Raw genomic sequence first — 230,686 nt, 5'->3', positions numbered from 1 at the left:
GTCGATGGTGGCGCTGGTCGGAATGCGGGTGCCGGATGTGTAGTGGATCTTGACCCGCGGCCAGCCCAGCTGCTCGACGCGGCCGTCGCGCCAGATCCGGGTGCAGTCGTTGAGCGAGCGGAACCCGTTGGGCTCCTCCTGGATGATCAACACGATCGCGAAGTCGTCGAAAGCCATTGGTACGTATAGCCACCACATGCCCTCGAACGGTGGGTCGGCCGGCCGGCCGGCCGGCTCAGCCTCGCCGATCGGGCGGATGCCCCACGACCGGTCGCGGCTCCCCAGCCAGGTGTTGGGGTCGACGACGATTTCCTCGCCGTCGATCACGACGTGTCCGCTCCAGCTGCCCAGCTGCGCGAAGCGCTGCGCGTCCAGCGTGACCCGGTTGCCGGACCGCAGGATGTGCGGCTGTTCCTGGACGACGTCGAACAGGCCCTTCCAGGTGAGATCGGCTGCGATGCCTTCGGTTTCGTCGAGGACGATCCGCAGCTTGTGCAGCGGTTCGATCACCTCGACCCGGTAGCCGTTGACGTGTTGGTTGAGGCGGTCTTGGTCGATCGCGTCCGACACGTGCACCGCGGTCTGGGTGTCACCGCGGCGGATCAGCACGAACGCGTCTTTGACACCGAGGTTGGGGTAGTAGCCAATGCCGCTGATCAAGAAGATGTCGCCGGTGCGGTCATGGGCGTTGAAGTAGGACCGGTCGTAGAAGTTGCGGTCCGAGGAGCCGGGCCACGCGATCGGCTGGGGAATCTGGTGTACCGGGTACTCGTCGAGCGGTCCGAGCATTACTGGTCCTCTCCGATAAGACGTTTCATCAATCCGGCGTGGTAGAACAACGACTCGACGTCGTCCGGCTTTTCGGTTTCGCCGAAGTGCACTCGCCGCGCACCGGTGCGCATGAACACACACGCCCACATCACACCGGAGTACACGTAGAACCAGCGCAGCTCGCCCACTTCGACACCGGCCAGGCGTGCATACGTGGCGCGGACGTCCTCCTCGCGCATCACATCGGGCAGTCCCGGCAATCCGGCAAGCCCGGTGAGTTCCTGGAACACCATGTGCGCGTAGATCATCCACGCGACATCGAGCTCGCGCGGGCCCAGCGTCACCATCTCCCAGTCCAGCACCGCCACCGGTTGGAAGTCGCGGTACAACACATTGCCCACCCGGGCGTCACCCCACAGCAGGACGGGTTCGCGCGCGTCCACTTCCGCCGGCCAGTTGTCTTCCAGCCAGGTGAAAGTGCGCTCCAGCAGCGGCGATCGGCCGATGTCGGGCACGGCGAAGTCGTACCAGTCCCGTACCCAGTTGTAGTGCCGGCGCAGCGCGGTATCGCCCCTGCCCTCCGACAGGAATCCAAATGTACTCTGCGCGTTAGGGATTGAGTGCAGCTTCGCCAGTACGCCGACGGTGGCATCCTGGAGTTCGCGCTGCCGCTCGACGGGTGCGTCGGCGAACCAGTTGTTGCCGAAGGTGTAGGGCATCACGTCGGGCGGCACTTCACCGGCGACGTAGTCCATCACGAAGAACGGTGTGCCCAGAACCTCGCCGGTGGGCTCGAGCCAGCGCACCGGCGGGACCGGGACCTCGGTGAGTTCGCCGACCTTGCGGATCACGTCGAATTGGTGATCAAGCCGGTAGGTGGGAAAGACCTGCACGTCCTCGGCGCTCGGCGCCACCCGCGTCACCAGCTTCTGCTCGGTCGGCTGCCCGCCTTCGTGCCAGCGGGCGGTCAGGATGATGGTCTCCGACGACATGCCCGTCGAATCGACCCCGCTTTCGACCGTGACCTCGGGGTTCGCGCCGTCGGGCAGCACCGTGGACAGCCATTTCGACATCACTGCGGGTAGCGTCGTGACGTCGCGGCTGGAGCGCTGAAGTCGGTCGACGTTGTCGAGCACAGGTTCATTGGCCACGGGGTGCCTCCATTCTTTGAGACCTTTCGCGGCAATTACGATACGGTAGGTAGCGTTATGAAAGCAGACCCGTCCGACCTTGACAAGGCCCCAGGTGCCGGGCGCCCCAGGGACCCGCGTATTGACTCTGCCATCCTTGCGGCGACGGCGGAACTGCTTGTGGAAATCGGCTATTCGAACTTGACGCTGGCCGCCGTCGCCGAGCGGGCGGGCACCACCAAGTCGGCGTTGTATCGCCGGTGGTCGAGCAAGGCGGAGCTGGTGCACGAAGCGGCGTTTCCCACCGCGCCCAGCGCACTGGAAACGCCGGCCGGTGACTTCACCGCCGACCTGCGGATGATGATCGCGGCGGCGCGCGACGTGTTCACCAGCCCGGTGGTGCGCGCCGCGCTGCCCGGGTTGGTCGCGGACATGTCGGCCGATCCCGAACTCAACGCGCGGGTGATGTCACGCTTCGGCGACCTGTTCACCGCGGTGCAGGTGCGGCTGCGCGAGGCCGTCGATCGAGGTGAAGCGCATCCCGATGTCGATCCGGACCGGTTGATCGAGCTGATCGGGGGAGCGACGATGCTGCGGATGCTGTTGCGCCCGGACGAGAAGCTGGACGAGGCGTGGGTGGATCAGACCACCGCGATCGTCGTGCACGGGGTGACGCGATGACCCAGCGACTTGCCGGACGCACGGCGATCGTCACGGGTGCCAGCCGTGGTTTGGGCCGGGCGATCGCGCTGGCCCTTGCCGCCAAGGGGGCGGCCGTCGCGGTGGCCGGGCGCACCGAGCAGGTGTGGGATGACCGGCTGCCGGGGACCATCGGCGAGACCGTCGCCGCCATCGCGGCGGCGGGCGGGCGCGCGGTGCCGGTCCGCGCCGATCTGACCGACCGAGACGATATCGCCCGGTTGGTGGGCGAGGCGCGAGATGCGTTGGGCCCCATCACTGTTCTGATCAACAACGCGGCCTTTACCGCTCCGGGACGACCGCCGGTGCCCGGTGGACAGCCGCGGGTGCGGGCCGCGAAACCGGCCGGCGCCGCCAAACCCGGCTGGCCTGGTTTCGTCAGCACACCGTTGTCCGCATTTCGCCGCCACTTCGACATCGCGGTGTTTGCGGCCTACGAGTTGATGCAGCTGGTGTCCCCGGACATGATCGAGGCCGGGGGCGGCTCGATCGTCAACATCACCTCGGTGGCCTCGCGGCTGCCCGGCAACGGACCTTATCCGGACCGCAGCGGCGGCGTCCTGCCTGGTTACGGTGGTTCCAAGGCGGCGCTCGAGCATCTCACCCAGTGCGCGGCGTTTGACCTGGCCGACCACAACATCGCCGTCAACGCCCTGGCGCCGTCGAAGCCGATCATGACGCCCGGCCTGTCCTACTACGCCACCAACTTCGACGACACGGCAACCGAAGACGAATTCGCCAGGGCGGCAGCGCAATTGACGCTCGTGGACCCCGCCGCCGTCACCGGTCGCACCATCGGTCATCACGAGGTGCTCGACGGCAGCTTCCGGCCGTTCGATGTGCAGGGCTCGCGAGCCTAACACCACTGCGAAAAAGCGGGCCTGATTTGGCAGTGCGGTCAGGCTCGCGCGTTGGGGCGGTGCCCGGGCTGCCAGTTGTCCCTGGCCACAACGCTGCCCGACGTGCGAGTATGAATCAAGCCTGTGCCGCAACGGCATAGGAAAACCGGCGAGTGGTGTGCCAATGCCCGATAAGCCGACAGGGCGCGTCGTTGCGCTCATCGTGCTGTTGATCGTGGTTGCCGCTGCCCTGCGCGGATACCTTCCGGCCCGCGATCATGCGGCGCGCGCGGAAGGCGGCGGCCGAGCGGCGCTGGTATTCGTCGTTGTCCTGCTCAGTGCGGCACTTGCGCTGCTCGCGGTGGCCGTCATCGCGCGACTTCGGGATCCACGCGCGGTCGCACCGAAGGCGGGTGACCTGTCCGGAATGCTCGGTACCGGCGCAGGGCGACCAAGCTGGCGCGTGGTGCTGATCGGACTCGCGGTGATCGTCGCGTGGTTGCTGATCGCGATGCTGCTGTCCCGGTTATCGCTGCCGCACGGCGCGCCTCCCGCGCAGCACGCACCAGACACCGGCGCGGCGCCGAACACCCCCGCACCCCCGCCGCGGCACCGGCCCCCGCAGAACGGCAACATGCTGGGAATCCTGCTGGCCGCCACGGTTGTGATGACGCTGCTCCTCGTCGGCGCAACGTTCATCATGTCGCGACGACGATTGCGCCCCGCGACACTGCCCACCGCCGCCGATGACGACGCCGAATATGTGGCGCCGGCACGGCCTTCGGAATCGCTGGTGCGAGCCGCCGAACTGGGATTGGCCGAGATGGCCGACCGGGGGCGCGAACCGCGGGAGGCGATCATCGCCTGCTATGCCGCGATGGAACGTGAGCTCGCGAATGTTCCCGGAGCCGCCCCCCAGGACTTCGACACACCGACCGAGGTGTTGGCCCGCGCGGTCGAACTCCATGCGCTGCATATCGATAACGCCGTTCAGTTGGTGAATCTGTTCGAGGAAGCACGGTTCAGCCCGCATGTGATGAACGAGGAGCATCGCGACGTCGCGGTCGAGGTGCTGCGCCTGGTTCTCGCGGAACTTCGGAGCGCGGTATGAAAAGGCTGATAGCTCTGGGGGTTTGCCTCATCATCGGGGCGGAGCTGCTGGTGTTGATCGTGCCCGATCGCTCCTTGGTACTGGTCGGGTCGGGTGTCGCCCTGGCCCTGGTGTTGCTCAACATTCGTCGGCTGCTGGGCCGGGGCGCCGAACCCGCGGCCGATCTGGACGACGACGACCTCGGGGATTCGTTGCGCCGCTGGCTGGCCACCACCGAGACGACGATTCGCTGGTCCGAGTCCACCCGAACCGACTGGGACCGGCATCTGCGTCCGATGCTGGCCCGCAGGTACGAAATCGCGACCGGGCAACGACTGGCCAAGGACCCGGCGGCTTTTCAGTCGACCGGCCGGATGCTGTTCGGTGCCGAGCTATGGGAATGGGTCAACCCCAACAACATCGAGCGCTGCGCTGACCACCAGCCCGGTCCTGGCCGGGGGGCCTTCGAAGAAATCCTCCGCAGGTTGGAGCAGGTATGACAGGAGGTGCGGCGATGCCGACCGCTTTGCCGGCCAGTACAACCACCGCACACTGCGAGGCGGTGCTCGACGAAATCGAACGCGTGGTGGTGGGCAAGCGTTCCGCGCTGACCCTCATCCTCACTGCCGTGCTGGCGCGCGGCCACGTCCTCATCGAAGACCTGCCGGGCCTCGGCAAGACACTGATCGCGAGATCCTTTGCCGCCGCGTTGGGTCTGCGATTCACCCGGGTGCAATTCACGCCGGACCTGCTGCCCGCGGACTTGCTCGGGTCGACGATCTACGACATGCAGTCGGGCCACTTCGCGTTCCGGACCGGACCCATCTTCACCAATCTGCTGCTCGCCGACGAGATCAACCGCACACCGCCGAAGACTCAGGCGGCGCTGCTCGAGGCGATGGCTGAAGGCCAGGTCAGCATCGACGGCGAAACCCACAAGTTGCCAATGCCTTTCATCGTCCTGGCGACCGACAACCCGATCGAATACGAGGGGACCTACCCGCTGCCGGAGGCACAGCTGGATCGATTCGCGATGCGGTTGGAACTGCGTTACCTCTCCGAGCGCGACGAGACCTCGATGCTGCGCCGCCGCCTGGAACGCGGCTCGGCCGAACCGACGGTCAATCAGGTGGTCGACGCCCAGGACCTATTGGCGATGCGCGAATCGGTCGAGCAGGTGACGGTGCACGAGGACGTCCTTCGTTACGTGGTGTCACTGGCCACCGCCACGCGCCGCCATCCGCAGGTCGCCGTCGGCGCGAGCCCGCGTGCCGAACTCGACCTGGTCCAGCTCGCCCGGGCCCGGGCACTGTTGCTCGGCCGTGACTACGTGATCCCCGAGGACGTCAAGGCGCTCGCGATAGCCGCGGTCGCGCACCGGATCACGCTGCGCCCGGAGATGTGGGTCCGCAAGATTCAGGGTGCCGACGTCGTCGCAGAACTGTTGCGACGCTTGCCGGTGCCACGTACCAACGAGGGCACCACATGAGCTGGTCGTGAACGAAGCCGAGTTCCGCTGGCGCGCATCACCATTGACGCGGGCGATCGCGACCTGTGGTGGTGTTGCCCTCGTTGCCGCCGTGATCGGCGCGCATTGGCAGCTCGTTGCGTTCGCGGCGCCTCTGCTCGGCGTGCTGTGCTCGGTCAGCTGGCAACACCCCGTCCCGAAGATTTATGTGCGGGCGGAACCGGAGTCGCAGCGATGCTTCGAAGGGGAGCAGGCGCGGGTGAGGCTATCGGCAACCGAGGAAGCCGGGGCGCCCAATGCCTGGGCGGTCGAGCTCACGGTTCCCGCCGTCGAGGGCCTACAGCTCGAGGTTGTCGATTCGGTTTCTTCGCACGCGAAAACGGTTGCCGCCGTGGCGCAGCGCTGGGGTCGATACGCGATCTGCGCCCGGGTCGATGCGGTGGCGCGCGGTGGGTTGCTCACCGGGACGGCGATCGTCGATGCCGCCGATGTCATCGTGTTTCCGCTGACGCCGCCGCAGTCGACGCCCATCCCGCGCACCGAGTTGCTCGACCGCCTCGGCGCTCACTTGACCGGGCATATAGGTCCGGGCGTCGAGTACGCCGATATCCGTCCCTACGTTCCGGGTGATCAACTGCGGGCAGTGAATTGGCCGGTGAGCGCGCGGCGCGGTCAGCTGCACGTGACGGAACGGTTGACCGACCGCGCCGCCGACGTCGTGGTGCTGATCGATGGGTATCGGCAGCCGGCGGGCCCGGCAACCGATGCCACCGAACGAGTGGTACGCGGTGCGGCTCAGGTGGTGCAGACCGCGCTGCGCTACAGCGATCGCGCCGGAATCGTCGCGCTCGGCGGCAATCGCCCGCGGTGGCTCGGCGCCGACATCGGTCAGCGCCAGTTCTACCGGATCCTCGATACCGTCCTGGCTGCGGGCGATCGGTTCGAAAACACCACCGGCACACTGGCACCGCGTGCGGCGGTCCCGGCCGGTGCCATCGTCATCGCGTTCTCCACCCTGCTCGACACGGAATTCGCACTGGCGCTGATCGATCTACGCAAGCGCGGCCATGTCGTGATCGCCGTCGACACGCTGGATGCTTCACCGTTCGAAGACAAACAGGACCCGCTGATAGATCGGCTGTGGGCGTTGCAGCGCGCCGCCATGTATCGCGACATGGCGACCATCGGTGTCGACATCGTCGCCTGGAAGCAAGATCACACCCTGGAGCAGTCGATGGGCGTGATGCCGGATCGCCGCCACCGCGTGCGTGGACGGCTGCGAGGGTAGCCATGTCGTATATCGCGCGCTTGGGAGTCCATGCTCTGGCGATGGCCTTCGGCCTGCTGATGGTCGGCCTGGCCGTGGTTGGCGCCGACGGGCCGGCGCTGGGCGCCGGGATGGCGGCACTGGCCGCGGTGGCACTCGGGATCGTCTTTCGGCCCGCCGCGACGGTTGCCGTGCTGCTCTGCGTGACCGCGATCGCGATCTCCGATCCCTCCTATATGTTCGTGGGACTTTCGGGGTTGTGCGCGGCCGCCTACCTGGTAGCTCGATACGCGGCCGGAATGCCGGAGGCGTTCGCGATGGTGAGTTGGCCGACATTGGTTGGCGCCGTGGGATTTACCCTTGTGGGCGTGGTGGCGATGGCCTTCCCGTTGCACCTGCCATGGGTACCGCTGGCAGCACCGCTGGCGGTGCTGGCGATCTACGTACTGGCGACGCGCCCGTTCTTGAGCTGATCACTCGGATGGTCGTCGACGACGACGCGGTCGTGAGTGCGCGGGGTTGAGGGACTGCGGGTCGCCGACGCGCCGGTCATGGCGCCCCACCAACGCGCCCGCAATCATGGTCGGGGAGAAGGCACCCGATCTGTTGGCGGGCGCGCCCGCGGGTCAGACTGTTACTGCAGTAACTGTGCGGCGTGATCCGCGAGATCGAGCAGCGGTTGCGAGAAGATCCCCAGAATCACGGTGATCGCGGTGCACAGCGCGATCGCGAACCCGACCGTCGGTGACCGACGGCAACGGCTCGGCCTTGATTGGCGGCCCGTGGACGCTGTCGGCTTGCGACGAATCCGAAGGCGCTGAACCTCGAAACCATCACGCCCACAACGGGAGACGCCGTCCGGGCCAGGCCCGATGCGACAACGTCGCGTCCTCTTCGGCTCCACGGCTGGTAGCGGACGTTTATTTCAGTATATGTTGCGCCACCGTAGCGCATGCCGTTATATTTAGCCGGAACAAAGATTCCGACAAGGCGCAGTAACGGATCGACCGAGGTCATTCCGTACCGCTAGGTCGGCTATGAGCCGCTGCGGCACTTTCGTCATATGGGTATGTCGTCATGGCTGGAAGGGAAACGGGGCCATGGATTTTGGGTTGTTGCCGCCCGAGATCAACTCGGAGCTCATGTATTCCGGCCCCGGGTCGGGCCCGATGCTGTCGAGCGCGGCGGGCTGGGACGAATTGGCCGCCGAGCTGGAATCCGCTGCGGCCGGTTACTCCTCGGAGATTGCGGGGCTGACGGGGCAGGCATGGTCGGGCCCGGCGTCGCTAGTGATGACCACCGCGGCGACGCCGTATGTGGAATGGCTGCAAGCGAGCGCCGCTGCCGCCGCGCAGACTGCCACGCAGGCCTATGGGGCGGCGGCGGCTTACGAAACGGCGTTCGCGATGACGGTGCCGCCGCCGGTGATTGCGTCCAACCGGGCGCAGCTGATGACGCTGATTTCGACCAATTTCCTCGGGCAGAACACGCCGGCAATCGCGGCCACCGAAGCCGAATACATGGAGATGTGGATCCAAGACGCCGCCGCAATGTATGGCTATGCCACTGCTTCTGAGTCCGCGAGCACCCTGACCGCGTTTGACGACCCGCCGCAGACCACCAACCAGTCGGGGCAAACCGACCAGGCCCGCGCGGTCGCCCAAGCCACTGCCAACACCACCGGTACCCAAACCCAAACCCTCACAGAGCAACTCAGCTCAACCGCCAACTCCGGCACCACCACCATCGGCTCCGGCCAGACCGTCACCGTCGGCTCTGGCGGCACCTACACGATCGGCTCCGGCGACACCGTCATCGTCGAATCCGGCGGCCAGATCTTCGTCGCATCCGGCGGCACCCTCTCTGTGCAATCCGGTGGCACCCTGATCATCGAATCCGGTGGCAACCTGACCATCTCATCCGGTGGCACCCTCACCAACGCCGGTATCGTCACCAACGCTGGCACGATCTTCAACGCTGGCACGTTGACCATCAGCAGCGGCGGCACCCTCACCGACAGCGGTCTCCTGGACATCACGTCCGGCGGCACGCTGACCATCAGCAACGGCGGCACCCTCGACGAGTTCGGCACTCTTGCTGTCGACACCGGCGGCGCCCTCAACGACTTCGGCAGTCTCACCGTCCACAGCGGCGGCACCCTCAGCGTGAACTACAGCGTCCTCACCATCAACAACGGCGCCACCCTCACCGTCGACAACGGCGGCACCCTCACCGACGCCGGCACCGTCACCATCAACAACGGCGGCGCCCTTACCAACAGCGGCACCCTGACCATCAACGCCAACGGGGCCCTTCACGACTACGGCACCCTCACCGTCAACACGGACGGCACCCTCACCATCAACACTTATAACGGCGTCTTCAACGGCGCCCTCACCGTCAACACCGACGGCACCTTGAACGACTACGGCGTCCTCACTAACAGCGGCACGCTCACGATCAACTCGGGCGGCACCCTCAACGATTACGGCACGCTGACCATCAACTCGGGAGCCACTCTCAGCGACTCCGGCACGCTGACCGTCAACCCCGGCGGAATCCTCACCGACGGCGGCGCCCTCACGATTAACGGTGGCGGCACCCTGACCGACAGCGGCACCCTTACGATCGCCGACGGCGGCACCATAACCGACAGCGGTACTCTCACCATCAACAGCGGCGGGACCGTCACCGTCGACAGCGGCGCCACGCTCACGGCCGCCGACGGCGGCACCATAACCGACAGCGGTACTCTCACCATCAACAGCGGCGGCACCGTCACCGTCGACAGCGGCGCCACCCTCACCGACTCCGGCATGCTCGCCAGCGGCGGCACCCTCAACGACTCCGGCACTCTGAACGTCAACTCCGGCGGCTATCTGATCGACGCCGGCAACCTCACCGTCAACCCCGGCGGTACCCTTACCGACTCCGGCACCCTCACCGTCAACGCAGGCGGTACCCTCACCGACTCCGGCACCGTCACGGTCAGCGACGGCAGCACCTTCACCGTCGACGGCACCCTCATCATCGATGGCGGCACCCTCAACAACGGCGGCATCCTCACCGACTACGGCACCGTCACGCTCAGCGACGGCGGTACCCTCACCAACGCCGGCTCTCTCACGGTCACCGACGACGGCACCCTCACCATCGACAGCGGCACCCTCACGGACAGCGGTTCCCTCACCATCGACAGCGGTAACCTCACCATCGACAGCGGCGGCACCGTCACCGTCGATCCCACCGGCACCCTCACCATCAGCGGCACCATCGACGACATCAACGGCATCCTCACCGATGGCGGCACGCTCACCGACTCCGGCACTGTCAGTATCAACTCCGGCGGCGGTCTCACGGTCAGCTCCGGCGGTACGCTCACGGTCGCCGACGGCGGCACCCTCACCGACTCCGGCACCCTTGCCTCGTCCGGCACGGTCACCGTCGACTCCGGCTCCACCCTGGCCATCAACTCTGGTGGCACTCTTGCCGATTCCGGCACCCTGACCATCAATAGCGGCGGCACCCTCACGGATGGCGGCACCTTGGCGATCAATTCTGGTGGCACTCTTTCCGATTCCGGCACCTTGGCGATCAATTCTGGTGGCACTCTTTCCGATTCCGGGACCTTGGCGATCAATTCTGGTGGCACTCTTTCCGATTCCGGCACCCTGGCGATCAACTCCGGTGGCACCCTTACGGATTCCGGCACCCTGACCGTCAACTTCGGCGGCACTCTCACGGATTCCGGCACCCTGACCATCAATAGCGGCGGTACCCTCACGGACAACGGCACTCTGGCGATCACCAGCGGCGGCACTCTCACCGACTACGGCACAGTCGCGGTCAGTGACGGCAACACCCTAACCGACAGCGGCACCCTGACCATCAACTCCGGTGGCACTCTTACCGATTCCGGCACCGTGACCGTCAACTCCGGTGGCACCCTCACCAACGGTGGCAGCCTCACGGTCGGCGGCAACATCAACACAGGCGGCATCCTCACCGTCGACGCCGACGGCACCCTCACCAACAACGGCATCCTCACCCTTGACGCTGATGGCATCCTCACCGTCAACAGTGGTGGCACCGTCACCCTTGACGCCGACAGCGGCCTCACCGTCGGCCCAGGCGGCACCCTGACCATCAACGGTGGTGGCACCCTCACCGACAGCGGCACCCTGACCGTCAACTCTGGCGGTGTCCTCACCGACGACGGCATCCTGACCGTGCAACCGGGCGGCACTCTCACGGACAGCGGCACCCTGACCATCGATTCCGGCGGCTCTGTGACCGTGAACACCGGCGGTACCGTCACGGTGAGCACCGGCGCTGAGTTCACCAATGGCGGCACCGTGACCGGCGGCACTGTTACGGTCAACACCGGCGGAACCCTGGTCAACGACGGAACTCTCACCAACACCGGCGTCTTCAGCGATTACGGCACCGTCACCGTCCAATCCGGCGGCACCTTCACCAACTACGCAACCCTCACCGTCGGCGACGGCGGCGCCCTCAACCTCAACGACTACGGCACCGTGAGCACCGGCGGCACGGGTAGTACCGTCACCGTGAATCCGGGCGGTACCGTCACCGTGAGCAGCGGCGGTGAGTTCCTCGACCTCGGCGACTTCGTCAACGGCGGCACCGTCACCGTCAACACCGACGGTCTGGTCATCGTCAACGGCCCCGGTCAACTCACCGTGAACACCGGCGGCAGCATCACCGTCAACACCGGCGGTCACGTCACCATGAGCACTGGTAGCACCGTCACCGTCAACACCGGCGGTAGCGTCACGGTCAACACCGGCGGCACCGTGTCCGACAACGCCATCCTCACCAACAGTGGCACTCTCAACGATTACGGAACCATCAGCGTCGGCAACTCCGGCACTTTCACCGTCAACGACGGCGGCACCCTCACCGTCAACACCGGCGCCACCCTCACCGATAGCGGCACCTTCACCGTCAACTCCGGTGGCACCGTCACGGTGGACACCGGCGGTACCGTCGGTGTGAATCCCAGCGGAGCCTTCAGCGACTACGGCACGGTCACCGTCCAATCCGGTGGCACGTTAGGCGATTACGGTACCGTGACCGTCGACCCCGGTGGCACGCTCAGCGATTACGGAACCGTCAGCGTCCAATCCGGCGGCACCCTCAACAACGCGGGCACTGTGACGGTCAATACCGGCGGCAGTCTCACCGACAGCGGCACGCTCGCGAATGCCGGCACCCTCGACAACTCCGGCACGGTCACCGTTAACACTGGTGCCAGCCTCACCAACGGCGGCGCCCTCACCAACAACGACGCTCTGACCGTCAACCCCGGCTCCACCTTGATCAACAACGGCAACCTCACCAACAGCGGCGCCCTCGACAACGCCGGCACCCTCACCGTCAACAACGGTGGCACCCTGATCAACAGCGGCACGTTTACCGACAGCGGCAGCCTCGATGACTACGGCACCCTTACCATCACCGACGGCGGCAGCCTAAACGTCAGCCCCAACGGTTACCTCACCGTCAACTCCGGCGGCACCCTCACCGTCGACGACGGCACCCTCACCAACACCGGCGGTCTCCTCAGCGACCAGGGGACTCTCGCCGTTAACGGCAACGGCTACCTCAGCGTCACCGGCCACGGCTCCCTCAACGTCACCCACGGCGGCGTCCTCAACGACTACGGCACCGTTGCCGTCCAGCCCGCGGGCGTCCTCAACGACGCCGGAACCATCACCGTCCAACCCGGCGGCACCCTCACCGACAGCGGCACCCTCACTATCAGCTCCGGCGGCACCCTCACCGACAGCGGCACCCTCACCATTAATTCCGGCGGTATCCTCACCGATTCCGGCACCCTCACCGTGAACAGTGGTGGCACCCTTACCGATTCCGGCACCCTCAGCGCCAACAGCGGCGGCACCATCTCTGTTGAATATGGCGGCACTCTTACCGACTCTGGCACCCTCATCGTCAACGGCGGCGGCAGCCTCACCGACAGCGGTACCGTCACTGTGCAATCCGGCCACACGCTCAGCGATTTCGGCACCCTCACCGTCAATACCGGCGGCACCCTCAATGACGCCGGTACCTTCACCGTCAACGGCGGCGGCACGGTCTCCGTTGAATCCGGCGGCGTTCTCAACGACTACGGCACGCTCACTGTCCAAGCCGGCGCGACTGTCCACGACGCCGGCACGGTCACCGTCGATATGGGCGGCGTCCTCAACGACGCCGGCACGGTCACCGTCAACACCGGTGGCGTCCTCAACGACGCTGGCACCGTCACCGTCCAAGGTGGCGTCCTCAACGACGCCGGTACCGTCACTGTCGAGCCCGGTGGGGTCCTCAACGACGCCGGCACGGTCACCGTCAACACTGGTGGCGCCCTCAACGACTACGGCACCGTCACCGTCAATACCGGTGCGGCCCTTAATGATTACGGCACGGTCACGGTCGAGTCTGGTGGCACTGTGAGCGACTACGGCACTGTGGCTGTTGAATCCGGCGGTATCGTGAGCGATTACGGCACCGTCACTGTCGACCCGGGCGGTACCGTTACTGTCCAAACCAGCGGCACCCTCTCGGTCGAATCCGGCGGCAGCCTCGGTGACTACGGCACCGTCACTGTCAATACCGGTGGGACCCTTAGCGATTACGGCAGCGTCACTGTCAACACTGGTGGCACCCTCAACGATTACGGCACTGTCACCGTGCAATCTGGTGGCACCCTCAACGATTACGGCATTGTCACTGTCAATACCGGTGGCACGTTGAGCGACTACGGCACCGTCAACACCGGTGGCGTCCTTAACGATTACGGCAGCGTCACTGTCAATAACGGTGGCACCCTTAGCGATTACGGCAGCGTCACTGTCAACACCGGTGGCACCCTCAACGATTACGGCACCGTCACCGTGAACACCGGCGGCACCGTGACTGCCGAGTCCGGTGGGGCCATCACGCTCAGCGACGGCAGTACCCTCACGATCGAGTCCGGTGGGGCGACCACGCTCGACTCCGGCAGCATCATGACCGTCGGTGATGGTGGCACCCTCGCGATCGACGGTGGTGGCTACCTTACCGTCGACGCCGGTAGCACCGTCCCGGTCGAAGGCGGCGGCACCCTTACCGTCGGTGCCGGCGACATCGTCACCGTCGGTCCCGGCGGCTACGCCGGCCATAGCGGCCTTATCGGCCCGGTGACCGTGGCTCCCGGGACGCTACCGGCGCCTCCGGCTCCCGCAGTCGAACCGGAGCTGCTCAGCGTGCTGGCTGCCCCGGGTCTGTCGGGGACCTCCGGGATCCAACCCCAGCTCAATGTTGACGAGCTCTTGGACGCGCTCTCGTACACCGCGGAGTGACCGGGGCGGGGTAAGGACGCGGGCCGACTCTATTTCCGCCGGGTCAGAATAGTTTGTCCACCGATGTTCCACCCCCTGTCTTAACATGGGTGTACGAGCGGGGTGCCAGTGTGAACGGAGGTATGGTGGGCCGGCGTCGAACCAGCACGGAGGGCCAAGTGTCGACGACGGATCTGGCGGACAAGCTCAACAAGCTGTTCGAGGTCATGCATAGTCCGTCGGAGCCGGTGCTGTCGAATGCCGCTGCAGCCGAGGCCATTACGGAAAAGACTGGTGTTTCGATCAGTCCGGCGTACTTGTGGCAGCTTCGCAGCGGGCTGAAAACCAACCCGACCGTGGCGCATTTGCGTGCGATCGCGGAGTTTTTCGGTGTTTCCGCGTCCTATTTGATCGACGCTGAGGTTGATGAACACCTCGAAGCGCAGCTGGGCTTGTTGCAGGCACTGCGCGATGCGGGGGTGCGGGATTTGGCCATGCGTGCTTCCGGGCTGACGGGTGCTGCCCTCACCAATCTGGTCGCGATGGTCGACCATGTTCGCGAGCTGGAAAAGCTGCCTCCCCTCGAGCCGGCACCTGGGGGCGGAGATGACCACTCCTGACACCGAGTTGGAGGCGCTGGCCCGCCGGATGCCGATCCCCGTCCCGTGGGACCGCCACGAGTTCGTGGACAACGTGGCCCGGATGCGGGGGCGACCGATTCGGCTAATACCAACGCCCACACCGGCGCTGGCCGGCAACCCGTGCGGGTTGTGGTTAAAGCGCGACACCGACGACATCATCGTCCACGACGTCGGCACCTCCGAGTACCACATGGACCAGATCGTCTGCCATGAAATTGGGCACATGGTGCTCGGCCACGATCAAGCCCACGTCGGTGGGCCCCTGGGCTCTGATCCAAGCCACATGTGCGCCACACTGCTGCCAGACCTCGACCCGGCCGCGGTGCGCGCGGTGTTAGGCCGTACCGACTACGCCAGCGCACAGGAACGCGACGCCGAGACGTTCGCCTCGATCCTGATCATTGCCGCCGCCGACGCGGGTGCGCAGCGTTCGGTCATGCGTAGCGTGTTCTTCCGCTCCCGATGACCAGCACCGTGCCCCCTGTGGTCGCGTGGCCACTTATCCTGTTCATGGTCCTCGTGGTGGTCACGCGCTACGTGGGGTTCAACACGAATCTTTTTGACACCTATCTCAATAACACGCTGGCGATGCTGCTGACGGCGCAGCTACTGCGCGAACACGCTGTCCAACAACAGCTGTCGGACGCTGCGCTGATTACGGTCACCACCGCACAGCAACTGGCAGCAGTGGCCCTGATCTTTGGCAGCGCGGAATTCATCGGTTTCACCATGATGTGGTCAGGGCTATCGGGACTTGACATCGGCCGTCGCCACCGTTACTACCGTTGTGCAGCAACACTATTGGTCATCGGTTATCTCGTCGCAGCAACGCGAGCCCGGGTTGCGGCAAAGCCCGTCGAAGTTTCCGGCGGGTGGGACGGAGTGCTCGCCTACGTTTTCTACTCGACGATGTTCCTCGTGTTGGTCGTTCAGCTGATGCGACTGAGCGTCCGAGAGCTGGCCCGTCCAGGAGCGCCGTACCGCGAACGCGTCGTCGCGGCCCTTGGGGTCATATTGGCACTGGCAATCGGATGGGTCACCCTGGAATCGGTGCTACTGCTGGTGTTCGAACAACTCGGGTGGTCGCACACCGGAACGTACCGGGCCAGGGTCCACGGCGTGTATTTCTTCTGGGAAGCTGTCGGTTGCACCGCGCTCGCCGCAGTCCCGTGCCTGCTGGCGATTTTCGCCCGTGGCGGGCTGGATCTCGTCAGTCGACAATGGCGCAAACTGCAGCCGCTGCGCAACAGCCTGCGACAGGCCGTACCCGAAATCACTTTTGACCTCCAGCAAGATGATGCCCGTCGCGCCAAAACCACCCTGCAACTTCATCAGACCGTCGTTGAAATACGGGATCTCATTTTGCAGCTACGACCCTACTTCCGCGATATCCCCCCGGACCGAGTCGACGAATTCATCGCTGCACATTCCATCCCCTCCGCCGATCGCGACACCGCGATCCTGGCCCTGCAACTGGTACACGCAGCCGACACCAAAGCATCAGGACTCGCCCCGCAACGACTCGATGCAGCCCACATCGTCACATCCCGGGCAAAAACTCTCGAGCAGGAAACTCGCGAACTGGTGCAGCTGGCCAAGTGGTGGCCTCGCGCCGCGGCTGTAGCCCGATCGGCCGCACCTGCGCCGTCCCGACCCGTTCCCGGTGGTGCCGATGGCGTCAGCCCCACGGGGGTTGTCTCGGGTGGCGAGCAGCGTTCTTGAAGTGAGTTACTGCAACAACTGTGCGGCGTGATCCGCGAGATCGAGCAGCGGTTGCGGGAAGATCCCCAGAATCACGGTGATTGCGGCGCACAGCGCGATCGCGATCTTGCTCAGGATCCCCGGCGCGACGACCGCAGGCGTGTCGTCGGTCGGTTCGGTGAAGAACATCAGCACGATCACCCGCACATAGAAATAGGCGGCGACGCCGCTGGCGATCACACCGATGATGACCAACGGCACGGCGCCGCCCTGCGCGGCGGCCTGGAACACCGTCAGCTTGCTGATGAAGCCGCTGGTCAACGGGATACCGGCGAAGGCCAGCAGGAACATCGAAAGCATCACGCCCACAATGGGAGAACGCTGCCCGAGTCCCGCCCAGTGCGACAGCGTGGCGTCCTCGACACCGTCGGAGTTGCGAATCAGGCCGACGATCGCGAACGCGCCGACCGTGCTGAAGCTGTAGGCCACCAGGTAGAACAGAGTGCCCGCCAGACCGGCGTGGTTGTCGGCGATCACACCGGTGAGGATGAAACCGACGTGGGCGACCGACGAATAGGCCAGCATGCGTTTGACGTCGGCCTGGTTGACCGCGGTCACGGTGCCGACGGCCATGGTCAGGATCGCGATCGCCCACAGCACCGGACGCCATTGCTCGTGCAGCGGCGGCAGTGCGACGTAGACGACTCGCAGCAGCGCACCGAATGCCGCGACCTTGGTGGCCGCCGCCATGAACCCGGTGATCGGCGTGGGTGCACCCTGGTACACGTCGGGAATCCACGAGTGGAACGGCACCGCACCCACTTTGAACAGCAGGCCGACCGACAACAGCGCGACACCGACCAACGCCATCGAGCTATCACCGTGGGCCGCAAGCGCATCCCGGATGCCCGGCAGCAACAGCGTTCCGGTCGCGCCGTAGACCAGCGCCACCCCGTAGAGGAAGAACGCCGACGAGAAGGCGCCCAGCAGGAAATACTTCATCGCCGCTTCCTGCGACAGCAGCCGACGGTGACGCGCCAGCCCGCACATCAGATACAGCGGCAGCGACAGCACTTCCAGCGCGACGAACATCGTCAGCAGATCATTGGCCGCCGGGAACACCATCATGCCGCCGACCGACAGCATCAGCAGCGGGAAGAGTTCGGTCTGCGTGGCCCCGGCCCGTTCGGCCTCACGCTCGGCGTCGCTTCCGGGGACCGCCGATGCCTGCGGGGTAAAGGCATCCAATCCCGAAACGGTGGAAACCCCCGCGGCTACCTTCACCTTGTTGGCGGTGGCGGCGACGTTGGTGCGTTCGGCGATGAAGATGACGGCCAGCAGGGCCACCAGCACCACGGTGCCTTGCAGATACAGCGTCGGGCGGTCGATGGCCACCGCCCCCAACACCCCGCTGCGACCGGACGCCGGAAGCGAGCGACTGACCACGATGTCCGCAGCGAACGCCGCGATCAAACCACCGAGGGCCAGCGTCACCTGCGAGACATAGCGAATGTTCCTGGGCAGGAACGCTTCAGCCAGTACTCCGACCACCGCGATACCGAAGACGATGAGCATCGGGCACAGCAGGAAGTACTCGACGCTCGGAGTGGGAAGGGTCATTGGTGCGGTCCTTCGGCTGTACCGGGGGTTGCCCGCAAAACCGGACGGGTCACGGTCGGCGCGGGATCATGCTGGTTGATCGTGACCATGGTGTGGTCCACAGCGGGATTGATGATGTCGAGCACCGGCTTGGGATAGACGCCGAGGACGAACAGCAGCGCCATCAACGGTGCGACGACGACCAGTTCGCGCAGCCGCAGATCGGTGATTCGTTCGTTGCCTTCGGCCACCGGACCGGTCATCACCCGCTGGTAGAGCCACAGCATGTAGATCGCCGCCAGCACCAGTGCGGTCACCCCAAACGTGCCCGCCAGCCAGTACCGGTTGAAAGTGCCTAACAGGACCAGGAATTCGCTGATGAACGGTGCCAGGCCGGGCAGCGAGAGAGTGGCCATGGCCGAGACCAGAAAGGTGCCGGCCAGAATCGGCGCCACTTTCTGCACACCGCCGTAGTCCGCGATCAACCTACTGCCGCGCCGGGTGACCAGGAATCCGGCGATCAGGAACACCGCCGCCGTGGACAGGCCGTGGTTGAGCATGTACAACGTCGAACCGCTTTGTCCCTGCGTCGTCATCACGAAGATGCCGGCGATGATGAAGCCGAAGTGCGAGATCGAGGTGTAGGCGATCAGGCGCATCATGTCTTTCTGGCCGATCGCGACGACCGCGCCATAGATCACCCCGACGATGGCCAGCGTCACTATCAGCGGACGGAAATACGTTGACGCATCAGGGAATAGCTGCAGGCAGTAGCGCAGCATTCCGAAGGTGCCGACCTTGTCCATTACGGCGGTGATCAGGACCGCGGTCGCCGGAGTGGCCTCGACGCACGCGTCGGGCAGCCAGCGGTGGAACGGCCACAGCGGGGCCTTGACGGCGAACGCGAACATGAAGCCCAGGAACAGTGCCTTGAACACCGCGGGGTCCACGCCGGCGAAGCGGCCCGAGGAGATGCCGGTCACGATTTCACGGAAGTCGAATGTGCCCGAACCGTGCTGGGCGGTGACCACGTACAGACCGATCACCGCGGCGAGCATGATCAGACCGCCGAACAGGTTGTACAGCAAGAACTTCACCGCGGCCCGCGATCGCCCGGCTCCCTTGCCGAACCCGCCGATTAGGAAGTACATCGGGATCAGCATGGCCTCGAAGAACACGTAGAACAGCAGCACGTCCAGCGCGACCACCGAGATCAGCACCATCGACTCGATGGCCAGCGTCAAGGCGACGTAGGCGTGTACGCCCCGGGTGCCCTCGCCGCCGTCGTTCCAGCCCGCGACCAGCAGCAGCGGAATCAGGATCGCGGTCAGCAGCACGAGGATCACCGCGATGCCGTCCACGCCGAGGTTGTAGCCGGCGCCGAAGGACGGAATCCAGGGATGCTTTTCCAGGAATTGGTAAGGGGCGCCGCCGGTTTTGAAACCGATCGCGACCACGAGTGCGACCGCCAGCGTCAGGATGCTGACGACCACGCCGGTCCACTTGGCCAGCTGCCGCAGGCCGGGAGGCATCAGGATGATCAGGATGGAACCGGCCAGCGGGACCAGCCACAACACGCTCAGCCACGGAACGTTAGTCACCACAGTTGCACCGCCAGGATCGCGGCGACCAACAGGGTGGCGCCCGCCAGCATCGACAGCGCATAGGAGCGCGCGAAACCGGTTTGCAGGCCCCGCAACCGATTCGAGGTCCGGCCGACCAGCGCGGCCAGCGCGTTGACCGAGCCGTCCACCCCCGCGTCGTCGACTTCGACCAGCGCGTCGGTCAACTGCGCGCCAGGGCGCATGAATACCTCCTCGTTGAAGGCGTCGCCGTAGAGGTCTCTTCGCGCGGCGGTGGTAAGTACGGACACCTGAACGGGAGCCACTCTGGGGATCTCCGCCCTGCCGTACTTCCGGTAAGCCACCGCGATGCCGACCGCGACAACACCGAGTGCGAGCGTGGTGCTGATCCAGGCCGGAAGGGCGTGTGTGCTTTCCTCGTGCGCGCCGACGACCGGTTCCAGCCAGTGCGGCAGGGTGCCTCCGATGGCGAACAGGCCGCCGGCGAATACCGAGCCGAACGCGAGCAGGATCATCGGCCCAGTCATCAGGGCGGGCGCTTCGTGTGGGTGACTGCCTGGCGCCCAACGCTTTTCGCCGAAGAAGGTCATCAGCATCACCCGGGTCATGTAGAACGCGGTGATACCCGCGCCCAGCAGCGCCGCCGCGCCCAGCGTGTAGCCGCGCAGGTCGCCGGCGCCCAGCGCTGCCTCGATGATGGCGTCCTTGGAGTAGAAGCCCGCGAAGGGCGGTACGCCGATGATTGCCAGGTAGCCCAGACCGAAGGTGACGAAGGTGATGGGCAGGGCGGCGCGCAGCCCACCGTAGCGGCGCATGTCCTGTTCTTCGTGCATCGCGTGAATGATCGAGCCCGATCCGAGGAACAAGCCGGCCTTGAAGAAGCCGTGTGTGAGCAGGTGCATGATCGCGAACGCGTATCCGGCGGGACCGAGTCCCGCGGCCAGCACCATGTAACCGATCTGGCTCATCGTCGACGCGGCGAGCGCCCGCTTGATGTCGTCTTTGGCACAGCCGATGAACGCCCCGAACAGCAAGGTGACGGCGCCGACAATCACCACGCCCAGTTGTGCTCCGGGAGCGAGGTTGTAGAGCGGGTTGGACCGCACGATCAGGTACACACCGGCGGTCACCATGGTCGCGGCGTGGATCAGCGCGGACACTGGCGTCGGGCCCTCCATCGCGTCGCCCAACCAGGCTTGCAGCGGGACCTGCGCGGACTTCGCGCATGCGCCCAGCAGCAGCAGCAACCCCATCCCGGTCAACACGCCCTTGCTGGCGGCGGGCGCACCGGCGAAAACCCCGGCGTAGGACAGGGTGCCGAAGGTGCTGAACATCATGAACATCCCGACGGCCAGGCCGGCGTCACCGACCCGGTTCATCACGAACGCCTTCTTGGCGGCCGTGGCCGCCGACGGCTTGTGGTACCAGAAACCGATCAGCAGATAGGACGCCAGACCGACGCCTTCCCAGCCGACGTAGAGCACCAGGTAGTTATCGGCGACGACCAGCAGCAGCATCGAGGCCAGGAAGAGATTGAGATAGCCGAAAAACCTTCGGCGGTCCGGGTCTTCGGCCATGTAGGCGACCGAATAGATGTGGATCAGCGATCCCACCCCGGAGATCAGCAGCACGAAACAGATTGACAGCTGGTCGATCTGCAGTCCGAAGTCGACCTGGAATTGGTCGACCGGAATCCAGGTGAACACCGTCTGGTGGATGGCGCGGTGCTCACTGTCGCGGCTCAGCAATTCCGATAGCAGCGTGGCACCGACTCCGAATGCCCCCAGCGCGGCCAGCACGCCCAGCCAATGTCCCCACGCGTCGGTGCGCCGCCCGCCGAACAACAGGATGGCGGCGCCCGCCAGCGGCAGTACCACCAACAGCCACGTCATGTGTGTCATCTTGGCGTTCTTAGCCTTTGAGTAGGTTCGCGTCGTCGACGGACGCCGATTTGCGGGCACGGAAAATCGTCATGATGATGGCCAGGCCGATGACGACCTCGCACGCGGCCACCACCATCGTGAAGAACGCGATCATCTGACCGTCCAGGTGGCCGTGCATGCGCGCGAAGGTGACGAAGGCCAGGTTGACGGCGTTGAGCATCAACTCGACGCACATGAACATCACTATGGCGTTGCGGCGCAACAGCACACCCGCGGCTCCGATCGTGAACAGCAGCGCCGAAAGGTAAAGGTAGTTAGCGGGATTCATGACGTACCGCCTTTGATGGCTTGCTGCTGCCGGGGGGTGTGTTTGCCGTCTGCGCCTCGGGTTTGCAGCATGGTCGACACCGAGTCGTCCGCGTACGAGCCGTCGGGCAGCAAGGCGGCGACGTCGACCGCGTTGTGGCGTGCATACACGCCGGGGTTGGGCAGCGGGGTCGGCCGGCCGCCGGTGCGGAACCGCTCCTCGGAGAGTTCGCGCTGGGTCTTGCGGCGTTCGAAACGCTCGCGGTGCGCCAGCACCATCGCCCCGACCGCGGCGGTGATCAGCAACGCGCTGGTCAGCTCGAACGCCCACAGGTAGCGCGAAAAGATCAGGAACGCCAGGCCTTCGACGTTGCCGTTGGCATTGGCGGTGGTCAGTCCGACGAAGCCGCCGGTCGCGATCTTGCCGATCGCCGCGACCAGCAAGATGCCGAATCCGAGTCCGGTGATCACCGCGGCGACGCGCTGTCCGCGCAGCGTTTCCTTCAGTGACTCCGCGGAGTCCACGCCGATCAGCATCAGCACGAACAGGAACAGCATCATCACCGCGCCGGTGTAGACGACGACTTGCACCACACCCAAGAACACCGCGTCCTGGATCATGTAGAAGATCGCCAGGATGATCATCGTCATCGCCAGGAACATCGCCGAGTACACGGCGTTGACGGCGGTGACCACTCCGATCGCACCGATCACGGCCAGGGCGCCCAGCAGCCAGAAGGCCACCGCTTCGCCGGTGGAGGTCCGAACGATGGCATCGGTTGCCAGGTTGGTGGCAAGCACGGTGGTCGTCACCGCGCGTCTCCCGCGTTCTGGTTCTGCCGCAGGCCATCCGGGGTGACGTTGCCCTGGTAGTAGTCCTTATCGGTGGCACCCTCGGTGCGCGGGTGCGGCGGTGCCAGCATGTTTTGCAGCAGCGGCGCCAGCAGCCGGTCCTTCTCGTAGATCAGGTCGGCGCGGTTGTCGTCGGCCATCTCGTAGTCGTTGGTCATCGTCAGCGCCCGGGTCGGGCAGGCCTCGATGCACAGACCGCAGCCGATGCAACGCAGATAGTTGATCTGGTAGACCCGGCCGTACCGCTCACCCGGGGAAAACCTTGCCTCGTCGGTGTTGTCGGCACCCTCGACGTAGATCGCGTCGGCCGGGCAGGCCCAGGCGCACAGCTCGCAGCCGATGCACTTCTCCAGGCCGTCGGGGTAACGGTTGAGTTGATGACGGCCGTGATAGCGCGGGGCGACCGGGCCGGGCTTCTCCGGATACTCCTCGGTGACAGTCTTTTTGAACATCGCGGCGAATGTCACGCCGAATCCGGCGACGGCGTCGAGGAATTTAGCCATGTGCCTTCTCCTTGCTCGCACCGACTGACGACGTCAGAACTTTGGGGGGCATCGGTGGTGTCGGGAATGACGGTGGCGGTGGTAGCGCGTCGCCACGCTTGCGTAACTCCCGGGCCAGCGCGCGGTTGGCGGGTGTAGTGCTGAATGGCTTGCGCAGCAACATGATCAGCACGACCGCGAAGACGAGGCTGCTGACTACCAGCAGGGGAGTCCAGTGCACGTAGCCCTCGTCGCGCAGCGTGCGGATGATCGCCGCGATCAGCACCCACACCAGCGACGCGGGGATGAGCAACTTCCAGCCCAGCGCCATGAACTGGTCATAACGCAGCCGCGGCAGGCTGGCTCGCAGCCACATGTAGATGAACAGGAAGACCCACATCTTGAGGGTGAACCAGAGCACCGGCCACCAGCCGGTGTTGGCGCCGTCCCACATGTTGAGCGGCCAGGGCGCGTGCCAGCCGCCGAAGAACATCAGCGTGGCAAGCGACGAAACCGTCATCATGTTCACGTATTCGGCCAGCATGAACATCGCGAACTTCAGCGACGAGTACTCGGTGTGGAAGCCCGCGACGAGCTCACCCTCGGCCTCCGGCAGGTCGAAGGGGGCACGGTTGGTCTCACCGACCATCGAGATCAGATAGATGATGAACGACGGCAGCAGCAGGAAGATGTACCAAACGCCGTCCTGCGCCTTGATGATTCCCGACGTCGACATGGTGCCGGCGAACAAAAAGACGGCCGCGAACGACAGGCCCATCGACACCTCGTAGGAGATGACCTGCGCGGTGGACCGCACCCCGCCCAGCAGCGGGTAGGTGGAACCGGATGCCCAGCCGCCCAACACGATGCCGTAGACGCCGATCGCCGACAGCCCGAGGATGAACAGCACCGCGACCGGCGTGTCGGTCAGCTGCAGCGGCGTGCGGTGACCGAACACCGAGACCTCGGGCCCGAACGGGATGAACGAGAACGCGGTGAACGCCGGGATCGTCGAGATGACCGGCGCCGCCATGTAGACGAACCAGTCGACGCCGCGGGGCGTGATGCTTTCCTTGAGCGCCAGCTTGATTCCGTCGGCCAGGCTCTGCAGGGCGCCCCAGGGGCCCGCCCGGTTGGGGCCGGGCCGCAGCTGCATCCAGCCAAGTATCTTGCGCTCGAGCAGGATTGCCAGCAGCACATTCAGCATCAAGAAGACGAAAATGGCCAGCGCCTTGCCGAGCACCAGCCACCACGTGTCGTGTCCGAAGGCGCTCAACGTGTCCGTCATGAAGCCACTCCGATTCGCACGATGTTGCCGACGGTCACACCCAGGTCCCGCTGCACCGCCGAGCCCGGTGAGTTCAGCGGTAGCCACACCACCCGGTCGGGCATGTCAGTGATGTTCAGCGGCAGGCTGATTGATCCGCGCGATGTGCTGACCGTGACCGTGTCGCCCTCGGCCGCGCCGATCTCAGTCGCGGTCCCGGCCGACAGCCGGACCACGGGTTTGCGTGCCGTCCCCGCGAGATACGGTTCGCCGTCCTGGGCCCGGCCGTTGTCGAGCATCATGCGCCAGCCGGTGAGCACGGCTTCGCCTTGCCCGGGCTGCGGTGGCTGCGGAGCTTCAACCGTTGCGCCACTTGCGCGATCGCCCTCCCAGTTGCCCAGCGCCGCGACCTGCTCGCGGGCCGCTTGGACGCCGGTCATGCCAAGGTAAACACCCATTTCGTCGGCCAGCGTGTCCAGGATCTGGTGGTCGGACTGAGTGGCTCGTTGGGTGCTGCCGTGCAGCGCGGGTTCGAAGGGCCGGAATCGGCCTTCCCAGTTGACGAATGCGCCCGCCTTCTGTGTGGTGGGCGCGACGGGGAACACCACGTCGGCTCGTTCGGTGACCTCACTGTGCCGCAGTTCCAGGCTGACGACGAAGTCGGCGGCATCCAGCGCGGCCAATACGGCATCCGGATCGGCGAAGTCGGCGGGCTCGATACCGCCGACCAGCAGCGCGCCCAGGCTTCCGTCCGTCGCTGCGGCCAGAATGCCGTCAACGTCACGCCCTGGGGCAGAAGGCAATTCGTCGACGTTCCACGCCGCGGCCACCTCTGCGCGGGCGGCGTCGTCGGCGACCAGGCGACCGCCGGGCAGCAGCCCGGGCAGTGCCCCGGCTTCCAGCGCGCCACGTTCGCCGGCGCGCCGCGGCACCCAGGCCAGCCGGGCCCCGGTGGCATCCGCGAGGCGGGCCGCCGCGGACAATCCGCCCGGTACCGTGGCCAGCCGTTCGCCGACCATGATGACCGCTCCGGGCTTGGACAGCAGCTCGCCGACCTCGCCGCCGGCCAGGCCGTCCAGCGTGACTGGTTCGGCACCCGGCACGGTTTGCAGCAGCCGGCCCGACATCTTCGTCAGGGCACGGGTGGCGAACGGAGCGACCGCGTAGATCGGCACGCCGCGCTTGCGGGCGGCCTTGCGCAGCCGAAGGAATACGATTGGCGCCTCGTCCTCGGGCTCGAAGCCGACCAGCACAACCACCGGCGCCGATTCCAGATCGGAGAAGGTGACCGTGAGCTGGCGGCCCGCGATGCGTGCCGAGAGGAACTCCGCCTCTTCGGCCGACGATGGGCGAGCACGGAAGTCGATGTCGTTGGTGTCCAACACAATTCGTGCGAACTTCGAATAGGCGTAGGAGTCTTCCCAGGTACCGCGGCCGCCGACCAGCACACCGGTGCGCCCGCGCGCTGCTTCGAATCCCTGCGTTGCGGCCACGATCGCGTGCGCCCACGACGCGGGTTGCAGCGTGCCGTCGGCGTCCCGGACCAGGGGAGTGGTGAGCACGTCGGGCTGGGTGTCGTAGCGGAATGCCCACCGGCCCTTGTCGCAGTTCCACTCCTCGTTGACCTCGGGGTCGTCGCCGGCGAGCCGGCGCAGCACTTTGCCGCGCCGGTGGTCGGTGCGCTCGGCGCAGCCGCCCGCGCAGTGCTCGCACACGCTGGGGCTGGAGACCAGATCGAATGGGCGGGCCCGGAATCGGTACGCGGTGCCGGTCAGCGCGCCCACCGGGCAGATCTGCACGGTGTTGCCCGAGAAGTAGGAGTCGAACGGCTCGTTCGCGTAGATGCCGACCTGCTGCAGGGCACCACGCTCCTGCATGTCGATGAACGGATCGCCGGCGATCTGCTCGGAGAACCGCGTGCAGCGCGCACATAGGATGCACCGCTCGCGGTCAAGTAGCACCTGCGAGGAGATGTTGATCGGCTTGGCGAAGGTGCGCTTGACGTCTTCGAAACGAGAATCGCTGCGGCCGTTGGACATTGCCTGGTTCTGCAGTGGGCATTCGCCACCCTTGTCGCACATCGGGCAGTCCAGCGGGTGGTTGATCAGCAGCAGTTCCATCACACCGTGCTGGGCCTTGTCCGCGGCCTCGGAGGTGAGCTGGGTGCGCACCACCATGTCGTCGGTGCACACGATGGTGCACGACGCCATGGGCTTGCGCTGCCCCTCCACCTCGACCATGCACTGTCGGCACGCGCCGACCGGGTCGAGCAGCGGGTGGTCGCAGAACCTCGGAATCTGGATGCCCATCAACTCGGCCGCCCGGATCACCAGAGTCCCCTTGGGAACTGTGATCTCAGTGCCGTCGATGGTCAGCTTGACCATGTCGGGCGGCGTTGTTTCGCCACCGGTCTCGGTTTTGGCCGCGCTAGTCATCAGGGCTGTGTCTCTTTCCGGCCATTCGGCCCTGCCGTCAGCATGGAATCTCGTGGGTCGAACGGGCAGCCGCCCCCTTCGACGTGGGCGATGTACTCGTCGCGGAAATACTTGATCGACGACATCACCGGGCTGGCCGCACCATCGCCCAACGCGCAGAACGACTTTCCGAGGATCGCATCGGAGATGTCCAGCAATTTGTCGAGATCCTCGTGGGTGCCCTTGCCCGTCTCGAGCCGTGTGTAGATCTGGTCCAGCCAGAACGTGCCCTCGCGGCACGGCGTGCACTTGCCGCACGACTCGTGCTTGTAGAAGTACGTCCAGCGCTGCACCGCGCGCACCACGCAGGTGGTCTCGTCGAAGATCTCCAGCGCCTTGGTACCCAGCATCGAGCCGGCCGCGCCCACGCCCTCGTAATCCAGTGGCACGTCGAGGTGTTCGTCGGTCAGCAGCGGCGTCGAGGAGCCGCCCGGTGTCCAGAACTTCAGACGGTGCCCGGCGCGGACGCCGCCGGCGTAGTCGAGCAATTCGCGCAGTGTGATGCCCAGCGGCGCCTCGTACTGACCGGGGCGAGTGACGTGTCCGGACAGCGAGTACAGCGTGAAGCCGGGCGATTTCTCGCTGCCCATCGACCGGAACCATTCGACGCCGTTGAGAATGATCGGCGGCACGCTGGCGATGGTCTCGACATTGTTGATCACCGTGGGGCAGCCGTAAAGCCCGGCCACGGCAGGGAACGGCGGGCGTAGCCGGGGCTGCCCGCGCCGGCCCTCCAGACCCTCCAGCAGTGCGGTTTCCTCGCCGCAGATGTAGGCGCCCGCACCGGCGTGCACCACCAGCTCCAGGTCGTAGCCCGAGCCCGCGATGTCGCGGCCCAAATAGCCTGCAGCGTAAGCCTCGGCGACCGCGTTCTGCAGCCGGCGCAGCACCGGCACCACTTCGCCGCGCACGTAGATGAAGGCGTGGCTGGCCCGGATGGCGTAGGAGGCGATGATGGCGCCTTCCACCAGTAGGTGGGGCGTCGCCAGCATCAGCGGAATGTCTTTGCACGTACCGGGTTCGGACTCGTCGGCGTTGACGACCAGGTAGTGCGGCTTGGCGGCCGGGCCGGAGTCGCCCTGCGGGATGAACGACCACTTCGTGCCGGTCGAGAAGCCGGCGCCGCCGCGACCGCGCAGGCCCGAGTCCTTCACGGCCCCAATCACCGCGTCGGGCTCCATCTTCAGGGCCTTCTTCAGCGCCTGGTAGCCGTCGTGACGCTGATAGGTCTCGAGCGTGAACGACTTGGGGTCGTCCCAGTAGCGGCTGATGACCGGGGTCAGCGGGGTGGTCATGAGTTGCCTCCGGGAGCCGGCGGGGCTTCCATGCCCTTCTCCTTGGCGACCTGCAGCCCGGCCAAAGTGGCCGCGCCGGCACCGCCCTGGCCTTCGTCGGGGCGCTCGTCGGGCAGGCCGGCCAAAATCCGTGAGGTCTCGCGGAACTTGCACAGCGCGCCGCGGGTGGGCGCCTTGGGTTTGCCGGTCCGCAACGAGTCGACAAGCTCGCGCGCCGACTCCGGTGTCTGGTTGTCGTAGAACTCCCAGTTGACCATCACCACGGGCGCGAAGTCGCATGCCGCGTTGCATTCGATGTGCTGCAACGTGACCGAGCCATCGTCGGTGGTCTCGTCGTTGCCGATGCCGAGATGCTCTTTGAGGGAGTCGAACACGGCGTCGCCACCCATCACGGCACACAGCGTGTTGGTGCAGACGCCGACCAGGTAATCGCCGGTCGGGCCGCGTCGGTACATCGTGTAGAAGCTACCCACCGCCGACACCTCGGCGCCGGTCAATCCGACTTGCTCGCCGCAGAATTCGAGGCCGGCCGGTGTCAGGTAGGAATCCTCTGCCTGGACCAGGTGCAGCAACGGCAACAACGCGGAGCGCTTGTCGGGATAGCGGCTGATGATCTCCTTGGCTTCGACCTCCAGCCGCGCCCGGACCTCCGGCGGATACGACTGCGGCGCACCCTCGGTCACGAATTGGTTGGGTTCTTCGGGCGGCGGTCCCAGCCGGATGAACACCCGCTCGCCCGAGCCCGGGGAGCCTCCCACCGGTGCGCTCATCGGTCGACTCCACCCATGACCGGGTCGATGCTGGCGACCGCGGTGATCAGGTCGGCGACCATACCGCCCTCGCACATCGCGGCGACCGACTGCAGATTGGTGAAGGACGGATCCCGGTAATGCACTCGGTAAGGCCGGGTTCCGCCGTCACTGACCATGTGCACGCCGAGCTCTCCGCGGGGTGATTCCACCGCGCTGTAGACCTGGCCGGCCGGCACCCGGATGCCCTCGGTGACCAACTTGAAGTGGTGGATCAAGGCTTCCATCGAGCCGCCCATGATCTTGGCGATGTGCTCGGGCGAATTACCCATGCCGTCGGGTCCTACCTTCAGGTCGGCGGGCCAGGCGATCTTGCGATCCTCCACCATGTGCGGTCCCGGCTTCAGCTTGTCCAGGCATTGCTCGACAACCTTGATCGACTCCCACATTTCCTTGACGCGAATCATGTAGCGCCCGTAGGCGTCACACGTGTCGGCGGTGATCACGTCGAACTCGTAGTCCTGGTACCCGCAGTAGGGTTCACTCTTGCGCAGGTCGTGCGGCAAGCCGGTGGCACGCAGGATCGGTCCGGTGATGCCCAGCGCCATGCAGCCGGTCAGGTCGAGATAGCCGACGCCCTCGGTGCGCGCTTTCCAGATGGCGTTTTCGTTGAGCAGATCACCCATTTCGCGCAGCACCTGCTTGAGCCCCTTGAGGCCCTCGACGATGTCAGCTTCGGCGCCCGGCGGCAAGTCCTGCGCCACCCCGCCGGGGCGGATGTAGGCGCTGTTCATCCGCAGCCCACTGATCTTTTCGAACAGGGTCAAGACGATCTCGCGTCCCCGGAAGCCAACGAACATCGGCGTCATCGCGCCCAGCTCCATGCCGCCGGTGGCCAACGCGACCAGATGCGAGGAGATCCGGTTGAGCTCCATCATCATCACGCGGATGACGTTGACCCGCTCCGGGATCTCATCGGTGATGCCGAGCAGCTTCTCGACACCAAGACAGTAGGCGGTCTCGTTGAAAAACGGTGACAGGTAGTCCATCCGGGTCACGAACGTGACACCCTGCGTCCAGTACCGGTATTCGAGGTTCTTCTCGATTCCGGTGTGCAGGTAGCCGATTCCGCAGCGGACCTCGGTGACGGTCTCACCTTCGATCTCGAGAATCAACCGCAACACCCCATGGGTGGACGGGTGCTGAGGGCCCATGTTGACGACGATGCGTTCACCGGGATCCGCGGCACGGGCGGCCTCGACGACCTGCCCCCAGTCCTGTCCGCCGGCGACGACGACAGTTTCGGCGCCACCATCGTGCGTCGAGTCAGTGATTGTGCTCATTAGTTGTACGCTCTCCGCTCGTCGGGCGGGGGTATCTGTGCTCCCTTGTACTCGACGGGAATACCGCCGAGCGGGTAGTCCTTGCGCTGCGGATGGCCGTGCCAGTCGTCGGGCATCTCGATGCGGGTCAGCGACGGGTGCCCGTCGAAGATGATGCCGAAGAAGTCGTACGTCTCGCGCTCGTGCCAGTCGTTGGTCGGGTAGATGCCGTACAGCGACGGGATGTGCGGATCACCATCGGGCGCAGACACTTCCAGCCGGACCCGGCGATTGTGCGTGATCGACTGCAACGGGTACACGGCGTGCAATTCGCGGCCGGTCTCGTGCGGGTAGTGCACCCCGCTGACGCCCAGGCACATCTCGAAGCGCAATTCGGGTTCGTCGCGCAGGCGTTGGGCGACATGGGGCAGCGCCTCCCGGCGCACGTGCAACGTCAGTTCGTTGCGGTCGACGACGACTTTCTCGATCGCGTCTTCGAATTTGATGTCACCGGCCTTCAATGCATCGGCCAGCCGGTCGACCACATCGTCGAAATAACCGCCGTACGGCCGGGGACTACTGCCCGGGAGCGTGATCTGCCGCACCAGGCGTCCGTAACCGGAGGTGTCGCCCGAACCCGAAATGCCGAACATGCCGCGGCGCACGTTGATCACTTCTTCGTCGGACGAGGGCACCGCGCCGCCTACTTCGCTGGCGGCTACCTTAGGGTCCTGTTCCGGCGAGCTCATCGCAGCAGCCCACGCATCTCGATGGTGGGCCGGGCGCCCAGTGCCGCCTGCTCGGCTTCAGCGATGGCCTGCTCGCGGTTCACGCCGAGCGGCATTTCCTGAATCTTCTCGTGCAGCTTGAGAATTGCGTACAACAGCATCTCCGGGCGGGGCGGGCAGCCGGGGAGGTAGATGTCCACCGGAACCACGTGATCCACGCCCTGCACGATCGCGTAGTTGTTGAACATCCCGCCGGACGAGGCGCAGACGCCCATGGCCAGTACCCATTTCGGTTCCGCCATCTGGTCGTAGATCTGGCGCAGCACCGGGGCCATCTTCTGGCTCACCCGCCCGGCCACGATCATCAGGTCGGCCTGGCGCGGTGTTGCCGAAAACCGCTCCATCCCAAACCGTGCGATGTCGAACCGCGGTCCGGCCGTTGCCATCATCTCGATCGCGCAGCACGCCAGTCCGAACGTTGCCGGCCACAGCGAGTTCTTGCGGACGTAGCCGGCGATCTTCTCGACCGTCCCGAGCAGGATGCCGGCGGGTAGCTGTTCTTCCAGGCCCATGAGTTGTTACCTCAATCCCATGTCAGGCCGCCGCGGCGCCACACGTAGGCGTAGGCCACGAAGACGGTGAGCATGAACACCACCATCTCGACCAGAGCAAACATCCCCAGTGCGTCGTAGCTGACCGCCCACGGATACAGGAACACGATTTCGATGTCGAAGACGATGAACAGCATCGCGGTCAGGTAGTACTTCACCGGGAACCGCTGCCCAGGCGTCGCATGCGGACCACTCACCGACGTTTCGGTGGGCTCGATTCCACATTCGTAGGCCGCCATCTTCGACTTGTTGTAGCGCGACGGGCCGGCCAGGCTCGCGATCACCACCGAGCCCACAGCAAAGGCGGCGGCGATTGCGCCTAGCACCAGGATGGGTATGTAGACGTTCAACTCGCTCCAAGATCCGTCGTGGGGCCGCCTATATAGCGACCAGGCGGCGACCGGGCTGCTGTGACGGACTGGGTCTGTAGCCCGGCACAGTGATCTTCAACATAGCGTCGAGGCGGCTGAGGCACGTGCTCGGGGTGGTGCTAATGCGTGGTTTGTGGTGTGAGATCCAGCACGTTTTCGGGGCACGGCAAAAACGGCGCCGCAACGGCACCAGAAAAGGAGCAGGTCGTCAGCTTCAGATGGCGGGGGCGCGTAGCAACCCGAGCACGGTGCGACCCAGCACGATCGGGTCGATCGGGTGCGGCACCGCGGCCTCGGCCCGCGACCACGTCGCCAGCCACGCATCGTCCGGGCGCCCGGTGAGCACCAGGATCGGCGGGCAGGTTTCGAGCTCGTCCTTGAGCTGTTTGGCGATTCCCATGCCGCCGGTCGGTGTCGCTTCGCCGTCGAGGATGGCCAGGTCGATACCGCCCTCGTCCATAGTGCGGATCACCATCGGGCCGGTAGCCACCTCGACATAGTTCAACTCCGGCAGATCAGGATGCAGTCGCTTGCCCAGTGCCCGCTTCACCTTGTCGCGGGTGTTGGGGTTGTCGCTGTAGACGAGTATCCGCAGAGCGATCGTGGCGTCGGGCACGGTGCAGATGCTACTGGTGCTCGACCGCCTTTATCGGCCAGACCGCACGAAAACGGCCTGTGCCGCCGCCTTGGCCGTGGGCGCGATCATGCCGAACTTGTTCCACCCGATGTCGAATTGGGATCGATCGATCCTGGTTTCGCCCGAGATTTGGATCGAACCGTCGCCGGCTTCAGTGACGGTGACGGGCAGCGGTACCGGCGCGCTGATCCCCTTGATCGTGAAGCTGGCCCGCAGGTCCGCGGCCTTGCCCTGGGTCGGGTGAATTGCGGTGACGACGACGCTGATCTCGGGAAACCGTTTGACATCGAAGAAATCGGCCGAGCGCAGATGCTCGTCGCGACGGCCGATGCCGGTCTGCACCGACGCGGTATGGATGTCGAGGCGGCCGAACACCGAGCCCTTGCCGGTGAGCTGTCCGTCACCGGTGAACTCGGTGAACCGGCCCTTGACGTTCAGCAGCCCCCACATATTCCTGATCTTGAAGGTGACGGCCGACCGCTCGGGAACGATCTTCCACCCCCCGGCCAGGTCGGGATCATTCAGCAGTGTCTCCAGCGTCGTCATCGTCACCTCATCAGCGGCGCAATCTCGGCGGGGTCGAAATACTCGTCGATCCGGTCGATCAGACCATTTGTGCCCACCCTGATCACGATGCAAACGCGCATGGAGATCGATTGGCCGGCACGGCCGGTGGCGTGCAGGACGTGCTGCTGAACGAAGCCACTGATCGATCCGTCGTCGAAGAGCCGGCGATCGAGAATCTCGTAGCGGCGCCGCGTGGTCACACCGATGAACCAGTCGATGACTTTGAGCGCGCGGGTCTTGTCGTCGTCGCGGCTGGCGCCCACCCGCCACACCGCGATGTCGTCGTTCCACAGCCGATCGACCGCGGCCTTGTCGCCGTTGACGATCGATGCGAACAACCGGTCGGCGGTGTCGAGGACGACCTCGGCGGATACCGCGGGCATGGCAGCTCCTATTCGCTGTCGTATCCGGGGTGGGCAACCGCTAACCGATTACGCACCAGGGTTCTCAGGGCGGCGAGGACCTCGCCGGCACGCTCGTCGAGCTCGCCGGCCCGGATGGCCGCGGCAAGCTGTTCCTCGTCTCCGAAACCCAAGCCGGCCAGCGCGGCTTGCGATTCCGCGGCACTCTCGTCGAGCAGTTCGCGTTCGACGATGCGCAACGCGTTGGCGGCCACCCGGGAGTGGAAGTTGACCTGTCCGGTGGTCGCCTCACGGACGTCGGTTTCCAGGAACTCGGCCACCGCGGCCACGAGTTCGGCAGCCAGCGGGCGTCCGTATGCGCCGATCACGACCGAACCTCCTCGAGCAGGTTGAGGATGTCCCACTCAGTTTCGCTGACCCGGCGACCGATCGTCGCCAGCTCCACCGAGCGCGATTGACCGCTCAAATGCCGCTCCGCCTGGAAGCGGCAGATCACGCCCCAGCGCAACGTGGCCAGCACCAGCCACCAGTGCAGCGCGGCCCGGTCGACGGTCGTGCCGCTGGCCTGCTCGTAGTCGCGCACGAAGCTCTCGATGCTGCCGAGGCCACCGGCGCCGAGGCTGGCCGGAGCGCCGAACCGCCACGCGCGGATGCAGAACCAGGCCAGGTCTTCGTAGGCCTCGCCGCGGTGCACCAGCTCCCAGTCGAGCACGGCGGCCAGGTTGGATCCGTCGACGATCAGGTTGCCCATCCGGTAATCGCCGTGCACCAGCACCGTTGCCGATTGTTGCGGCCGGTGCGCGGCCAACCAGCGGAACGCCCATTCGAAGGTAGCGGTGGTGTCGTTCATCGCGTCGAGCCGCTCGCGGTATTCCACGAGCTGGTCCTCATAGGCCAGGCCCGGAATCTGCGGGTCGGCCCGGTGAATGGCGGCCAGCGCCTGCGCGCATTGCCGCAGCAGCTCGGTTCGGCGAGCGTGCCCGTCGGCGGTGTCGAGCTGACGCTGGATGCGCCGGACGATGGTCTCGCCCTTGATCTCGTCGCAGACGAGAAACGGATTGCCCAGTGCCGCAACCGAATCATCGGCGACCAGGATGTGGGGGACCGGCGCGCCGGCGGCCGCGGCCGCGGCCTGCGCGCGGGCTTCGAGCTCCATGCCGGCATGAACGTCGTCGGGTGGGCCGGTGCGCAGGATCAGCGCGCGGCGTTGGCTGCCGGTGACCGCGTCGAACGCCCAGGTGGTGCGGCTGGCACCGCCGGTCAACGCGCGCAGATTCTCGACCGTGGTGCCGGCGCCCAGTACCGGCACCAGCACCGCTTCCAGTTTGGCGCCCAGCTCCCCGCTCACTGCTTGCCAAACTTGAACAGCCGCTGCGCCACTCGGCGAATCTGGATTTCCTCGGCGCCCTCGGTGATCCGATAGCGTCGATGGTGCCGGTAGATGTGCTCGAACTGCTCGTGACGGCTGTAGCCCAGGCCGCCGTAGACCTGCATGGCGCGGTCGGCGGCCTCGCAGACCAGCCGGTTGGCGCGATAGTTGGCCATCGACACCTTGTCCGACACTTCCATGTGGTGGTCACGGTCTAGGTGCCAGGCGGCGTATTGCACCAGTAGCCGCACCATTTGTGCTTCGGTCTGCAGCTCGGCGAGCGGCCATTGCACGGCTTGATTGACCGACAGCGGCTTGCCGAACACCGTGCGCTTGGCCGCGTATTCAGCGGCTCGGTCGATGCAATACTGCGCCGCGCCCAGGCTGCTCGCGGCTTGGCGAATCCGGTTCTCGTGCAAGAACGTCTGGGCGACCTCCAGGCCGCGGTCGACCTCGCCGAGGACCGCATCGGCGGGGATGCGGACATCGGTCAGCTCGACTTCACCGTGGTCGGTGGGCATGTTGAAGGTCCACCAGTAGTAGGGGACTTTGAATCCTGGGGTGTCGGTCGGAACCAGGAACGCGGTGATGCCCCGCGCTTGTCCCGGCTCACCGGAGGTGCGGGCGAAGACCAGGTCGTGGGTGGCGCGGTGCACACCGGTGTTGAACCGCTTGGAGCCGTTGATCACCCAGCTGTCACCGTCGAGCTGGGCATGGGTTTCCAGCCAGGTCGCATCGGATCCGTGCTGTGGTTCGGTCAGTCCGAACGCCATGGACCGCTCGCCGGTGATCAGCGCCTCGGACCACACCCGGCGCTGCCCCTCGGTGCCGAAGCGTTCCATCATGATCACCTGAGGAAAGTTCCCGACGATCGACGACTCGTTCTGCAGGTCGTTGTGCAGTCCGAGGCCCTTGTGCGCCAAGTGTTCCCGGATCACTGCCATGTCGACGTTGGTGCCGTCGCGGCCGCCCAGCGAGGCTGGCAGTCCGTAGCGCAGCCAGCCCGCTTTGTCGGCGCGCCGGCGCATCTCGGCGAGCAACTCCTCCCACTCTTCGGTCGGGATTCCGTCGTTGTCCCAATCGGTGCGGGCATGCTCGCGGCGCTGATCGAAGTACTGGATGTTTTCGCGTTCCAGCGGCTTGATCTCCGCCTCGATGAACGCATCCATCTCGGCGAGTACGCCCGGAAGGTGTTCCGGCAGGGTGAAATCCACGTTGATCTCCTTATACGCCGTACAGAGTTTTCTTCCACACCGTCGACAGGGTCGCAATGGCGTCCTCGTCGCTGATCTGCATCCCGAGACCAGACTGCCCGGCGAAGACGGTGGTGAAGTTTTCGAACAGCAACGCGATGGCCGCCGCCGTGTGCTGCGGGTTGAGTTCGCTGCCGTAGCCCTGTTCCTGGGCGCGTCGCACCGATGCGGCCACGATGTCCATGCCGAACTTTCGAAATTCGTTCTGCACAGCCGCGAACCGCTGCTGCGTGGTGGCCAGTTGGGCCACGGCGATCATGATGCCGATGTGCTGCTTGAAGATGTTCCAGTATCCGGTGACCACCGCGGTGAAAAAGTTGTTGTCGTCTGTGGGGGCCCCTCCTGCTTGCGGGGGAGAGTCGGGCAGGTGCACGCTCAACCCGGACGGTGCCACGACATCGTGCAGGAAAGATTCCGCCAGCGCGGCCAGCAGGTCTTCCTTGTCGGCGAAGTACCGGTAGAAAACCGCCGGCGATTTTCCGGCGGCCGACGTGATGTCGGCCAGTGTGGTGCCGTGAAAGCCGCGCTCGGCGAACAGCTTTCGCGCGGCCTGTTCGATGGCCTCCCTGGTCTGGCGGCCTTTGGAGGTCAGCGCCCGCGACGCGTCGGGGGTGGTCACACCCATCAGTTCCGGATCCGGTCGCCCGCGCGCAGCAGCGCGCTCGGCAGGTCATGGCCCACAACCGATTTCGCGACATCGGCGGCGGCGATCGCGGCTTGCAGGTCGACGTCCACATCGATGTCACTGTCGGTGAGCAGGTAGACCAGGTCTTCGGTGGCGATGTTGCCGGTGGCGCCCGGAGCGAACGGGCAACCGCCCAGCCCGCCGGCCGAGGCGTCCAGCCGGGTGACGCCGGCGCTGACCGCCGCGTAGGCGCTGGCCAGCCCGGCGCCGCGGGTGTTGTGGAAGTGCGCACCCAGCGGCAGGTCGCCGATCACCGGACGCAGCTGGGCGATCAGCGAACTCACCCGGCCCGGGGTGGTGGTGCCGATCGTGTCGGCGATCGACAGGCGGTCGGCGCCGCGGTCGCGGGCGGCCGCGGCAATCTCGAGAACCCGCTGCGCCGGGGTAGGGCCCTCGAACGGCGAGTCCCATGCGGTGGCGATGACGACCTCGGCGGTGAGGCCGCCGCCATGTGCGATGGCGACGATTTCGTCGATCTGGTCGGTGGCCTCGACGCTGGTGCGCCCGACGTTGGCCATGCTGAACGAGTCGTCGGCGGCCACCACGTATTCGATCGACCGCAGCCCGGCGGCAACCGCGCGCTTGGCGCCATTTGGGCTGGCGACCAGGGCGGAGAATTCGATGTCGGGGTAGTTGTGCAGTTGCGCGGCAAGCTCGGCGGCATCAGCCATCGACGGCACCTTCGTCGGGGAGACGAATGCTGTCGCCTCCACTTCGCGCACACCCGTGGCGGCCACCGCCGCGAGCAGTTCCAGCTTGGCCGACAACGGGATTGGCTTTTCGATCTGCAGTCCGTCGCGCAGTGCCACCTCACGGATATCGACGTGAGTGTTCATAGCACCCCCTCGTCGCGCAGTGCCTCGAGCTCGTCGGCGCCCTTGTCGAGCAACCCCGCGTAGACGTCGTCGTTGTGTTGTCCGGGGCAGGCGGGCCCCGCATGGCGGACACTGCCCGGCGATTCCGACAGCACCGGAACAACCCCGGGTCCCAACACATTACGCGCGATGCGTTCGTCGTAGTGCTCGACCAGCATGCCGCGTGCCCGCAGCTGCGGGTCTTCGACCACTTCGGCGACGGTGTTGATGGGGCCCGCGATCACGCCTGCGGCACTGAGGGTTTCGACGATGGCCCCGGGCGGCCGTTCGGCGGCCCACGCGCCGATGATCTTGTCGAGCTCGTCCTGGTTGCGGCCGCGGGCGGTGTGTGTGGCGAACCGTTCGTCGCCGGCCAGTTCCGGGCGCCCCATCGCGGTGCACAGCCGGGCGAACACGGTGTCCTGGTTGGCGGCGATCACCACCCACGAATCGTCGGCGCTGCGATAGATGTTCGACGGCGCGATACCTTCCAGCCTCGTGCCCGACGGTCCGCGCACCACGCCGCCGACGTCGTAGTCGGGAATCGTGGATTCCTGTATGGCTAAGCATGATTCGGTCAGCGCGACGTCGACGACTTGTCCTCGCCCCGTCACGCTGCGGCGGTACAGTGCGGCCATCGCGCCCTGGGCGCCGAACATGCCGGCCAGACTGTCGCCGAGCGAGAGCGCGAGGCGAGGGGGCGGCCCGCCGGGAAATCCGTTGAGGTGGCGCAGTCCGCTGGCGGCCTCGGCCACCGAGGCGTAGCCCGCCTTGTGCGCGTCCGGCCCGGTCTGTCCATAGCCGGACACCCGGACCAGGATGATGCCCGCATTGCGTTCGCTGAGCACGTCGTACCCCAGGTTCCACTTCTCGAGAGTGCCCGGACGGAAGTTCTCCACCACGATGTCGGACTTCTCGACGAGCTCGAGGAACAGCTCGCGCCCATGCGGTTTGCGCAGGTCGAGCGTGATCGCCTTCTTGTTGCGCGCGGCCACGGTCCAGAACACGTGGTGCCCTTCGTATTCGGCTTGACCCCAGTTACGCAGCGGGTCCGGGGCGCCCGGCGGCTCCACCTTGATGACCTCGGCGCCCATGTCCCCGAGCAAGCGGCCGGCGAACGGACCCGCGATCAAGGTGCCCAGTTCGAGCACCCGGATGCCGTCCAGCGGTCCGCTTGTGGTCATTGTGCGCTCGCGAATTCGTGGCGGACCAGCCAGTCGGTGACGATATCGATGGCGTTGCGCAACTTGTCGCGCTGGTCTGGACCGGCGTAATAGTGTGTGGCGCCCGGGATTTCGTACATTTCCTTGTCGGGATGCCCGATTGCCTCGAACAACCGCCGGGTGTGGCTGGGTGTGCAGGCGTCGTCGGCGAGGTTGCCGATCACCAGCGCGGGGATGGCGATGTCGCGCCCGCAGTCCACCCCGTCGCCGCGGGCTTCGTCGTAGCTCCATTGCGACAGCCAGCCGCGCAGCGTCGAGAAGCGGGCCAGTCCGACCGGGCTCATGTTCACCACCTGAGGGTCACCCAGGTAGCAGGTGCCCGGCGTGCGCTCATTGGGATCCACGGTGGGATCCAGCCAGCGCGGATCGGCCATCGTGCCATGCACGACAAATCCGAACTCGTCGTCGGGGCGGCCCTGAGCGGTCAATTCAGCCAGCTTCTCTTTGGCCCATGCGGTGATGCGGCGGTTGCGGTCGATCTGCGCTTGACGGTACCGGTCCAGGAACTCCTGGGTGTAGGGCGGTTGGTTGGGATTGTCGGGGTTGTACAGATCGAGCTCGGGATCGCGCTTGGTGGGATCGGATTCGTCGAGGATGGACGCGTCCAGCCATTCGGTCAGCGTGCCGTGCCGGCTGATGTGCGCGGCCAGCAGCATGATGCCGTCGGCGGCCGGCAGCTCCAGCTTGGTCAGGTCCGGCCCGTCGCCGGTCGGGCTCGACGTGATCGTCGCGTGCTGGGCCTGCTGCTGGTAGAACACCGACAGCGAGCCGCCGCCGCTCCAGCCCGCCAGCACCACCTTGGTGTAGCCCAGCCGGTTCTTGGCGTCCTTGATGCATTCGCCGAGATCCTCGACGACCTTCTCCATCAGCAATGCCGAATCCGTGCCGCGGAACCGGCTGTTGCAGTAGATGACGTGGTGGCCGGCCCGGGCCAGCGCATTGATCATCGGCAGGTAGGCGCCGCCGCCGATCGGGTGCATGAACACCAGCACGGTGTCCGACGACTTGTCTTTCGGCTTGAGCAGGTAGCTCTCCAGGACGGTGATCTCGGCCAGTCCGCCATAGACATCTCGGACGCCGGAATTATTTTGGAAGGCAACAAGATACGGGATCCGGTCGTAGTCGTGCTTGACGGCTTGGCTCATCAGTGTTGTCCTAAATCGTTGGCCAGTACTTCGGGTGAGGGTGTCAGGCGCTTGCGGGTGTCGACGGCGATGACCTGCCAATCGACGCGCGAGTGCTCGTCGAACTTGCGGCGGGCTCGTTCGCGGGCCTTCTCCGGCGCGCCGTGGTGAACCCCTTGCGGCGCATGGGTAATCAGGCCCGGCGGCATCGGGATGCCGTACAGCGAGCCGCCATGGAAGAACGCGATTTCGTCGTAGTCGACGTTGCGGTGATACCAGGGAGTACGTTCGGTGCCGGCGACGCCCTCGGCGGGCTTGGGCAGGAAGTTCATCACGTAGACACCGGTGGCCTGCATGAACAGGTGCACCGTCGGCGGCAGGTGAACGCTGTCGGAGGTGATCACGTTGTAGTCGTCGATGTTGAAGGTGAACGCGAAGTTGTCGCCGCGCCATCCTTCGACGTCAAGTGGATTATGTTGGTAGACAAGCGTTGTCGGACCGCCGTCTTGAACATCGCGGTGGACGAGCCGGACCTCGTACTCGTCGCGGCCGTCGTCGTCGATCGGATCCGGCTCGGGAATGGTGGCCTGCGACGGGTCGAAGGGGAAGTGCCGGCCCAACGGACCGGGCGGTGGCACCCGGAATTCGTGGGTGGCCTCGATCATCTGCAGGGTGGTTTCGCGATCCGGCACCTGCCGCCAGGTGCAGGCCTTCGGAATGTAGACCCAGTCGCCCTCGCGGTAACGCAGCGGACCGAACTCGGTCTCCAGCAGTCCGGTGCCTTGGTGGACGAACGACAGCAGATCGCCGTCGACGTGGCGGGCGAAGTAGGGCATCGGCTCGCGGCGGCGGCTCAGCAGAACGCGACAGTCCTCGTTGCTGAACATCAGCATCGGCCCACCGTTGGCGTCGGTCGCATCGCTGGGCTTGAGCTCGCTGGACAGCACGTCGACCGGGCGCAGCGGTCCGGACGCCCGGTAGGCGGTGGGGTCGTGGCGACGGTAGATGTTGGCCGTGCGCCCGGTGAATCCGCCCCGGCCCAGCTCGTCGTCCTTGAGGCCGTCAAGGTCGGCGTGCAGGCGACGCGGCGTCTTGCCTTTGCGCAGGTGAACGAAGGATTCCATAGTGACTCCCGGGCACGTCGGCGACCAAAACTGAAAGTGACATTACTTTCTCTTTTAGCCTCACACAAGGGCCGCCGTTATTGCCGGCTCGGCCTCGCACAAAGCCAGGCGACCCGCTCCGGCGTGCGCGGCGGCTCTCCGTTTGCCCGCCTCATAGCGACAAATGCCAAGGCGTCCCGGTTCGAGCCGCTGCCAAGGCGTCCCGGTGCGAGCCGCCCTTGTCGCTCGGAGGCGGGCAAATCAACGACCACTCGCGCGCTGCTGGAACCCGCTGCTGGAACCCGCTGCCGCTAGTCGCGGACGCGCAGGACGACTTTTCCTTTGGCGGTGCGATTCTCCATCGAGGCGACGGCTGCGGCGGCCTGGTCCAGTGGGTAGACCTCCGGCTCCGGCGCCGCCAGCTTGCCCGAGGTGAGCAGGTGCTCCAGTCCGGCCCACTGTTCGTCCAGCGCGCCGGGATGCGTGGCCGTCCACGCGCCCCAGCCGACGCCGACGACGTCAATGTTGTTGAGCAGCAGCCGGTTTACCTTCACCGTGGGGATCTCGCCGCCGGTAAAGCCGACGACCAGCAGCCGTCCGCCCGCAACAAGCGAGCGCAGGGAATCGGTAAACCGGTCACCGCCGACCGGGTCGACGACCATGTCGACGCCGCGGCCGCCGGTCAATTCCTGCACCGCATCCTTGAAGCCATCGGCCAGCACCACGTCGGTCGCGCCGGCCGCGGTGGCGATCCGGCCCTTCTCCTCGGTGCTGACCACCGCGATCGTGCGCGAGGCCCCGAGCGCCGGCGCCAAGCGCAGCGTCGAGGTTCCGATCCCGCCCGCCGCGCCGTGCACCAGCACGGTTTCACCCTGCTGCAGGCGGCCACGCACCGTCAGCGCGAAGTACACCGTCAGGTCGTTGAACAGCAGTCCGGCGCCCGCCTCGAAGCTCACGTTGTCCGGCAGCTTGAACGCCCGGTCGGGGGAGAGCACCGCGACCTCGGCCATACCACCGGTCAGCATCGTCAGGCCGACGACCCGGTCACCGGGACCCACGTGAGCGCCCGCCGGTGCCGACCGAACGACGCCGGCGATCTCGGCTCCCAGCACGAACGGCGGGTCCGGCCGGTACTGGTAGAGGCCGCGGGTCAGCAGTGCATCCGGAAACGCGGCGCCGGCGGCATGCACCTCGACGACGATCCCGTCGCCGGTGGGCTCGTCGACCTCGCCCACCTCGATCGCGTCTGGGCCGTCGAGCCGCGTCACCCGTGCTGCACGCATGCTGCCTCCATTGTCGATAGGGCCGGACACCTCCGGCCAGCGCTCGAATAGCCTACTGCCAGCTCAGAATCCGCCGGCGACACGTACCACCGCGCGGCCCGAGTAGCTGCCCGCGCGCAGTTGATCCAAAATCTCGACCACGTCTTTGACGTCGAGGTCGTTGGCGACCGTGTTCAGGTGCCGCGGCTTGAGCGAGTCGCCCAGCAATGCCCACAACTTGCGTCGCCGCGCAATGGGCATCAGCACCGAGTCCATGCCGAGCAGGGAGACAGCGCGCAGGATGAATGGCATCACCGTGGTGTGCAGCGCAGGCCCGCCGGTGAGACCGCTGGCCGCCACCGCCCCGCCGTAGTCGACCGTGCTGAGCACATCGGCGAGCGTCGCGCCCCCGACACAATCCACCGCGCCCGCCCAGCGCGCCTTGGCCAGTGGTCGCGGCTTGGCATCGGGATCGGCAGGCAGCCGGCCGATAACCTCAGCAGCGCCAAGCTCTTTCAGCATTGCGGTGGCCGATTCCTTACCGCTGGAGGCGACCACCTGATAGCCCGCCGCCGCGAGTAGATCCACGCTGACCGACCCGACACCACCGGAGGCGCCGGTGACGACGATGGGCCCGGCGTCGGGCGCGATGCCCCAGTCGATCAGGGCCTGCACGCTCATCGCGGCGGTGAAGCCGGCGGTCCCGATGGCCGCGCCCTCACGCGGGCTCAGCGCTCCCAGTGCCACCACCTGGTCGGCGGGCAGACGCGCGTACTCGGCGTAACCGCCGTGGTGGCCGGTGCCGATCGCATACCCGTGCGCCAGCACCTTCTCCCCGACACTGAAGTCCGGCGACTGCGATTCGACGACTTCGCCGGTGAGGTCGATGCCCGGAACGATCGGATAGTCGCGCACCACGCCGCCCTTGGGCGTCAGCGCCAGCGCGTCCTTGTAGTTGACGCTGGAATACAGCACCCGGATCGTCACCTCCCCGGGCGGCAGGTCGGCCGGGCGCAGCGTTTCGACCGACGCCGTGATCCGATCACCATCTTGACGAGCTACCAGGGCCTGAAACGTATCCACACGACGACGGTAGCCCTGGGCGGTGGCGCGCTTTCCCTTGGTTGCTTTTCTGTCGCCCGTATAGGCTTTGGCGAGTCACGACACGAGTCGGACCGCCGCGGAGATCTCGAGGATGGCAGTGAAGCTATCAGGCGCGGGGACTGTTTACGAACCCCCCGGCAACGGGATCACCGAGATCGCGGATACCGATCCTCGAGCAAGTCGGATTGGGGCCGATCGTCAGTTAGCGCTCGTCGAACGTGCACTCACTGCCAAAAAACGGCGACAAATTCGCAGTGACTTCACGCTCGGTGGGAAGCGCCTCGGTGGGCTGCCTGATCGCTACTTGAGTTCGGCGGAGGACAGGCCGAGCAGCCGGCGTGCGACCACGAGTTGCTGGATCTGCTGGGTGCCTTCGAAGATGTCCATGATCTTCGAGTCACGTGCCCACTTCTCCAGCAGCGTCTGCTCCGAATAGCCTGCGGTGCCGGCCAATTCGACGGCTTTGAGGGTGATGTCGCTGCCGACGCGCCCGGCTTTGGCCTTGGCCATCGATGCTTCTTTGGAGTTGGGGATCTTGTTGTCGGCCTGCCACGCCGCGCGTAGCGTCAGCTGGTAGGCCGACTCCCAGTCCGCCTCCATCCGCAAGAATTCGGCCGCGGCGGCGCTTTGGGCGTGCGCGGGCCTGTCGTAGGAGATCTCGACCCCGGCCTCGGTCAGGATCTTGCGCAGCTCCTCCAGGGCGGCGCGGGCGATGCCGATGGCCATGCCGGCGACCACGGGTCGGGTGTTGTCGAAGGTCTCCATGACACCGGAGAATCCTTGGCCCGATTGGATTTCCGGGTTGCCGAGCAGGTTGTCCTTCGGGATTCGCGCGTTGTCGAAACGGATCGCGGCGGTGTCGGATCCCTTGATGCCGAGCTTCTTCTCCAGCCGTTCGACGGTGACACCGGGGTGGTCGCGGGGCACGATGAACGACTTGATCGCCGGGCGACCCTGCGACTTGTCCAGTGTCGCCCAGACCACGATATGGGTGGCTCGCGAACCCGCTGTGACGTAAATCTTTTCGCCGTTGATCACGTATTCGTCGCCGTCGAGCTTGGCGGTGGTGGAGACCGCCGCCGAGTCGGAGCCAAAGCCCGGTTCGGTGATGGCCATCGCCGCCCAGACCCGACCCAGCCGCTGCAGTTGCTCGTCGGTGGCCACCCCGCTGATCGCGGCGTTGCCCAGGCCCTGATAGGGCATCGACAGCATCATCGCCGCGTCACCCCAACTGGCCTCCATCGTCTGCAGCACCGCCGCCATGTTGGAGCCGTTGCGGTTTTCTTCCTTGCTCTCACTGCTGCGGAACGCCTCGGCGCCGGCGAGTCCTACGGCATTGGATTCGGCGGCTCCGGAGAACAGGTTGGACAAGGTGTCCAGCTCCACCGGATAGGCGTGCTCGTGGACGTCGTACTTGCGGGCGATCGGGCGCATCATCTCCGCGGCGCCCTGGTGTGCCTTGTCGATCACCGCTTGCATCTTGCGGGGCAGTTCCAGATTGATTGCCATGATTGATCTTTCGCTAGGTGACGACTCAGATAACGACGACGCCCTCGGCGACGCCGATGGCCCGCAGGTCGCGGTACCAGCGTTCGACGGGGTGCTCTTTGGTGTAGCCGTGGCCGCCGAGCAGTTGTACGCCGTCCAGGCCGATTTGCATGCCCTTGTCGGCGCCGATCCGCTTGGCCAGCGCGGCCTCGCGGATGAACGGAAGGCCCTGTTCGGCACGCGCGGCACCGCGCCAGGTGATCAGCCGCAGCCCGTCCAGCTCGATGGCGATGTTGGCGCACATGAACGCCACCGCCTGACGGCGAGCCACCGGCTCACCGAATGCCTCGCGCTCCTTCACGTACGGGACGACGTAGTCGAGAACCGCGTGCGAGGTGCCGACCGCCAGCGCCGCCCAGCCCAGCCGGGACAGCGCTATCGCCTCGGAGTAGTCCTCATCGGTGGCTTCGTCCTCGCCAAGGCGGGCATTCAGCGGCACCGTCACCCCGGACAGCTCGAGCTGACCCAGTGCGGCGGCCCGGATACCCATGCTTGGATCCGCCTTGACGGTAAGGCCTTTCGCGCCTGATTCGACGATGAACAGCGCGGGCTTGCCATTCAGTTGTGCACCGACGATGAACAGCTCGGCATCGGCCGCGGCCGGGACCAACGACTTCACCCCGTCGAGCCGATACCCGCTCGGTGTGCGCACGGCGGTGGTCTTCAACCGGGTGGGGTCGAACAGCGGTTGGGGTTCGGCGATGGCCACACAGGCCTGCGGGACATTCTCGCCGGCGAACTCGGGCAGATAGGTGGCTTGCTGGTTCGCGCTACCCCAGTGGGTTAGCGCGGCTGCCACGCCGCCTGGCGCCAGGATGGGCAGTGCCAAACCCATGTCGCCGTAGGCCAATGCCTCGGCCACCAGCACGTTGGTGACACTGGAGCGGTGTGCGGCGATGCCCTCGAAGTCCTCGGGGATGTTGATCGCGGTGATGCCGAGTTCGGCTGCCTTGGCGATCAAGTCGGGCGGGTAGCTAGCCGCGTCGTCGGCCTCGGATGCCGCGGGCCGCAGCACCTCTTCGGCGAATTCTTCGAGGGTCTCGACGATCATCTTCTGTTCGTCGTCGGGCCGCAGGTCGTAGTAGTCCTTGCCGCTGGACTTCAGCCGGGTGGGTCCACTGCGCAGGCCTTGGACTCGTTTGAACTGGCGGGAAGCGGCACCGGCGGTGGAAAAGATTGTCTTGGTGCCGTAGCGCAGGCCCCGGTTCATCGGGTCACGCAGGTGGTATTTGTCCAGAAATCCTTGGCCGACGAGCGGGGTGAGTAGCGCCAGGGTGATGTCGATCCCGGTGCGTCTGTGCGGTTGCAACCCGACGCCGGTGTTGCGGCCGCGCCGCTTTCCTCGCGGACGAGAAGTGTCTGAGCCGGAGATAGTGTCCGTCATTTCAGCAGCCTCTGTAGTTGGGGCGATGCAGTCAAGAGCGTATCTTACTCCGGAGTAAGATAAAGAGCGCTTGTTAACTACTTCACACCGAGATGGCGCAGCACGTACTCGTGCAACAGTCCGTTCGTCGCCACGGCATCGCCGCGATGAGGGCCCGCGATGCCATCCAGGCCGGTGAAGGTCCCGCCGGCCTCGCGCACCAGAATGTCGAGTGCGGCCAGGTCCCACACCGAGACTTCTGGTTCGGCCGCGATATCCACCGCACCCTCCGCGAGGAGGCAGTACGAGAAGAAATCGCCGTACGCCCGCACCCGCCATACGGCGTCGGTCAGTTCGATGAGATGGTCCCGCAGGCCGCGCTGCGCCCAGCCCGACAGGCTGGAAAACGACAGACTTGCCGAATCCAGCTGTGCCACTGAGGAAACCGACAAACGCCGTGGCGGTGCGCCGTCGACCGAGACGAAGGCGCCTTGGCCGCGCGATGCCCACCACCGTCGTTGCAGCGCCGGCGCGCTTACGACACCCACCACGGGCACACCGTCGTCGAGCAGTGCGATCAGGCTGGCCCACACCGGAACTCCGCGCACGAAATTCTTGGTGCCGTCGATCGGGTCGACGATCCATTGCCGGCCGGTGAAGCTGGTCGTGCCGCCGAACTCCTCGCCGACGACGCTGTCGTCGGGTCGCTCGCGCGCCAGCACCTCGCGAACCTCGGACTCGACTGCCCGGTCGGCGTCGGTCACCGGGGTCAGGTCCGGCTTGGTGTCGACGTGCAGGTCCAGCGCGCCAAACCGGTCGCGAGTGAGGATGTCCGCACGGTCGGCAAGCATCATCGCCAATGCGAGATCGTCCTGACTCATGCCAGCAGTCCTACCACGGGACCAACCGGCGTAAGGCATCCCCGGGTTGCGCAGAAATGACCTTCGGCCCTAATGGCCCGCCGTCTCGCGAAGAGATGATGTTACTACGGGTTGCAGATAAGCCCCCCCATGGCTGAAAGGTCGCTGATCATGAACCGCCTGACGACATTAGAAGCCGGTTTCCTCAAAGCCGAAGACGCCGATGCGCGGGTCAGCTTGGCCATCGGGGGCTTGGCTGTCATCGAAGGCCCGGCGCCAGACCAGGACACGCTGATGTCGGCGTTTGCCGAGCGCATACGCGCCTGCCCCCGCATGGGACAACGGTTGCGGTTGCGGCCGTTCGACCTCGGCGCTCCGCAATGGGTGGATGACTTCGGCTTCGACATCGGCCGGCATGTGCGGCGTGTTGCGCTGCCGCAGCCTGGAGGCAACCAGGAGTTGTTCCGGGTGGTCGCCGATTTGATGGCCAGGCGTCTGGACCGTGATCGACCATTGTGGGAGATCTGGGTCGTCGAAGGTCTCAGCGACGGCCGATGGGCGATGCTGACCAAGATCCACCACTGCATGGCCGATGGGATCGCGGCCACACATATGCTGGCCGGACTGTGCGATGACGGCGTCAGCGACAGGTTTGCCCGGCATATCGGTCCGGGGAAGGGCACGAAAACGCATGCGGCAGAAGTCAACCCGCTGGCCATTGTGGGCGGGCTGTGGAACGCGTCGACCTCGGTGGCTGCTGGCGCCGCGCGAGCGGTCCAGGGTGCCGCGGAAATCGCCATCGGTCTGCTGCGCTCGGATCGGTCACCGCTGAACGGACGGATCGGAGATCTACGTCGATACAGCGGTGCGCGAGTGCCGCTGGCCGACATCGAGCAAGTGTGCGCGGCGTTTGACGTGACCATCAACGACGTTGCGCTGGCGGCAATTACGGAAAGCTACCGCAATGTGCTGGTCAAGCGCGGTGAGCGATTGCAGCCCGGATCGTTGCGCACCTTGGTGCCGGTGTCGGTGCGGTCCGCCGATGCGTTCGACAAGACGGACAACCGGGTTTCGGTGATGCTTGCGGAGTTGCCGATCGACGAAGAGAACCCGGTGCAGCGATTGCGGCTCGTGCATTCGCGATTAGGCCGGACGAAGGCGGGTGGACAACGTCAGGCCGGAAATGCGTTCGTGGCCATGGCCAATCGCGTTCCGTTCGCGTTCGCCGGCTGGGCGCTCGGATTGTTGACGCGACTGCCGCAACGCGGCGTCGCCACGCTGGCCACCAACGTCCCGGGTCCGCGGCGCCCCCTGCGAGTGATGGGCAACAAAGTGCTGGGCGTGTTCCCGGTCCCACCTATCGCGATGCAACTGCGAACCGGCGTCGCGATGCTCAGCTACGCAGACGACCTGTTTATCGGAATCCTTGCCGACTATGACGAGGTGGCCGATGTCGACGAGCTGACCTGCGGGATCGAAGCCGCGGTGGCTCGCCTGGTGGCCATTAGCAAGCGGCGCAAGGCTCATTACGCCCGCGGACCGTTGTCCCTGGTGGTGTGAGCGCGTCAGGCAAACGATGCGTTCGGATCCGGTTCCGGCCCAAATGTGAAGTGGCGCCCCGTGATATCTGTCGGGGTCACTCGGACGTAATGCTTCTTGACGGTCGCCGTCCACGGCATCAGCTCGGCTCGGTCGGCGTGCTCGATGTCCGCCGCGGTCTTCAGCACTCGTGCGCGGCCCCGGACGATCACGCTCCAGCCTTCGGCGACGTCGTGGTCGTCGGCCTCGAACACCACCACGCTGTTCCCTACGGCGGAGAACAACTTGGTGCCCTCGGCGGTGCGGAACAGCACGGTTCGGTCTTGCACCGCATAGTTCACCGGGAAGATCTCGGGTTCGCCGGCGAAACTGGTCACCAGTCGGCCTAAGGCGACGCCGCTCAACCTGCGCCAACTCTCGTCTTCCGACAAAACGACCGCGGGCTCATCAGTCATCGCCTCACCTTTCCTTGGACGCGCGTCAGCACCCATGACGCTACGGCGAATCCGCGTGGGACAGTAGGGTCCTAGGTCAATTCGACCGTACATCGCGCCAGTCGTCCTACCATGGCGGCGTGTGGGAATTCGCGCTGTTACTTCTGCTCGTCGTGGTGCTGGCGGGTTTTCTCGCTCAGCGGTTCATCCCGCGCGGCCCGCGTGGGGAGATGCTGCGCGGCACGTTGTTGGTGACCGGGGTGAGCCCGCGGCCCGATGTCACCGGCGAGCAGTACGTCACCATCACCGGTGTGATCAACGGGCCTACCGTCAACGAGTATCCCGTCTACTGGCGGATGGTGGTCGACGTCGAGCGATGGCCGAGCATGGGCGAACTGCATGACGTGGTGTATTCCTCGAAGAATCCGGACAACTGGAAGTTCGCTCCGCCCGAATCGCCTGCGGGCTAAATCGCCCATACCCGCCCGTGCGCGGGCGCGCCAGTGGCCCGGTAGCAGCGCCGATTCGCGACGAAGGCGAAATTCGTTGTGTCACATGCCCTGTGGATGTTGAAGGGATGAGACGCTCGGCGTCGGCGGCCCAGTCGCTGTCGCGTCGGCGGTTCGATAGTGCGTGCACGATCGACGAACCGGCTTGCTTTGTGGGTGGCAGGTGGCATTCTGATGTCATGGCGGACAAGGACATCGAGCGCATCCGGGCAACAAGCGCTCTGCAAGTGATCAGGCAGCACCCCGTCCTGGTGCTGTTCGCGGTGTCGCCGGCGCTTGCGGTGCTGGGCATCATCTGGTGGCTCGCCGGCGCGGGCTGGGCAATCGCCGCGGCGATCGTCCTGCTGCTCGCCGGAGCGGGCATCATCGTCTTTCGGGGCTAAGTCGAGTTCGCCCCCAATCGCGAATGCGCCGACTCGGCGCCGCGATCAGCCGTGGCCGATGCGCAGCAGGTCGGTGAGATTCGGCAGTTTGACGCGGGGCCGCCCGTGCGGTTCGCCGGCCGCACGCTCATGGGCGTCGATGATGTCCCAGTGCGCCGAGGTGACCAGCTTCGGTTGGCGTGAGGCCAGCCAGTCGGCCAATTGATCGGCATGGTCGTCCGGGAATGTGGTCAGCTCGTCGGCAGCGGTCAAATCGTTGATCAGGGTGTCGACGGTGTCCTGGGAGTCCTTCTTATTGGTGCCGATGACGCCGGTCGGCCCCCGCTTGATCCACCCGACCACGTATTCGTTGCGGCTGCCTTCGACCCGGCCGTCGTTGTTGGGGATGGTCGCGGTCTTCTCGTCAAAGGGCAGCCCCGGGGTCGGCATGCCGCGATAGCCGACCGAGCGCACCACCAGCTGAGCCGGCAGCTCCTCGCGCTCCCCGGTGTCCTTGGCCGATACCCGACCGCTTTGGTCCGCGACCAACTCGTTGCGCCCGAGGACGATTGCCTCCACCCTTTCGTCGCCCTTGATCTCGATCGGAGAGGTCAGGAACCGGAACACCATGCGCCGGTGTCCCGGCCGGGGTTCGCGGCTGGCGTAGTCGCGCAGCACCTTGATGTTCTGTTTCGTGGTCTTGCCGGCGGCCTCCGCGTCCGCATCACTGATGCCCTCCAGCTGCGCGGGATCGACGATGACGTCGACGCCTTCGAGGTCGGCCAGCTCGCGCAACTCCAGCGTGGTGAACGCGGCCTCCAAGGGTCCGCGTCGTCCGACGATCACCACTTCTTCCACGCCGCATGGGCGCAGGGATTCCAGGGCGTGATCAGCGATGTCGGTCTCGGCCAGCGCGCTGGGGTCGGTGACCAGGATGCGGGCGACGTCGAGGGCCACATTGCCGTTGCCAATGACGATCGCGCGGGCGCCCGACAGATCCGGGGTCGCGCTCTCGAAGTGCGGATGGGCGTTGTACCAGCCCACGAATTCGACGGCGGCCATGCTGCCCACCAGGTCTTCGCCCGGAATCTGCAACGAGCGATCCGATTGCGCCCCGATCGCATAGATCACGGCGTGGTAGCGCTCGCCGAGTTCGGCGGGAGCCACGTGCTCACCCACCGCCACGTTGCCGAAGAACCGGAAGCGGGGATCGCCGGCGATCTTTTCGAACTGCTTGCTGATCGACTTGATCTTGGGGTGGTCGGGCGCCACGCCGGAGCGCACCAGCCCCCACGGTGTCGGCAGCATCTCGAGCATGTCGACCGCGACGTCGATCTCATCGGAGTTATCGGCAGCCTTCAGCAAAGATGCTGCGGCGAAGAACCCCGATGGTCCGGAGCCGACGATGGCGACATGAAATCGACGCATACCCAAGCCTTCTGTTCATGCCCGGCCGCGACGCTAGGGGCTGTGATTGGGCTGGGCGTCGCAGTCGCGGGCGCACATGATGGTGATTCGATGCTAGACGGTGGACCCCGGCCAGTGGTCAAAGTGCCGCGCGTCGCCACCTGAGCATTCGCCGCCGACCAGCGCGCCGGTAACGTGGTCGGCTGTGGAACCCGACCGTCAAGCCGATATCGCCGCCCTCGACTCCGCCCTGACCACGGTGGAAAGGGTGCTCGATGTGGACGGTCTGCGCAGCCGCATCGAGAAGCTCGAACACGAGGCGTCCGATCCCAAACTGTGGGACGACCAGGCCAACGCGCAGCGGGTGACCAGCGAGTTGTCGCACACCCAGGGCGAGCTGCGCCGCATCGAGCAGTTGCGTCAGCGGGTCGACGATCTGCCGGTGCTCTACGAGCTGGCCGCCGAGGAGGGCGGTGCCGACGAGCTGGCCGAAGCGGACGCCGAGCTCAAGGCCCTGCGTGCCGACATCGAAGCTGCCGAGGTGCGCACCCTGCTGTCGGGGGAGTACGACGAGCGCGAGGCGCTGGTGACGATTCGCTCCGGCGCGGGCGGGGTGGACGCCGCGGACTGGGCCGAGATGCTGATGCGGATGTATATCCGGTGGGCTGAGCAACACCACTACGGCGTCGAGGTGTTCGACACGTCCTACGCCGAAGAGGCCGGCATCAAAAGCGCCACCTTCGCCGTGCACGCGCCCTTTGCCTACGGCACGTTGTCGGTGGAGCAGGGCACGCATCGGCTGGTGCGGATCAGCCCGTTCGACAACCAAAGCCGGCGCCAGACGTCGTTCGCCGAAGTCGAGGTGCTGCCGGTGGTGGAGACCACCGATCACATCGATATTCCGGAAGGCGATCTGCGCGTCGACGTGTACCGGTCCAGCGGTCCGGGTGGCCAGTCGGTGAACACCACCGACTCGGCGGTTCGACTCACCCACATCCCGACCGGTATCGTCGTGACTTGCCAGAACGAAAAGTCGCAATTGCAGAACAAAGTTGCGGCGATGCGGGTTCTGCAAGCAAAGTTGTTGGAGCGCAAGCGTTTAGAAGAACGTGCTGAGCTGGACGCGCTCAAAGGTGATGGCGGCAGCTCCTGGGGTAACCAGATGCGGTCCTACGTATTGCATCCGTATCAGATGGTCAAGGATTTGCGGACCGAGTACGAAGTCGGCAATCCGGCGGCCGTTTTAGACGGGGACATCGACGGGTTCCTGGAAGCTGGGATCCGGTGGCGCAACCGAAAAGATGACGACTAATACAACTCTTCTCGCTATCGCGATGACGCAGCCGTGGCACAACTTTTGGCGCGGTCAAATTGGGGGCTGGATTCTCGACCAGGGCCTGCGCGTCGTCATGTTGCTGATCGCGTCCGTGCTCGCGGTCCGCTTCGTGACGTGGGTGGCCCAGCAGGTCACCCGGCAGCTCGACGTCGGCTTCGCCGAGAGCGACGCCTTGGTGCGCTCGGAGGCGACCAAGCACCGCCAGGCGGTGGCCTCGGTGATTCAGTGGGTGTCGATCGTCCTGATCGCGATCTGGGGTGTCGTCCAGATCAGCGACGTGCTGAACTTTTCCGTCGGCGGTCTGGTCGCGCCCGCCACCGTCGTCGGTGCGGCGCTGGGTTTCGGTGCTCAGCAGCTGGTCAAGGATCTGCTCTCCGGTTTTTTCATCATCGTCGAGAAGCAGTACGGCTTCGGTGACCTGGTCTCGCTGACGGTGGCCGGGATCAACTCCGAGGCGCGCGGCACGGTGGAGAACGTGACGCTGCGGGTGACTCGGCTGCGTTCCTCAGACGGCGAGTTGTTCACCATCCCCAACGGTCAGATCGTCAAGACCGTCAACCTGTCCAAGGACTGGGCGCGAGCGGTGATCGACATCCCCGTCTCGACCAGCGCCGACCTCAACCGCGTCAACGAGGTTTTGCACGACGTGTGCGAACACGCCATGGACAACTCGTTGCTGGGCGAGTTGCTGCTGGACGCACCGACCCTGATGGGTCTGGAAAGCATCGAGGTCGACACGGTCACGCTGCGCATGGTGGCCCGCACGCTGCCCGGCAAACAGTTCGAGGCCGGCCGACAGCTGCGGGTGCTGGTCATGCGGGCACTCGCCGGAGCCGGCATTGTCACCACGGCCGACGCGACCCTCAGCGTCGTCCAGGACGAAGCCAGCGTGGCGCAGTCCGCCGACGATCGGGGTGAGCTCGCGCACGAGTCGGTGACGAAGTGAAGCTGACCCTCAACGTCCTCGAAAAGCACCGCGACGAGGACCGCCGCTGGCCGCGCTATGTGTTCGGTGGCCGGATGCGCACCTCGACGGTGGCGTTGATCCTCGCCTTCCTCCTGGTCTGGTGGCTCTATGACGCCAACCGGCCGGAGCCGGTGCCCAAGACGCCGCCGACGCAGGTCGTGCCGCCGGGCTTCGTGCCCGACCCGAACTACACCTGGGTGCCGCGGACCAGGGTGCAACCACCGGCCAACACATACGTCCCGACGCCGACCAGCACGGTGCCGCCGACCTCGACCGCCACACCGCCGCCCCCGCCCCCAACGACGACGTCGCCGCCACCTTTCCAGCTGCCCTGCCTGCTCCCGCCGCCGTTCTGTCCGCCCAGCCCAAGCCCCACTTCGCCACCCCCGCAGCAACCGATGCTGGGGCCGGGGCCGTCGCCCACGTCGGCGCCACCGGCGCGCTGATCTTCGCGGTCCAGCGAAATTCACCGCTACACTGGCGTGCCGTGATGATCACCCTTGACCATGTCAGCAAGAAGTACAAAGCGTCGGCGCGTCCGGCGTTGGACGATGTCAACGTCAAAATCGACAAGGGTGAATTCGTCTTCCTGATCGGGCCCTCGGGCTCGGGCAAGTCGACGTTCATGCGGTTGCTGCTGGCCGCCGAGACGCCGACCACCGGGGACGTGCGGGTCTCGAAGTTCCACGTCAACAAGCTGCCGGGCCGGCATGTGCCCAAGCTGCGCCAGGTGATCGGCTGCGTTTTCCAGGACTTTCGCCTGCTACAACAAAAGACGGTGTACGAGAACGTCGCCTTCGCGCTGGAAGTCATCGGCAAGCGCGCCGATCAGATCAACCGGGTAGTGCCCGACGTGCTCGAGACAGTCGGTCTGTCCGGCAAGGCCAACCGGCTGCCGGCCGAGCTGTCGGGTGGTGAGCAGCAGCGCGTCGCGATCGCGCGTGCGTTCGTCAACCGGCCGCTGGTGCTGCTGGCCGACGAGCCCACCGGAAACCTGGACCCCGACACCAGCAACGACATCATGGACCTGCTGGAGCGGATCAACCGCACCGGGACGACGGTGCTGATGGCGACGCACGACCACCACATCGTCGACTCGATGCGCCAGCGCGTCGTGGAGTTGTCGCTGGGCCGGCTGGTTCGCGACGAGCAGCGCGGCGTCTACGGGATGGACCGCTAGTGCGCTTCGGCTTCCTACTCAACGAGGTCCTCACCGGTCTTCGTCGCAATGTGACGATGACGGTCGCGATGATCTTGACGACCGCGATCTCGGTCGGCCTGTTCGGTGGTGGTCTGCTGGTGGTGCGGCTGGCCGAGCACTCCCGCGCCATCTACCTCGACCGCGTCGAGACGCAGGTCTTCCTCACCGACGACGTCTCCGCGAACGATCCGGCGTGCGGTACCAATCCGTGTAAGGCGTTGCGGACGAAGATCGAGGGCCGCGATGACGTCAAATCGGTTCGCTTTCTCAACCGTCAGGACGCCTACGACGACGCCATCCGAAAGTTCCCGCAGTACAAGGACGTTGCGGGCAAGGATTCCTTCCCGGCATCTTTCATCGTCAAGTTGAACAATCCGGAGCAGCACAAGGACTTTGACCTTGCGATGCAGGGCCAGCCGGGTGTGCTCTCGGTGCTCAATCAGAAAGACCTGATCGACCGGCTGTTCGCGGTCCTGGACGGCTTGAGCAATGTCGCATTCGCCGTCGCATTGGTGCAGGCTGTCGGTGCGATTCTGTTGATTGCCAACATGGTTCAGGTCGCGGCGTATACGCGGCGCACCGAGATCGGCATCATGCGGCTGGTGGGCGCAAGTCGCTGGTACACCCAGCTGCCGTTCTTGGTGGAGGCGATGCTCGCGGCGACCCTCGGTGTGGCGATTGCCGTCGGCGGCTTGATCGTGGTGCGCGCACTGTTCCTGGACAACGCGTTAAACCAGTTCTACCAAGCCAATTTGATCGCTCGCGTTGACTACGCGGACATCCTTTACATCTCACCGATTCTGTTCCTGCTCGGCGTGTCGATGGCGGGGTTGACGGCTTACGCAACGCTGCGCCTGTACGTACGGCGTTAGCTGTGGCCGCAAAGTCCAGTGGGGGCAAGGCCAGTGGTGGCAAGCGAGACGGCAAAAAGATCGTCGCCACCAATCGCAAGGCCAGGCACGACTACGCGATCGAGGAATTGTTCGAGGCCGGAGTGGCTTTAGTCGGCACCGAGGTCAAAAGCCTACGGCTGGGCCAGGCTTCGCTCGCCGATGCGTTCGCAACCGTCGACGACGGCGAAGTGTGGTTGCGTAACTTGCACATTCCCGAGTACGAGCACGGTAGCTGGACAAACCATGACCCTCGTCGCAACCGGAAGTTGTTGTTACATAGGCGACAGATCGACACGCTGATCGGAAAAATCCGCGATGGTAACCTCGCCTTGGTGCCGTTGTCGTTGTATTTTTCCGAGGGCAAGGTCAAGGTCGAGCTCGCACTGGCACGAGGCAAACGAGCGTATGACAAACGTCAGGACCTAGCCCGCCGTGACGCCCAGCGTGAAGTTGTTCGCGAACTGGGGCGACGAGCAAAGGGTATGAACTGATCGGAGCCGCGTACGCGCAGCTGTCTGCCGTGTCCTACGGCGTCAGCGATTTCGTGGGCGGCGTGGCCGCGCGCCGAGTGGCAGCGCTGCGCGTGATGTTGGCGGCGTATCCGGTCGAGGCCGTGTTGCTCGGCCTGATCGCATTGTGCGCGGGCGGACCGATTCATTCCGGTGCGATCTTCTGGGGCAGCCTGTACGGCATCGGTCAGGCCTTCGGCATGTGGGCGTTCTACGCGGCGCTGGGGTCCGGGCCCATCTCGGTGGTCGCACCCCTAGCGGGCGTGCTCAATGCCGCGGTACCCGTGGCGGTCGGCATCGCGCTGGGAGAGAGACCCGGCCCGGCGGCATCGGCCGGCGTGGTGTTGGCCATCGTCGCGGTGCTGCTGGTCAGCCGTGAGGCCACGGTCGAGGGCAAGACGCAATTCCGCTTCACGCCCAAAATTGCCTGGCTGACCATATTGGCCGGGTGTGCGTTCGGGCTGGACTTGGTGTTCCTGCACCAATCACCGCACGATTCCAAGCTGTGGCCGCTGATGTTCGCGCGGTTGTCGGCCACGGTGGTGATCACCGCGCTGGCCGCATCACGACGCAGCTTGCGGCTACCGCGCGGGGAGTCGATGAAGTTGGCGCTGGCCATTGCGTTGCTCGACATCTGCGCCCTGGTGACGCAACTGATCGCGCTGCAGTCGTGGCTGCTGTCGCTGGCCAGCATCATGATTTCGCTGTATCCCGCCGCCACCGTCGTCCTGGCGATGATGGTGCTGCGCGAGCGAGTGACTCGCTGGCAGGGGCTCGGCATGGTGATGGCCATGGGATCGGTGGCCATGATCGCCGCCAACTAACTTCTGTTTTCCGACCTACTATGGTCCCGGCAACCGAGGCATGTCGGGGGGAAGACAGTGGAGCAAGACCCGGTCATTCGTGAGTTATCCGCCGCGGTCGAGCGCACCCCCGAGGCCGTCGAATTGCGCCTACACCTGGCGGGTTTGCTGGCCGACAACGGGCGCTATACCGAGGCGCTCACCCATTGCAGCGCGGCGCTGACGCAAGACGCCGGAAACGCGAATGCGCTGAGCCTGCTTCAGCGCTGTAGCGCGGCCCTCGCGGCGCCCGCGGAGGCGTCTTCGAGCACGGGCAAGGCGTCGGTCGAGCCGCCGTCGGCCGTTGGGCCGGAGTTCGACTGGTCCAGCGCCGAACGGGAAGTCGCCGGCATCATCGAGCCGGCCTTCGTCGAGCAGACTCCTGACCCGGTCGACGAGACCGACTTCGACGTTGTGCAGCGGCCGCGGATCGGGCTCGCTGACGTCGCAGGCATGGCCGAGGTTAAGCGGCAGATTGAGCTTTCGCTGCTGGGGCCCATCCGAAACCCCGAGCTGATGAAGGCGTATCGGGTGTCGGCGCGCGGTGGGCTGCTGCTCTACGGGCCGCCGGGTTGCGGAAAAACCTTCATCGCCAAGGCCATCGCGGGCGAGCTGGGTTCCAGCTTCTATCAGGTCGGAATCGCCGATGTTATGCATCATTGGTTCGGCGAAAGCGAACGCAGTATTCGGTCGATCTTCGACCACGCACGACGCAATGCGCCGTGCGTGTTGTTCTTCGACGAGGTCGACGCGCTGGGGCATCGTCGATCGGGATTGAGTGGCACGTCAGGTCTGCGCACGGTCGTCAATACCCTGCTGGAAGAAATGGACTCGGCCAGCACCGTCAATGACGGGGTTTATGTCTTGGGCGCCACCAACGCGCCCTGGGATGTGGATGCGGCTTTGCGACGGCCGGGCCGATTCGACCGGATGATCTTTGTCGCCCTGCCGGATTCCGAGGCCCGGGCCGGGATCGTGCGATACCACCTGCGAGACCGGCCCGTGGCGGGCATCGACCTCAAATCGATCACCAACCGTACCGACGGTTTCTCTGGGGCCGACCTCGCGTATTTGTGCGACACCGCAACGCAATTGGGGATGGCCGATTCCATCGCCAGCGGTCAGGTTCGACCGATCACCATGGCGGATATCAATGCCGCCATCGCGCAGATCAAACCGAGCACCGGGCCGTGGTTCGAGACCGCCCGCAACGTAGTAGAGTTCGCCAACAACGACGGCACCTACGACGAACTCGGAAAGTATCTGCGGCGCAGTAAAATTCGGTGATGCCGAGCCCTGAGGTCGACCCCGCTCAACAAGCCGGCCAGCTCGCAGACGCCTACGCCGAAGCCGGGAACTACCAGCGTGCCCGCGAGGTGCTGGGTCAGTTGTTGTCGCAAAACCCCAACGATCCCGTCCTGCTGGCCGGCTACGCGAGAGCCGAATACATGCTGGGGAACTATCCCAGCGCGGCGCGCAGCGCATATGCCGCCTTAGGCAACGACCCGCTGAACGCATTTGCCGTGCGTATATACGCGCTCTCGCTCGACGAGTTAGGTCGCAATTACGACGCCCGGTGGGTGGCGTACCGGGGAGTGCTCGCACATCCGAATGATCCGCTGCAGCATCGTGTTTACGCGAGGCTGCTGCACAACTCGCGCCAGCATGCGTCGGCTTTATGGGTCGTAGACGAGGCGCTTCGGCTAGACCCGGCCAGTACCGATGCGCTGATATTGCGCGGATCGATTCTGCATGACTTGGATCGAATCGACGAATCCGACACGGCCTACGGGCAAGCCTTGACCTTGAGCCCGGGCAACGCTCAAGCACTCAATAACTTGGCGGTAAATCGGCTGCGGCGCTACAGATTTGGACGAGCCCTGCGCGGATTTCTCGGCGCCGCGGGCAGCGACCCCGAACTGGGCGACCTGGCCCGGCGCAATATCGCCGTAGTGCTGAGGAAAGTGTTCAGATTGGTTAGCCCCGTGGCGGCGGTTGTCAGTTTTCTCGTCGCGCTGACCTCGGGTCTGCACGGCGAAGGACACTCGACAGCCTCGCTTCGGGTCGTACTCGGACTACTCACCGCGGTGCTGGTCGGGGTGCTCGGTTGGCTGATACGCACCATTCCTCATCGATTACTCAGGTCGGTGCTTAGGGGGCAGTACCTTTCCAATATGCGCCTCGGTCACGCTGTGCTGGCAGCAGCGGCCGGGGCATGGACCACCGTGTGGCCGGTGACAGCGGGCGTCGCGGTCGGCGGCATCCTGACCCTGACCGGATTACTGTTTTTTCGGATGGGTCTCTACAGCGGGCGGTGAGCGGCTTACGATCCGACCATGGCCGATCGTCCTCTCACCCTGCTCGACAAGTCCGAGGTCCTGTCGGGGCTGTTCGCTGTCTGGGACGACATCGACACGCTGCTGGACGGCCTGTCGGAGGAACAGTGGAAGGCGGCGACGCCGCTGCCCGGGTGGTGCGTGCAATCCGTCGTCTCCCACATCATCGGGACCGAGTCATTTTTGGAGGGTGTCCCGGCGCCAGAACCGGACACCGACGTCAAGGCCCTCGACCACGTGCGCAACGACATCGGGGCGATGAACGAGTGCTGGGTCCGCCATCTCGGCGGCGAGGCCGGCGCCAAGGTGCTCGAGCGCTTCCGCGCGGTGACCGACGGGCGTCGCAAGGTGCTGCAGGACATGTCCGACGACGAATGGAATGCGCAGAGCTTCACGCCCGCCGGGCCTGACAGTTACGGCCGGTTCATGCGGATCCGGGTCTTCGACTGCTGGATGCACGAGCAGGACATTCGCCTCGCCCTGCGGCAGCCACCCTCCGATCAGGAGCTCGCCGGTCCCGCGTTGCAGCTATCCCTCGACGAGGTGGCGGCCACGATGGGCTTTGTCGTCGGCAAACTCGCCAAGGCGCCCGACGGTTCCCGCATCCTGTTCGACCTGACCGGTCCGCTGGCGCGCAGCATCCGGGTCAATGTCGACGGGCGCGCCGCGGTGGTGGAGGACTTCGGCGGGCTGGAGCCGACCGCGACGATCCGACTGGACGTCCTGCAGTTCACCCGGCTCGCCGGCGGACGCCCGATGTGCCCGGCGCGCTCTCAGGACGTCGAACTCGGCGGTGACAAGGACGTCGCCGCGCGGATCGTCGAGCGGTTGAACTTCGTGATCTGACCGCGTCCTGGTGCGGAACATAAATCCGTTGCCGCTCGTTAAGGCTGCCGTAGAATGGGTTGTCCTGCCGAAAATCGGTAGGTGCGAAAAAGCTCGAGCGCGAAAACACAAGACAAGGGGCTGAACGGTTTCGACTTCGCGCATCGAATCAAGGGAAGCGTGCCGGTGCAGGCAAGAGACCACCGTAAGCGTCGTTGCAACCATATAAGCGCCGATTCACATCAGCGCGACTACGCTCTCGCTGCCTAAGCGAAGCTAGTCTGTCGGACCGGGAACGCCCTCGCCCCGGACCCCGGCATCAGCTAGAGGGATCCACCGATGAGTCCGGTCGCGGGACTCATCGGGACACCAACAGCGACTGGGATCGTCATCCTGGCTAGTTCGCGTGACCAGGAGATCCGAGTAGAGGCATAGCGGACTGCGCACGGAGAAGTCTTGAGGGAATGCCGTAGGACCCGGGTTCGATTCCCGGCAGCTCCACCGAGAAAGTGCTGGTCAGGGCCTTAGGGCTCTGGCCAGTTTTCATTTTCATCAATATCTCATCGACTAAGCTTGCCGGCGACGCTGAGTTCGCGCCCGTCTTGAACCACCCGTCGGCAAGCCCACTGGCGACCATCTGCCAGTGTGGTGAGCATGACTGCAAAGAAGCCTGAGATCGACTTTCCCGGCGGGGAGCCGCCCACCGACTTGGTCATCACCGACGTCGTAGAGGGCGACGGCGCCGAGGCCACCTCCGGCAACACGGTGGTCGTGCACTACGTCGGCGTGGCCCACTCCACCGGCGAGGAGTTCGACGCTTCCTACAACCGCGGTGACCCGTTGACGTTCCAACTCGGCGTCGGCCAGGTCATCCAGGGCTGGGACCAAGGCGTGCAGGGCATGAAGGTCGGCGGCCGCCGACAGCTGCTGATCCCCGCCCACCTCGCCTACGGCGACCGTGGCGCCGGTGGCGTCATCAAGCCCGGCGAGTCGCTGATCTTCGTGGTGGATCTGCTCGAGGTCAGGTAGCTCGACTCGATCAGCCCTCCGTTGCCGGCTGCGGTTTGGCGGGTCGCGGCGGGCGAGGCACGAACCAATGTCCCCAACCAGTGCGCACAGGTGGTTTGTACGAGTGTGAGGAGCGCCCGTGGGCGGCACACGATTGCTTCTGCTGATCGTGATCGCGGCTGTCGTGGGGTTGGCGGCATGTAGTACAACGACCACCGCGCCGGCGGAGCCCCCGTCGATCGCCAGCGAGCCGTTCGGTCAGGCGGGTGGGACCCCGGTGACCCGCTACACGCTTACCAACGGGCACGGCATGCGCGTGCGAATCCTGACGTACGGCGGCATCATTCAGACAATCGAGGTCCCCGATCGCGCCGGCCATGTCGGCAATGTGGTGCTGGGCTTTCCGACGCTCGACGGTTACGTCGGCAACACCGGATCCGCCAAACCCTATTTCGGCGCGATCGTAGGCCGCTATGGCAACCGGATCGCCAAGGGGGCATTCTCGTTGAACGGCAACGAGTATCACGTGCCGATCAACAACAACGGCAACAGCCTGCATGGTGGCACCGCGGGCTTCGATACAAAGGTGTGGCAGGCCAGTCCGCAGCGCACCAGCGACAGCGTGAGCCTGACGCTCCAATACATCAGCCCCGCAGGCGAAATGGGCTACCCCGCAACACTGACGACCGCGGTCACCTACACCTTGAACCAGAAGAACGAACTGCGCATCGACTACCACGCGACCACCGATGCGCCGACAGTGATCAACCTGACCAATCACAGCTACTTCAACCTGGCGGGTGAGGACACGCTCGACATCTACGGCCACCGTATCACCATCCATGCCGACAACTACACGCCAACGGACCCCACGCAGATCCCTACCGGCCAGATCGCCCAGGTGCAGGGCACACCGTTCGATTTCACCTCACCGACCGCGATCGGTGCGCACATCACCGCGAATGACCCGCAGCTGTTGTTGGCCCATGGCTATGACCACAACTGGGTGATCAACCGCGGCAACAACACTGGGCTGGTGGAGGCGGCCACGGTCGAGGATCCGCAGACGGGGCGCACCCTGACCGTCTCCACAACCGAGCCGGGTGTGCAGTTCTATACGTCGAACTTCATCGACGGGGCGTTCACGGGCACCAGCGGGCGCATCTACCGGCAGGGCGCGGGATTCACGATGGAGACCCAGCACTACCCGGATTCGCCGAATCACCCGAACTTCCCGACCACCACGCTCAACCCGGGCCAGACTTACGACTCGACAACGGTTTTCGGTTTCGGCACGGAATGAGGGCCGCCGCGGGCGCTTAGATATGCGCAGGCCGTTTCGCGTCGTTTCGTGTACGGAGATTGCGCACCGCTGCGGTTCACCGGAACTTTGACGTTCGATTCCCGGCAGTCCACCGAGAACGTGCTGGTCACAGCGATGGGTTGGATTGTGTCTGGGGTGAGCGGCTTTAATCGTCGTACGGCGGCGACGTCACGTCGTACACGCCCGACACCGCATCACGAGGAGCTCTCATGACCTATCGCCGTCTAGCTTGCGCGCTCGGCGCGGTGGTGGTGGCGGTGCTGGCGGCCCTCATTCCCGTCCAGGCCCATGGCCAACCGCCGACGAAGTGTCTGACCAACACTCAAACCGGAAAGCAGGTCTACGTGCCCTGCGATCTGCTCAATGCCGGCGCCAATTTCCCGCCAGGGCAGCGCTGTCCGCCACCGCTCGAGCAGTACCCGAAAGATGTGGCGGACTGGTGTGGCGTAGGCCCCGGCCTGGCGACTCCCACGCCCACCACGCCTACGACTCCGACAACCCCGACGAGCCCGACTGGGACTACCAGCCCCACGAGTCCGACGCGGTCGACGACGTCCGTGAGCCCTACGAGTTCCGTGAGCCCAACGACAAGCTCTGCGACTCCAACGACAACGATTCCTGCCACTCCAACGACTCCCACCAGCCCGGCGAACTCGACCGAGTAAGCGAACTGCCGCCCCGCGGTGCGCAGCTCGCAGCGTGCGGTACACGACGCGCCGGTGGGTGTTCACGCTATTGAGCGGAACATGCAGCCACACAACGATTTCCGTTCGTGATAACTGGGTCTGCAGCCGACGAAGAACCTCCTAGGGGTCAGCTCTTCACCGTGGGCACCTTCGTTGCGCGAAGTCACCGCGACGCCAGTGCGGCGCACGCTCTCGAACCAGGGTTCTTTCGCGCTCGATTTTCTCCAGACCGAGGCGGCCTCAGGAGGTCGATGGTGTGGCGGTTGTCACCGCCGAAGGTCCCGCCCTCGCCGGCCGTCCCTCGGCCGCGCGATGAAAACTCCTGCTGCAACGTGCCACCCCGGGAATCATCTCGGCCGCTATGGCGTTTGCGCTGCGGTGGCGTGGTCGATGATTTGTCTTAATATCAGCCCATCGGGCAATCGGGGGCGGGGGGCATTCAGTTGCTGACACTTCTCAAGCGAGGCTGGGTTGCGCTGGTCGTGGTCGTGGCGTTGATCATCGGCGGCGTGGCAGTCGACCGACTCCACGACGTCTTCCCAGGACCCGGTCTGGCCAAGCCCGATCCCCGGGATGCGACGCCGCCGTATGCGGCTAAGACCGCCGTCTACGAAATCTTTGGACCGCCCGGAACGACCGGCGTCGTCAACTGGATGGACGCGGAGTCGCTACCGCAAAAGGCGGACTTCACCACCTTGCCGTGGTCGACGACGATCGTCGCGGAGATGCCCGGTATCTTCGCCTACGTCGTCGCTCAAGGTGACAGCCCCACCATCGGCTGCCGGATCACCGTCGACGGCAAACTGGTCGATCAACAGCAGGTCAACACCCGCGACGCTCAGGTTTCCTGCTTGGACAAGTCCGCATGACGAGCGACGCGCGCGACGCTGACGACACCGCCGAAATCCCCGTCGCCCAGCCCTACGAGCTTGAGCGCCGACCGCGCCTAGCCCGCACCATCCGCGTCCTGGCGCTGCCGATCGTCGTGGTCTGGGTGCTGATCGCGATCGGGGTGAACGTCTTCGTCCCGCAGCTGGAGAAGGTTGCCGAGGAGATCTCCGTCCCGCTCTCGCCGTCAGACGCACCATCGGTAACCGGGATGAAACACATCGGCGAGAAGTTCAAGGAGTACGACTCCGACAACCTCGTCCTGGTCACCCTGGTCGGTGACAAACCGCTCGGCCCGGACGCCCACCGGTTCTACGACGACCTGGTCAAAAAGATCCAGGCCGACCACGAACACGTCGAGCATGCGCTGAACTTCTGGGGCCAGCGATTCACGTCCTCGGGTGTGGAGAGCTACGACCATAAGGCCGCCTATGTCCAGGTCAACCTCAAAGGCGATCAGGGTGGGGCGGTCGGCGACGAATCCGTTGCCGCGGTGCGCAAGATCGTCGCGGACTCCAAGCCGCCCGCCGGCGTCAAGGCCTACGTCGCGGGCCAGGGAGCGCTGACCGCCGACGTGATCGTTGTCGGTGACAAGAGCCTCGCCAAGATCACGCTCATCACGGTCGTCATCATCGCGCTCATGCTGATGTTCGTGTACCGGTCCATCAGCACCGTGTTGCTGACGATGTTCATCCTCTTCATTGGGCTGCTGTCCGGCCGCGGCGTGGTATCGCTGCTGGGCGAAACCGGCGTCATGGGGTTGTCGACCTTCGCCGTGAACCTGCTGACCTCACTCGCGATCGCAGCGGGCACCGACTACGCGATTTTCATGGTCGGCCGCTACCAGGAGGGCCGTGAACGCGGTCTGGACCGTGAGGCCGCCTATTACGACACCTTCGCCGGTGTCAGCAAGGTGGTCCTGGGCTCCGGTCTGACCATCGTCGGGGCGCTGGCCTGCTTGAAGTTCACCCGGCTGCCCTACTTCAGTTCGCTGGCGTTCCCGTGCGCGGTGGGACTGCTGGTCGTGGTGGCGGCTGGGGTCACGCTGACGCCCGCTCTCATTGCAGTGGCCAGTGGCTTCGGCCTTTTGGACCCCAAGCGCAAGTTCAACTACACCCGCTGGCGCCGCCTGGCGACGGCCATCGTGCGCTGGCCGGCGCCCATCCTCGCGACCTCCGTCATCCTGGCGATCGTCGGCGCCCTTGGTCTCGCGGGCTTCACCCCGCGTTACAACGACTTGTACTACTTGCCGAAGAGCGCGGCCTCGGTGCAGGCGTACGACGCGGCCGATCGGCACTTCACGCAGGCCCGCCTGAACCCGGACCTGCTGATGATCGAATCGGACCACGATCTGCGCAATCCCCGGGACATGCTGGTGTTGGACAAGGTTGCCAGTGCCATTTTCCGGGTGCCGGGCATCGAACGGGTGCAGAGCATCACCAGACCGCTCGGCCCACCAATCGAAGACGGGTCCATTCCATTCCAGCTCAGTGTGCAAACCGCGCCGATTCGTGACAACCTCAATTATTTGAGGGACCGCGTCGGCGACATCAAGAAGATCACCGGGTTCCTCGACACCCAGATCTCCCTGCTTGAGCGCCAGTACGCGATCACCCAGAAGCTTGCCAACGCCGCCGACGACAGCTCGAAAACCACCGCGGAGACGGCGGAGATCACGGACGAGATCCGGGACCACATCGCGGATTTCGACGACTTCTGGAGGCCGATTCGCAGCTACTTCTACTGGGAGAAGCACTGCTACGACATCCCGATCTGCTGGTCGTTACGGTCGCTGTTCGACGCGCTGGACGGATTCGATCAGCTGGCCGAAAAGTTCCACGCCCTCACGACCGACCTCACCAACACGGCCAGCGCCACCCGCGAATTGCTGGCGATCATTCCGGAGAACATCGCCGTCTCGAAGTCAATCCGGGATACCACGCTGACCATCTACAGCTCGTTCAACAGTCTGATCGACCAGTTCGACCGGCTGACCGACACCAATGCGGTGATGGGCAAATCGTTCAACGACGCTCGGGTGGAAAGCCTGTTTTACCTGCCGCCCGAGATCTTCCAGAACCCGGACTTCCAATTCGGGCTGAGCTTGATGGTGTCGCCCGACGGAAAGGCCGCGCGCTTCATCATCACTCACGCCGTGGACCCGGCGACCGCGGAAGGCATCAAGTCCGTCGAGCAAGAGCGCAACGCGGCCAAGGAGGCGCTGAAGCTCACCTCGCTAGAGAACGCCGACATCTACCTCGGCGGCACCGCCGCAACATTCCACGACATCGCCACTGGTGCCTGGTATGACCTGCTGATCGCCGCGGCGGCGTCGATCGTGCTGATCTTCATCATCATGGTGATCGTCACCCGCGCACTGGTAGCAGCGGGCGTCATCGTCGGCACGATCGTGCTGTCGCTAGGCGCAGCGTTCGGATTCTCGACATTGATATGGCAGCACTTGGGCCACTTCCAGTTGCACTGGGTGGCAACGGAATTCGCGTTGATCGTGCTCTTAGCGGTGGGGTCCGATTACAACCTGATGCTGGTGTCCCGAATCGAGGAGGAAATCGGGGCCGGCCTGAACACCGGGCTCATCCGCGGCGTCGGCGTGACGGGCCCGGTGGTGTCCGCAGCCGGTGTGGTTTTCGCGGTCACGATGGCTGCGATGCTCTCCAGCGATCTGCGGGCGATCGGTCAGTTCGGATCCACGATCGGTATCGGTCTGATGTTCGACACGTTCGTCGTTCGTACGCTCATCACGCCGTCGATCATGACGATGATGGGACGCTGGTTTTGGTGGCCGAAGCGGGTACGCGTGCGCCCGGCCAGCCAGATGCTTCGCTCCCTCGGGCCACGTCCGTTGGTTCGCGCACTGCTGCACCAACCGCGGCACTCGGCTCCGCGGGTGCACTCGGAATAGTCCACCCCGTCAATTTGGAATTGTGCCGCGCTGACAACAACTCTTTTCCATAGCTTGGTTAACGAATTTGCGAACGACGCCAACGAATTTGGTTGGATTGCACACCACGGAGTGGGGTTCCGCGCGTACTCTGACCGTTATGGTCAAGACCAAGGCCTGCGTGCACTGCGGGCACACGTTCCATCCAGCCGAGCGGCCGCGCGACGTTTCTGATCCGGAATGGCTTCCGGTGGCATCCGCCTATTGTTCGCATGAATGCAGTGACCGTTACCATTGCGAAATGGGGCATAGCTGCTCCACCCATGTGAAAGAAAAGGCTGAGCGCGAGGCCGCCAAAGCGGCACAGGGTCGGCGAGAAGCAATGAGTCGTTGACCGGCCGTCGAACCGTCTGGGCACCCTGAACTTGTTGTGCCACTGCGGCATTGGGGGCCAGCGCTCTAGATTTGGTTTCGGTATCGCCGAATCGTGTTGATCACCGTCGTAAACCTCTGCGGCGCCGCACCGCGGGCGATGCCCAGGCGTGCCAGGGCGCCACACGTTCTCCGCGCTGGAGACGCGTTCTAGTGACCTGTTGGCGACGTGATCCACGATCGCGACGCCAACAACCGCTGCGACATTGCGTGCAGAAGGACCGCGCGCACCCCGTTGACTTGCTCGGGCACGGGTGATGACGTCGTAACCCGGACGCGAACGGCGTAACGAGCGGTACTGACTGGCATCAAATGGAACGAACCGGCCGGCACACACCAAAACACCTCTTGGAGCTTGCGGTTCGATTCCTGGCGGTTCCACAAACGGTTCACGGAAAAATGCGGCCGTTCCCTGCCGCTTTTCGCGGGTCAAGCGCAGCCCTGAAGATTCGCAGATCTGAGGGCCAAAGACCCTGTTGATGATTGGCGTGGAATCGCAACATCAGTGAACACGCAAACGTCTTATGAGAAGACTTACTTCCGAGCACAGGTTCGAGATGTTGCAGCTGTCATATCGCTGATGAGAACGAGGGACACAGTGTCAGCAACGAAGGATGCAAATGAGAAGCTGCCGGATGATGCGGTCACCGCACCTTCCCGAAAGCGTTGGAAGCAGGTCCTAGTGTGGGCTGGCGGCGTATTGACCACGGCAGTGGTGATCCCGGCGGTTGCTTGGGCCGCTGGCTGGTTTACCACGACAATCAGTCCGCAGGAGTACTTGGCTGCCACCGTAACGGTTCTGTCGCCCAAAGCCAATTGTCAGCTTGGTGGGGAAGGATGGGTTTTCAACAAAGATCCCCAGCAGTTGCCCATGGTGCGTCCCGGGGATAACACGGACGCGTGGGCTGCAGCGAATGGAGGCATCCCGGCAAGCGGCAACCATGTCAAGGTGGATTTGCAGGGACTGAATAAACACACCGTTATCGTCGACAGCATCTCGGTTAACGTGCGCTCCCACACAGACCCGCCGCAGGGAACGTGGGCGAACACCTGGGCACAGTGCGGGCCTACCCCGCGGTATGGCTTCGAGGCAAACTTGGACACGACACCTGTTGCTGTCACTGCTGTCCCCGCCGAATCGGCAGTCGCCGCCGACCAGGAGGACCTCCGTGTGGGTAGCTTGCCCCACACAATCAGTGACGAGAAAACCGAAGTCTGGTATCTGACAGCGACTACGAGTACATGCACCTGCGAATGGACCGCAACCCTGAACTGGACCTCGGGGGGTAAGCAGGGCCACACCGACATCACCGACAACGGCCGTCCCTTCCGGGTAGCTGCCGTCAACCGCTCCACTCGCGTATTGCCCGGTGACAACCAATGGATGATCGTTAGACCGCAGAGTTAGATCTGCGGAACTGTAACAACCTAGGCGGCCTCGATATCGTCCGACGGGTTATCGCATAGCCGGCAGAATGACGCCCCCGACGACCAGAAGCTCCGTGCGCACGCGTCATTGAGTATGAGGTGGAAAGCCATTTCGCTCCGGCGCCGCCTCACTGTGGATGCGACGCGCTCGTGTTGGGTTGTCGGGCATCGTAAATCCTCTTTCGAGGGACGGCTTGTGTTCAGGCAGCGACGGGCGCTACCCGCGTCGCCCAGTCGCGCACGTGCTGAATTGCGAGCCCGAGATACGTCTGGCCCGGCCAGACCTCGTCAAAGGGGTAGCGGATGTGCGGACCGGTGCCGGCGGCCAAGAAAGTCAACCCTATTCGGGCCGCCGCGGCCGCGGCGGCGGTGCCGGTCAAGGTGTCGGGGTTGCCGAGACCGATCAGCCCGGCCAACCCGGCCAGCAGCAGCGGGATCATGTATTGCGCGATGCCGCCGACTCCGCCGGCGACCGCCTTGAGGGCGTCGGGCACTTCGATGCCGGAATCCTCAGCGATCTCGGGAATGGCTTTCACGATCGCCTGTGCGGCTGAGACAGGGTCGCGGAAGCTGAAGTTGGTCACCATGTCGTAGGCGTCCTGCATGATTTCGCCGGTCTTGCCCCGTGGCACCCGGGCGTACATGTCGCCGGGCGCACTGGTGTTGGTCAGCCAGCAGTGCCGTGCATCGCGTATGTCGCCGTAGTGCCATGAGGCGATGCCCTGGCCGCCGGGATCCCATCCGTCGAACGGGTAGAAACATCCGCCCGGAGGCCGTGTCGGATCGCCCATCGAGAAGCTGCACAAGTAGTTGTCGGGGTGGTTTTCGGCCATCCACTTGCGTAGTCGCGCGGTGACCTCGGCGCCGGAGGAATAGCCGCCGAGGATGACTTTCCGCTTGGGGTTGGCCTGCAGGGCGCTCCCAATCATCTTCTGGGCGGCGGTAAGCGCTTCGGCCACCGCGGCGTTCATCGACGGGTCTGCAGGGTTGCCGGCTGTGCCGACCGGAATCCCGCCCATCGTTGCCGCCCACGTCGGATTCTGCTCTTCGACCAGATCGGATACGGCCTGGCAGACCCTGCTGACCGGGTCCTCGCCGATGATGCCGCCGGTGCCGCGATGGACCACGGCTAAATGACGCGGGCCTTCCGCTCGGATAGCGGGTGGCGGTGTGCCGACGGGCGCCGTGTAGCCAGCCCGGGCCGCGGTGACCACATCGAACTCACCGGTCTGCGGCAGCCCCAGGCGGCGCTGCATCTCTTTGACCGCGACCACTTCGTCGTTGCCGTAGGAGCCGTCGGCCGGTGGCGCATAAGCGGGGTACCACCGCTGAAACCAGCTCTGCCAGTAGCTGATCTCTGGTCCATTCGATCCGAGTCGGTATGGCAGGGACATCGCAAACTCACTTTCTGTCCGACTCGCGGCGTCCTACTGCGCCACGGGCACTGAAGTCGTCAGCTTGGCTGCGCGCATCTATTACGTCTTCTTCGAATTGGCTTTTCCCGCAACTGATTTCCTTGCTGACAAGGTACGGTTTGCCCCATCGGCCGCAGCAGCGATCGTCTTGACGGGCGCCGCGGTCTTCGCGGGCGGAATTGTCTTGACGGGCGCCGCGGCTTTTGCGGTCGGCTTTGGTCTACGAGACAGGGCTTTTTTGGGGGGCGCGGCGGCCTGGGCGAGTAGCTCGTCTAGCGCGGGCTTGTATTTGGCCAGGAAGTCCACCAGGGTCAGGTTGGCGCCGCTGGCGTCGGAGCCAAGCTGCGGCCACCCGTGCCCGTATCCATCCGCCCCCACTGGTCCGGCCAGCTGCTCGTAGATGAGTCGCAGGTAGTCCGGGGGCACCACGGGAGGCTTTGCGGGGCCGGGCAATTCATTCCCGATCACTGGCCCGGGCAGATACCAGTAGTCAGTCCATTGAGGATGGTTCAGGGGGGCGGCTCCTTGCGCTGCCCCACCGATCGAACCCGACGCACCGAGCGGAACATTGTTGTGATTGCCGCCCGATTCCATCAACATGCCGTCGACCTGGATTTCCATGTGGGAGTTTTCGCCCCCACCGCCATGCATGATCGGGATGATCGCAACCGCGTCAGCAGGGACAGCGGCCAGGCCGCCGGGACCTCCGCCGGCGCAGACCGTGCCGTACGGGCCCCTCGTGCCAGGGGTCGCGGCAGCATTGTTGGCGTAGTCGTAGGGCCACATCTCGGTGGTGCCCCGACGAGTCCAGTCCATGTTGGTGGGCCCGTAGACCAATGCCTCTAGCTCCGCGAATACGAGACCTGAGCAGTCGGTTCCGGCGCCGGGATTGTTGGGATCGAGTACGTCGCCATAGGCGTAAGGATTGCCGATTCGGGCGGTGAAGATCTTTTTGGCGTAATCGATATTGGCCCGCAAAACTCCGGTCGTCGGCAGCGGGACGCCATCGGGCAGCCGCCAACCGTCTTTGATGACGGCATCCCATTCACCTTTGTAGACGTTGCCCGTTACGGGCCAGCCGTGGGATTGCTGACATAGGATCGCTGCGGCCTTGGTAGCAGCATCGAAGACACCACTGGGGTGAATGCCCAGCGCCGTCTGCCAGCGGATGAGCCCATCACGAGAAGCCTGCGGCTCAGACCCATCCAGATTGGACCAGGCGTCGTCTGGGCCCTGTTGCGGTCCCCAATAGACCTTCGGTGGGCGCGGCAGCGGCCAAGCGTCGGGATCAAGGGGTGTTACCAATCGATTGTAAAGGGCGACAGCGTCATTCCACCTTTTGTCATATGCATCGGGGACTGCAGAGCCTTGCACAGCCTGAGCGTATGAACCCGGGCTTTGGGCATCTGAGTTGTAATCGAACGCTCTCAATCCTCTGTTGGTTCCGACTCCGTCATAAAACTGTCCTGCCGAACACGCCGCGTCCATGCGGCATTCAACTTTGCCCCACCAAGGTTGTTGTTGGAACAGTCCGACAGATTGATGATCACAGCCGACAGCGTCATGTGGAAAATCCATGCTCGGTGGATCGGCTTCGTTCGCGTACATCGTCAAGTTGGATTCGACAAGTGCTGTGGCCAAGGCGATTTGGATCCCCTTGGGCGTAATTCCTCGCCGTTGACCTTCAGCGATGATGGCTCTTGCGTAATCGTCGGATTTCATTGGAGTACCTCCATCGCGATCATCGAAATGGTGTTGTTAGCCCAGTTGGCGACGTAGACGGTGCTGCCGTCGGGGCTGACCGCTAGTCCGCTCGAAGCTTGACCGATCGGGATGGTGACGATGACGGTGTTGGTGGCCGCGTCGATCACCGACATGTTGGCGGCATTGAAATCGCCACCGGTGACGTAGGCGAGGCTGCTGTCGGGACTGACCGCCACCACGCCCGCGCCGTTGAGGGGGATGGTGGCGATGACGGTGTTGGTGACGGCGTCGATGACCGACACGGTGTCTAGCTCGTTGTTAGTGACGTAGGCATGGGTGCCGTCGGGGCTGACTGCCACCCCGTACACGTTGGGGACGAGATCGATGGTCGCGGTGACGGTGTTGGTGGCAGTGTCAATCACTGACGCCGAGCCGGCTGCGTTGGCGACGTAGACACGGGTGCCGTCGCGACTCACGGCCACTTCGCGCGGACCGCCGCCGACCGGGATGTCATTAAGGCTGTTGGTGGTGGTGTCGATCACCGACACCGAGTCGGACTCGTTGTTGGTGACGTAGGCACGGGTTCCGTCAGGGCTGAACGCGACCCCCCAGGGGGTTCTGCCAACCGCGATCGTGGCGGTCACGGCCTGCATGCTGGTATCGATAACCGACACCGAATTAGCGCCCACACCAAGGTTTGCAACGTAGACAAGCCCCCCATCGGGGCTAACTGCGACTCCCTGGGGTTGGCTGCCGACCGGGATCCGCTCGCCGAGCAGGCCGTTGATGGCGGTGTCGATCACCGACACCGCACCGGCCGCGTAATCGGTGACGTAGGCGCGGGATCCGTTGGGGCTAAAAGCCACACGAGATGGACCGGAGTAGTCACCGATTGCGATGGTGGTTGCTACGGTCAAATGCGTTGGCGCTATTGGGATGTTTGCGACGGTAGCTGCGGTAGTGCCGCCGCGTCCATCGTTGGCGGTGACGGTGAAGCTGTCGGTGTCGGCTTCTGGAGTCAGCCCGGCGCGCAGGCGGCCGGCCTGGGTTGGGGTGTAGAAGTACGTTCCGGTGGAGTCTATGGTGACCGCCCCGCTAAGCGGCGCACCTGTGACCGTGTAGGTCAGGGGGTCATTATCGGGGTCGGTGAAGCCCAGCGTGCCGGATACCACACCGGTGGCCGGGTCTGGGGCACCGATCGTGGGGGTGCCCGCGACCGGGGGATGGTTGATTCCGGGCGCAACGAGGGTGATCACCGATACCGAATTGTCCCCGGCGCCAACGTTACTGACGTAGACGGTTCCGTCGGGGCCGGCCGCCACCCCCCAAGGCGAGTTGCCGACTTGCACGGTGGTGATGACGGCGTTGTAACTAGCACTGGTGGGGTCGGCGTCGATGACCGTCACCGCGTTGCTGCTCTCGGCGGCGACGTAGGCGAGCGTGCCGTCCGGGCTGAATGCCACCTGACTGGGGAAACTGCCGACGGCGACCGTGGCGATGACGGTGTTGGTGGCGGTGTCGATCACCGACATCCTGTTGTTGTTGGAGCTGGCGACATATACGCGGGTGCTGTCGGGGCTGATCGCCACCCCGTGCGAGTAGTAGTCGACGCCGACGGTGGCGATGACAGTGTTGTACGTGGAGCTGGCGGTGTCGGTGTCGATCACCGACACCGAGCTGCCGAAGGTGTTGACGACGTAGGCGCGAGTGCCGTTGGGGCTGACCGTAATTCCCCACGGGCTGGAGCCGACGGGCACGGTGGCGGTGACGGTGTTGGTGGCGGTGTCGATCACCGACACCGATCCGGGGCCATGCCAGTTGAAGTTGTTGACGTAGGCGCGGGTGCCGTCCGGGGTGATCATTACACCCTGGGGGCCTACACCGACCGCCACGGTGGCGGTGACGGTGTTAGTGGTGGTGTCTATCACCGATACCGAGTTGTCGCCGCTATTGGTGACATAGGCGTGGGCGCCATCAGGGCTGACTGCCACGAATGTCGGAGAGCCGCCGACGGCGATGGTGGTCATGACGGTGTTGGTGGCGGTGTCGATCACCGACACTGTGCCGGCGGCCTGGGCGACGTAGGCGCGATGGCCGTCGGGACTGAAGGCCACTCCGTAAGGGCTGCTGCCGACGAGGATTGTGCCGGTCATCGCTTGTGTCGGTAAGACTGGCACGGAGACTGCGACGGTTGTGGTGCCGCCATGGCCGTCGCTGACGGTGGCGGTGAAGCTGTCTGTGTCGGTTTCAGGTGTTTGGCCCGCGTGTAGGCGGGAGGCGGCGGTTGGCGTGTAGGCAAACGAGCCATCCGGGTAGACGATCGCGGTGCCGCCTTTGTCACTGGTGGCCGGGCTGGCATAACTCAGGGTGTCGCCGTCGGGGTCGGTAACATGCAAAGCACCGTTGACAACGCCGGTGTCGGCATGCACGAGTGTGATGGTGTAGGCCGGATCTTCAACTACCGGAGGCCTATTCGGCGGAGGCGCGATGCCTTGAGTGTCGATTACCGACACGGTGTTGCCGCCGTAGTTGGCGACGTAGAGGTGCTTGGCGCGCACCGCCATCCCGATCGGGTTATTGCCAACCGTGATCGCGCCCAGCACGGCGTAGTTCCTGGTGTTGATGACAGTGACAGTGCCGTCGAAGAAGTTTGTGACGTAGAGGCGTTGACCGCTGCCGATTACACCGATCGGATGGTTGCCGACAGGAATGGTGGCGGTCACCCTGTTGGTGGTGGTGTCGATTACCGACACCGTGTTGCTGTCGGCGTTGGCGACGTAGAGGTGATTCCCGCGGGGTGCCACCCCATGTGGGCTCTTGCCCACGGCGACTGTGGCTGTGACCCTGTTGGCGGTGGTGTCAATTACGGACACCGTATTGCTGCCGTAATTGGTGACATAGAGGCGGTCACCGCTGAAGGCGGCATTGAGAGGGCGGCTCCCCACGGTAATGGTGGTGAGGATCCTCTTCTTCTTGGTGTCGATCACCGTCACGGTGCCGTTCATGTGATTGGTGACGTACACACGTTCACCGTGAACCACCACTGCCGCCGGCTGGCCGCCGACGGCGATGGGTGTGCCCTCAACGGTGTTGGTCTTGGTGTTGATCACCGTCACGGTGCCGTCGTTGAAGTTGGCGACGTAACCACGGTTGCCGCTGTCGGCTATGCCCCCCGGGGCATTACCGACAGCGATGGGTTGGCCCTCAAGGGCGTCCGTCTTGGTGTTAATCACTCGCACGGCGTTGTCGAGACTGTTGGTGACGTGGAGGTGATCGCCTTTGATCGCCAACCCGGTCGGCCCGTGGCCGACGGCGATGGTATCAATGACAGAACCGACTTTTGCTTTTTCCTTGGCACGTGCAACCGCCGCATTGATCTTGTGGTCGATGGTGCCAACAGACCCTGAACCCATGATGTCCCCTTAGGTGGCTGTGCCGGGATGGCCTGGGTTTCTTTGTCGGTGCGTAACGCTAATCATCCGCACCTGCGAAGCAATAGTGACCAAAGTCCTTTTGACGGAGAGCAATTAGGACGAAACACGTGTAATCGGCGCTGGCGTCAATTGCACAGTGGAACACGATCAGGCTCTGTGTGAGAGCACGGCGGTTCACGACCCGGCCTGCCGGCCACGCTAGGCGGAGAACCTGATCGCGAGTATCGCCGGAGTTCCGCTACGTGGTCGCTCAGAGCGGCGGTTATCTTCGCCGCGGCTTGGCTGCTGCAACCACGGTGAGGGTCAAGGCGACCGCCCCGACTGCGACCAGGGGGTGCCACCATTGCGCCCCCAGCCAGTAGACATGCCTGCCGACTACGCCGCCTTCACCGAACAGCCACCTACGCACGACAGGCGTAGTCAGGGAAAGTGTTGCGCCGACAAGGGTTAGGGAGAGTAGTACGAAAAGTAGCCTGCTCGAGAGCTGCCAGGTGCCGAGGGCAATGAGATAGCCGCCTGTCCCAGCCATGATTAGGCCGGTGACTCCGAACAGCGTTCCGGATTGGAATGCGGCGGCGGCTCCCAGCACCAGGAGCACGGCGCCGGCGATGATGATTGACCTGGCGACGCCTTTGGTTACCGACACCACGCGATATCCGCCGAGCGTTAGTGTTCGCAGGGTCGTCAGCGCAGGCTTGAGGGCGCCAGGCAGCTGTCGCACGGAACCAACTGTCCCGGACAAGGTCGCGGCGGCCTTGGTGATGGTGTGTGCCATCAGCGGTGAGCCCTTATCGGTCGCAAAAGTCTCGCATGCGACCGGATCATCGTTCAGGAGAGCATATTTGGCGTCTCCCGGGCCGGCGGCCAAGACCTTCTTGGCCCACGTTCGGGAACGCGCCGGGCTCCAATCCGGTTTCTGTCCTGGTTGTGGATCGAGAACGGAGTCGGCCAGTCCGTCCAATTCCTCGTCAAGAACTCGTTGCTGCCATGCTTGGGCAAGCCACAGCGATGTCTTGGGAATGCTTGACGGCATCGCCTTAGATGGGTCGTCGAGGAAAGCAAGTTCATCCAGCAGCATCTCTTCAGTAAGGTACAGGTCGGACCCGGCGTCGAGAGCTGGAATACGATAGCCCGAACTCGGGAATTCCGGTGCCCCAAGGGTTTTGAGTCTACGCAAAAACCATTGCGCTCCGGTCTCGGAACCGTCGGTGTTCTCCTTGCTTTCGTGGGCATGCGCCTGGGAAGCCCGTAGCACGCGGCGTGGGTCGAGCAGAACATGCACGAGCCATCCCGCGCCGTCGAGTCGGCCCCACATCCAGTCGTTGGCTCGCCATGATCGCTTGTAGAAGGCGCCGAAATGATGGAACTGCATGCCGGTGAGTTTTTGCTGGGCTGTCTGCCAATCAGGTGCGAGCAGATTGCGCGTATCGGCGCTGACTTGCACGAGGTCCAGGGACTGCTCGACCTCGGCGTCGGCCCGGAGCATCGCACGCTGAGAAGCGGCCAGGTCGAACAATTTCGTTGCCACGGCTCGCGCGCTGCTCGCAGGCCCCAGATAATCGAGGTAGGTAGCGAGCTGGCTGGCCGCAATATGGTCCTGTGCGAGCAGGGAATTCGACTGGACGCCAACAGCGGACGTTGCGCTTGCGGCAAGTCGCGTCAACGCCGCAGAGCCGTCGACGAAAACCCCGCCGAGCCTTTCCCATGCTTCCTCTTTCACTGCTGATCGTTTGAGATACTCCGCAGCCAGAACACCGGCGGCGTTCTGAAGTGACTCTTGTCGGACCGCGGGGTCGGTGCACACCTTGCGAACGAGGTCCCCCAGGTTCAACTGTTTGGGTGGTCGGAAAGCTCTGAAGATCCCTTGGATGATTTCCGCGACGGCGGCGGTCTCGGCGTCGGACTTTGCGAGCTGGTATGCCGCCTGAGCGACGTTGATTGCCAATGCTTTCGCTAGGTCGCACGCCGGTTGGCCATACCGAGCAAGATCAGCTGCAGTCTCGGGGAGCGGCCGGTTGGGCGGCTGCGACCAACGACCCAGAATCGCCTCGGTGATCTGTTGTTGGCAGACCGTCGCGGGGTCACCTCCGACCGTGAGGTCGTTCAGCCAGTTCTCGGGAACGCTTTCGGTCGATGCGCTCGGCGCCGGAGGCCACGTGCCGAGTTGGCGCAGCAGAGCAGTGGTGAGTGCATGAGCCTGTCTGGTCGCCTCGCGGATTCGGTAATCAGTCAGCAATGACGTGGTCAGGAGCCGCGATCCTGCGGGCAGTCTGGCCGCCAGCTCGGCTAGACGCAGTCGGGTGTCGGTTCGCGCTTCCATCCGGTCTTGATGGGCTCGAATCGCTCTCAAGTCCGCTGCGATCGACTGCGTTGTGATCGCGGCAAAGTCCTTGAGGAGTCCGTCCACAAGTCCAAAAGGCTTGTTGACGTCATCCGAGGGTGGCTCTTGCACAAGATCGGGTGCCGGGCCGGAGGAAGGCACCACGAAGAGAAGAACCCGGCGGACCGACCGGGAGGCGGGACGATCGAAGATCCGCTGGAGCAGCACGTCGATGGGCCGGTTGTCGAGGAGGCCACCATCGGTAACCCAGTGCGGGCGAGTGAGATTCGTGAAGGGCGCCATCGGGGGCCGGGCGGGCACCGCCCCCTGCTTCGCGGTTCCGCCAGTGAACGGAATGAACGAGGGTTCGAACGCGACGGGGAACGACGCAGAGCTGCGAGCGGCCAATGCCAGTGCCGGGAAGGTGCCATTGTTTGCGAGGTCGGACTCGGTGAAGGTGAAGAGGCCGCGACGGTCGACGTCTTGCACGAGCGTGCCGAATGAGTCGGTGAACCGGCTGGTTTCGCCGGTCAGCAATGTCGTCGTGATGTAGAGCGTGGTGGAAGGGGTACGGGCACCCTCGGGGAAGACGGCGGGCGGGAATGGACCGGTCTCGAGCTTAGGAATCTCATTAGCCAGCGCGGCGAACATGCGTTCGTCGCCGTACAGCAGGGACGGGGTGTGTTTGTCTCTCGGGTCTCGAATGAGATCAGTCAAAGCCCCGAGATCTAGCCAGAGGTCGCGAAGCCCGCCGAGGTCCGTGCCCATCACACGCGACGAAGCAAGGACAGCGGCGTTGATGCCACCTGCGCTTGTCCCGGACAAGACGTCGACGTCGACGACCATGTCGAGCAGGTCGATGAGTTCGGCGTAAAGCTTCAGGCAATCGGCCGACTCCTTGGAGAGATTGCTTCGTCTCGGGAATGTTGTCCCGAGCCTGCGCCACTGCGACGCTTGAGCGAGCAAGTTGATCTCCCGCGTAACGCCTGCCATCCAGATCGCGAGACTGACGCCGCCGGTCATCGTCGTGGCAAGCCGAAGTTCCTGCGTCGACTCCGTCACTGGTGATGGCTCATGAATTGTCATGGCACTCCTAGATGTACCGATGCCGTATCCAGTTGCCCCAACTGGGACTGAAACGGAACGAACGAATGATCAGACCCGAAAATGCTTGGTACATGGTCGGTTTCCCCTTCCCGCCGTCAGCACTGGCGAGCCACGATCACGGAGGACTTGGCTCGGTTGACTACTGCAGTTCCGACCGATCCCAGCAACCTGCCACTGAACCAGCCGCAACCGTGGCTGCCGACCACAACCAATTGCGCGCGTTCGGATGCGGCAATCAGCCAACGTGCCGGGTCGCCAATCTCGATTCTGCGACGGATGCCCACCTCGGGGTAGCGTTCGTGCCAGCCCGCCAGCCGCTCAGCGAGAGTCTCCTCTTCCCGGGACAGCTCAGCGTCCCAGTTGGCGTCCTGGATCAACTCCCTGGAACGGGCAGAGCGGGGATCCATCCAGGCGTGTAGCGCCGTCAGGCCGACCCCTCGTCGGGAGGCCTGCTCGAACGCGATAGCAGTCGCCGCTTCCGAGACCGGCGAGCCGTCGATGCCTACCAGCACCGGCGGCGGTGCGACAGCGGCCGCGATGGCGTGGTCGTCACGGATTACAGCGACCGGGCAATGCGCGTGATGGACCAATGCCGAACTCACGGAGCCCAGGAAACCGCGGGCCACGGCGCCGCCATGTCCCCGACAGCCGACCACCACCATCTCGGCTTCTCTGGAAAGGTCGACGAGCGTCGGGACGGCGGCCGAATGACACAACATGCTGTCGATCTGGAGTGAACCACCGGCGCTCTCTTCGGCGACGTTGATCGCTGACTCGATGAGATTGTGCGCCCGCTGTTCTTGCGAATGCCGAGAGCCGGCCAGCCCGGCGACCTCTAACCAGTCCGGTACGGGCGAGTCGAAGGCATGGACCAGCCTCAGGGGCACATTCCGTAGTGCCGCATCCTGGGCCGCCCACCGAACAGCAGCGAGCGCCGCTGCGGAGCCGTCGACGCCTGCCAGGATCGCGCCACGTGGTGATTGCCGCATTCGGTTCTTCTCTCTCGGCCCCACCGACAGGATCACTTGCGGAGGACGTGGTCGGCAGGGCCGAAAAGACGCAAGCCACAGGACTAAAGGCACCCAAGCCGTGGACACTGAGATCGTGCGCCCTTCACCCCAGGTCCGCAGTTGACGAATCGTGCCGGCAAATCCGTCCGAAAGGCCATTGGGCTCGGAACTATCGCGCTGGCATTCGTTGCGGCGTGCTCTCGTGGGGAGCCAGCACATAACCCGTTGAGTAGCGCAGGGCAGGCACCAGCCGCGGCCTCCGCAGCTGATTTCTCACAAATCTCCGAGCTGATCAACGATTCGATCGCGGCAAACAGACTGCCCGGTGCGGTAGCGGTGATCGGGCACGACGGCAAGGTCTCCTTTCATCAGGCCTACGGCTCGCGCAAGCTTGCGGGCGAACCCGGGCTAGACGGGTTGCCCGCACCCGCGGAGCCGATGACGGAGGACACGATCTTCGACTTGGCGTCGCTGACGAAGAGCCTGGCAACGGCGACTGCCGTCATGCAGCTTTACGAACAAGGCCAGATTGCGTTCGACGATCCGGTGCAGCATTACCTGCCTGACTTCAATACCGCGAGCAATCCTCGGCGCGCTCAGGTGACCGTGCGCATGTTGCTCACGCACACCTCGGGCCTACCGGGCGATGTCAATCTGGGAGATCCATGGGGCCTGGACGGGGCCGATAAAGCAGAGGGCATTCACCGCGCGCTCACCACACCGCTGGAGTCTGGCCCCGGCGACGGCTTTGCTTATTCCGACATCAACTTCATTCTGCTGGGGGCGCTGATCGAGAAGGTCACAGGTGAAGACCTGGATGTCTACGTCCAACGCCATGTGTTCGCACCGCTGGGCATGACAGATACCCACTACCTTCCTCCGGCGAAAGCATGCGGTCCGCACCAGACCATCGGATCCGCCGTCGGTTGGGCTCCGTTACCTCAAGGTTGGGCGCAGGACGCCTGCCCTGGCGGTACCTGGGACGTCGATCTGCTGCCGCGCATCGCGCCAACAGCACGCGACGAAGAAGGGCGAGCCGATCCCGGCAGAAATCCCGATCTCGATCACCTGCTTCGGGGCACCGTGCAGGACACAACAGCGCGACGCATGGGTGGAGTAGCCGGGCATGCCGGTGTGTTCTCGACGGCACACGATGTGAGCGTCTTTGCGCAGGCCCTGCTCGATCGGCTCGCGGGCCGTCCGAGTGAATTTCCGTTACTGCAAACGACTTTGGAGACGATGACAAGTCCGCAGCAGCCGGGGCGCAGCCCGCAACAACTCGAAGCAGCCAATGCCGCCGCCCGAGCAGCTGGACCGAGTACGACGAATCCGCTTCTGGCTGCCCACTATCCGGCGATCGCGGATGAAAACCTGCGCGGCTTCGGCTGGGATATCGATACGGCCGACTCCACGGCGCGGGGCACGATCTTGCCCATCGGAAGCTTTGGTCATACCGGCTTTACCGGAACCTCGCTTTGGATGGACCCCGGCTCCGATACCTACATCGTTCTGCTGTCGAATTCGATCCATGTGCGAGGCAGTCCGCCCATGTCAAAGCTGCGGGGCGAGGTTGCGACGGCCGCGGCGCGCGCCCTGCATCTTTGAGGGCGCTCGAAGCGGTTCGCCGCCACGCTATTGGCGTCAGGTCGACTCAGTCCAATAGACCGCTGGTCAACATCGTCCGCAGCGCTTTTCGGTTGAGCTTGCCGCTGGGCAGCGTGGGTATTTGCTCGCTGGTCGCGATGGCCCAGCGTGTCGGTACTTTGTAGCTGGACAACTGTTTTCGTGCGCGCGCCGCCAAGGATGCGACATCGATCTTCGCGTTCGCCGCTACGACGACGGCGCACACCTCTTCGCCGCGCTCGGGGTCCTCGATGCCGACGACGACGCACTGTGCAACGTCATCGAACTCCTCGATGACCGCCTCGACCTCGAGCGGAGAGACGTTGGCGCCTGCCGACTTGATCAGCTCACTGGTCCGCCCGACGTAAAACAAGCGCGGGTCGTCCTCCCGGCGATAGACGCGGTCCCCGGTGTGATACCAACCGTCCGGGTCGAAGGTTTCCCACCGCTCGCGCTTGTTATAGCCGGCCATTGTGCCGATCCCACGGACCAAGAGTTCGCCGATGGACCCCACCGGAACGGGCGCACCCTGCTCGTCCACGATGCTCATCTCGGTACAGACGAAACCACCGGCGGTCTCAGACATGGTGCGGTGCACCGGAAATCCGTCCGGCACGTCGATCATCGCCAAGTCCAGCGGGCCATCCCGCAACATCGGCGCGCTGCTGAGATCGCGACTGGCGAAGGTCGGGTGCTCGCGCAAACGCTGTGTGAAGGCGGGCCATCCGACGATCCCCGTCGCGCGTTCGCGTTCCACAAGGTCCAACGCCGTGCCCGCGTCGAGTCGCGCCATCACCAGTAGCGTGACGGGTTCGTGCAAAGCCCCCGTCGCGGCGAGCAAGCCGCCGATCCAAAAGAACGGCATCGCGCAGAGGATCTTGGTCGGGGAGGCCGGCCCGGTAAGCGCTCGAATGGCGCTCGGCCACGACGAGGTCTGCCGGACCACGGTGCCGTGGGTATGCAGAACACCCTTGGGATCCGCGGTGGATCCCGAGGTGTGCACCATGATGGCCAAGTCGGCGGGCGACACTTCACCCTCCACTGCGGCCAGTACCTCATCTGCGACACCCGAGGCGGTATCCTCATCCCAGCGGGCCGCCCATTCCCGTTTGGACTCGCCGGTGATCACGATGCGACGCAGATACGGCGCCGCCGGTAGTGCCAGACGTCCGGCCTGCTGATCGGACAGCTGGGGGAGCGCGGCTTCCAACTGTGCGGCGACATTGATGTCGAGGACCTGGCTGGGGGCGACCAATAGCCCAATATCAGCCAGCCGCAACACCTTTGCGATCTCCGCCGGGGTGTACATGGTGCTCATCGGGACGGCGACTGCGCCGATTCGTGAGACAGCAAGCCACCAAATGATCCACTCCACGCCGTTGGGGAAGAACAGTCCCACCCGGCTGCCCTTGCCGACGCCTTCTTGTAGCAGCCGGCGCGCGATATGCGCCGAGCGCTGTTCTGCCTGCTCGTATGTGAGTCGCTCCGTCGGTGTGACCACGTACGTCTCCCGGCCGAACAGGCGAACACTCTCCGCGAGGAGCGAGGGGATGGTGAGTGGTTGTGGTTGGGTCACACCGGGTCCTATCCAGCAGCGGGGGCAACCCAATTAAAGGCGATGGATCCCTGAGTCCAAAGACGGCTTCCAGGGGTTAGCTTCGCGGTGGCGACCCCCGGCAGCCCCTGAGCTTCGTATGGTGTTCTTCGTGGACACCGACATTCCTGGCCGTTGCGACGGCGGCGGTGCGGTCGTCAACCGTCGTCGGCTGCTCCAACTGGCCGGTGGGGCGGGAGCGCTGGCGATCGCGAGCGGGTGCTCTCGATCGGTCGTTGCGCCCGTCGTCCCGCTCAGCGCGACTTCTGCTGTCATGTTGTGTCGCGATGCCTGGGGCGCCCGGCCCGCCCTGGCCGGCGGCAGGCCTCACACCATCACCCGAATGACGCTTCACCACGAGGCCGTCGTGCTGGGAGACAACCGCAACGCCCCCGGACGTCTCCGTCAGGACCAGCGCTACCACCAAGACAAGGGATGGGTCGACATCGCTTATCACGTCGGTATCGACCGCGACGGCAACATCTATGAACTGCGGACGCCGCAGATCGCCGGGGACACCGCAACGGATTACGACACGACGGGCCACTTTCTGGTTCTCTGCGAGGGGGACTTCGACAAAGAAGTCGTCTCCGAAGCCCAACTTCATGGAGCCGCATTGGCTTTCGCGTGGGCCACGCAGACCTTTCACATCGCCAGCAACACTCTTGCCGGCCACCGCGACCTAGCCCAGACCTCATGCCCGGGTGCAAACCTGTACGCGCATCTTTCGTCGGGGGACCTCAAGCACCGCATCGACGATCTAGTGGCAGCGGGACCTGTGAACCTCCAACGCATCTGTGGGCCGGAGGCGGCAGCAACTGTGGCCGCAATCGAGGCGGGTTAAGCGCCTTCAGCTCCTACGCCATCGGACGTCGAGGACGAAAGCACGCGAAAAAGGCCGTAGTCTTCCCCCGTGAATGCGATCGACCCGGACAAGCTCGACATTTGCCTGCAGGTGCTGGCCGATGTTGAGTCATTACCGCCCGAGCACGCCGATGCGGTCGCGGTGCGCCGGGCCACCGCGGGCATATTCAAGTCAGTCAGGAAGGCCCGCCGTGCCGCCAAGCGCGACGCAGTGGCAGCCGCTGACGATGCCGTGACCGCGGCTACCGCCACCGGCGCGCCCGGCCGCATCGATGACGAGACCCGGGGCCTGCCGCTGGTGTCGACCGCGGTGGGTGCCAGCGCCGGCACGTTGCTGCGGCCGCGCTCCTGCTACGTATGCAAGCACCGCTACACGGTGGTCGATGCCTTCTACCATCAGCTCTGCCCGGAGTGCGCCGCGCTCAACCGCGCCAAGCGCGACGCCCGCACCGACCTCACGGGTAGGAGGGCCCTGCTCACCGGCGGCCGCGCGAAGATCGGTATGTATATCGCGCTGCGACTGCTCCGTGACGGCGCCCACACAACCATCACCACCCGCTTTCCCAACGACGCCGTGCGCCGGTTCGCGGGGATGCCCGACAGTGCCGACTGGCTGCACCGGCTCCGCATCGTGGGCATCGACCTGCGCGATCCAGCCCAGGTCGTCGCGCTCGCCGACACCGTGGCCGCGCAGGGTCCGCTGGACATCCTGATCAACAACGCCGCTCAGACGGTGCGCCGCGCTCCCGGCGCCTATGCGGCGCTCATCGAGGCAGAACGTAGCCCGGCGCCCGAACTCGTCGACGTGATCACGTTCGACCGCGTCAGCGACGCCCATCCCGCCGCACTTGCCGGAAGCCTCGCCGAGCACCAAACTCCGCATGCCGTAACCGAATTGGCCCTTACCGCCCGAAGCGCGTCTCCGGACCGCATCGTCGCCGGCACCGCCATCGACGCCGGTGGTCTGCTGCCCGATACCGCGCCGATCAACAGTTGGACGCAACGCGTGCACGAGGTCGATGCGATGGAACTGCTCGAGGTTCAACTCTGCAACCAGACCGCGCCGTTCATCCTGGTGAGCCGCCTGCGCCCGACGATGGCCGCGGCACCCGCGCGCCGCAAGTACGTGGTGAATGTGTCTGCGATGGAGGGACAGTTCAGCCGTGCCTACAAGGGCCCGGGGCATCCACACACCAACATGGCGAAGGCCGCACTCAACATGCTCACCCGTACCAGCGCCAAAGAGATGCTGGAGCAGGACCGCATTCTGATGACGGCCGTCGATACCGGCTGGATCACCGACGAGCGCCCGCACCCGACAAAGCTGCGGCTGGCCGACGAGGGATTCCATGCCCCGCTCGACCTAGTCGACGGCGCCGCCCGCGTCTACGACCCGATCGTCCGCGGGGAGTTCGGCGAAGATCTCCACGGCTGCTTCCTCAAGGACTACTCGCCCAGCAATTGGTAGTCACACCGGCGGCGCCGGCTGCCAGTGACGTGTTGCGTGCCGCACCGCGCCACGGCTTCGTCATCGATCCGCAAAGGAGCCGGACGTTTTGAGCGTTCGGCTTGCGCGCCGCGACCCGATCTCGGCCGTCGATGGTCACAGGTCGGTAACGTTTGCTTGCCTGCGACCGAAAAGCACTACGTGGCAACAGGCAACACGACGGGGAAAATCAAAACTGTGGCCGCGGTCTCGATCGGCGTCTTGCTCATCACGGCTCCCGGGACGGTTGCTGAGTTTCCGGCGCGCGCCGACGGTGCGGGGGCCGCGTTGTACGGCGGCGTCAACCGAGTTCGCGACGCATGCGGGGCGATCGGTTCCGAACCGCGGTTGACAGAAGCGGCGCAGCGGCACGCGGACGACATGCTGCGCAATGGTGTGAATGGCCATATCGGTTCGGACGGTTCGTCACCGCAGGTGCGTATCACCGATGCGGGCTACCGCACCCCCTACAGCGGTGAGGTCGTCTTCTGGGGCACCGGATCCGCGGCGAATCCGAGCCAAGCGCTCGACTTGTGGATGCAAAGTCCTCCGCACCGCGCGATCATCCTGAACTGCGCATACACCACAGCCGGTTTCGCCACCGCCTCCGACGGAAACAAGATGACCATCGTCGGCGACTTTGCCGCTTGACGCCATCGTTGGCAATACCAAAACGTCTGGTGGGGAGTCAGATTCGATTGTCGGCGCCGGATCTGCCACCGGACCCTCAGTTGCGCAACACTTTTCCAGTGGGCGCGGGGACCCAGCTTTGCAACGCCTTGCGGCCAATCAGCTGGCAACCGTGTGTGTACGCCAACTGCTTTGCGGCAGTGGTGAACTCCTGATTGCTCACCACGATGCTTCGCGTGCAGCCGTGATGGCGCGCACCCGCCACCACTTGCTGGACGGCGGCGACTCCAATCGTCTTACCGTGCCGCTTGCATTGGATCGCCGCGTACTGGCCGTCCTTCTCCGCGATCAGGTCGACGCCGTAGTCGCCGACGGCAGGGGTGAAGCTGACCTGCCAACCCGCGCGCTGCATGCGTGCCGCGACGTAGGCTTCAAACTCCACGCCGTCCATCGCGTCGATTTCCCCGATGCCCGCATAGGTACGTAATCGCCGCCGCGATCGTCGGTAAGCCGGCTGAATCAAGCCGGCGAAAAGCAAACCACAACAAGCTCCCACCAGACCTAGCGCAACGCGGTGCGTGAAGAATCCAAGCAGAAGCCCGAAGTAGAGCGGGAGAAAAGCGAAGGCGGTCCTCATGCCGTGGAGATGCCTCGCAGGCCCCGCGTGCCGGTCGCGGAAGTGGCGATCGTTGACGCCCTATTCATGAGCCGATGATAGAGATGAGCGACGACAAACAATGTCGTCTGCAGACCGGGATGTCGCGCGGTTAGAGTACGTGCCCCGCAACGGGGGCGAAAACAAAGGGGAGGGCGTGAACGTTCGCTGCCGCACGGTGTTGGTTGTGGTGTCGCTGGCGTTGGTCGTCGCGGCCTGTGGGTCAAGCAAGCCAGGCGGTTCGTCCGGGTCATCTACGGGGTCCGTTGTTACTGCGCCAGCGGCCTCAAAGGTGACACTGTGGGAAACCGGTTCCAAAGATCTCTACCCGCTGATCGATGCCTGGGCCGCGGCGTATCACGTGAAATACCCGAACGTCACGATCACAACGGACGGCACCGTATCCGCTTTCGGAATTTCGCAAGCGGCCGCCGGAGCAGTCAATATCGGCGCCTCTGGCGCCTACCTGTCCGAAGCCGACGTCGCCGCGCACCCGGGATTGATGAACATCGCCGTGGCCGTTTCGGCGCTGCACATCAGCTACAACCTGCCCGGCATCACCGAGCACCTCAAGCTGGATGGCAAAGTGCTGGCGGCGATGTACCGGGGCACGGTCAACACCTGGAACGACCCGCAGATCGCCGCCCTTAACCCCGGCGTGAACTTGCCTGCTACCGCGGTGATTCCGCTACATCGTTCCGACGGGTCCGGTGACACATTCTTGTTCACCGAGTATCTGGCGAAGCAAGACCCCGACGGCTGGGGTAAGTCGCCCGGCGTCGGCACCACCGTTGAGTTTCCCGCGGTGCCGGGTGCACGGGTTGAAGACGATGCCGAGGGCAAGGCGGGCATGCTGAACGACTGCGCCGCGAACCCTGGCTGTGTCACGTACCACGGCAGCGGCTATCTCGACGTGGCTCACCAGAAGGGACTGGGTGAAGCCCAATTGGGTAATGCTGCGGGCAATTTCCTGCTCGCCGACGCCCAAAGCATTCAGGCCGCAGCGGCCAGCTTGGCCTCACAGACCCCGCCGAACCAGTCGATCTCGCTGGTCAACGCGCCCGCCGCGGACGGGTACCCGATCGTGAGCTACCTATACGCTGTCGTCTACGGCAACCAGAAGGATCCCGCGACGGCGCAGACGCTGCAGGCGTTTCTGCACTGGGCGGTGACCGACGGGAGCAGTCCCTCGTTCTTGGAATCCGTTCATGCCTACGTTTGGCCCCTGCCGGGAGGGGTTGCGAAGTTGTCCGACGCCCAGATCGCCAAGATCGCCGGCTAAGCGCACGTGCGCCGAATCCTTAAGACACCGACGCGGAGCCCTTGCCCAACCCACGTTCCATGAAGCGCCCCATGGTCATGACGGCGCGGCGGCGTGGCATCAACCGGGTGGTGAGCAAGGTGACGAAGCGGTTCGGGCGTCCGGGCATGACGAGATGCTTACGGCCAATGGCTTTTAGCGTTTCCGCCGCGGCGTCGCGTGGATCGGCGATCTGCCAGCGGGGATACTGCGACAAAGCATCGCCCTGCGTGTCCATCAGCCCGGCGGACATGACGAGTACGTCGACGCCGCTACCGCGGGTTTCGTACCACAGCACCTCGCCGAACACGATCTGAAACGCCTTGTTGGCGGCGTACGCGCCGGTGTATGGCGCGGGAATGAGGCCGGCACCCGACGCGACGATCACGATGGCTCCTCGGCCCCGCTGCGTCATCAAATGCGCGAAGCGGTAGATGAGGTTGACGTACGCGCGCGCATTGATGTCGATCATGGCGTTGTGGACGTCCAACGACATGTCCAGGATTTTCGGTGTGTCCTTCGGGGTGTACATGTGGTTGCAGACAAGCACGTCGACGGTGATATCGGCGAGTTGGTCAAGGATCTTCGGATACAGCGACAAGTCACCGAGATCGACAGCGATAGTGCGGACTTCGACGCCGTACTCGGTCCGAAGCGTCGTGGCCCGCGCTTCCAGCTGCTCTGCCAGGATGTCAACAAGCACGAGATTGAGACGGCGACTGGCGATTTCGCGCGCATAAGCAAAGCCGAGTCCTCGTTCCCCGGCGCTACCGGTGATCAGTGCCCAGGAACCCGCGTATCGATCAAGCGGATGGTGTTGACTCACGAAACCTCCGAAATCGTGTTCCCGTCCAGCGTGCGAATCGTACGGCCCAGCTGCTCGTGCAAGGTCGGCGACTTGTACAACCCGCCGCCATTGAGCCCGTCGCGGTCGTTTCGGCAAGCTGAGGGTGAGGGGCGTCGCCTCGCAAAACCAGCTAAGCTTCACGGCGCGGTGCCGGGGACCGAAAGGGGGGTCATCGTGGCTGATGAATTGGATGTCGATCTCGTCGCGCTGCACGTTGGTAGCAATCACGTACTCAATGGGATCGGCGAGGCCGCCGTGGACTTCGTCGGCCATGAAGACGGGCTGGCCGATGCCGCACCGGGTTGGGTGGGGTCCTCGCAGCTGGCGTTGGGTCAGCTGGCGGCGCGGTGGGAGGCCCGGCACAGCCAACACAAGCTTCAGGTAGGCGGATTGGGGACGCACGTCGCCGAAGCGCTGGTCGTCTACTCCACGAATGAGGACCGTTCGGCCGGCATGCTCAGGTCGGTGCAGGAACAGGGGTAGCGAGTGGGGTCGCTGACTCCCGCGGATGTCAAGCGCTGGGATCTGAACGCGATTCGTGCGGTGTTCGAGACGGCCACCGGACGCGCTAATACGTTGCAGCGCTTGGGGGAAAGTCTGCAGCAGGCCCACAACGTGCTCGCCGAGTGGCAAGGTGAAGCAGGCGACGCATTTCGCGTCGATGTAGGAAAGATTCGGCGCGACATCGAGGCGGACGGCGCGGAATCCAAGCAGGTGGCGGCGGCGGTGTCGCGGGCCGAGGCGGATGTGAGTGCGTGCAAGCGCGAGCTGGATGACGTCGAACGGGCCGCCCAGGCTAACGGTTGGTCCATCACGCCGGACTGGCGGATCGACGTCGGCCCCGGGGGGATTCCCGCGAATCGACTCGATCTCGCGTACAAGCTGCAGAACCTGCAAGGGGAGCTCGACGCCTGCAAACTTCACGCCCACACCGCCGATCACGAGCTTGCCGCGGCGGTCAACGCTGCCGTCGGCGCAGCCCCGCCGGGTACTCCCGGATCCGCGCCGGGCGGTGCCCCGGCGCCGCAAGGCCCGCCGAACCAGGCGCCGGGGGGCAAGCCGAAGACATGGCAGGACATGTTGGCGCCCGCGGGCGGCGCGGACGCTGCAAGCGGCGCCCCGCCGAAGGACGCCCCAGTGCCCGTGGGCAAGCCGAAGACGTGGCAAGACATGTTGATGCCCGCCGACAACCCGCCTGAGGGTGTCCCACCCAAGGGCGCACCCGCTCCGGCGGCCGTGGCGCCCGGCGGTACCCCGCCAAAGGTGCCGCCGGCTCCGGCAGCAGGGGGCAAGCCGCGGTCGCTGCAGGAAATGCTGTTGCCCGGGGGCCCCGTACCGCTGCCCCAGCCGAGCCCGGCGGAGTTGGAAAGTGCCAAGGGGTTGTTGCGCAAGGTGATGCTTGGCGACGGCGTGCCGCCGGATCAGATCGAAGCACGAGTGAACGAAGTGGTGGCCGGCGCACAGCGGTGGATCGACCAGGGCGGAATACCTCCCTACCTCCCTCCGGAGGCGAAGCCGTTGCCAGCGCCGGGGTTTGGCGAAGGATTCGCTGACCGCTGGTTCGCTACCGAAGAAAACGTTCACAACCTCCTCGGGGTGGGCAATCGCGGATTGCCCGGCGCGCTCGACGCGTGGAAGCAAATGATCCAAGGCACAGTCGAGACTGTCCAAAACCCGGCGGGTGCGGCGATCGGCGAAGTGCAAAATGCCCTGAACTCGCCGAGTCCGGCCTACTACCTGGGCGGCAAATCCGCCGATGCAGCGGTGTCCTTGCCCGCGATGCTGTTCGGGCCGGAAGTTGCAGGCGTTGGAAAATTAGCAGACATTGATGCTGCTGCCGCAATCGACTACGGCCCAACACATTTACCGCATACACCGATCGGTTTGGAACATCCGTTCAGCTATCACTCGATTGCAGACCAGGCGGGACAGGATCTCTATTACGCATTCACGCACGGTGAGCCCACCGCGGACCTCAATCGGCAAATCGCTGAAATGTCGACTCATTACGTTGGGGAAACCCCAGACCGAGTAGTCCTGGGCAAATTCAACACGTACGAAGGCGGCTATATCGGTGAAGCCAGAGGTCACGGCGGAATCTATTTCGACACAGGCGATCCGACCTGGCAAGCCATGACGTTCGGCCTTGACAAGTCTGCTGAGCGCAGCCTCATATGGCCGGTCAACGAGCAATTCCTCCGCGGCCAAATGGAAAGCGGTATCCCACGGATCGAATATCATTTGCCGCAGGGGGTTGGTAGCGTTGAGGAGCTGATGACGCTCGATCCGGATTCTTATTCTGCTAAGGAAATTTCGTTCTTGAAGAGCAATGCGGAGATGTACGGTTACCGGCAAGTCGGGGATTCGTGGGTACGTATCATAGGGGATCGGGGATGACACGAGAGTTCCTGGCAGGCGTCCATTCTATCGTCGGGCCCGTATTAACGGACCTGGGCTTTCAGCTAGATGGGTTCGACGATGATGTGGATGAAGGGGGTCGAAAGGGCTCCGTTGCATTCTTCCGTTCGGAGGACTGCAGAATCCAAATTTATGAGTCGACTCGAGACGGCGCGATCAATTGCATGATCGCCGCGTTGGACGCCCCGAAGGTGTTCGGTCCCCACGATCAGTCTGGAAAATGGCAATACCTTCCCAGGTTTGCCATCAGGAAGGGAGTCTCGCTCGAAGAAATCAGGAAGGACAATCTGGCAGTCGACTTTCCGACCAATGATCAATTGCTTGAATCAGTGCGGGAGCGCATCCAGAAGTATTTTCCCATCGCCCACGAAGGAATTCTCGAGATGGACGGGCCGGAGTACTGGAAATCGAACCCGTGAGTTTCACGTGCTACACCTTTTTGGTGCGCTGAGGTGTTGGAACCAATCGACGTCGAGGCCCGCATAGGAGCGGGACGTATTGGACCACCCTGGAGGCGAATCTGCGGCACTTCAAGCCGAGATAGATCGACTGTCCGAGAAGCTTGGCGTTCGACCCATGGCCGTCGGGTGCCGAACGCGTAACGGTCTGAATATCTATGTCGACGAGGACGGCTCATATCACTTCACCTTCTATGAGCGGGGCGAGCTAGGGTTCGACCGGACGAGCGACCTGGACGGCCTTCTTTACTGGTACACCCAAGATGTTTTTACGAGTCAAGCGTCAAAACGAGTGGGAGACCGGACGCAACGTTTCAAGTACGAGTACCAACTACTAAGTCGTTTCAATGCTGATTGGGCTGAGAGAAATGTCCGGGAGACTGCAGCACTTTTTCGCAACGGCCAGCCCGAAGACATCGCGCTACTGCCCGACATCGGCGAACCGCTGTAGACCTCGCCGGCCGGCATCACGCTCCCGGTCGGTGCCCAATGTGCCCGCCTCGCAGCGACAATCCGGATGCCGTTGGGGGTTTGTCGCTCGGAGGCGGGCAGTTACGCACATCCTTCCGATGCGTGGCTGGTGTGGCTGATGGGACGACCTCGAGCGGCCCGGAATTAGCATTGCGCGTGCGGGCGTTGGTTGACGGGTAGACGACGGATCATTGCCGACAGACAGGGGCGAGTATGAAATTCGGAATCGCGACGTTCGTCAACGACGACACGATCGACACGATCTCGCTGGCGCGCGCCATCGAAGAGCGAGGCTTCGAGTCGCTGGTGATCGCGGAGCACACACACATTCCGGCGAGTCGGGAATCTCCGTATCCGCGAGGTGGCGAGCTGCCTTCGATCTACTACCGCACCCTCGACCCATTCGTGACGTTGGCCGCGGCGGCCGCTGTGACCTCGTCGATCGAGTTGGTCACCGGGATCGCCCTGCTGATTGAACGTGATCCGATCACCACGGCCAAAGAGGCGGCCAGCGTCGACCTGATCTCCGGTGGGCGCTTCGTGTTCGGCGTGGGCGCGGGCTGGAACATCGAAGAGTTGCGCAATCACGGCACCGACCCGAAGACGCGTGGCGCACTGCTCGACGAACGCATCGAGGCCATCAAAGCGCTCTGGACAACCGAACCCGCTGAGTATCACGGCAAGTACGTCAACTTCGACGCCTCCTATCAGCGCCCCAAGCCGGTTCAGAAACCGCACCCGCCGATCTTCATCGGCGGCGACTCGGACGCCACCGTCAAACGAGTGATCCGCCACGACGCCGGTTGGATATCCAACCCACTTCCGGTGGAGCAATTGACCAAGCGGATCGACCAAATGCGCGAGGCCGGGGGCAAGGCGGTGCCGCTGGCAACGTTTGGCACGCCGGCCGATCCTGACTATTGGGACTCGCTGGCGGGCTTGGGATACGAGCGAGTCGCGTTGTTGTTGCCGACCAAGCCGCTTGACGAATCGCTACGGATACTCGACGACCACGCCTCGAAGGTTGCCAGCTACAACGGTTAGCCAAGGCTTGGTGGCCTCGCTTTCGATATGCGAATTCGCATAAGTTCGCTCGGACCGATGACCATGGCATTACACTCCGTCCATGGAACTCGAGGCCCCAGAGTTTCGTCCTTCGCCGCTTTGGACTCTCAAAGCGAAATTCATACAGTTCGTATACCAATATTTTTATCCGTACTTGACCCGTCGGCTTCGCGCCGACGACGTCTTGTTCCTCAATTACGGGTACGAGGAAGATCCGCCGATGGGCATACCGCTGTCGGCCTCCGACGAGCACGACCGCTACTTCATCCAGCTCTACCACCGGGTCGCAACCCAGGTTGACCTTGCTGGCAAGCGGGTGCTGGAGGTCGGCTGCGGCCACGGCGGCGGGGCCTCCTACCTGATGCGTACCGCGCATCCGGCCTCCTACACCGCACTGGACTTGAACCCGATCGGGATCGCGTTCTGCCAAAAACGGCACCGTCTGGCCGGCCTGGAATTCATCAAAGGCGATGCCGAGGATCTACCCTTCCCCGACCAATCATTTGACGCGGTCATCAATATTGAATCTTCACATCTGTACCGCGAGTTCCCTCGTTTCCTGGATGAGGTAGGCCGTGTTCTGCGCCCCAGAGGGCATTTCTTATATGCAGACTTCCGCTTCGCCGACACCGTTGCTGACTGGGAAAAGCAACTGGCGAACGCGCCGATGACGATGCTTTCGCACACGACAATCAACGAGCAGGTCGTCCGCGGCATGGAAAAGAATTCGCAGTGGTGGGTACGCGCGGTCGATCGCCTGGTGCCCGCGATCCTGCACAGGTGGCTCCTGGTCCATGGCTACGTGCTGGTGTGGCGGGTTCACCAAGACATGCAAAGCGGCGGATCCACCGACTACCGGATGTACTGCTTCGCCAAGGTATGACGCCCTGCCCGGAAAAGATTGGCAGAAAATGGATTTCAGGCTGGGACGACCCGACGTGCGGCACGGGCCAATCGGGACGGTTTGAACTGCCAGACTTCGTCCCCGATGTCCCACGCATACGTGGGCGTGTTGTCGGTCAAGAGGTCGCGAAGACCCGGCAGGCTCAGCTCGTCGGAGGACCACTCGTAGAGGTGACCCCACCTGGGTTGGATGACTCCGATGTCGAGCATGTGACCGAAACCGTGCTCGAGCGCGACGTAGGTTTCCACGTCATCGCCCAGCGGATAGCGGTCGGGAAGGATGCGCGAGAGCGACAAAAAGATCCCGGTCATGCCCAAGCGGGGGTCACCGAGAGGCCGCCCAAACGGGGCGAGCCAGCCCAGCGCCAGGCGCGGCGCGGCCACCAGGGCGTGGGCGTAGAGCACCCGGATGAGGACGACGTTGACGAAGAACCGTTCCACCCGCGTTTCCTGACGGGCCAGTTCCTCATTGGCCAAATAGGCGGCGGCGATCGAGGCGTTATGCGCGCGGTACCAGTTGCGCGCGGTTGGTTGCCGGATGAATGCGAGGTGGGTGCCGACCGCGGATGAGCTGGGCTCACCCGAATGCCCGAATGCGAAGGCCCGAGCTTCGGCCGTGTCGCGCAACAAGGTTTCGTTCACCGCCCGCCACCACCGGCTTCCCGGGCAAGGGTCGTCCTGGGCATTGAGCAGCCCACGGCGCAGCTGCCACCCCATGAACGCCGATGCCGCGCGGCGGTAGGGCAGGTAGCCCTGGTCGACACCGCGCGGAACCTCGTATAGCCGACGCATCAGCGTCAGCCTCGCCACCGGGTCATCCCGCACGGCCGCAACGAGCGATTCCGCGTGTTCCGCGGCCGAAGCACGTGAGGCACCTGGATCGTCAAACGGCATGTCGTCCGCCTTCACCCCGACGATTTGATCGGCAGGCGACCGGTTCGTCAAGCGTCGGGGTCAGGCGCCCATCTGGGTGGGCGCACGTCTGGCCGGTGCACCGAACGCGCCGCGGCGAGCGTCGCGGCGCGCTGACCGTTGATCGCGGTCAACGGGGGAGGCTGACCCTTGCGCAGCGTCGCGATCAGCTCGCGGTAAGGCCCGACGAGGTAAACAGTGTCGCCGGCCTTCAGTCGGGCGTCGCGGCGAGGGCGCAACCTGATCGGCCCTTCGGGTCGAGTGATGGCAATGACGCGCGTCTGGGTGGACAGTTCGACCATTTGCAGGCCATCCAGCTCACTGCCCTCCGCCACCAGCATTCCGCCGACCATGAAGGAGCGCTGCCCCACCCAAAACGTCCCCAAAACCTGCAACCCCATCGCCGCGCCGATGAACCAGGGCGCTGCCAGATCGACGATCGACCGCACGTTCTCGAAACCGAATCGCCGATTGACCGCGGTGCCGAGCGCGCGACCTTGAACGCGCATGACGATCGGCACCTTGGTATCGGAACCCAAGATCTCCAGCAAGACGATGCCGGTCTCGATGTTCTCCATGTCGTCCTTGGTCACCACCGCCACGCCCCGGGCCCGCTCCACGTGCGCCGATTCCAGCGTCTGCCGCATCGTTGAATCCCCGAAGATCACCGGCACGTCGAGTTCGGCGATGGTCGAAAGGAACCGATTGTTCTCGTTCGGCTCGATGACCAGGACGTCGTATCCGGCGGCGGTCAGGTCGGTCACCACGCGCACGCCGATTGAGCCCAGTCCGACCACGACGACGTGGTCGCGCATACGACGAGCTCGCCGCAGCCCGGCCGTTTGGACGAATCGCCGCGACAGGAGCAGGTCGGCCAGGAATGCGACCGGCAGGGCAGTGACTATGACGCCGCCGAACATCACTCCGACAGCGAACAGCCGCAGCCAAGGAGATTGTTGCGCGAAGCTGAAGTCGCCGTAGCCGACGGTCGTAATGGTTTCGGAGGCGAAGTACAGGGCGTCGATCCACGACATCCTCGGGTGCTGGTAGTACAGACGAACCAGGGCAGTCGAGCCGAGCGTCAGCAACACCGCGAAGGCCAGTGACGGAAACAGCATCGGGTTCACGTCGTCGCGCATGGCGCGCAACGCGTCGATGGCGCGTCGCACCCGGGAGTGGCGAGAGCGCGTCGCGGTGGCAGGAGGCACCGTGATCCCGCGGGCCTGTAATTCGTCTTTGACGCCAATCATCGACGTCCAGTCACCGGCGTAGACCCGCAGATCACGTCCCGGACACGGCACCACCTCGCCCGGTGCGGGTGAGTTCTTGCCGTGAACCACGGCCACGGGTGCCAGGTCGGCGTGGATTTCGCGAAGCGTCGCATCGTAAGGTGCTTCGGACCCCCAGACGACGAATTCGATACCGGCCGTGTCGAACTGGTGCGCGTTGCGCGACAGTACCGCCTCGACGAGGGATGGCGTCGCGAGGTCGGCGACATCCAAGATCGCGCCAGGGCCGTTGACTGCGGTAACCGCTTCGCGCAGCACGTCGTTGGCCAGCCGGGCTACTACACGGACATTGGGGCTGTATTCGCGTGCCAGCAAAGCGATTTCGAGATTGACCGCATCATTGGGTCCGGCACACACGACGGCGCGGGCGCGATGCACCCCGGCGCCGAGGAGATCGGCGGCAGTGTTGATCTTGATGATCCGCGCGCCTGCGCCTCTGAGCTCCTCAGCGATCGTCTTCGACAGCGGGTCGTCGCCGCTGACGATGATTTCGCGATGGAATTGAAATACTTCGCCCATTTCGCGTGATCGTTCGTTCCTTTGCCGCCAGCTGATCGTGACGACTAGTCGACACAGGACGGCGGTAGGTGTTCGGGCTGTTTGCCATTCGGCTGTGGTTTTGCGTTCTGAGCCATGCGTACTCCGACCTCTACTTACACCAGCTTCGCCTGGCTCATATGACTATCGGGCACAACGCCGGATAGCGCCACCGGAGGGGCGAGCGAAAGTCAGCGCCGATCTTTATGAGGCGCAACAGGTTCGACTCGAATGCGTCACGCGAACGAAATAGTTGAGGCGTAGAAAGCGCTGTCGCGCCATCAAGCAAAGGAGCATTCCTTGTCCGACAAGACGCCCGACGACATCTTCAAACTCGCCAAGGATCAGAACGTCGAGTACGTCGATGTCCGCTTCTGCGATCTGCCGGGAACCATGCAGCATTTCACGATTCCGATCTATGCCTTCGACGAGACCGTATTCGAGGAGGGCTTGGCCTTCGACGGTTCCTCGATTCGCGGGTTCCAATCGATCCACGAGTCCGACATGTTGCTGCTTCCCGATCCGGAAACCGCGACTATCGACCCGTTTCGTGCCCGCAAGACGCTCAACGTCAACTTCTTCGTGCACGACCCCTTCACATTCGAGGTGTATTCGCGTGATCCGCGGAATGTCGCTCGCAAGGCGGAGAACTACCTGATCAGCTCCGGCATTGCGGACATCGCATATTTCGGCCCGGAAGCCGAGTTCTACATCTTCGACTCGGTGAGCTTCGACTCCCGCACCAATGGGTCGTTCTACAAAGTGGACGCGACTTCCGGTTGGTGGAACACCGGAGAGGCGAACGAGTCCGATGGCACCCCCAACCTCGGGTACAAGGTCCGGCCCAAAGGCGGGTACTTCCCGGTGGCGCCCACCGACCATTACGTCGACCTACGCGATGAGATTCTCACCCATCTGACCAACGCCGGCTTTGCTCTGGAGAAGGGCCACCACGAAGTGGGCAGCGGTGGTCAGGCCGAAATCAATTACAAGTTCAACACGTTGCTGCATGCGGCTGACGATCACCAGATGTTCAAATACATCGTCAAGCAAACCGCTTGGCAGGCAGGTAAAACCGTGACGTTCATGCCCAAGCCGCTGTTCGGTGACAACGGCTCCGGTATGCACTGCCACCAGTCGCTATGGAAAGACGGCATCCCGTTGATGTACGACGACACGGGTTACGCGGGCCTGTCGGACCTTGCTCGCCACTACATCGGCGGATTGCTGTACCACGCGCCGTCGCTGCTGGCGTTCACCAACCCGACGGTGAACTCCTACAAGCGGCTGGTGCCCGGCTACGAGGCCCCAATCAACCTGGTCTACAGCCAGCGCAACCGGTCGGCGTGCGTGCGTATCCCCATTACCGGTACCAACCCGAAGACCAAACGGCTGGAGTTCCGCTGCCCCGACTCGTCGGGAAACCCGTATCTGTCGTTCGCGGCCCAATTGATGGCGGGGCTGGACGGGATCAAACACAAGATCGAGCCCCCGCCCCCGGTCGACAAGGATCTCTACGAGCTGCCTCCCGAAGAGGCCGCCGAGATTCCGCAGGCGCCCACCCAGCTGGCCGCGGTGATCGACCGGCTGGAAGAAGACAGTGAATACCTCACCGAGGGAAGCGTTTTCACACCCGACTTGATCGAGGCGTGGATCAGCTACAAGCGCGACTACGAGCTCGCACCGTTCAACCTGCGGCCGACCCCGTACGAATTCGAGCTCTACTACGACGTCTAGATCAGCCGAGCCGCCCGCTCAGGCTCGCTCTTCGCGTCGAATCCTGCACCACGCGAAGCCGGCGAAGGCCACGGCCAGCACTCCCAACATGGTCATGTCGAAAAGCCATGTCGAGGCGGCCCGGTGCCAGTGGGAATCGTCTGCGATCCCCACGACCAGGTGAGTCAGGTCTGCCGTCGACGCGGTGGCCGCGAAGCCCCACCGTCCGGGCGTGAACCAGGCGAGGGTCTCGAACAGCGGCCGGCCGGTGACGGGGATGAACCCACCGGCGAGCACCAGTTGCGCCATCAGCGTCATCGCCAACAGCACGATGACCTGATCGCTGGTACGTGCGAAGGCCGAAATCGCAAGCCCCGCAATCATCGCCACCACGCACGTCGCGGCCACACCGACGAACAATTCCAACATCGGGCTGCCCAGCACCGCCGCACCCGACGGCCCTGGCTTGCCGATCCCAGGTGCGGTGACGATCAGGACCAGGATCGCCGACTGCATCGTCGCAACCCCCCCGAAGACCGCGATCTTCGCCAGAAGGTATGCAGTGGAAGATAATCCGGCCGCGTGTTCGCGGCGGAAGATCGGACGTTCACCGACCAGGTCGCGCGCGGTGAGTGTGATGCCCATCAGGATTGCGGCGAAGCTCGTCAATGCAATGACATGCTTGGCTTCCAGCGGCACAGCGGCGTCCGCGTGGCCGAGTCCGGCATGACCGGCCACGGTCAGTGGCAGCAGCCCGACGATGAACGGCAGCACGGTGAGGAAAGCGAAGTAGCCGCGGTTAGCGACGAGGAGCCGAACCTGCCGGCGCGCGAGCGTCGACAGCTGACGCCATAGGCCGGCACGCACAGCTTCAACCGGCTCTGCGGGTTGGGCGCAAATGAGCTGTACCGCAGTCATTTCCCCTCGCGACCCGACGCCTTCGGTGAAGCGCCGTCGAACCCGGTCGGGATCGGCGCATACGATGTCGAAGATGTCGGCCCAGTCGTTGGCTCCGATGGCCGATCCGATCTCGTTCGGTCGGCCGCAGAACGCGGTCTTGCCGCCGGGCGCCAGTAGCAATACCTGGTCGCACAGCTCGAGGAACGTCAACGAATGTGTCACCACCACGATCACGCGACCCGCGTCGGCGAGCCTGCGCAGCATCGTCATGACGGCGCGGTCCAGCGCCGGATCCAGCCCGGTCGTGGGTTCGTCGAGCACGAGGAGTGCAGGATGTGTCAACAGCTCCAAGGCAATTGAGACACGCTTGCGTTGCCCGCCCGACAGCTTTTCGATGCGCGTCGCGACATGAGCTGTCAGCTCCAGTTCTTCGAGTACCGACGCGATCACCCGGCGGCGATCGCAGGCGGCGGTGTCGGCGGGCATCCGGAGTTCCGCCGCGAATTCGAGTGCCTGGCTGACGGTCAGCCGACCATGCACGACGTCGTCTTGGGGAACCATCCCGATTCGGCTGCGTACTGCCGCGCCTGCTGTGTGGAGGTCGCGGCCGTCCAACTGCACGGCACCGTTGCTCGGGCGTGCGGCTCCGGTGACCACTTTGGCGAGTGTGGACTTTCCCGCACCCGAAGGGCCGATCACCGCCGTCAACGTCCCCGGACGTGCAGTGAACGAAATGCTGTCCAGTGCAACGATATTGCGCTCGATCACTAGACTCACGTCACGTACGTCGAGGCCGCCGACCGCGGTCTTCGGTGGGATGCGAACAGCGAACGCGGGTGCCACAGAACAGGTCATCTGATTCCTTATCCGAGTAGGTGGGCCAGCGGGAGTACCAGCAGCAACGAGTCGATCCGATCGAGCAGGCCTCCGAAGCCCGGTAGCCAGCAGCCGGCGTCCTTCACCTGCGCCTGTCGCTTCAGCATGGACTCCAGTAGGTCGCCGAAGAGTCCGCCGAGGGAGACCGCGACAAGCAGTCCGATCGAAATCGTGCCCAACAACGAGAGGATGACGAAGGCCCCGATGACCGCGCCGACCATCCCGCCGACCGTCTTGTTGGGGCTCAATGGGGACAGCGGCCGACGCGCCCAAGCCATGCGGCGCAAGCCCTTTCCGCCACACCAGGCCGCGACGTCGGTGGCCGCGACGGCGAAGCAGAGTAGATATGCGTCCGGCCACACCATGACGAGGTGTGACAGCGACCAGCAGATCCACACCGATCCGAACCCGGCGAAAGCCGTGCGCTTGGCGCCGTGTTCGACATCGCCACCGAGCACCGACGGGACCGAGCACAGCAGCACGACGACGGGCGCGAGTGCCAACAGCGACGGGCGCAACCAGGCGGCGATCGGGTAGAGCACCGCCAGCGCCACGAGCAGGTAGGTATCCGGTCGGCGCAGCCTTACCAATCGCGCGTATTCGGTCACCGCGACGACGGCCAGGGCTGCCGCCAGCGCGGCGGTGGTGCCGTGGCCGATCCACACCGGGAGGCCTACCGCAGGCGCGATCAGCGCCCAGGTGCGCCACTTCTGGATCAGCTCCCGCTTGCGAGCGACGAGGACGACGACGCCGGCCAGGGCGAGGATCGCCACCGTGACCCACAGCAGAAACACGGCCCGGGAGTAGAGGTGTATGTGCAGCGGGCCCAGGTCGACATTGAGCGGCATTCGCCGATCCCGGCGGACGAAGGACAGGTAGCTCTCGATGATCGCCATGTCAGGAGGCGAGCGCGTAACGGTCGGCGGCGTCGGCAACGGCGCCGTCGCGCAGGGCGAGTACGTGCGCCCGCAGTTGCGGGGCCGACGTGGTGTGTGGGTCCAGTGGCGCGCCGACGTGGACGTGCATCGGGGCGGGGGAGTAACGGCCGTCCTTGGGCAGCACCTCGGCGGTGCCCGCGATCGCGATGGGGACGATCGGCACACCGCAATCGCGTGCCAGTCGTATTGCACCGGAACGGAACTCACCGATGGTGCCGTCGGTCGAGCGGGTCCCTTCGGGGTAGATGACGACGGTACGTCCGGCCTTGAGCGCGGGGCCGGCTGCGGCGAGCAGCGCGGCGTAGTTGCCGTCACCGCACCGCCGGACCGGCAGGATCCCGGCGAGTGACGTCGCGATGAACCGTCGCACCGGCACGTCGAACCAGTAGTCGGCCGCCGCGCCGAACACCGGCCCGGCCGCCGGCGGAAGCGCCGCCAGCAGCACCGCGGTGTCGGCATGCGAGCTGTGGTTCGCTACGACCACGCAACCACCCACGGCGTTCCAGCGCCCGCTCACGGTCAATCCGCCCGAGGCGGCGCACACGATCCGCCAGAGCCAGTGCCGCAGCACGCTCTGCACCCGGTTGGTGGTCATGCCGCCACTCCGGTAAGCGGTTGCGTGCCGAGGCTCAGCGGTTGGGTGATCGTGTTGATCGGCTGCGTGACCGCATCGAAGTGCTCCACCAAGACGACACGCTGGGACAGCTGGTCGCTCAGACGGGATTCGTTGCCCCGCTGGGCCTTTAGCTCGCGGTGCGCCGCCCGAAGCCGCAGCACCGTGGTGATCAGCGAACCGTTCACCAGCTGCGCCAGCAGCACGGGCATGATGACCGGAAACGCCGTGGCGAGCACGACGAACAGGCAACGTTCCGTTTTGCCCAGGGGGCCGCCATTGCGGCGAGTTGCGCCCGCGGCCGCCGCGGCCAGCGACGCGAATGTCGGTAGCGTCGCGGCAAGTGCGGCGACGAGGACCTGAAACACGAGCCAGGACAGCCAGTGCAGCCCGGCGCCGTGCTGACGTGCCGCCCAAACCGTCAGGCCGGCGAAGGCGAGCAGATCCGCCGTGCGGTCACCGAGCTCGTTAATGACGAATCCCCATGGCCGGCTGACTCCGCGGGCGCGGGCCACGGCGCCGTCGAGGTTGGCTCCGGCCAGCCGCAGCACCATGAACAGCGCCGCGAGTGACCAGCATCCGAACGCAACCGCTACGCCCGCGGCCGCCGCGGCGATGACGCCGGCCGCGGTGAACACATCCGGGGAGACCTGTCGCGCCACGGCGGCGTCGACGATGGGTGTCAACCGCCTGGTGAACCAGGGCTTGAGCGCGTAGAGGCCAGACATTCGCGATCCCCTGCGCATCGTCGACGGGGATGGGTGATGGGTGGCGACGTTCGTACTGATGGCTGACTCCTCTCGCGTTGTGCCGCTTTTCTGCATTCGCCGCCTCCGCGGCGGCGTGATTGCGACGAGTACAGCGAGCTGAGGCGACTACCGATCCCAAAAACCGTCGGTGGGCGTCTTGACGTCCCGACGGGACAACGGCGCCGGCTTATAGGAAGATGAAGCGATGCGAGGGGTTGTCGTTTTTGCGAGTTTCGCCGCTGTCATCGCCGTTGCCGCACCGGCGCAGGCCGATCCCAGTCCGGATACGACCTTTTTGAACGAGCTGAAGAATGCCGGCATCAGCTATCAGACGCCGAGCGTGGCCATCGGGGTTGGCAAGAGCGAATGCAAACTAATGGATGAGGGCATGCCCGAGGCCGAGGTCATCAAGGACCTGGAGGACAGCAATCCCGCATTCAAGGGGGACAGCCCCGTCCAGTTCACCACGATCGCGGTAAAGGCCTACTGCCCCCAACACGAAGGGGAACTGACTACCCAACCGGCGCCTGCCGCGTAGTCAAACTGCTATTGGGCTTGGCTGACCTCTCCGGCCGGCCGTGTTCGTAATTCGACTGGTAGGCGTTTGAACCCGTGCAAGGTGACCAGCTCGAGTGGCTCGGGCTGTTCGCGCAGGCTCAGGGTGGGGAACCGTTCGAATAAGGTGCGCAGGGCGATCACGCCCTCGATCCGGGCCAAGGCCGCGCCGAGGCATCCGTGAATTCCGGAGCCGAATGCCACGTGGTCTCGCGCATTGGGTCTGGTGATGTCGAACCGGCCGGGGTCGCTGAAAACCCGTGGGTCGCGGTTCGCTCCGCCCATCAACAGCACGAACATCGAGCCGGCGCGGATGTGCTGCCCGGCGATCTCAGCGTCGCGGCGTGCGCTGCGCACCAGCATCTGCACCGGGCTTTCGAACCGCAGGATCTCTTCGACCGCCGCGGGCCACAGCCCCGGGTCGTCGCGCAATAGGGCCAGCTGGTGTGGGTGTTGAAGCAGCAGCACGATTCCGTTGCCGATCAGGTTCACCGTCGTCTCGAACCCGGCTCCGACCAGAAGTGCGGCGTTGGCAGCGAATTCGCGATGGGTCAGCTCGCCACCGGCGGCCACGCGGCCGAACGGGTCGTCGCGCGCGTCACCGGCACGCGCCCGCTCGATGAATGCTGCGGCGTAGCTGTCGACCTCCTGCAAACGTTCGACGGCCTGGCGAAACGTCTTCCAGCTGGTGCCGAAATCCAGAAGCGGGGCCAGGCTGTAGCCCCATTCGCGCACTTGCGGGCGCGCATCGACTGGCAGGCCCAGGATCTCGGTGATCACGGCGACCGGCAGTTCCGTCGCGAAGTCGGCGACCAGGTCGGGCTGCGGGTTGCGCTCCAATCCGTCCAGCAGTTCCGCGGTGATCTCCTCGACTCGCGCACCGAGTCGGTCGATGGCCCGTGGTGTGAAGCTCTGCGCGAACAAGCGTCGATAGCGAGTGTGATCCGGGGGATTGGACATCACCATCGCCGGGCGCTCCACAGGATTGGGCAGGCCGGGATCCGTCCGGTCCAATAATGCCGGAAATGGCTGCGGCAGAGGCGCGTTCACGATGTTGGTGACCCCAAAGCGGTCATCGCGCAACACCGTCCGGCAGATTTCGTGGTCGGCGCTCACCCACACGAAGGGCCGGCGCACCATACGGCCCTGTTGCCTGATGTCCTCGACCAGGCGATACATCTCGGCTCCGCGGGCCCGGCCCAGCAGAAACCGGGCCAAGGGCTGTCCGCGGCGGGCCTGCACCGCCAAGAACGCGCGCGGCGCACCGTACCTCGCCATCCAGCGAATCCAGATGCTCGTCCGAATAACGATCCTCCTTGGCGCGGCGGCGACGTCGTGGCCGGAACATATCACCGGGCCGCGTCACGCGCGGTACAGGTAATTCATAGGCGCGACATAACCATTGCCCACGCTACGGCAGCACGATGTAACCAGATCCGGTTCGACCAGGGGATGAATAACGCGTGACGGTAAGTGAGCCAGTGGTGAGGGGGACCATGGATTACCAAGGCGATTCTGTTGCCCTGACCAGGCCGCGGTTGCGCGGCTGGATCCATCTCTATTGCGCCGTAGCTGCCTTCATCGCTGGGACGGCGCTGGTGGTGTTGTCGTGGGCGCTGGAGTCCAAGCGGGCCGGGCATTCGACGCTGACCTACACGTTGTCGATCGTGGCGATGTTCGCCGTCAGCGCTATTTACCACCGCGTCTACTGGGAGTCGACCACCGCCAGAAAATGGATGCGGCGACTCGACCACTCGATGATCTTCGTGTTCATCGCCGGCAGCTACACCCCGTTTGCCAGGCTGGACATGCCGCGCGGGACCGGATACGTGGTGCTGGCGATCGTGTGGGGTGGCGCGGCGGCCGGCATCGCGCTGGCGCTGTTCTGGCCCTCGGCGCCGCGGTGGCTCGGAGTGGCGCTGTACCTGCTGCTGGGTTGGGTTGCGATCTGGTACAGCCCGTTGATCCTGCACAACGCCGGAGCGGCCGCGACCGTATTGCTGGCCGTCGGCGGCGCGCTGTACAGCATCGGTGCGGTGTTCTACGGGCTGCGCTGGCCTGATCCGTGGCCAAGGACATTCGGCTATCACGAGGTCTTCCACGCGTGCACCGCGGTCGCGGCGATCTGCCAGTACATTGCGATGTGGTTCGCCGTCTTCTAACGGGCGTTTGGCAGATGTGTTCTAGCCCAACCGTTTTGGAACTGCTGCGGCCCGTGCGATCAGCACGAAGGCTACCGAGTGTTGGACCAGCGATCCATCGCCGCCTGCATGTCGGGACAGAATGTCGCGACAGCGGCCCCCATGACAACACCTGCCTGCCACGCCGTCAAGCCATTGCTCGCCACCGTTGGGCCGATGGTGTCAAAGTCCGTGCCGCCCCGTGCCTGCGCGCAGACGTCGTTGCCGACGTCGATCATTCGTCCCGGGTTGTCGTAAGGGATGCGGTACGAGCTCAGGGTGGCCAGGTAGGCGGCCGTGGAGATCGGGTCGGCATCGGCGTGCGCAACCGGTGCGGACCACGCCGTCGCGGTCAGCGTCGCCGCGACCGCGGTCGACGTGAGCAGGGCAATCCGTGTCATGGGTGGCTCCCGTAAATGCTTAAACAGGGCAAGATCTGAGTGACGCGAAGCGTCCGTTGCCCTTGGCGCCATCGCCGTCCTCACGCGGGAGGGTAGTGCACCGCCGCACGTTGCGATGCGTTTTCACCGGCGCACCGACTTGGACCTGTCGGCCGAGAGAGAGCATGGTGATCGCGCTCCCGGCAAAGTCGTTAGGGCCCGCTGCCGACCAGGTTGTTGTTCTGCGGGCAGTAGGCGTGGACCGACGTGGTCACATACGCCTCGGCATGGCTAGCAAGCGCAGGGTTGCTCGACCGGAAGTCCGCGATGATCTGCTGCACCGTCATGCCCAGACGGATGTTCTCGCACACCATCTTGCCGTTGTAGATGGCGGCGTCCGGATTGGCGAAGGAGATTCCCTGGTCGTTGAGGTCCTGAACATACTTATTGTCCTGATCGGGTGTTGACGCAATCGACGACGGGGCGGCCGTCGATGCGGTTCCCGGTGCCGGGGCCGCGGTGGATGTCGGGGCCGCGGTCGGCGGAGGCGCTGCGGCCTTGGGATGCGCGGTCAGCAGCGAACGCCCCAGAACGATCGCACCGGCGACCACCAGCCCGGCCGCCAGCACGGCGGCGGCGATACGCCAGGTAGCCCGCCATGATTGACGCGGATTCGCCGCGTCGCCCGGGGCCTCGGCGTCGTCATCGTCGCGCGACCACGCCAGGCCGGCCGAGCTCGCCGAAGTGGGCGCCTCGGGTTCGGCGGCAGTAGGCGCGGCAACCGTCTCGCCACCGTTGAGCTCGGCAGTCTTGTCGGTAGCTGGTCCCGGCTCGGACATGACGGCCATGGTACGGGCCGCGAACGACGACCCGGGGTCTTAGTCCGGCGCCCGGGTGCCCAGCAGTTCGCGGACCTGCGGGCGGGTGCCCTCGGACCGCAGCAGGTAACTGGCCGGCCGCGGCCGCACCTTCAACGGCCACCAGAACCAGCGTCGCAGCAGCGCGGCAACCGACGGCGTCATGAAGGCGCGCACGATCAAGGTGTCGAACAGTAAGCCCAGTCCGATCGTGGTCCCGATCTGGCCGATCACCGTCAGGTCGCTGACCACCATCGAGGCCATCGTGACGGCGAATACCAGGCCCGCGGCCGTGACGACCTTTCCGGTGCCGCCCATCGCCCGGATGATGCCGGTGTTGATTCCGGCGCCGACTTCTTCTTTCATTCGTGAGACGAGCAGCAGGTTGTAATCGGACCCCACCGCCAACAAGATGATGACCGACATCGGCAACACGAGCCATTCCAACCCGAGCCCGATGATGTGCTGCCAGAGCAGCACGGACAATCCGATGGACGCTCCCAGCGAAGTCACCACGGTGCCCACGATCACCATTGCGGCCACAAAGCTTCGCGTGATCATCAGCATGATCGCGAAAATGAGGCACAGCGAAGCAATTCCGGCGATCATCAGGTCATAGCGGGAGCCGTCATGCAGGTCTTTGTAGGTCGCCGAGACGCCACCGACGTAAATGCTGGTGTTCTCCAGCGGGGTCGACTTCAGCGCCTCTTCGGCCGCGGTTTTAATCGCTTGGACGCGCGCAATACCTTCGGGAGTTGCGGGATCACCCCGGTCCGAAATGGTCATGCGTGCCGCTTTTCCATCCGGTGACATGAACAGCCCCATGACGCGCTGGAAGGTGGGGTTTTTGAAAACCTCCGGAGGCAGATAGAACGAATCGTCGTTCTTCGCAGCGTCGAATGCCTCGCCCATCTCGGTGGAGATATTGCCCTGCGAGTCCGCCTGGCCGATGATCCCGGTCATGGTGGAATGCATGGTCAGCATCATGGTGCGCATGCTCTTCATGGTCTCGATCTGAATCGGCAGCTCGGCGGCCAGTTTCGGCATCAGCACATCGATCTTGTCGATGTTCACCACCAGTTCGCCCAGCTTGTCGTTGATCGCGTCGATGCCGTCAAACGAATCGAAAAGCGACCTGATCGCAAAGCAGATGGGAATGTCGTAGCAGTGTTTTTCCCAGTAGAAGTAGCTACGGATCGGCCGCAGGAAATCCTCGAAATTCGAAATCTGGTCTCGCAATTCGCCGGTGATCTGCTGGACTTCGTGCGTCCTGCCGGCCAGATCATGGGTAACGGCGTTGAGCTGCAGAATCAGGTGATACAGCGTGGTGGTGATTGCGATCGTCTTGTTCAGCTCATCGGCCTGCACAAGCATGTCGTTCATGCGGGCTTTCTGATATTCGAGGTTCACCAATTGGCTTGCGTTCATCACGCCGAACCTGAACGGAATCGTCGTGTGCGCCATCGCGGTCCCCGAGGGCCGGGTAACAGATTGCACCCGGGAAACGCCCGGAACCGCGAGCACGCCCTTGGCCAATCGTTCCAGTACCAGAAAGTCCGACGGATTGCGCATATCGTGATCGGCTTCGATCAATACGAACTCCGGCAACATCCGGCCGAGCGGGAAGTGCCGATTCGCGGCCGCGTATCCCTGGTTGGTCGGAAGGTCCTCAGGCAGATACACCCGGTCGTGGTAATTGGTCGTGTACCCGGGCAGTGCGAGCAAGCCAACCAGGGTAACCGCGCACGCCGCCGCGAAAATGGGTCCCGGCCAGCGGACGACGGCCGTGCCGATCCGTCGCCAGCGCCGATCCGAGATCGTCCGCTTGGGCTCCATGAGGCCGAAGCGGCCACCGATCGCAAGAACCGCCGGAACCAGCGTGAGCGCGATCGCCACCGCAACGAGCATTCCTATCGCGCAGGGGATACCGATCGTCTGGAAATAGGGCATCCGGGTGAAGCTGAGGCAGAAGACCGATCCGGCGATCGTCAAACCGGACGCCAAGACAACCTTCGCGGTGCTGCGGTAGGTCGTGTAGAAGGCCGCTTCCACATCTTCACCGGCCTGGCGAGCCTCCTGATACCGGCCGACGAAAAATATGCCGTAATCGGTTCCGGCGGCCAGCGCGAGCGTCACCAGCAAATTGACGGCGAAAGTAGAAAGGCTGATGGCGCCGATATTGCCGAAGAAGGCAACGATTTGGCGCGCCACCTGCAGTTCTATTCCGACCATCAGCAACAGCAGAATGACGGTGATAAGCGACCGATAGACCATCAGCAGCATCAGGAAGATCACCGCCAGGCTCACCAGGGTGACCTTGAGGATTGTCTTCTGACCGCTGTGATTCAGGTCGGAAATGAGCGGCGCTGGACCGGTGACGTAGACCTTGACCCCTGGCGGCGGAGGAACCCGGTTGACGAGGTCGCGGACGGCGTCCGCCGATTCGTTCGCCAGGCTGGTGCCCTGGTTGCCGGCCAGCTTCAGCTGTACGTACGCCGCCTTACCGTCGTCACTTTGCGCACCGCTGGCCGTGACCGGATTTCCCCACAGGTCCTGAATATGCTGGATATGCTCCGGGTCGCTTTCCAATTGCTTGAGCAATTGGTTGTAGTAATGGTGAGCGTCGTCGCGCAGCGGCTGCTGGCTCTCCAGGACGATCATCGCCAAGGCGTCCGAATTGGATTCTTTGAAGTCCTGGCCCAGGCGCTGCATGGCCTGAATTGACGGCGCATCTTTAGGACTCAGCGACACCGCACGCTGTTGCTCCACCTTGTCGAGCGAGGGGACCGCCATCGTCACGATGACGGTGAGGGCCAGCCACGCCAAGATGATGGGCACAGACAACGCATGGATCGTCCGTGCGACGAAGGGCGTGCGGCGCTCGCCGGCGACGCGTGGATCGCTCATGCGGCCCTCAGGCAGCAGAAGTTGTCGGCGTTCACATCAGGCCTGGTCCCCCATGACCAACCTGTCCACCCCGGTGCGCCAGCAGCTGCTGTCACTATTGCTCGTCTCCTCTGGTGATGCGATCAACCCGCCGCGAGAGCAGGTGACTTCCAGGCAAGGCTTCCAAAGTCTCTCATTGATGCATCGGCCACGACGGTAAACCTATTACAGCCGACCGTAGCGGCCCGCCGACCCGGACGCTCGCCGGGGCGATGAGCTGCGGTAACGGGTCCGAGTTCGCCCATCAGATGGCGGCGCCCCTGATGGGCAAGTAAGTTCGCGAGGGGGTTAATCGGGCAGTTTCAGCGCGGAATTTCGCGCGAGGACGGGTGTCAATGCATTGGGCGATCACCGGCGCGACCGGGTTTCTCGGGATTCACATCCTGGGCGAACTCCTCCGCGGGGACGAAACCTTCACCCTGCTCACCCGTCCGCAGTCGGACCCCCTCAACCGCATCGCCCAGGCGCTCCCGCTGGCGGTCACCGATGGGCGGGTGTGGACCGAGCAGGAGCTGCGCGAACGACTCACCGTCGTGCCGGTCGACCTTGTCGCGCCCAAGTTGGGGCTATCTGACCAGCGATTCCAGGAACTTGCCGACAGCGCGGATGCGATATTGCATTGCGCCGGCAGCATCGAGCTGGACGCCGACCTTGCCGAGCTTCGCCTGACCAACGTCGGTGGAACTACCCGGATCCTCGAGCTCGCCGACGCCGGGTCTCGGGAGCCGGATCTGTTCCACGTGTCGACCGCCTTTGTGGCCGGGAAGCGTCGGTCGGGTCTGATCTACGAGACGGAGCTAAGCGACGCCCAAGGCTTCGAGAACAACTACGAGCAGTCCAAATTCGAGTCCGAGTCGCTCGTGCGGGACTGGGCGCAGCGCACCGGGCGCCGGGTGGTGGTGCTGCGACCGAGTGCGCTGATCGTCGATCGCCCGCCACATCCCGACTTCCCGCTGCATCCGCTCTCCTTTCTGTCGACGTCCGCGGACAGCGGCATGCGCCTGTTCTCGGTCTCTGGACGACCGATGCGCACCAAAATGTCGATCCGGCTACGGGGCGACCCCAACGGCCATCTGAACTACATGCCTGCCGACGAGGCCGCCGACGAGATGGTCCGCCTGATGCGGCTGGCTCCGGAAGGCCTGAATACCTACCACGTCGTCCACCACCAGGACGTCGCGGTGCGAACGCTGGTGGATCTGTTCAACGCACTCTCACCGATCCCGCTGACGTTGGTCGAAGGCCCGATCGAGGACCCCAATCTGTTGGAGCGGCGGCTGCGGTGGGCCAGCGGATTCTTTCCCTACCTGTCGCACAGCCGGACCTACGACACGACCGGTGCGCGAGCGGTCATTGGCGAGCCGCATCGTCGCACCATTGTCGACTTCGACTATCTCCTGGGCAGCGTGGGACGGTACAAGCGCTACCTGACCTTGCGACCCGAGAAGCATGAACCCCGGGAGTCGGCGTCGACGATCGCACCCCTGGTCTCGGTCGAGGGGCCGTTCGATGTCAGTGCCCACAGCGCTGACGCGCCTCGCCCGGTACGGGGGCTGACATTCATCGTCACGGTAGGACGAAGCGGATCGACCGCGCTGTCGCGCATCCTTACTGCTCACTCAGATGTGCTCAGCCTCAACGAGTTCTACCTATCGGTGCGTGCGTCGTCTGCGGCCGGCCAGCTGCTGTCGGGCGAACAATTCTGGCGGATGCTGGCCGAACCTCACCCAATCTTCGACTCCATGGTCCGGGGCGGTTCGGCCATGCCGGAGTTCATCTATCCGCGACTGCGGGGAACCAGATTCGATGCGAGCACGACCGGGATCCCCGCGATTTCGATGATGACGCTGCCGCACCTGTCGTCGGATCCCGACGGTGTGTTCGATGCCCTTGCCGCAGAGGTTCCGACCTGGCCGGAGCAGACTTCGCGACTGCATTATGAGCGGCTGTTCGGTTGGCTTGCAAAGCATTTCGGTGGCACGGTGGTGGTGGAACGCTCGGCCATGTCGTTGAGCAGTGTCCCGTGGCTGCGCGAGACGTTCCCCGACGCGAAGTTCGTGCACCTGTACCGGAACGGTCCGGATACGGCGGTCTCGATGAGCGAGCACACCGGATTTCGCTTGATGGCGCTGATTCAAGACGCGCTGGAGCTGCTCGATCTCGACCCGGAACGACGGCACCCTGGCCTGCGGCTGGATCCGACAGCGATACCGATCGAGCTCGCGTCGCTGATCGGTGACACCTGCGAGGTGGACACCCTGATGGGCCAGAACCTGCCGATCACCCGCTTCGGCCGGATGTGGAGCGAGCTGATCGTCACCGGCGAATCCGAGCTCGCCGACCTGTCCGCGGACCGCTACCTTCCGTTGTCTTATGCGGACCTGGTCGCTGACACCCGGTCGTCGCTGGTGCGGCTGGCGAGCTTCCTCAACGTCGAGGCGGATCCGAAGTGGCTGGAATTCGGGACCAGTGTGATCGACCCGAAGTTCACCGGCGCCTCCGCTCGGTTGTCCGCCGACGAGCTGCGGGCAGTCACCGAAAGCTGTGCTCCCGGCGCGGCCTGCCTTGCCAAGCACGCGGTTGCCGCCGGGGCGGACGGGGTTACCGCGGCCCGGTGAGGCAGGGATAGGCTGCGGCCATGCCGATCGACCGTGCCGCGCTCGTCGCGGGCAGTATCCGACTCGCCTCAGGTGTCCATTTTCTCGTTGATCCCCTCGGTGCGAACAAGCTCTGGGGCGACCCGGGAGAGCCGACCCCGACGGCGCGGCTGCTGCTGCGATCGATGGGCTACCGCGATGCGTTGATCGGCGGGCTGCTTTTGTCGGCGGCGTTGCGCGGCAAGAACACTCGCGGCTGGTTCCTGGCCTCCGGTGGGGCCGACGCGGCGGATCTGCTGGGCGGGCTGAGTGTCCACAACGAGCTCAAACGATCACAGCAGCTGATCGGCCTCGGCGGCGCCGTCATCGGAATCGGCGTCGGGTTGTGGGGCGCGGCGCGGCCCGGACCTAAATCGGTGCAGGCCCCGGCGGACTGAGCCCCGCCACCGGGGCAGCGGCTCGGACCCGCAACCAATCGCGCTGTTCGCGCTCGGTCATGTCGTTGGAAGTGATCGCACCGAAGCGGGCGGCATCGCGGGCGAAGCGCTCGGGCGCGTCGGGCAAGGCGTCTGGCCCCTCGAGACGGAAACAACTCGGCGCCAGCGGACCGAATAGCAGCGCGCGGCGCAGCTGTGGCCAGTTATTCAGGTCGGGCTCGACCCCGGCGGCTCGGGCGAAGGTGAGTGCCGCCAGGTCCATCCGGGTTTTCTGCGGCGTTCCTCGACCGGCGCGATACGCATCGATCGCCGACCGTTGGGCGTTCGCACTGATTGGGGGGATCGTGCCGCCCCATGTGTACGCGATCCACCGGGCCTGAAGTTCCAGCGGCACAAAGTATCCGCCCGACTGGTCCCATAGGCCCATGAACGCCAGGCCGGGAAGGTCGGGATGAAAGGTGTAGCGGTCGGCATTCATGTGTACCGCGTCGAGGTCGAGGACCGCCCGGATGTCCTCGCTGAGGAACGGCAGACATAGTTGGTAGCCGGTGCCGAACACGATTCCGTCGAAGTCCTCGGCACGCTCGTCGGCGAAGGTCACCGTCGGGCCCGCGACGGATCTCATCCACCGGCGCACGGAGATTCGGCCCTCGGCCACGAGAGGAAGGTAGTGCTGACTCAGCGTCACACCGGCCACGGACAACGAGGGATCGGGCGCGGGTGCACCGTACTGACCCGGGCTGCCCGCCGCGCCGACGACGATCTCTTTGAGGAATTGGTCGACGTCGGCCGCGGTCAGGGCTTCGGTCGCCAAGGCGCCGTACCGGGTGTAGAGCCGGTTGTCGGACGGGACGCCGGCGGCGAACTTCGGTGCGATATAGCGCTGCCGCCGCTGAGTTACGACCACGCGTGCCGCGCCGAGTTCGGCGACTTCGGAGGCGATTTCCAGGGCGCTGATCGCGCAACCCGCGATGAGGACTCGCTTGTCCCGATAGGTCAATCCGTCGCGGTAGTGATAAGTGGAGATGGCGCCCGCCGAGCCGGAGAACGTCTCGAGTCCCGCCGCGGCGGGGATGGCGGGAGCATGAAATCGCCCGCTGGCCACCACAATTCGGTCAAAGTGTTCGTCGGTCCCAGCATGGGTCACGACCCAGCCGACTCCATTGCTGCTAATCAGTTCGACCCGTGTGCCCAGGCGGATACGCGGGGTGAGCCCGAATGTGTCGGCGTAGCGGTGCAGGTAGTCGAGCACCTCGCGATTGGACAGGTAGACATGGTCGCTCGTGTGCTCGAGGTCGCTGAAGGCCGTGAGGGTGCGACTGCTGTTGGTGTGCATGCTCGGCCAGACGCCACTGCGGCCGTCCAGACCGGTCCATTGCCCGCCCACCATCGGACCTTGCTCGAAGATCGTCGGCTCGAATCCCTGCTGTAACAGCCAACGCGCGGCGACCAGTCCGCTGGGCCCGGCGCCGATCACCGCAACGTCTTTCGTCATCGGAGAAACTGTCGCACGACTTCGGCCCACTTGGGACCTGATCGGACGACACGCGAGACGCTTCGTCTTTTCGACGGGCTGTAGGCCGGGTTCGCGCAGCTGGCGTAAAGCTAAGTACCGCAGAAGGTTTGGTAGTTACCGAACTCCTCGGGCGCCGGGCTGGCGTAGCGTTCGAGGCCCGGCCGCTCGTCGTATGGGGCGGCCACGATGTCCAGTAAGTGCCGCACCGGGTCAAGGTCGCCCCCCGTCGCGGCGGCCAGGGCTTCTTCGACCAGATGATTACGCGGAATGTAGATCGGGTTGGCGCGATCCATCGATTCGGCGTCGGGGCCCAACCGGTGCCAGCGCGACAGCCATTCGTCGAAGCCGGCGAGGTCGATGAAGAGGCCGCGTGCGGGTTCGGCGTCCCCTCGGGCTGCCCGGCCCAGGCGGCGGAAGAACGAGGTGTAGTCGACTCGGCTTTCCCTCAGCAAGCGCAGCAACTCGTCGACCAATGACGCCAGCGCCGCCGCCTCCACGTCCGCGGGCAGGCCGAGTTTGGCCCGCATGCCGGACGACCACGTGGCGTCGTATTCGGTCTGAAATACCTCGAATGCCTGCTCGGCGAACGCGATTGCATCGTCAGGGTTCTCGGCCAGCAGGGGAAGCAGGGCCTCGGCGAATCGGGCCAGATTCCACCCGACAATGGCGGGCTGATTGCCGTACGCGTAGCGACCCCAGTGGTCGATCGAACTGAAGACCGTGTCGGGGTCGTAGGCCTCCATGAACGCGCACGGACCGTAGTCGATCGTCTCGCCGGAGATCGTGGTGTTGTCGGTGTTCATCACCCCGTGGACGAATCCGATCAGCATCCATCGCGCGACCAGACGGGCCTGGACACCGACCACCGCTTCGAACAGCGCGCGGTAAGGATGTTCGGCGTCGGCCGCCGCGGGATAGTGGCGCGCGATCGCATGGTCGGCGAGGCGTCGCAGCAAGCCGTCGTCGCGGGTCAGGGCGGCGTATTGGAAGCTTCCGACGCGGAGGTGACTACTGGCGACGCGAACGAGCACGGCGCCCGGCAGCAGCGTCTCGCGCTGTACCCGTCGCCCGGTGGCGACCACGGCCAGGGAGCGTGTGGTCGGCACGCCCAGCGCATGCATCGCCTCGCTGATCACGTACTCGCGCAGCATCGGGCCCACCGCCGCGAGCCCGTCGCCGCCGCGGGCGAACGGCGTCGGGCCCGAGCCCTTGAGGTGGATGTCGCGAATCCGTCCAAGCTCGTCGGACAGCTCACCCAGCAGCAACGCGCGCCCGTCGCCCAGCCGCGGCTGCAGGCCGCCGAATTGGTGCCCGGCGTAGGCCTGTGCCACCGGCACCGCGCCGGGCGGCAACAGGTTGCCAACGAGAAATCGCAGGCCGTCGGGGCCGGCCAGCCAAGACGCATCGAGACCTAGCCCGGTAGCCAGCGACTCGTTGAGGACGAGCAGCTGTGGGTCCGGGGTGGCCTCGGATTGCCAGCGGACACCCATTTCGGGCAGTTCGCGGGCGAAGCGGTCTTGCAGGGGGACGCGGATCTCCGATGCAATACTCACGCCGTCCAGCCTACGAGCATTGAGTCAGCCGATGACTTGGCGCAGCGCATCGCGCGCGCGGTCGAGCATCGATGCGAACGGTCCGATCGCGAAATTCAACTTCGCCGATTCCACACCGGGGTGGGGGTGCGTCGGGGCGATCGCCTGGGCCGCCTTGACCGCTGTGGTCATGCGCTTGAGATCGTCTGAATCCAGAACCTTTTCCAGAAAAGGGAATTCGTTGTTTTCCTCGTTTGCCGCATGATCGAGAACCGCCTCTCGCAACTTGGTGAGTTCGTCGATGAACTCTTGCGAGGTGATGTCCAGCTTCTCGATTTGCGATAGCAGTTCTTTGGCGTCGTGCTCCTCTTCGAGTCGAGCGTCGACGACTGCGTCGCCGGCATCGGCCTCGCGCCGGACCCGAGGATGTACCACCATTTCCTCCGCGGTCTCATGGACGGCCAGCAATTGACGCAAAGCGGCGAACGGTTCCTCCCGTGCTCGGGGGTCCGACGCGAACAGCACCTCGTCGAACATGTCCTCGATCAGGTTGTGCTGCGCTTTGAGAAATGCGATCACTTCGTCGGGGGATTCGATGATCATCTCGGTCACGGGTACCTCCGGAATCAGGGGGTAGAAAGCTGTCGGCGCCGGGCTGGGCGCCGTCGGTTAACGCGTACCCGGGTGCGGCTTACATAAACGCCCGTCTGCAGATCAGCAACCCTTTCTGCAATGGCTACGCTGGTGCAGTGAGCGCCAAACGCCGTATTCGGGTCGGACGGTAGCCACGCGCAGGTCTTGGCGAACTTGCTCGACGGCCGCCGAAACACGGCGTGAGACGATCGTGCGATGCAGCTCGGATTGCACGCGTTGGGCATCGGGGCCGGCGCCCACCGGGCGGTAATCGATGCGCTGGCCTCCAGCGCGGACGAATGCGGCTTCGCCACTGTCTGGGCGGGCGAGCACGTCGTCATGGTGGACCGATCCGCCTCGCGGTACCCCTACGCAGACGACGGTGCCATTGCCGTTCCGGCACAAGCGGATTGGCTCGACCCGATGATAGCGCTGGCATTCGCCGCGGCCGTATCGTCGCGGATCACTATCGCGACGGGCGTCTTACTGCTGCCCGAGCACAATCCGGTGGTGGTGGCCAAGCAGGCCGCGAGCCTGGATCGGTTGAGCGGCGGGCGGCTGACCCTCGGTGTTGGGATCGGGTGGTCCAAAGAGGAATTCGCCGCTCTTGGAGTGCCTTTCGCGCATCGTGCGGCGCGCGCGGCGGAATACGTTGCCGCGATGCGCACCGTGTGGCGCGACGACGTCGCCTCGTTCGACGGGCAGTTCGTCGGTTTCGACTCGATCCGGGTCAATCCCAAACCGGTCCGTGATCGTCGTATCCCAATCATGTTGGGGGGCATCAGCGATCCCGCACTGCAGCGGATCGCGAGCTGGGGCGACGGTTGGTACGGGTTCAACCTCGAGGACGTGGCGGCGGTGCGCGAGCGCGTCGGCACGCTGAGCCGACTGTGCGACCGGGCGGGTCGCGACCGCGCCGAACTGCGGCTGGCGGTGGCGCTGCGCAGTCCGCGCGAGAGCGACGTCGACGCGTTAGCCGAATTGGGCGTCGACGAACTGGTCCTGGTGGCTACCCCGCCCGAGCGTGCGGACGCGGTCGCCGGCTGGGTAGGCGCGCTGGCCGATCGGTGGCTCAAAAATTGCAGGTAGCCTGCGGCGATGGGGGTAGGCTGCGCGGAAGACATGTCAGACTTTGAAGTGATCCTGCCCCGGCAACTGACCGATATCAGCGCCGAGGTCCGCAACGTCACGCCGCCGCCGATGCCGCAACTGCCCGCGCCGTACGATTTGCGTCTGGTCGATCCGGACGCCGACGCCGAGATGATCTCCGAGTGGATGAACCGACCGCATCTGGCCGAATCGTGGGAGTATCCCTGGCCGGCGCAGCGCTGGCGCCGTTACCTGCGTGCGCAACTCGAGAGCAGCTTCTCTCGGCCCCTGCTGGCCAGTCTGGATGGGGTGGACCGCGGGTACCTCGAACTTTACCGGGCAGCAAAGGATTCCATCGCAACCAGATACGACTACGATCCTTACGATTTGGGCCTGCACGTCGCGGTGGCCGATTTGGACTACATAAGTCAGGGACACGTCAGCTACTTGCTGCCGCACTTGGTGGTCAGCATTTTCGCCCTGGAACCGCAATGTCGCCGAATCATGTTCGATCCCGACCACCGCAACGTCTTGGCGCGCAAGTTCTGTGAGCGGGGTGGCTGCGTTTTTCTCGGCGAGCACGACATGTCCAACCGGCGGATGGCGCTGTACGTTTTGCCCCGCACGGCCGACGACGTGCCCCGGGCCCGCGAGAGCTGAGCTGTCTCTGCGAAAGTGAGTAGCCATGTGGGCTCGGCTTGTGGTGGCGCCGTGGTGGGTGCTGTGGCTGGTGAATGCGGCAACGTTCACGATCACGCTGTCGGTGATTTTTGCGCTGGGGCTCCCCGGCTTTGGCGCGTCCGGCTGGGCCTGGCCATTGCTGTCGGTGCTGGTGTTCTCCCTGATCGTGAGCGCCCTGCTGACGCGCGCCCGGCGTCCGATACAGCAAAGTTACGCGCGGACCGTGACCGGGCTGGACCTGGCGCAGCGATCGCAAGCTGTCAAGGCGCTGCGTCGTGGTGAGGTTCCGTCGGACCCGGCCGTTTTGGCGGCCGCCATCCGCATCGGTGATCTTTCGATGGCTTACCAGCGCCGGGTGCCGGCATGGCAGCGCAGGGTGTCATGGGTCGTCCCCGCCCTGTGGGTGGTCGCCGCGGTGCTGGAATTCATCGGAAACGACGCGCGCGCCGGGCTGACCTGGGGCGGGCTGGCGTTACTGGTGGCGGCTCGAATGGCCTGGGCGACGCACAAAGTACGCCAGTTGCCCGGACGCTTGCAGCTGCTGCGCTCGGCGGCCGATTCCAGCCCGCAAGCGCTCTCGGTGCTGGCCGAGGCACACGACTGCGCAGCGCCGCCGCCGAATCGGTGGTTTCGGCTGGCCTTTGTCGTCGTTGTCGTCATCGCGGTGGCCGGAGCGGTTTTCGCGGTGTATCGGCAGGGCCAGCCCACCCGAGACTGCCGCACCGCCGACGCGGTCGTGGGCTTCATCCACGAGCACCCCGACATGCTCGACGCCTCGCTGATCACACCCGGAGGCCCGGGCCTGGACAAGTACCAGGACTGGTCGGGTCGGCTCGTCGCGTACGCGCAGCAGGTGTCAGCGCCCGACCTCGCGCCGCACCTGCACCGCATCGCGAAGCTTTCCACCGATGCGGTCGGGTTGGTAACCGACGCGCGACGTGACTCGTTCGCGACCCAGTCCACCGACGAGATGCTTGCTCGTCGAGATGCTTACCACGGCCTCGTCAGCCAGCTGATCGATGAGGACAAAGCACTCATCCCGCCGTGTCATCCGCGCCGTTAGACGCTGTCCCACAATTGTTTTGACGTCAGTAATCGTGCTGGGCCAACGAAATGTCGCCCCGGCGCTGCGTCTCGTCGAGTGACAACACCGCCGGGACCATTTCGCTGGTGACCAACCCGTGGCGGCCGGTCAGCTCGTCGACGATGTCGAAGCTGCGCGCGATCGATTCTGGCGTGTCGACGATGATGGTCGTCACGGGAACCCGTCGCGCAACCTGAAACAGTCTGTCCCCGTGCGGTTTATGCTGTCCGTGAAATCCCCACATGCCGCGCAGCACGGTGGCACCGCGCGCCGTTCCCGAACGCATCAGACGATGTACGAGGGCACGATGAATCGGCAGCGCGTCGTGCCGGGTGGCTTCAGCGGTGTACACCATCAGCTTTTGCCACAGGGTGCGTCCCTGGCCGTCGGTCATCGGCAGCTGCTGCGGGCGGGCGAACATCTCACCGTCGCGTTTGCACAAGCGCACCCGTTCGACTGTCAGCAGTGGTTCGGCCAGCACGTCGGCCAATTCCGTTGCGGCTGCACACACCTGCTCAGTCGTCCCGATGCCGATGATCATCATCGGGACATTGACGTTGCGGCCGAAGAATCGTGCCCGCCGGCGTTGTCCGTGGACGGTGCCATCGACGCCGAGAAGCGCTATGGCACCGGCGAATCCGTGCCGATACATCCGTTCGCAGACCGCGTAGTATGCCGCCTTCCCGGCGACGCGCTCTTGCCGGCCGACATACACCGTCAGTTTTGCCGCATCGCCGTTGTGCGCGTCGAAGTCGCCGAGCGCGTCGGTACCCCGTTGCCGGGTGACCAGTCGCGCCCGCTCCAGCGTCAGCAGTCCGCGGCCGGTCAGCGCGGCGACGTCGTCGACCAGGGAGCGGATCTTCGGCTCCACGTCGACCGCGGCGACCGCGACAGCGGGATCTTCGGACAGACTCAACGACACGTCGCTGCGCAGCTCATGGCTCGCCCCGAAACTGGCGATGCCGCGCAGCATCACGCTGGTCGCGACATCGTTGGCGCCGAACAGGTCGAACATCGCGTCGGCCAGGAAGCGTCCGGCGTCGCCGACGGCGCGCTGGCGTTCGCCGAAGTAAGCGGTCAACTTCAGGCAGGGCTGGTTCATAGCTGCTCCGCCAACCATTGTCCGAGTAGTGCCGCCGCGACGCCGAGTACGAGGCTGACCACGATGTTGGCAATCGCCGCCCAGGTCCGGCGCTCTTCACCGAGCCGCTGAGTCTCCAGCATCCAGGTGGAAAAGGTGGTGTAGGCGCCGACGAACGCGGTGCCGGTCAGCAATGCCGCATCCTTGCTCAACGCCAGGCCGCCGAGGAAGCCGAGCAGCGCGGCGCCGCTGATGTTCACCGCCAGCGTGCCAACCGGAAAAGGCCGTGCCACCCGGCGGGTGACGGTGCGGTCCACTAAGAATCGAGACACCGATCCCATGCCACCGATCAGCGCGACCCCGGCCCAGACCAGCAACGTCGTCATGATCGCACCCGCACCCGGCGCACCAACGCGGTCGCCAGGTGCGCGGCCAGCAACCCGAGTACGACGCTGGTGGCGGTGTAGGCCAGTGCCAGCAGCCAGTGGCCGTGTTCGAGCATCTTCAGCGTCTCGACCTGCATGGTCGAAAAAGTCGTCAAACCGCCGCACAATCCGGTGCCGAGCAGCGGCCGTCGGTAACTCGACAGCGGCAATCGTTCCAACAGGCGCGTGGTGAAGTAGCCGACCAGGAAGGCGCCCACGATGTTGACGACGAACGTCGGCCATGGCCATGTCGCCGGGTCGGGTTGGGCGAGAGTGTTCAGGGCCGCGCGGGCGACCGAGCCCACCGCTCCGCCGGCAAAAACCGCACCCAACTCGCGATAGTCAGGTCGTGCCACCGGTTGGTTCCCTTTCGTTTGCCAATGCGCTACGCAGCGTAGAGCGACGTGCGCGTCCGACGCGGGCACAATCTGTAGACATGGCCAACCCGCGAGCCGGTCAGCCGGCCCAGCCCGAAGACCTCGTCGATCTATCCCATTTAGTCACGGCGTACTACACCATCCAACCCGACCCCGACGACGTTGCGCAGCAGGTGGCCTTCGGCACGTCCGGCCATCGCGGCTCGGCGCTGGGTGGCGCGTTCAACGAAGCCCACATCTTGGCGATCACCCAGGCGATCGTCGAATATCGGGCCGCGCACGACACCACGGGTCCGTTGTTCATCGGCCGCGACACCCACGGCCTCTCCGAGCCGGCGTGGGTGTCGGCGCTCGAGGTGCTGGCCGCCAACGACGTGGTCGCCATGATCGACTCGGCCGACCGCTACACGCCGACTCCGGCGGTAAGCCACGCGATCCTCAGCTACAACCGCGGCCGCACCGATGCGCTGGCCGACGGAATCGTTGTGACGCCGTCGCACAACCCGCCCTACGATGGCGGGTTCAAGTACAACCCGCCCAACGGCGGCCCGGCGGACACCGATGCGACGAACGCAATCGCCAAGCGTGCCAATGAGATTCTGCGTGACGGCGGTTCGGGGGTTAATCGGGTGCCGCTGGCGCGGGCGCTGCAGACCGCCCAGCGCCACGACTATATGGACGCCTACGTCGCCGACCTGCCGAACGTGGTCGATCTCGACGTGATCCGCAAGGCCGGAGTGCGGATCGGCGCCGACCCATTGGGCGGGGCGAGCGTGGACTACTGGGCCGCCATCGCCGAACGGCACAACCTCGACCTGACCGTGGTCAATCCGCTCGTCGACGCGACGTGGCGATTCATGACGCTCGACCACGACGGCAAGATCCGGATGGACTGCAGCTCGCCGAACGCGATGGCCTCGTTGATCGCAAACCGGGACCGCTACCAGATCGCCACCGGCAATGATGCCGACTCGGATCGCCACGGCATCGTCACGCCCGACGCCGGGCTGATGAATCCGAATCACTATCTGGCCGCGGCCATCGAGTACCTCTACACCCATCGGCCGTCCTGGCCGGCGGGCATCGCGGTCGGCAAGACCGCGGTCAGCTCGTCGATCATCGACCGGGTGGTCGCCGGCATCGAGCGCAAACTCGTCGAAGTGCCGGTCGGATTCAAATGGTTCGTCGACGGATTGATCGGCGGCACCATCGGTTTCGGCGGTGAGGAGTCGGCCGGGGCGTCGTTTCTGCGGCGCGACGGATCGGTGTGGACCACCGACAAGGACGGCATCACCCTGGCGCTGTTGGCTTCCGAGATTCTGGCCGTCACCGGATCCACACCGTCGCAGCGGTATCAGGCACTGGCCGACAAGTACGGCACGCCCTTCTACGCCCGGGTCGACGAACCGGCCAACCGCGAGCAGAAGGAACGGTTGTCGAAGCTGTCGGCTGACGAGGTAAGCGCAACCGAGCTGGCGGGGGAACCCATTACCGCCAAGCTGACCGCGGCGCCCGGAAATGACGCCGCGCTGGGCGGACTGAAGGTGACGACGGCCAATGCGTGGTTTGCTGCACGGCCATCCGGCACCGAAGACGTGTACAAGATCTACGCCGAATCCTTCATCGGTCCCGAGCATTTGGCCGAGGTGCAGGAAACTGCGCGCGAGGTAGTTAATAAAGTCATTGGGTGACCTTCACCCTCTGTCGTGCCCGCGCTGGGGGGCGCGGTTTCCGTTCAGCTCGCCTGCCGCGCGAAGTTTGGATTCTGAGCTGGGCGAACATCATGATCGCGCTGGGCTACGGTGTGGTCTCTCCGGCACTGCCGACCTTTGCACGTACCTTTGGGGTGAGCATCAAGGCGGTGACATTCTTGGTCACCGCCTTTTCGTTGGCTCGATTGTGTTTCGCGCCGGTAAGCGGGTTATTGGCACAGCGGTTGGGTGAGCGGCGCATCTATATCGGTGGTTTGCTGATCGTGGCGTTGTCCACCGCCGCATGCGCCTTTTCCCAGACGTACTGGCAACTGCTGCTTTTCCGCGTTCTCAGCGGCGTCGGGTCGACGATGTTCTATGTCTCGGCGCTGGGGCTGATGATCCACATCAGCCCGGCCGACGCACGCGGGCGGATCGCGGGGCTGTTCACCACCTCATTCATGATCGGCGCGGTCGGCGGACCCGCGGTCGGCGGCCTGGCGGCGGGCTGGGGGCTGACCGCTCCGTTTGTCGTCTACGGTGTCGCACTGCTGGGTGTGGCCGTGGTGCTGTTCTACAGCCTGCGTAATTCGGAGCTGGCCGCGCCGCCGCCGCCCACGCGATCGACGGTGACGATGCGAGAGGCGCTGCGGGTTCGCGCGTACCGATCGGCGCTGCTGTCCAATTTCGCGACGGGCTGGTCTGCGTTCGGGCTGCGTGTCGCGCTGGTACCGCTGTTCGTCTCCGACGTGATGCACCGCAGCGTCGGCGTCATCGGTGCCGTGCTCGCGGCGTTTGCCGGCGGTAACGCCCTGGCGGTCGTCCCCAGCGGCTATCTGTCCGACCGGATGGGCCGGCGCATGTTGTTGATCGTCGGCCTGGCGGCGTCCGGCGCGGCGACGGTCTGGCTGGGCTTCGTGTCGTCGTTGCCGATGTTTCTCGTCGTCGCCGGCGTGTCCGGTGCGACGACGGGCATCTTCATGTCGCCGCTACAGGCCGCGGTCGCCGACATCCTGGGCAGTGAGGCCCGCGCGGGTCTTCCGGTGGCAGCGATTCAGATGGTGACGGATCTGGGGGCCATCGTCGGGTCGATGGCGGTCGGGTGGGTGGCCGAGCGGTTGAACTTCGGCTGGGGCTTTACCATCAGCGGCATCGTGCTGCTGATCGCGGCCGTCGGCTGGGTGGTGGCGCCGGAAACGCGGCCGGTGCTGGATCGCGATGCTGACCTCGCAACGTCTGAGGTGGATGTCTGATCAGCAGTTTTGAAGGACCGTTGCCAGTGGTGTAGCTTCGATTGGCACAACTTCTCGGGGCTATGGCGCAGTTGGTAGCGCACCACACTGGCAGTGTGGGGGTCAGGGGTTCGAATCCCCTTAGCTCCACCAGGATCAATGGCAGTTTGAGTGACCTCGTTTGAGGCTTCTGACGACACTTTTGACGACAACGGCAGGCCCCTTGACGGCTCCGGTTGAGGGATCGGGCCTTCCTCCGCGTGCGCGAAAAGGTCGGCCATTCGCGTCCAACGCGTCACGTTGTACGGCCTCGATTATCTCGACGTAGGTGTTGGTTGTGAGGGAGATCGAGCTGTGACGCAGCATCTGCTGCACCGTCGCTGGCGGCACACCCATAGTGGGGCGTGATGCTGGTTGACAACGAGGGGACATGGCCGTCCACCAAGGTCTGGTACTGGGCGTGAAGGAACCGGTCACCACCAGCTATAACCGCCATCGCCACCGCAGCGGACGAGCGTTCTGCCAGCGCCCGCATGCGATCACCTCAACAGCGCGCCGCGTGGTCGGGGTCTAACAATTCATGTGCGGAAGGCAACCGCCCAAAGCGCTGGGTACATTCCCTGTGGTGGAAGGGCCGCCGGGGCCGGGAGTTCCGGGAGCGGTCGACGGTGCACGCGGTGGCGTCATGCTGGAGGAAGGGGTAGTGGGCGGCGCACAGCTGCACCACCAAACAGCGCGATCGCCGTCCTTAGGTTCAGATTTCATCAGACCTCTCCATCTAAATCGTGTCGTCCGCCCTGTGCCCATCGTCGGCACCCTGAGCCCATACCCGGTAGGCGCTTAGGTCTCCGCATGGGGACCAACGGGTACAGCCGGTCATCGCGTTCACGCACCAGCCGGACGATCCCGGCCCGGGTGAGACGGCGTGCCGCGAGCAGAAACCATTTGCCATCAACGTTTTTCGGGCGCCTTGCTCGCGATCGTATTTCATGAGCCTCACTGTGTGACCGTGCCAATGCGCTGACACCCGCCGGTGGTGACGGGACCCCGTTAACCGGTCCAGTAGATCTGTTCGGGCAGGGCAGTTACATTCGCGCACTGGGGTCGCGAGTCCGTCAACTGGACTTCTTCCGGATCATTCTGAGCAACGCACGGCCAGACTGACGTTGGCTGTTGGACTCCCGCAATAGGACACGGCGGTCGCCGTGGAAATGGGTGTATCCGGCGGTTAGCGAGCACACGCCGGTGGCGAGGGCTAACATCTGGGATCCATTGGCAACCAAGCTAATACCTCCGCCGATGGTGGCGCCGACGACGAAGCTTAGGTAGAGCAGAAAGTATCCCAGCCACGCGGCCGCCGAGCCGCCACTGATGTGACGTTCGATGCCCTGGGCCATCTTCACCAGCGTCCCGGTCACGTAGCTCAGCGGGGTTGATACCTCGCCGTCCTTGACAAAGGAAGTATTGAGTGCGCCAATGCCGAACGCGACGAACGGGATTGGTACGAACGAGAGGTCGCCAGCTGCCGACCACCCGTGTGTGGCGATGCAGACGGTGGTGGCGGCGCCCAGAGACAAGGCGGTCAGAACGGTCGGGCCATGGGGATGCGCCACCCACAGATGGCGCCTGCACAACGACGCAACGACCACGCCAGTGACAAAGGCCGCCAACAGCAGCACCGCTGTTAGAGCCAGCCAGGGTTGATCGCGAAAGTAGCCCAGCACCGCACGTTCGGTGTTGCCGGTCATAAAGGTCACGAAGTATCCCGCGGAGTGAGTGAACGCCACGGCGCCAACCAACCCGGCCAGCCCGGCCAGTATCCATGACAACCGTGTCTCGCTATCGAACCTCTCGCGCATACGGCTAATCCTAAAAGCACACAAGGGGGTTCACGCGCAATGCCAGTAAATCTCTGCAGCTTTGTGGCCCATCTGCGCATTGCCGTTGACGCGTTCGTCTCGGTAGGTGTCAGTACCATCGTGACCTTCGCTCGAATCAGCGTGCGCCACAACAGCAGGCCTCGCCGCCGGCCAGCGCGATCCTGGTATTGCCTGGAAGGCAATTGGTCGCATGACAACCCAACCACGAAAACGAGCCTATGATGCTATCTCCCAACGCCTCTCGGCGGCGGCCGCCGCTCGTTGACTGCGCCGGCCGCTGGTGCGCCGGGTGCGGCGAAAGGTTGTCGTCGGCGCTCAGCTGTGCATTAACCCGATCATCGTGTAGTTGCGGCCGGCCAAACCGGTTGCGCCGAAAATCGCCGAGGTCTACCGACCGCGACGACGAGGTCGAATGGGGTCAGCGGCAAGGCTCAAAGCCCTTCGGCGCGGATGAACTTGTCCGTGGGTTCAGATCGCAAATCGCGTGGCGAGGAAAGCGCCAGTGTACCCCATGGGGGTACACTGGCCGCGGTTTATGCGTACCGGCGCCGAACGACCGTACGCCGTCAGGGCGTGGGGTTTGGGCGCGGCATAGGGGGCGTAGGGTGCGGCGACACGATTATGCCGGTGGGGGGTGCTCCCGCTCCATCGCTACCACCGGGAGCCGCAAAGTCAGGACCGGCTGCGGTGGGGGACGCCGGCGTCACGCTGGAGGTCGGGGTCGCAATCGGTGTGGTCGTGCTGCTTGCCAATTCGCTGCCGCCGAATCCGATAGCTAAGACCAGCGTTGCTGCTCCTCCGAACAGCGCGATCGCCGTTTTCGTCTGAGATTTCATGAGACTCTCCTGTCTTGGTCGTGTTGCCCTCGCGCCTCCCAGTGTCGTAGGTAGATACCCCTACCGGGTAGGGCCTTAGGTCCCGTGCGGGTCGGGCAGCCAGGCCTCTATGTGGCGGCGGCACTTGCACGGCGACGGTGCGATTGCGCGGATTCTTATAGCGTTGATGAAGGCATTGCTACCCCGGTAGGGTACTTAAGGGAGTGCGAGAACAACCGCATGCAGGTGCGGGACTTCGCGCTGATAGGAGCACTTCGATGGCCTTTGTGAGGGAAGCGGGCCCGGATCGCCGTGACGCGTGAGATTTCTCCCGCAGAGCTTCACGTCGATGCCGGTTGGTGTGCGGCCGCCGATGCAGCCGCTACCTGTTAGCACCAGGGAGAATCGTGCTTGACTGCCGGCTCCCTCAGTATCGAATCGTAAGCAGTTGCCGCAGAATGTATTTCGTTGGGCCAGCGTGTTTTAGGCGGCGACTGCAGCCAGCATCGATCCGGATCCGGGGCCAGAATACATTCTGACTGAATTGACTTCCGGCGAGTTGGCCGCCTGAGTTACGGTCCGACTGTGGCGCTCCGCCGCGCCGGGGGTGGTGTTGGTCAGTGGCGAGGTGAACGGCGCGATCTGTGCCGCGGTGTTCGAAGCGGTGGCATAGCCGTTCATCGCCTCGGCATCCTGCGCCCACATTCCGGCGTATTCGGCGTCGGCGGCCGCGATCGCCGGGGTGTTCTGTCCGAAGATGTTGGTGGCAGCCTGGTCCGCCCGCAGATTGCCGCTAGCCGCCACGACCGATGGCGGCACCGTCGCGGCGTACGCGGCCTCGAACGCCGTCGCGGCCGCATTGGCTTGCGTTCCGACCTGCTCGGCTTGGGCTGCAGCGGAATTGAGCCAAGCCAGATACGGCCTCGTTTGGGAACCGCCGGACAGGTTGCCTACTCTTCTCGAGGAAGTGGTATCAATCTGGTACCATTCGCGTTATGGGAATGACTTTGCGGCTCAGTGAGCAGCAGGCGGAGGCGCTGCGACGGCAAGCTGCAATCGAAGGTCGTTCGATGCAGGTTGTTGCGCTGTCTGCCGTCGACGAGTACATCGCCCGACGAGCGCACAAGGCCAAGGTGGCCGCGGCGCTCCAACGTGTCGTGCGCGAGGAGGCCGGGGTGTTGGAGCGTCTTAAGGACGCGTGACCGAGTTCCTGGATCTCGAAGATTTGCTAGACATTGCCCGAGCGGCCGTCGGGAACGATGTCGTAGTCGGGGACTACGGTTTGCTTGAATCGGCGCTGGCACGGCCTCGCGCCACAGTGTTTGGCCAGGATGCCTATCCGGATCTTCACCTGAAGGCCGCCGCGCTGTTGCAGTCCCTGGCTCGCAATCATGCGCTGGTGGACGGCAACAAGCGACTCGCCTGGACAGCCTGTCGGACCTTCCTGGCCATCAACGCTCACTGGATTAAGGCGCCGGAGAACGAGCGCTTCGACTTCGTGATCGGAGTCGCCACTGGCGCAATCACCGGTCTGGACGAGATCGCGGAACGACTGCGCAGTTGGGGCTACCAAGAGGATTGAGCTAGACCAAAATGTTGACGACAACCGCGACGACAATTGCTCCCTCAACCACCACCCCTACACTGCCGAAACGCCGGCATCGTCCCTGTTCACGGTTCCTGCCTGCTCCTGGCAGTGTGGGGGTCAGGGGTTCGAATCCCCTTAGCTCCAATCACTTAGGCACCTCAGGCACTTTCTCAAGTTGCGTCGGGATCGGCGTGACACATCGGAACCGGGCCGTAGGGCCGGCCCGATGGCGTATCAGCCACGGGCATTCCAGACAAGCGGCGCCTGGTGGATCCAGGTGCCGTGCTCAACGGTGTCAATAAGGAAAGCAGCGAGGTCGGCGCGGTTGATCCAGGTGCCGGGCTTTTCGGTGCCCGCCTCCGCGGCCCGCACGGGACCGCTGGCCGGCTTGTCGGTCAGGGCGACTGCCCTGGCCAGAGTCCAGTCGGTATCGGAGGCGCGCACGATCTTGTCGACGCCGCTGTGGTCGACGAAGCCGGCCTTGATGTTGGAGATGTTGATGAACAACCTAGCCATCGGGTTGAGGCGAGCCCAGTCGTCGCCCGCGCCCATCGTGGAATTGATGACGATCCGACGGACGTTCTGCTCGCCCATCACGGTCAGGACGTTGCGGGTCGCGTCGGTCATGAACATCGGCGGGCTGACGGCCTTGGCCCAGGGATTGTCCGAGGCGCGCGAGTTGTTGAGCGTGCTGATCACCGCCTCAGTACCCTGGGCGGCCTTGCGGATGTCATCGATATTGCAAGGCGTGCCGGCGATGAGTTCCACGCCAGCCGGGGCCCGGACAACGTCAGGGTTGCGCACCAGAGCACGAACGCGGTGACCGCGTGTGGCGGCGTGCGCCAGTACATGGACACCGGTGCGGCCGCTGCCTCCGAGGACAAGCAGGCTGATCATTGTTTTCCCTTCAATGGATGACATGCGGCGGCGGGTATCGCGCACTATCCGGTGGTGGCCTGCGCCAGCAGTGCGGCGTTTTCATTGAGTCGTTGAATGATCGGCCCGGCGACGTACATAGCAAGCCGTAGCGCTTCTTGATCGCGCTCGGAGAGCGTCGCCAAGAGGGCGCCGAGCTTTTCGTTGTCATCGTTGCGCAGCCGGCGCAATAGATTTCGCGCACTCTCAGTGAGATTGACGATGGTTGCGCGGCCGTCTTCCGGGTCGGCCAGGCGAGCCACCAAGTTGCGGCGGCCAAGGCGTTGAATCAACTGGGTCATCGCCGGCTGGCTGATGTGAATGGCCTCCGAAAGCGTGGTGAGCCGAGTCGGGCCGTCAACGCTTAAGGTGTGCAACACCTCCATCGCAGACACGCTGAGCTCGTCGCGATTGAGAAAGTGACGCATTGCCAAAAGCGCAGCCTGTCGGACGGCTTCGGCGACCCTGTCTATGCCGTGTTCCGAGTTCGCCATGTCTACGACTATACATTCGGACATTATGTTTTAGCCCGGTTGCTGTACATCCTCTCGCCGTCGAGTGAAGCCGTAGTGGCTCGCGAACCTGATGGCATGTCCGACCAGTCATGGGTATATACAGCGTGATTGGGCCAGTCACGCTAGGAGGCGCGACATGTTGCAGGGCGAAACTCCGATCGCATCACCGCCAGAGTCCCTGGGTATAATAATTGTGCATATTATATACCGCGCCTAGCCTCTACATCACGAACTTTCTACCGGCTGTCGTAGCCGAACCGGTGGGCGACGTCACTCGGATGGTCGTCCGGCTAGCTTCACCAGGCAAGACAACACGTATTCGGGTACTCGATTCGGTTTGTCGATACCCCGGTGAGTCAGCTGCTCAATCAGCTCAGCGTGTAAGCGCTCTTCGTCAACACCAGTGCTGCTTCATCGTAGGGGAACAGGCGATAGAAAAAGCGGGAGGCCGGTGTGACGAGCTTCGCGGCCTCTGCCTTCCCTACCAGGCGCGGGCTGGTCAACGGCACCGCCTTGCTCCGCTTGTGCAGAACTGTCGGTCCGCCGGCCAATACGTTCTTGAGCCAATCCGATTCAAGCCCGTAGCCGACGAGGATGACGAAGCCCTCGCGGGTTTTGAAAACCAACAGAGGTGTTCGATATCGCTTGCCGGACTTGCGTCCGACGTGTTCAAGCGTCCCCAGGCAGGGAAGCCACGGGGTGATCGATTGAGCCGCTGGATTCGTGACACGGCGATTGAAATTCGCGACGGCGCGGGGTACTCGCATCAAAGTTCTTTCCGCACCACGTAACTCGCGGTTGGTTGAGGAGCTGCGGCTAGTGCCGTCAAGGTAGTGCGGCCCCGACTCATGCGGTGGCGGGCACCAGGGCGCTGACGTCCTCGCCTTGAAGGAGTTTGACTGTCAGATTCAGGTCGAAATAGTCGGTCCAGCGAGTGATCTTCTCGTCGTCGTTGACGACGAAGGCCCCCATTACCGGGATGGCTGGCTTGCTTCCGTCGGGAGTCTGGATGTAATCCAGTCGTTCGGTGAGCACCACGGAGCCCTCGCTGGCGAGATTGACGACTTCGAAAGCGTAGGCCTCGGGGAACATCGCGAACTGGGCGGCCATGTTCTCGACGATGGCGTCGGGTCCGGTGAAGGCGGGCATTCCCACGTTCTGATACACGGCGCCGTCGGCGAGCAGGGGGCGCAACGCTTCGGCGTTGCGCTGCTCCATCAGGGCGCAGAACTGACGGACTACATCAGCTGGCGAAGACATGAATGAATTCCTTTCGGCGAGTGGGCGAATGAACTTTGGTCGTTTCCACAGGCTCAGTGCTCGTGGATGATCACGCCGCGAATGTTGCGGCCGGCGAGCATGTCGTCGTAGGCCTCATTGATGTCGTCGAGCTTGTACTCGGTGGTAACGGTTTCGTCGAGCAGCAGCTTGCCGCTTCGGTAGAGGCTGATCAGCCGCGGGATGTCGGCCCGCGGATTGGCTTCGCCGTACAAGCTGCCCAGCAGGCGCTTTTGGAACAGTGTGAACAATGTCAGCGGCAGTGTCGGCGTCACGTCGGACATCGATGCCAGGGCGGTGACAACCACCACACCACCCTTGCGCACCGCATTGAGCGCGTCGTTGATCATCGCCCCTTCCAGCACGCCCGGCGTGAGGATCACCGAGTCGGCCATGACTCCGCGCGTGATCTCACCAACCAACTGGGTCGCTTCCTCCATCGAGGTGCAAAAGTGCGTGGCACCGAACTGAAACGCTTTGTCGCGCTTGGTCGGTTCGATATCGACCACGACGATCTGCTCCGCTCCCGCCAGTCGCGCGCCCTGTATCGCACCACTACCGATCCCTCCGCAGCCCATCACGAGCACCACGTCGCCGGGACTGACGTTCGCGGTATTGACGGCCGAACCCCAGCCGGTGGTGACTCCGCAGCCGAGAAGACATGCGCGCGAAAGCGGCACATCGTTGTCGATCTTGACCACAGATGCTTCTGACAACACACCCCACTGCGCGAAACTGCCGACGCCGGAGAGGGCTCCGATGCCCCGACCTCTGGCTCGGCGGCGGAAGGTGCCGTCGGCCTGGACTCCTGCGAGGATGGTCGCGCCGAAATCACAGAGGTTCTGACGGCCCGTGGCGCACCAGCGACAGCGACCGCACGCGGGCAGGAACGAGGTGACCACATGGTCTCCCACCGCTGTATCGCGCACTCCTGGGCCGACTTCTCGCACAATGCCCGCCCCTTCGTGTCCGCCGATCAACGGGAAATTCACCCCGAACATGTCGCCGGTGCGGATGTGGTGGTCGGAGTGGCATAGACCGGTGGCCTCGAATTCGACGAGTAGCTCGCCTTCCCGCGGCGGATCGAGTTCGATCTCTTCCACCGACCACTTCTCATTCAGCCCCCACAGAACTGCTCCCTTGGTTTTCATGGCGACTCCTTGACGATATGAATGGCACGCTCGGGACAGTTCGCGATTGCGGTGTGCGCCCGGTCTTCCCATCCGGGGGGAATATTTTCCACGACGACGAAGGCGATCCCTTCGTCGTCGATGTCGAACAGATCGGGATACGTTGCGTAACAACGGCTATGGCCCTGGCACATTTCTGTGTCGACACGAAGCTTCAACGTTCAGTCCAATCCGCCCAGTCTGGTCCCGATGACGCCTTGCTCGTTCAGCGCCGCAATAGATGCGGCGTCGAGGCCGAGGAGGTCGCCGAGGATGTCGGCATTATGCTGCCCCAGCGTCGGCGCCGCCGACCGATACCACTTGTCCACGCTGCGGTACTTGAAGGGAAGTGCCGGCACGTGATGGCTTCCCGCGACGGCATGGTCGAGGCTTTCGAAAAAGCCGCGCGCGGCAAGCTGAGGGTGCATCGAACCGACCCTGGCATCTGCCAAATCCGCAGCCGGAACACCAAATCCAACGAGTAACTCTGCCGCGGTTGAGGAATCGTGGCGGCCGGCCCATTGCTCGAGATGTTTGTCGAGCACATCATGTGCCCGTACCCGCCCTTCGTGGGTATCCAACGACGGATCATTCGCCCAGCCCGGTTCATCCAGAGCAGATTTCAGCAGCCGCCACTGTTCGTCGGTCGCGACCGATATCGCCAGCCACCGTTCGGTCCCCGCGCATTGATAAAGCCCTTGGGGGGCGGCGTCGCGGCTGCGATTGCCCATTCGCGAGATCAGGTTTCCGTAGGCGGAAAATTCGACGACCTGTTCGGCGGCCGCGTTGAGCGCTGCCTCCACCATCGATACTTCGATGAGGGATCCTTCGCCAGTTTCGTCACGTCGCCGGAGCCCTGTGAGCATGGCGAACGCGGAGTGCATTCCTGCCAGCGGGTCACATGGCCCGCGGGGAATTCGCGGCTGATCGCACTCATGGCCGGTCACCCAGGCCATTCCGGTCATCTGTTCCATCGTTTGCGCGAAACCCACGTTGTTGCGCCACGGTCCGTCGAGACCGAACGCAGGCATACGGACCATCACTATTCGAGGATTCTGCTCACGGACTGCCTCCCACGTGATACCGAAATTGTCGAAGACGCGCGGCGAGAAGTTCTCCACCAGGATGTCCGAACATCTCACGAGTTCGAACAGCAGTTGGCGCCCGTCGGGGGAGGACAGGTCGAGGGTGAGCCCTTGCTTATTGGTGTTGGTCGCCAGGAACATCCCCGACCGCTCCCACCACTGAGACTGATCGGCAAAGGCTGCGGCCGCCATCCGTGCGCCGTCAGGGTGGCCGGTCGACTCCAGGTGGATGACCTCAGCACCCAGTGCGGCGAGAATGTGCGTGGAGGAGGGGCCAGCCCACCATGCTGTCGCGTCGAGAATTCGTACGCCTTGCAGCGGAAGTTGCGGTGCCGAGCCGGCAGTACTCGCAATCTTGCTGCGGGCGGGTGCTTTTGTCATTTCGCCGAGCGAAGGAGCAACGTCGGTCGGGGCGGGCCGCCGGCCATTGATCCGATAGGGAGCCAACGGGTGGCAAAAGCTGCCGTCGGCATAGGTGCCCCACACGCCGCGCGCCGCGAATTGAGGATGGTTCAACACCGTCTGGCCATTGTTGACCGGTGAGACAGGGATCCGCAGATCGGAGGCCAGCGCCACGATCTCGTCCGTGGAACGTGCCGTCGTCCATTCCCGCACGATCTGATCCCACTCCTCCCGGCGCTCCCACCGGGTCGTGGCCACGGCCCAGGCTTGGTCGTCGTCGAGCAGGTCCAGTCGGCCGATCATCGCGAGGAAGGACTCGAATTGCTGGCGGGTATTGGTGTTGAAGCCCACCCATCCATCCGAGCTCGGTTCGATGGAGGGGATTTCAACTTGGCGGGCAGGCACATTCAGTGGGGGACGGCCGGCCAGCTCGTGGTAGAGGTCGGCGAATCCGCCGGCGCTGAGGTGGCAAACCTCCAACAATGAGCAGTCGATGATTTCGCCTGTGCCGCCGAGTTGAGCCCGACGCAATGCGCCAAGCGCCCCGACGGCGGCATAACTGGCCATCACCCATTCGAAGACTCGACCACCCGCTTGAATGGGCGGTTGGTCCGGACGACCTCGCAACGCCAGCGTTCCGCTCTCAGCCTGGATCGTGAACTCCGTTGCGGGCCGGTCCCGGTACGGTCCGGTCAATCCGTACGCAGACAACGCCACGATCACCAGGTGTGGTGCGCGCCGTAGCAGGGCCTCGCGGTCGAGTGCCCCAGGGCCAAGAGAATCGACGAACACATCGGCGGAAACGATCAGGTCCTCCACGTCGGACAGCGCAGTGCCGACAACTGAATGCTTACCGGCGTTCAAGAACTTGAACAACGCGTCGCTGCGGCTTCGACCACCAAACGTTCTGCGCCGGAACGGATCCCCTTCTGCGGGCTCTATTTTGATGACTTCTGCTCCGAGGTCGGCGAACATCTTGGTGCAGTACGGGCCGGCGATTTCGGTCGCCCACTCCACAACACGCACGCCGCGCAGAGGATTCATCGACTCGCCATTTCCGGCGTCAATGTTGTCTGAACGGCATTTCTCGCACCGATGAGCACACCCGCCATTTCTGTCCTCACGCTCGTGCCGACCGAGCAGGCGCTCCGCGTCCGCATGGCTGCGGTCTGTCTGGCAACGACGCTAGTGACGGCAAAGCTGGGGTGTCAAGTGCGACTCGATAACTGTGGTGTGGGTTGAGTTCGCGGATCCCTAGTCGGCCGCGCGCACCTTCGTGGGCCGCCCAGCCCGCCGGGGTCGCTTGGCGGGCGGCGTCCTAGTCGATGTGGTTACCCCTTTGGCGAAGATCTTCGAACCCAGTTCGATTTGCGCCCGGATATCTTCCTCGTCCGTGCCAAACCAGCGCGGTCCCAGGCTTGTCGTGAAGATGATGAAGTTGGCCAGCAGCTCGGCGAACAAGTCGGCGTCGACATCGGTCCTGATTTGCCCGGCGGCTTGATAGTGCCGAACGCCCTCGGCGATGACGGCCGTACGGCGCGCGTGATTGGGTTGCAGCACGCGCACCGAGAAGTCCGGGTCTGACAACGCCCGACTGGAAATGTCCCAGCCTGGAACGCCGCTGTTGCGGTCATCGATCCTCAGCCTGGCAAAGAAAAGTTGCTCGATGTAGTCCTCGAAGCGCGCTGGCAGGGCCGCCACGACTTGCTCTTCAGCCTCACCGACGAGGTCCGCGATCTGTCGAGCAACAACTTGCTCAAAAATGCCTCGCTTGTCCCCGAAGTAGTGGAACAGCATCGCCTCCGAGCAGTCGGCGCGACGGGCGATCTCCTTTGTCGCCGCGGCCGCGTATCCCGCTTCGGCAAAGACCTCGGCAGCAGCTTCAAGGAGGGCTCGTTGCTTGCCGTCCTTGTCGCGAACTCGCCGCCGCGCACCTGTAGTCATCACACATAGCTTAGCCAGCACGCGTGTTTTGAGAGGAAGCGCGCAAGCGTGCCGAGCCACTTCGTCTTGTCCGCTCGCAAAGCGGTAAGTGGGTAGCAGGGTGCACTGTCAGTTATCGAGTGTCACTTGACTCCGCGTGGACGACGACTTACTGTGCTGCCTAAGCAAATTTCGGCGTGTGCGAGAAATTCGAGGGCCGGCGCAGATGGCACATGGACAGGGGCACGAGTGCGGGGTAGCGGGAATGGGGACTGTCTCCCGTTCGGGCCTGTCCGTCCGGGCTGACCGCCCGCCTTGTCCTGGTCTCGGGCTGCTCGCGAGCGAGCCCGGAAAGGACTACCCATGGTGAGCAAGTCGCCGGAAGAACACGCCCAGAACCTCGATCTTCGCCACGACGATTTCAACGACCAAGAATTCCTCTATGAGGTCTACGCGGTGATGCGGGAGAACGGACCGTTCAGCCACCAGGACGTCCCTTTCTTGAGTCCCACGCCGGGGGGCGCTTGGGTGGCCACCCGCTACGACGACTGTTACGAGATCTTGCGCGATTGGCGCAGCTTCTCCAGCAAACCCGTTGGGCTCGAAGGCAACCCGATGTCGTTCGGCGACATCGTCATCACCCTGGATCCGCCGCGGCAGCAGCAGCTGCGCAAAGTTCTCAACCCGTATTTTTCTCCGGGTCGGATGAAAGACCTTGAGCCCCAGGTGCGCGCGGTCACCGACGGGTTGATCGACACCTTCATCGAATCGGGGCGTGGTGATCTCGCCGATGTCGCATGGCAGCAACCCGGGATCGTGTTCTTCCGGCATCTCCTGGGTATGCCCGTTGAGGACGTGCCGCTCTACATCGAAACGGCTGACCTCGCGATCAATGGTGAGAGCGAAGAGGTCCGAAACGATTCGATGACCAAGCTCTACCTCCGCGTCCGCGAGGAGATCGACAGGCGCCGTGGTGAACCGCCGCGTGACGACCTGATCGATGTCTTGCTGGCTGCCGAAATCGACGGCGAGAAGTTGAGCTTCGACGACGTGGTCGCGAATGTAATGCTGCTGGTGCAAGCCGGACTCGAAACAACCTCTAGTGCAATGTCATTCGCCTTCTTCTACTTGGGCACCCATGCGTCCGAGCGTGACCGACTTGTCCGCGATGCCCAGCTGATGCCCACGGCGATAGAGGAATTCATCCGGTTCGCCGGTTCGGTCCACGGACTGCACCGCTCAGTTGCCGAAGACGTTGAGTTAAGCGGCCATAAGTTCTGTCCCGGTGAGACGGTCGTCGTGAACTATGCGGCCGCCAATCGCGACGCTCGCGAGTTTGACGAGCCGAACAAGTGCCTTCTCGATCGACAGGCGAACCGCCACCTCGGGTTTGGCGCCGGCGTCCATCGCTGCCTAGGCTCGAATCTCGCCCGACTCGAGTTCCGGGTGGGCGTCGAACAGACCCTGAATCGCATACCCGACTACGTCATTCCCCGTGGGGCGAAAGTCGACTTTCATGGGAATTCGGTCACTCGAGGCTATCGCGCCCTACCCGTCGTGTTCACGGCGGGTACCCGCGTCGCCGATTGAGGGCGGCGTAAGAGCGCCAATATCGCTTCGTGCCAACGTAATAGCGCATCGCCACGCTAAACTTGGTGCCATTATCAAGTGCCACTTGACAATGGCCCGGAGCCGCTCCTAGCATCAGATCAGCCGGTGATCGGCACCCGTCCTGCGCGAATGCTATTGCTGCACCCAATGATCGTCGGCCGCGCCCGACACGAACCGGTCCTCAAATCAAGGAGGAGCCCGTGGACAAGCAAGATCTTCAATGGATGATCTCCGTCGACGACCACATTATCGAGCCCCCAAACCTATGGGTGGACCGGGCGTCGGCCGCCGATCGTGATCGAGTGCCGCACGTCGAGCGCATCGACGGCGTCGATACCTGGATCTACGACCAGGCGCGTGCGTCGGTGTTGGGCATCTTGGTCGCGGCCCACCAAAAGCCGGCCGAATACTCCCCGCTGCCAGTGAATTACGACGAGATGCCCCGCGCCTACTTCGACCCGTTGGCCCGCATCCCCGACATGGACGAAGATCATGTGATCGCGGGATTGAACTTTCCGTTCTTCCCCCGGTTCTGCGGTCAGATGTTCGCCCACCTCGGCGACCGCGACCTCGGTCTCAATTGTGTGCGGGCGTACAACGACTTTGTCATCGACGAGTGGTGCGCGGCGGCGCCCGGCCGCTACATCCCGATGATCATCATTCCGTTGTGGGACACCCAACTGGCAGTCCAGGAGACGCTGCGGTGCGCCGGCAAGGGCGCCAAAGCCATTGCCTTCTCGGAGAATTTGCATCCGTTGGGGTTTCCCTCCATCCACTCGGGAGCGTGGGATGACTTCTTCACGGTGGTGAACGAGACGAAGATGCCGCTGTGCACGCACATCGGATCGTCGTCGGTCAGTCCGACGACGTCGCCCGACGCGCCGTTCGGGGTTCAGGCGGTCAATATCAACCTCAATCTGGCGAATTCAACTACGGATTGGCTGTTTTCGGGCAAGCTGCAGAAGTTCCCCGACCTGAAGATCGTGCTGGCCGAGGGCGGCATCGGCTGGATCCCTTACCTCATCGAGCGTGCAGAACATGTCGCCGCCGACTACCAGTACCTGCGCGCCAACAACTGGGCGGTCGATCCGGCCACGATGCGCTTGACCCCGGTCCCGACCGACCCCGAGATTTTCCCGGAGTCACCGCGTCAGCTTTTCCGCGACCACATGTACGGCTGCTTCATCGAGGACGACTTCGGGGCGGCGAATCTCGACGCCATCGGCATCGACAACGTGATGATCGAGACGGATTATCCGCACACCGACAGCCTCTGGCCCAATTCTCTGCAGGCCGCGCACAAGGCACTTGACGGCCGGTCCGACATCGACAAGTACAAGGTGCTGCAGGGGAATGCCCGCCGAATCTTCGATTTCGAGCCCGCCCCCTATCCGACGTTGACGTAGCGGGCGGCCGAGGGAGTCGCGTGATGCGTGAATATCAGAGCTACATCGACGGCCAGTGGTCGAGCGACAACGCGCTCGGCACCATCGATGTCATCGATCCGGCCACCGAGGAGCTGATCGGGCGAGTCGTCGACGGTGGGCCAAAGCAGGCGGCCATGGCGATCGAGGCCGCCAGACGCGCCTTCGACGACGGGCCGTGGCCGTGGATGTCCGTGCGGGAACGGGCAAGGATCATCAAGCGGTTCGCCGAGATCCTCGACGCGCGCCAAGCGGAACTGCGCGAGTTGATCGTCGCCGAGATCGGCTCGACCGGCTTCCTCACCGACCTGGTTCAGGTCGGTGGTGCCATCGAGGCCGCCCACTACTATGGCGAGTTCGTCGAACACGATGTGACGTGGGTCGAGACGCCGGGCGGGCCGGTCGTGTCACCGACCGGCCTGGGCGGCGTGACGGTAGTCCGCGAACCGGTCGGCGTGGTCGGCGTCATCACGCCGTTCAACTTTCCCTTTTCGATCAACATTCAAAAGTGCCTGGCCGCCTTGGCCGTCGGCTGCACCGTGGTACTCAAGCCCCATCCGTGGACCCCGATGAATGCCCTCGAGCTGGCCAGGGTGGGCGAGGAAGCGGGACTGCCGCCCGGGGTGTTCAACGTGGTCGTGGGAGGTGCGGGTGTCGGCGAGGAGCTGTGCACCCACCCGGGTGTCGACATGATCGGGTTCACCGGTTCGACGGCGACCGGTCGACGTATCCGCGAAGTGTCGGCGGCGACGATGAAACGCGCCCAGCTGGAATTGGGTGGCAAGAGTGCGCATATCGTCCTTGACGATGTCACCGAAAGTGACGTTGCGGGAATAGGTTTCGGACAGGTGTTGATGCATGCCGGACAAGCCTGCACCGTCACGTCGCGACTGCTGTTGCCCGAGCATCTGCTCGACGCGTATGTCGAGGGCCTCAAAGCCATGGCGCCACTGATCACGGTCGGGGACCCGCGTGATCCCGCCACCGTCGTCGGTCCGTTGATCAGGGAGGAGCAACGTCAGCGCGTTGAGACCTTTGTCGAGTCGGGGCAACAGGAAGGTGCGCGGCTGGTGGTCGGCGGCAAACGTCCCGAGCATCTCGAACGCGGCTTCTACTACGAACCGACGGCATTCGTCGACTGCCGCAACGACATGCGGCTGTGCCAGGACGAGGTGTTCGGGCCCGTGCTGGCGGTGATCACCTATCGCTGCGAAGACGAAGCCATCCGCATCGCGAACGACTCGGTCTACGGTCTGGCGGGTCTGGTGATGACCCGCAACGCCGCAAAGGGTTTCAACGTCGCGAGGCGGGTCAGGACGGGCACCATCATGGTGCAGACCGTCGCATCCGGTGTCGACCTGGGAACCAATCCGGGTGGCGGACAAGGGCCTGGCTGGTCGCTACCGGCGCGCGGCATGTTCAACGGCGGCGGGCCATTCGGCGGATTCAAGCAAAGTGGACTCGGCCGAGAGCAAGGGCGTTGGGGCTTTGAGGAATACACCGAGCTGAAATCAATCACCATGATGTAGCGCACCCGGTTGTGTGCGGTGTTCGGGTTGGAAAGGTCGCATTGTGGAACTTCTCAAGGATGTCCGAGTCCTCGAGGTGTCACTGTTCTCCACGGATGCGCTGGGCGGGCATCTGGCCGACTTGGGCGCGGAGGTGATCAAGGTCGAGCCGCCCGGCGGCGGTGGCTTTCGCGGTTCGGCGGTGTCCGGTGGCGAACTGCAGGACTCACACTGGAATCGGGGCAAGAAGAGCGTCGCGCTGAACCTGAAAACGGCTGAGGGCCAAGAGGCTTTCCGCCGTCTGGCCGGGTCGTCGGCGGTAGTGATCGACGGCCTCCGTTATGGAACCGCGCACCGCCTCGGTTTCAGCTATGACGACGTCGTCGCAGTCAACCCGACCGTTGTCTACTGCGTGCTCAACGGCATGGGCAGCTATGGTCCCTACACCCGCCTGGCCACCCACGGGTTGTCCTTCGACTGTTTCGCCGGTTTGAGCCCGCCGATCATCGACGCGGATGGAACGCCGCGCCTTTCGGGGGCGGCCACCGGGACGACAGGTGTTCTGGCGGGGCCGCTGTACGCGGCGATGGGCGTCCTGGCCGCGCTGCACGCCGCCGGACGCGACGGCGAGCCGCAATACATTGAGGTAGCTCAGGTCGATGCGGCGATCAACTGGAATTTCCAACACCTCTCGGCCTTGGCGAACGGGCAACCCTCCTACGGTGAGGGAATCCGCGCATCGCTGCGCTACCAGTACTACCGAACGAGCGACGGCAACTATGTGGTGTTCAACGCCCTGGAGGACAAGTTCTGGCGCAGATTCTGCGAGTCAGTCGACAGGATGGATCTTTACGAACCGGGGCGTCAACAGCCGGGCAAAGACCCCGAAGCCGAGGCCCGGCTGCGCAAGGAATTGACGGCGATTTTCGAGAGCCGCACCCGTACGGAATGGACGGACTTCTTCATTGCCACCAATATCGCCGGAGCCCCAGCATTTTTGGGAGCAGACCTGTTCGATGACGACCATGCGAAAGATCGACGACTCGTCTACGAGCAGGCTCAACCGGACGGGACGTTGCAACGATTGATTGGAACTTGCATCAAGACCAAACCCGACGAACGGTTTGCACCACCAGCAGCGCCGCACGTCGGGCAGCACACGGAAGAGTTACTCGGCGCCCTGGCCGGCTACGACGCGGCGGGAATGAAACGCCTGCGTTCGACCGGTGCGATCTGACGGCCAGGCTCCGCATCCGCAACGCCCCGTGGCGGGTTTCTTAGTTCGCGGGCGTCCAGTGTGAATTATTCTGGCCGCAACGCACTGGTCTGGTGAACGGGAGTCGTTGTGAGCTGGCAGCAAATCCAGCCGTTCCTGGTGGCGCTGGCCATAGGGTTGCTGCTCGGTTTGGAGCGCGAGCGTAGCCACAGCCGCAGGCTCCCTGCTGGGACACGCTCGTTCGCGCTCCTGTCGTTGGTCGGAGCCATCACCGCCAGCTTCAGCGAGTGGGCAGTGCTGGCTGGCCTCGTGGTCGTCGGGGCGCTGATGACGCTCGCCTACTTTCGCAGCAGCGAAAGAGATCCCGGAACCACCACAGCGATCGCCGCACTTGCGGCTTACCTGCTCGGCGCGCTCGCCTACACCCGCCCGGCGGTAGCCGTGGCCATCGCCGTGGTCGTCGCGGGCCTGCTCGTGTCGAAGGCACGCATCCACCGCTTTGCCCGCGAGATCGTCAGCGACGTCGAAGTAGAGGACGCCATCAAATTCTTCGTGGTGGCGCTGGTGATCCTGCCGCTGCTCCCGGACCAACAGCTCGGGCCGTATGGCGTACTGAATCCGGCGAAGGTGTGGCTCCTGGTGGTCCTGCTCACGGGGATCGGCTGGGTCGGCTACATCGGTGTTCGGGCCCTCGGGCCCGAACGGGGCGTGCTCGTCACCGGTTTGGCGGGCGGGTTCGTCTCGGCGACTGCGACGACGGCGTCGATGGGCCGGCTCAGCCGGACCGCAACCAGCATGCGTGCCCCGCTCGCCAGTGCACTGCTCGCGAGCCTGGCGACCTTTGTGCAGCTGCTCATCGTGATCGCGCTCGTCGACATCGAACTGCTGCGCCGCCTGTGGCCCCCGGTGGTCGCTGGAGCGGTCGTGCTGGTGGGTGCCGCCGCCTTCGTTTACCGCGGTGGCACGCACCTCCAGAATGCTGCGCAGGACCAGGAAACCGGAAGGGCGAAGGCGAGCCGACCGTTCGCATTGCGGCCCGCGCTCGTTCTGGCCGCGGTGCTGACCTTCGCCCTGCTCGTCGGTCGTTGGGGCGCTGACATACTCGGCCCCCAAGGGGTGGTGCTCGCGACATTCGCTGCGGGTCTGGCCGATGCCCACGCCGGCGCGGTTGCGGCCGCCAGCCTCGCCGCTAAGGGCGACATTGCCGTCGACACCGCGTTGTTCGCGGTGGCTGCGGCGTTGGGTTCCAACTTGCTGGTCAAGACGGTGTTGGCGTTCACCGCCGGCGGCCGTCGCTTCGGGCTTGGTTTTCTTGCCGCCATGGCCGCGCCGGCCGTGGTGTTCGGTGTCGCCTTGGCCGCGGCCGTGGCCGTGGTGTGAGCGAGTAGCTGCATTCCCGCGTTCAGGTGTTTCCTGCGGCGGGGGTCTCACCACATATTCTGTTCAAATATGCTGAGGGACAGAATAATACGTGTCTGAACAGCTGCGGTCCAAGGATCGATGCCTCCGTGGGAAAGATCTGCGACTCGCGACCGGCCCGCGGGCCTTTGGGCCTGCTGTGCAAGGTATTGCGACCCTAGAAATCCCTGGCTGGTCTTGGTCGACTTGGCAGAGGTCGATCCGCCGTGCGGAAGTGGTGCGATTTGCGCAGTTGAGAGGATCAGTGGTGATGGACGCTACGGATTCCACAGCCGTCCAGCGGCTTTCGCGGCTTCGCCCCCTCGTCGAGCCGGCCTTGGTGGTGCTGACGTTTGCCGCGCTGGCGGTTGGCGGGATCGCGTGGCTGGTTGGCCGGCACGATATCGCGGCCGGCTCCTGGATCGCCGGTACCGTGCTCGCAGTGCTGCCCGCGTTGGTATGGGTGGTGTTGGCGTTGCGCCACGGGCGGATTGGCGTTGATGTCATTGCGGTGCTTTCGCTGGTGGGTACCCTGCTCGTTCACGAGTATCTGGCTGGAGCCTTGATCGCGGTGATGCTGGCCGGCGGCCGAGCACTGGACGCCGCGGCCGCGCGGCGTGCCTCTCACGATCTGCGGGCCCTGCTCGAGCGGGCGCCAAGGTTTGCGCGACGACGCGAAGGCGCGCGGGTCAGCCTAATCTCGCTGGCTTCAGTGGCAGTCGATGATCTGCTAGTCGTCGGGCCCGGTGAAGTGGTGCCGGTTGACGGCCGAGTCGTCGACGTGGTCGCGGTGCTAGATGAGTCGGTGTTGACCGGAGAACCACTGCAGGTTGAACGCGGTGTTGGTGAAACCGTCCGCAGTGGTGTGGTCAACGCCGGCGGCGCGTTCGAGCTGCGTGCGACCGCAACAGCCGACGACAGCACCTACGCCGGCATCGTGCGGTTGGCGCGGCAGGCCGGCGCGGAGAATGCGCCGATCGTGCGGTTGGCCGACCGCTACGCCGCGTGGTTCCTGCCCCTGGCGCTGCTAGTTGCAGGTGGGGCGTGGCTGGCTAGCGGGTCAGCGGTGCGAGCGGTTGCTGTGCTGGTGGTGGCCACGCCGTGTCCGCTGCTGCTGGCGGCACCGGTGGCGATTGTCTCCGGTCTGTCGCGGGCTTCCCGCGCCGGAGTGGTCATCCGAAGTGGCGGTGCGTTGGAAAACCTTGGGCATGCAAAGACTTTGGTGATGGATAAGACCGGCACCCTGACGATGGGACGCCCGGTGGTTGTCGACGTGGTCGCCGCCCCTGGGGGTAACCCGACAGAGATGCTGCGGCTGGCCGCTTCGGTGGACCAGCTTTCTCCACATGTGCTGGCAGAGGCCATCGTCACCGAGGCACTGGCACGGGGTCTGCAGTTGTCTTTGCCTGCCGATGTGCTCGAGGAACCGGGCCGTGGTGCCACCGCCACCATTGGCGGGCGCCGCTTCACCGTCGGAAAGCTGCCCGCCGACGCGGTTACCAGCGCGTGGGGGCGTGGGGTGGTTAACCGGGCCGGTTTGGACGGTGCAGCGATCGCCTGGGTGTGTATCGACGGTGAGCCGGCCGGTGCGGTGCTGTTGCGGGATCCGTTGCGCCGCCATTCGCCTCGTACGGTGCGCCGCTTGCGTGCGGCCGGCCTGAATCGATTGGTGATGCTTACCGGCGACCGCGCAGAGCCGGCCCGCGAGGTCGCGACGGTCCTGGGACTCGACGAGGTCTATGCCGAACAAACCCCGGCCGACAAGGTCGCCGCGGTGAGCGCCGAGCGGCAACGGGCGGTGACGGTGATGGTGGGCGATGGGATCAATGACGCGCCCGCTTTGGCGGCGGCGACGGTGGGTGTGGCGATGGGAGCGCGAGGAGCCACCGCATCCTCGGAGGCCGCGGATATCGTATTGACGACCGACCGTGTGGATCGTCTCGCCGATGCGATGGACATCGCCCGCTGGTCGCGGCGTATCGCCGTACAAAGCGCCGTGGTGGGCATGAGCCTGTCGTTGTTGGCAATGGTGATCGCCGCGCTGGGCTGGCTGCCACCGGCAGCAGGTGCACTGCTGCAAGAGGGCATCGATGTCGCCGTGATCCTCAATGCGTTGCGGGCCCTGCGCGGTAATCCGGCCACCGAGGTGCCATTGCCCGCCGACACCGAGCAAATGCTGCGCCACTTTGCCGCGGAACACGACGAACTACGTGACACCGTAGGGCAACTGCGCGACAGCGCCGATCGGTTGGCCAGCGGCCCCGATGCTGCCGCGCTGGAATCGCTCACCGCGGCAAGCAAATTGCTCACCGACCGGATTCTGCCCCATGAACGGGCGGAGGAAACCCAGCTGTACCCGGCGTTGGCGCGGCCGCTGGGCTCCGACGAGGCCACGGCCACCATGAGCCGCACCCATGCCGAGATCCAACGGCTCGCCGATCGCGTCGGTGCCCATGTGCGCCTTGCTCAATCGGCCGGCGCGATTCAGCCCGACCAAGTCGATGACTTGCTGGCGTGCCTGTACGGCCTGTACGCACTGCTGCGACTGCACTTCGTGCAGGAAGAAGAAAACTACTTCACTCTCGCTCAGGAAGAGCCCGCACCGCGCGACACCACCCGCACTCGGCGCCCGACAGAGGGAGCTGACTCGGTGTCGCGGTAAATCAGCGATGGGCCCGACAAGGCCGTGCACTATCCCAGTGACGTGATCGCCGCGGCTGCCGCAGTCGGTTGACCAGATCCGCTGCAGAGTCGAAGGTCACCCGCGGATGGACATCGCTAGCGTGGCCACTCGTGATCGAAAGGCCCGTGTAGTTAGGACTTGTGACCCTGTCGCTGGTCCGGCTCCCCGAGCACTCTGTGGTGTGTGTCGACGGTGCGGAAACAACCCCGGACCCAGTGGGCCGTTGAGCAATCGGATCGGATTGTGAGGAGGTGATCGGTGTGCGCGACCGAGATCAGCGGCTGCGCAATGAAGTGGAGCACCCGCAGCTCTATGAGGAGGTGACGATTACCTCCGCGAACGTTCCGATTGTGCTGTCGGTGTGGCGTGGTCGTCCGGGCGGCCCGGTGGTGGTGTTCCTGCCCGGAACAATGACACACCCGCTTTTCTATGAAGAGTTCTGCGATGGCCTTGCTGCCCAGGGCATTACCGTCGTGGGCGTGCACGCTGAAGGGCACGGAAAGAGTCCTCGCGTCGGTCGGCTCCTGCGTCTGGAGACTCTCGTCACCAACGCGCTCGATGCCACCGCATGGGCTCGGGCGCGGTTCGGACGACTACCCGTGGTGGTGGGCTCTAGCCAGGGCGGTGTGCTGGCTATGGTCGTCGCGACCCGTGATCACGAGCTCGCCGGCGTCGTCGCCCACAACATCCTCGACCCCGCGCTGCCCGAGTCGATTTCGGTTTCGCGATTCCCGACGTTCCTCCAAGCCGGGTACAGACCGTTCATGCGCGGCCTTCGGGTGCTGGCCAAGCTAGCGCCGCGGCTACCGATCCGGTTCGACGTTTACCTCGACCTGGCCCGAGTGTGCCGCGAACCCTGGACGGCCGAGCAATTCCTGCTCGACCCGCTCAGCGTGCACGCCTATCCTGTTGCCTTTCTGGCCGACCTTTTCAGCGCCGACATGACAGCCATGCGCGATGGCGCGATCACCTGCCCCGTTGTGGTCGTCGCCGGCCGCGCAGACCCCTTATTCAGCCTCGACTACACACAGAAAGTCTTCGCTCGCATCGCCGCCCCCGCCAAAGATCTTGTCGTGTTCGACACCGACCACCACCTGTTGTTCAACGAATGCTTGCCCCTGGTGCTGTCACGGGTCGCCGAACTCATTGCCAGCCTCGATGCGACAGCGAACGAGGAACAGACGAACGTGGCACCGCTCCAGCTGTGCCCGAAGGGTAAATAACACCGATCCCACGAGGTCGCGAGTGACCTTAGGTAGTGAAGGGAAAGACAACATGAAACGCGAAGTCTGCAAATTCTTCTCCGGAGCATTTGCCGCGCTGGCCTACGCTCACGCCGCGTATGCCGTTGCGACGGATCAGGGCATCATCAATGAGCCCGTTTTCCTCGGCAGGCGGTGGGGCATCGGATTCATGTGGACCGAGGCCGCCATTTATTCTGTGCTCGGTCTGGTGCTCGGGTATTTCGGGTGGATCTCCAAACCCCAAGAGCTACTCGAGAAGTCGGACACGATTGCGCCGGGCGCGAAGAGCAGGCAACCCGTGAGCGAAGGTGACGGGGCACAGCTCGTCGGCCGTTAAGTCATGTCGAAAGCCCAGGCATCGGCCCGGCTGCTGCTCGACCAGCTATGCGACGAACGCAGTCGCCGCGTTGTTTTGGTATCGCACTGCCTCCTGAACGAGAACACCCGTTACGCCGGCGGAGCGACGCGGCCCGGCGCTGTGGCCGAAACCGTCGACGAGCTGATGGCTGCCGGCTACGGCCTCCATCAGCTGCCTTGCCCGGAGCGGCTGGCCTGGGGCGGCGTGCTCAAACGCCACAGCCTCCGGCTCTACGGTTCCTATGGTGGACCGCTGTACGCGGTGCGCGGCGCACTGCTCAGGGCATTTGTTTGGTGGACCAAGGGCGTTTACCGGCATCTCGCGCGGCAGGTCGCCCGTGATGTGGCGGATTATCAGCGCGCTGGTATTTCCGTCGGCGGGGTTGTCGGGATTGGCGCGTCCCCGTCCTGCGGGGTCACCACCACACTTGATCTGCGTGCCTCCCTAGAGGTGGTGGCTGCTTGTCCGGCGGCGGCGTTGACGCGAGATGTCATGAACGAGAGGGCCGTGCTGGGCTGCCGCCGCGCGGGCGAGGGTCTATTCATCAAAGCCCTCGACCGCGAGCTGAAGCACCGTCGACTGATTCTGCCCGCATTGGAACATGACCTCGCCGCTGAGCTACGCGGCGAGCGACAGGCGGTGCTCGACACCCCAACATCGCGAGTGCTGGGCCACGCCCAGTCCGAAAATACGGCCCAATAGGAGGTTTCGCTCATGGTCGGGCACATCATTCGCACGCACTTGGGGGGCGCCGCTGTCACCGGTGCGGTTCTCCTGGCTATCGGCACACCTGCCACCGCTAACGCCGCCTATCCCGGTGTCCCAGAATGGTATTCACAAGCCAAAGAGCACTTCGACAATACAAGAAGCTATATGCAGGCGGTGATCGATGCGATCGCCGCCAATGACATCAACGTTCTCCGATCGGCATGTTCAGTGGCCCACGACGAACTAAGCGGCAACCTGCAGTCCCACCTGCCTACGCCGGACCCGGCCCTGACTACCGCGTTGCAATCGGAGATCGATGATGTTCACAATGCGATGCACATTTGCATGTCACTTGGTCCGAACAGCACGCTGGCCGATCTAGAGCGAGCCGATTCGTTTATGCAGCAGGCGAATCTTCACATGAGAACCGTCGACGCCATTCTGGCCACCGACCTAAGTTGATGCCCCCGCGGCGAATTTACGGTCGGCCGCACATCTTCGACGCCATCACGGTGTCCATGCCCAGTACGCGTCGTGACATGACTCTTTATCGTTGGGCGACTTCCTTTTTGAGTTGTCAATGCGTTCGGCCCAAATCCCGAGACGGCTGACGCAGAATCCGTTAGCCTGCCTCGCAGGTTCGCCAGCAAACTGGAAGGAGCCCTTGTATGCACTGCCGGTCTTTCATCATCGGCGGCCCGAGTTCGGGCAGCCGGGCGGCGGCGAACAGTACTACCTCGGAAACGGCAGGGTCCAAGACCTCATCGCGGGCGCAACTCTGCAGGAGGTAGCGCCCTAGGGGCGTACCCGGTTACACCATCCGCGGTACGCCGAATCCCGGGACGCTTCCTATCACGACCAGCGCGAGTGCAATGGCGAGATAAACGAACACTCGCACCGATTTTGGCGTGGGTTCCAGCTCGATCTCCGGTCTGCGCGCCGCGAAGAGAATGAACACCACTCCCATATCAAACGCCACGGTCGTCAGCCAACGGGTCCAGTCGTAACCGGTGAGGAATATTGGAACGAACAGCAGCAGCCCTGCGACAACCCACGTCATTCGTCCCCGCATCGTGTCGACGAAGGCGCGCAGCGGCACACCGGAAATCTCGCTGACACCCCACATCGTGGCGACGAGCCCAACGGCGCCGAATGCCAGGGAGGCGGTGAGGCCGACTGCTCCGATGTGGGCGACGCTGCGGACGGCATCGGCGATCCCGTTGTCGTAGATCGGCATCACGTTGCGGCATACCCAGTCGTGGTAATCGGCTTGAGGTGCTGGGCGTCCGGCGATCACATAGCGTACCAATGTCGACGGTGATGTGACCGTGCCAAATACGTTGGGCATCAGGTGATGCGGTACCTCCGAACACAGTTGGGACGCGATACCGTGACGACCGAACGCCGCCACGCCAGCAGCCGTCACCACACCCGGCGCCACCGCCAACAGTGCGCCCAGGCCCTGCCTGGCTTCTAGCGCGCCACCGAGGACGACGATGGCCAGCACAGCCCCCAACCCGAACATCAGCCCGATCGCCTCGTGCACGAGCGTCAGCGCCGCGGTCACCGCACCGTAAGCCAGACAGCAGGTGATCGCCATGGCGCGGGAACGTACGAACATCAACGCCGAGGCGAACAGCGCCAGCAGCGCCCCGCCGAACAGGTCCGGTCGGGCGGAATAAGCAGCAAACGGAACACCGAACGGCAGCAACGGAATCAGCATCACGATCATCAGGCTGCGCTCGGATCGATGGCGCTTCCAGAGCACCACGGCCGAGACCGTTGCCAGGCCGCCCAGATAAACCACCGTCGACAGCCATCGCAGAGTGAGGCTGACCGCGAAGTAATGTCCCGGGAACAAGCCCACCAATTCACCGGCGAGACCGCGGCGGACGAAGCCATGCGCGTAGGTGGCCGTGTAGTACGACATCCAGTACACGTCGAGCTGAACGATATCGATCGCGAACCACAACACGGTCGCCGACCAGATGGCGATCGCGACGGCGAAACCGATGTACACGCGTTGGTGTGCAAGGTTATTCGCGCGTATGCCCAGACTTACCATCAGGTCCCGCTGTCGTAGACGGTGGCAGCCCGCAGGCCGATGTCGGCCAGGGCGCGGCATACCAGCTCGCGCGCTGCTGCCGCAGTGTTGTCGGCTCCGCACTGGTAGGCAGTGACGGAGAGAAAGCGGCTGCCGTTGATTGTCCCTGTGGCACAGAACAATTGGCCGCGCATCTGCTCGATGCGACGTCGGGTGACGCCTTGCTCGACCAGTCGCACTGATACCTCGGACGCGTCTGCGCCGTCGATGCGGCCAACGGCGGCATCGAAGCTACCCATGTTCGAGCAGCCGACCGGTAGCTGGTCGGTCGACATGGCAATGCCTTCGGCCCGCCGGACCAGCCATCGTGGTGTGAACGGGATGAGCGGCAACCCGGCCAGCATTTCGTTAGGTCGGTGTTCCAGTGCGGTCAGCAGGTTCTTGATGTCGGCGCGCACGCCACTCAAGTCACCCAGTACCGCTCGGCCGTCGACGGAAAGTGTGATCGAGGTGAGCGCGTTGGCGCGGTCGTCGCTGGTGGTCGTGCGGTCGCTGACCGGAAGCACTACCGTCACGGAGTTCCCGTCCGGCCCCACTCTGCCTACCCGGTGCGCCAGACGAGCCATGAAAGCGACGAAAAGCGTATTGCCGCTGCCGTTTATGCTGCGCGCACGAGCCTCCCATGCCGCGGCGTCGGTATGCAGCGTCACGGCCGGGGGTGTCGTCCTGTCGTCGGCGATCGGCTCGGGCGTCCGCACTTCGGGCGCAACCGGCCGGCCGGATGAAACCTTGAGCAAGATCAGCAGAGTTGCGATCACCGCGCGAACGACGGCAGGTAATGCGACGAACGCGTCGGCCAAGTCCTCAGCTACCGCACGCCAGAGGGTGCGCGAGTTCGGTTGTGGGTAGCCGAGATTGCGTCGCTGTCCGTTCACCGCTTCAGAGATGGACATGGTCAACGCGAGGCCTTCGACAACGCAGTGTGACGAAACCATGGTCACCGCGGTGCCGCCGTCGTCCAACGGCAGTACGCCTAGGTGAAACGCCGGCCCGTATTCGGGGTCGACGGGCACTCGCGCGCGCCTTTCAATCCACGCGCCGACCTGCGACCGGGGCTGTTGCATTTCGACCACAATGTCGGGCGACTCGCCGTTGACTACCCAGCGATGACGGCCGAACGGCAACGGCGAGCGCTCGATCCGGCGCCCGAGCAGGCCGGCACCGAGCCGGTCTTGGACGCTGCGCAGCTCGTCGATGTCGACGTCGCGGTCATATAACCACGTGCATTGCACCGCACTGCTCTGCTGGGTGGCTCGCAGCCGTAGGAAAGCAGCTTGGTCCAGAAGGGCCAGCCTCGTCATACGCCGTCGGACACTCGGGTGAACTCGGCACGCATCGTGTCGGCAAAGTGCAGCACGGACGTGCGGGCGATGTCGGTTCCGGGGTATGCAACGACCAATTGCGTCTTGTCGCGCATGCGATTGACCCACATGCACACCGTCTCCGAGAGCCGGTTATCTCCCCAGATGCCGGCTCGCAGACCGTCGAAGTCGTTGCCGAACGGCAGCTTGCGAATGTCGATGTAGGACAGCATCGGCACGGGACGGTCCGGGGCCTCGATTCCTGCCGACCCGTCCAGCGTTTCGAGTAGGTGATAGAACGGGACCGCACCGAGGATGGCGTTCGAATCGAAGGATGCCTGCGCAGCCCTGACGACCTCATCGAACGACGCGCCTGCGGTTGGGATCGTCAGCGGGACGAAACTGGCCAGCCAGCCGACCGTGAGGGCATTTTCCGGGTTACGACGGTTGTCGAAGGGGGTGAGTCCGAAGTACGTCGCGGCGCCGGTCAACCGATACTCGGCCAATGCGGCACAGGCGAACACGCCCCCGGAAAATCGCGTGCCCACCGCACGGCACGCCGCTTCGAAGCGCGCGCCCTGATCTTCGTCGATCAGGTCGAACACTTCAATGGCCCCGGGCGTATCTGGGGTAGCCTCTCCCAGTTCCAGTGGGAACCTCGGCAATCTTCCGTTATTTGCCGCGAGAAAGGCTCGCCAGGAACGGATTTCGGGTGACTCTTCATTCAGGCTTGCGGCGTAGGCACGCTGATTCGCGCTGTACTCGCGATGGCTGGCCGCGGGTATCAACGTCGCTACGTCGTTCTGCAGCGTGCTGAAGTACGTCGTTTGGATGTCCAGGAAGATCACACCCGCCGACATGCCATCGGCGCGCAAGTGATCGATCGCGATCAACACAGTGAACCGGCCTTCGCCCTGAACGATTCCGAAGGTGAAGCAATCCCATTGCAGCGGATCGGGCGTATCCAGCAGCAGTTTGCGGATCTGGGCCGGCTCCATCACACCGAGATCCGTTGGTGCCAAAGTGATTACATCGGGTTCGGCGATGACGTAGCGGTGGATTTCGTCGTCTTCGCCGAAGGTAAACAGGTCGTGGTAGGTGTCATGTCGGCGGACATGGCTGTTCACCGCGTGCGTCATCGCCTCGATGTCGCACGTACCCTCGATTTCCCATGCTCCAATGCACAACCTCGGGATATCGCGGCCAAGGGCGACTTGACGCCGGTAATACCGAAGATGCTGCGACTGTTGGTAACTCACCGCTGCGGGGTGAGGCGGCGCGTCGGCCGCGTACGCATAAGTCGCCGGAGTGGGACACCAAGAATAAACAGTGCCATCGGCTGTCCAGTCGTCAACGGTGCCCAAAAACATGCCCCCACCCTTCGTTCGTCAGCCAGCGACGCCACCCCGAGCCCCCGATGACCTTAACGTGATCGCGGGCACATTGCCGAACGAGATGGAATATCGCGTGAACGCCCACTTAGCAGGACGCAGCGAACAGTTCGCCGGTGGGTGTCCCGTTTCGTTATCCGCACCCCTAACGGCACGGCGGCCCTAGAATGCTGGGACGCATCCGAACGGGAGGTTCTGATCCTGGTGAACCATCGGATCGTACGGCGCGAAAAGGACGTCCAGCCCGGCTAGCGGGCCAATTGGCGGCCGACATTCCCCGACGCGACAACCGCGCCGACCGTGAATGCGACGCGCCGTCCCACGCCGCCGTCGTCACCGTCGGCGCCGGGGCGGGTCCACTCCACCTGGGCGGTACCAGACAGCTGCAGGCTGGCGCCGGTGGCGAAGTCGAGGAACAACAGGGCGGCCTCGTCGTCGACCGCCAGGTTGCCGAAGCTGTTGAACATGTTGTTGCCGGGGTAATCCGGCCACCACAGCCGCTCGGCGTTCTCGACCCGCACAAATCCGGGTGGACCTCCGCGATGCGAGGCATCACTGCCCCGGGTGGGATGCGTGGTACCGAGGAAGAAGGTGTCCGAGGCTTCGACGATCGCCTGCTGGGCCGGGCTCAAAGACATTGTCTGGCTTGGGTTTTCCGAAGAGTGGGTGACTGCGTCGACGTTCACGTCGTGCCGGTGGATGTATTGAGGGCAGTTGCCGTACGCCTGGTCGACGTGCACCGTCATGCTCGCATCGTCGCTGTCGGTGAGGCTGCCGTTGATGCGCATTCTGCGGCGGGCGGCGAAATCGATGGCGATCAATCCGATCTGTTGGCCGACCGGCATCCGGTGCAGGGGATCACCCTCGCGCGGAACAGCCGAAATCCGCAAGGTGTCTTCGCCACCGCGCAGGAATCCTGGCTGCCCCGACAACGGGGAGACCCACAGCACACCCAGGCGGTCACGTCCGGTGATCGCGGCAAAGCGCTGGGTTCTCAGGAATTGCGCGGCGCCACCGGATAAGCCGTGCGCGCCAAGCATATTTTCCAGGCGTTTTGCGACCATTTCGACGCCGGCTCCGCGCTGGGTGGCCACCTCGCCCTCATGAAAGCCCGTTTCGGTCACCTGCTGAGCAACGCCGCCGGGGCGTCAGAGCTTCCCGGTGCCCGACGGGCGATCAACGGCATCGACTCAGCGCCTGCGGGGCCGGTGCCTGGTCACAGCGTCGTGTATCAACAATCCCACCAACGCTGCCACGCACAGTGGGACATACAGCCTGAAGTTGGTTGAGGCTTGCTCGTACAGTGCGATGTAGGCGATCGTTACGAGCGCCACCATCGTAAGCAAGATGCCGCGATTGACTTTGTCAGTGCTCATGCTTCGACCTATCTTTTCGGTCGGCACTACGCCGCGAGTACCAGCATAAACCTGCCAACACGGATTCTCACTGCCCTATTTCGCGCGTCGCGAAAATGCCGCGAATTGTGCGACGAATTCGTCGCGATTTCGCAATGCGGGCCGCCACCACTTTCCGGTCCGGCGACGCCAGAGCTTTACGCTAACCCCATGGCACCGACGCCGCGCCCGCGCCGATCAGCTCTCTACCTCCCCGGCAACAAAGATCGCGCACTCGAAAAGGGGAAATCGCTTCCGGCCGACGTGCTGATTTTCGACCTCGAGGATGCCGTTGGTCCCGACGCCAAGGTCAGCTCCAGGGCGAAGGTGTGCGACGCGGTCTCGTCAGACGGCTATCGACCTCGCGAGGTCGTGGTGCGTATTAACGGCGCGGGCACCGATTGGCACGACGATGATCTCGCCGCGGTGGCCGGCTCGGCGGCCGATGGGGTGCTCGTGCCGAAGGTCGAGACCGGAAAAGAAGTCCAAGCGCTCGCCGATGCGCTCGATGCGCTCGATGCACCGCAATCGCTGCAGTTGTGGGCCATGATCGAAACGCCGCGAGCCATCCTGCGGGCCGAGGAGATCGCGTCGGCCAGCGACCGGCTGACCGTGCTGGTCGTCGGCACCAACGACCTGGTCAACGACCTGCATGGCCTGCATGTACCTGGACGTGCACCGGTGGTACCCGCGTTGGCGCTTGCGGTGTTGGGGGCGCGAGCGGCGGGCAAGGCCATCTTGGACGGTGTGTTCAACACCATTGACGACGAAGCGGGCTTCCGGGCCGAGGCACAGCAGGGCCGCGAGATGGGTTTCGACGGCAAGACCTTGATCCATCCGTCCCAGGTTGCCCCCGCCAACGAATTGTTCGGTCCGTCGGACAAAGAGCTGACCGATGCCCGCGAGATCGTATCGGCGTATGAGCAGGCCCAGGCCGCGGGGAACAGCGTTATCACCGTGAATGGCCGCATGATCGAAAGCCTGCACGTGCGTGACGCGCAGCGGATCCTCACCCTGGCCGACCTGATCAGTGAACTGGAATCCCGATGACGCTGCGCCCGAGCCCATTTCGGGCGGACCTGCTGCAAGGAAAGGTGGCGCTGGTAACCGGTGGGGCCACCGGATTGGGTTTGGAGATCGCCCGGGTGTTGGGCGGCCATGGCGCTCGCGTGGCGATCTGCAGCAGAAAGGAACCCAATCTTCAGGCCGCGGTTAGGGCGTTGCGGGAAGAGGGGATTGAGGCCGTTTACGGCGTATGCGATGTCCGTAGCAGCGATGAGGTTGCGGTCGTCGTCGAGGACGTGCTGGCCGCCTTCGGTCGACTTGACATTGTCATCAACAACGCCGCCGGGAATTTCCCGGTCCCGATCAGCGAGCTGAGCGCGGGCGGATTCAAAGCGGTGGTCGACATCGATCTACTGGGCACATTCAACGTATCCAAAGCGGCATACGACCTTTGGCTGCGTGAGCACGGTGGCGCCGTGGTGAACATCAGCGCGGCGATTCAGTACCGGGGCATGGCGCTACAGGCACACGTTGTGTCGGCCAAGGCCGGCGTTGACGCGTTCAGCCGCGCGTGTGCGATCGAATGGGGGCCCAATGGGGTTCGGGTCAATGTCGTTGCCCCCGGAGCGATGTCGGGGACCGAGGGCGTCGCAAGAATCGCCGGCGACGGCCAGCACCGAACCATCCAGAACCCGCTGCGGCGCCCCGGCTCGACCACCGAGGTCGCCGAGACGGTGTTGTTCCTGGTCAGCGACGCCGCATCCTATGTGACGGGGGCTGTGCTGGTTGTCGACGGCGGCGGCTGGTTGACCGCCAGCGGTGTACCTGATCTGCCGGGCTACACCTGATTAACGGCCTGATTAACGGTCACACCACGGTGCGGTCACGGGTGAGGTCCCAGCCGGTCCTGCCGATTAGGTGTTTTGCGCGGTTTCGCATTATTCTTGCGCGCGGCCCATTGTCGACTCAGGAAAAGCAGATGCTTATTCAGCCCACCCTGCGACGCGCGCAATCGCCGCGCAGCGCTGCGCGTGTGACCCTCCCAAAGGTCGGTCAGTGCTTCGACATCGAGATCACCCGCGATAGCGACGGATGGATCGTCCGGGTCCCCGAGATCGCCGCCGTCGCGCGTGCCAGCCGCCGTGCCATGGTCGACTCGGTGGCGCGCGAATGCATCGCCGCCCGTACCGGCATCCCGGTCGGTTACATCATCGTCTACGTCTCGAAAGAGACCCGCTAGCGCCGCAATCTGCATTGCGACGCCAGCGGTCGATCACCCTGGCGACCTAGATCTTCACCGTCAGCGGCCAAACCTTCCAGATGTCGTCGCAGTACTCGGCGATGGCGCGATCCGACGAGAACTTGCCGCTGCGTGCGGTATTCAGGATCGACATCTTGGTCCACGACTCCCCATCCAGCCACGCGGCACTGACCCGGCTCTGGCACTCCACATAAGAGGCGTAGTCGGCGCACACCAGGAAGGGGTCGTCGTAACGCAGGTTGTCGACCAGCGGCTTGAACACCTCGGTGTCGCCGTGCGAGAACGTGCCGTCGGCAATCAGATTCAGCACCGCGGCCAGCTCATCATTGCTGTCGATGTAATCCGACGGGCGGTAACCGCTCGCCTTGAGCGCCTCGACCTCTTCGACGGTCAGGCCGAACAGGAAGAAGTTCTCCGCTCCGGCCTCTTCGCGAATCTCGACGTTGGCGCCGTCGAGCGTGCCGACCGTCAGGGCGCCGTTGATCATGAACTTCATGTTGCCGGTTCCTGAAGCTTCCTTGCCCGCGGTGGAAATCTGTTCGGACACATTGGCGGCCGGGTAGATCAGGTGCGCGTTCTGCACGTTGAAGTTCGGGATGAACGCGACCTTCAGGAATTTGTTGACCACCGGGTCGTTGTTGATCGTTTCCCCCACGGCATTGATCAACTTGATGATCCGCTTGGCCAAGAAGTAGCCGGGCGCTGCCTTACCGCCAAAGATGAAGGCGCGCGGCGGAATCGAGAGCTCCGGGTTTTGCTTGAGCCGGTAGTACAGCGCGATGATGTGCAAGACGTTGAGGTGCTGGCGCTTGTACTCGTGAATCCGCTTGACCTGGATGTCGAAGATCCACTGAGGGTTCAGTTGGACACCGGTCGTCTCGTGGATGAAGTTGGCCAGCCGCGCTTTGTTGGTGCGTTTGATGTCGCGCCACTGCTCCCGGAAGGAGGAGTCGTCGACGAACGGCTCCAGCCCGCGCAGCTTGTCCAGGTCCTTCAGCCAGCCGTCCCCGATGGTGCGGTCCAGCAGCTCGCGCAGCCCGGGGTTGGACAGCGCGAGGAATCGCCGCGGTGTCACGCCATTCGTCTTGTTGCTGAACCGTTCTGGCCACATCTCGTAGAAGTCTTTGAGCACACTGTCTTTCAGCAGCTCCGAGTGCAGAGCGGCGACACCGTTGATGGCGTGGCTGCCGACGGTTGCCAGGTGTGCCATCCGGACGTTCTTACCGCCATCCTCGCCGATCAGCGACATCCGGCGAACGCGGTCCGCGTCGCCAAGAAACCGGGTGCGCACCTCGTTGAGGAACCGCCGGTTGATCTCGTAAATGATCTCCAGGTGGCGCGGCAGCGAGTCGCCGAACATCTGCAGCGGCCAGGTCTCGAGCGCTTCCGGCAGCAGGGTGTGGTTGGTGTAGGCAAAGGTCGCGACGGTGATGTCCCACGCCTCCTCCCACTCCAGGTGCCGCTCGTCGACCAGCAGCCGCATCAGCTCGGCGACCCCGATGGATGGGTGAGTGTCGTTGAGTTGCAAGGCGAATCGCTGGGGCAGCTCACGCACACCCGCATCGGCGAGATCGTCCATGATGTGCAGCACGTGCTGCAGCGAGCACGACACGAAGAAGTGCTGCTGTAGCAGACGAAGGCGCTTGCCGGCCTCCGGCTCGTCGTTGGGGTAGAGGACCTTGGTGACCGTTTCCGAGGTCACCTCGTCTTCGACCGCCTTGTAGTAGTCGCCGGTGTTGAAGGCGTCCAGCGCAAAAGATTTGACAGCCCGCGCGCTCCACAACGTCAGCACGTTGCAGGTGTTGACACCGTAGCCCTGGATCGGGGTGTCGTACGCGACGCCCTTGAGCAACAGCCCGGGCACCCACCGGGCACGCTCGCGCCCGCCCTCGTCGGTGTAGTGCTCGACGTAACCGCCCCACTTGACCAGATAGTTAACGTCGGGTTTGGCGATCTCCCAGGGGTTTCCGCGATCCAGCCAGTTGTCGGTCTGCTCCACCTGCCAGCCGTCGTGGATCTCCTGGTCGAAAATGCCGAATTCGTACCGGATTCCGTAGCCGATTGCCGGACGTTCCAGGGTGGCCAGCGAGTCCAGGTAGCAGGCCGCCAGGCGGCCCAGCCCGCCGTTGCCCAACCCCGGTTCTTCCTCGCAGGCCAGCACCTCGTCGAGCCGCTGACCCATCGCGGCCAGCGCGGACTTCGCCGCGCCCTCCAAGCCAAGATTCAGCAGGTTGTTGCCCAGCTGTGGGCCCATCAGGAATTCCGCCGACAGGTAGCAGGTCACCTTGCGTCCGAGGTCGAGCGAGGTCTGCGTCGACGCCACCCGGCGGTCCTGAATGCGGTCGCGCACGGCCAGCGCCAGCGCCCGGTAATAGTGCTCCGGTCGCAGGGCCGCGGCCGGGCGGCCGATCGAGTAGCGCAGGTGATCGGTGATCGCGCGCTGCAGTGCGGGCGCGCCCATCCCGGTGCGAGAGTGCTCGGCCAGGTCGGCGGGCCGGGAAGGGGCGGCAGACAATCCGTCGGAGGGGGTCTGGTCGAGATCGGTCATAGTGATTCCTACTCCCTAGAGGTGGTGGCAGTATCGCACCGATCTGCCCAGCTTCGCGCAGTTCGTCAGTCTGGCAGCGGTGTTTGCACACCAGGCGCGAAATTGACGACTGTCACGTGAACGCAACCTCACGCACTGGCGACGAGACGGCGTTGTCGGGGGAGACGTACAGCGGGCAGGATTGAGCGCTGTAGGCCGCGACCCACAAGACGTCGCCTAGGTCAGTCGAAGACGACGACCGCGCGTCCGACCACGTCGCCGCGCCCCAGCGCGTCCAGCCGTTCGTTGATGTCGTCCAACTCGACCGGGTTGATGTGGTGTTTGATCAGTCCCTGGCTGGCGAGCGCAAGAACCTCGGTCAAGTCGTTGTGGTTGCCCCAGAACGAGCCGGAGTATGACTTCTCCCCGCTTACGAACGGAAAAATCGGTACCTGCGCACCGCTCTGTCCGATCAAACCGACGCAGGTGAGCGCGCCTTCCTTGCCCAAGATCGAAAACCCAAGCTCCAAAGACTCTTTGGCGCCGGCGCAGTCCAACACCGCATCGACTTCCCGGCGGCCGGTGAGGTCTTCCAGTTCGTTCTGCACCTCCTCGGCGGTTTTGTTCCGCGTGTTGACGGTGTGATGGGCGCCGTTTTCCTTTGCGACGGTGAGCTTGTCATCGTTGCGGGCGAATGCCACCACCGTCGCCCCGCCGCCGAGCAGTCGGGCGTACTGCACCCCGTAGCCTCCGAGGCCACCGATGCCGTTGACGACGACGGTGCGTCCCGCGCCGAGCTTTCCGGCCGCGAGGAGCTTCTTCATGCCGCGGTACGGCGTCAGCCCGGCATCGGTCAGCGGGGCCAGCGTCTGCGGCGTGTGGTCCGCCTGCTCCGGGACGGCGATGACATGGCGGGCTTGCACCGGCATGTACTCGGCGAAGCCGCCGGGCGGTCCGAACCCGGCCAGCTGCCCGTTCGCGCAGAGTTGCTCGTTGCCTTCGTGGCATTGCCGGCATCGCCCGTCGCCCCAGTTCGGGTTGACCACGACCGGCGTCCCCTCGGCCAGCCCTGCCGCTGCGGGGACCTCGGCGCCCACCACATGCACGTGTCCCGCCACCTCGTGACCCGGCGTAATGGGAAACGTGAGCGGGAAGCCTTCGCGGAAATAGCCGTCGACCAACTGGTAGTCGCTGCGGCACATGCCGGCGGCCGCCACCTTGACCAGGACCTCGTCCGGGCCGAAGTCGGGCACGGAGATCTCGTCGAGCCGCAGCGGCTCGTTATATGCGTGCATCCGCGCCGCCCGCATCTTCATGACGTTCCCCCTTTTCGGCGCGCCTCAGACGCCCGCCCGGCCCGGACGGCCTTGAGACATGTTGTGATACAGCCGCTTTGAATCTGACAATGCCAGCAAACAATCGCGCTGGCAACGGCAATTTTGCACTGTCCGTAATGGAGCGCCATCCGTCTCGATGTGCGGGGTCGGGCAGCGCCGGATTCGAATACGTTGTGGCCATGTGGAATGTCGACGGACACAAGGTGTTCGGAGTGGCCACCGGTAGCGGAGAGCCGGTGCTGCTGCTGCACGGCTACCCGCAGAGCTCGTCCTGCTGGCGCCACCAGATTGCGGCGCTGGCCAGCAGCCATCAAGTTGTGGCGCCGGACTGGCCGGGCTTCGGTCGGTCCGATCCGCCGGCGACCGCACCCAGCTATGACAACGAAGTGGAGCGGATCGAGCGGTTCGTGCAGCAGTTGGGGTGGCAGCGCTTCAACCTGTGCGCCCATGACTACGGCGGCTTCATCGGACTCGGCTACGCCATTCGCCACCCCGAACGGGTGCTGCGACTGGGTCTGTTGAACACCCGCGCGCATCGCATCTTCCGTCCGTGGTTCTACCGCTTCTCGCAGGCTCAACACTGGATCGCCGTCCACCCTTTGCTATCCGCGGGTGCGCGACAGCTGCCGCTAGCCGCGATCCACCATCGGGCGCTGGCCCGCTATCGCGAACTCGGCTGCTTCGACACCGCGCTGGAAGCCGAATACCTGGGCTGGATGAACACTGCGCAAGGCAGGCGCACGTTTTGGGAATTCTTCGCGCACTATCGGGTGCGCGCGGTCCCATGGCTCGCCGACGGCCTCGGAACCATTGACTGTCCGGTCTTCGTCGTTTGGGGCGACCGCGATCCGTATGTCCCGTTGCGCACCGCATGCGAACTGGTCGAGCGGATCCCGAACGCCGAATTGATTCGCCTGCGGGGCGCTGACCATTACGTCATGGAGGAGCGCCCCGTTGAGGTGACCGACGCCCTGACTCGCTTGCTGAGCACGCCGGTCATCGCACGGGCCTAGCTGGTGACCGTCATCTGTTCATCGCTGCCATCCCACGAGCGGATGAAGACGTCGATCGGCACCCGCTCGTCGGCGCCCTGCTCGCTGCCGCTGTCGTTGAGGTGCACGATGCCGGCCGCGGTGTCGACACCGGTGACCACCACGGCGTGGTTGGCCAGCGGTTGCCCGTGCGAGTCTTTGTCCTCGACGGGGTCGCCCCAGATGACTTCGGCGTTGACCCCGGCAATAACCTTGCGGCCCTTGGCCAAATCCTGCTCGAGGGCCACGATTCCCGTCGGAACGTGGGTCGATGCGGCGCTCGACTTGTCGGTGCTCACGGCACGGATTCCGTAGTGCGCTAGCAAGGCCGGCTCATCGTCGAACGAGGTGCCCTCGCCGCTCTTGCGTCTCTTCGGCTTGTTGTAGATCGGCCCGGGGTGCACGCTGCTGGGCGTCGATTGCGCCAGCCTGACGATCTCCTGCTCGGACGGCTGTGTGCGGGTCAGTTCCCCGACCACGTCGGCGACCGCCATCTCGACGCAGTCGTCGTCGTATTGCTGGTAACGCCAGAATGGGGCCGCCGCGACGGGGTCGCCGTAAAGCGTGCCGACACCACTGGGTGGATTGCCGGGCGTGGCCTGGGCCATGCCCACCGTCGAACCGAGTGTGGCCGCACCGATCAGCACCGCAACGGCGACGGCGCGGGCCACGCTTGCAATCCTGATCACGAGAGCAGGTTCTCGCCGGAGCCTCTACGAATCCTTGGAGCCCTGATCAGGCTGCCCGGCGCGCCGGATTGGGCACCGAGAACGGTTACGCCGTCCTGACGATCCATTCGTTGAACAACGGTGAAAGCGCAAAACCGGCAAGCAATTTCGCAAGCACCTGCCCGCGTGGACGGAAGTGGTTGTCAGTGGGCCCCGGACAGGTTCAACGTGACTACTCCGACGATGATCAGCCCGACGCCGACGACCTTCGTCACCGAAATCGAGGAGCCCAAGAACAGCACCGCGATCAGCACGATGGCCGCAGTGCCGATCGCCGACCACAACGCGTAGGCGACGTCGGTCTGCATGCCCCGCTGGATCGACCACGCCAGCAGCGCGAAAGAGGCGCCGTAGCCGACCAAGCACACCACGGTAGGCCACAGCCGGGTGAAACCTTCGGTGCTCTTGAGCAGGCTGGTCGACACCACTTCCGCGATGATCGCTCCGAACAGGAGCAGGTATGTGAAAGCGCCTCCTTGCATACGGATGTGTCTACACCACGCTTCTCGACGACGGCCGTAACGTTGACCGGGTGATGACGACGAATCTCGATCGCCGCCTCGACAGCTACGCACCGGTGGTGGTGAGCCTGTTCCGGTTGGTCTATGGCTTGTTGTTCGCCGGGTACGGGTCAATGATCTTGTTCGGCTGGCCCGTGGCCGCGCCGGGTCCCGTTGAGTTCGGCTCGTGGCCCGGTTGGTACGCCGGGCTGATCGAATTCGTCACGGGGCTTCTGGTCGGTGCCGGATTGTTCACTCGCGCTGCGGCATTCGTCGCCTCGGGCACAATGGCGGTCGCCTACTTCTGGATGCATCAGCCGCACGCGCTGTGGCCGATCGGCGATCCACCGGGCGGCAACGCCGGAACACCGGCGATTCTGTTCTGCTTCGGCTTTCTGCTGCTGGTCTTCGTCGGCGGCGGCCGTTATTCGATCGACGCCCGGCGCCGACGCTGAGGATCAGTCGCCCCAGCGACCATGGGTGGCCGCAAGTTCGAGCAGGGTGATGCCGTCGCTGCGGCGTTCGCGCAGCACCTGGCTGGGAAAGGTGTAGGGCGGCGCGGCCTCGGGGCTGCGTTGTGCCTGCGCGACGATCGCATCCATCAACGTGCGCGCCATGGACAATCGCGGGTAGCGGGCGTGGATCCCGGCCGCGGTTTCCTCATCGATGAATTCGGCGTTGCGGCCGAAATCCACACCCACACCGCTGCGCACCAGATGGCACAGCGCTCCGCGCCGGTCCGCGATGCCCATCGACGTGTGCAAGGCAATCGCCTCCCAGACGCCGTCCACGAGTGGGCGCTCGCAGCCCTGTTCGGTCAGTAGCGCTGCCGCGAGGTCGGCGCCTTCGACCTCGAACCTCTCTTTGCCCGGCGCCGCGGAGCCGGCTCCCAGATCGTGCATGACGCATCCGAGAAAGAGGGCGTCGGCGTCGTAGTCCGCACCCGGGCGCATGCCCTCGTGCGCGGCGACCAGCTCACCGAACAGGTAGCTGCGGACGCTGTGGTTGAACACTGACGGCGACTCGGTCGACTGTGCCAATCGAATGGCGGCTTGCGCGACGGAGGTGTCGGGGAGAGTGGCTATCACCTGCATGAACAGCACGTTAGGCCCGCGGCTGCCCTCTCGGGAGTGGCTAAAGCGACGCGAGCCCCACGATTTCGGCCACGATGGCCCCGGGTGCGGTGCTTGTCCACGTGAAAAATCGGTGATAATGACATTCTCTAGTTTGGAGAAGCCGTTTCCGTTTACCGGACCGTCCCGAGGAGCGCCGACGATGACCGCGAACCAACGATGCAACGGATTGGTGGCCCTGGTCACCGGAAGCAGCCGAGGCTTGGGCAAGGCGATCGCCGCGCGATTCGCCGCGCACGGTGCCACGGTCGCGCTGACCGCGCGGACGATGGACCCTGACCCCAAATACCACGGGTCGCTGCGCGAAACCGCCGACGAGATCGTCGCCGCGGGGGGCCGGGCCATCGCCGTGCAGGCAGACCTGTCCCAGGCCGACGAACGCGAGCGGTTGTTCGGTGCAGTCGTCGACGCCGTCGGCGCTCCGGACATTCTGGTGAACAATGCCGCGGTCACCTTCCTGCGGCCCCTCGACGGGTTTCCCGAGCGCCGCGCCCGGCTGATGATGGAGATGCATGTGCTCGGGCCACTGCAGTTGAGCCAGTTGGCAATTCCCGCGATGCGCGAGCGAGGGCGGGGCTGGATTCTGAACCTGACCTCAGTCGCCGGCGACCTGCCGCCCGGCCCGCCCTTCTCTGAATTCGACCGAACCGCGGGCTTCGGCGTTTACGGGACGGTCAAGGCCGCACTCAATCGGCTCACCAAAAGCCTTGCCGCAGAACTGTATGACGACGGAATCGCCGTCAACGCGGCTGCTCCGTCCAATCCCGTAGCCACCCCGGGTGCGGGCACCCTCGACCTGGCCAAGACGGACACCGAGGACATCGAGCTGATCACCGAGACGGCGTTTCGGCTGTGCACCGGAGATCCGAAGACCCTGACCGGCCGCATCGCGCATACCCAGACCTTCCTCGCGGAGGCCGGCTGGTTTCAGCCCGCCGGCTGATGGTCGAGGTCGATCTCGACGAGCTGCGCCGCCGACTCGCGGCTGCCGACGTCACCGACGTCACCACGCTGGCAGGGGGTGCGTCCAGCTTCACCTTTCGAGGAACGCGATCCGGTGAGCCCGTGGTGATCAAGCTCGCACCACCGGGGGTTGAGCCGGTCGCGCACCGCGATGTGCTGCGGCAGGCGCGCATTCTCAAAGCGCTTGCCGTGACCCGGGTTCCGGTGCCCGAGGTGCTCTGGGAGGATTCGGGAGATCCGCCCATGACCCCGCCGCTGTTCGTGATGTCGCACGTTAGCGGTGACTGCGTCGAGCCGTTGTTCGACGGTTGCCCGCCCGTACCGGAGCTGGCCGAACGCTACCGCAACGCGTGCCGGGCGATGGCCGCGCTGCACAGTTTGTCGCCGAGTGACCTCGGGCTGGATTCCGAACCGGTCATCGATGCGGTCTCCGAAGTCGTGCGCTGGTGTCAGACGTTGCAGACCGTCGATGCGTCACTAATTCCGGGGTGGCAGGGTGCTCGTGACGCGTTATTGCGTTGCGCCCCAAACGCCATCGCTTCTAGCGTGGTACACGGTGACTTTCGGCTAGGCAACCTGGTGGCGGCCGGGGCGAGTATCAACGCGGTGATCGATTGGGAGATCTGGTCGATAGGAGATCCGCGCATCGATGCGGGCTGGTTTCTGATCAACTGCGATCCCGAGACTTACCAACGTGTTTCGATTGCCGACGGCGTGGCGCCGCCGATCGACGAACTCGCCGAGATCTATCAGCAGGAGCTGGGACACGAAGTTGCCGACTTGGCCTGGTTTCGCGCACTGGCCTGTTTCAAGTCGGCGGCGACCTGGTCGCTGATCGTCAAACACAACCGTCGACGCAAGACGCCGCGGGCCGAATGGGAAGCCATGGCGCCGGTGTTGCCGCGACTGCTGGAGCGGGCGCGGTCGATGGTGGAGTAGGCCTCGGTTAGCGGCACTTGATAAAGACGTTCTGGCAATAGTTTCCGACGCCGTCCCAGTTTTTCTCCCGTGGGATGCCTCGATTGGCGGGGTTCGTAAAGAACGATGGAGCGTCGACCGTGTTGAATTGGCTGATCTCTGGGAGCATCGGCGGCTCGGGGTCAGGATCGGTATCGTCCGCGCGCGCCAGCCCGATGCCGCCCCACAAGGCCAGGACGCTGACCACACCGGCAACCAGTCCGCGAGCGTACGAACGAGCTTTCATCGCCGCCCTCTCGGGTCGTTGCCGTGTGCCACACCCGCAATTCTAGCGGCCGGCCAGCTGGGCCAACGCCAGCCTGCCGCGCCCACATCGCGTATCAGTCACGAACGCGCAACGACTTTGCCAGGGCGATCAGCAAATGCCGCTGCGCGCACGGCGCGGTATTTACGGTTTCGCCGTGGGGACATTAGCCGGGTTCGTCCGCAACGCTGCGGTCGTCACGATGTGCCTTGTAATGGCGCTGACCATGGCGCCGCCAACGGCCGCCGATCCCGACGTTCAGCCCGCAGGTGCCGCTACGCCACCAAATGACGCGCTGGTGCCCTCGAATCCCCCCGAAATCGTCAATACCCCGGATGGCTGGCGATTGGGCCTTGGTGCGAAGGACGAGGCTCAGACTCCGGTAGCGCCGTTGACGACCGCGCTCTCGTCGCGCGAGTACATCGCCGCCGGAACATTTGTCGGAGACCTGAGCGGACCGGGACAGCCGCAAGGCATTCTCGAGGCGGGTTACGAGATCGGCTGTGGCATCGACATGAGCACGTCCAACGGCGTCGACCTCGGCGGCAACATGGGCATCGCCCCCGGTTTCAGCCCGACGTTTGATGCCACCGGCGCGTTGCCGCCTCTTCTGCCGTTCCTCACCGTCCCGGTGGGTGGCTCGATCAATGTGGGGCTCAAGCCCGGCTTCGTGATTGTGGTGCCGGTGGCGAAGAAGCAATTCAAGGGCCCGCACCCGTGGATCATGATCGCCAACTTCCACGTCAGGATCGACGGCTGCGTGGGCCAGTCGTTCATTCGCTCCTACGCGACGCTGACCCGGGTGACTGACCAGTCCGACGTGGTGGTGTCCTACGTCGGCGTCACCAAAGCCGTCTGATCGGGTTCTCGTCGGGCCGGCCGCGAGCGCCGATAGAATCGAAGAACTCAACGGGTGGGAGGCATCGTGGCCGACGACGATTTCGACCGTCGCAATATCGAAGAGTTCCGCGCCAACCACGGCCGGCTCGGGGGACAGTTCGAGGGCGCACCGGTACTGCTGTTGCACAGCAAGGGAGCTCGCAGCGGCGAGGAACGAGTGAGTCCGATGATGTATCTGGCCGACGGTCAGCGTTATCTGGTGTTCGCGTCCGCGGCGGGCGCCGACCGCAATCCGGCGTGGTACCACAATCTGGTGGCTCACCCCGACGCGCGGATTGAAGTGGGGGACGACGTCATCGAGGTTCGGGCCGTCGAACTGCACGGTGACGAACGCGACCAGATGTACGCCCTTCAAGCCTCGCGGTATCCGGGCTTCGCCGACTACGAACACAAAACCACTCGGACGATTCCCGTTCTCGCGCTGATCCCGCAGCAAGCGCAGTGACGGTGGTTTAGCGGGGGATACCCGCCAGCTTGTCGGCGAACTTGGCCTCGGCGGCCGCGCGCAGCCGCAGCAGGTGTTCGGAGGGGAACAGATCGGGTGCGGGCTCGCGGTCTTTGAGCAGCATGCGTGCCAGCGTCACCTTGTGCACCTCGGTCGGGCCATCGGCGAGGCCCAGCACGAACGACTCCACCAGATATTGCACGAACGGCATCTCATGAGTGGTGCCCAGCGATCCGTGTAGTTGCAGCGCCCGCGCCGACACGTCGTGTAGCACCTTCTGCATCATCGCCTTGACCGCGGAGATGTCGGCACGCACCGCCTTGTAGTCGTTGAATTGGTCGATTTTCCAGGCGGTTTGAAGTGTCAGCAGCCGAAACGCCTCGATTTCCATCCACGAGTCGGCGATCATCTCCTGCACCAATTGCTTGTTGGAGAGCACCTCGCCCTGGGTGTAGCGCGACACGGCCCGCTCACAGAGCATGTCGAAGATCCGGCGGACCAGGCCGACCGTGCGCATCGCGTGATGGATGCGTCCGCCGCCGAGACGGGTCTGAGCGACGACGAACGCGCCACCCCGTGGGCCCAGCATATGATCGGCCGGCACCCGGACATTCTCGTAGCGGACGTAGCCTTCGCGCCCGCCACCCAAGGGCTGGTAGCCCAGTCCGACATCGCGCATCACATTGATCCCGGGGGTCTCGCCGGGGACGACGAACATCGAATACCGTTGGTACGGTGGTGCATCGGGGTCGGTCATCGCCATCACGATGATGAACGACGCCATCGAGGCAAACGACGAGAACCACTTCTCCCCGTTGATGATCCAATGCTCACCGTCGGGTACCGCGGACGTGGTGAACACCTTCGGGTCCGCGCCGCCCTGCGGTTCGGTCATCGAGAAGCAGGACACGATCCGGTTGTCCAGCAGCGGCTCGAGATAGCGCGATTTGAGCTCAGGCGTGCCGTAGTGCGCGAGGATCTCGCTGTTGCCGGAATCAGGTGCCTGCGAACCGAATACGATCGGTGCGCACTCCGAGCGGCCCAGAATCTCGTTGAGCAGGGCCAGTTTCACCTGGCCGAAGCCCGGGCCGCCCAGATGTGGACCGAGGTGCGTGGCCCACAGCCCGCGTTGCTTCACGATCTCCTGCAGCGGCGGGATCAGCGCCTGGCGCACCGGATCGCCCAGATCGTGCGACTCCTTGACGATCAGGTCGATGGGCTCGCACTCGGTGCGCACGAAGTCCTCGACCCATTCGAGTTGCTGTGCCCACCGCGGATCAGTCGAGAAATCCCACGACATCTGTTATCCCTTTCGTTCGTCAGTGCGTTGCGCGACGCTGTGTTTCACGGCGCCGGCGTCGACGAGTCCGGCGATGGCACGCTCGTCGACCCCGCGCAGCGGACCGCTCACCGGGTCTGTCCCGAAGACCACTTTTGCCGGCGGGCGCCCGCTTCGTCGCTGGCGTGCGTGATCACCTGATTGCGGTTCTCCAGTTCCAGCGCCGCGGACAAGCTCGCGGCATCGGTGTTGACTTGCAGCGCACGCTTGGTCAGCTGCACGCCTAGGGGCGACAGGTCGGCGATCAGCGACGCCAACTCAACTCCGCGGTCGGTCAGCCGATCCGGCTCGACAAGCTCGCTGACCAGCCCGCGCCGATCGGCTTCTATCGCCGACACGGTGCGTCCGGTGAGCATCCAATCCGCGGCGACGCTGGTTCCGACGATGCGGGGCAGGTGGTAGCTCATGCCCATCTCGGCGCCCGACAAGCCGAGCAGGATCGCGGCGTTGCCGAACGATGCTGTCGCCGAACAGATCCGGATGTCGCAAGCCAGACACAAGGCGAATCCCGCGCCGACACACGGGCCATTGATCGCGGCGATCACCGGGGCGGGCAGCGCCCGCACCCCCTCGGCCAGCGCGGCCATCCTCTCCTGAAAACGCATCCGGTCCAGTGCGGGTGCGGTGGCCTCGAGCATGCTGGGGCCGAAGTCGCGCAGGTCGATCCCGGCGCAAAAACCTCGACCGGCGCCGGTGAGAACGATGGCGCGTGCCGCGCTGTCGCTGGCCAAATCGCTTAGGGTCTGCACCAACTCGGTTTGCATGGCCTCGTTGATCGCGTTGAGCCGCTCGGGTCGGTTCAATCGCAGGACGGCGACGCCGTCGCGCGGCCGGTCGAGATCGAGCGTGCCCGGCTCGGTCATATCCGGGTCACACCCGCTCGACGATCGTCGCGGTGCCCATGCCGCCACCGGTACACATGGTCACCAGCCCCGTTGTCAGGTCGCGACGTTCGAGCTCGTCGAGCACCGTCCCGATCAGCATCGCGCCGGTCGCACCGATCGGGTGACCCAGCGCGATCGCGCCTCCGTTGACATTGACCCGGTCCGGATCGAGGTCGAGGTCGAGGATCGTCTTGAGGGGGACCGCGGCGAACGCTTCGTTGATCTCCCAGAGGTCGATGTCGGCCACGGTCATGCCGGCGCGCTGCAAGCAGCGCTGCGCGGCAGGCCCGGGTGCGGTGAGCATGATGATCGGTTCGCTGCCGATCGCGGCGGTTGCCCGGATCTGCCCTCGCGGCTCTACACCGTTGGAGCGCGCCCAGTTCGGCGACGCGAGCAACACCGCACCCGCGCCCTCGACCACCCCGGAGGAGTTGCCGGCGTGGTGAACGTGGTCGACGTGGTCGATGCCGGGGTAGCGCTGCAAGCAGATCTCGTCGAACGTGCGGTGCTCACCGTCGACACCGGTGGCGCCCATCGCGGCGAACGCCGGCCGCAGCCGTGCCAGCGACTCCGGGGAGGTGCCGGGGCGCGGGTGCTCGTCGCGGGCGAACGGACCGTCGGGCGTGGCGACTTCGACCAGCGAGCGATCGAATCTGCCCTCGTCGATGGCGGCGGCAGCGCGATGCTGGCTAAGTGCGGCGTAGGTGTCGACGACATCGCGGGTAAACCCTTCGAGGGTCGCGATGAGGTCAGCCGAAATACCTTGCGGTACGGTCGGATACAGCGCGCGAAGGTCCGCGTTGTCGCCGTCGATCGTCGGCACGCCGGCCGTGACGTTCCAGCGCGACATCGATTCGACTCCGCCCGCGATCACCAAATCCTCGGTGCCCGCGGCGATCGAGGACGCCGCGACGGTGACGGCTTGCTGACCGGATCCACAGAATCGATTCAGCGTCATCCCGGGCACGGTCTGCGGCCAGCCGGCCAACAGGACCGAAAGGCGTGCGATGTCGTCACCGTGGTCACCGGACAGGATGCCGTTGCCGGCGATCACGTCATCGACGTTCGCGGGATCGAAACCGGTGCGGTTGGCCAGGGCGGTCAGGCAGGTGGCGAACAGCGTTTGCGGATGTACGTTGTGCAGTCCGCCGTCGGGCCGGCCACGCCCGCGCGGGGTGCGCACCGCGTCGAGAATCCAGGCGTCGATGTTGGGCTCCGATCGTTGGGTGAGAGGTTCGATGCGGCGACTCCTTACCGATCGTAATCCGTCTCTCGGCCATGGAGAATAGCCCTCTCCAAAACAGCGAATCCATTCTCGGCGCGGTGCGGCGATCGGCGCCCTGGCTACGCCGTGGCGGTGTCTGCCTGCGGCGCAGTGGCGGACCGTCCGGCCCGGCGCAGCGTGGCCGCCGGCGTTTCGCCGTACCGGCTCGCGTGCGCCGCGGCGAACCGCCCGGGGTTCGAGTATCCCCAGCGCTTGGCGATCGAGGCCACGGTCTCGACCGAGGGATCGGACTCGAGCAGCTCCTGATGCGCCCGCCGCAGCCGCACCTGCCGCAGGTAGGTCATCGGCGACATGCCCAGGTGGCGAGTGAAACTCTGCTGCAGTGCGCGCGAGCTGACGTGGCATTCGGCGGCCAGAAAAGCAATCGTCAGCGGGAGATGCGGCTCTGATTCGATGATGTCGATCGCAGGCCGGATAGTATGTGGTGCAACAAGTTTGGTTCGTTCTGCGAGCGCACCCCGGTGTGGGTGGTCCGCGGCGAGCAGCAGTGCATGCAGCAGGCTGTCCACGAAAGGCGTTGCGACCAGGGGTTGTGTCAGGGCGCTGTCGGTTCGAAAGAGCTCCTGGGCGAACACGGTGAACATGTGCATCCAGCTGCGTGCGGGCCCGTTGGTGGTGACCATGGCGGGTTCGAATTCAATCTGTCCGGTCAATGGGCGTCCGAGCGCCTCGCTGAGCGTGTCCTCGAGCGTATTGCGGCTCACCCGCAATGCCATCATTCGGCAGCCCGCTTGCCAACGGGGAACGATCAGTTCGCCCTCGGGAAGACAAATCGTGGCAAGACCGGGCGCATAGGTAATCGAGGAGCCGCGCTGAAATAACTCCATTTGTCCGGAGGCGAGAATATTGACTTGGTAAAACGGCCTGTCGTGCGCGCAGCAGATGCGGGCATCGACGTTGAGAGCCAGGTCAAAGACCGTGATCGGCCCGACCGCACCGACTCGCTGGCTCAGCGAAAGCGGCTTGCGACGGTCAACGGGACCGAGCATTTGCAGGCACGGAAACAATTTCACGACTTGCTTAAAGGCGTCGGTTGTCTTGAGTTCCGCAACCGTAGACGGTTGGCTTTTCTCGCCCATTTCGAACCCCGCTTCTTCGGCGTCCGCTTGAACGGACTCCTCGGGCATTCGCGGCGACGGCCGGTACGGATCGCTTAATGTGGCGGACGTCACATTGATTGCGGCTCGGACGACTTCCGGAGTTCGGGGAATACCGGCCTCGGTAAGAGGCCGAACCCAGGCACGCGCAGCAAAGTGTCTCAAACGTTGCGCGAACTGTACTGAGAAGAGGTATCGCGGCTTCAGCGGCTCTAGTCTCGCTGTGAAGGCGTTATCCGACAACGGATTTCGCACACGTGATCGGAGTGACATGACAACATCGTCAGCGCAGTCTCCCACAACACACCAGGACCTGTTGGCCGATGCGGTGCGATTACAGCCGCTACTTCGCGAAAGCACGTTGGCAAGCGAGGCGATGCGCAAGCTGCCGGACGAGGTGATCGCTGCACTGACTGACGCCGGCTTCTTCCGCTTGCTCAAGCCGCGTCGATTCGGGGGTGTGCACGCCCCGCAACGGACGGTCCTCGAGATCGTCGAAACACTCGGTCGGGCAAACGCATCGGCGGCCTGGCTGGTAAGCATCGCTGCCACCGCATCGGTGGTGGCGCGGCATGGCTCGCAGCAGTTGCAATCCGAAATATTCAGCGCGCCCGACTCCCGGATCGCCGGTGGGCTGCCCCTCGGCAACGCGCGGCGGGTGGACGGCGGATTCTCGATCAGCGGAAGCTGGCCGTACGCATCGGGCGCCCCGCATGCCGACTGGGCATCGCTGGGCGTCGCGGTACCCGGCCAGGACGACGGCGTAACGGAGAGCTTTCTGTGCTTCGTACCGGCGTCCGAAGTGCGGTTGCGCGACACCTGGCACACGGCCGGTATGCGCGGCACCGCGAGCCAAACATTTTTGGCTGAACAGGTTTTCGTTCCGGAACACCGCGCAATCGCATTGGACGCATTGATCAGCGGGCCGGGAAATGAATCCGGGTATCGACTGCCATTGGCGCCGATGGCGGCTCTGCTTCTGGTGGGGCCGTTACTCGGCCTTGGGCAAGCTGCCGCGGACCTGGTGCTTCAAACGGCTCCGTCGAAGCCGCTGTCCAACACATTCTTTGTCCACCAGAGTGATTCGGTGGGAGTGCAGATACAGCTCGCTGAGGCGCAACTCAACTTACGGACCGCCAGGCTGCACGCCTTCGAGGTCGCCGACGCGTTGGACGAGGGCGAGATCGTGAACGGCGAGGCGGGATACCCGCTTCGCGCTCAAGCGCGAGCGCAGTGTGGCTACGCCGCCCGTCAAGTACTCGAGGCGATCCAGGCGCTGATCAACGTCCACGGTGCGGGCAGCTTCGCCGATTCCAGTGCAATGCAGCAATATTGGCGCGATGCCAACGTCGGAGCGCGCCATGCCGCATTGAGTGCCTTTGTCGGCTACGAGATCTACGGAAAGTCATTGCTGGGCGTGCCCGAACGCATCGCCCCGCTGGTGTGAAGACAGAGCTGCCGATCGCGCGACTGGACACTCAGTACGGAGGAGTCATGAATTTCGTCAGCCCGTTTCCCGACGTCGTCATTCCGGTCACCGGTGTGTACGAGTACGTGTTCGGCGACCTCGCCGAGGCCGACGCCGATCGCGTAGCCCTGGTCGAGACCGCAACCGGAACCGAAGTGAGCTATCGCGCGCTGGTCACCCGGATCCAGTCCTTCGCCGCCGCGCTGGCGGGGCGCGGCATCGGCGTGGGCGACGTGGTGGCGCTGCTCGCGCCGAACAGTGCGGCGTTCGCGACCGCGTTGCATGCGATCCTGCGGGCCGGCGCGACGGTGACGCCCATCAATGTCTTGTTCACCGCAGACGAGATCGCCCGTCAGGTAACGGATTCAGGTGCGCGACTGTTGATCGCGGCCCCGCGATTGCGGGAGCAGGCCGAGCAGGCGGCTAACGCGGCAGGCTTGTCCAGTGGTGATGTGTTGCCGCTTGACATTGACGATCTCGTAAGCTCAACGGGCAGTGAGGGTCCAGAGATCGAGTTCGATCCCGAAACACATGTGGCGGTGCTTCCCTTTAGTTCCGGAACGACCGGAAAACCCAAGGCAGTGATGCTCACCCATCGCAATCTCGTCGCCAACGTAGCCCAATTGCACCCAATGTCAGGCGTGGATCCCGATGAGACACTGATGGCGGTGGTTCCTTTCTTTCACAGCTACGGGCTGACCGGGCTCCTGTGCGCCGCGCTTCGGGACCGGGCGCGGCTGATCGTCATGCCGTCCTTCGATCTGGGCGCGTTCCTAGCCGCCATCGAGAGGTATCGCGTCACCCAGGCTTACATCGCACCGCCGGTGGCCGTCGCATTGGCCAAAGACCCAGTGGTCGACTCCTTTGACCTGTCTTCCCTACACACCCTGACCTCGGCGGCCGCGCCGCTGGACGAGGAACTGGCCAACGCGGTGGCCCAGCGACTCGGTTGCCGCATCGTGCAGGCGTACGGGATGACCGAACTGAGCCCGGCCAGCCACGTCATTCCGCTGCAAGGCCGGCATCCGGCAGGCGCCGAGGCGCCCGTCAGTTCGTGTGGGTGGACGGTGCCGAACGCGGAGAGCAAGCTTCTTGACATCGAGACGGGGGCCGAAATACCCCTTCCCTCTTCCGGTTTGAGTGAGCCGGGTGAGCTGTGCTTCCGGGGACCCAACGTGATGGCGGGTTATCTCGGAAACGCCGCCGCGACCGCGCAGACCATCGACGCCGACGGGTTTCTGCATACCGGTGATCTGGCGCGGGTGGATGCTGCGGGATGTGTGTACATCGTGGACCGACTCAAGGAGCTGATTAAATACAAGGGATATCAGGTTGCACCAGCCGAGCTCGAGGCGCTGCTGTTGACCCACCCGGGGATCGCCGACGTCGCGGTTGTCGGTGTCGTTCACAATATTACGGGTGAGGAGATCCCAAAGGCCTTCGTGGTAAGGCAGCTTGGCGCCGCACTCTCGAAAGGTGAGGTCATCGACTTCGTCGCAGCGAAAGTGGCTCCCTACAAGAAGATTCGTCAGGTTGAGTTCATCGAGAAGATTCCGAAGTCGCCGACCGGCAAGATTCTGCGCAGGGATCTGCGAGCGCGCCAAGCATGAGGGCATGCCGAAGGACACCGGAGATGGATGACCGCGGCGTCGTGATCATCGGTTCGGGGCCGGCGGGACTTTCTGCGGCACTGAGCCTTTGCGACCTCGGCATCAGGTCGCTGGTGATCGAGCGCGCGGGCGAAGTGGCCGCGGCGTGGCGCGGCCGCTATGACAAGCTCAAACTCAACACCGGTCGGCAGTTCTCGCATCTGCCCGCACGACGCTATCCCAAAGGCACTCCGGTCTATCCGAGCCGCGACCAAGTGGTCGAGCACTTCCAACATCACGCCCGCGAAGAGGGTGTCGAGCTACGGGTCAACACCGAGGTCAACCGGATCGACCGAGATGCGTCGGGGTGGATGGTGAGCACATCCGAGGGCGAAATCGAGGCTCGACACGTCGTGATCGCCACCGGTTATCAACACACACCGGTCATACCGGACTGGCGGGGCAGCTTCACCGGTGCGCTGTCGCATTCGTCCGTCTACCGCAATCCGGCGCCGTACGCCGGAAAACGGGTGCTGGTAGTCGGGTCGGGATCGTCGGGCATGGAGATCGCCCACGATCTGAGCGCGGGCACGACTGCCAAAGTCTGGCTCTCGGTGCGCACACCGCCAAACATCTTGCCCCGCAACGGCCCTGCCGGTCTTCCCAATGACGTGCTGTCGATCCCGCTCTACCATCTGCCCGCGCGACTGTCCGACCGGATCGCCACCGTCGCGCGCCGCAAGGCGTTCGGGGACCTCGCCGAGTTCGGCCTGCCGGTGCCCGCCGAAGGGCCGTTCACCAGGGCGCATCGGCTGGATGTCGCGCCGACCATCATCGATCCGGAGGTCGTCGACGCTATCCGCGCGGGATCGGTCGAGGTCGTGCCCGCGCTGTGCGCGTTCGAGGGCGGCGACGTCGTGCTTGGCGACGGTCGAAGAATCAACCCCGATGCGGTAATCGCGGCGACGGGTTACCGGATCGGGCTGGAGCCATTGGTCGGGCACCTGGGTGTGCTTGGTTCCGATGGTGCACCCGTTCATTTGGCGCCGGCGCCCGCCGCCGATGGACTGTACTTCCACGGGATCGTGAGCCGTCCCGCGTTGATTGGCTACGTGGCCAGACAGTCGCGGGCACTTGCCAAACGCATCGCTGCCCAGCGCTGACTCAGTCGAAGTTGGTGCCGCTGCTCAGCTGCTCCCATTTCGCGATCTCGCTTGCGCGAGCGTCCGCGGTGTAGCGATACAGGGCCAGCGCGTCGGGGCCCAGCAGCAGGAATGCCGGCGGTTCAGTGGATTCGACGGCGGTGACGATCGCGGCGCCGGCTTTGGCGGGGTCGCCGGCCTGGTTGCCGTGCATCGTGTCATTCTCCTTGCGACGCTGTCCGGCCGTTCCGGCGTAGTCGTCGATGACCGTGGCCGACTGGACGAGCGAGCGTCCGGCGAAGTCGGTTCGAAACGCTCCCGGTTCGACCACCGTCACAGAAATTCCGAGCGGGGCCAGCTCGCCGCGAAGCGCACCACTCATCCCCTCGAGTGCCGCCTTGGCGGCCGAGTAGTAGCCCGATCCCACCGGCATCACCTGGGCGCCGATCGAGGAGATGTTCACGATCGCGCCGCTGCGGCGCGCCCGCATGCCGGGCAGGACGGCCTTGATCATCGCGACGGCACCGAAGAAGTGTGTCTCGAACAGGGCGCGGACTTCGGTGTCCTCGCCTTCTTCGATTGCGGCGCGGTAACCGTACCCGGCGTTGTTGACCAGCACGTCGACGCCGCCGAACCGCCCTTCGGCCTGCTCGACGGCCGAAGTGATCTGGTCGGGTTTGGTGACGTCCAGCGCAACGGGCAGCACCCGATCCGGCGCGATGTCGGCCAGGTCGGCGACCTTCGCGACGTCGCGTGCGGTGACGACGGCATTGTGGCCGGTGTCGATGACGGCTTCGGCGAGGGCTCTGCCGAGTCCGGTTGAGCAGCCGGTGATGAGCCAGGTGGGCATGGGCGGTCCTCTTCGGTGTCGTGGCGCAATCAGCTCCGGCATCGTTTCTAGCTCAGTCGGTCAGTGCCCGGCCCACAATCAACGGATCCGGTTCGCCCACTACCGCGTCGTCCTTGTCGTCGTACTCGGATTTGGCGAGCACGTAGCGCATGGCGTTGATCCGGGCCCGCTTCTTGTCATTGCTGCGCACCACGATCCACGGCGCAACATCGGTATCGGTCGCCTCGAACATTGCTTCCTTGGCCTCGGTGTACTGGTTCCAGCGATCGATCGACTCCATATCCATTGGCGAAAACTTCCAGTTCCGGACGGGATCGACCAACCGGATGGCGAAGCGGGTCCGTTGTTCGGCCGGGGAGACGGAAAACCACAGTTTGGTCAGGTTGATGCCATTGGCGACCAGCATCCCCTCGAAAAGCGGTGCCTGTTGCATGAATTCGGCGTATTGCTCGGGTGAACAGAAGCCCATCACCTTCTCGACTCCCGCCCGGTTGTACCACGACCGGTCGAACAGCACCATCTCGCCACCGGACGGCAAGTGGCTGATGTAGCGCTGGAAATACCACTGTGTCTGTTCACGCTCCGTCGGCTTCTCGAGCGCGACGACTCGCGCCCCGCGCGGATTCAGATGCTCCATGAACCGCTGAATGGTGCCGCCTTTGCCGGCCGCGTCGCGTCCCTCGAACACGATGAGGTGCCTGCATCCGGTGCGCTTGCTGTGGTTCTGCAGTTTGAGCAGCTCAATTTGCAGGCGCCGTTTCAAATCCTCGTATTCGCCGCGTGGCATCCGGTGGTCGTAGGGATATCGTTCACGCCACGTCTGGATGTGATTCCCCTCCCGGTCGAGCAAGATCGGGTCATCGTCATCGTCGTCCTTGACGGTGTAGCCGTGGTCGGGAGTGGACAGGGCCTCGAGGTCTATCTCTGCCATGTCATCCGACGCTAGCTCCAGTGACGGCGCGACGGTAAGCGACCGTGCGCGGGGCGACCGCTCACACGCGAAATGCCATGGCGCGCTGACTCATTCGATCGTCTTCTGGGGACGCATAGTCCCGGCCCGTCGCCCTGTTATGACACCGACGCGGCACGTCGTTCCAGGCGATAGGTTCGCATGAATCCGCCCGGGTGCGTCGTGAGCGTCACCTCCACCGCGCCGCTGGGCGCCACGACGTAGCGCTCCTCGACATCCGGCCCGTTCGTCCACCGGCCGACCGGCTGACGCCCCAGGTCGTCGCGGTCGTAGAGCGCGGGATCGAAGGGAAACAGAACCGGGTCGTAAGGCGTCACGTCCCCGTCGGGGCGGCCATTGACCAGGCGGCTGCATTCCACGAAGCGGAAGTGCCCGATGTTGTGCGCTGCCCGGTATGTCCGCCGGACGATCAGCGGCGTCTGGCCGTCGGCGGGCAGCGAGACGTCTTTGCCCACGATCGGATCGAAGACGACGCCGGCGCCGGCTTCGGCCTCGCGGAACACCCCGAAGTGTCGCGAAAAGCGTTCCGACAGCGCGAAACCCGATTCTTTGTCCAGGAAGACGGCAAGACCGATGGCCGTGGCGGCAAACGGATGAGGGGAGCGTTTCACCCGCTTCTCGCCGAAAGTGCTGCGCAACATCCGCGAGATCAGGGGAAAGCCGCCGGCCCCGCCCACCACGTAGATGCCGGCGACCTCGGACCACGCCACATCCCCGCTGCCGTCGCGCAGGATGCGGTTGAGGAGTGCGATCGTGGGCTCGACGAGCGGCGCACACGCCGCGTAGACGTCGTCGATGCCACACGAAAACGGCGGCCGGTCGACCCCGGACATGTCGACCAGGAAGCGCCTAGTCTGCGGCCCGACGGCCTCCTTGCGAAGCGCACATTCCTCGCGGAGAAGCTCGAGTGCGGTGGAGTCGACGTCGCGAAGTTTCGCGCCCTCGGTGACGAGTTGCACAATCACCTCGTCGAAATCGTCACCGCCGAGTCGTTGGATGCCCTCGCTGATCACGACCTCGTTGGAGTGCCCGGTCATCTTGAGCAGCGACGCGTCGAAGGTACCGCCGCCGAGGTCGTAGATGAGCACGTATTCGCGTTTGGCGGTGATGGTGGAGCGATATCGGTGGGCATATTCGAGGCTGGCCGCGGACGGCTCGTTCAGCAGTGCGACGACGTGAAAACCCGCCGCCACGAAGGCGTCCAGCGTCAACAGGCGCTGGGCACTGGCGGCATTGGCGGGCACGCTGATGGCAGCCTCGATGGTGTCACCTGTCGTCAGGCTGCCATTCGAGCGCTGCAGAAGATCGCTTTTGAGCTGAGCCAAAAATCCGGTGAGCAAGTCGGTCAACCGGTAGCTATGGCCGGCCAGCGTCACCTCGGTTTGCGGCCCGGCGTCGTTGAGCAGGCGTTTGATCGAGCGCAGCACCGACCACTCGGGATCGTGGCGAACGGCCGCGGCGTCCACCCCGAAGCGCAGTTCCCCGGCCGCGTTGGCGGCGATGAGTGACGGCCAGGCATCAACGCCGTCGAACGAGACGACCGGGTAGTTGCCCCGGTCGACGAGCGCGACGACAGTGTGGGTGGTGCCGAAGTCGATGCCGACTCTCATTCCGCACAATCTTAGTGCGGTACAGCGAACTTCGGGGCTATCGATTTCCGGCGTGGCGCTCGCCGGACGGCGCTGCCCATTGCCGTTGCACCTCTCGCTCCGCGGGGGTGGCTATCAGGCCCGACGGCGCGAACTTCCTCGACGGGATCGGGTCGTCCTCGGTCAACGGGCGCCCGCCGCCGCGAATTGCCTTGAGCGCGACGACAATTCCGATGACCAGCACGATGACCACCACGACCGCGAAAAGTATCGACAGCGTGCCCTGAATGAAGGTGTTCCTGATGACTGCGTCGAGCTGATGGACATTCTTGGCCGAACCGAACGCGGTTTTGCCCGCGTCCTTGGCCGCCGAGTACTGGAAGTGTTGGGACCAGTAACCGATCGCCGGGTCGGCGGAGAAGATCTTCTGCCACGACGCGGTCAGGGTGACCGTCAGATCCCACAGCAGCGGGATGCCCGGTATCCACGCCCACTTCAGCAGGCCCTTCTTGACGACGATCACGGTGACGACGGTCAGCGCGATCGCCGCGAGCAACTGGTTGGCGATCCCGAACAGCGGAAACAGCGTGTTGATGCCGCCGAGGGGGTCGGTCACACCCATCAGCAGGATGCTGCCCCACGCCGCCGCCACGATCAGGCTGCAGACCCAGACCCCGGGGCGCCAGCTCGGATTGCGCAACCTGGTCAGCGGGCCGCCCAGGTTGCCGAGCGCGTCGGAGAGCATGAAGCGCGCTACCCGGGTGCCGGCGTCGACCGCGGTCAGGATGAACAGCGCCTCGAACATGATCGCGAAGTGATACCAGAACGCCTTGAGGCCGGCCCCGCCGAACGAGCGGTTCAGAACCTCGGACATGCCCACGGCCAGCGTCGGGGCTCCGCCGGTGCGCGACACGATTGATTTTTCACCGACGCCGGCGGCGGCCTGATTGAGCTGGTCCGCGGTCGCCGGCGGCCCGGACAGGCCGAGTCCGTTGACGTAGTGCGCGGCACTGGCCGCGGTGCCGCCGGTCTGCGCGGCGGGGGCGTTCAGCGCGAAGTACACGTGCTGGTCCAGGATCGCGGCGCTGATCAGCGCCATGATCGCGACGAACGATTCGGTCAGCATGCCGCCGTAGCCGATGAAACGCATCTGGCCCTCCTTCTCCAGGAGCTTCGGTGTCGTCCCCGAGGAGATCAGCGCATGGAACCCGGACAGCGCGCCGCACGCGATGGTGATGAACAGGAAGGGGAACAGAGCGCCGGGAAAGACCGGCCCGTCGCCGGTGTGGGCGAACCGGGAGACGGCGGGCGCCTGAATCAGCGGGTGCGCGATAAAGATGCCGACGGCCAGCAACGCGATGGCGCCGACCTTCATGAAGGTCGACAGGTAATCGCGCGGTGCCAGCAGCAACCACACCGGCAACACCGACGCCACGAAGCCGTAGATGATGATCAACCACGACACCGTCACCGCGGACAAGTTCAACCAGGATGCGCCCCAAGAGGTTTCGCTGACCCAGTTGCCGGACGCCACGGCGATCATCAGCAGCACGAAGCCGATCACCGAGACCTCGGCCACCCGGCCCGGGCGCAGGAACCGCAGGTAGCAGCCCATGAAGAGGGCGATCGGGATGGTCATCGCGATCGAGAAGACACCCCACGGGCTCTGAGCCAGGCCTCGCACCACCACCAGCGCCAGCACCGCGATGATGATCACCATGATGACGAAGGCGCCGACCAGCGCGGCGGCCCCGCCTGCCGCGCCGAGCTCGTCGCGGGCCATCTGGCCCAGGGACCGGCCCCGGCGCCGCGTGGAGATCCACAGCACCAGGTAGTCCTGGACCGCGCCGGCGAACACCGCGCCGACGATGATCCAGATGCTGCACGGCAAGTAGCCCATTTGGGTCGCCAGGACCGGGCCGACGAGCGGTCCCGCCCCGGCGATCGCGGCGAAATGATGGCCGAACAGCACCCGACGGTCGGTCGGCACGTAGTCGGTGCCGTCGTCGAGAACTTCGGCGGGTGTGGCGTGGTCGTCGCGCGGGCGGACGATCTTCATCTCGATCAGCCGCGCGTAGAACCGGAATCCGATGATGTAGGTGCAGATCGCGGCGACCACGATCCAGACGGCGTTGACCGTTTCGCCGCGCAGGAACGCGACGACGGCCCAGGCGAGGGCGCCGACTACCGCGATGATTCCGAACAGGATCTTGTGGCGAAAGCTGATGGGGGAGCGGTCGATGATGGCGACCGGGGGCAGGTCATCGTCCGTGCGGATGTAGCGGACATCGTTGTCGTGCACAGTCACGGTCAAACCCTACGACGAAAGGGGTTTTCCGCCCAGGCGAACTAGTACAGCGCACGGACGTTGTCGATTGTGTCGGCATCGGCCGGACTCTTGTCGTCGCGATAGCGCACGACCCGGGCGAATCGCAGCGCCAGGCCGCCCGGGTAGCGGGTGGACTTCTGCACGCCATCGAGCGCGATTTCGACGACCTGCTCGGGACGCAATTGGACCACGTAGCCGTCCATCGATCCGACGGCGAGCTCGCTGAACCGCGCCGTCTGCCAGTCCAGCATGGCGTCGGTCATCCCTTTGAACGTCTTTCCCACCATGATGAATTCGCCGGTAGCCGGATCGCGCGCGCCCAGATGGATGTTGGACAGTTTGCCGCTTCGGCGCCCCGAGCCCCACTCGACGGCGAGCACCACCAGATCGAGGGTGTGGACCGGCTTGACCTTGAGCCAGCCCGCGCCCCGGCGACCGGCAAGGTAGGGCGCACCCGGCGCCTTTGCCATCACGCCTTCGTGACCGGCGGCCAGCGTCGCCTCCAGAAAGGCCGTGGCCGCGGCGGGATCGGAGGTGACCAATCGGTCGACCCGCTGCCGGGCCGGCACCAGCGCGTCCAGCGCGGCCAGCCGCTCGACGGTCGGCGCGTCCAGCAGATCGACGCCATCGCGGTGCAGGAGGTCGAAGAAGAACACCGAAAGTGGTTGCGCCGCCTGGGCTGCGGCGACGTCGACCGATCGGCCGAACCGGGAGGCCGTTACTTGGAAGCGGTGCGGCCGGTTGTCGGGCCGCAGCGCGATCGCCTCACCGTCGGCGATCAGGTCGGTGACGGGCAGGGCCAGCGTCGCCTCCACCACCTCGGGCAGCCGGGCGGTGACATCGTCCAGGCTTCGTGTGTAGACCGTGACGACGTCCCCGGCGCGGTGGATCTGCACTCGCGCGCCGTCCAGCTTGGCCTCGAAAATCGTTGTGCCGCTGTGCCGTTCGAGTGCATCGGCCACGGTGGTGGCGGTCTGTGCCAACATCGGGCCGACTGGTTGGCCCACCTGCAGGGTAAATGCCTGCAGCGCCACCGCTCCACCGGACAGCGCGGCCGCTGCCGCCGAGGGCAGGTCCCCGCCCAGCATCGCTGCGCGCTGGACCGCGGCGGCGGGGATCTCGGCGGCCTTGGCGACCGCGTCGGCCATGATCCCGGCCAGCGCTCCTTGACGCAGTTCGCCCGAGAGCAGCCTTACCAGGAAGGTCTGCTCGGATTCGGTCGCGGCGGCCATCAGCGTGGCGAGGAGTTCGGCGCGGCGCGCCTGCGATCCCTTGCCCGAGACCGCGCCGATCTCGGTCAAGCTGGCGTGCACACCGGTCACCGTCAGCTGCGGCTCGGCCGCCGCTGGTGGCCGCGTCCGCAACGATGCCCAGCCCACGCCGATCTGGCGTTGCGGGAGCTCACCGGAAAGCCAGGACACCACGATGGCGACCACTTCGGGTTCGGATGCGGCGCGGCTGAGCAGGGCGGCGATGCGCGCGACCTTGGTCAGCCGGGACGACGTGGCACCGACGTCGGTCGACGTGGCTACCACCTCGAGAAGGAGCACGTTTGTCAGCTTGGCACGGCTCGGTGACAACCCTGCTGCGCGGACACGCTAGCGTTCCTGCGTAACGTTACAGATTGCACAGGATCTGACAACCCGAAAAAGGAGAGGCCCGGATGGAGATCAATGGGAAGAAGGCCGTCATCATCGGCGGCGCGTCGGGGATGGGTCGGGCCACGGCCGAACTGTTCGCCGAGCGTGGTGCGGATGTCGCCATCTTCGACCGCGAGGGTTCCGACGGTAAAGCCGTTGCCGAAGGCATCAGTGGCGCGTTCTACCCGGTAGATGTCACCGACTACGCGGGCACCGAGGAGACATTGCAGACCGCGGTCGACAAGCTGGGCGGCCTGCATGTCGTGGTCACCACGGCCGGCGGCGGTATCGCCAAGCGCACCCTGACCAAGTCGGGCCCCCACGACCTCGAATCCTTCCAATCGGTCATCGATCTCAACCTGATCGCCACCTTCAACATCAGCCGGCTGGCCGCCGCGCACATGGCCAAGAACGAACCCGAGGACGAAGAGCGCGGCGTCATCATCAACACCGCGTCGATCGCCGCGTTCGAGGGCCAGATCGGGCAGGTCGCCTACACCGCCGCCAAGGCGGCGATCGCGGGCATGTGCCTGACCATGGCCCGCGACCTGGGCTCGATGGGGATCCGGGCGCTGGCGATCGCGCCGAGCCTGTTCCTCACCGGTCTGACGTCGATGGTTCCCGACGAGATGGCGGCGACGCTGACCCGCGACGCGGCCTTCCCCAAGCGGATGGGCCGTCCCGAGGAGTACGCCAAGCTGGCGTTGGCCATCGTCGACAACCCGATGCTCAACGGCCAGTGCCTGCGCCTGGACGCCGGACAGCGCTTCGCACCCAAGTAGCGACCCCGCGAGGGGCCTGCTACCAGCCCGAGCACAATAAGTACACTCTTTAGGCAGCCGCCCCGCTCCCCCTCGGAGCGGGGCCGGCTGACCACCCGGCGACGCTGCGGTGCGGCTACTGGCGCGAGGAGGTCCCAATGGGTATCGCACTTACCGACGACCATCGTGAGCTCGCCGAGGTCGCCCGATCATTCTTGACTTCGCAGAAGGCGCGCCCGGCGGCGCGAGCCCTGCTGGACAGTCCCGACGAGAGCCGGCCCACCTTCTGGCCCGACATGGTCGAACTCGGCTGGCTCGGCCTGCACGTCGACGAGGAACACGGCGGCTCCGGCTATGGATTGCCGGAGCTGGTCGTGGTCATCGAGGAGCTCGGTCGTGCGGTCGCCCCGGGCCCATTCGTCCCGACAGTTATCGCCTCGGCCGTGATCGCCAAAGATGGCTCGGCCGAACAGAAGTCACGGTTACTGCCGGGCCTGATCGATGGATCTGTCACCGCGGGCATCGGCCTGGACAGCCGGGTGCAAGTCGAAGGCGGTGTCGCCGACGGCGACGCCGGAGTCGTGCTGGGCGCGGGGCTGGCCGATCTGCTGCTGATCGCCGCCGGCGACGATGTGCTGCTGCTGGACCGTGGCCGCTCGGGCGTTTCGGTCGAACTGCCCGACAATCTCGACCCCACTCGCCGTTCCGGGCGCGTACGCCTGAGCAACGTCAGCGTCGGTTCCGGCGACATCATCGCGGGCGCACGGGAATCAGCGCTGGCCCGGGCGCGCACCCTGCTCGCCGCCGAGGCGGTGGGCGGAGCATCCGACTGCGTCGACGCTGCCGTCGGCTACGCCAAGGTGCGCCAGCAATTCGGCCGCACCATCGCGACGTTCCAGGCGGTCAAGCACCACTGCGCGAACATGCTCGTCGCCGTGGAGTCGGCCACGGCCGCGGTCTGGGACGCCTCGCGTGCGGCCTCCGAAGACGAGGAGCAGTTCCGCCTGGTCTCGGCAGTCGCTGCGGCACTGGCTTTTCCGGCCTACGCGCGTAACGCCGAACTCAACATCCAGGTGCACGGCGGCATCGGTTTCACCTGGGAGCATGACGCGCACCTGCATCTGCGTCGGGCACTCGTGGCATCCGCGCTGTTCGGCGGCGACAGTCCGGCCCGCGATGTATTCGAACGCACCGCGGCGGGCGCCGTCCGGGAGAACAGTCTGGATCTGCCTCCCGAGGCCGAGGAACTGCGCACCCGGATCCGGGCCGACGCAGCCGAACTCGCCGCTTTGGACAAGCAGGCGCAACGCGACAAGCTGATCGCGACCGGCTACGTGATGCCGCACTGGCCCAAGCCATGGGGCCTGGCCGCCGATGCGGTGGAGCAGTTGGTCATCGAGGAGGAATTCAAGGCGGCCGGCATCAAGCGTCCGGACTACGGCATCACCGGCTGGGTGATCCTGACCCTGATCCAGCACGGAACTGATTGGCAGATTGAAAGATTCGTCGAGAAGGCGCTACGCAAAGACGAGATTTGGTGCCAGCTGTTCTCCGAACCCGAGGCCGGCTCGGACGCGGCGTCCATCAAGACCAAGGCCACTCGCGTCGACGGTGGCTGGAAGATCAACGGGCAAAAGGTGTGGACCAGCGGAGCCCACTACTGCGCGCGCGGACTTGCCACCGTGCGCACCGACCCCGATGCGCCCAAGCACGCCGGGATCACCACGGTGATCGTCGACATGAAAGCGCCGGAGGTCGAGGTGCGACCGCTGCGCCAGATCACCGGCGGCTCGGACTTCAACGAGGTGTTCTTCAACGACCTGTTCGTTCCCGACGAAGACGTGGTCGGCACTCCCAACTCTGGGTGGACGGTCGCACGCGCCACGCTGGGCAACGAGCGGGTCAGCATCGGCGGCAGCGGATCCTTCTACGAGGGATTGGCGACCGCACTGGTCGAGCTGGCCAAGCAGCATGCAGATCGGTTGGCGGGCGCGGATATTCGGGTCGGCTCCTATCTCGCCAACGAGACCGCGTTGCGGCTGCTGAACCTGCGCCGGGTGGCCCGCAGCGTCGAAGGCGCGGGGCCGGGACCGGAAGGCAACGTGACCAAGCTGAAGTTGGCCGAGCACATGGTGGAGGGCGCCGCGATCATGGCGGCCCTGACCGGTCCCGAGGTAGCGCTGGTGGACGGCGCCGGAGCCGCGCCGGGCCGGCTGATCATGGGCGCACGCGGTATGGCGATCGCCGGCGGCACCTCGGAAGTCACCCGGAACCAGATCGCCGAGCGAATTCTCGGCATGCCGCGCGACCCGCTGATCAACTAGAGCGGTGCGAACAACGGCGCCCCACCGGCGCCCCTGTCCGGCTTGATGCTGACCGGCATCCCGCACGTCACCGAATCCGGTTCGCAGTCAACGATATTGGCGGCAACCCGCAGCCCGGCCTGTTCGGCGAGCTCGACGATGGCGATCACATAGGGGACCGGGATCTCCGGGTTATACCGATGGTGGTTGACCGTGTAGGTGAACACCGTGCCCTGTCCGGAAATCGGGCGCGCGACCAGCGTGGCGCCGCACTCGCGGCATTCGCCGGTCGCGGGATGCACCCAGCGCGAGCAATCGGCGCAATGCTCGATGAGCAGCTGTGACGTCGACTCGGCTGACACGGGCAATACAGTACACTCTATTGGTTCGGTGCGGGTGCGGTACTGGTTCGACGGTTCTCCTCTGGTGGGCGGTGCAGATGACGTATTTCGAAAAAGACGCGATCGTGTCCGGTATCGGCATTTCCCGGATCGGCCGACGGACCGGCATCCCCGGGCGGGACCTGACCATGGAGGCGGTGCGCGGTGCCATCGCCGACGCCGGCCTGGTGCCCGCCGACATCGACGGGATCGCGACTTTGGGTGACACGCCGGCCGAAGAGGTCACTGCCGAGCTGCAAATCGAGGCGGTCGACTGTGGCAGCGGATTCGGCACCGGCGGCCTGCTGAGTCCGGTGATGTCGGCATGCCGCGCGGTGTCCGAGCGCCGCGCCCGGCACGTGGTGGTGTACCGGACCATCCAAATGCTCGGCGGCACGGTGCCGGTCAAGCAGGAGAAGAACGCCCCCGCCCCGCCGCTGGCGCGGATGTTCGAAACACCCGAGGGTGAAGACAAGCCGGCTGTCGGTGCGATGGATGACGTCAACGATCTGGTTGCGGCCCAAGCGTATTCGGCGGCGAACTGGTTGGCGCTGAATTGCCGTCGGCACATGGAGCTGTACGGCACCACCAAGGAGCAATTGGGCTGGCTGGCGCTCAACGGCAGGCGCAACGCCGCACTGAATCCGCTTGCGGTCTACCGCGACCCGATGACGATGGCCGATTACCTGGGGGCGCGACTGGTATCGACGCCGTTCGGGCTGCTGGATTGCGACGTGCCCATCGACGGATCGATCGCGGTGGTGGTCTCCCACGCCGAGTACGGGCCCGATTGCCCGCATCGGCCCGTGCGGGTGGAGGCGATCGGCGGGTCGGACGGCGCCGGTGGGTGGTTCCACCGCGCCGACTACCCGAAGATGGCGATGTCGGATGCGGCCGCGCAGATGTGGTCACGCACGGAGCTGAAACCCACCGACCTCGCGGTTGCCCAGCTCTACGACGGTTTCACCTATCTCACCATCGCCTGGCTGGAAGCCCTGGGCGTCTGCGGCGACGGCGAGGCCGGCCCGTTCGTCGAAGGCGGCGCGCGGATCGCCCGCGACGGGCAACTGCCGCTGAACACCTACGGCGGCCAACTTTCGGCCGGGCGCATGCACGGCTACTGGGCCCTGCACGAAGGATGCCTGCAGTTGCGCGGCGAGGCGGCCGAGCGGCAGGTGTCGCAGCGTCCCGAGGTCGGCGTGGTTTCCGTGGGCGGGGGTCCGGTCGCGGGTTGCATGCTGCTCACGTGCTGAGAATGCTTGTGGGAGCACAGTATTGAGCTTCAAGTAAGCCCCGCGCCGTCCGCGGGCGGGACCAAAAAGCTGGCTTCGACGATCGCCCGCGACATCGAGGCGGACATCGTGCGCCGCGGCTGGCCCGTCGGCGAATCGCTGGGTTCCGAACATGCGCTGCAACAGCGCTTCGGCGTGAGCCGGTCGGTGCTGCGGGAGGCAGTTCGGCTCGTCGAACACCATCGGGTGGCCCGGATGCGGCGCGGACCCGGCGGCGGCCTGCTGATCGCTGAGCCCGACGCGGGGCCCGCGACCCGCGCCATCGTCATCTACCTCGAGTACCTGGGCACCACGCTGGTCGATCTGCTCAACGCGCGACTGGTCCTCGAGCCGCTGGCGGCCTCGCTCGCGGCCGAACGCATCGACGAGGCCGGCATCGAGCGGCTGCGCGCCGTGCTGCGCGCGGAGCAGCAGTGGCGGCCGGGCCTGCCGGCGCCGCGCGACGAGTTTCACATCGCGCTGGGGGAGCAGTCGAAAAACCCCGTCCTGCAACTCTTTATCGACGTGCTGACGAGGCTCACCACCCGGTATGCCCTGCGGTCGCGGACCGACTCGGCCAGTGAGGCCATCGAGGCGCTCGATTACATGCACAACGACCACTCCGACCTCGTTGCCGCCGTCACTGCCGGCGATTCCGCCCGGGCCAAGACGCTGTCCGAGCGACACGTCGAAGCGGTGAATGCCTGGCTGCAAGAGCATCATCCGGGGCGCGCCGGCCGCCCCCGCCGAAGCCGGGGAACCGACGGGGAAGTCCCGCGCGGCAAGTTGGCGGAGGTGGTGGCGGCTGCCATCGGCGACGAAATCGCCTCCGGCGACTGGCAGGTGGGTTCGGTCTTCGGCACCGAAGCGGCCCTGCTGGAGCGCTACCGGGTGAGCCGCGCGGTGTTACGAGAAGCAGTCCGACTGCTGGAATACCACTCGGTCGCCCAGATGCGACGCGGACCCGGCGGCGGGCTGGTCGTCACGAGGCCGCACGCGCAAGCCAGCATCGACACCATCGCGCTGTACCTGCAATTCCGGCAGCCGAGCCGCGAAGATCTGCGTTGCGTGCGCGACGCCATCGAGATCGATAACGTCGCCAAGGTCGTCAAGCGGCGCACCGAACCCGCGGTGACGGCCTTCCTACACACCCACCGGTCCGCGCTCGACGCCGCGGCGCACACCGCCGACGAGGCGCGTCAGGCCACGTCGGAGGAGGCGCGGTTCCACATCGAACTGGCGCAACTGGCCGGCAACGCGCTGCTGGACCTGTTCTTGAGGATCATCATCGAGTTGTTTCGCCGGCACTGGTCCAGCACCGGGCAGCAGCCACCGGCCCGCGACGACGTCGTCGCGATCGAGCACGCTCACTCCCGGATTCTCGACGCGATCGCGGCGGGCGACGATAGCTTGGCGCGCTACCGCATTCGGCGTCACCTGGACGCCGCCGCCTCTTGGTGGCTGTGACGAAGATCCGCTTATCCGAGGCGCGTTTGTGACCACTTTCCTGCGTAGGGAACGCGAGCGCTGGGTACTGGCATGGGTAATGGGGCGCGGGGATACGAGAAGGGGAGCCGGTCCGGCAGGGGGTTGGCATTGGTAATGGAAAGCAGGAGCGCCGAGATGATCAGGGGCACGGAGAACGGGCGACAAGGCTTCGTTCATTCCGCGATCCTCTACCACTCGCAACGCGAATACCTGGACGCCGTGGTGCCCTTCGTGCTCGAAGGTCTGGCGATGGACGAGCCGGTACTGGTAGCGGTGCCCGGTGACTATCTGGGCTTGGTCCGCGAAGCGCTCGGCGGCGAGGGTTCGACGAACGGGTTGCAACTGGTCGACATCGTCGAGGCGGCGCGCAACCCGAGCCGGTTTCTGGCGCTGGAGGGCTCCTTCGTTGCGGACAACGCCGACCGCCGGGCGCGCATCGTCAGCCAGGTCTGCTGGCCGGAGCGCACTGCCGACGAGGTTCTGGCCTGCAAGCAGCACGAGGCGCTGGTCAACAGTGCTTTCGAGGGTCGGCAGTTGACCGCGCTGTGCCTTTACGACGCGGAACGGCTGGACGACGACGTGCTGGCAAGCGCGCGTGCGACCCATCCGCTGCTGTGGAAATGCGGTTCGCTGCAACACAGCGCGGACTACGCGCCGGATGACGTGCTGGCACAGTGCAATCAGCCGCTACCGGCTAATCCGGGCGCGGTGACCTACATGGTTCGCGAATCCTCGGACCTACGCCCGGCGCGGTCCTTCGCGGTCAACTACGCCGGCTGGGTCGGACTGTCCCAGGACGGCATCGAAGATCTGCAACTGGTCGCCACCGAGCTGGCCACCAACAGCTTGATGTACACCGACGGCGCCTGCCGGCTGGCCTTTTGGCGCGACGACGACCACCTGGTGTGCGAGGCGCGCGACAACGGTTGCCTCGACGATCCGCTGGTGGGGCGCCTGGACCCAGGGCCGGCCGGCCCGGCCAGCCGTGGATTGTTCCTGGTCAACGCTATTTCGGACCTGGTCCGCACCCACACCGCCAGCACCGGAACGACGATTCAGGCATATCTGCGGCTGAATTCGTCGCCCGGGCCAGTTAGCTGAAGAAGAAGGCCCGCCAGGAACCGAAGTTCCCGGCGGGCCTCCTGCCCGAACGGTTAGAGGCCTAGGCCGCCAAGTACTCCGCCCAAGAGCCCGCCGCTGGAGCCACCAACAAGACCGCCTCCGCCTGCGCCGCCTGCTTGCGGTAGAGCAGCCTGTTGGCAGTACTAAGACTGCGGCCACGCCGAGGGCGGCTGCGGTGGCTTTGAGCGTTTTCTTGGTGGAGTGCGACTTCATTGTCTTGCCTTTCCGTGAGGGGACAACCTAGCCGTTAATGGCCAATGCAAAGCCCGACTACCCCTTGTTAAACACACGTAAACCACGTTTAGTGATGTTTTTCACGACAAGTTTTGTCATATCCGCACTGGCACAAAGCAATTGAAGAGCTTTCCATGGGCAGCGAGGCTGCAGACACAAAGGATGACGTTCATGCAGGGGAATCTTCCGGCGGCCACGCGATGGTTGCCGCCGGATCGCCGGTCTTGCCAGTTAGAGGGAGATGGTCAGCCCGCCGTTGCCACCCGTGCCGCCCACCGCTGTCGAACATCCCGTTGGTACCAGCAACACTGCGACCAGTCCGGCCGCGGCCGCGGCAACTTTGAAAGCCTTTTTGGCGGTGATCGACGTCATTGTCGTTTGCCTTTCATCTGAGGGGTCGGTAGCCGGTGGCGGCTAAGGCGACGGGGGGATAGCCGCTATTGGACACGGGTAAACCGGTAGACCGGTCAGTTCTCCGCGGCCGCTGCGCGTACCCAAGCCGACGACAAGCGCGTCGGCACCAGCAACAATTCGATCAGCCCCCTCGCCACTGCCGCCGCGTCAAGCGCCTTCTCGGCTGCCGTCGACTTCATCGTCGTTGCCTTTCGTTCGGGGAGTGGGTTGAGGCGACGACGGGATAACCATTATTGGACACATGTAAACCTATGCGGTTCATTTACTTCGCCGAGTGCGCACCAATCGGGTAGGCGATTGACCGGCGCAATCGCCGTTACGGCCTTCGGTGACCGCGACAGAAGAGCGCTTCGCCCGGATCGATCGGTTGATGCCGATCACGCGCAAGAGCGCGTCAGGGAACCATCGCCGGGGGCAGTACGCCGCCCACGGAGCCGCCGCCCGTGCCGCCGCTTACGGCACCGCCGCCGGCGGTTCCGCCGGCGGTCAGCGAGCCGCAACCTGTCGCGAACGCCATGAACATGAGCGCGATAGCCGATGTCGCCACTATTTTCTTGCTTCGTGCGGTCATCGGAAACCCTTCGTCGGCGGCTTTTATACTCGTGTGTAATATTAGCTGGCGCCATGTGAACCACCGCCGAACAAGGACGGAACACATCGCGGCAATGGTCTAGATAGTGGGGTGCCGTCCGGGCGATTTCTCCTGTACCCAGGCTTCCAGCGAGTTCGCGGTGGCGACGTCACCGCAGCGTCGGCTGGGCCCACCCGAGTCTCGAAGGGTCGTAAGGCGCCGGTAGCTGTCGCCGTCCGGTCCGGGCAAATGTCAAGAGGCTTACCCACCGACGGGGGATGCTAAAGCCATTTGCACTATCGACGTTCGGCGCCTAATGTCGCGGTCGTGCGTTTTCTCACGAGTGCCGTAGTAGCCAGCACCCGCAGCGGGGTCTGATCCAGACCGACCCCCCGCTGTGGGTCGGAAGCTACTACCGTCGGTCGCTCCTTTGACCAGAGAAGACCGACACCGTGACTCTTACCCAGCCTCTTTCCAGGCCGATCTCGCTCCCGGAGCACATTCCTGCCCGCGTTCGGACACCACGCCGGCGCGACGCCAACGCATGGTTCGGCGATCATTTCGGGGTTGCCTTGCCGCGCGGCCTGCGCGAACAGGCCGGCGCGATGACGTGGGAAAACTTCGTGTCGACCTATGGTGAAACCGAAGGCCCGCTGCGGCTGGGGCAGTGGGTGTGCGCCGACACCGAGCGACCGACCGGGCGGCTCGGTCCGCAAGCCCGCAATTTCCGGGCGACGATCGCCGTCGGCGAATGCCTGCGCACCTCAACCGCTGCCGCCAGCGGGCCGATCGCCGCCCTGACCGCGATGCTGCACGAGCGCGGGATCGCCATCGAGACGTTGAAGTTTCACCAGATGGCTTCCAACGGATGCACCGCTACGTTCATCTGCGGCAGCGACGGCATGCGCGCCGAATGGGCCGTGGGCCTGTCGCAGGACCCGACTCAGTCGGCGTTGCGTGCCCTGATCGCGTGCGCCAACCGGCTCATGGCCTGAGCATGCCGGTACGCGAGTCTATAGCGGCCGCAACACAATTGGCATGCCGTCCTTCGGCACCGGCATACCGCCGTAGTCCCACTCGCACTTGTAACCCGGGCGGGGCGGTTCCAGCCGGTAGCGGCGCAGCAGCCGGTGCAGGATCGTCTTGATCTCCAACTGCCCGAACGTCATTCCGATGCACTTGTGGGCGCCCCCGCCGAAGGGTGTGAAAGCGTAGCGGTGCCGTTTGTGCTCGTTGCGCGGCTCGGTGAACCGCTCCGGGTCGAATGTCAGTGGGTCCGTCCACAATTCGGGCAGCCGGTGATTCATGCCCGGATAGGCGATGACGTTGGTGCCCTTGGGAATGTAGTAGCCCAGCAGTTCGGTGTCGCGCACGGTCTGCCGCATCGCCCACTGCACCGGGGTCACCAGGCGGATCGACTCGTTCATCACCAAGTCGAGTGACTCCAGCTTCTCCAGCGACTCGATGTCGACCGGCCCGTCGCCCAGCCGGTCCGACTCCTCGCGGCAGCGCTGTTGCCACTCCGGGTGCTGGGCCAGGTTGTAGGCCATCGTCGTCACCGTCGACGTCGAGGTGTCGTGTGCGGCCATCATCAGGAAGATCATGTGGTTGACGATGTCTTCGTCGGAGAACTTGTTTCCGTCCTCGTCCTCGGTGCGGCACAACACCGACAGCAGATCGTCGCCCTGGGTGGCCCGCTGTTCCTTGACCCGCTCCCGGAAGTAGTTCTCCAGCAGCTCGCGCGCCTTGAGTCCGCGCCACCAGGTGAACGGCGGGACGGGCGTGCGGATGATCGCATTGCCGGCGCGGGTGGTGATCGCGAACGCATTGTTGACCTTGGTCACCAGGTCGTGGTCGGTGCCGGGCTCGTGGCCCATGAACACCATCGACGCGATGTTGAGCGTCAGATCCTTCATCGCCGGGTAGAGCAGGAAGCGCGCGTCGTTGGCCACCCAGTCATTGGCGATCGTCTGCGAGATGACCTTGTCCATCTGCTCGACGTAATTGACCAGCCGGGAGCGGACGAAGGCCTCCTGCATGATGCGCCGGTGGAACATGTGCTCCTCGAAGTCGAGCAGCATCAGCCCGCGGTGAAAGAACGGGCCGATGACCGGCACCCAGCCCTGCTGCGAGTAGTCCTTGTTGCGGTTGGAGTAGATGACCTGGGCGGCGTCCGGGCCCAGCGCGGCGATACCCGGCAGCACGGGTGAATCCCCGAAGACCACCGGCCCCTTGGTGTTGTAGAGGTGCATCAGATAGTCGGGGCCGCCCCGCAGCATCTCGATGATGTGCCCGATCACGGGCAGACCCGCGTCGCCGACGGCCGCCTTGAGACCGCTGCCCGGCGGCGGGTCGGCCAGTTTCCGCTCGGGGAACTGGGTGTTCAGCAGCTTGCGCTCGACCATCCCCATGCCGGGGAAGTTGTTGATCGACGGTGTGAACCGGCGTTTCGCTTGGTCGAGCAGATAGTGCGGCGTGCTGATGGCGGCGGGCATGGACGCTCCTTTGCGGACCCAGGGGCAGGTGACATCGGTCACTGCAATTAACCTTCGACAAAAAGTTGACGGCTGTCAAGTTTGCTTTTGGGACGGTGTGGTGCAAGGTCAGGGGATGAGCAGCCACGCGGAGCCGGGCGAGCCGGCAACGCGGCGACGCGGCGACAAGCACCGGCAGGCGATCATGCAGGCGGTGCGGGAACTGCTGCAGGAACGGCCGTTTGCGGAGCTGTCGGTCAGCACCATCAGCCTGCGGGCCGGGGTGGGTCGGTCCGGGTTCTACTTCTACTTCGACTCCAAGTACGCGGTGCTCGCGCAGATCGTCGCCGAGGCCACCCAGGAGCTCGAAGAACTCACCCAGTTCTTCGCTCCCCGTCAGCCCGACGAGTCGCCCGAGCAGTTCGCCAAGCGAATGGTGGGCAGTGCCGCCGCCGTCTATGCGCACAACGACCCGGTGATGGCGGCCTGCAACGCCGCCCGGTATACCGATGTCGAGATCCGGGGCATCCTCGAGCAGCAGTTCGAGGTCGTCGTGGGCGAGATCGTCGCGATCGTGGACGCCGAGATGAAGGCGGGGACCGCCCATCCGATCAGCGACGACATCCCGACACTGGTGCGCACCCTGACCGGTACGACGGCGCTGATGCTCACCGGTGATCCAGCCTTTATCGGCCGGGCCGACGACGACATCGACCGTCGCGTCCGGCTGCTCGAGCAGTTGTGGCTGAACTCGTTGTGGGGCGGCAGCCGCGGATAACCGCGGATCAGCCGTTACCAGCGGTATCGTCACCTTCATGGCGCAGAGGGGATCCGCGCGGTATTTCGCGGGGAAGCGCAGCCTGATCACGGGCGCGGCGAGCGGCATCGGCCGGGCCACCGCGTTGCGGCTGGCCGCGCAGGGGGCGGAGTTGTTCTTGACGGATCGCGATGCCGATGGGCTGGCCCAGACCGTGGCAGACGCTCGCGCGTTGGGCGCTCAAGTGTCGGCGCATCGGGTGCTGGATATCTCCGACTACGACGAGGTGGCCGCCTTCGCCGCCGATATCCATGCCGCGCATCCGAGCATGGACGTCGTGATGAACATCGCCGGAGTGTCGGCCTGGGGGACCGTCGACCGGCTGAGCCACGAGCAGTGGACCAAGATGGTCGCGATCAATCTGATGGGTCCGATCCACGTGATCGAGACGTTCGTGCCGTCGATGGTGGCGGCCCGCCGCGGTGGGCATGTGGTCAATGTGTCGTCGGCGGCCGGGCTGGTCGCGCTGCCGTGGCACGCCGCCTACAGCGCCAGCAAGTACGGATTGCGTGGCCTGTCAGAGGTATTGCGCTTCGACCTGGCCCGGCACCGCATCGGGGTCTCGGTCGTGGTGCCCGGGGCGGTTAAGACACCGCTGGTCGACACGGTCGAAATCGCGGGCGTCGACCGCGAAGACCCCAAGGTGAGTCGCTGGGTCGACCGCTTCAGCGGTCATGCTGTATCGCCGGAAAGGGCCGCCGAGAAGATCCTGGCCGGAGTCTCGAAGAACAGGTACTTGATCTACACGTCGCAGGACATTCGCGCGCTGTACGCATTCAAACGACTGGCGTGGTGGCCCTATAGCCTGGCGATGCGCCAGGTGAACGTCATCTTCACCCGGGCGCTGCGACCGGCCCCGGCGCAATTAGGCCGGCATCACCAATTCGAGCCGGACCCCGAGTAGCCGGACCGGGCGGTCGAGTTCGAACAGATCCAGGACGCGCAGTGCCGCCGCCACGATGACGTCGGCATCGGTGGTGGGTGCCGCCAGCTTGCGAATTTTCGTGCGGGTGTAGAACGTCGCGGTGCGCACGGTGACCGCCACCCGCGTGACGATTCGTTGCGCGGCGACGATTTCATCGAGCGCACGTCTCGCCAATTCTGTTACCGCCGAGTTCATTTCGGAACGGTCGGTGAGGTCGTGCGGGAATGTGACGACGTGGCTGCGCGAGCGCGGGACCCACGGCTCGGCGCTGACCTCGGTGTCGCCGCCGCCCTTGGCGAGCAGCAGCAGCCACAGGCCGGTGCGCGGTCCGAAGGTGGACGTCAAAAGCTCGGCATCGCAATGAGCCAGCTCTCGTATCGTGGTGATATCCAGCGCCGCAAGCTTTTTCGCTGTCTTGGGGCCGACGCCCCACAGTGCGTCGACCGGACGATCGGCCATTACGTCCATCCAGTTCGCGTCGGTGAGCGTGAAGACGCCGCCGGGCTTCCCGAAGCCGGTGGCCACCTTGGCTCGTTGTTTGTTGTCGCTGATGCCGACCGAACAAGACAGCCCGGTTTCCGAAAGGACAACGGTGCGAATCTGTTCCGCGACTTCGGCGGGATCGTCCGCCGTGACTGACACGTAGGCCTCGTCCCAGCCCCACACCTCGACCGGGTGCCCCAGATCGCGCAGCAGCCCCATCACCTCCTCGGAGGCCTCGTCATAGGCGGCTGGGTCCGACGGTAAGAAGGTGGCGTCGGGGCAGCGTCGAGCCGCGGTGCGCAACGGCATGCCCGCATGGACCCCGAACTCGCGGGCTTGATACGAGGCGCAGGTGACGACCTTGCGCGGTTCGGTGGGATCGCCGCTGCCGCCGACGATGACGGGCAACCCGTCGAGCTCGGGATGGCGGCGCAGCTCGACCGAGGCCAGAAACTGGTCGAGATCGACATGCAGGACCCAGCTCGTCGGCGAGGCCATGTGGGTCAGATCACCGCCCACACAGTTTGCGCGCCAGGCTTTCCCAGGCATCGCCCAGGCTCTCAAGTGTGTGACCGCCGTAATTCAGTTGGTGCTCAACGTAATCCACGTCGAGCAGGGCCAGTAACGCATCGGTCTGCACGTCGAGATCGCCGCTGGTGTCGGCCGTCTGCAGCAGCACTCGCACGTGCGTGCGCTGTACCGACGCGGCGCCGGCGTGGCGAGTCAGCGGATCGCCCTTGGCCGCGGACAGCAGCGCATGGTGGTTGTGCACGAAGCACAGGCGCTCGCGGCCGAACGCCACCAGTCGCTCCATCGGCGCGGCGTCCGGACCCAGCGGCGGGGGGCCGAACAGGAAGGCCTGCTGGCTGGCGCGTTCGTCCTCGTCGAGCAGCACCATCATCAGGCCGGCCCGGGTGCCGAACCTGCGGAACAGCGTGCCCTTGCCGACACCGGCGGCCGCCGCGACGTCGTCCATCGTGACCGCATCCGCGCCGCGTTTGGCTACCAGGCGACGTGCTGCCTGCAGTAACAGCTCGCGGTTGCGTGCCGCGTCACCCCGCTCGTGTGGCTGCTCGCGCGGAGCCGACACAGGCAACTCGCCCAGCTTCTCGACACCGCTCACCTCTGCACTTTAACGCGGCCGGAATAAAACGGACTATAGTCCGCTTAAGTCGTGGGAAGATGTAGACCATCAACCGAAGGGAAACGAAACAGTGTCAGAGGTCAAAGTCTTGGCGTTGGTAGGCAGCTTGCGGGCGGCATCGGTAAATCGCCAGATCGCCGAGCTGGCGGTTGACGTGGCTCCGGAGGATGTCACGGTGACCGTGTTCGAGGGTTTGGGCGATCTGCCGTTCTACAACGAGGAGATCGACAACGCGATGAACGCCGAGGCGGCCGTGCTGGCCCCGGTGGCCGCGCTGCGTGCCGCGGCCGCGGATGCGGATGCGGCGCTGATCGTCACTCCTGAGTACAACGGCAGCTACCCGGCCGTCGTCAAGAACGCGATCGACTGGCTGTCGCGTCCCTTCGGGGACGGCGCGCTGAAGGACAAGCCGCTGGCGGTCATCGGCGGGGCGTTCGGCCGCTACGGCGGGGTGTGGGCGCACGACGACACCCGCAAGTCGTTCGGTATCGCCGGCGCGCGGGTGGTCGAGGCCATCAAGCTGTCGGTGCCGTTCGGAAGTTTGGAGGGCAAAGCGCCCGCCGAGCACGCCGAACTGGTGGCCAATGTGCGGGATGCGGTCGGCAAGCTCGCGGCCGAAGTCGGCTGAATTTGGCGGTATTCAACAAGCCGTTCACCGGGTGACCAGCAGCGTTCGGGAAAGTTAATAGCTAAAGCCGCCAGCGGTGTGCTGGCGGCTTTGCTAGCGGCGGGTGGGCGCGGCGGCGGCGTCTTCGTTGTCGGTGGGCGCTGCTATACCTCTACCTGTGGGCGTCTCAAGCGGTGTTTGTGATCTGCGACACGCCGGGGCGTGTCCGCGCGGCAGGGCTTACGACCAGGGAATTTCAGAATTGTTATTCAGAACATCTTGTATCTGCAGATCTTGTCAGCCACTAGGTGTAGTGTTTGGCGAGCCGGCAGATCCCAGGTTTACCAAGCCAGCCCGGCCCGGTGAACCTCTCGGAATCGGCTTCGTCAGGTCGTCAGAGCTGACCGCCGCAGACGGGAATCTTGGGGCTTGACGGATCGCTGACCATATCGGCGATGCAGTGCCCCAAGTAGTTGCCAGTCCATAGCAAATATTCCGACCTTCTTCCCCGCAGAGGAGCGGCTTCAATGAGCATCACCGTGTACACCAAGCCGGCATGTGTGCAGTGCAGCGCCACTTACAAGGCTCTCGAGAAGCAGGGCCTGGCGTACGAGAAGGTCGACATCAGCCTGGACGCCGAAGCGCGCGACTACGTGATGGCATTGGGCTATCTGCAGGCGCCCGTCGTGGTGGCAGGAAACGACCACTGGTCGGGCTTCCGGCCGGACCGCATCAAGGCGCTCGCTGGAGCCGCGCTCAGCGCCTGATGCAGTAGATGAGCAAGTAAGGAGGTTGCGGTGCCATGGATAGCACGCAGCGCAACCTGGTCTATTTTTCGTCGGTGTCGGAGAACACCCACCGCTTCGTGCAGAAGCTGGGTGTTCCCGCCACGCGAATCCCGCTGCACGGCCGCATCGAGGTCGACGACCCGTACGTATTGATACTGCCCACGTACGGCGGCGGGAAGGCCACACCTGACATCAACAACGGTGGCTATGTCCCCAAGCAGGTCATCGCCTTTTTGAACAACGAGCACAACAGGTCGTTGATCCGCGGCGTCATCGCGGCGGGCAACAACAACTTCGGTGCCGAATTCGCCTATGCGGGCAACGTGGTTTCCCGCAAATGTGGCGTGCCCTACCTCTACCGCTTCGAACTGATGGGTACCCCGGACGACGTGGAAGCCGTTCGCGCGGGCTTGGAAGAATTCTGGAAGGACCAGACGTGCCACCAACCGTCACTGCAGAGCCTGTAACCACCGGAGCCCACGCGTTGCCGGGGGAGACCGACTACCACGCGCTCAACGCGATGCTGAATCTGTACGACAAAGACGGCAAGATTCAGTTCGATAAGGACCGCGAGGCTGCGCATCAGTACTTCCTGCAGCACGTCAACCAGAACACGGTGTTCTTCCACAATCAGGACGAGAAGCTCGACTACCTGATCAAGGAGAATTACTACGAGCGCGAGGTGCTCGACCAGTACAGCCGCAACTTCGTCAAGACGCTGCTGGACCGCGCCTATGCCAAGAAGTTCCGGTTCCCGACCTTCCTCGGGGCCTTCAAGTACTACACCTCGTACACGCTGAAGACGTTCGACGGAAAGCGCTACCTCGAGCGCTTCGAGGACCGCGTCGTGATGGTCGCGCTCACGCTGGCCGCCGGCGACAACGCGCTGGCCGAGAAACTCGTCGACGAGATCATCGACGGCCGGTTCCAGCCGGCGACCCCGACGTTTTTGAACTCGGGCAAGAAGCAGCGCGGCGAGCCGGTGAGCTGCTTCTTGCTGCGCATCGAGGACAACATGGAGTCGATCGGGCGTTCGATCAACTCCGCGCTGCAGCTGTCCAAGCGTGGTGGGGGAGTTGCGTTGTTGCTGAGCAACATTCGCGAACACGGCGCTCCGATCAAGAACATCGAGAACCAATCCTCGGGTGTCATCCCGATCATGAAACTGCTCGAGGACTCGTTCTCCTACGCCAATCAACTGGGTGCGCGTCAAGGCGCGGGCGCGGTGTACCTGCACGCGCACCACCCGGACATCTACCGGTTCCTGGACACCAAGCGCGAGAACGCCGACGAGAAAATCCGGATCAAGACGCTGAGCCTCGGTGTGGTGATTCCCGACATCACCTTCGAGCTCGCCAAGAAGAACGAGGACATGTACCTGTTCTCGCCGTATGACGTCGAGCGGGTTTACGGCGTGCCGTTCGCCGACATCTCGGTCACCGAGAAGTACTACGAGATGGTCGATGACGCGCGCATCCGCAAGACCAAGATCAAGGCGCGCGAATTCTTCCAGACGCTGGCCGAGCTGCAGTTCGAGTCCGGCTACCCGTACATCATGTACGAGGACACCGTGAACCGGGCCAACCCGATCGAGGGCAAGATCACGCACTCGAACCTGTGCTCGGAGATTCTGCAGGTATCCACGCCGTCGTTGTTCAACGAAGACTTGTCGTATGCCAAAGTGGGCAAGGACATTTCGTGCAACCTGGGTTCGCTGAACATCGCGAAGGCCATGGACTCGCCGGACTTCGCCCAGACCATTGAGGTGGCGATCCGGGCGCTGACCGCGGTGAGCGACCAGACGCACATCTGGTCGGTGCCGTCAATCGAGCAGGGCAACAACGAATCCCACGCGATTGGGCTGGGGCAGATGAACCTGCACGGCTATCTGGCTCGCGAGCGCATCTTGTACGGCTCCGAAGAAGGTGTCGACTTCACCAACATGTACTTCTACACCGTGCTCTACCACGCGCTGCGGGCGTCGAATCGCATTGCGATCGAACGCGGTACCAAGTTCGGTGGTTTCGACAAGTCGAAGTACGCCTCGGGCGAGTTCTTCGACAAGTACACCGAGCAGGTGTGGGAGCCGGCCACTGCGCGGGTGCGGGAGCTGTTCGCCGAGGCGGGCATCCGCATTCCGACGCAAGAGGATTGGCAGCGGCTCAAGGAATCGGTGCAACAGCACGGCATCTACAACCAGAACCTGCAGGCCGTGCCGCCGACGGGGTCGATCTCCTACATCAACCACTCGACGAGTTCGATTCACCCGGTGGCTTCCAAGATCGAGATCCGTAAGGAAGGCAAGATCGGGCGGGTCTATTACCCGGCGCCGTATCTGACCAACGACAACCTGGAGTACTACCAGGACGCCTACGAGATCGGCTACGAGAAGATCATCGACACCTATGCCGCGGCTACCCAGCACGTGGACCAGGGCCTGTCACTGACGCTGTTCTTCAAGGACACTGCCACCACCCGCGACGTGAACAAGGCGCAGATCTACGCCTGGCGCAAGGGAATCAAGACGCTGTACTACATCCGGCTGCGGCAGATGGCTCTGGAAGGAACCGAGGTCGAGGGCTGCGTCTCCTGCATGCTGTAAACCCGTATGCCCTCAAGCCGCGGCGAGTGTGAATCTGGCGACGGCTCAACGGCGTGTCGCGTCGTCAGATCCACACTCGGGGGGTGGATAGCGCCCATAGGTTGTAACTGAGGTCTCGTCATCGGACAACGCGGTAGCGCAGATGCGCTACGCCGGGAGCCTCGAGCACCCGAACCAGTTCGAGTTGTGGCCGACCTGGCGCAAAGCCATCGAGTAGTCGCTCGCCGGATCCGAGGATCACCGGGTTTAGCTGAAGATCGATCTCGTCGACGATCCCCGCCTCGATCGCCTGTCGGGCGCAGGAAGCGCCTCCCGCGATGGAGATGGGTCGGTCGCCGGCGGCGGACCTGGCTTGGGCATACGCCGATTCGACCCCGTCGGTGACGAAGTAGAACGTTGTGCCACCGTCCATCTCGATGGGGTCCCGCGCGAAGTGGGTGAGCACGAACACCGGGCAGTGGTAGGGCGGGACGGCGCCCCACCAACCCCGCCATTGCGAGTCCCCCCATTCGCCGCGCACCGGACCGAACATGTTGCGGCCCATGATTGTTGCACCCATCCCGTCCAACATGTCTGCGACCACGCGCCGATTCACCGGATGATCCTTGGCGGGGCCCAGATGCCAATCGTGCAGGGCTCTGCCGCCAATGCCGAGCGGCTCGTCTTCGCTCTGCTCGGGTCCCGCAACGTAGCCGTCGGCGGAGATCGACATCGAAAGATTGGTTCTGGGCATACCCACTCCGACTCTGTTGCGCAGGAAAACTCACCGGTGAGGCGCGCCGAGTGTGACTCTGACGACGGTTTCACGGCGTGTCGCGTCGTGAGGTTCACACTCGGCGGGGCGTGTACAAGGCAGTCTGCCCAGGTCAGCGCCTGCTGCGCGGTATGGTGCTTGATGTGGTGAGAGTGCCCCGACCTGCCAGACCCCACCCGAGCGTAAAGCCGGGAGCCAAGGTCGACGCGCGCAGCGAGCGTTGGCGTGAACATCGCAAGAAGGTACGCGGCGAAATCGTCGAGGCGGCGTTTCGCGCGATCGACCGGCTGGGACCCGAGCTGAGTGTGCGGGAGATCGCCGAAGAGGCCGGCACCGCCAAGCCGAAGATCTACCGCCACTTCCACGACAAGTCCGACCTGTTCCAGGCGATCGGCGAGCGGCTGCGCGACATGCTGTGGGCGGCGATCTTCCCCTCGATCGACCTGGCCACCGATTCGGCCCGCGAGATCGTCCGGCGCAGCGTCGACGAGTACGTCAACCTGGTCGACAAGCACCCCAACGTGCTGCGCGTGTTCATTTCGGCGCGCTCCGGAGCGACCACCGAGTCGACGGTGCGCACCCTGAACGAGGGTCGTCAGATCACGCTGACCATCGCCGACATGTTCGACAACGAGCTCAAGGACTTCAAGCTCGACCACGCCGCCTTCGAACTGGCCGCACACGCGGCCTTCGGATCGGCGGCGTCGTCCACCGAGTGGTGGCTGGGCGAACCTGGCAGCCCCCGACGCATGCCGCGTGATCAGTTCGTCGCCCACCTGACCACGATCATGATGGGGGTCATCGTCGGCACCGCCGAGGCGCTGGGCATCGCGGTCGACCCTGATCAGCCGGTACACAGCGCCGTGCGGAGTAACCCCGCGGCCAGCTGAGGACTAAAGGCCCGTTGACATCAGCAGGGCTTTCGTCAAGACTCGGTCTCAATCGATACCGCCGGTACCGGGTATCTACCTTAGCCGGCCCCGAGTAAACATGGGTGCGGCGGCAAACGCGCGAGCCGATAAGCCAATAGAAGGACCGATCCACTGTGACCGATGCATTGACACAAGCCGAAGCAAACCCAGTTTCGGGGCGCGAGGCCCCGGCACCGGTGCACACCCGCGCGCTGATCATCGGGACCGGGTTCTCCGGGCTGGGCATGGGGATCAAGCTGCAGCAGCAGGGCGTGGACTTCGTGATCCTGGAGAAAGCCGATGACGTCGGCGGAACCTGGCGCGACAACAGCTACCCCGGGTGTGCCTGCGACATCCCGTCGCACCTGTACTCGTTCTCCTTCGAACCCAAGCCGGACTGGAAAAACCCGTTCTCCTACCAGCCCGAGATCTGGGACTACCTCAAGGGCGTCACCGAGAAGTACGGGCTGCGCCGCTACATCGAATTCAATTCGCTGGTCGATCGCGGACATTGGGATGACGACGAACACCGCTGGCACGTGTTCACCACCGATGGACGCGAATACGTCGCCCAGTTCCTGATCTCGGGCGCCGGCGCGCTGCACATCCCGTCAATCCCCGAGATCGAGGGTCGCGACGAATTCCGCGGTCCCGCTTTCCATTCCGCGCAGTGGGACCACAGCGTCGACCTCACCGGCAAGCGGGTGGCAATGATCGGGACCGGCGCCAGCGCGATCCAGATCGTCCCCGAGATCGTCGGGCAGGTCGGCGAGCTCCAGCTCTACCAACGCACCCCGCCGTGGGTGGTCCCGCGGTCGAACCCGGATCTGCCGGTGGCGCTGCGCCGGGCCATGGAGAACGTCCCCGGGCTGCGCGCCCTGGTGCGGCTGGTCATCTACTGGGGACAGGAGGCGCTGGCATTCGGCATGACGAAGCGGCCGAACGCGCTGAAATTCATTGAGGCGTACTGCAAGTACAACATCCGCCGCTCGGTCAAGGACCGCGAGCTGCGCCGCAAGCTGATCCCGAACTACCGCATCGGCTGCAAGCGAATTCTGAACTCGTCGACGTATTACCGCGCGGTCGCCGACCCGAAGACCGAACTGATCACCGACGGCATTACCCGAATCACGCCCGACGGGATCGTGACGGCCGATGGCACCGAACACCCGGTCGACGTAATCGTCTATGGCACCGGCTTTCACGTCACCGACTCCTACACCTATGTCCAGATCAAGGGACGTCACGGTGAGGACTTGGTCGACCGCTGGAACCGCGAGGGCATCGGTGCGCACCGGGGGATCACCGTCGCCGACATGCCCAACCTGTTCTTTCTGTTGGGTCCCAACACCGGGCTGGGGCACAACTCGGTGGTGTTCATGATCGAGTCCCAGATCCGCTATGTCGCCGACGCGATCAAGAAGTGCGACAAATTCGGCGCGCAGGCGCTGGCGCCGACTCGCGCGGCACAGGACAAGTTCAACGACGAGTTGCAGGAGCAGCTCAAGGGGTCGGTGTGGAACAGCGGCGGTTGCAGCAGCTGGTATCTCGACGAGCACGGCAAGAACACCGTGCTGTGGGGCGGCTACACCTGGCAGTACTGGCGTTCCACCCGCTCGGTCAAGCCCGAGGAATATCAATTCTTCGGCGTGCGCAGCGGGTCACGCGCTGTGCGCTCCGCGGTGGCCGCGCAGGGCTGAGCGCTGCCGCTTAGCGATAACCGCAGTTCAGGACTCCCAAAACCAGTGGGCAGGCTTTAGACTCGGAGGTTTATGAGCGCGTATCAGACCGTCGTGGTCGGCACCGATGGCTCGGACTCGTCGCTGCGTGCGGTCGACCGCGCGGCCGCGATCGCTGCGGGAGACGGTACGAAATTGATCATTGCGACGGCACATCCCCCCGTCGCTGAGGAACGCGGTCGCTACGCGATCCCGCCGGGCAGCGACCACGGTCAGGACTACCGGACGGTGGGCCAGGCCCCCTATTACGCGATCCTGCACAACGCCAGGGAGCGGGCGCACCAAGCCGGGGCCAGGAACGTGGAGGAAAAGGCGATCGTCGGTGCGCCCATCACCGCGCTGGTGCAGCTCGCCGAGGAGGTCGGCGCCGACCTGCTGGTCGTCGGAAACGTCGGTCTCGCCAGCGTCGCGGGGCGGTTGCTGGGATCGGTCCCCTCCGAAGTCTCCCGCCGGGCCAAGATGGACGTCCTGATCGTCCACACCTCCGACTAGCGCGTCGTCCGGCTTTAGCCGCTGATTGAAGTCGTTGCAGGGCTTAACTTTCCACGTCGCCGCGCATCCTTGGCAAAGGACCGAAGGTTCAAGCCGACGATCCGGTCCAGGACCCGGTCCGAGACGACGCGGCTGACCCGCAGCAGGATCGCGGCGTCGCGCCCGATTGTGTAGCGAGTCCGCGGGCGAGTGGCCGTGGCCGCCTTGGCGATGACTGTCGCGGCATGCTCGGCAGAAACGCCGACCTCGCCGAACGATCGGGCCTGTGCGATGACGGCCGCGGCGAGATCGCCATACCGGGCGACCTGGGTGTCGGTCATGTTGGCCTGCAGCTCTTCGGCGGTGGCGATGCCACGCTCGGCCATTTCGGTCTTGACCGCGCCGGGTTCGACGACGACCACTTTGATGCCGAGTTCGGCGACCTCACGCCGCAGCGCGTCACTGACCGCCTCGAGGGCGAACTTCGAACCGGCGTAGGCGCCGTAAGTCGGCAGCACCACCTTTCCCCCAACGGAACTGATGTTCACGACGGTGCCGGCGCTGAGCAGCAGCGCCGGCAACAGCGCCTGGGTCATCGCGATGTGACCGAACAGATTTACCTCGAACTGCTTGCGCCACTGGGTAATCGGCAAGGCTTCTACCGGCGCGTTGATCGCGATGCCGGCGTTGTTGATCAACGCGCGCAATGGACGATGCAGTGGATCGTGGGCGACCCGCTCGGCGATCGCGGCCACGTCCGATTCCATGGTGATATCGACAATGACGGGTTCGATGCCCTCGGTGCGCAACGCGTCGGCGTCGGCGTCGCGGCGAACACCGGCCAGCACATGAAAACCTCTGCGGGCCAGTTCTTTTGCCGTTGCCGCCCCGATGCCGGTGGAAGCGCCGGTCACGACGATCAGTTCCTGACGGTCGATACGATTCGAGGAATTCATGGCAATCTCCATCCGGTGACGAGCCTTTGAGTTGACGTTGTCAACTGAAGTTAGGCGGTTGAGTTGACATTGTCAACTGGGAGGCTGGCTTATGCTCGGCGGGTGACGACACGCGCGGAGAGTGCTGCGGCGACACGCCGCTCACTGCTCGAGGCCGCCGAGGTGTTACTCGATCTCGGCGGAGTCGAAGCGGTGACGCTGCGCGAAGTCGGTGCTCGGGCAGGTGTTTCGCGCTCGGCGGCCTATCGCCACTTCGCCGACAAGGAGTCGCTGCTGGCGGTGGTGGCCATGAACGCCTTGAGCGAATTGGGCGACGCGCTGCAGGCATTGGTTGACAGCGACGATTCGCCCGAGGAGTGCTTGCGCACCGGGCTACTTTCGTTGATCGATATCGGCCGTACCCGGCCCCACCTGTACCGGTTGATGTTCACCCCACCGGCGGGCGATCCGACCGAGGCGATGCGGGTGGCCCAACGCGCGCAGGATTTGTTTCTGGACATCGTGGGTCGCATTACCGGTCCGCAGCAAGCGAGTCGCTACGCAGCCCTGCTGTTGACCAGTGCCCACGGCATCACGGGCCTGGATCTGAGCGGTCACATGGATTTGGACAAGTGGCACACCGACGCCGAGGAGCTCGTCGACACCCTCATCTCGCTACTGCCCAAAGCGGAGTAGATCGGCGAAAGCCTGCGCGGCGGCGTCCACACCGGCATCGTCGTTGGTTGCCACCAAATCCAGCAGCAGCCCCCGGGTGACGGCCAGGCCGAGCCTGGCCATCGCCGAGTCTCCCGTGCCTTTCGCGGCGGCATCCACCGCGGTCAGCCAACCATCGACGGCGCCGGGAACCATTCGGGCGAAAGGCTTTTCGCCTTGGGCGGCGCGGGCATAGCACTCGAAAAAGAGGCGCTCCAGCCGTCGTAGCTCCGGCCGGCGCAGATCGGCCCACATCGCGGTAAAGCCGTCGGCGGCGTCCGCCGGCAACTCGGAGAGCAGACTCATCTGGCGTTGCTCGACCTCCTCGACGACCGCCAGTAGCAGGTCCTCTCGAGACCCGAAGTGGTGCAGCAACATTCGGTGACTGGTGCCGACGGCATCGGCTATATCGCGCAGGGATCGGTCGCCGATGCCACCGTCGGCGAATTCGTCGATCAGCGCGTCGAGGAGCTGCCGGCGCCGCGCCAGGTCAGGGGTGCGGACCATGGGCCCGGCTGAGCTGCTCCGAGCGGGCCTTGAGTCCTTGGGCTTCCAGTTCGAGAAAGCGTTTGGTCTTCTTGGCCATCAGCCGCCCGACGAGCGCGCCGAGGACGCCGCCCTGATCGAGTTGCTGGCGCACCAGGGTGCGGCCGTCCGGTTGGCCGATGACATCGTGGCGGGCGCTGACCAGAACGCCGGGGGAGCGCTGCACCCAGGTCCAGGACGACCCCGGGTCGAGCTCGGTAACCTGCCAGACCAGCTTCTGCATGCCGGGCTGCTTGATCGCGAACCGTTTGCCGATGGCCAGGACGGGTCCATCCAGCCCGGTAAGCGATGTCACCGACGCGGTCCAGTCGGGCCAGTGCTCGACATCGGTGAAGACATCCCAGACCAATTGCGGCGCGGCATCGATCTCGATGCTGTCTTCGTTAAACATGTACCAGATGGTACATGAAACCGAACGCCGCGAACAGGGGCGCTGCCGACTCTTCCGCGTTCGCTTAGGCGCTTCCCGCCGACCGAATGAGTAGCCCACTACGCTATCGGGCTTGCGGGCCGCGAGATAAATCTTTTCCACACAACGGATTACACCTCACGAGAGGAGCAAGACAATGTCGGACGTCATTGCGGCAGCCTCGTTGCCGGAGACACTGGTGGCTCGTCTACGAGAGCTCGAGGAGCGGCCTGGCTTGCAGGTGAACCGCATTCCGGTGTTGACCACAACAGTCGGTCAGCGCGAGATTCTCGACACCGCGGGCGACGCGGTGCTGGAACTGGATGCTGCCCCGCTTGCGACGCTCGCCGTGCTGAGCCCGCGCCGGCCCGCGGTCGACGGAGTCGCGTGGCTCGATTTCGAAACCGTCGCTTACTACACGGCCGGCGCCAACGCGTTCGCGTCAGTCGGTACGTTCACGGGCAACGCGCAGTTTCAGCCGTATCTGCGGCTCACGCTGGCGAAGGCGCCGGCGGGGCGCGGGGTCTTGGTCACCTGTCGGGCGACAAGCATCGCGGTAGGACCGCACTACCCGGGGTACTACCGCGTGGAAGGCCCTGGTGTGGCGGCCAGTTTCGAGGACAACGCCAGACCCACCACGTTCACCTTCGTCGTCCCGGCCGGCGGTAGCGGACCTGTCGAAATCAAGATCTACACCGACGCCGACAGGATTCAGCTCTGGGCTTTCTACGACTGCACGATCACCCAGATGTAGTCGAGGCCGGTCGCGTCGAGTACGTCGCGGCGCCCACAAGCGCACGCACTAGGCCTTCACTCGTGCGTTGAGGTGCTCGAGTGCCGCTTCGGCGCCGTTCCACCCGGGGATGCCGGTGACTCCCGGGCCCGGATGGGTGCACTGGCCGCAGAGGAAGAGCCCGTCGACCGGGGTGGCGAACTTGTCGGCTCCTTCGACGACGCGACCGGTCCACAGCTGGTTGGGCTGCAACAACCCGTGCGAGTAGTCGCCGGCGTGTGCGCTGAACGTGCTGCCGAAGTAGCGGTTGGAGAACACGACTCGGTTGGTCACCGAGTCGGCGAACCCGGGCGCGAACTTGTCGAAGATCCCGACGCAGGTGTCGGCGTATTGCTCTTTCCAGCTTCGATTTTCGTCGGCGTCCAGCCCGGTGGGGAAGTAGGGCGTGAAAATCGTTGCGCTGTGCTTGCCTTCGGGCGCCAGCGACGAGTCGACCATGCTGGGGATGTACAGGTAGGTGGGCGGAGCGTCGGGCAGCATGCCCTTGCGGTATTGCTCCCACGCGTCGCTGATGTATTCCGGCGACGGCGCGTAGGCGACTGTCGGACACCACTGGCCGTTGTCGTGCAGGTAGGGCTGCAGGCGCTCGATCCATTGTGGCGCTTGGTCAATGGTGAGATGGGCCTGGATGTATCCCAGGTTGAAGTTGATCTCCTTGATCTTGCGGATGTAGTCGGGCGGAAAGTTCTGCGCGCCGGCCAGATTCACGAAGGTGGTGTAAGGGTCGAGCGAGGAGAGCACGGCGTCGGCGGAAATCGTTGTGCCATCGCGCAATTGGACACCGGTAGCGCGTCCGTTCTCGACCAGGATCTCCTTGACGTGCTGTTTGCACTGCACCTCGGCGCCCAGCGATTCGGCGCGCCGGCACAGCGCGGTGCTCAACGCGCCGATGCCGCCGCGCGGCATGATGTATTCGACGTTGCCGCCGCCGATCAGGTAGTGGTACAGCGTCGATGCATTCGAGCCCGGTGTCCAGGGTCCGCCGTCGAACGCGTCGATCGACATCGCGGCCAGCGAGCCCTGGATGCAGCGGCCCTGGTCGGGTGCAAGGAAGCGCCGGACGGTGTCCATCGTGCTGCCGTACCACATTTGGGCGAAGTCGTGCCGGTCCGCAGGCGTGGGCTGCGAGGCGATCACTTCGATGATGTCCAGCGGCGGACCGAATGCAGAGTCGACGAAGTAGGGCGCGAATCTTCCTAGGTGCGCGAACAATCCGCCGAGCGCCGTCGCGACGTCGGCCCCGTGATCCTCGAGGAGATGGCGCCCCATCCGCTCCAGGTCGTTGTACATCACGAATGGGGTGTCTTCGGCTTCAGTGCCGGGGCCGAACGTGCACGTCGACGTCCACTGATCCATCAGCTCGAAGCCCCACTTCGTGAGCTCCAGCCGGTCGGTCATCTCCTGGCGCCAGATCAGCACGGCCCAGGCGCCGACGCTGTGCTTGTACCCGTCGAAGAGTTCGCGGGTCGCGGCCATGCCGCCAAGGAAGTGGGCGCGTTCCAGGACGAGCACTTTCGCACCGTTCTTGGCCAGCACATTCGCGGCAACTAATCCGTTGTGACCTGCTCCGATGATGATCGCGTCATAGTCGGCCATGCTGACTCCTCGCTGAGTGATCCCGGCTCCAGGCACAATGTCATACCTGACATATTTGCGTCAATGCTGACATTTGGTGTCTGCTTGCCGGGTGGAATCTCGTAGTCAGCGCACGCGTCAGGCCTTGATCCAGGCGGCGATGAAGCGCTTCGTCGCCGATGGCGTGCACCGAACGAGCGTGTCCGACATCGCCGCCGATGTCGGCGTCACCGAGCGCACCTTTTATCGGCACTTCCCGTCCAAGCACGCGGTGATCTTCGCCGACTACGACATCGGCTTCGAATGGTTCGCCCGCGCACTGGCTTTGCGCCCGCACGGTGAACCCATCACCGCCTCGGTGCGAAAAGCCGTGGACGCCTTCCCTTTTGACTTCGCGATGGTCCGTGAGGCCGCCACTATCCGGTCGCGTGACCTCGACCAGGACATCATCACCACCCACATCGGACGGATGCGCGACCAGGTCGCCGACGAGATCAGCCGGTTCATCCACGCGCGATCGAAGCCGACCGGCTTGGCCGTTGAAGCGGCCATGATCGCCGACATCGCGGCGCACAGCCTGGCAACGGCGGTTTTCGCCTCGCTGGAGGCGTGGATGAGCAAAGGCGGCGAGGATATCGACGAGCTGAGCCGGCTGACCGACATCGCGCTGAGGGCGCTGGAAGACGGGCTCACGCACACCCTGCGTACAGCCGGATTGGATTAATCCGCGCGACACGTAGACACAACGTGTTGTGTTACAGCCGCTTGTCGGCCCCCAGGGGTAGTGTTTGTGGTCCAAGTAGCAGCAAACAGTCCAGCAGCCAATATGGTGTGTGAAGTGGGGTTCTGGTGACCGAAAACATGAAGCTGATCGACCGTGCTTCGGCGATCAACTGGAACCGGGTGCAAGACGAGAAAGACGCCGAGGTCTGGGACCGGCTGACCGGAAACTTCTGGCTGCCGGAGAAGGTGCCGGTGTCCAATGACATTCCGTCGTGGGGGACGCTGACCGCCAACGAGAAGCAGCTCACGATGCGCGTCTTCACCGGGCTGACGCTGCTGGACACCATCCAGGGGACCGTCGGCGCGGTCAGCCTGATTCCCGATGCGTTGACGCCGCACGAGCAGGCCGTCTACACCAACATCGCGTTCATGGAGTCGGTGCACGCCAAGAGCTACAGCTCGATCTTCTCCACGCTGTGCTCCACGAACGAGATCGACGACGCCTTCCGCTGGTCTGAGGAGAACCCCAATCTGCAGCGCAAGGCCGAGATCGTCATGGAGTACTACCGGGGCGACGAGCCGCTCAAGCGCAAGGTGGCCTCCACGCTGCTGGAGAGCTTCCTTTTCTACTCGGGCTTCTACCTGCCGATGTACTGGTCGAGCCGGGCCAAGCTGACCAACACGGCAGACATGATCCGCCTGATCATCCGCGACGAGGCGGTGCACGGTTACTACATCGGCTACAAGTTCCAGCGCGGGCTGGCGATGGTCGACGAGACCAAGCGCGCCGAGCTCAAGGACTACACCTACGAGCTGCTCTTCGAGCTCTACGACAACGAGGTGGAGTACACCCAGGACCTCTACGACGAGGTCGGGCTGACCGAGGACGTCAAGAAGTTCCTGCGCTACAACGCAAACAAGGCGCTGATGAACCTGGGCTACGAGGCGCTGTTCCCGCGCGACGAGACCGACGTGAACCCGGCGATCCTGTCGGCACTCTCGCCGAACGCCGACGAGAACCACGACTTCTTCTCCGGCTCCGGGTCTTCCTACGTCATCGGCAAGGCCGTCGTCACCGAAGACGAGGACTGGGACTTCTAACGCCGCAGCCCGCGTTGCCCGTTGCTACTCAGGGCAGGATGAGCAGGGTGGGTAGTGAGGACTCCGTCGGCGCGGCCGACTTCCGGCGCGCGTTGGCGCTCATTCAGCACGGGGAGCGCGGCGACGAAGCCGGCATGCGCGTCATCCTCGACGACGAGGTCATTCCGAGTGAGCGGCTTCCGCAGCTGATCCGCGCCACCGTCTCGATCTTCTGGCAACTGGTGGCTCAGCTGTGCGAACCGCACGAAATCGCGGAGATCGGCCAAACCATGACTCAGGCGTCCGGCCTCGACGAGGTCGAGCTCGAACGTGACAACCGGCTGGTGGCCCGGATGGCGATGGCCCAACACGCGGAAGATCCCGGCGTCGAATACGAGGTGCTGGCCGACGCGGACGCCACGCCCGACGGTCTGGTCCGCCTCGCTCTCACCGCTGCCGGTGTCGTCTCGGCGATGCTGCCTCAGTTGCGCACCGACGTCGGCCGGCAATTGCTCAACAAGTTGGCGATGCAGGCCCTGCGCGAAGAGAACAGCTGATCCGCAACTAGCTGGATGCCCACATTTTGGGTGGTCTTCGGTGCGCGCCGATAGCCTGCGCCCATGACACAGGCTGTGGTCGCACCGCATCGCCGTAGGTCGCGACGCAAACGACCCGCGGTCGCCGGCCGTCCACGAGCTCGGCGCGTCCCACCGGCGACACCGCCGCCCGTCTCGAATCCGCCACCTTCCGGCAAGCCGCGCAAACACCGCGAACTGCCCTGGTTTTTCAGCGAACTCGTCATTCCCACCGTCGTCGCGCTGGTTACCGGCGCCATCGTGGCGGTGGGGACTATCAAGGGCCAAGCCCTGCTCGATGATGCTCGCGAGGACCGGGCATTGCGGTTGGAAAATCTCCGATTCGTACGCGATCACTCTGCCGTCGACCCCTATCAACCGCGGCCATTCGGGGGTCTTGATCTGCGCGGGCAACATCTGCGCGGACTTGCGCTGGCGCACGCCAACTTCGACGACGCGCAACTCGAGGGAGCAATATTCAATAACTCGAATCTGTACGGCGCGAGTTTCAATTTTGCCCGTCTGGATCACGCGGATCTCATTGCTGCGGATCTATCGGAAACTGAAATGAAAGGCACCAATTTGAGTGACGCGGATCTGGACCGCGCCAATCTTACGGGGGCCATCTTCGATCACACTGTTCTGTATCGCGCCAATCTGAAAACCGCCAATCTCAATGGTGCGGTGTTTCGATGCGTCCACTACGACGCCTCGACGTCGTGGCCGCCCGGCTTCAACCGTCCGCCGCGCGACCAACCATGTGCGGCCGCCGAAGAGCTCCGCCGCTAGGCGTGGAAGGTTTCAGCTAATACCGCAGACCCCGAGGCCGTCTGGGCAGTTAATGGTGCACCCCGCGGTCGTGGCGGCGGCGGCGAAGGTGAGAACCAGTGCGACGACAAGTTTGCTCGTGAGGCGAGACATGACCACTCCGTTCTTCCGGGCTGGGCCCGGGCCGTTGTCGGCCCGCTCATCTTAATTCGCTGGAGCGGTAAACAGCCCCGATTCGCTGGATGGCTCATCGGCAGCCCGGCATTGGCGATTTCGAGCACTAGATGTTCAGGTCGTGAACGGCATATGAATAGTCGCCCTGGTCGTAGGCCACGGCAGCGTCCAAACCCCGAGACTGAGGGGGTGTCGGAACATCACTCTCACAAGCACGCGAAATTTCTCAAGTCAGTGATCCGCTGGCTGGACGTCGGCTACCCGCAAGGCGTCCCCGGCCCGGACCAGGTGGCGTTGTTCGCCCTGCTGCGGAGCACCCCCTTGACCCCGGAGCAGCTCGAAGAAGTTGCTCACAACATCGCCGCGAAGGAATCGCAACCCGGAGCTGACGGCGTCGTCAGCAAGGACGAGATCGCGGAGTTCATCACCAAGACGACCCACCACGACCCGGGCAAAGAGAACATTCAGCGCGTCGCCGCCACGCTGGCCGCCGCCGGCTGGCCGCTGGCCGGTATCAGCGTCAGCGCGGTTGCCCCCGACGACGAGCACGCCGCCGCGGCCGAAGAGATCGCGTGCCGCCGCGACGACGTGGCCGAGGGCGTCTCACAGGGTTGAGATGTCGATGACGAAGCGGTAGCGCACGTCGCTGGCGAGCACTCGCTCGTAGGCCTCGTTGACGTAATCCGCTTCGATGACCTCGATTTCGGGGGTCACATCGTGCTCGGCACAGAAGTCGAGCATCTCCTGGGTTTCGGCGATGCCGCCGATGTTCGACCCGGACAGGCTACGGCGCGCCAGCGCCAGCGGGAACGCCCCGATTTCCATGGGGTGCTCGGGGATGCCCAATTCGACGAGCGTGCCATCGACGTCGAGCAGGCCCACGTAGTCGTCGAGCTTCAGGTTCGCCGAGACGGTGTTGAGGATCAGGTCGAAACTGCTGCGCAACTTCTTGAAGGTGTCGCGGTCGGAGGTGGCGTAGTAGTTTTTGGCGCCCAGCCGCAGTCCGTCCTCCATCTTCTTCAGCGACTGCGACAAAACGCTCACTTCCGCACCCATCGCCGCGCCGAGCTTGACGCCCATGTGGCCGAGGCCACCCAGGCCGATGATCGCCAGCCTCGTGCCCGCCCCGGCCTTCCAGTGGCGCAGCGGTGAGAACAGCGTGATGCCCGCGCACAGCAGTGGGGCGGCTTTGTCCAGGGGGAGCGACCTCGGAATGCTCAGGACGAAGTTCTCGTCGACGACGATTGCCTGGCTGTAGCCGCCGTAGGTCGGCGTCCCGTCCTTGTCGGTGGAGTTGTAGGTGAAGGTCGCGCCCCGCTTGCAGTACTGCTCCAGCCCGGCCTTGCAGCTGCTGCACTGGCCGCAAGAGTTGACCATGCAGCCCACGCCCACGTGGTCGCCCACCTTGTGCTTGGTCACCTCGTCCCCGACGGCGGTGACCACACCGGCGATCTCATGGCCGACGACGACGGGGTAGTTCGGCACACCCCATTCGGACTTGGCGGTGTGGATGTCGGAGTGGCAGATGCCGGCGAATTTGATGTCGATCGCCACGTCATGGGGCCCCGGGTCGCGGCGGGTAATCGTCGTCTTGGTTAACGGTTCCTTGGCCGAAGTGGCGGCATACGCGGAAACAGTGCTCATTAGCAATTCCTCTTCGATTCGTTTGCGTCCTAGAAAAGCTTAGCTAGGGTAAAGGTTTCAGGCCAATCGGACTGGACCCACGCATGAGCTTATGACCATGTGTGCGTGCACCGACCGGGCAGCGCTAATTGATCGCGGCGTTGACCAGGCGCAGGTCGTCGATGATGCCCCGGGCCGCGATCACGCCCTCCCCGGTCTGCCATACCTCGTCGTTGACGATGTAAACCCGGTTGTCGCGGTTCGCGGACAACTTGCGCCACGGGGCGCTGTCCAGGATCGTCGCGGCACGGTCGGCGGCAGCGCGGTCCGCACACGACATATAGATCACGTCGGCCTCGGCCGCCGAGAAATCCGCACCCTTGGCCAGTTCGGCGTCGCTTGCCCCGATCTCGATGTAGGGCTTGTCGGTGAACCGCTGGGACGCGGGCCGGTCCACCCCGACCGCGCTGAGCACACTGGCCGGGAAGTTGTTGGCGCCGTAGATCCGCAGGCTGTTGACCGTCAGCTGGACGACCGAAGCCTGGAAGTGGGCCGCGTCGTGGGAGGCGCCGATCTGGTTGGCGCGCTGGGTGAAACCGCTGATCAACCCGTCGACGGCGGCGCTGCGTGCCGTCGCGCCGCCGACAATGCGCAGGTTGTCCTGCCAGGCTCCGCCCGGTGCGGCGGTGAACACCGTCGGGGCGATCGCTGCCAGCTTCGGATACGTCCGCGGTGTCAGAGCGACCGAGCCCAGGATCAGATCCGGGTGCAGCGCGGCGATCGCGCGCAGGTCGGGATTGCTGCGGGAACCCACACCGGGCAACGCGTGGACGGCCTCGCCCAGATAGGACGGCTGACTCGAGGAATCGTCTGGCAGGGCAGCGGCGACGACGCGCGATTGCAGGCCGAGTGCGCAGACGGCATCGAGCTGATCGCCGGAGAGCACCACGATGCGCTGCGCCTCCGCGGGCACCTGGACCGAGTCCGGAGTGACCCCCGCGGCGTTGTGGGCCTGCCGGGTCGCCGGCCCGGGATCGGCCGGTGCGGCATCCCGCGCGCACGACTCGTCGGGCTTGCGGTCGTTGCCCAGCACCCCGGCCCCCGCGATTTGCGTGGTGGGGGTGACCAGCGACCGGGTCGACGACCCCGTGGTGCCGGGCTGCCCGGAGCCGCAACCGCCGCACGCCACGGCTGCTGCCGCCGCGATCGCGGCGACGGCCACCAGACGTCCGTTGACGGGCCTCAGGGTGGGCTGCCTACCGCCGGATTGCACGCGTTCGACGCTAACATCCGGCCAGTTGGGAACCGGTCTGACGACGCGGCCCGGCGTCCGCGATGAGCCAATTACGACAGTTTGTAGGACCAGCACTGCCAGCGGCTTAATCGGGCGCTAAGATTCGGGGGAACCCATGTCTGGGATGGATGTTTGGAGGAGCTGTTGACAGCCGAAGCGCCCCCGTTGGCAGAACTCGAGGCCGTTCGGCCGTACCCGGCCCGGACTGGTCCCAAAGGGAACCTGATCTACAAACTGATCACCACCACCGATCACAAGCTGATCGGCATCATGTACGTCGTCACCTGCTTCGCCTTCTTCTTGATCGGCGGGTTGCTGGCGCTGTTGATGCGTGCCGAGTTGGCCGCGCCGGGGTTGCAGTTCTTGTCGAATGAGCAGTACAACCAGCTGTTCACCATGCACGGCACGATCATGCTGTTGTTCTATGCGACCCCGGTCGTGTTCGGTTTCGCCAACCTGGTGCTACCGATACAGATCGGTGCGCCCGACGTGGCTTTCCCGCGTCTGAACGCCTTCTCGTATTGGCTGTTCTTGTTCGGCGCCACGATCGCGATGGCCGGTTTCATCACGCCGGGCGGCGCGGCCGACTTCGGCTGGACCGCGTACACCCCGCTCACCGACGCGATCCACTCCCCGGGTGCGGGCGGCGATCTGTGGATCATGGGCTTGGCGGTCGCGGGTCTGGGCACCATCCTGGGCGCGGTCAACATGATCACCACCGTGGTCTGCATGCGGGCACCCGGCATGACGATGTTCCGGATGCCGATTTTCACCTGGAACATCCTGGTGACCTCGATCCTGATTCTGATCGCGTTCCCGCTGCTGACCGCGGCGCTGTTCGGACTGGCCGCCGACCGCCACCTGGGCGCCCACATCTATGACTCGGCCAACGGCGGAGTTCTGTTGTGGCAGCATCTGTTCTGGTTCTTCGGGCACCCCGAGGTCTACATCATCGCGTTGCCGTTCTTCGGCATCGTCTCGGAGATCTTCCCGGTCTTCGCCCGCAAGCCGATCTTCGGTTACACCACGCTGGTCTACGCGACGTTGTCGATCGCCGCGCTGTCCGTCGCGGTGTGGGCACACCACATGTTCGCCACCGGAGCCGTTCTGCTGCCGTTCTTCTCGTTCATGACATACCTGATCGCGGTGCCGACCGGAATCAAGTTCTTCAACTGGATCGGCACGATGTGGAAGGGCCAGTTGACGTTTGAGACGCCGATGTTGTTCTCGGTCGGCTTTATGGTCACCTTCCTGCTGGGCGGCCTGACCGGGGTGCTGCTGGCCAGCCCGCCACTGGACTTTCACGTCACCGACAGCTATTTCGTGGTCGCGCACTTCCACTACGTGCTGTTCGGCACGATCGTGTTCGCCACCTACGCCGGAATCTATTTCTGGTTCCCGAAGATGACCGGCCGGCTGCTCGACGAACGCCTGGGCAAGCTGCACTTCTGGTTGACGTTCATCGGCTTCCACACCACGTTCCTGGTGCAGCACTGGCTGGGCGATCAGGGTATGCCGCGCCGCTACGCCGACTACCTGGCCACCGACGGCTTCCAGGGCCTGAACATCGTCTCGACGGTGGGCGCATTCATTCTGGGCGCCTCGATGTTCCCGTTCGTGTGGAACGTCTTCAAGAGCTGGCGCTACGGCGAAGTGGTCACCGTCGACGACCCGTGGGGTTACGGCAACTCGCTGGAGTGGGCGACTAGCTGCCCGCCGCCGCGGCACAACTTCACCGAACTGCCCCGAATCCGTTCGGAGCGACCGGCTTTCGAGTTGCACTACCCGCACATGGTGGAGCGCATGCGCGCCGAGTCGCACGTCGGCCGGGCGCACGGAAAAGAAGGCCACGACGTCACACGACTCGACGTCGAAGTCCGCAGCTAATGGCCCGTCTCGGGTGAAGACACCACCTAAGGTGTCGGTGCTGATCACCGTCACCGGAGTGGATCAACCGGGTGTAACGTCCGCGCTTTTCGATGCGCTTTCCGGGCACGGAATCGACCTGCTCAACGTCGAGCAGGTCGTCATCCGGGGCCGCCTGACGCTCGGGGTGTTGCTCTGTTGCCCCCCGGAAGTCGCCGAAAGCATCGTGCTGGGCGACGACGTCGAGGACGCCATCCACGCGGTCGGTCTCGACGTCACGATCGAGCGCAGCGAGGCCGTGCCGATCATGCGTGAGCCGTCGACGCACACCATCTACGTGCTCGGGCGGCCGGTTACCGCCGGCGCGTTCGGCGCGGTTGCCCGCGAGGTCGCAGCGCTCGGGGTCAACATCGACCTGATTCGCGGCGTCTCCGACTATCCGGTGACCGGCCTGGAGCTTCGGGTCTCGGTGCCGCCCGGAGCCGACGGCCCGTTGCGGACCGCGCTGAACAAGGTGTCCTCGAGCGAGGGCGTCGACGTCGCGGTCGAGGACTACAGCCTGGAGCGGCGGTCCAAGCGGCTCATCGTCTTCGACGTCGACTCGACGCTGGTGCAGGGCGAGGTCATCGAGATGCTGGCCGCCAAGGCGGGCGCCGAGGGCAAGGTCGCCGCGATCACCGAGGCCGCGATGCGCGGCGAATTGGATTTCGCCGAGTCGCTTCGGGAGCGGGTCGCCACCCTGGCCGGTCTGCCCGCCACCGTGATCGACGAGGTCGCCGACCAGTTGGAGTTGATGCCCGGTGCCCGGACCACGCTGCGGACGCTGCGGCGCCTGGGCTATCACTGCGGCGTGGTCTCCGGCGGTTTCCGGCGCATCATCGAACCGCTGGCCGAAGAGTTGATGCTGGACTTCGTCGCCGCCAACGAACTCGAGATTGTCGACGGCAAGCTCACCGGCCGAGTCATCGGCCCGATCATCGACCGGCCCGGAAAGGCCAAGGCGCTGAGGGACTTTGCGCAGCAGGCCGGGGTGCCGATGGCGCAGACCGTGGCCGTCGGAGATGGCGCCAACGACATCGACATGCTGTCCGCGGCCGGGCTGGGCGTGGCGTTCAACGCCAAGCCGGCGCTGCGGGCGGTCGCCGACGCGTCGCTGAGCAGCCCGTACCTGGACACGGTGCTGTTTCTACTCGGCGTCACGCGCGGCGAGATCGAGGCCGCCGATGCCGTCGACGGCGAAGTGCGCCGCGTCGAGATTCCGCCCGAGTAGGTGCGCACTGGACCGACCCGGCAGCCATCGCACAGTCGCGGTACGGCACGATGATCGGGTGCCCGAAACCGGTCCCGAAAGTTCCGAAACCGGCCCCGAAGCCGGCGTGGGCGAGGCCGATCCCGATCTGCTGATCGACTTCAGAAACGTCTCGCTGCGCCGCGGCGACCACGTCATGGTCGGGCCGCTGGATTGGGCCGTCGAACTCGACGAGCGCTGGGTGATCATCGGCCCCAACGGGGCGGGCAAGACGTCACTGCTGCGCATCGCCGCGGCCGCCGAGCACCCGTCGACCGGCATCGCCTTCGTGCTCGGCGAGCGGCTGGGCCGCGTCGACGTGTCCGAGTTGAAGGCCCGGATCGGGCTCAGCTCTTCGGCTTTGGCGCAGCGGATCCCCACCGACGAGGTCGTGCGTGATTTGGTCATCTCGGCCGGCTACGCGGTGCTGGGCCGCTGGCGCGAACATTATGAGGAAGTCGACCATCAGCGGGCCGTCGACATGCTGGAGAGTCTGGGCGCCGAGCACCTGGCCGACCGCACTTACGGGACGCTGTCCGAAGGGGAGCGCAAACGGGTGCTGATCGCCCGCGCGCTGATGACCGATCCCGAGCTGCTGCTGCTCGACGAACCCGCCGCCGGTCTGGATCTCGGCGGCCGCGAGGAATTGGTGTCCCGGCTGACCGACTTGGCCGCCGACCCCGACGCGCCCGCCCTGGTGTTGGTCACTCACCACGTCGAGGAGGTTCCGCCGGGCTTCAGCCACTGCATGTTGCTGTCGGAGGGACGGGTGGTGGCCGCGGGGCTGCTGGCCGATGTGCTGACCGCCGAGAACCTTTCGGCCGCTTTCGGGCAGTCGATCGCCCTGGACGTCATCGATGGGAGGTACTTCGCGCGGCGTGTTCGCAGCCGAGCGGCCCATCGGAGGAGGCTGGAATGACAGCAGCTGAACCACCTTTGGTGGCCCGGCCGGCGGCCACCGTGATGCTGATCCGCGACGTGCCCGGCGGCGTGAAGACCTTCCTGATGCGACGGCACGCCAAGATGGAGTTCGCCCCCGGCACGATGGTGTTCCCCGGCGGCGGGGTGGACGACCGCGACCGCACTGCCGACATCGCGTGGGCCGGCCCGACGCCGGACTGGTGGGCGCAGCGGTTCGGCATCGACACCGAGCTGGCCGCGGCGTTGGTGTGCGCGGCGGCCCGGGAGACCTTCGAGGAGTCCGGGGTGCTGTTCGCCGGCCCGGCCGATGACCCGGACGGAATCGTGCGCGACGCCTCCGTCTACGCCGATGCCCGCCGCGCGCTGGACGACCGAACGTTGTCCTTCGCGGACTTTCTGCGGACCGAAAACCTGGTGCTGCGCTCCGACCTGCTGCGGCCGTGGGCCAACTGGGTCACCCCCGAAGCCGAGCGGACCCGCCGCTACGACACCTATTTCTTCGTCGGCGCGCTACCGGAGGGCCAGCGGGCCGACGGGGAGAACACCGAATCCGACAGTGCCGGCTGGTCGACGCCGCAAGCCGCGATCGACGACTTCGAGGCCGGGCGCTGCTTCTTGCTGCCGCCGACCTGGACCCAGCTGGACTCGTTGGCCGGGCACACCGTCGCCGAAGTGCTGGCCGTCGAGCGCCAAATCGTCACGGTGCAACCGCGTTTGGAGATCCAGGGGGACAACTGGATCTTCGAGTTCTTCGACTCCGACCGCTACCACCAGGCCCGGGAAAAGGGCGGCATGGGGTGGCGGCATTGAGCGAGTTCGTCCACGTCGTGGTCAGTGACGGCTCGCAGGATGCCGGCCTGGCCGTCCTGCTGGTGTCGCGGCCGCCGACCAACACGATGACCCGCCAGGTCTATCGGGAGATCGCAGCGGCGGCAGCCGAGGTGGCCGAGCGCGACGACGTCGCCGCGGTGATCCTGTTCGGTGGGCACGAGATCTTCTCTGCCGGTGATGACGTGCCGGAGCTGGCGACGCTGAGCGCCGCCGAGGCGGACAGTGCGGCCCGGGTGCGCGCCGACGCCGTCGAGGCCGTCGCGGCGATCCCGAAGCCGACCGTTGCGGCGGTCACCGGTTACGCGTTAGGCGCGGGTCTGACGTTGGCGCTGGCCGCCGATTGGCGGATCAGCGGCGACAACGTGAAGTTCGGGGCGACCGAAATCCTGTCGGACCGGGTGCCCGCCGCCATGGCGCGACTGACCCATGCGGTCGGGGCGAGTCATGCCAAGGACCTGGTGTTCAGCGGGCGCTTCGTGGACGCCGAGGAGGCCCTGCAGCTGGGCCTGGTCGACGAGCTGGTGGCCCCCGACGACGTGTACGACGCCGCGGCGAACTGGGCGCGGCGCTTTCTCGACGGTCCGCGGGAGGCGTTGGCCGCCGCCAAGGCCGGCATCAACGCCGCTTTCGACGGCGGCGCGTAGGCGGGCGTCGCCTGTTCGTTGAGAGATCCTCGCCCTATCCGGGGCCACCCCGAATGCGACGGTAACCCTCAATTGGGTGCCGAAATTTGTCGTACACCGCTGCGATGATGGGGTCATGTCTTCGATCGCATCTCGGTCCGCGGAGCTGAGGCCTGCGGATCGGTTGGGGGTGTTGTTCGAGGAGTTGGCGGAGTTGGCCGGTCAGCGCAATGCGATTGACGGGCGCATTGTGGACATTGTCGCCGAGATTGATCGCGATGGGCTGTGCGGGGCGACCGGTGCGCGGTCGGTGGCGGCGTTGATGGCTTGGAAGTTGGGGTGGTCTGCGGGTAACGCCCGTACGGTGACCGCGGTGGCGGACCGCGTTGAGGAGTTTCCGCGCTGTGTGCAGGGGCTGCGGGCGGGGCGGCTGTCGTTGGATCAGGTCGGGGTGATCGCCACGCGTGCCGGGGCGGGTTCTGATGAGCATTATGCGCAGCTGGCGCAGGTGGCCACGGTCACCCAGTTGCGTACCGCGGTCGCGCTGGAACCGCGCCCCGAACCCGATGCTGGGCCGCAACTGGGGCCGGCGATCACCAAGACCACCGATGAGCAGTTCGCCTGTTGGCGGGTGCGGCTTGCCCACCCGGACGCGGCCAAGTTCGAAGCGGCACTGCAATCTCATCGCGACGCGCTGGCCGCCGAGTGGAAGCAGGATCGCGGCGAGGGGGAGCGGGGGTCAGAGACGGCGCCGCCGGTGCCCGGCACCTTGGAGGCGTTCATGCGGCTGGTGGAAACGGGCTGGGATGTTGAGGCCGCCCGTCGACCCTACGGGATGCAGACCACGGTGGTGGTGCATGTCGATGTCACCCAGCCGGCGGCGGCGTTGCACCTGGGTCCGCTGCTCACCGACGCCGAGCGTGAGTATCTGACGTGTGATGCCACCGGTGAGGTGTGGTTTGAACGCGACGGGGAGGTGATCGGGGCCGGGCGCACTACGCGGTTGATCAGCCGCCGGCTGCGCCGCGCGCTGGAACACCGCGACCGCGCCTGCGTGGTGCCCGGCTGTGGGGCCACCCGGGGTCTGCAGGCCCACCACGTGCGGCATTGGCAGGACGGCGGCCCGACCGAGTTGTCCAACCTGGTGCTGGTGTGCCCCTACCATCACCGGCTGCACCACCAGGGTGGCATCACTCTGACCGGTCCCGCGACCGCTCTGGTGGTCACCGACAGCAGCGGGCAACCGCTGGGCACTGGATCGCTGGCGCGCCCACCGAGCCTGCCCCCACCCGATGTTCCACCCTGCCCCGGACCCAGCGGGGAACGCGCCCAATGGTGGTGGTACCAACCCTTCCAACCACACCCGCCACCCGCACCCAATTAAAACCGACCACACCCGCGCCAATTTTGAAGCTCGAACGAGCTGGGAATGGGTGACCTCGGCTAGATATACGCCAGCAGGCGGCTTCTCAAGAGCTTTATAGGTCATGTTGTCGAGATCTCGCATGAAGTCATCAAAAGCGGCACAATTGCGGCCGAACCGGGTGGAAAGTCCCAGAACTTTGCGAACGCCTCGAAGGGCAGATCTCATTCCCAGTACACGGACGACGTTAAGAAAAGTCCCCACAGGAATGACGCTCCATAGCGGTCTCCCTTCCACGAGAACTCATACCCTTCATATGCTGGAAGAGTGTCGTCGAATAGCGGCCTCTTCTCAACTTGGACAGCAGGGCCGAAACGCTCATCAAATTCATGAATGTCGCAACTCCACGCTGCCAACTGTGCCGGAGACTCGACATCGAGCGGCGTGTGGTCTGTGTGCATGTAACTCGCCGACGCAAGTGATCCGTGTTGGTCTGCGTGTGCGTTGAAGTCAAACCCTGGCCACAACACACTGTTGTACCTCAGTGACGTGGCGTCATTATCAACAATACCCAGTAGCGTCTTCATATCTCGAAATCGCGAGTTCTGGTCGGACAGGGCAGCGGCTATTCGTTCGTGAGTACGTGCGGCGTTGTCCAAATTTACGCCTACCCTGCTGAGCCGAGCATCTAGCAAGCCCCGGGTATCTGCTAGAGACAGCCGCGGCTTCATCGTCATCAGAAGATAGACTTCGAAGTTGATTACCGCGGTTACTTCCATCGCTCACTCCACTACTTCGGCAGGAATTGAAAGAGGTCGCCGCGAAATACAGAAAGTGTTCCGTCCGGGGCCACCATGATGGCTTCCCGGACGCTCGGGATGACAGGTAGCACTAGCTTTGATCCGTTGGGTCCATCGACAATCCCGGCGGTCTTACCCCATGCAGCTGCCGCCGCGACGTCCGCCGCATCCGCGCCTCCACTTGTTGTGGCATCTTCGATGCTCAGCTCTGCGACTTCGAGAGGAGCGCTGGCGGTCTTGTGGCTCAATCCCACGACATTGCTGAAAACATGAACAGCCCCCAACTAAAGCCTGCGCCATAGTTATCTTCGCGCCATTGGAATTCGTATTCACGCAGGAGGGAATAAGTTCGTCAAAGACCGACCGTTTGCGGCCAGCTTTCATTGGGCCAAATCGCTCTGTGAACTCGTCAAGGTCCACGCTCCAGATAGGAAGTCCGATAGGTGAGTCGGCGTGAGATAACTCTCGCCCGTAGTGCCAATATCGGGCCGACTCAAGTTGTCCATCTTCAGTAGCGTTCGCCTTAAATTCGAATCCGGGCCATAATACGCTGCTGTACCTAAGCGAGATAGCCGACGGCTTCGCGCCCAGCAGGCTCTTCATATTTTGAAAATAGGTTGCTGGACCGCCAAGGTCGTTGGCCACCCGATCGTGGACACGGTGGGCGTCGCCAACGGATAGGCCGTGCTCCCTTAATTTCGCTTCGAGTTGAGCTTCGTTGTGAGACATCTTGATCCTCAACTTCATCGTCATCAGCACGTATGCTTCGAAGTTCATTACCACTTGAACCGACGTTGCATTCATCCTTTGTCCATCCCCTGTCCACGTGGGATAAAACGGCTTGAGGCCAACGCGGCCGTCTGGCACTCGCTGGATAGTCATCGCAGGTCTCCGGTGGGCATAAGTTCGCCATGGTAGTAGTCCCTATGCAGTTGGGGGCCAGTGTTCTTCCGTACCTCCACTTGTGGCGTATTAGATGCTCAGCTCTGCGACTTCGACGCCGACGGATAGCCAGCGTTCACGGACCTCGAGGAGCTTGTCAGGGGGAGCAGAAAGCAACAATCCGAATGCCGCTGGCGGTCTGAGTTCGTCGCGATAGTAGTCTCGGTAAAACGACATTGCGTTGGCGAACCAAGAGAAAACTTCGGGCTCTTCGACCAGCAAGAGATGGGAATGAGTGACCTCGTTCAGATATGCGCGAGCATGCGGTTTCTCAAGAGCTTTATTTGTCGTATTGTCGAGATCTCGCATGAAGTCATCAAAGGCGGCGTAATTGCGACCGAACCAGGGTGGAAAATCCCAGACCTTGGCGAACGCGTCGAAGAGGGCATTGAGAGTTCTTGTGTCAACACCATCAACGGTACGAAATTCGACTCCGGGCGGCGGTAATAGTGGCGTCGGCGTCTCAAGACGTACGGCCACGCAAGGTTCGCCGTCAAGCGCGTGTGTTAAAAATTGTTCTAGGCTGTATTGTTCGGGCATAGCGAGAGTCAGTCCCAGTACATTGAAGACGATAGGAAAAGGCCCCAGATGAATCTCGCGCCGTAACGCTCTCCCCTCCAAGGAAATTCGTACTCCTCGTACCCGGGAAGATATTCATCGAACAAGGGCCACTTGCCGCGGAGGGTCAGCGGGCCGAAATGTTTCGCGAACTCGGCGCTGTCCATAGTCCATGTGGGCAGCTCAGTTGGTGAAGCGACACTCGGTGAATCATGCCGTGTGTGCCGGTACCCCGCAGACTCAAGCAGTCCGTCGTCGCCAGCGGTAGCGGTGAAGTCAAATCCGGGCCAGAGGACGCTGCTGTATTGCAGTGACGAAGAGTGCGGACCGACAATGCCCAGCAGCTTCTTCATGTTCTCAAAACGTGAAGCCTCGTCGCCAAGAGCTTCGGCCACGCGATTATGTATGTGATTCGCCTGGTCGATCGTAAGGTTGTTCTCGGCGAGTTTGGCTTCGAGCAGGGATTTCTTCCCCGCCATTGACATTCGCATTTTCATCGTCATCAGCAGGTATATCTCAAAGTTGATCACCGCTTGAACCGACGCTGCCTTCATCGCCTATCCATTCACCTGCCGACGTAGGGTAAAAATTGCGTGCGGTCATCGAGGGAGCCCTCCGCCGCTCACAATTGGTGGATCCGGTGGCTCCTCGCGGAAGTCGATGTCGGCGCCGGGGCTGGTCGACCCCATCCGGGAGATATCTTCGGAAGTCATCGCAGGTCCTCAAGACTCGAGTTCGTCTCGCCTTGTGATGTCAAGTGTCTTGGGTGCCCACTTCTGCGACTTGGACACCGACAGACAGCCAACGCTGACGGACTTTGGGGAGCTGATCGATAGGAGCAGAAAGCAATAGCCCGAAGGCTGCTGGCGGTGTGAGTTCGTCGCGGTAGTACTCCCGATAGGACGTCATCGAGTTGGCGAACCACGAGAATAGGTCGAGTTGTTCGATGAGGATCAAATGTGCGTTGGGTATTGCTGTGAGGTAGCCGGGGGCCTGCGGCCTACCGGTGGCTGCCGTAACCATGTTTTCCAGGTCGCACATGAAGTCGTCGAAGGCATCCATATTGCGACCAAACCATGGTGGAAAGTGCCAAGCATCGGCGAAAGCGCTATATATTGCATCGCGGCTTTTCATAGATGCCCCGTCGATTATCCGAACCTCGAAGCCAATTGGGTGTGCTAACAACGGCAATGTTGTGTCGTGAAGGATGCCGACGCAAGGGCCGTGCCCGGAAGCCGCGGATATGAATTGCTCTAAGTTCACGGTATCTACCATCGCTATCGAATTCGCTTAAATAAGCCGTAATGGCCGTCGGTATACCAAGCGGAGCCATCAGTGCCTGTGACGATCCTCTCGGCGTCGCGGGCTCCGTCACCCTTGGGATTCACGTCCCACTTCGTGTAGATAATTGGTTTGCCTGATGCGTCAGTGGCCGGTAAGAAACCTTCTTTGTTTTCGAACTTGCCTCCGCCTTTCGTACCTGGGGTGTTGGCAGCGCCGGGCCATTTCCCCGCATCGATCTGTTCCAGTGTGTCTCGCACATTCTTGGGTATCTCACCTCCGCCTGCGCCCCCCTTCGGCGGCTCAACGCCTCCGCTGCCGCCCGTGCCGCCCGTGCCTCCGCTGCCGCCCGTGCCGCCCGTGCCTCCGCTGCCGCCCGTGCCGCCCGTGCCTCCGCTGCCGCCTTTGCCGCCTGCGCCAGAGCCGCCTTTTCCGCCGATGGGACCGCCGCCACCTTGGACCGTCCCCGTTTTCGGATCGAACTGCGTCGGGCCCGGCTGGACCGGCTCGAAGGGCCCATGCGCGGGCTGATCGGTGTAGGGGTCCCATTCGTGGTCCAGCTTGAAACCGGCGCCGAGCGCCCGAACCATGGCCGGCGCTTGCGATTCGGCGAAAGTGACAGCACTCAGAGGCGCGCTGGCGGTGGTGATTTTGGCGGCGATCTCTGCGTCGTGGGCGACGAGCTGTGCGGCGCGTTGTTGGAGGTCGGCGGCGTACACCTGCGCCTGCGCCTGCGCTGCCACACTGGCCCGCGGTGGTGTTACCGAAAGATCTTCGCCCACAACGTATCCGGCACTGCTGGCTTCCTCGACAGCATCGAGCACACTGCGCTTGGCGGAATCGAGTGTTTCAGCTCCCCTGCGCGCTATTTGAGCGGATTCGTGGAGGACATCGGCCAGTCCACGCACCTTCACCAGATCGGCGAATGCTCTTTCCTGTGCGGCCTCGGCGGCGACGCCCTCCCACACCGTCCCGCCCGGCGACACGGTAACCCGATGAATCGAACTGAACGAGGACTCCCAATGCTCGGCGGTGGCTTTCCAGTCCGTCGCTGCACTTTCCAAGTGGGCGACATCCCAGGCCTGGATCTCCGAGAGGGACGGACCTCCCACGCCGCCGACCCCCGCCACCGGTTACATCCGGGGTATCGAGGCAGCGATCGCGGCGGCTTGTTGCGCACCATCGGTGTCCGTCATGGCAAACTCGGCGCCGGTCATGGCCGATTTGACCGCACTTGTTTGTGCGCGTTGGGCTAGCGCGGCGATGACGCCAGTAACGGCCGCGTGAGCGGCACCGACGGCACCCGATGTCGCCTGGATCGGTAGCCCAACTTTGGGCAGCGGAGCCGCGGCCACCAGCTCCGCCGACACCGTCTCGCAGTGTGCCGCCAGTACCCGCAGCCCCTCATCACTGACCCGAAGAACGTCAGCCACGGTGCTGAGTTTAGGCCGCTACCGCCGATTGGCACTTCACCTCGTGCCGCCCCAATCCGCTCGGCAGTTAGGCTGCCCTGCATGACCGAAGTAACTCCGGCTGCGCAGGTGACGGCCGACCAGGTCGAAGCCGCGCGGCACGACACCAAGTTGGCCCAGGTGCTCTATCACGACTGGGAGGCCGAGACCTACGACGACAAGTGGTCGATCTCCTACGATCAGCGCTGCGTGGACTACGCCCGCGGACGCTTTGACGCGGCGGTGCCCGATGAGGTTCAGCGTGAACTTCCCTACGACAATGCCCTCGAATTGGGTTGCGGCACTGGATTTTTCCTGCTCAACCTGATCCAGGCCGGCGTCGCGCGGCGCGGGTCGGTCACCGATTTGTCGCCGGGAATGGTCAAGGTCGCCACCCGCAACGGGCAATCGCTGGGCCTAGACATCGACGGCCGGGTCGCCGACGCCGAGGGCATCCCGTACGAGGACAACACCTTCGATCTGGTGGTCGGGCACGCCGTGCTGCACCACATTCCCGACGTCGAGCTGTCGCTGCGTGAGGTGATCCGGGTGCTCAAGCCCGGCGGCCGGTTCGTCTTTGCGGGCGAGCCGACCAACGTCGGCGAGGTCTACGCCCGGTCGTTGTCCACGCTGACCTGGCGGGTGGCCACCAACGTCACCAAATTGCCCGGTCTGGGTGGCTGGCGGCGCCCGCAGGTCGAGCTCGACGAGTCCTCGCGCGTCGCGGCGCTGGAAGCCATCGTCGATCTGCACACCTTCGCTCCGGAAGATCTCGAGCGGATGGCGACCAACGCCGGCGCGATCGAAGTCCGCACCGCCAGCGAGGAGTTCACCGCCGCGATGTTCGGCTGGCCGGTGCGCACTTTCGAGGCATCGGTGCCGCCGGGACGGCTGGGCTGGGGCTGGGCCAAGTTCGCCTTCAACGGCTGGAAGACGCTGAGCTGGGTCGACGCCAATATCTGGCGGCACCTGGCACCGAAGGGCTGGTTCTACAACGTGATGGTCACCGGGGTCAAACCCTCCTGAGTGCTGGCCTGCGCTTCACCAACGACGACGTCGGTTACCTGCGCTCGGATTCGGGTGTCGCGGCGCTGGCGGTGGTCGCCGCATTCGCGCTGACCGACGCCACCCGGATCGCCGATATCGCCGCGGCGCGGGCCCGCTTCGGTGACCGGGCACCCGTGCTGGTGGAAACCACGTTGCTGCGCCGCCGCGCCCCCGAAAAGTTGGGGAAGTTGGGTGACGTGTCGACTTGGCTCTTCACCGACGAGGCGTTGCAGCAAGCGACCGCGGCACCGGTCGCCCAGCACCGGGCCAGGCGATTGAGCGCCTTCGGGGCCGTGGTGCACGATGCGACCTGCTCGATCGGCACCGAAGTGGCCGCGCTTCGCGACGCGGGCGCCGCCG

The 230,686-nt window shown here is 64.7% G+C and carries 214 protein-coding genes, 1 tRNA gene, 1 other RNA gene and 3 pseudogenes (2 of these 219 only partly in view); 110 read left to right on the top strand and 109 right to left on the bottom strand.

Features of this window, described 5'->3' with window-relative positions:
* Together ACAG21_RS09605 and ACAG21_RS09600 are read right to left on the bottom strand one after the other, a co-directional pair.
* A protein-coding gene (locus ACAG21_RS09605) for a hypothetical protein (RefSeq protein WP_370495772.1) crosses the window boundary here: on the bottom strand, positions 1–789 show its 5' portion. 327 nt of this gene lie to the left of the window's left edge; only the first 789 of its 1,116 coding nucleotides appear in the window; the start codon lies at positions 787–789; the stop codon falls past the left edge of the window.
* Positions 789–1,922, bottom strand: a complete 1,134-nt coding sequence (locus ACAG21_RS09600) for a phosphotransferase family protein (protein WP_370495771.1) — start codon at positions 1,920–1,922, stop codon at positions 789–791. The genes ACAG21_RS09605 and ACAG21_RS09600 overlap by 1 nt, the downstream gene beginning before the upstream one ends.
* A gap of 57 nt (positions 1,923–1,979) precedes the next feature.
* Between ACAG21_RS09600 and ACAG21_RS09595 the strand changes: the two genes are divergently transcribed.
* From ACAG21_RS09595 to ACAG21_RS09565, 7 genes are all read left to right on the top strand, one after another.
* A complete protein-coding gene (locus ACAG21_RS09595) occupies positions 1,980–2,582 on the top strand; it encodes a TetR/AcrR family transcriptional regulator C-terminal ligand-binding domain-containing protein (protein ID WP_370495769.1) in 603 nt (200 codons plus the stop codon).
* On the top strand, positions 2,579–3,460 hold the full coding sequence (locus tag ACAG21_RS09590) for an SDR family NAD(P)-dependent oxidoreductase (RefSeq protein WP_370495768.1): 882 nt from the start codon (positions 2,579–2,581) through the stop codon (positions 3,458–3,460). Before ACAG21_RS09595 ends, ACAG21_RS09590 begins: the two co-directional genes overlap by 4 nt.
* 163 nt (positions 3,461–3,623) lie before the next feature.
* The gene (locus ACAG21_RS09585; protein ID WP_370495767.1) at positions 3,624–4,550 is read left to right on the top strand and encodes a DUF4129 domain-containing protein; all 927 of its coding nucleotides are present in this window, start codon (positions 3,624–3,626) and stop codon (positions 4,548–4,550) included.
* Positions 4,547–5,029 carry a hypothetical protein gene (locus ACAG21_RS09580; protein ID WP_370495766.1) on the top strand — a complete coding sequence of 161 codons (483 nt, stop codon included), beginning with the start codon at positions 4,547–4,549 and terminating at the stop codon, positions 5,027–5,029. The genes ACAG21_RS09585 and ACAG21_RS09580 overlap by 4 nt, the downstream gene beginning before the upstream one ends.
* Positions 5,030–5,043: 14 nt before the next feature.
* Positions 5,044–6,018: an AAA family ATPase gene (locus ACAG21_RS09575; RefSeq protein WP_370495765.1), complete on the top strand. Its 975-nt coding sequence runs from the start codon at positions 5,044–5,046 to the stop codon at positions 6,016–6,018.
* A 7-nt stretch (positions 6,019–6,025) separates the two neighbouring features.
* The gene (locus ACAG21_RS09570; RefSeq protein ID WP_370495764.1) at positions 6,026–7,285 is read left to right on the top strand and encodes a DUF58 domain-containing protein; all 1,260 of its coding nucleotides are present in this window, start codon (positions 6,026–6,028) and stop codon (positions 7,283–7,285) included.
* Between the two features lie 2 nt (positions 7,286–7,287).
* The gene (locus ACAG21_RS09565) at positions 7,288–7,737 is read left to right on the top strand and encodes a hypothetical protein (protein ID WP_370495763.1); all 450 of its coding nucleotides are present in this window, start codon (positions 7,288–7,290) and stop codon (positions 7,735–7,737) included.
* A gap of 161 nt (positions 7,738–7,898) precedes the next feature.
* On the opposite strand, the pseudogene ACAG21_RS09560 reads toward ACAG21_RS09565, so the two are convergent.
* Positions 7,899–7,994: pseudogene (locus ACAG21_RS09560) on the bottom strand (hypothetical protein); the annotation flags it as partial.
* Positions 7,995–8,364: 370 nt separating this feature from the next.
* Here ACAG21_RS09560 and ACAG21_RS09555 point away from each other — a divergent pair.
* From ACAG21_RS09555 to ACAG21_RS09540, 4 genes are all read left to right on the top strand, one after another.
* Positions 8,365–14,631 (top strand): PPE family protein, encoded by a 6,267-nt coding sequence (locus tag ACAG21_RS09555; RefSeq protein ID WP_370495761.1) that lies wholly within the window; start codon positions 8,365–8,367, stop codon positions 14,629–14,631.
* A 122-nt stretch (positions 14,632–14,753) separates the two neighbouring features.
* Positions 14,754–15,230, top strand: a complete 477-nt coding sequence (locus ACAG21_RS09550) for a helix-turn-helix domain-containing protein (RefSeq protein ID WP_370495909.1) — start codon at positions 14,754–14,756, stop codon at positions 15,228–15,230.
* Positions 15,217–15,717, top strand: coding sequence for a hypothetical protein (locus ACAG21_RS09545; protein ID WP_370495760.1), 501 nt, complete (start codon positions 15,217–15,219; stop codon positions 15,715–15,717). Before ACAG21_RS09550 ends, ACAG21_RS09545 begins: the two co-directional genes overlap by 14 nt.
* Positions 15,714–16,973, top strand: coding sequence for a DUF6545 domain-containing protein (locus ACAG21_RS09540; protein ID WP_370495759.1), 1,260 nt, complete (start codon positions 15,714–15,716; stop codon positions 16,971–16,973). The genes ACAG21_RS09545 and ACAG21_RS09540 overlap by 4 nt, the downstream gene beginning before the upstream one ends.
* A 6-nt stretch (positions 16,974–16,979) precedes the next feature.
* Here ACAG21_RS09540 and nuoN read toward each other — a convergent pair whose 3' ends face one another.
* The 30 genes and pseudogenes from nuoN to hisN form a co-directional block, all read right to left on the bottom strand.
* Positions 16,980–18,572 carry an NADH-quinone oxidoreductase subunit NuoN gene (gene nuoN, locus ACAG21_RS09535; protein WP_370495758.1) on the bottom strand — a complete coding sequence of 531 codons (1,593 nt, stop codon included), beginning with the start codon at positions 18,570–18,572 and terminating at the stop codon, positions 16,980–16,982.
* Complete coding sequence (locus tag ACAG21_RS09530) at positions 18,569–20,152, bottom strand: NADH-quinone oxidoreductase subunit M (RefSeq protein WP_370495755.1); 1,584 nt, start codon at positions 20,150–20,152, stop codon at positions 18,569–18,571. Before ACAG21_RS09530 ends, nuoN begins: the two co-directional genes overlap by 4 nt.
* Positions 20,149–22,035 (bottom strand): NADH-quinone oxidoreductase subunit L, encoded by a 1,887-nt coding sequence (gene nuoL / locus ACAG21_RS09525; protein ID WP_370495754.1) that lies wholly within the window; start codon positions 22,033–22,035, stop codon positions 20,149–20,151. The genes ACAG21_RS09530 and nuoL overlap by 4 nt, the downstream gene beginning before the upstream one ends.
* 10 nt (positions 22,036–22,045) lie before the next feature.
* Positions 22,046–22,345 (bottom strand): NADH-quinone oxidoreductase subunit NuoK, encoded by a 300-nt coding sequence (gene nuoK / locus ACAG21_RS09520; RefSeq protein ID WP_008259456.1) that lies wholly within the window; start codon positions 22,343–22,345, stop codon positions 22,046–22,048.
* On the bottom strand, positions 22,342–23,109 hold the full coding sequence (locus ACAG21_RS09515; RefSeq protein ID WP_370495908.1) for an NADH-quinone oxidoreductase subunit J: 768 nt from the start codon (positions 23,107–23,109) through the stop codon (positions 22,342–22,344). The genes nuoK and ACAG21_RS09515 overlap by 4 nt, the downstream gene beginning before the upstream one ends.
* 23 nt (positions 23,110–23,132) lie before the next feature.
* Positions 23,133–23,687: pseudogene (gene nuoI / locus ACAG21_RS09510) on the bottom strand (NADH-quinone oxidoreductase subunit NuoI); the annotation flags it as partial.
* Positions 23,671–24,933 carry an NADH-quinone oxidoreductase subunit NuoH gene (gene nuoH, locus ACAG21_RS09505; RefSeq protein ID WP_370495907.1) on the bottom strand — a complete coding sequence of 421 codons (1,263 nt, stop codon included), beginning with the start codon at positions 24,931–24,933 and terminating at the stop codon, positions 23,671–23,673. The pseudogene nuoI and the gene nuoH, both read right to left, overlap by 17 nt.
* Positions 24,934–24,941: 8 nt before the next feature.
* Entirely contained in the window at positions 24,942–27,359 is a 2,418-nt protein-coding gene (locus ACAG21_RS09500) for an NADH-quinone oxidoreductase subunit G (protein ID WP_370495752.1), read from the bottom strand.
* On the bottom strand, positions 27,359–28,693 hold the full coding sequence (gene nuoF, locus ACAG21_RS09495) for an NADH-quinone oxidoreductase subunit NuoF (protein ID WP_370495750.1): 1,335 nt from the start codon (positions 28,691–28,693) through the stop codon (positions 27,359–27,361). The genes ACAG21_RS09500 and nuoF overlap by 1 nt, the downstream gene beginning before the upstream one ends.
* Entirely contained in the window at positions 28,690–29,463 is a 774-nt protein-coding gene (gene nuoE, locus ACAG21_RS09490; protein ID WP_370495749.1) for an NADH-quinone oxidoreductase subunit NuoE, read from the bottom strand. The genes nuoF and nuoE overlap by 4 nt, the downstream gene beginning before the upstream one ends.
* Complete coding sequence (gene nuoD / locus ACAG21_RS09485; RefSeq protein ID WP_370495747.1) at positions 29,460–30,785, bottom strand: NADH dehydrogenase (quinone) subunit D; 1,326 nt, start codon at positions 30,783–30,785, stop codon at positions 29,460–29,462. The genes nuoE and nuoD overlap by 4 nt, the downstream gene beginning before the upstream one ends.
* On the bottom strand, positions 30,785–31,513 hold the full coding sequence (locus tag ACAG21_RS09480; protein ID WP_370495745.1) for an NADH-quinone oxidoreductase subunit C: 729 nt from the start codon (positions 31,511–31,513) through the stop codon (positions 30,785–30,787). Before ACAG21_RS09480 ends, nuoD begins: the two co-directional genes overlap by 1 nt.
* Complete coding sequence (locus ACAG21_RS09475) at positions 31,510–32,064, bottom strand: NADH-quinone oxidoreductase subunit B family protein (protein WP_036467525.1); 555 nt, start codon at positions 32,062–32,064, stop codon at positions 31,510–31,512. Before ACAG21_RS09475 ends, ACAG21_RS09480 begins: the two co-directional genes overlap by 4 nt.
* Positions 32,065–32,075: 11 nt before the next feature.
* Positions 32,076–32,453, bottom strand: coding sequence for an NADH-quinone oxidoreductase subunit A (locus ACAG21_RS09470; protein ID WP_267731442.1), 378 nt, complete (start codon positions 32,451–32,453; stop codon positions 32,076–32,078).
* 235 nt (positions 32,454–32,688) lie between these two features.
* Entirely contained in the window at positions 32,689–33,090 is a 402-nt protein-coding gene (locus ACAG21_RS09465) for a response regulator transcription factor (RefSeq protein ID WP_085225798.1), read from the bottom strand.
* Between the two features lie 30 nt (positions 33,091–33,120).
* Positions 33,121–33,657, bottom strand: a complete 537-nt coding sequence (locus ACAG21_RS09460) for a YceI family protein (protein WP_370495743.1) — start codon at positions 33,655–33,657, stop codon at positions 33,121–33,123.
* Positions 33,658–33,659: 2 nt separating this feature from the next.
* A complete protein-coding gene (locus ACAG21_RS09455; RefSeq protein WP_370495742.1) occupies positions 33,660–34,061 on the bottom strand; it encodes a nuclear transport factor 2 family protein in 402 nt (133 codons plus the stop codon).
* An 8-nt stretch (positions 34,062–34,069) separates the two neighbouring features.
* Positions 34,070–34,408 (bottom strand): DUF6285 domain-containing protein, encoded by a 339-nt coding sequence (locus ACAG21_RS09450; RefSeq protein ID WP_370495741.1) that lies wholly within the window; start codon positions 34,406–34,408, stop codon positions 34,070–34,072.
* Positions 34,405–35,388: a phosphotransferase family protein gene (locus tag ACAG21_RS09445; RefSeq protein ID WP_370495740.1), complete on the bottom strand. Its 984-nt coding sequence runs from the start codon at positions 35,386–35,388 to the stop codon at positions 34,405–34,407. The genes ACAG21_RS09450 and ACAG21_RS09445 overlap by 4 nt, the downstream gene beginning before the upstream one ends.
* Entirely contained in the window at positions 35,385–36,623 is a 1,239-nt protein-coding gene (locus ACAG21_RS09440; protein ID WP_370495739.1) for an acyl-CoA dehydrogenase family protein, read from the bottom strand. The genes ACAG21_RS09445 and ACAG21_RS09440 overlap by 4 nt, the downstream gene beginning before the upstream one ends.
* A gap of 10 nt (positions 36,624–36,633) precedes the next feature.
* Complete coding sequence (locus tag ACAG21_RS09435; protein ID WP_370495738.1) at positions 36,634–37,287, bottom strand: TetR/AcrR family transcriptional regulator; 654 nt, start codon at positions 37,285–37,287, stop codon at positions 36,634–36,636.
* The gene (locus ACAG21_RS09430) at positions 37,287–38,183 is read right to left on the bottom strand and encodes a hydroxymethylglutaryl-CoA lyase (protein WP_370495736.1); all 897 of its coding nucleotides are present in this window, start codon (positions 38,181–38,183) and stop codon (positions 37,287–37,289) included. Before ACAG21_RS09430 ends, ACAG21_RS09435 begins: the two co-directional genes overlap by 1 nt.
* Entirely contained in the window at positions 38,180–39,385 is a 1,206-nt protein-coding gene (locus tag ACAG21_RS09425) for a CaiB/BaiF CoA transferase family protein (RefSeq protein ID WP_370495734.1), read from the bottom strand. Before ACAG21_RS09425 ends, ACAG21_RS09430 begins: the two co-directional genes overlap by 4 nt.
* Positions 39,382–40,569, bottom strand: a complete 1,188-nt coding sequence (locus tag ACAG21_RS09420) for an alpha/beta fold hydrolase (RefSeq protein WP_370495733.1) — start codon at positions 40,567–40,569, stop codon at positions 39,382–39,384. The genes ACAG21_RS09425 and ACAG21_RS09420 overlap by 4 nt, the downstream gene beginning before the upstream one ends.
* Positions 40,569–41,672, bottom strand: a complete 1,104-nt coding sequence (locus ACAG21_RS09415; RefSeq protein WP_370495731.1) for a homogentisate 1,2-dioxygenase — start codon at positions 41,670–41,672, stop codon at positions 40,569–40,571. Before ACAG21_RS09415 ends, ACAG21_RS09420 begins: the two co-directional genes overlap by 1 nt.
* Before the next feature lie 290 nt (positions 41,673–41,962).
* Positions 41,963–42,934, bottom strand: coding sequence for an NADPH:quinone oxidoreductase family protein (locus tag ACAG21_RS09410; protein WP_370495730.1), 972 nt, complete (start codon positions 42,932–42,934; stop codon positions 41,963–41,965).
* Positions 42,935–42,997: 63 nt separating this feature from the next.
* Positions 42,998–43,996: an oxidoreductase gene (locus tag ACAG21_RS09405; protein WP_370495729.1), complete on the bottom strand. Its 999-nt coding sequence runs from the start codon at positions 43,994–43,996 to the stop codon at positions 42,998–43,000.
* Between the two features lie 321 nt (positions 43,997–44,317).
* Entirely contained in the window at positions 44,318–45,526 is a 1,209-nt protein-coding gene (locus ACAG21_RS09400; RefSeq protein ID WP_370495727.1) for an acyl-CoA dehydrogenase family protein, read from the bottom strand.
* A gap of 25 nt (positions 45,527–45,551) precedes the next feature.
* Positions 45,552–46,949, bottom strand: a complete 1,398-nt coding sequence (locus ACAG21_RS09395; RefSeq protein ID WP_370495726.1) for an acyl-CoA dehydrogenase family protein — start codon at positions 46,947–46,949, stop codon at positions 45,552–45,554.
* A gap of 77 nt (positions 46,950–47,026) precedes the next feature.
* Positions 47,027–47,809, bottom strand: coding sequence for a histidinol-phosphatase (hisN, locus tag ACAG21_RS09390; protein WP_370495725.1), 783 nt, complete (start codon positions 47,807–47,809; stop codon positions 47,027–47,029).
* A gap of 150 nt (positions 47,810–47,959) precedes the next feature.
* Here hisN and ACAG21_RS09385 point away from each other — a divergent pair, with 150 nt between their 5' ends.
* Positions 47,960–49,348 (top strand): wax ester/triacylglycerol synthase family O-acyltransferase, encoded by a 1,389-nt coding sequence (locus tag ACAG21_RS09385; RefSeq protein WP_370495724.1) that lies wholly within the window; start codon positions 47,960–47,962, stop codon positions 49,346–49,348.
* A 5-nt stretch (positions 49,349–49,353) separates the two neighbouring features.
* On the opposite strand, the gene ACAG21_RS09380 is transcribed toward ACAG21_RS09385, so the two are convergent.
* Positions 49,354–49,782, bottom strand: coding sequence for a pyridoxamine 5'-phosphate oxidase family protein (locus ACAG21_RS09380; protein WP_370495723.1), 429 nt, complete (start codon positions 49,780–49,782; stop codon positions 49,354–49,356).
* A gap of 119 nt (positions 49,783–49,901) precedes the next feature.
* Here ACAG21_RS09380 and ACAG21_RS09375 point away from each other — a divergent pair, with 119 nt between their 5' ends.
* Positions 49,902–50,231 carry a hypothetical protein gene (locus ACAG21_RS09375; protein WP_370495722.1) on the top strand — a complete coding sequence of 110 codons (330 nt, stop codon included), beginning with the start codon at positions 49,902–49,904 and terminating at the stop codon, positions 50,229–50,231.
* Positions 50,232–50,449: 218 nt separating this feature from the next.
* Entirely contained in the window at positions 50,450–50,653 is a 204-nt protein-coding gene (locus ACAG21_RS09370; RefSeq protein WP_370495721.1) for a hypothetical protein, read from the top strand.
* Between the two features lie 45 nt (positions 50,654–50,698).
* Here the strand turns inward: ACAG21_RS09370 and ACAG21_RS09365 are convergent, their stop codons facing one another.
* On the bottom strand, positions 50,699–52,060 hold the full coding sequence (locus tag ACAG21_RS09365) for an FAD-dependent oxidoreductase (RefSeq protein WP_370495720.1): 1,362 nt from the start codon (positions 52,058–52,060) through the stop codon (positions 50,699–50,701).
* 184 nt (positions 52,061–52,244) lie between these two features.
* Here ACAG21_RS09365 and prfB point away from each other — a divergent pair, with 184 nt between their 5' ends.
* The 18 genes from prfB to ACAG21_RS09275 all read left to right on the top strand — a co-directional run bounded on the left by prfB (position 52,245) and on the right by ACAG21_RS09275 (position 69,596).
* The gene (gene prfB / locus ACAG21_RS09360; protein WP_096285633.1) at positions 52,245–53,351 is read left to right on the top strand and encodes a peptide chain release factor 2; all 1,107 of its coding nucleotides are present in this window, start codon (positions 52,245–52,247) and stop codon (positions 53,349–53,351) included.
* Positions 53,341–54,321: a mechanosensitive ion channel family protein gene (locus tag ACAG21_RS09355; RefSeq protein ID WP_370495719.1), complete on the top strand. Its 981-nt coding sequence runs from the start codon at positions 53,341–53,343 to the stop codon at positions 54,319–54,321. The genes prfB and ACAG21_RS09355 overlap by 11 nt, the downstream gene beginning before the upstream one ends.
* Positions 54,318–54,788, top strand: a complete 471-nt coding sequence (locus tag ACAG21_RS09350) for a hypothetical protein (protein WP_370495718.1) — start codon at positions 54,318–54,320, stop codon at positions 54,786–54,788. Before ACAG21_RS09355 ends, ACAG21_RS09350 begins: the two co-directional genes overlap by 4 nt.
* Positions 54,789–54,832: 44 nt before the next feature.
* On the top strand, positions 54,833–55,522 hold the full coding sequence (gene ftsE / locus ACAG21_RS09345) for a cell division ATP-binding protein FtsE (RefSeq protein WP_096290928.1): 690 nt from the start codon (positions 54,833–54,835) through the stop codon (positions 55,520–55,522).
* Positions 55,522–56,415: a permease-like cell division protein FtsX gene (gene ftsX, locus ACAG21_RS09340; protein ID WP_370495717.1), complete on the top strand. Its 894-nt coding sequence runs from the start codon at positions 55,522–55,524 to the stop codon at positions 56,413–56,415. Before ftsE ends, ftsX begins: the two co-directional genes overlap by 1 nt.
* 2 nt (positions 56,416–56,417) lie before the next feature.
* On the top strand, positions 56,418–56,927 hold the full coding sequence (gene smpB / locus ACAG21_RS09335) for an SsrA-binding protein SmpB (protein ID WP_370495716.1): 510 nt from the start codon (positions 56,418–56,420) through the stop codon (positions 56,925–56,927).
* Positions 56,928–57,019: 92 nt separating this feature from the next.
* On the top strand, positions 57,020–57,769 hold the full coding sequence (locus ACAG21_RS09330; RefSeq protein WP_370495906.1) for an EamA family transporter: 750 nt from the start codon (positions 57,020–57,022) through the stop codon (positions 57,767–57,769).
* A 57-nt stretch (positions 57,770–57,826) separates the two neighbouring features.
* Complete coding sequence (locus ACAG21_RS09325; RefSeq protein WP_370495715.1) at positions 57,827–59,074, top strand: AAA family ATPase; 1,248 nt, start codon at positions 57,827–57,829, stop codon at positions 59,072–59,074.
* A complete protein-coding gene (locus ACAG21_RS09320; protein WP_370495714.1) occupies positions 59,074–60,105 on the top strand; it encodes a tetratricopeptide repeat protein in 1,032 nt (343 codons plus the stop codon). The genes ACAG21_RS09325 and ACAG21_RS09320 overlap by 1 nt, the downstream gene beginning before the upstream one ends.
* An 18-nt stretch (positions 60,106–60,123) precedes the next feature.
* Positions 60,124–60,969 carry a maleylpyruvate isomerase family mycothiol-dependent enzyme gene (locus ACAG21_RS09315; RefSeq protein WP_370495713.1) on the top strand — a complete coding sequence of 282 codons (846 nt, stop codon included), beginning with the start codon at positions 60,124–60,126 and terminating at the stop codon, positions 60,967–60,969.
* Positions 60,970–61,085: 116 nt separating this feature from the next.
* Positions 61,086–61,452: a transfer-messenger RNA gene (gene ssrA / locus ACAG21_RS09310) on the top strand.
* A gap of 150 nt (positions 61,453–61,602) precedes the next feature.
* Positions 61,603–61,977 (top strand): FKBP-type peptidyl-prolyl cis-trans isomerase, encoded by a 375-nt coding sequence (locus ACAG21_RS09305; protein ID WP_370495712.1) that lies wholly within the window; start codon positions 61,603–61,605, stop codon positions 61,975–61,977.
* Between the two features lie 118 nt (positions 61,978–62,095).
* Complete coding sequence (locus ACAG21_RS09300) at positions 62,096–63,259, top strand: aldose epimerase family protein (RefSeq protein ID WP_370495711.1); 1,164 nt, start codon at positions 62,096–62,098, stop codon at positions 63,257–63,259.
* Between the two features lie 460 nt (positions 63,260–63,719).
* Entirely contained in the window at positions 63,720–64,019 is a 300-nt protein-coding gene (locus ACAG21_RS09295; protein WP_370495710.1) for a hypothetical protein, read from the top strand.
* A 393-nt stretch (positions 64,020–64,412) separates the two neighbouring features.
* Complete coding sequence (locus tag ACAG21_RS09290) at positions 64,413–64,835, top strand: MmpS family transport accessory protein (RefSeq protein ID WP_370495905.1); 423 nt, start codon at positions 64,413–64,415, stop codon at positions 64,833–64,835.
* Positions 64,832–67,777, top strand: coding sequence for an RND family transporter (locus ACAG21_RS09285; protein WP_370495709.1), 2,946 nt, complete (start codon positions 64,832–64,834; stop codon positions 67,775–67,777). The genes ACAG21_RS09290 and ACAG21_RS09285 overlap by 4 nt, the downstream gene beginning before the upstream one ends.
* Positions 67,778–67,916: 139 nt before the next feature.
* A complete protein-coding gene (locus ACAG21_RS09280) occupies positions 67,917–68,150 on the top strand; it encodes a ferric uptake regulation protein (RefSeq protein WP_370495708.1) in 234 nt (77 codons plus the stop codon).
* A gap of 636 nt (positions 68,151–68,786) precedes the next feature.
* Positions 68,787–69,596, top strand: a complete 810-nt coding sequence (locus tag ACAG21_RS09275) for a hypothetical protein (RefSeq protein ID WP_370495707.1) — start codon at positions 68,787–68,789, stop codon at positions 69,594–69,596.
* A 220-nt stretch (positions 69,597–69,816) separates the two neighbouring features.
* On the opposite strand, the gene ACAG21_RS09270 is transcribed toward ACAG21_RS09275, so the two are convergent.
* From ACAG21_RS09270 to ACAG21_RS09250, 5 genes are all read right to left on the bottom strand, one after another.
* Entirely contained in the window at positions 69,817–71,010 is a 1,194-nt protein-coding gene (locus ACAG21_RS09270) for a peptidoglycan-binding domain-containing protein (RefSeq protein ID WP_370495706.1), read from the bottom strand.
* 81 nt (positions 71,011–71,091) lie between these two features.
* Entirely contained in the window at positions 71,092–72,753 is a 1,662-nt protein-coding gene (locus ACAG21_RS09265; RefSeq protein ID WP_370495705.1) for a hypothetical protein, read from the bottom strand.
* Positions 72,750–76,148, bottom strand: coding sequence for a beta-propeller fold lactonase family protein (locus tag ACAG21_RS09260; protein ID WP_370495704.1), 3,399 nt, complete (start codon positions 76,146–76,148; stop codon positions 72,750–72,752). The genes ACAG21_RS09265 and ACAG21_RS09260 overlap by 4 nt, the downstream gene beginning before the upstream one ends.
* A 283-nt stretch (positions 76,149–76,431) precedes the next feature.
* The gene (locus ACAG21_RS09255; protein ID WP_370495703.1) at positions 76,432–79,575 is read right to left on the bottom strand and encodes a patatin-like protein; all 3,144 of its coding nucleotides are present in this window, start codon (positions 79,573–79,575) and stop codon (positions 76,432–76,434) included.
* 116 nt (positions 79,576–79,691) lie between these two features.
* Positions 79,692–80,585 carry a universal stress protein gene (locus tag ACAG21_RS09250; protein ID WP_370495702.1) on the bottom strand — a complete coding sequence of 298 codons (894 nt, stop codon included), beginning with the start codon at positions 80,583–80,585 and terminating at the stop codon, positions 79,692–79,694.
* A 177-nt stretch (positions 80,586–80,762) separates the two neighbouring features.
* Here ACAG21_RS09250 and ACAG21_RS09245 point away from each other — a divergent pair, with 177 nt between their 5' ends.
* A complete protein-coding gene (locus ACAG21_RS09245; protein WP_370495904.1) occupies positions 80,763–82,211 on the top strand; it encodes a serine hydrolase domain-containing protein in 1,449 nt (482 codons plus the stop codon).
* 46 nt (positions 82,212–82,257) lie between these two features.
* On the opposite strand, the gene ACAG21_RS09240 is transcribed toward ACAG21_RS09245, so the two are convergent.
* A complete protein-coding gene (locus ACAG21_RS09240; protein ID WP_370495700.1) occupies positions 82,258–83,805 on the bottom strand; it encodes a class I adenylate-forming enzyme family protein in 1,548 nt (515 codons plus the stop codon).
* A 130-nt stretch (positions 83,806–83,935) separates the two neighbouring features.
* Between ACAG21_RS09240 and ACAG21_RS09235 the strand changes: the two genes are divergently transcribed.
* From ACAG21_RS09235 to ACAG21_RS09225, 3 genes are all read left to right on the top strand, one after another.
* Positions 83,936–84,667 carry an N-acetylmuramoyl-L-alanine amidase gene (locus tag ACAG21_RS09235; RefSeq protein WP_370495699.1) on the top strand — a complete coding sequence of 244 codons (732 nt, stop codon included), beginning with the start codon at positions 83,936–83,938 and terminating at the stop codon, positions 84,665–84,667.
* 69 nt (positions 84,668–84,736) lie between these two features.
* The gene (locus ACAG21_RS09230) at positions 84,737–86,155 is read left to right on the top strand and encodes an SDR family NAD(P)-dependent oxidoreductase (protein WP_370495698.1); all 1,419 of its coding nucleotides are present in this window, start codon (positions 84,737–84,739) and stop codon (positions 86,153–86,155) included.
* A gap of 216 nt (positions 86,156–86,371) precedes the next feature.
* On the top strand, positions 86,372–86,824 hold the full coding sequence (locus ACAG21_RS09225; RefSeq protein ID WP_370495903.1) for a CAP domain-containing protein: 453 nt from the start codon (positions 86,372–86,374) through the stop codon (positions 86,822–86,824).
* Positions 86,825–86,900: 76 nt separating this feature from the next.
* Here ACAG21_RS09225 and ACAG21_RS09220 read toward each other — a convergent pair whose 3' ends face one another.
* The gene (locus ACAG21_RS09220; RefSeq protein ID WP_370495697.1) at positions 86,901–87,440 is read right to left on the bottom strand and encodes a restriction endonuclease; all 540 of its coding nucleotides are present in this window, start codon (positions 87,438–87,440) and stop codon (positions 86,901–86,903) included.
* Between the two features lie 175 nt (positions 87,441–87,615).
* Here ACAG21_RS09220 and pstS point away from each other — a divergent pair, with 175 nt between their 5' ends.
* Complete coding sequence (gene pstS / locus ACAG21_RS09215) at positions 87,616–88,740, top strand: phosphate ABC transporter substrate-binding protein PstS (protein WP_370495696.1); 1,125 nt, start codon at positions 87,616–87,618, stop codon at positions 88,738–88,740.
* Between the two features lie 19 nt (positions 88,741–88,759).
* Here the strand turns inward: pstS and ACAG21_RS09210 are convergent, their stop codons facing one another.
* A complete protein-coding gene (locus tag ACAG21_RS09210) occupies positions 88,760–89,878 on the bottom strand; it encodes an SDR family NAD(P)-dependent oxidoreductase (RefSeq protein WP_370495695.1) in 1,119 nt (372 codons plus the stop codon).
* Here ACAG21_RS09210 and ACAG21_RS09205 point away from each other — a divergent pair.
* From ACAG21_RS09205 to mtf2, 6 genes are all read left to right on the top strand, one after another.
* Positions 89,861–90,088, top strand: coding sequence for an RNA 2'-phosphotransferase (locus tag ACAG21_RS09205; protein WP_370495694.1), 228 nt, complete (start codon positions 89,861–89,863; stop codon positions 90,086–90,088). The two genes, ACAG21_RS09210 and ACAG21_RS09205, sit on opposite strands and share 18 nt — an antisense overlap.
* A gap of 3 nt (positions 90,089–90,091) precedes the next feature.
* A complete protein-coding gene (locus tag ACAG21_RS09200) occupies positions 90,092–92,002 on the top strand; it encodes a hypothetical protein (protein WP_370495693.1) in 1,911 nt (636 codons plus the stop codon).
* The gene (locus tag ACAG21_RS09195; protein WP_370495692.1) at positions 91,999–92,442 is read left to right on the top strand and encodes a hypothetical protein; all 444 of its coding nucleotides are present in this window, start codon (positions 91,999–92,001) and stop codon (positions 92,440–92,442) included. The genes ACAG21_RS09200 and ACAG21_RS09195 overlap by 4 nt, the downstream gene beginning before the upstream one ends.
* Before the next feature lie 157 nt (positions 92,443–92,599).
* Positions 92,600–92,932 carry an Imm63 family immunity protein gene (locus tag ACAG21_RS09190; RefSeq protein WP_370495691.1) on the top strand — a complete coding sequence of 111 codons (333 nt, stop codon included), beginning with the start codon at positions 92,600–92,602 and terminating at the stop codon, positions 92,930–92,932.
* A 233-nt stretch (positions 92,933–93,165) separates the two neighbouring features.
* Positions 93,166–93,996: an LLM class F420-dependent oxidoreductase gene (locus tag ACAG21_RS09185; protein WP_370495690.1), complete on the top strand. Its 831-nt coding sequence runs from the start codon at positions 93,166–93,168 to the stop codon at positions 93,994–93,996.
* A gap of 82 nt (positions 93,997–94,078) precedes the next feature.
* Positions 94,079–94,900: a fatty-acid O-methyltransferase Mtf2 gene (gene mtf2 / locus ACAG21_RS09180; protein WP_370495689.1), complete on the top strand. Its 822-nt coding sequence runs from the start codon at positions 94,079–94,081 to the stop codon at positions 94,898–94,900.
* A 35-nt stretch (positions 94,901–94,935) separates the two neighbouring features.
* Here mtf2 and ACAG21_RS09175 read toward each other — a convergent pair whose 3' ends face one another.
* Together ACAG21_RS09175 and ACAG21_RS09170 are read right to left on the bottom strand one after the other, a co-directional pair.
* Positions 94,936–95,730, bottom strand: a complete 795-nt coding sequence (locus ACAG21_RS09175) for a hypothetical protein (RefSeq protein WP_370495688.1) — start codon at positions 95,728–95,730, stop codon at positions 94,936–94,938.
* A gap of 131 nt (positions 95,731–95,861) precedes the next feature.
* On the bottom strand, positions 95,862–97,640 hold the full coding sequence (locus ACAG21_RS09170) for an NAD-binding protein (RefSeq protein WP_370495686.1): 1,779 nt from the start codon (positions 97,638–97,640) through the stop codon (positions 95,862–95,864).
* Positions 97,641–97,958: 318 nt separating this feature from the next.
* On the opposite strand from ACAG21_RS09170, the gene glnA reads away from it, so the two are divergent.
* Positions 97,959–99,395, top strand: a complete 1,437-nt coding sequence (gene glnA, locus ACAG21_RS09165; protein ID WP_370495685.1) for a type I glutamate--ammonia ligase — start codon at positions 97,959–97,961, stop codon at positions 99,393–99,395.
* An 18-nt stretch (positions 99,396–99,413) separates the two neighbouring features.
* On the opposite strand, the gene ACAG21_RS09160 is transcribed toward glnA, so the two are convergent.
* Genes ACAG21_RS09160 through ACAG21_RS09145 form a run of 4 tightly spaced genes read right to left on the bottom strand, consistent with a single transcriptional unit; the run spans position 99,414 to position 103,429 of the window.
* Entirely contained in the window at positions 99,414–101,129 is a 1,716-nt protein-coding gene (locus ACAG21_RS09160) for an ATP-binding cassette domain-containing protein (RefSeq protein WP_370495683.1), read from the bottom strand.
* An 8-nt stretch (positions 101,130–101,137) separates the two neighbouring features.
* Positions 101,138–102,046 carry a phosphatidate cytidylyltransferase gene (locus ACAG21_RS09155; RefSeq protein ID WP_370495682.1) on the bottom strand — a complete coding sequence of 303 codons (909 nt, stop codon included), beginning with the start codon at positions 102,044–102,046 and terminating at the stop codon, positions 101,138–101,140.
* A 1-nt stretch (position 102,047) separates the two neighbouring features.
* Entirely contained in the window at positions 102,048–102,683 is a 636-nt protein-coding gene (locus tag ACAG21_RS09150) for a lysophospholipid acyltransferase family protein (RefSeq protein ID WP_370495680.1), read from the bottom strand.
* A complete protein-coding gene (locus ACAG21_RS09145) occupies positions 102,680–103,429 on the bottom strand; it encodes a CDP-alcohol phosphatidyltransferase family protein (RefSeq protein WP_370495678.1) in 750 nt (249 codons plus the stop codon). Before ACAG21_RS09145 ends, ACAG21_RS09150 begins: the two co-directional genes overlap by 4 nt.
* Positions 103,430–103,655: 226 nt before the next feature.
* On the opposite strand from ACAG21_RS09145, the gene ACAG21_RS09140 reads away from it, so the two are divergent.
* Positions 103,656–103,988: a DUF732 domain-containing protein gene (locus tag ACAG21_RS09140; protein WP_370495677.1), complete on the top strand. Its 333-nt coding sequence runs from the start codon at positions 103,656–103,658 to the stop codon at positions 103,986–103,988.
* An 8-nt stretch (positions 103,989–103,996) separates the two neighbouring features.
* On the opposite strand, the gene ACAG21_RS09135 is transcribed toward ACAG21_RS09140, so the two are convergent.
* On the bottom strand, positions 103,997–105,310 hold the full coding sequence (locus tag ACAG21_RS09135) for a cytochrome P450 (RefSeq protein ID WP_370495902.1): 1,314 nt from the start codon (positions 105,308–105,310) through the stop codon (positions 103,997–103,999).
* 191 nt (positions 105,311–105,501) lie between these two features.
* Between ACAG21_RS09135 and ACAG21_RS09130 the strand changes: the two genes are divergently transcribed.
* Positions 105,502–106,167 (top strand): hemolysin III family protein, encoded by a 666-nt coding sequence (locus ACAG21_RS09130; protein ID WP_370495676.1) that lies wholly within the window; start codon positions 105,502–105,504, stop codon positions 106,165–106,167.
* 71 nt (positions 106,168–106,238) lie between these two features.
* Here the strand turns inward: ACAG21_RS09130 and ACAG21_RS09125 are convergent, their stop codons facing one another.
* From ACAG21_RS09125 to ACAG21_RS09115, 3 genes are all read right to left on the bottom strand, one after another.
* Positions 106,239–106,586, bottom strand: coding sequence for a DUF732 domain-containing protein (locus ACAG21_RS09125; RefSeq protein WP_370495675.1), 348 nt, complete (start codon positions 106,584–106,586; stop codon positions 106,239–106,241).
* A gap of 191 nt (positions 106,587–106,777) precedes the next feature.
* Positions 106,778–107,404: a DUF732 domain-containing protein gene (locus tag ACAG21_RS09120; RefSeq protein WP_370495674.1), complete on the bottom strand. Its 627-nt coding sequence runs from the start codon at positions 107,402–107,404 to the stop codon at positions 106,778–106,780.
* A gap of 39 nt (positions 107,405–107,443) precedes the next feature.
* Entirely contained in the window at positions 107,444–110,329 is a 2,886-nt protein-coding gene (locus tag ACAG21_RS09115; protein WP_370495673.1) for an RND family transporter, read from the bottom strand.
* A 374-nt stretch (positions 110,330–110,703) separates the two neighbouring features.
* Between ACAG21_RS09115 and ACAG21_RS09110 the strand changes: the two genes are divergently transcribed.
* Together ACAG21_RS09110 and ACAG21_RS09105 are read left to right on the top strand one after the other, a co-directional pair.
* On the top strand, positions 110,704–112,986 hold the full coding sequence (locus ACAG21_RS09110) for an SDR family oxidoreductase (RefSeq protein ID WP_370495672.1): 2,283 nt from the start codon (positions 110,704–110,706) through the stop codon (positions 112,984–112,986).
* 20 nt (positions 112,987–113,006) lie between these two features.
* On the top strand, positions 113,007–113,402 hold the full coding sequence (locus ACAG21_RS09105; RefSeq protein ID WP_370495670.1) for a DUF4267 domain-containing protein: 396 nt from the start codon (positions 113,007–113,009) through the stop codon (positions 113,400–113,402).
* Here the strand turns inward: ACAG21_RS09105 and ACAG21_RS09100 are convergent.
* The 3 genes from ACAG21_RS09100 to ACAG21_RS09090 all read right to left on the bottom strand — a co-directional run bounded on the left by ACAG21_RS09100 (position 113,374) and on the right by ACAG21_RS09090 (position 117,053).
* Positions 113,374–114,897: a flavin-containing monooxygenase gene (locus ACAG21_RS09100; RefSeq protein WP_370495669.1), complete on the bottom strand. Its 1,524-nt coding sequence runs from the start codon at positions 114,895–114,897 to the stop codon at positions 113,374–113,376. The genes ACAG21_RS09105 and ACAG21_RS09100 overlap by 29 nt on opposite strands.
* 110 nt (positions 114,898–115,007) lie before the next feature.
* Entirely contained in the window at positions 115,008–116,408 is a 1,401-nt protein-coding gene (locus ACAG21_RS09095; RefSeq protein ID WP_370495900.1) for a YdiU family protein, read from the bottom strand.
* A gap of 87 nt (positions 116,409–116,495) precedes the next feature.
* A complete protein-coding gene (locus ACAG21_RS09090; protein ID WP_370495899.1) occupies positions 116,496–117,053 on the bottom strand; it encodes a hemerythrin domain-containing protein in 558 nt (185 codons plus the stop codon).
* A 246-nt stretch (positions 117,054–117,299) separates the two neighbouring features.
* On the opposite strand from ACAG21_RS09090, the gene ACAG21_RS09085 reads away from it, so the two are divergent.
* Genes ACAG21_RS09085 through ACAG21_RS09075 form a run of 3 tightly spaced genes read left to right on the top strand, consistent with a single transcriptional unit; the run spans position 117,300 to position 119,916 of the window.
* Positions 117,300–118,172, top strand: coding sequence for an LLM class F420-dependent oxidoreductase (locus tag ACAG21_RS09085; protein WP_370495668.1), 873 nt, complete (start codon positions 117,300–117,302; stop codon positions 118,170–118,172).
* A gap of 33 nt (positions 118,173–118,205) precedes the next feature.
* Entirely contained in the window at positions 118,206–118,832 is a 627-nt protein-coding gene (locus ACAG21_RS09080) for a GNAT family N-acetyltransferase (protein WP_370495667.1), read from the top strand.
* 25 nt (positions 118,833–118,857) lie between these two features.
* A complete protein-coding gene (locus ACAG21_RS09075; RefSeq protein ID WP_370495666.1) occupies positions 118,858–119,916 on the top strand; it encodes a hypothetical protein in 1,059 nt (352 codons plus the stop codon).
* A gap of 25 nt (positions 119,917–119,941) precedes the next feature.
* Here ACAG21_RS09075 and ACAG21_RS09070 read toward each other — a convergent pair whose 3' ends face one another.
* Genes ACAG21_RS09070 through crcB (ACAG21_RS09060) form a run of 3 tightly spaced genes read right to left on the bottom strand, consistent with a single transcriptional unit; the run spans position 119,942 to position 121,799 of the window.
* A complete protein-coding gene (locus tag ACAG21_RS09070) occupies positions 119,942–121,039 on the bottom strand; it encodes a DUF190 domain-containing protein (protein ID WP_370495665.1) in 1,098 nt (365 codons plus the stop codon).
* Positions 121,036–121,404, bottom strand: coding sequence for a fluoride efflux transporter CrcB (crcB, locus tag ACAG21_RS09065; RefSeq protein WP_370495664.1), 369 nt, complete (start codon positions 121,402–121,404; stop codon positions 121,036–121,038). Before crcB (ACAG21_RS09065) ends, ACAG21_RS09070 begins: the two co-directional genes overlap by 4 nt.
* Positions 121,401–121,799 (bottom strand): fluoride efflux transporter CrcB, encoded by a 399-nt coding sequence (crcB, locus tag ACAG21_RS09060; protein ID WP_370495663.1) that lies wholly within the window; start codon positions 121,797–121,799, stop codon positions 121,401–121,403. Before crcB (ACAG21_RS09060) ends, crcB (ACAG21_RS09065) begins: the two co-directional genes overlap by 4 nt.
* Before the next feature lie 80 nt (positions 121,800–121,879).
* Here crcB (ACAG21_RS09060) and pgm point away from each other — a divergent pair, with 80 nt between their 5' ends.
* The 4 genes from pgm to ACAG21_RS09040 all read left to right on the top strand — a co-directional run bounded on the left by pgm (position 121,880) and on the right by ACAG21_RS09040 (position 125,317).
* Complete coding sequence (gene pgm / locus ACAG21_RS09055; RefSeq protein WP_370495662.1) at positions 121,880–123,511, top strand: phosphoglucomutase (alpha-D-glucose-1,6-bisphosphate-dependent); 1,632 nt, start codon at positions 121,880–121,882, stop codon at positions 123,509–123,511.
* Positions 123,512–123,564: 53 nt separating this feature from the next.
* Positions 123,565–124,764 carry an MFS transporter gene (locus ACAG21_RS09050; RefSeq protein WP_370495898.1) on the top strand — a complete coding sequence of 400 codons (1,200 nt, stop codon included), beginning with the start codon at positions 123,565–123,567 and terminating at the stop codon, positions 124,762–124,764.
* A gap of 56 nt (positions 124,765–124,820) precedes the next feature.
* Positions 124,821–124,896: transfer RNA gene (locus ACAG21_RS09045), tRNA-Ala, on the top strand.
* A gap of 277 nt (positions 124,897–125,173) precedes the next feature.
* On the top strand, positions 125,174–125,317 hold the full coding sequence (locus tag ACAG21_RS09040; protein ID WP_370495661.1) for a hypothetical protein: 144 nt from the start codon (positions 125,174–125,176) through the stop codon (positions 125,315–125,317).
* 541 nt (positions 125,318–125,858) lie between these two features.
* Here the strand turns inward: ACAG21_RS09040 and ACAG21_RS09035 are convergent.
* Positions 125,859–126,602, bottom strand: coding sequence for a YoaK family protein (locus ACAG21_RS09035; RefSeq protein ID WP_370495660.1), 744 nt, complete (start codon positions 126,600–126,602; stop codon positions 125,859–125,861).
* Positions 126,603–127,310: 708 nt separating this feature from the next.
* Between ACAG21_RS09035 and ACAG21_RS09030 the strand changes: the two genes are divergently transcribed.
* Positions 127,311–127,451, top strand: a complete 141-nt coding sequence (locus ACAG21_RS09030) for a hypothetical protein (RefSeq protein WP_370495659.1) — start codon at positions 127,311–127,313, stop codon at positions 127,449–127,451.
* 470 nt (positions 127,452–127,921) lie between these two features.
* Here ACAG21_RS09030 and ACAG21_RS09025 read toward each other — a convergent pair whose 3' ends face one another.
* Complete coding sequence (locus ACAG21_RS09025) at positions 127,922–128,383, bottom strand: PPE domain-containing protein (protein ID WP_370495897.1); 462 nt, start codon at positions 128,381–128,383, stop codon at positions 127,922–127,924.
* Positions 128,384–128,433: 50 nt separating this feature from the next.
* Here ACAG21_RS09025 and ACAG21_RS09020 point away from each other — a divergent pair, with 50 nt between their 5' ends.
* Together ACAG21_RS09020 and ACAG21_RS09015 are read left to right on the top strand one after the other, a co-directional pair.
* Positions 128,434–128,640 carry a CopG family transcriptional regulator gene (locus ACAG21_RS09020; protein WP_370495658.1) on the top strand — a complete coding sequence of 69 codons (207 nt, stop codon included), beginning with the start codon at positions 128,434–128,436 and terminating at the stop codon, positions 128,638–128,640.
* On the top strand, positions 128,637–129,020 hold the full coding sequence (locus tag ACAG21_RS09015; RefSeq protein WP_370495657.1) for a type II toxin-antitoxin system death-on-curing family toxin: 384 nt from the start codon (positions 128,637–128,639) through the stop codon (positions 129,018–129,020). The genes ACAG21_RS09020 and ACAG21_RS09015 overlap by 4 nt, the downstream gene beginning before the upstream one ends.
* A 240-nt stretch (positions 129,021–129,260) precedes the next feature.
* Here the strand turns inward: ACAG21_RS09015 and ACAG21_RS09010 are convergent, their stop codons facing one another.
* The 8 genes from ACAG21_RS09010 to ACAG21_RS08975 all read right to left on the bottom strand — a co-directional run bounded on the left by ACAG21_RS09010 (position 129,261) and on the right by ACAG21_RS08975 (position 136,334).
* Positions 129,261–129,968, bottom strand: coding sequence for an NAD(P)-dependent oxidoreductase (locus ACAG21_RS09010; protein WP_370495656.1), 708 nt, complete (start codon positions 129,966–129,968; stop codon positions 129,261–129,263).
* Entirely contained in the window at positions 129,968–130,435 is a 468-nt protein-coding gene (locus ACAG21_RS09005) for a MarR family winged helix-turn-helix transcriptional regulator (RefSeq protein ID WP_370495655.1), read from the bottom strand. The genes ACAG21_RS09010 and ACAG21_RS09005 overlap by 1 nt, the downstream gene beginning before the upstream one ends.
* Positions 130,436–130,824: 389 nt before the next feature.
* Positions 130,825–131,223, bottom strand: coding sequence for a nitroreductase family deazaflavin-dependent oxidoreductase (locus ACAG21_RS09000; RefSeq protein WP_370495654.1), 399 nt, complete (start codon positions 131,221–131,223; stop codon positions 130,825–130,827).
* A gap of 79 nt (positions 131,224–131,302) precedes the next feature.
* Positions 131,303–131,716, bottom strand: coding sequence for a limonene-1,2-epoxide hydrolase family protein (locus ACAG21_RS08995; RefSeq protein WP_370495652.1), 414 nt, complete (start codon positions 131,714–131,716; stop codon positions 131,303–131,305).
* 53 nt (positions 131,717–131,769) lie between these two features.
* The gene (locus ACAG21_RS08990; protein ID WP_370495651.1) at positions 131,770–132,885 is read right to left on the bottom strand and encodes an NDMA-dependent alcohol dehydrogenase; all 1,116 of its coding nucleotides are present in this window, start codon (positions 132,883–132,885) and stop codon (positions 131,770–131,772) included.
* On the bottom strand, positions 132,882–133,082 hold the full coding sequence (locus ACAG21_RS08985) for a ferredoxin (protein WP_370495650.1): 201 nt from the start codon (positions 133,080–133,082) through the stop codon (positions 132,882–132,884). The genes ACAG21_RS08990 and ACAG21_RS08985 overlap by 4 nt, the downstream gene beginning before the upstream one ends.
* Before the next feature lie 3 nt (positions 133,083–133,085).
* Positions 133,086–135,434 (bottom strand): CaiB/BaiF CoA transferase family protein, encoded by a 2,349-nt coding sequence (locus ACAG21_RS08980; protein ID WP_370495649.1) that lies wholly within the window; start codon positions 135,432–135,434, stop codon positions 133,086–133,088.
* Positions 135,435–135,644: 210 nt separating this feature from the next.
* Positions 135,645–136,334, bottom strand: coding sequence for a TetR/AcrR family transcriptional regulator (locus ACAG21_RS08975; protein ID WP_370495648.1), 690 nt, complete (start codon positions 136,332–136,334; stop codon positions 135,645–135,647).
* A 342-nt stretch (positions 136,335–136,676) separates the two neighbouring features.
* On the opposite strand from ACAG21_RS08975, the gene ACAG21_RS08970 reads away from it, so the two are divergent.
* From ACAG21_RS08970 to ACAG21_RS08925, 10 genes are all read left to right on the top strand, one after another.
* Complete coding sequence (locus ACAG21_RS08970) at positions 136,677–137,903, top strand: cytochrome P450 (protein WP_370495647.1); 1,227 nt, start codon at positions 136,677–136,679, stop codon at positions 137,901–137,903.
* Between the two features lie 221 nt (positions 137,904–138,124).
* On the top strand, positions 138,125–139,330 hold the full coding sequence (locus ACAG21_RS08965; RefSeq protein WP_370495646.1) for an amidohydrolase family protein: 1,206 nt from the start codon (positions 138,125–138,127) through the stop codon (positions 139,328–139,330).
* Between the two features lie 23 nt (positions 139,331–139,353).
* Positions 139,354–140,877 carry an aldehyde dehydrogenase family protein gene (locus tag ACAG21_RS08960; RefSeq protein WP_370495645.1) on the top strand — a complete coding sequence of 508 codons (1,524 nt, stop codon included), beginning with the start codon at positions 139,354–139,356 and terminating at the stop codon, positions 140,875–140,877.
* A gap of 43 nt (positions 140,878–140,920) precedes the next feature.
* Positions 140,921–142,093 (top strand): CaiB/BaiF CoA transferase family protein, encoded by a 1,173-nt coding sequence (locus ACAG21_RS08955; protein WP_370495644.1) that lies wholly within the window; start codon positions 140,921–140,923, stop codon positions 142,091–142,093.
* 108 nt (positions 142,094–142,201) lie between these two features.
* The gene (locus ACAG21_RS08950) at positions 142,202–143,452 is read left to right on the top strand and encodes an MgtC/SapB family protein (protein WP_370495643.1); all 1,251 of its coding nucleotides are present in this window, start codon (positions 142,202–142,204) and stop codon (positions 143,450–143,452) included.
* Between the two features lie 289 nt (positions 143,453–143,741).
* Positions 143,742–146,132 (top strand): heavy metal translocating P-type ATPase, encoded by a 2,391-nt coding sequence (locus tag ACAG21_RS08945; protein WP_370495642.1) that lies wholly within the window; start codon positions 143,742–143,744, stop codon positions 146,130–146,132.
* A 281-nt stretch (positions 146,133–146,413) separates the two neighbouring features.
* A complete protein-coding gene (locus tag ACAG21_RS08940; RefSeq protein WP_370495641.1) occupies positions 146,414–147,376 on the top strand; it encodes an alpha/beta fold hydrolase in 963 nt (320 codons plus the stop codon).
* Between the two features lie 52 nt (positions 147,377–147,428).
* Positions 147,429–147,734 (top strand): hypothetical protein, encoded by a 306-nt coding sequence (locus ACAG21_RS08935; RefSeq protein ID WP_370495640.1) that lies wholly within the window; start codon positions 147,429–147,431, stop codon positions 147,732–147,734.
* A gap of 3 nt (positions 147,735–147,737) precedes the next feature.
* Entirely contained in the window at positions 147,738–148,457 is a 720-nt protein-coding gene (locus ACAG21_RS08930) for a hypothetical protein (protein WP_370495639.1), read from the top strand.
* Positions 148,458–148,469: 12 nt separating this feature from the next.
* Complete coding sequence (locus ACAG21_RS08925) at positions 148,470–148,925, top strand: hypothetical protein (RefSeq protein ID WP_370495637.1); 456 nt, start codon at positions 148,470–148,472, stop codon at positions 148,923–148,925.
* A 349-nt stretch (positions 148,926–149,274) separates the two neighbouring features.
* On the opposite strand, the gene ACAG21_RS08920 is transcribed toward ACAG21_RS08925, so the two are convergent.
* The 4 genes from ACAG21_RS08920 to ACAG21_RS08905 all read right to left on the bottom strand — a co-directional run bounded on the left by ACAG21_RS08920 (position 149,275) and on the right by ACAG21_RS08905 (position 154,383).
* The gene (locus ACAG21_RS08920; protein ID WP_370495636.1) at positions 149,275–150,528 is read right to left on the bottom strand and encodes a hypothetical protein; all 1,254 of its coding nucleotides are present in this window, start codon (positions 150,526–150,528) and stop codon (positions 149,275–149,277) included.
* Complete coding sequence (locus ACAG21_RS08915; protein WP_370495635.1) at positions 150,528–151,868, bottom strand: hypothetical protein; 1,341 nt, start codon at positions 151,866–151,868, stop codon at positions 150,528–150,530. The genes ACAG21_RS08920 and ACAG21_RS08915 overlap by 1 nt, the downstream gene beginning before the upstream one ends.
* The gene (locus ACAG21_RS08910) at positions 151,865–153,238 is read right to left on the bottom strand and encodes a condensation domain-containing protein (RefSeq protein ID WP_370495634.1); all 1,374 of its coding nucleotides are present in this window, start codon (positions 153,236–153,238) and stop codon (positions 151,865–151,867) included. The genes ACAG21_RS08915 and ACAG21_RS08910 overlap by 4 nt, the downstream gene beginning before the upstream one ends.
* A 269-nt stretch (positions 153,239–153,507) precedes the next feature.
* Entirely contained in the window at positions 153,508–154,383 is an 876-nt protein-coding gene (locus tag ACAG21_RS08905) for a pyridoxamine 5'-phosphate oxidase family protein (protein ID WP_370495633.1), read from the bottom strand.
* Positions 154,384–154,824: 441 nt separating this feature from the next.
* Between ACAG21_RS08905 and ACAG21_RS08900 the strand changes: the two genes are divergently transcribed.
* The 3 genes from ACAG21_RS08900 (at position 154,825) to ACAG21_RS08890 (ending at position 156,898) form a co-directional block, all read left to right on the top strand.
* Entirely contained in the window at positions 154,825–155,703 is an 879-nt protein-coding gene (locus ACAG21_RS08900) for a CoA ester lyase (protein ID WP_370495632.1), read from the top strand.
* Positions 155,700–156,506 carry an SDR family oxidoreductase gene (locus ACAG21_RS08895; RefSeq protein ID WP_370495631.1) on the top strand — a complete coding sequence of 269 codons (807 nt, stop codon included), beginning with the start codon at positions 155,700–155,702 and terminating at the stop codon, positions 156,504–156,506. Before ACAG21_RS08900 ends, ACAG21_RS08895 begins: the two co-directional genes overlap by 4 nt.
* 185 nt (positions 156,507–156,691) lie before the next feature.
* Positions 156,692–156,898: a long chain fatty acid-CoA synthetase Faa4p gene (locus ACAG21_RS08890; RefSeq protein WP_370495630.1), complete on the top strand. Its 207-nt coding sequence runs from the start codon at positions 156,692–156,694 to the stop codon at positions 156,896–156,898.
* A 46-nt stretch (positions 156,899–156,944) separates the two neighbouring features.
* Here ACAG21_RS08890 and ACAG21_RS08885 read toward each other — a convergent pair whose 3' ends face one another.
* Complete coding sequence (locus ACAG21_RS08885; RefSeq protein ID WP_370495896.1) at positions 156,945–159,380, bottom strand: glycogen/starch/alpha-glucan phosphorylase; 2,436 nt, start codon at positions 159,378–159,380, stop codon at positions 156,945–156,947.
* Between the two features lie 308 nt (positions 159,381–159,688).
* Positions 159,689–160,762: an NAD(P)-dependent alcohol dehydrogenase gene (locus tag ACAG21_RS08880; RefSeq protein ID WP_370495629.1), complete on the bottom strand. Its 1,074-nt coding sequence runs from the start codon at positions 160,760–160,762 to the stop codon at positions 159,689–159,691.
* 200 nt (positions 160,763–160,962) lie between these two features.
* Between ACAG21_RS08880 and ACAG21_RS08875 the strand changes: the two genes are divergently transcribed.
* Positions 160,963–161,796 carry an alpha/beta fold hydrolase gene (locus ACAG21_RS08875; RefSeq protein ID WP_370495628.1) on the top strand — a complete coding sequence of 278 codons (834 nt, stop codon included), beginning with the start codon at positions 160,963–160,965 and terminating at the stop codon, positions 161,794–161,796.
* Here ACAG21_RS08875 and ACAG21_RS08870 read toward each other — a convergent pair.
* Positions 161,793–162,500, bottom strand: coding sequence for a hypothetical protein (locus ACAG21_RS08870; RefSeq protein WP_370495895.1), 708 nt, complete (start codon positions 162,498–162,500; stop codon positions 161,793–161,795). The two genes, ACAG21_RS08875 and ACAG21_RS08870, sit on opposite strands and share 4 nt — an antisense overlap.
* Before the next feature lie 185 nt (positions 162,501–162,685).
* The gene (locus tag ACAG21_RS08865) at positions 162,686–163,024 is read right to left on the bottom strand and encodes a multidrug efflux SMR transporter (protein ID WP_370495627.1); all 339 of its coding nucleotides are present in this window, start codon (positions 163,022–163,024) and stop codon (positions 162,686–162,688) included.
* 53 nt (positions 163,025–163,077) lie between these two features.
* Here ACAG21_RS08865 and ACAG21_RS08860 point away from each other — a divergent pair, with 53 nt between their 5' ends.
* Complete coding sequence (locus ACAG21_RS08860; protein WP_370495893.1) at positions 163,078–163,497, top strand: DoxX family protein; 420 nt, start codon at positions 163,078–163,080, stop codon at positions 163,495–163,497.
* 3 nt (positions 163,498–163,500) lie between these two features.
* On the opposite strand, the gene ACAG21_RS08855 is transcribed toward ACAG21_RS08860, so the two are convergent.
* Entirely contained in the window at positions 163,501–164,136 is a 636-nt protein-coding gene (locus ACAG21_RS08855) for a hypothetical protein (protein ID WP_370495626.1), read from the bottom strand.
* Positions 164,137–164,317: 181 nt separating this feature from the next.
* Between ACAG21_RS08855 and ACAG21_RS08850 the strand changes: the two genes are divergently transcribed.
* Both ACAG21_RS08850 and ACAG21_RS08845 read left to right on the top strand, forming a co-directional pair.
* A complete protein-coding gene (locus tag ACAG21_RS08850) occupies positions 164,318–165,118 on the top strand; it encodes an SDR family NAD(P)-dependent oxidoreductase (protein WP_370495624.1) in 801 nt (266 codons plus the stop codon).
* The gene (locus tag ACAG21_RS08845; RefSeq protein WP_370495622.1) at positions 165,118–166,077 is read left to right on the top strand and encodes a phosphotransferase family protein; all 960 of its coding nucleotides are present in this window, start codon (positions 165,118–165,120) and stop codon (positions 166,075–166,077) included. The genes ACAG21_RS08850 and ACAG21_RS08845 overlap by 1 nt, the downstream gene beginning before the upstream one ends.
* Positions 166,078–166,084: 7 nt before the next feature.
* Here ACAG21_RS08845 and ACAG21_RS08840 read toward each other — a convergent pair whose 3' ends face one another.
* Positions 166,085–166,342, bottom strand: coding sequence for a hypothetical protein (locus ACAG21_RS08840; RefSeq protein WP_370495621.1), 258 nt, complete (start codon positions 166,340–166,342; stop codon positions 166,085–166,087).
* Between the two features lie 220 nt (positions 166,343–166,562).
* Between ACAG21_RS08840 and ACAG21_RS08835 the strand changes: the two genes are divergently transcribed.
* Positions 166,563–167,219, top strand: a complete 657-nt coding sequence (locus ACAG21_RS08835; RefSeq protein ID WP_370495892.1) for an MspA family porin — start codon at positions 166,563–166,565, stop codon at positions 167,217–167,219.
* A gap of 66 nt (positions 167,220–167,285) precedes the next feature.
* Complete coding sequence (locus tag ACAG21_RS08830) at positions 167,286–167,705, top strand: nitroreductase family deazaflavin-dependent oxidoreductase (protein ID WP_370495620.1); 420 nt, start codon at positions 167,286–167,288, stop codon at positions 167,703–167,705.
* 7 nt (positions 167,706–167,712) lie between these two features.
* On the opposite strand, the gene ACAG21_RS08825 is transcribed toward ACAG21_RS08830, so the two are convergent.
* The 4 genes from ACAG21_RS08825 to ACAG21_RS08810 form a co-directional block, all read right to left on the bottom strand.
* Positions 167,713–169,005: an acyl-CoA dehydrogenase family protein gene (locus ACAG21_RS08825; RefSeq protein ID WP_370495618.1), complete on the bottom strand. Its 1,293-nt coding sequence runs from the start codon at positions 169,003–169,005 to the stop codon at positions 167,713–167,715.
* A 107-nt stretch (positions 169,006–169,112) separates the two neighbouring features.
* Positions 169,113–169,907 (bottom strand): enoyl-CoA hydratase/isomerase family protein, encoded by a 795-nt coding sequence (locus ACAG21_RS08820; RefSeq protein ID WP_370495617.1) that lies wholly within the window; start codon positions 169,905–169,907, stop codon positions 169,113–169,115.
* A 7-nt stretch (positions 169,908–169,914) separates the two neighbouring features.
* A complete protein-coding gene (locus tag ACAG21_RS08815; protein WP_370495891.1) occupies positions 169,915–171,123 on the bottom strand; it encodes an acetyl-CoA C-acetyltransferase in 1,209 nt (402 codons plus the stop codon).
* 149 nt (positions 171,124–171,272) lie between these two features.
* Positions 171,273–172,340 (bottom strand): AraC family transcriptional regulator, encoded by a 1,068-nt coding sequence (locus ACAG21_RS08810; RefSeq protein ID WP_370495616.1) that lies wholly within the window; start codon positions 172,338–172,340, stop codon positions 171,273–171,275.
* A 241-nt stretch (positions 172,341–172,581) separates the two neighbouring features.
* On the opposite strand from ACAG21_RS08810, the gene ACAG21_RS08805 reads away from it, so the two are divergent.
* The 3 genes from ACAG21_RS08805 to ACAG21_RS08795 are packed head-to-tail and all read left to right on the top strand — an operon-like array spanning position 172,582 to position 176,530.
* Positions 172,582–173,757: an acyl-CoA dehydrogenase family protein gene (locus ACAG21_RS08805; RefSeq protein ID WP_370495615.1), complete on the top strand. Its 1,176-nt coding sequence runs from the start codon at positions 172,582–172,584 to the stop codon at positions 173,755–173,757.
* Positions 173,758–173,804: 47 nt separating this feature from the next.
* Complete coding sequence (locus tag ACAG21_RS08800; RefSeq protein WP_370495613.1) at positions 173,805–175,388, top strand: AMP-binding protein; 1,584 nt, start codon at positions 173,805–173,807, stop codon at positions 175,386–175,388.
* A 23-nt stretch (positions 175,389–175,411) separates the two neighbouring features.
* Positions 175,412–176,530, top strand: a complete 1,119-nt coding sequence (locus ACAG21_RS08795; protein WP_370495612.1) for a flavin-containing monooxygenase — start codon at positions 175,412–175,414, stop codon at positions 176,528–176,530.
* Between the two features lies 1 nt (position 176,531).
* On the opposite strand, the gene ACAG21_RS08790 is transcribed toward ACAG21_RS08795, so the two are convergent.
* The 5 genes from ACAG21_RS08790 to ACAG21_RS08770 all read right to left on the bottom strand — a co-directional run bounded on the left by ACAG21_RS08790 (position 176,532) and on the right by ACAG21_RS08770 (position 183,797).
* Entirely contained in the window at positions 176,532–177,359 is an 828-nt protein-coding gene (locus ACAG21_RS08790; protein WP_370495611.1) for an oxidoreductase, read from the bottom strand.
* 52 nt (positions 177,360–177,411) lie between these two features.
* Complete coding sequence (ppk2, locus tag ACAG21_RS08785) at positions 177,412–178,290, bottom strand: polyphosphate kinase 2 (RefSeq protein WP_370495610.1); 879 nt, start codon at positions 178,288–178,290, stop codon at positions 177,412–177,414.
* Between the two features lie 137 nt (positions 178,291–178,427).
* Positions 178,428–179,939: an Hsp70 family protein gene (locus ACAG21_RS08780; RefSeq protein WP_370495609.1), complete on the bottom strand. Its 1,512-nt coding sequence runs from the start codon at positions 179,937–179,939 to the stop codon at positions 178,428–178,430.
* A 37-nt stretch (positions 179,940–179,976) separates the two neighbouring features.
* Entirely contained in the window at positions 179,977–182,232 is a 2,256-nt protein-coding gene (locus tag ACAG21_RS08775; protein ID WP_370495608.1) for a carbon starvation CstA family protein, read from the bottom strand.
* 35 nt (positions 182,233–182,267) lie between these two features.
* Positions 182,268–183,797: an ATP-dependent DNA ligase gene (locus ACAG21_RS08770; RefSeq protein ID WP_370495607.1), complete on the bottom strand. Its 1,530-nt coding sequence runs from the start codon at positions 183,795–183,797 to the stop codon at positions 182,268–182,270.
* A gap of 113 nt (positions 183,798–183,910) precedes the next feature.
* Between ACAG21_RS08770 and ACAG21_RS08765 the strand changes: the two genes are divergently transcribed.
* Together ACAG21_RS08765 and ACAG21_RS08760 are read left to right on the top strand one after the other, a co-directional pair.
* Positions 183,911–184,669 carry an SDR family NAD(P)-dependent oxidoreductase gene (locus ACAG21_RS08765; protein ID WP_096285790.1) on the top strand — a complete coding sequence of 253 codons (759 nt, stop codon included), beginning with the start codon at positions 183,911–183,913 and terminating at the stop codon, positions 184,667–184,669.
* Between the two features lie 137 nt (positions 184,670–184,806).
* The gene (locus ACAG21_RS08760; protein WP_370495606.1) at positions 184,807–186,972 is read left to right on the top strand and encodes an acyl-CoA dehydrogenase; all 2,166 of its coding nucleotides are present in this window, start codon (positions 184,807–184,809) and stop codon (positions 186,970–186,972) included.
* On the opposite strand, the gene ACAG21_RS08755 is transcribed toward ACAG21_RS08760, so the two are convergent.
* A complete protein-coding gene (locus ACAG21_RS08755; protein WP_370495604.1) occupies positions 186,969–187,313 on the bottom strand; it encodes a Zn-ribbon domain-containing OB-fold protein in 345 nt (114 codons plus the stop codon). The genes ACAG21_RS08760 and ACAG21_RS08755 overlap by 4 nt on opposite strands.
* A gap of 77 nt (positions 187,314–187,390) precedes the next feature.
* On the opposite strand from ACAG21_RS08755, the gene ACAG21_RS08750 reads away from it, so the two are divergent.
* The 3 genes from ACAG21_RS08750 (at position 187,391) to ACAG21_RS08740 (ending at position 191,191) form a co-directional block, all read left to right on the top strand.
* Entirely contained in the window at positions 187,391–188,584 is a 1,194-nt protein-coding gene (locus tag ACAG21_RS08750) for a thiolase family protein (RefSeq protein ID WP_370495602.1), read from the top strand.
* A gap of 6 nt (positions 188,585–188,590) precedes the next feature.
* Positions 188,591–190,069 (top strand): FadR/GntR family transcriptional regulator, encoded by a 1,479-nt coding sequence (locus ACAG21_RS08745; RefSeq protein WP_370495601.1) that lies wholly within the window; start codon positions 188,591–188,593, stop codon positions 190,067–190,069.
* 156 nt (positions 190,070–190,225) lie between these two features.
* Positions 190,226–191,191 carry an anti-sigma factor RsbA family regulatory protein gene (locus ACAG21_RS08740; protein ID WP_370495600.1) on the top strand — a complete coding sequence of 322 codons (966 nt, stop codon included), beginning with the start codon at positions 190,226–190,228 and terminating at the stop codon, positions 191,189–191,191.
* 486 nt (positions 191,192–191,677) lie between these two features.
* On the opposite strand, the gene ACAG21_RS08735 is transcribed toward ACAG21_RS08740, so the two are convergent.
* The 3 genes from ACAG21_RS08735 to ACAG21_RS08725 all read right to left on the bottom strand — a co-directional run bounded on the left by ACAG21_RS08735 (position 191,678) and on the right by ACAG21_RS08725 (position 192,431).
* Complete coding sequence (locus ACAG21_RS08735) at positions 191,678–191,818, bottom strand: hypothetical protein (protein ID WP_370495599.1); 141 nt, start codon at positions 191,816–191,818, stop codon at positions 191,678–191,680.
* A gap of 95 nt (positions 191,819–191,913) precedes the next feature.
* Positions 191,914–192,039, bottom strand: a complete 126-nt coding sequence (locus tag ACAG21_RS08730) for a hypothetical protein (protein WP_279304387.1) — start codon at positions 192,037–192,039, stop codon at positions 191,914–191,916.
* Between the two features lie 215 nt (positions 192,040–192,254).
* Positions 192,255–192,431: a hypothetical protein gene (locus tag ACAG21_RS08725; protein WP_370495597.1), complete on the bottom strand. Its 177-nt coding sequence runs from the start codon at positions 192,429–192,431 to the stop codon at positions 192,255–192,257.
* 482 nt (positions 192,432–192,913) lie between these two features.
* Here ACAG21_RS08725 and ACAG21_RS08720 point away from each other — a divergent pair, with 482 nt between their 5' ends.
* Positions 192,914–193,426 (top strand): homocitrate synthase, encoded by a 513-nt coding sequence (locus tag ACAG21_RS08720; protein ID WP_370495890.1) that lies wholly within the window; start codon positions 192,914–192,916, stop codon positions 193,424–193,426.
* 18 nt (positions 193,427–193,444) lie between these two features.
* Here ACAG21_RS08720 and ACAG21_RS08715 read toward each other — a convergent pair whose 3' ends face one another.
* Complete coding sequence (locus ACAG21_RS08715) at positions 193,445–194,926, bottom strand: cytochrome P450 (protein ID WP_370495595.1); 1,482 nt, start codon at positions 194,924–194,926, stop codon at positions 193,445–193,447.
* A gap of 115 nt (positions 194,927–195,041) precedes the next feature.
* Between ACAG21_RS08715 and ACAG21_RS08710 the strand changes: the two genes are divergently transcribed.
* Positions 195,042–195,683, top strand: coding sequence for a TetR/AcrR family transcriptional regulator (locus ACAG21_RS08710; protein WP_370495594.1), 642 nt, complete (start codon positions 195,042–195,044; stop codon positions 195,681–195,683).
* A 37-nt stretch (positions 195,684–195,720) separates the two neighbouring features.
* Positions 195,721–196,626, top strand: coding sequence for an SDR family oxidoreductase (locus tag ACAG21_RS08705; protein WP_370495593.1), 906 nt, complete (start codon positions 195,721–195,723; stop codon positions 196,624–196,626).
* Here the strand turns inward: ACAG21_RS08705 and ACAG21_RS08700 are convergent.
* Both ACAG21_RS08700 and ACAG21_RS08695 read right to left on the bottom strand, forming a co-directional pair.
* Positions 196,588–197,628 carry a DNA polymerase IV gene (locus ACAG21_RS08700; protein WP_370495592.1) on the bottom strand — a complete coding sequence of 347 codons (1,041 nt, stop codon included), beginning with the start codon at positions 197,626–197,628 and terminating at the stop codon, positions 196,588–196,590. The genes ACAG21_RS08705 and ACAG21_RS08700 overlap by 39 nt on opposite strands.
* Before the next feature lie 10 nt (positions 197,629–197,638).
* Positions 197,639–198,253: a TetR/AcrR family transcriptional regulator gene (locus ACAG21_RS08695; protein ID WP_370495590.1), complete on the bottom strand. Its 615-nt coding sequence runs from the start codon at positions 198,251–198,253 to the stop codon at positions 197,639–197,641.
* 91 nt (positions 198,254–198,344) lie between these two features.
* Here ACAG21_RS08695 and ACAG21_RS08690 point away from each other — a divergent pair, with 91 nt between their 5' ends.
* From ACAG21_RS08690 to nrdE, 4 genes are all read left to right on the top strand, one after another.
* Positions 198,345–198,902, top strand: a complete 558-nt coding sequence (locus ACAG21_RS08690; protein ID WP_370495589.1) for an NAD(P)H-dependent oxidoreductase — start codon at positions 198,345–198,347, stop codon at positions 198,900–198,902.
* Positions 198,903–199,408: 506 nt separating this feature from the next.
* Complete coding sequence (locus ACAG21_RS08685) at positions 199,409–199,648, top strand: redoxin NrdH (protein WP_239722534.1); 240 nt, start codon at positions 199,409–199,411, stop codon at positions 199,646–199,648.
* A gap of 35 nt (positions 199,649–199,683) precedes the next feature.
* Positions 199,684–200,136: a class Ib ribonucleoside-diphosphate reductase assembly flavoprotein NrdI gene (gene nrdI / locus ACAG21_RS08680; protein ID WP_370495588.1), complete on the top strand. Its 453-nt coding sequence runs from the start codon at positions 199,684–199,686 to the stop codon at positions 200,134–200,136.
* A complete protein-coding gene (gene nrdE, locus ACAG21_RS08675) occupies positions 200,106–202,271 on the top strand; it encodes a class 1b ribonucleoside-diphosphate reductase subunit alpha (RefSeq protein WP_370495587.1) in 2,166 nt (721 codons plus the stop codon). The genes nrdI and nrdE overlap by 31 nt, the downstream gene beginning before the upstream one ends.
* Before the next feature lie 118 nt (positions 202,272–202,389).
* On the opposite strand, the gene ACAG21_RS08670 is transcribed toward nrdE, so the two are convergent.
* Positions 202,390–203,004 carry a dihydrofolate reductase family protein gene (locus ACAG21_RS08670; RefSeq protein ID WP_370495586.1) on the bottom strand — a complete coding sequence of 205 codons (615 nt, stop codon included), beginning with the start codon at positions 203,002–203,004 and terminating at the stop codon, positions 202,390–202,392.
* 164 nt (positions 203,005–203,168) lie between these two features.
* Here ACAG21_RS08670 and ACAG21_RS08665 point away from each other — a divergent pair, with 164 nt between their 5' ends.
* From ACAG21_RS08665 to ACAG21_RS08655, 3 genes are all read left to right on the top strand, one after another.
* On the top strand, positions 203,169–203,915 hold the full coding sequence (locus tag ACAG21_RS08665; RefSeq protein WP_370495585.1) for a TetR/AcrR family transcriptional regulator: 747 nt from the start codon (positions 203,169–203,171) through the stop codon (positions 203,913–203,915).
* A gap of 167 nt (positions 203,916–204,082) precedes the next feature.
* Positions 204,083–205,636, top strand: a complete 1,554-nt coding sequence (locus ACAG21_RS08660) for a flavin-containing monooxygenase (protein WP_370495889.1) — start codon at positions 204,083–204,085, stop codon at positions 205,634–205,636.
* A gap of 72 nt (positions 205,637–205,708) precedes the next feature.
* Positions 205,709–206,167: a universal stress protein gene (locus tag ACAG21_RS08655; protein ID WP_370495583.1), complete on the top strand. Its 459-nt coding sequence runs from the start codon at positions 205,709–205,711 to the stop codon at positions 206,165–206,167.
* A gap of 14 nt (positions 206,168–206,181) precedes the next feature.
* On the opposite strand, the gene ACAG21_RS08650 is transcribed toward ACAG21_RS08655, so the two are convergent.
* Positions 206,182–207,102: an SDR family NAD(P)-dependent oxidoreductase gene (locus tag ACAG21_RS08650; RefSeq protein WP_370495582.1), complete on the bottom strand. Its 921-nt coding sequence runs from the start codon at positions 207,100–207,102 to the stop codon at positions 206,182–206,184.
* A gap of 102 nt (positions 207,103–207,204) precedes the next feature.
* On the opposite strand from ACAG21_RS08650, the gene ACAG21_RS08645 reads away from it, so the two are divergent.
* Positions 207,205–207,777, top strand: coding sequence for a TetR/AcrR family transcriptional regulator (locus ACAG21_RS08645; RefSeq protein ID WP_370495581.1), 573 nt, complete (start codon positions 207,205–207,207; stop codon positions 207,775–207,777).
* On the opposite strand, the gene ACAG21_RS08640 is transcribed toward ACAG21_RS08645, so the two are convergent.
* Both ACAG21_RS08640 and ACAG21_RS08635 read right to left on the bottom strand, forming a co-directional pair.
* Positions 207,757–208,302: a TetR/AcrR family transcriptional regulator gene (locus tag ACAG21_RS08640; protein WP_370495580.1), complete on the bottom strand. Its 546-nt coding sequence runs from the start codon at positions 208,300–208,302 to the stop codon at positions 207,757–207,759. The two genes, ACAG21_RS08645 and ACAG21_RS08640, sit on opposite strands and share 21 nt — an antisense overlap.
* A complete protein-coding gene (locus tag ACAG21_RS08635; RefSeq protein WP_370495579.1) occupies positions 208,286–208,732 on the bottom strand; it encodes an SRPBCC family protein in 447 nt (148 codons plus the stop codon). Before ACAG21_RS08635 ends, ACAG21_RS08640 begins: the two co-directional genes overlap by 17 nt.
* A 175-nt stretch (positions 208,733–208,907) precedes the next feature.
* Between ACAG21_RS08635 and ACAG21_RS08630 the strand changes: the two genes are divergently transcribed.
* Complete coding sequence (locus ACAG21_RS08630) at positions 208,908–209,504, top strand: hypothetical protein (RefSeq protein WP_370495578.1); 597 nt, start codon at positions 208,908–208,910, stop codon at positions 209,502–209,504.
* A 48-nt stretch (positions 209,505–209,552) separates the two neighbouring features.
* On the opposite strand, the gene ACAG21_RS08625 is transcribed toward ACAG21_RS08630, so the two are convergent.
* Entirely contained in the window at positions 209,553–211,139 is a 1,587-nt protein-coding gene (locus ACAG21_RS08625) for a phytoene desaturase family protein (RefSeq protein WP_370495577.1), read from the bottom strand.
* 91 nt (positions 211,140–211,230) lie between these two features.
* On the opposite strand from ACAG21_RS08625, the gene ACAG21_RS08620 reads away from it, so the two are divergent.
* The 5 genes from ACAG21_RS08620 (at position 211,231) to ACAG21_RS08600 (ending at position 215,053) form a co-directional block, all read left to right on the top strand.
* Positions 211,231–211,842, top strand: coding sequence for a TetR/AcrR family transcriptional regulator (locus tag ACAG21_RS08620; RefSeq protein ID WP_370495576.1), 612 nt, complete (start codon positions 211,231–211,233; stop codon positions 211,840–211,842).
* A gap of 125 nt (positions 211,843–211,967) precedes the next feature.
* Positions 211,968–212,942, top strand: coding sequence for a class 1b ribonucleoside-diphosphate reductase subunit beta (nrdF, locus tag ACAG21_RS08615; protein WP_207768481.1), 975 nt, complete (start codon positions 211,968–211,970; stop codon positions 212,940–212,942).
* 38 nt (positions 212,943–212,980) lie between these two features.
* Entirely contained in the window at positions 212,981–213,478 is a 498-nt protein-coding gene (locus tag ACAG21_RS08610; protein ID WP_370495575.1) for a hypothetical protein, read from the top strand.
* A 279-nt stretch (positions 213,479–213,757) separates the two neighbouring features.
* The gene (locus ACAG21_RS08605; RefSeq protein WP_370495574.1) at positions 213,758–214,285 is read left to right on the top strand and encodes a pentapeptide repeat-containing protein; all 528 of its coding nucleotides are present in this window, start codon (positions 213,758–213,760) and stop codon (positions 214,283–214,285) included.
* 342 nt (positions 214,286–214,627) lie between these two features.
* The gene (locus ACAG21_RS08600; protein WP_370495573.1) at positions 214,628–215,053 is read left to right on the top strand and encodes a DUF3349 domain-containing protein; all 426 of its coding nucleotides are present in this window, start codon (positions 214,628–214,630) and stop codon (positions 215,051–215,053) included.
* Here ACAG21_RS08600 and ACAG21_RS08595 read toward each other — a convergent pair.
* On the bottom strand, positions 215,042–216,082 hold the full coding sequence (locus ACAG21_RS08595; protein WP_370495572.1) for an NAD(P)-dependent alcohol dehydrogenase: 1,041 nt from the start codon (positions 216,080–216,082) through the stop codon (positions 215,042–215,044). The genes ACAG21_RS08600 and ACAG21_RS08595 overlap by 12 nt on opposite strands.
* Before the next feature lie 124 nt (positions 216,083–216,206).
* Complete coding sequence (locus ACAG21_RS08590) at positions 216,207–217,286, bottom strand: iron-siderophore ABC transporter substrate-binding protein (RefSeq protein WP_370495888.1); 1,080 nt, start codon at positions 217,284–217,286, stop codon at positions 216,207–216,209.
* 213 nt (positions 217,287–217,499) lie between these two features.
* Between ACAG21_RS08590 and ctaD the strand changes: the two genes are divergently transcribed.
* From ctaD to ACAG21_RS08560, 6 genes and pseudogenes are all read left to right on the top strand, one after another.
* Positions 217,500–219,242: a cytochrome c oxidase subunit I gene (ctaD, locus tag ACAG21_RS08585; RefSeq protein ID WP_370495571.1), complete on the top strand. Its 1,743-nt coding sequence runs from the start codon at positions 217,500–217,502 to the stop codon at positions 219,240–219,242.
* Between the two features lie 13 nt (positions 219,243–219,255).
* Entirely contained in the window at positions 219,256–220,491 is a 1,236-nt protein-coding gene (gene serB, locus ACAG21_RS08580; RefSeq protein ID WP_370495570.1) for a phosphoserine phosphatase SerB, read from the top strand.
* A gap of 58 nt (positions 220,492–220,549) precedes the next feature.
* The gene (locus tag ACAG21_RS08575; protein ID WP_370495569.1) at positions 220,550–221,428 is read left to right on the top strand and encodes an ABC transporter ATP-binding protein; all 879 of its coding nucleotides are present in this window, start codon (positions 220,550–220,552) and stop codon (positions 221,426–221,428) included.
* On the top strand, positions 221,425–222,240 hold the full coding sequence (locus ACAG21_RS08570) for an NUDIX hydrolase (protein ID WP_370495568.1): 816 nt from the start codon (positions 221,425–221,427) through the stop codon (positions 222,238–222,240). The genes ACAG21_RS08575 and ACAG21_RS08570 overlap by 4 nt, the downstream gene beginning before the upstream one ends.
* Positions 222,237–222,893, top strand: a pseudogene (locus tag ACAG21_RS08565) (enoyl-CoA hydratase); the annotation flags it as partial. The gene ACAG21_RS08570 and the pseudogene ACAG21_RS08565, both read left to right, overlap by 4 nt.
* Before the next feature lie 127 nt (positions 222,894–223,020).
* Entirely contained in the window at positions 223,021–224,268 is a 1,248-nt protein-coding gene (locus tag ACAG21_RS08560; protein ID WP_370495567.1) for a DUF222 domain-containing protein, read from the top strand.
* A gap of 203 nt (positions 224,269–224,471) precedes the next feature.
* Here ACAG21_RS08560 and ACAG21_RS08555 read toward each other — a convergent pair whose 3' ends face one another.
* The 7 genes from ACAG21_RS08555 to ACAG21_RS08525 form a co-directional block, all read right to left on the bottom strand.
* Complete coding sequence (locus ACAG21_RS08555; protein ID WP_370495566.1) at positions 224,472–225,026, bottom strand: hypothetical protein; 555 nt, start codon at positions 225,024–225,026, stop codon at positions 224,472–224,474.
* An 11-nt stretch (positions 225,027–225,037) separates the two neighbouring features.
* Positions 225,038–225,295, bottom strand: coding sequence for a hypothetical protein (locus tag ACAG21_RS08550; protein WP_370495565.1), 258 nt, complete (start codon positions 225,293–225,295; stop codon positions 225,038–225,040).
* 724 nt (positions 225,296–226,019) lie between these two features.
* Complete coding sequence (locus tag ACAG21_RS08545) at positions 226,020–226,529, bottom strand: barstar family protein (RefSeq protein WP_370495564.1); 510 nt, start codon at positions 226,527–226,529, stop codon at positions 226,020–226,022.
* 8 nt (positions 226,530–226,537) lie between these two features.
* Positions 226,538–227,101: a hypothetical protein gene (locus ACAG21_RS08540; RefSeq protein WP_370495563.1), complete on the bottom strand. Its 564-nt coding sequence runs from the start codon at positions 227,099–227,101 to the stop codon at positions 226,538–226,540.
* A gap of 199 nt (positions 227,102–227,300) precedes the next feature.
* Entirely contained in the window at positions 227,301–227,822 is a 522-nt protein-coding gene (locus ACAG21_RS08535) for a barstar family protein (protein ID WP_370495561.1), read from the bottom strand.
* A 2-nt stretch (positions 227,823–227,824) separates the two neighbouring features.
* Positions 227,825–228,958 carry a ribonuclease domain-containing protein gene (locus ACAG21_RS08530; RefSeq protein ID WP_370495560.1) on the bottom strand — a complete coding sequence of 378 codons (1,134 nt, stop codon included), beginning with the start codon at positions 228,956–228,958 and terminating at the stop codon, positions 227,825–227,827.
* Positions 228,959–228,961: 3 nt separating this feature from the next.
* Positions 228,962–229,261 (bottom strand): hypothetical protein, encoded by a 300-nt coding sequence (locus ACAG21_RS08525; RefSeq protein WP_370495559.1) that lies wholly within the window; start codon positions 229,259–229,261, stop codon positions 228,962–228,964.
* Between the two features lie 81 nt (positions 229,262–229,342).
* On the opposite strand from ACAG21_RS08525, the gene ACAG21_RS08520 reads away from it, so the two are divergent.
* Positions 229,343–230,305: a class I SAM-dependent methyltransferase gene (locus ACAG21_RS08520; RefSeq protein ID WP_370495558.1), complete on the top strand. Its 963-nt coding sequence runs from the start codon at positions 229,343–229,345 to the stop codon at positions 230,303–230,305.
* Positions 230,263–230,686, top strand: partial view of a class I SAM-dependent methyltransferase gene (locus ACAG21_RS08515; RefSeq protein WP_370495887.1) — the 5' end (the start) only. The gene runs 809 nt beyond the window's last position; only the first 424 of its 1,233 coding nucleotides appear in the window; it begins with the start codon at positions 230,263–230,265; its stop codon lies off the right edge, out of view. Before ACAG21_RS08520 ends, ACAG21_RS08515 begins: the two co-directional genes overlap by 43 nt.

The sequence above is a fragment of the Mycobacterium sp. pR1184 genome, from assembly GCF_041287235.1.
Taxonomy (GTDB): Bacteria; Actinomycetota; Actinomycetes; order Mycobacteriales; family Mycobacteriaceae; genus Mycobacterium.
The sequence above is the reverse complement of the archived record's forward strand: the minus strand, read 5'-3'. Positions and strand labels throughout refer to the sequence as shown.

Bases quoted from the DNA above. Each gene is read 5' to 3' on its own strand.
- ACAG21_RS09595 (WP_370495769.1), top strand. From the start codon at position 1,980: ATGAAAGCAGACCCGTCCGACCTTGACAAGGCCCCAGGTGCCGGGCGC.
- ACAG21_RS09590 (WP_370495768.1), top strand. From the start codon at position 2,579: ATGACCCAGCGACTTGCCGGACGCACGGCGATCGTCACGGGTGCCAGC.
- ACAG21_RS09585 (WP_370495767.1), top strand. From the start codon at position 3,624: ATGCCCGATAAGCCGACAGGGCGCGTCGTTGCGCTCATCGTGCTGTTG.
- ACAG21_RS09580 (WP_370495766.1), top strand. From the start codon at position 4,547: ATGAAAAGGCTGATAGCTCTGGGGGTTTGCCTCATCATCGGGGCGGAG.
- ACAG21_RS09575 (WP_370495765.1), top strand. From the start codon at position 5,044: ATGCCGACCGCTTTGCCGGCCAGTACAACCACCGCACACTGCGAGGCG.
- ACAG21_RS09565 (WP_370495763.1), top strand. From the start codon at position 7,288: ATGTCGTATATCGCGCGCTTGGGAGTCCATGCTCTGGCGATGGCCTTC.
- ACAG21_RS09555 (WP_370495761.1), top strand. From the start codon at position 8,365: ATGGATTTTGGGTTGTTGCCGCCCGAGATCAACTCGGAGCTCATGTAT.
- ACAG21_RS09550 (WP_370495909.1), top strand. From the start codon at position 14,754: ATGGTGGGCCGGCGTCGAACCAGCACGGAGGGCCAAGTGTCGACGACG.
- ACAG21_RS09545 (WP_370495760.1), top strand. From the start codon at position 15,217: ATGACCACTCCTGACACCGAGTTGGAGGCGCTGGCCCGCCGGATGCCG.
- ACAG21_RS09540 (WP_370495759.1), top strand. From the start codon at position 15,714: ATGACCAGCACCGTGCCCCCTGTGGTCGCGTGGCCACTTATCCTGTTC.
- nuoN (WP_370495758.1), bottom strand. From the start codon at position 18,572: ATGACCCTTCCCACTCCGAGCGTCGAGTACTTCCTGCTGTGCCCGATG.
- nuoL (WP_370495754.1), bottom strand. From the start codon at position 22,035: ATGACACACATGACGTGGCTGTTGGTGGTACTGCCGCTGGCGGGCGCC.
- nuoK (WP_008259456.1), bottom strand. From the start codon at position 22,345: ATGAATCCCGCTAACTACCTTTACCTTTCGGCGCTGCTGTTCACGATC.
- ACAG21_RS09500 (WP_370495752.1), bottom strand. From the start codon at position 27,359: ATGACTAGCGCGGCCAAAACCGAGACCGGTGGCGAAACAACGCCGCCC.
- nuoF (WP_370495750.1), bottom strand. From the start codon at position 28,693: ATGACCACCCCGCTGACCCCGGTCATCAGCCGCTACTGGGACGACCCC.
- nuoE (WP_370495749.1), bottom strand. From the start codon at position 29,463: ATGAGCGCACCGGTGGGAGGCTCCCCGGGCTCGGGCGAGCGGGTGTTC.
- nuoD (WP_370495747.1), bottom strand. From the start codon at position 30,785: ATGAGCACAATCACTGACTCGACGCACGATGGTGGCGCCGAAACTGTC.
- ACAG21_RS09480 (WP_370495745.1), bottom strand. From the start codon at position 31,513: ATGAGCTCGCCGGAACAGGACCCTAAGGTAGCCGCCAGCGAAGTAGGC.
- ACAG21_RS09475 (WP_036467525.1), bottom strand. From the start codon at position 32,064: ATGGGCCTGGAAGAACAGCTACCCGCCGGCATCCTGCTCGGGACGGTC.
- ACAG21_RS09460 (WP_370495743.1), bottom strand. From the start codon at position 33,657: ATGACGACGCTGGAGACACTGCTGAATGATCCCGACCTGGCCGGGGGG.
- ACAG21_RS09455 (WP_370495742.1), bottom strand. From the start codon at position 34,061: ATGCCCGCGGTATCCGCCGAGGTCGTCCTCGACACCGCCGACCGGTTG.
- ACAG21_RS09435 (WP_370495738.1), bottom strand. From the start codon at position 37,287: ATGGGTGTGACCACCCCCGACGCGTCGCGGGCGCTGACCTCCAAAGGC.
- ACAG21_RS09430 (WP_370495736.1), bottom strand. From the start codon at position 38,183: ATGAACACTCACGTCGATATCCGTGAGGTGGCACTGCGCGACGGACTG.
- ACAG21_RS09425 (WP_370495734.1), bottom strand. From the start codon at position 39,385: ATGACCACAAGCGGACCGCTGGACGGCATCCGGGTGCTCGAACTGGGC.
- ACAG21_RS09420 (WP_370495733.1), bottom strand. From the start codon at position 40,569: ATGAGCCAAGCCGTCAAGCACGACTACGACCGGATCCCGTATCTTGTT.
- ACAG21_RS09415 (WP_370495731.1), bottom strand. From the start codon at position 41,672: ATGGAATCCTTCGTTCACCTGCGCAAAGGCAAGACGCCGCGTCGCCTG.
- ACAG21_RS09410 (WP_370495730.1), bottom strand. From the start codon at position 42,934: ATGCGTGCAGCACGGGTGACGCGGCTCGACGGCCCAGACGCGATCGAG.
- ACAG21_RS09400 (WP_370495727.1), bottom strand. From the start codon at position 45,526: ATGGCAATCAATCTGGAACTGCCCCGCAAGATGCAAGCGGTGATCGAC.
- ACAG21_RS09395 (WP_370495726.1), bottom strand. From the start codon at position 46,949: ATGACGGACACTATCTCCGGCTCAGACACTTCTCGTCCGCGAGGAAAG.
- hisN (WP_370495725.1), bottom strand. From the start codon at position 47,809: ATGAGTCAGGACGATCTCGCATTGGCGATGATGCTTGCCGACCGTGCG.
- ACAG21_RS09385 (WP_370495724.1), top strand. From the start codon at position 47,960: ATGAACCGCCTGACGACATTAGAAGCCGGTTTCCTCAAAGCCGAAGAC.
- ACAG21_RS09380 (WP_370495723.1), bottom strand. From the start codon at position 49,782: ATGACTGATGAGCCCGCGGTCGTTTTGTCGGAAGACGAGAGTTGGCGC.
- ACAG21_RS09370 (WP_370495721.1), top strand. From the start codon at position 50,450: ATGGCGGACAAGGACATCGAGCGCATCCGGGCAACAAGCGCTCTGCAA.
- ACAG21_RS09365 (WP_370495720.1), bottom strand. From the start codon at position 52,060: ATGCGTCGATTTCATGTCGCCATCGTCGGCTCCGGACCATCGGGGTTC.
- ACAG21_RS09355 (WP_370495719.1), top strand. From the start codon at position 53,341: ATGACGACTAATACAACTCTTCTCGCTATCGCGATGACGCAGCCGTGG.
- ftsE (WP_096290928.1), top strand. From the start codon at position 54,833: ATGATCACCCTTGACCATGTCAGCAAGAAGTACAAAGCGTCGGCGCGT.
- ACAG21_RS09320 (WP_370495714.1), top strand. From the start codon at position 59,074: ATGCCGAGCCCTGAGGTCGACCCCGCTCAACAAGCCGGCCAGCTCGCA.
- ACAG21_RS09315 (WP_370495713.1), top strand. From the start codon at position 60,124: ATGGCCGATCGTCCTCTCACCCTGCTCGACAAGTCCGAGGTCCTGTCG.
- ACAG21_RS09305 (WP_370495712.1), top strand. From the start codon at position 61,603: ATGACTGCAAAGAAGCCTGAGATCGACTTTCCCGGCGGGGAGCCGCCC.
- ACAG21_RS09285 (WP_370495709.1), top strand. From the start codon at position 64,832: ATGACGAGCGACGCGCGCGACGCTGACGACACCGCCGAAATCCCCGTC.
- ACAG21_RS09280 (WP_370495708.1), top strand. From the start codon at position 67,917: ATGGTCAAGACCAAGGCCTGCGTGCACTGCGGGCACACGTTCCATCCA.
- ACAG21_RS09270 (WP_370495706.1), bottom strand. From the start codon at position 71,010: ATGTCCCTGCCATACCGACTCGGATCGAATGGACCAGAGATCAGCTAC.
- ACAG21_RS09265 (WP_370495705.1), bottom strand. From the start codon at position 72,753: ATGAAATCCGACGATTACGCAAGAGCCATCATCGCTGAAGGTCAACGG.
- ACAG21_RS09260 (WP_370495704.1), bottom strand. From the start codon at position 76,148: ATGGGTTCAGGGTCTGTTGGCACCATCGACCACAAGATCAATGCGGCG.
- ACAG21_RS09255 (WP_370495703.1), bottom strand. From the start codon at position 79,575: ATGACAATTCATGAGCCATCACCAGTGACGGAGTCGACGCAGGAACTT.
- ACAG21_RS09250 (WP_370495702.1), bottom strand. From the start codon at position 80,585: ATGCGGCAATCACCACGTGGCGCGATCCTGGCAGGCGTCGACGGCTCC.
- ACAG21_RS09220 (WP_370495697.1), bottom strand. From the start codon at position 87,440: ATGAGGACCGCCTTCGCTTTTCTCCCGCTCTACTTCGGGCTTCTGCTT.
- ACAG21_RS09210 (WP_370495695.1), bottom strand. From the start codon at position 89,878: ATGGCCGACGAAGTCCACGGCGGCCTCGCCGATCCCATTGAGTACGTG.
- ACAG21_RS09195 (WP_370495692.1), top strand. From the start codon at position 91,999: ATGACACGAGAGTTCCTGGCAGGCGTCCATTCTATCGTCGGGCCCGTA.
- ACAG21_RS09190 (WP_370495691.1), top strand. From the start codon at position 92,600: ATGGCCGTCGGGTGCCGAACGCGTAACGGTCTGAATATCTATGTCGAC.
- ACAG21_RS09185 (WP_370495690.1), top strand. From the start codon at position 93,166: ATGAAATTCGGAATCGCGACGTTCGTCAACGACGACACGATCGACACG.
- mtf2 (WP_370495689.1), top strand. From the start codon at position 94,079: ATGGAACTCGAGGCCCCAGAGTTTCGTCCTTCGCCGCTTTGGACTCTC.
- ACAG21_RS09170 (WP_370495686.1), bottom strand. From the start codon at position 97,640: ATGGGCGAAGTATTTCAATTCCATCGCGAAATCATCGTCAGCGGCGAC.
- ACAG21_RS09160 (WP_370495683.1), bottom strand. From the start codon at position 101,129: ATGACCTGTTCTGTGGCACCCGCGTTCGCTGTTCGCATCCCACCGAAG.
- ACAG21_RS09155 (WP_370495682.1), bottom strand. From the start codon at position 102,046: ATGGCGATCATCGAGAGCTACCTGTCCTTCGTCCGCCGGGATCGGCGA.
- ACAG21_RS09150 (WP_370495680.1), bottom strand. From the start codon at position 102,683: ATGACCACCAACCGGGTGCAGAGCGTGCTGCGGCACTGGCTCTGGCGG.
- ACAG21_RS09145 (WP_370495678.1), bottom strand. From the start codon at position 103,429: ATGTCTGGCCTCTACGCGCTCAAGCCCTGGTTCACCAGGCGGTTGACA.
- ACAG21_RS09140 (WP_370495677.1), top strand. From the start codon at position 103,656: ATGCGAGGGGTTGTCGTTTTTGCGAGTTTCGCCGCTGTCATCGCCGTT.
- ACAG21_RS09130 (WP_370495676.1), top strand. From the start codon at position 105,502: ATGGATTACCAAGGCGATTCTGTTGCCCTGACCAGGCCGCGGTTGCGC.
- ACAG21_RS09125 (WP_370495675.1), bottom strand. From the start codon at position 106,586: ATGACACGGATTGCCCTGCTCACGTCGACCGCGGTCGCGGCGACGCTG.
- ACAG21_RS09120 (WP_370495674.1), bottom strand. From the start codon at position 107,404: ATGTCCGAGCCGGGACCAGCTACCGACAAGACTGCCGAGCTCAACGGT.
- ACAG21_RS09115 (WP_370495673.1), bottom strand. From the start codon at position 110,329: ATGAGCGATCCACGCGTCGCCGGCGAGCGCCGCACGCCCTTCGTCGCA.
- ACAG21_RS09110 (WP_370495672.1), top strand. From the start codon at position 110,704: ATGCATTGGGCGATCACCGGCGCGACCGGGTTTCTCGGGATTCACATC.
- ACAG21_RS09105 (WP_370495670.1), top strand. From the start codon at position 113,007: ATGCCGATCGACCGTGCCGCGCTCGTCGCGGGCAGTATCCGACTCGCC.
- ACAG21_RS09100 (WP_370495669.1), bottom strand. From the start codon at position 114,897: ATGACGAAAGACGTTGCGGTGATCGGCGCCGGGCCCAGCGGACTGGTC.
- ACAG21_RS09095 (WP_370495900.1), bottom strand. From the start codon at position 116,408: ATGGGTGTCCGCTGGCAATCCGAGGCCACCCCGGACCCACAGCTGCTC.
- ACAG21_RS09090 (WP_370495899.1), bottom strand. From the start codon at position 117,053: ATGATCATCGAATCCCCCGACGAAGTGATCGCATTTCTCAAAGCGCAG.
- ACAG21_RS09085 (WP_370495668.1), top strand. From the start codon at position 117,300: ATGCAGCTCGGATTGCACGCGTTGGGCATCGGGGCCGGCGCCCACCGG.
- ACAG21_RS09080 (WP_370495667.1), top strand. From the start codon at position 118,206: ATGTCAGACTTTGAAGTGATCCTGCCCCGGCAACTGACCGATATCAGC.
- ACAG21_RS09075 (WP_370495666.1), top strand. From the start codon at position 118,858: ATGTGGGCTCGGCTTGTGGTGGCGCCGTGGTGGGTGCTGTGGCTGGTG.
- ACAG21_RS09070 (WP_370495665.1), bottom strand. From the start codon at position 121,039: ATGAACCAGCCCTGCCTGAAGTTGACCGCTTACTTCGGCGAACGCCAG.
- crcB (WP_370495664.1), bottom strand. From the start codon at position 121,404: ATGACGACGTTGCTGGTCTGGGCCGGGGTCGCGCTGATCGGTGGCATG.
- pgm (WP_370495662.1), top strand. From the start codon at position 121,880: ATGGCCAACCCGCGAGCCGGTCAGCCGGCCCAGCCCGAAGACCTCGTC.
- ACAG21_RS09040 (WP_370495661.1), top strand. From the start codon at position 125,174: ATGGCCGTCCACCAAGGTCTGGTACTGGGCGTGAAGGAACCGGTCACC.
- ACAG21_RS09035 (WP_370495660.1), bottom strand. From the start codon at position 126,602: ATGCGCGAGAGGTTCGATAGCGAGACACGGTTGTCATGGATACTGGCC.
- ACAG21_RS09020 (WP_370495658.1), top strand. From the start codon at position 128,434: ATGGGAATGACTTTGCGGCTCAGTGAGCAGCAGGCGGAGGCGCTGCGA.
- ACAG21_RS09005 (WP_370495655.1), bottom strand. From the start codon at position 130,435: ATGGCGAACTCGGAACACGGCATAGACAGGGTCGCCGAAGCCGTCCGA.
- ACAG21_RS09000 (WP_370495654.1), bottom strand. From the start codon at position 131,223: ATGCGAGTACCCCGCGCCGTCGCGAATTTCAATCGCCGTGTCACGAAT.
- ACAG21_RS08995 (WP_370495652.1), bottom strand. From the start codon at position 131,716: ATGTCTTCGCCAGCTGATGTAGTCCGTCAGTTCTGCGCCCTGATGGAG.
- ACAG21_RS08990 (WP_370495651.1), bottom strand. From the start codon at position 132,885: ATGAAAACCAAGGGAGCAGTTCTGTGGGGGCTGAATGAGAAGTGGTCG.
- ACAG21_RS08980 (WP_370495649.1), bottom strand. From the start codon at position 135,434: ATGAATCCTCTGCGCGGCGTGCGTGTTGTGGAGTGGGCGACCGAAATC.
- ACAG21_RS08975 (WP_370495648.1), bottom strand. From the start codon at position 136,334: ATGACTACAGGTGCGCGGCGGCGAGTTCGCGACAAGGACGGCAAGCAA.
- ACAG21_RS08970 (WP_370495647.1), top strand. From the start codon at position 136,677: ATGGTGAGCAAGTCGCCGGAAGAACACGCCCAGAACCTCGATCTTCGC.
- ACAG21_RS08960 (WP_370495645.1), top strand. From the start codon at position 139,354: ATGCGTGAATATCAGAGCTACATCGACGGCCAGTGGTCGAGCGACAAC.
- ACAG21_RS08945 (WP_370495642.1), top strand. From the start codon at position 143,742: ATGGACGCTACGGATTCCACAGCCGTCCAGCGGCTTTCGCGGCTTCGC.
- ACAG21_RS08935 (WP_370495640.1), top strand. From the start codon at position 147,429: ATGAAACGCGAAGTCTGCAAATTCTTCTCCGGAGCATTTGCCGCGCTG.
- ACAG21_RS08930 (WP_370495639.1), top strand. From the start codon at position 147,738: ATGTCGAAAGCCCAGGCATCGGCCCGGCTGCTGCTCGACCAGCTATGC.
- ACAG21_RS08925 (WP_370495637.1), top strand. From the start codon at position 148,470: ATGGTCGGGCACATCATTCGCACGCACTTGGGGGGCGCCGCTGTCACC.
- ACAG21_RS08920 (WP_370495636.1), bottom strand. From the start codon at position 150,528: ATGGTAAGTCTGGGCATACGCGCGAATAACCTTGCACACCAACGCGTG.
- ACAG21_RS08915 (WP_370495635.1), bottom strand. From the start codon at position 151,868: ATGACGAGGCTGGCCCTTCTGGACCAAGCTGCTTTCCTACGGCTGCGA.
- ACAG21_RS08910 (WP_370495634.1), bottom strand. From the start codon at position 153,238: ATGTTTTTGGGCACCGTTGACGACTGGACAGCCGATGGCACTGTTTAT.
- ACAG21_RS08900 (WP_370495632.1), top strand. From the start codon at position 154,825: ATGGCACCGACGCCGCGCCCGCGCCGATCAGCTCTCTACCTCCCCGGC.
- ACAG21_RS08895 (WP_370495631.1), top strand. From the start codon at position 155,700: ATGACGCTGCGCCCGAGCCCATTTCGGGCGGACCTGCTGCAAGGAAAG.
- ACAG21_RS08885 (WP_370495896.1), bottom strand. From the start codon at position 159,380: ATGGGCGCGCCCGCACTGCAGCGCGCGATCACCGATCACCTGCGCTAC.
- ACAG21_RS08880 (WP_370495629.1), bottom strand. From the start codon at position 160,762: ATGAAGATGCGGGCGGCGCGGATGCACGCATATAACGAGCCGCTGCGG.
- ACAG21_RS08875 (WP_370495628.1), top strand. From the start codon at position 160,963: ATGTGGAATGTCGACGGACACAAGGTGTTCGGAGTGGCCACCGGTAGC.
- ACAG21_RS08865 (WP_370495627.1), bottom strand. From the start codon at position 163,024: ATGCAAGGAGGCGCTTTCACATACCTGCTCCTGTTCGGAGCGATCATC.
- ACAG21_RS08860 (WP_370495893.1), top strand. From the start codon at position 163,078: ATGACGACGAATCTCGATCGCCGCCTCGACAGCTACGCACCGGTGGTG.
- ACAG21_RS08855 (WP_370495626.1), bottom strand. From the start codon at position 164,136: ATGCAGGTGATAGCCACTCTCCCCGACACCTCCGTCGCGCAAGCCGCC.
- ACAG21_RS08850 (WP_370495624.1), top strand. From the start codon at position 164,318: ATGACCGCGAACCAACGATGCAACGGATTGGTGGCCCTGGTCACCGGA.
- ACAG21_RS08845 (WP_370495622.1), top strand. From the start codon at position 165,118: ATGGTCGAGGTCGATCTCGACGAGCTGCGCCGCCGACTCGCGGCTGCC.
- ACAG21_RS08840 (WP_370495621.1), bottom strand. From the start codon at position 166,342: ATGAAAGCTCGTTCGTACGCTCGCGGACTGGTTGCCGGTGTGGTCAGC.
- ACAG21_RS08835 (WP_370495892.1), top strand. From the start codon at position 166,563: ATGTGCCTTGTAATGGCGCTGACCATGGCGCCGCCAACGGCCGCCGAT.
- ACAG21_RS08825 (WP_370495618.1), bottom strand. From the start codon at position 169,005: ATGTCGTGGGATTTCTCGACTGATCCGCGGTGGGCACAGCAACTCGAA.
- ACAG21_RS08820 (WP_370495617.1), bottom strand. From the start codon at position 169,907: ATGACCGAGCCGGGCACGCTCGATCTCGACCGGCCGCGCGACGGCGTC.
- ACAG21_RS08810 (WP_370495616.1), bottom strand. From the start codon at position 172,340: ATGCCCGAGGAGTCCGTTCAAGCGGACGCCGAAGAAGCGGGGTTCGAA.
- ACAG21_RS08805 (WP_370495615.1), top strand. From the start codon at position 172,582: ATGACAACATCGTCAGCGCAGTCTCCCACAACACACCAGGACCTGTTG.
- ACAG21_RS08800 (WP_370495613.1), top strand. From the start codon at position 173,805: ATGAATTTCGTCAGCCCGTTTCCCGACGTCGTCATTCCGGTCACCGGT.
- ACAG21_RS08795 (WP_370495612.1), top strand. From the start codon at position 175,412: ATGGATGACCGCGGCGTCGTGATCATCGGTTCGGGGCCGGCGGGACTT.
- ACAG21_RS08790 (WP_370495611.1), bottom strand. From the start codon at position 177,359: ATGCCCACCTGGCTCATCACCGGCTGCTCAACCGGACTCGGCAGAGCC.
- ppk2 (WP_370495610.1), bottom strand. From the start codon at position 178,290: ATGGCAGAGATAGACCTCGAGGCCCTGTCCACTCCCGACCACGGCTAC.
- ACAG21_RS08780 (WP_370495609.1), bottom strand. From the start codon at position 179,939: ATGAGAGTCGGCATCGACTTCGGCACCACCCACACTGTCGTCGCGCTC.
- ACAG21_RS08765 (WP_096285790.1), top strand. From the start codon at position 183,911: ATGGAGATCAATGGGAAGAAGGCCGTCATCATCGGCGGCGCGTCGGGG.
- ACAG21_RS08760 (WP_370495606.1), top strand. From the start codon at position 184,807: ATGGGTATCGCACTTACCGACGACCATCGTGAGCTCGCCGAGGTCGCC.
- ACAG21_RS08750 (WP_370495602.1), top strand. From the start codon at position 187,391: ATGACGTATTTCGAAAAAGACGCGATCGTGTCCGGTATCGGCATTTCC.
- ACAG21_RS08740 (WP_370495600.1), top strand. From the start codon at position 190,226: ATGATCAGGGGCACGGAGAACGGGCGACAAGGCTTCGTTCATTCCGCG.
- ACAG21_RS08735 (WP_370495599.1), bottom strand. From the start codon at position 191,818: ATGACGTCGATCACCGCCAAAAAGGCTTTCAAAGTTGCCGCGGCCGCG.
- ACAG21_RS08730 (WP_279304387.1), bottom strand. From the start codon at position 192,039: ATGAAGTCGACGGCAGCCGAGAAGGCGCTTGACGCGGCGGCAGTGGCG.
- ACAG21_RS08725 (WP_370495597.1), bottom strand. From the start codon at position 192,431: ATGACCGCACGAAGCAAGAAAATAGTGGCGACATCGGCTATCGCGCTC.
- ACAG21_RS08715 (WP_370495595.1), bottom strand. From the start codon at position 194,926: ATGCCCGCCGCCATCAGCACGCCGCACTATCTGCTCGACCAAGCGAAA.
- ACAG21_RS08710 (WP_370495594.1), top strand. From the start codon at position 195,042: ATGAGCAGCCACGCGGAGCCGGGCGAGCCGGCAACGCGGCGACGCGGC.
- ACAG21_RS08705 (WP_370495593.1), top strand. From the start codon at position 195,721: ATGGCGCAGAGGGGATCCGCGCGGTATTTCGCGGGGAAGCGCAGCCTG.
- ACAG21_RS08700 (WP_370495592.1), bottom strand. From the start codon at position 197,628: ATGGCCTCGCCGACGAGCTGGGTCCTGCATGTCGATCTCGACCAGTTT.
- ACAG21_RS08685 (WP_239722534.1), top strand. From the start codon at position 199,409: ATGAGCATCACCGTGTACACCAAGCCGGCATGTGTGCAGTGCAGCGCC.
- nrdI (WP_370495588.1), top strand. From the start codon at position 199,684: ATGGATAGCACGCAGCGCAACCTGGTCTATTTTTCGTCGGTGTCGGAG.
- ACAG21_RS08670 (WP_370495586.1), bottom strand. From the start codon at position 203,004: ATGCCCAGAACCAATCTTTCGATGTCGATCTCCGCCGACGGCTACGTT.
- ACAG21_RS08655 (WP_370495583.1), top strand. From the start codon at position 205,709: ATGAGCGCGTATCAGACCGTCGTGGTCGGCACCGATGGCTCGGACTCG.
- ACAG21_RS08650 (WP_370495582.1), bottom strand. From the start codon at position 207,102: ATGAATTCCTCGAATCGTATCGACCGTCAGGAACTGATCGTCGTGACC.
- ACAG21_RS08640 (WP_370495580.1), bottom strand. From the start codon at position 208,302: ATGGTCCGCACCCCTGACCTGGCGCGGCGCCGGCAGCTCCTCGACGCG.
- ACAG21_RS08635 (WP_370495579.1), bottom strand. From the start codon at position 208,732: ATGTTTAACGAAGACAGCATCGAGATCGATGCCGCGCCGCAATTGGTC.
- ACAG21_RS08630 (WP_370495578.1), top strand. From the start codon at position 208,908: ATGTCGGACGTCATTGCGGCAGCCTCGTTGCCGGAGACACTGGTGGCT.
- ACAG21_RS08625 (WP_370495577.1), bottom strand. From the start codon at position 211,139: ATGGCCGACTATGACGCGATCATCATCGGAGCAGGTCACAACGGATTA.
- ACAG21_RS08610 (WP_370495575.1), top strand. From the start codon at position 212,981: ATGAGCAGGGTGGGTAGTGAGGACTCCGTCGGCGCGGCCGACTTCCGG.
- ACAG21_RS08595 (WP_370495572.1), bottom strand. From the start codon at position 216,082: ATGAGCACTGTTTCCGCGTATGCCGCCACTTCGGCCAAGGAACCGTTA.
- ACAG21_RS08570 (WP_370495568.1), top strand. From the start codon at position 221,425: ATGACAGCAGCTGAACCACCTTTGGTGGCCCGGCCGGCGGCCACCGTG.
- ACAG21_RS08560 (WP_370495567.1), top strand. From the start codon at position 223,021: ATGTCTTCGATCGCATCTCGGTCCGCGGAGCTGAGGCCTGCGGATCGG.
- ACAG21_RS08555 (WP_370495566.1), bottom strand. From the start codon at position 225,026: ATGGAAGTAACCGCGGTAATCAACTTCGAAGTCTATCTTCTGATGACG.
- ACAG21_RS08545 (WP_370495564.1), bottom strand. From the start codon at position 226,529: ATGCCCGAACAATACAGCCTAGAACAATTTTTAACACACGCGCTTGAC.
- ACAG21_RS08540 (WP_370495563.1), bottom strand. From the start codon at position 227,101: ATGAAGGCAGCGTCGGTTCAAGCGGTGATCAACTTTGAGATATACCTG.
- ACAG21_RS08535 (WP_370495561.1), bottom strand. From the start codon at position 227,822: ATGGTAGATACCGTGAACTTAGAGCAATTCATATCCGCGGCTTCCGGG.
- ACAG21_RS08520 (WP_370495558.1), top strand. From the start codon at position 229,343: ATGACCGAAGTAACTCCGGCTGCGCAGGTGACGGCCGACCAGGTCGAA.